Raw genomic sequence first — 230686 nt, 5'->3', positions numbered from 1 at the left:
TGATTTCAGCATCATAACCGTCGTTGATTAAATTTAGACACAAAGATAAAAATTGGTACAAATGCGGATCATAAACCTTATCTTCAATCGCAGCATCTGCCAAATTCAACAAATAGGTACTATATCCGGCTAAAAAAATATCTTGTTGAATCGTCGTTAGCGGTTTGACGTCTTTGGCACCATTTAAAAAGGACAATCCGTCTGCTTTTAAATTCATAATAAAAGTTGCTTCAGTGAAATTTTGCAAAACAGAAGTCAGTGGATTGTTCTTTTTATGAATACCTTTTACATAAAACATTTGTTTACCGGCAGATTCGGTAAATATTTTTACTAATTTATCTTTTTCCTTATAATCCCGCGAAAATAAAATCAATCCGCGACTTTCAGCTAACTGCATGGAAAAACCCCTTAGTAATCATCCGGACGGTAACCATAATCTTGTAAATATGTTTTTTTATCCCGCCAATCTTTTTGGACTTTAACCCACAATTCCAAGAAGACTTTATCCCCTAATAATTGTTCAATGTCCCGACGCGCCTTGGTGCCAATGTCTTTTAACATCTTGCCACCTTTACCGATAATAATGCCTTTTTGACTATTCCGTTCGACGATAATTGTCGCTTGAATATGAACTTTATCATTTTCGTTTCGTTTCATACTATCGACTACAACCGCCACTGAATGTGGTACTTCGTCTCTAGTCAATAGCAATACTTTTTCTCTAACCAACTCCGAAACAATAAAATATTCGGGATGATCTGTAATTTGATCATCTGGGAAATATTGTGGACCGGCGGGCATTTGTTCAATTAAGGTCTTCATTAATGTATCAAAGTTATTACCTTCTGTAGCGGAAATTGGGACAACTTCTGCAAAATCCATTTGACTTGTGTAATCTTCAATAATCCCCAATAAATCATCAGGATGAACTTTATCAATTTTATTAATGACTAAAAAGACTGGTGTTTTACTAGTCTTCAAACGTTCCATGATAAAATCATCACCACGACCCCGCTTTTCATCAGCACTAATCATAAATAAAACCGCATCGACTTCTTTTAATGCACTATAAGCCGTTTCTACCATGAAATCCCCTAAACGATGTTTTGGTTTATGAATCCCAGGTGTATCAATAAAAATAATTTGCGCCTCAGAAGTAGTATAAACACCTTGAATTTTATTGCGGGTTGTTTGGGCTTTATCACTCATTATCGCAATTTTTTGTCCGACAATCCGGTTTAATAAAGTTGATTTACCAACATTTGGGCGCCCCACAATGGCGACAAACCCTGATTTATGTTCTGTCATATTTTTCCTCATTTCTTTTAAAACAATAGTTGCCAAATTTTAGGTACAAATAAAATCAAACCAATAATTACAGCAAAAAATGATGTTAATAACACCGCTCCTGCTGCCATATCTTTAATTTTTTTACCGATGGGATGAAAGTGAAAATCGGTGAACATATCCACCACATTTTCAAAAACAGTATTAATAATCTCTACAATCCAGACTAAAAAGACAGCTAATAGTAGCCATAACCATTCAAAACGACTTAACTGAAAAATAAAGCCCGCCAAAAGTGCCAATATGCCAAAAAAGACGTGTTTACGCATATTACGTTCTTCTTTAAAAACCGTTTGAATTCCAGTTAAGGCAAATTCAACTGAAGTAATGAAATATTTGTTTTTATGTGTATTCTTATCTTTTAAGTCCATAAGCATCCAAAATTTCCTTTTGTAATCCAAACATTTCTTTTTCATCTTCTGGTGTCATATGATCATAACCATTAATATGCAAAAAACCATGTAGCGCTAGAAAACCTAATTCCCGCTCAAAACTATGACCATATTCTTTGGCTTGTTCTTTGGTCTTATCCAGTGAAATCATTAAATCTCCCAATTCACGGGGTAAAGGATTCTCCCCGTCGGCGAAGATGACCGGAATTTCCCCATCACCTTCTTCTTCTAACGCAAAGCTGATTACATCAGTAGGCCGATCTTTGCCCCGATAATCACGATTAATTACTTGAATTGCGTCATTATCCATAAAAGTTACCGACATCTCGGTTTCCTTTGGTAGTTTTAAATAATCTGCCGCAAACTGTAATAAGTCTTCTACTTCTTGTATTTTGTCAGGAGCTAAAGAATTAGTTTCATCCATAAAGGTAATATCCATTATTTATCGCTTCTTTCTTGTTCTTCTTTCATTTTCTCGGCTTCAGACTTCATTTTAGGATATTTAATCCGCGAATGAAACGTACTGCATAAGCCATTTACCAATGAGTCTTCAATAATCCGAATTTCTTTTAAGGTCAATCCACTATCGTCTAATTGTCCGTCTAAAATACGATCAACAATTAAATTATGAACAAATTGACGAATCTTTTCATTAGTAGGGTGATCCATTGCCCGCACTGCCGCTTCACAACTATCGGCAATATTCACTACCCCTGCTTCTTTTGTTTGAGGTCTTGGTCCGGGATAACGAAATTCTGCCTCTGTTATTTCAGGATTACGTTCTTTGGCTTTGGCATAAAAGTATTTCATTAAGGTAGTACCGTGGTGTTGATAACAAATATCAATCACTAGTTTGGGCATTTTGTATTCTTCTAAAATTTTTGCCCCGTCGGTGACATGACCAAAAATAATTTGTTTACTATCTTCTGGTAATAAGAAATTATGAGGGTTTTCTGCCCCTGCTGGTAAATTTTCAACAAAGAAGTTTGCGTGTTTCAATTTGCCGATATCATGATAATAACAAGCAACACGAGTTAAAAGGGAATGTCCCCCAATTAAAGCTACTGCATTAGCAGATAAGTTCGCTACCATCATACTATGGTGATAAGTTCCCGGCGCTTCTTCTAATAGTTTTTTCAATAGTGGATGATTTGGATTACTAAGTTCATTCAAAACAATCACACTATTATCCGTGATTAGCAGTTCTATATATTGGTGTAATCCCATGGTAAGTAAAAAAGATAAAACTGTTCCGGCTAAACCACAAACAATGGTTGTCCAAGTTCGACTATCTGTAACCGTCAACCCTTGAAAAACTACTAAAACTAAATTAAGTAAAAAAGGGAAAACGATAATCCACATGACCGCCGTAAATCCTTGTTTAGAGATACGTTCTCTTCTAACAATAGTTCCCATTAACCCTGAGAATAAATACGTAATTAAAATAATTGTCAACGAGTTTGTTCCTAAAGCATCATAATAACAAAAAACAGCAAATACCACTTGGAACATAGCTGCGATAATTCCAGCTCTGCGATTCACAAAAATATTTAACACCAGCGGGACAAAAGCAGCGGGGAAAAATAACGGAATGTAAGGCAGTAATTCCGTTTGAAAAACTTGAAAAAATTTCATTAACGCAATACTACCAATCATCGCTAGCGTATAAAAGGTTAAAAATTCTTGACGTTTACTTTTCTCTTGATACTGGTGAGCAAAATAAAGTAAGACCAAAATTTGAACTAAAATGCCAGAAATCATCGCACCGATTGGGAAAAAAGAAGTATTTTGACTCGTTAAACCTAATAACTTTAACTTTTCAATGGCACTAGCATCAATTTGTGAACCCTCGCGGACGATTACTTCCCCTTGAAATATCATAACAGGTGCTACACTAGCCCGAGCCTGCTCTTTTAGTTCTTCCGTTTTTTTATCATTGGGAAAATCATTTACTACAATGGCAGTATTTAATAAGTCAATCATCGCTTCTTTTGAGATAGCTGGAATAGCAAGACTATTCACCTGATTTTCAGCACTTTCCTTAAAAGTCGCAAGATTTGATTCCCGCACTTGGTTTTTCATTTGTTCAGCTAAAATATTTAAGCTATTGTCTTTTACAGTATTTAATGCGGCACTATTCAATGTAAAAGCGGCTTCGTAAAAAGAATTAGGAATTTCTTGATAGAACTGGACATCTTCATCATTCACTTTTTCAAATGATTTTTTTAAGGCAGCAATATAATCATCAGTTGTAATAGCTGGAATTTCTTTGTCTTTTGCTTCTTGTTGACGTTTTTCATGATCTTCATCGACACTTTTTTTCACATCAGAAATCATCGTAAAAATCGTTTCAACTCGACTATGCTGCGTTTCAGCAATATCTTCTTGATACGTATATTCAGGTACAACCGCTTCTGCTGCTAATTGACGTTTTTGATCGGTAGCTGCTTTGTTCTCAACGGTCTTATTCGCCCGGATACTTTCACTTGCTACTTGGCCTTCATGATAGTCGACACTTTTTTGTTTAACACTTGTAAATAAAATACCAAAACAGCTAACAAAAAAAATGACTAAAATAAGCGGGACATAAAAACGTCCTAAACGTTCGCGTAATTTTCTTAACGGCTCAATAATCAAATTATTTCCCCCTAATTTTCCTAAGCACCATTACTCTTTTTTCAGACTCGCTTTGTCATAAGCTTCAATAATTTTAGCCACTACAGGATGTCGAACCACATCGCTTGCTTCAAAATTGACAAAAGCAATTTGCGGGATGTTACTTAAAGTTCTTTCTGCGTGAACTAGCCCACTAACTACACCTTTAGGCAGGTCAATTTGACTTGTGTCACCATTGACAATCATTTTGGAATTATAACCTAAACGCGTAAGAAACATTTTCATCTGCATAATCGTTGTATTTTGGGCTTCATCTAAAATGACAAAAGCGTCTTCTAATGTACGTCCGCGCATATAAGCTAGCGGTGCGATTTCAATAATGCCTCGATCCATTAACCGATTAGTATGTTCGACACCAAAAATTTGATACAATGCATCATAAACTGGTCGAAGATAAGGGTCAACCTTTTCTTTTAAATCTCCTGGTAAAAAACCCAGATTCTCACCAGCTTCTACTGCTGGGCGAGTTAAGATAATTTTTTGTACTTGCCCTTTTTTTAAAGCAGCGATTGCTAAAACGACAGCTAAAAAAGTTTTACCAGTGCCGGCAGGTCCAATCCCAAAAACAACATCATGCTTTTTCACTGCATCTAAATAGCGTTTTTGACCCCGATTTTTAACCCGAATTGCTTTTCCATTACGATCTTTGACAATTTCTTCTTCATATAAAGCTAAAAAGGCATTTGTCCCTTGGCTTGGAATTGCTTTTAATGCTTGCGCTACATCAGGGGTGCTAATATGTACACCACGTTTGATTAATTCTTGTAACGCACTAATAACTTGTTGCGCTATTGCAACAGACTCTATTTGACCTTCAATCATAATCGTTTCTCCACGACTACTAATAATGACGTGCAGATTTTCTTCGATTAATTTTAAATGTTTATCGTGTGCGCCTAACAATAGACTAATATCATCGTCTGCGCTAAGTTTTAATTCCAAAACTTTTTTATCTTCTGTCAAAAAGTTACATCTCCTTGTCGATTCCTTTTTTCCCACTTTAATTGGGCAAGTTTTCTGTTTTATCATACCACATTCAAAACTTAAAAGAAAAAAAATCGCAGACAAAAGTCTGCGATTAAATAACTATTTATTCAGTAACTCTTTGACGATGGCATTTACCTTGTTACCATCAGCTTTTCCTTTTACTAAAGGCATAACCGCACCCATTACTTTGCCAAACTCACTTGGTGAAGTGGCACCGGTTTTGCTGATCGCATCTGTTACAATCTGGCGAATTTCTTCATCAGAAAGTTGTGCTGGTAAATACTTTTCAACGACTTTGATTTCCGCTTTTACTTGCGTTGCCAAATCGTCTCGTCCTGCTTTTTCAAATTCAGTTAAAGAATCACGGCGTTGCTTCATCTCCCGTGATAATACGGTCAATTCTTCATCGTCAGTTAATTCTGCACCTTTTTTGATTTGTTCGTTTTGCAACGATGCCTTCAACATGCGAATCACCTGCAAAGACTCTTTATCCTTAGCTTTCATCGCTGTCTTCATATCATCGTTCAAAGTACTTAGTAGTGACACACTACCAGCTCCAATCATACTGCAAACTAGAATTTTTTACGTTTTCTAGCAGCTTCAGATTTTTTCTTACGTTTCACACTTGGTTTTTCATAAAATTCCCGTTTACGAGATTCTTGAAGAGTCCCAGCTTTTGAAACGGAACGTTTGAAGCGACGAAGAGCGTCGTCAAGAGATTCATTTTTACGAACCACTGTTTTTGACATGTAAATTCCCTCCCTCCGAGCTTAAAAAGTAACCGTTTTTGTTAATCGAAACATTTTCAAAAAACAACACTGTCCTTTAAAAATTATAGCTAAGTAATAAAATAGTGTCAAGCGTATGGGCAAAGAAAAAAATCTTTTTCACGAAAATGTTTGCGAAAAAAATGAAAAAATAACTACTGACAGTCCGCACATCGCCCTAATATCTCAAACCGGTGCCCTTCAATTGTACAACCGGGAAGCTGTCCTTTAAAAAAATCCATTGGACAAAGATCTAATTCTTGTGTTTTACCACAAACTGTACAAATAAAATGATGATGGTGATGATTTTTATCTTGACAACAGTGGAAACGAAATTTCATTTCGCCATTTAAATCGGTCTCTTCTAATAAACCAATTTCTGAAAAATCATGGAGGTTACGATAAATGGTATCAAAACTAATACTACCAAATTCACCTTCCATATACTCTTGAACTTCTTTAGCTGCGACATAACGATTTTTTGTCGCTAAAAAAGTTAACAGCTTTTCTCTTTTATTGGTTTTTTTAAAACCATGCTCTTTTAAAGTTACCATTGCTTGGTCAATTTTTGTCATTTCTCTTTTCACAAGCAAAGACCTCCTAACGCATTTAGTTGCTATTGTAAGGTAGTATTTTATCACTACAGCATAAATCATAATGATTACGAATTAGCTCCACTTCGATATGGTATAATAAATTACAACAAATTACAAGTGAGGGAAAAAAATGAGTAATGCTGCTGAAGAAATCTTAACAATTTTTGTCATTTCCGATTCTGCCGGAGAAACAGCTACAAAATTAGCACAAGCTACTATGGCCCAATATCCTACTGTGGAATTCAATTTATTTCGTAAGACATTTATGAGTGATAAAGCTATATTGTTAAAAGCCTTAAAAGAAGCAAAAAAACTAAATGCCATGATTTTATATACTATGATTAATGAGGAATTGGTACAATTGATTCGTGATTTTTGTCAAGAAAGTGATCTATTTGGCTTTGACGTTTTGACAGCACCAGTGTTAGAAATCGAAAAAAGAAGTGGCGTTGCTCCAACCCGTGAACCAGGAGCGTTACACCACTTAAACAAAAACTATTTTAAACGTATTGAAGCAATGGAGTTTGCGGTAAAATACGATGATGGCAAAGATTCCCGTGGCTTTTTAGAAGCAGATGTAGTCCTTTTAGGAGTTTCTAGAACTTCAAAAACGCCATTAAGCCTCTTTTTAGCCAATAAAAATTTGAAAGTAGCCAATTTGCCGCTTGTCCCGCAAGCACACATTCCAAAACAGTTGTGGGAAGTGGATAAGAAAAAAATTGTTGGCCTAACAAATGATCCCAATGTTTTAAACGGTATTCGCAAAGAGCGGATGATTGCTTATGGCTTAAATCCAGATACCGCTTATTCTGATATTGATAAAATTCGTGCAGAATTAGAATTTGCGAATGATTTATATGAAAAATTAGGTTGCGTTGTAATTAACGTTGCATCTCTTTCTATTGAAGAAACTGCTTCGATGATTATGAACGCCTTAGATTTAGAAGATCACAGTTACTACACCACAGAAAATGATTAAAAAAGACGCAAAGGAAAAATTGCAGTTGTCAGCCCTTTTAAGGGTAACAACTGCAATTTTTGATTGAGTCTTCTCTTTATGATCACTTATGAATATTAAGGTGAATTCTAATAATCCCTTCAAAAAAAGCTTTTAAAAGTCTCTAGCGTTTTTTAAAAGACTTGAACGCCTTCACGATCGACTTGAAATACTTCAATTTTTGCAGTCTGATCAAGTGCTTGAAGTTTTTGGGTGATTATAGCCGTAGCCTTTACTGGTGCTAAAATCATCACCGTAGGACCCGCACCACTTAAATAGCAACCATACCCCTCATGCTCATGACTAATTTGGCGAACATCTGCAAAATGCGCAAGTAATGAACTACGATAAATTTCATGAAATTTATCTTGTTCCATCATTTTACCTGCCTGAACAATGTCCCCTTTAATTAAAGAGGCAACCATTACATTGGCAATACTGCTGGCTGCCACCGCATCAGAATAAGCAAAGTCAGCAGGTAATACATCCCGACTTTCACTTGTTTTTAATTCGACATTGGGAATAAAGGCAATTAGCTGGCAATCAGGAAAATAGTGTTTGACGTAATTTACCTGATCGCCATTTCCGCTAGCAATCACCAAATCACCACAAATCGCTGGCGCCACATTATCAGGATGTCCTTCCAATTGACTTGCAAGTTTTACTTTATCGTTTTCACTTAAGTTTAATTGAGCCAAACGATTAGCTAATTCAATCCCTGCTACAATTGCCGAAGAACTACTACCCAATCCTCTTGTTAAAGGAATATCAGAAACTACTTTAATTTGATGAGGCAAAAGATTTGGAGCAATCTTCAACGCTGTTTGAACAATTAAATTATTTTCATCGTTTGGAATCAGTTCTCCGTAACTATGATCTACTTGCCACGCTGCAGTCTTTTTTATGACTTCTACAAATAAATAGCAATTCAGCGCTACACCGCAAGAATCAAAGCCAGGGCCTAAGTTGGCACTGGTAGCAGGTACTCGGATTCTCATAATTTTGCCACTCCTTGGCGTAAGTGATTGCGCATGTCTTCTAAATCACTCATTTTATGAATGGTTACCGCCGTTTCGTTAATCGCTGTATCTGGATCTTTTAGACCGTTACCAGTGAAGACACAGACGACGGTTTCCCCTGGTTTAATTTTTCCTGCTTTGACATGTTGAATAACCCCAGCCAGTGATGCAGCTGAACCTGGTTCAACAAAGACACCATCTTGACCGGCAACCTTTTTATAAGCGTTTAAAATTTCTGCATCTGTTACAGCATCAATATAACCTTTTGACTCATCTCGGGCCGCCTCAGCTAATTTCCAACTCGCTGGATTGCCAATACGGATGGCAGTAGCAATCGTTTCTGGTTGTTCGATTACTTCACCTTTTACAATAGCCGCAGCGCCCATAGCTTCAAAACCATGCATCCGCGGTAAACTTGTTCCTTTTGCTTCATGCCATTCTTTAAACCCTTTCCAATAAGCCGAAATATTACCGGCATTTCCAACGGGAATTGCCAGTACATCAGGTGCCTTTTCTAGTTGTTGACAGACTTCAAAAGCCGCTGTTTTTTGACCTTCTAACCGATAAGGATTAACAGAATTTACTAATGCTACTGCCTCTGTTTCAGCAATTTTTCGCACAGCTTTTAAGGCTTCATCAAAATTGCCGGGAATAGAAATAATATCCGCTCCATAAATAATTGCCTGTGCTAATTTGCCCATCGCAATTTTACCATCAGGGATAACGACATAGGCTTTAATACCTGCTCGTGTCGCGTATGCAGCAGCAGCAGCACTTGTATTTCCTGTAGAAGCACAAATAATTGCCTTCGCTCCTTCTTCGACCGCTTTTGCTACTGCCATAACCATACCCCGATCTTTAAAAGAACCAGTCGGATTTAAACCTTCATATTTACCATACAGATTAATACCCAACTCTTTTGACAAATTGTGAAGCGGAATTAACGGAGTATTTCCCTCTGCTAATGAAATCAGTGGTGTTTTATCCGTAATTGGCAAATAATCTTTAAATGTTTTTAACAATCCTTCGTACATCTTTATCCCTCCAATAGTTCCATCATTTGCGTTACTTGTATTTCAGCATTCAAAAATGCTGTTAAGACTTTATCGCGCTTTTCTAAGGTGATAGTTTGCGTTAAATAAACTAGGCGTAATGTTTCATTTTTAATTTGTTCCACTAATTCAACCGCTAAATCCTCTTCAGCTAAAATTTCAGCTATCTTAGTAGCTTGAGTGTCATCTTGAGCTTTTAAAGCAATGTAAAAACGCCCCATAACGTCACTAGCTTTTTGTAACTTTATTTCTGATTTATAGCTGGCAAAGGGGCGGACCTTTACGTTTTCTGCAGTATTTTGCGCAATTACAGCTAAGTCGTTTACAACACTTGTTGCTGTAGGGATAGAACCAGCCCCAGGTCCATAAAACATACTTTGGCCAATCCCTGTACTTTTAACAAAAACCCCGTTTAACTCATTGCGAATACTGGCTAATGGATGATTTTTAGCAACTAATTTTGGGGATACATCTGCATAAACCCCATTGTTAGAATTTTTAGTTTGCGCAATTAATTTCACTTCATATCCTAATTGTTGCGCGAGCTCTAAGTCTGCTAGTTCTATCCCACGAATTCCTTTAATTGTTAGATTTTCCATTTTCAAATCTTGCTCAAAGGCAAAACGGGTTAAAATAATAGCTTTATATGCAGCGTCAATCCCATCGACGTCATTAGTCGGATCAGATTCTGCAAAACCTAATGTTTGCGCTTGTTTTAATGCTGTTTCATAGGCAAGATGATTTTCCACCATCTGAGTTAGCATATAGTTCGTTGTGCCGTTTACAATTCCAAAAACTTCTGTAATTTCATCGGCTAAAAAACTGTTGCTTAACGTTCTCAAAATGGGAATACCACCGGCAACACTTGCTTCATAATAAAAATAGCACTCATTTTGTTGTGCAGTGGCAACTAGTTCATTACCATATTGGGCAATTAAATCTTTGTTGGCAGATACGACATGTTTGCCATGCTTAAGGGCTGATAGAATAAAAGATTTAGCAGGTTCAATTTTTCCCATCACTTCTACCACAATATCAATTTCAGGATCTTCCGTGATAGCAGTGATATCTTGAACTAAGGTGAACCCGTATGTGTCAGCAATTGCTTTTTTATCTTCACCATCCCGTACCAATACTTTAGCAACTTCTAGTTTAATACCGGTAGCTGATAAGATTTTTGCGCTATTTTGGGCAATAACTTTTACAACACCAGAGCCCACTACCCCTAAACCTAATAGACCAATTTTTAATCGTTTTTCCATACTACCTCCTAAAAGTTGTTTGAACAATCATTAGAATACATTCGTTGTTTTCAAAGAAATTTCTTTAAGCATATCAAAAATGATATAAAAAAACTAGAACTTTCGATAGTGAAAGCTCTAGTTTTTTAGTAAAGACAAGAAACATAATAAATTACGCGCAAAAGTCTTTGATTAGTTTTAATGATGATGGATATGTTCGAATGTCTGCTCTAAAATATCCAAAACATGGTGGTCATCTAAACTGTATAGGACTGTTTTACCTACTCGTCGTGACTTCACTACGCGACTATCTCGTAAAAGTTTTAATTGATGGGATACAGCTGATTGTTCCATCTCCACGACTTCACCGATTGTTGTCACATTTAATTCACCTTTTTTTAACGCCAACAAAATTTTAAGTCGTGTTTTATCTGCCAAAACTTTAAAAAGTCGACTCACCTGCATAATTTCTGTTTCTTGATCCATTTTGACACCTCTTTTGCTTTTCCTAATCAGCAGTTATTTCATTAATAGCTGTTTCTAATGCGGCAACTTTTTCAGCTGCATCTTCTTGACTAGCGCCTTTTACGCCAATATAAAATTTGATTTTTGGTTCTGTTCCAGATGGGCGGACAGCAATCCAACTTTCATCTTCTAAAACATATTTTAAAACATCTGAAGCTGGCGTTGTCATTTTCGTTTCATTTCCGTCTAAACCAACGATTGTACGTGCTTTGAAATCTTCTGTTTGAACCACATTAATGCCACCAATTTCACTTGGTGCTTGTGTACGGAATTTATTCATAATCGCTTTAATTTTAGCCGGACCTTCTAAGCCACTTAATGTTACAGAAATTGTTTTTTCTGCATAATAGCCATACGTTTCAAAAATAGTTTGCAGACCATCATAAAGTGTTTTGCCTTGTTTTTTGTAGTAGGCAGCAACTTCTGCTAACAAGACTAGGGCTTGAATAGCATCTTTATCGCGTACAAATGGTTTTACTAAATAGCCATAGCTTTCTTCAAAACCAAACATAAACGTTTGACTGTGATCTGCTTCAAATTGTTTGATTTTTTCAGCAATAAATTTAAAACCAGTTAAAACATTTAACATTGCGACATTATATTTTGCAGCAATTGCTGTCGGCAATTCACTAGAAACAATTGATTTTAAAACAGCAGCATTATCAGGGAGTGTTCCAGCTTCTTGATGAGCGGCTAAAATGTACTCTGTGAAAATAGCGCCAATTTGATTTCCCGTTAAGACTTGATATTCACCATTAGGTAAACGAACAGCCGCACCTAAGCGGTCAGCATCAGGGTCAGTAGCAATCAACAAGTCTGCATCTTCTTTTTTCCCTAAAGCAATAGCATATTCAAATGCTGAATGTTCTTCTGGGTTAGGGGATTTAACAGTTGAAAAATTAGGATCTGCTACTGCTTGTTCAGGTACTAACACAAACTTTTCAAAACCAGCTTGTTTTAAAGCTTTTTCTCCTAACATTTTGCCAGTACCATGTAATGGTGTATAAACTAATTTCAAATCTTTACCCATTTCATCAATCAATTTTTGATTAATGGTGACGGATTTAATTTCTTTTAAATAAGCTGTATCAATTTCTTCACCGACAATATTGATCAATCCGCTATGTTCTACTTCTTCATCAGATAAAACTTGGATTTCTAATGGATTTGCAATTGAACGCACAAATGTCGTTAAAGCATCAGCATCTGCTGGTGGCATTTGCCCTCCATCTTCACCATATACTTTATAGCCGTTATAAGCAGCTGGATTGTGCGAAGCGGTAATCATAATCCCAGTAAAAGCTTTTAGGTAGCGTACTGCAAAAGATAATTCTGGTGTTGGACGTAGGCTTTCAAAAACAAATGAGGGGATATCGTGTTTTGCCAATGTTTTTGCTGCTTCCATTGCAAATTCAGGTGACATATGACGTGAATCATAAGCAATCGCCACACCACGACGTCTTGTTTCATCATCTTGTTCATCCATAAAACGTGCCAAGCCTTCTGTTGCTTGACGAATAGTGTAAATGTTCATCCGGTTAATACCAGGGCCTAAAATCCCCCGCATGCCAGCAGTACCAAATTCCAGAGGTGCGTAAAACGCGTCTTCTAGTTTTTCAGGATCTTCTTTTAGATCAGCTAATTGTTTTTTCAAATTTTCTTCTAAATTTTCATCGTTTACCCATTGTTCATAGACTTGTTCCCAAGACATGAAATAACACCTCTTTCAGTTTTTTAATTACTTTTTAAGTATATCATTTCCCTTTGAGAACGCCAACAATCTTTCCTAACAATGTTTTTAAAATACTTTTTCAACTTTCAAACAAAACAAATTTCTTCAAAAACCTGCTGTTATATTTAAATAATTAGAAAAAGCTAAGTCAAAAAGTTTCGTTTGTAGAAATTAGATATGCCCTTTCGCTAAATGAAAAATCCGAGTAAGTTGCTGACAAAAATTTGCCAATACCTTACTCGGATTTTTTTGAACTGTCATAACAACTTGTAACAATCATGATTAAACTTGTATTATTTAAGATTTGCTTGGCTATCTTTTAAGTTTTCTAAATATTGAAAGACTTGTTGTCCGGCAATACCGCCTTCTCCGACAGCCGTCGTAATTTGCCGTAAATCTTTGGCACGACCATCACCAATAGCAAAAATGCCAGGAATAGCAGTCTTCATATTACCGTCTGTTATTAACCAACCGGCTTCATCTAAAATTTCCAATTTCGTAAATGGTGCAGATAACGGCTCTAAACCAACATAAATAAAGATACCATCAGCAGCTTCTTCATAAACTTCATCTGTTTTAAGATTGCGAATATTAACCGCTGTGACAACCATATCATTGCCTTTAATTTCTTCAACTACAGAATCCCAGATAAAATTAATTTTTTCATTGGCAAAAGCGCGCTCTTGAATAATTTTTTGGGCCCGTAATTCATCCCGACGATGAACAATCGTTACCTCACTGGCAAACTGAGTTAGGTAAATAGCTTCTTCGACTGCAGAGTCTCCCCCACCGACAACGATTAATTTTTTATTGCGGAAAAATGCACCGTCACAGACAGCGCAATAAGAAACCCCTCGCCCCGCATATTCTTCTTCGCCAGGAGCACCTAATTTGCGATGCACACAACCAGTAGCAATAATAACACTTTTGCCTTGATAACTATGTTCTTCTGTAATAACTTCTTTATAATCACCATGGTCAACTACTTCTTGAACAATACCGTATTCATTTTTCGTGCCGAATTTTTCGACATTTTGGTACATTTTCATAGAAAGTTCTGGACCCATGATAGATTCAAATCCAGGATAGTTTTCAATTTCGGCGGTATTATTCATTTGACCACCAGGAGCACCTCTTTCAATCATTAAAACTGATAAATTAGAACGAGATGCATATAGTGCTGCGGTCATGCCTGCAGGACCTGCCCCAATCACGATTACATCATACATTTACTTTCCCTCCACTTACTTTCTATTAGTAAGCTAACTCTAGTTTAAATAGTTTTAGCTGTCTAATAATCTGCTTATAACCCTTTATTTACTTTAAAACTATATTACTTTTTGCTACTAATTGAAATCCCTAACAGCTAATTTTTAACTTCTAATCAACTTTTTTCACATTTGAAATATTTTTAGCTAAATTTTCAATGAAAGTCACTTCAAGCAAAATTTCTGCAAATAAAGGAGGTTTGACAAAAATCTTGTCAAACCTCCTCTTTTAAAATAAATGCTGTTTCAGTAGCAATTTCTACTAAAAAACAAAATTACACAAAAATTTGAGTAACAATTTTCTTAAAATGTCGGCATATTTTTGTAGTTAAAAACTTCTGACACAGTTGCAATTAATCTAAATTCTCACCGTTTGTGGCAATGACATCTTTATACCAATAAAAAGATTTTTTGCGCGAACGTTCTAACGTACCATTGCCATGATCGTCTAAATCAACGTAGATAAAGCCATATCTTTTTTTCATTTCACCTGTTCCTGCTGACACCAAATCGATACAACCCCAAGGTGTGTAGCCGATTAAATCCACACCATCTAATGTTACAGCATCTTTCATTGCGGCAATATGCTTTTTGAAATAATCAATGCGATAGTCGTCGTCAATACTGCCGTCTTCTTTTACCACATCAACAGCCCCAAAACCATTTTCAACAATAAATAAAGGAATTTGATAGCGGTCATATAACTTACACAACGAAATACGCAAGCCTAACGGATCGACAGTCCATCCCCATTCTGATTCTTCTAAATAAGGATTTTTCACAGCAGGTTGTTGATTGCCACCGACATATTTTACATTTTCCGGATTAGCCGAAGAAGCCGTTGACATATAATAACTAAAGCCAATATAGTCCACTGTCCCTTTTTTTAGAATTTCATCGTCGTCTGCTTCTTTTTGAATGACAATCTTTTCCCGTTCAAACCATTTTAATTTATGTGCCGGATAAGTACCTTTCACTTGCACATCAATGAAAAATTCTTGTCCGCGATTAAATTCTAACGCTGCCATGACATCTTCTGGATTACTGGTCATAGGATAACTTGGAATATACGCTACCATCATCCCAATCTGAAAATCTGGATTAATTTCATGCCCTAAAATTACCGCCTTGGCACTGGCAACAAACAGATGGTGAATCGCCTGATAACGGTGCTGGTTATCGTTTTGATGAATCCCAATTTGGGTCCAGCTTCTCAAAAAATTAATTTCATTAAAGGTCATCCAATATTTCACTTTGTCTTTATAGCGTTTAAAAATTGTTTCACAAAAGAAGATAAAATAATCGACTGTTTTCCGATTGTTCCAACCATCTAATTCATCGGCTAAATACATTGGAATATCAAAATGATTAATGGTCACGACCGGTTCAATTCCATATTTTAATAATTCATCAAAAACTGCATCGTAAAAAGCTAAACCCGCTTCATTTATTTCATCTGTTCCCTTCGGACAAATTCGCGCCCAAGAAATCGACATACGAAAACACTTAAAGCCCATTTCAGCAAATAAAGCAATATCTTCTTCATAGTGATGATAAAAATCAGTTGCAACATGGCTAGGATAATATTTATCTGGATCAACATACCCTACTGCACCAACTGGCAATGCTTCTTCCCGAGTAACTTCTTTTATTTCTCCATCTTTTGTTTTAAAAGTAATCATTCGCGGCTGATCTTTACTACCACCAGTAATGGCATCTAGAGTAGCTAAACCTTTTCCACCTGATAAATAGCCACCTTCGTATTGGTTAGCTGCTGTGGCCCCACCCCACAAAAAATCTTTACGAAAACTCATCTATCTTCCTCCTGTAACTTTTTTAAAGCCAGCCTATTGCAGCTGGCTTCAAAATTATTCTGCACTTAAATCTTCACCATTGGTCGCAATAACTTGTTTGTACCAGTCAAAAGATTTTTTCTTAGTACGTGCTAATGTACCATTACCAGCATTATCGCGATCGACATAAATAAAGCCATAACGTTTCTTCATTTCACCTGTGCCAGCTGACACTAAATCAATGCAACCCCAAGTTGTATAACCTAACAAATCAACGCCATCTAGTTCAACTGCATCTTTCATAGCGGCAATGTGAGCTGCTAAATATTCAATCCGATAATCATCAATAACATAACCATCTGAATCAGGAGTATCCACAGCGCCTAAACCATTTTCCACAATAAATAATGGTTTTTGATAACGATCATAAATATCATTTAATGTAATTCGTAAACCTAACGGATCAATCTGCCAACCCCATTCACTTGCTTTTAAGTATGGATTTTTAACAGAAGCAAAAATATTCCCCTCTGTTTGTTCCAATAATTCTGGATCAGTAGTTGAAACTCGAGATGAATAATATGAAAATGAAATAAAGTCCACTGTATTTTCTTTTAATAACTCTAAATCGCCAGCTTCCATTTTCAATTCAATCCCATTGCGTTCCAATTCTTTTAACGCATAGGCCGGATATTCACCACGAGATTGAACATCGATAAAGAAATAATTTTCACGATCATTATTCCGCGAAGCCCAAACATCTTCTGGCTTACAAGAATAAGGATAATAAGCTCCTGCTGCTAACATACAGCCTACTTGATTTTCTGGATCTACTTCATGAGCAATTTTAGTGGCCAATGCTGACGCCACTAACTCATGATGAGCTGCTTGATATTTCACTTGTTCTTTGTTTTCACCTGGTTCAAAATAAAGGCCTGCTCCCATAAATGGTGCATGCAAAATCATATTAATCTCATTAAAGGTCAGCCAGTATTTTACTAGTCCTTTATACCGGTTAAAAATAACTCGACATAAGTTTTCATAAAAACCAATTAATTCGCGACTGCGCCATGCCCCATATTCTTCAATTAAGTGCATCGGACAATCAAAATGTGTAATCGTTACTAATGGTTCAATCCCGTATTTTTTACACTCTTTAAAAATATCTTCATAAAATTTTAAACCTTCTTCGTTTGGTTTTTTTTCGTCACCTTTAGGAAAAATTCGACTCCAAGCAATAGATAAACGATATGTCTTAAAGCCCATTTCAGCAAATAAGGCAATATCTTCGCGCCAACGATGATACATATCAATCGCTTCTTTTGCTGGATAAAAATGTTCGTCATCAAAATCAAACATTTTCATTTCTCCTGTAATCACAGGGAAGCGATCTGGTCCAATTGGAACCACATCCACATTTGCTAAACCACGACCACCTTCATTGTAGCCCCCTTCGCATTGATTGGCAGCTGTTGCGCCACCCCATAAAAAGTCTTTTCTAAATCCCATCATAAAGCCTCCGTTTTTTATCTTTTTGTTGATTACCTTTAGTGCTACTAAAAAGTAGCTAATCATCCATATTTTTTATGCTATTCGTTTCATCTTGGCAATAAATTAATAAGTTACCTTATCTCCTTTTAATTTGAAGAAATATTTAGACGTTAACTAGATCCATTGAACGCACTACTTCATCTTGGACTTTGATACCTTCTTTTTCTAAACGTTCAATTGTTTCTTTAAAGTTTGGTAAATAATCTTTATGCGCAATGAATAGTTCGTCCATAACGCGTTTGGCTGTTTTTCCAGAAGTGATTAGTGGATTTAAGGTAAACGCCGGTAAAGCTGTGCCATAATCACCTGTAACTGCTGCTTCAATCGTTAATAATTCCATTGCTTTCATCACTTGTAACCAGCCTCTTTCTGCGGTTGGTAATGGACCAAAAGCAACATTACGCGCTCCTTGTGCTCCTACATAAGCGGTTACTTCGACGACACAATCGGCCGGTAAATCTGGCACAGCCCCATTATTTTTTGTTGAAACGACAATCTGTGTTTCTTTATTAGCATAAATCGATGCAATCGTTTCACAGGCAGCATCGGAATAATACGCCCCTCCACGTTGAGACAATTGTTCTGGTTTATGATCTAAGTTTTGATCTTTATATAATTCAAACAATTCATGTTCCGTGCGTTTTACTTGTTGGGCCCGCGTGCCAATAGTGCGGTATTCTTCCAATGCATGTGCTAACATTTCTTCTTCTTGATAGTAATAACGATGGTACGCACATGGAATCATCTTCATTTGTTCTAATAAATCACGCTCAAAAGGAATATCATAAATGTTTTTTGGCAAGCCGTTATCTTCTTGGTACATTTGATCAATGATTTCCATGGTGACGTCTTGCCCTTTGTCGTCTGCGACTTTATGCCAATGAAAATGATTTAAGCCCGCAAATTTATAAATTAACTCATCTGTTTTCTTACCCAGTAAACCAGGTTCTAACATGGTTGCCATTACCGGTACATTACATAAACCAATTACTTTGTCCCATTTACCGTAACGGACAATCGCCTCTGTTACCATGCCACTTGGATTGGCGAAATTAACTAGCCAAGCATTGGGACATAAACGTTTCATATCTTCGACGATCTCTAAGATAACTGGCACCGTACGAAAAGCTTTAAAAATTCCACCCGCACCGTTTGTCTCTTGTCCTAACATGCCATAATAAGCAGGAATTCTTTCATCTTTGACACGGGCATCTAATAAGCCAACACGAAATTGGGTAGTCACAAAATCAGCATCTTTTAGTGCTTCTTCGCGGTTTAAAGTTAAATGGACTTTAACATCATAAGGTGAAGCATCCCACATTCGTTGTGCCATTGCCCCCACAATTGCTAGCTTTTCTTTTCCTGCTTCAATATCAACTAACCAAATTTCTGCAATGGGTAATTCATCATATCGTTTAATAAAGCCCTCCATTAACTCCGGAGTATAACTACTACCGCCACCAATTGTGGCAATTTTCACGCCTTTTCTCATATTGTCTGCTCCTTTGCTGACTTGATAATTTCATTATTGATGAGTTGTTGTATGAAAACAATAGAATAACACGTAACTCATAAAGCGTTTACAATTTAAAGGAAATTTTTTTCGCTTTTTGTAAATAATATTTACAAATGATGTATAATAAATGTAAATAATTTTAAAAAGAGGTTATCTATGCTAATTCAAGAAAAGATCCGTCAAACCAATTTTTCAACGGCTGAACAAAATGTCATTGATTATATTTTAAATCGTCCCCAAAGTCTAAATTTAACAATTAAAGAAGTGGCAGAAGCTGTATTTGTTCATCCCTCTACACTCATTCGAATTGCCAAAAAATTAGATTTTAACGGCTGGTTAGAATTTAAAATCGCTTTTGTTAAAGAACAAGAATACCTCACGCACCACTTTCAAACCGTTGACGCAAATTTACCATTTACGCCAACAGACGGCTTGATGCGCATCGCCAGTAAACTCGCACAATTAGAACAAACCACCATTAGCGATACATTGTCACTACTGCAACACGATAGTCTAAAAAAAGCTAAAGAACTTTTATTAGGCGCCCGTCTGACACGAATTTTTGGAAATAATGCCAATACATTAATCGCCCAAGATTTTGCAGTTAAAATGAACCGAATCGGTAAGATCGTCACAACTAGTCAAATTCAAGGAGAAACAGCCTATGAAGCCTACAATTTAACCATAAATGATATCGCCATTCTTATTTCTTATACCGGTGAAAATAAAATGATTTTGCAAACCGCGAACATTTTAATTCAGCAGCAAGTCCCTTTTATTGCAATTACGAGTATTGGGGATAATTCTTTAACAAAACTTGCCACTTGTGTCCTACAAATGACCACTAGAGAACGCCTTTATTCTAAAATAGGTAATTTTACAACAAATTTATCAATCACTTATTTACTAGACGTCTTATACAGCATCGTTTTTGCTGAAAATTATCAACAAGAATTAGATCATCTCATTAAAATCGGTCAAAAAATTGATCATCGGCAAATTAGTTCCACCATTATGGCTGAAAAAAAGCAACCACCTGTCCAAATTCACGATTCTTTTACTCCAAATTAATGACCGCAACCGACTAATTTAGGTGAAAAAGGCGAGCTGACTTTCCTGTCAGCCCGTCTTATTTTTATGCTAATGCAGTAATTAACTCATCACTACCGCTAGCGACATTTGACTTGTCACTTTCTAAAATATCCAAGTAATCTGCTGAGTTGGTCACAATTACCGGAGTTTCAACGCTGTAACCCGCAGCCTGAATCGCCTTAATATCAAAACTCATCAATTTTTGTCCTCGTTTTACTTTATCTCCTTGTTTAACATGAGGGGTAAAGAACTTGCCATCTAATTGGACCGTATCAATTCCAATATGAATTAATAATTCCAGACCATTCTCAGAAACTAGACCAATAGCATGTTTAGTTGGGAATAACGTCATAACAGTTCCGTCAAATGGTGCTACTACTTCACCACTTTCTGGTTGAATTAAGACACCTTTTCCTAAAATACCTTGCGCAAATGCTTCATCTTTTGAAGCTGATAGTGGCATGATGGCACCGTTGATTGGGGCTGTAACAATTTCTTTTCTAACTTCCATTGCCGCTTGTCCTTCTTCAACTTCAACTGTTTGATCTTTCCAAAAGAAGAAAGTAAGAGAGAAACTAATCCCACAAGCGACTAAAACTGCTAAAATAGAAGGAACTACTCTGGAAGCGTCGCCTTCTGGTGTGATGAAATTAAAGAAACCAAAAATTCCTAAACCACCCATAGTGTAAGCGGTAACATTACTTACCATTAAAATTAAGCCGCCAATCGCACCACCAACCATTGAAAAGATAAATGGGGTCTTTTTAGGCAATGTAATTCCGTAAATAGCCGGTTCTGTCACCCCAAAAATACCTGAAATAATTGCCGGTGGACAAAGTGCTTTTAATTTTTTGTCTTTTAATTTAAAGAACATCGCCAAGACAACTGCTGTTTGGGAAAAACTGGCTGCAAATGAACCTGTTAACACTTGTGAGAAACCTTCTTGTGTTACTTGCATAATTGCTAATGGTACAACAGACCAGTGTAAACCAAAAATTACTAATACTTGCCAGAAGAAACCTAAGATGATCCCGTACAATGCCGGTGAGAAGGTCATTAAAGCTTGGAAAGCTGCACTTAGTAAGTCTGTTAACATACTAATAACTGGCCCAATTACTAAAAATCCAACTGGTAATGAAATCAATAAAACGAAAAATGGAACTAAGAAAGTTTGAACAACAGCTGGAATAATGCGTTTCATCAGTTTTTGAATTTGAGCGGCAAAAGCGATAATAAAGATTACTGGTACCACACTACTAGTATAGTTTGCCCCTACCCAAGGAATACCTAAGAAAGTTGTATAAGCCGGTAAACCAAAGATACTATAAGGTGCATTCGCTCCTTCTTCTACTAGTGCTTGTAAAGCAGAGCCTTGAATAGTTGGATAAACAAGAGCTGCCCCAATCGTAATACCAATCATTGGATTTAAATTGAATTTTTTTGAAGCAGTATAACCCAAAATAACCGGCATAAAGTAAAAGATGGAATCACCAATCGCATTTAACATCATATAAGTGCCAGATTGCGCTGTATAAGTAAACCAACCCAACGTTCCTAAGAAAACTAATAGGGCATTTAACCCTTTAATCATCCCGGCTGCCGCAAGAGCACCTAAGAAAGGTTGGAAACAACCACTTAAAATATCGATTAAACGATTAAAGATATTGCCATCACTGCTTACTTCTTCTGATTCACCAGAAATTCCAGCAACTTCTAATACCTCGGCATAAACATCTGGAACGTGATTGCCAATTACCACTTGATACTGACCACCGCTTTTCATAACCGTCACAACGCCATCCATATTTTTTAAAACGTCATCATTGGCTTTACCTTCATCTTTTAACTTAAAACGTAAACGCGTGATACAATGCGTAAGACTATTGATGTTTTCTTTGCCACCTACGTTACTAACAATTTTTTCGGCTAAATCGTGATATTTTCCCACAACAATTCCTCCAATTATTTTTTATTTGTGCTAGTAATGCTCTTTTCTTCTTGTCCTAATTTTTGAACTAGCCTAGCAATGTGAATGGTTAAATACAATTTCTCATCATTGGACATATAATAGTTATATTTTTTGACAACATATTGATTCACTTTTTCAACGCAATTGTAAGCATTACGATACTTCTTTTGAATGATTAAAAGTAACTCTTCATCTGTTTCTCCTTCGTTTTGACGGTGATTCATAATACGTGAAGCAAAAAAACGTAAATGAGTAGAAAAGCGGTAATAATAAACCGACTCTTCATCAAATTGAACTTTAAAATAATAGCTGACAATTCGAATAATTTCTTGCATCAATTCTGTCATAACATATACGTTATCATTCTCAATTTCTGTTTGGGCATTGACGAGATGTAAAGCAATAAAACCGGCCTCATCCTCACCCAAATCGACTTTAAAACGTCTTTTTATTAGTGCTACTGCTTCTTTGCCAATCTGATATTCGACCATAAAAAAGCGTTTAATATCCCAAAGTAATAAGTTTGGCACCCGGATATTGTTTTTTACGCGCTGAATAGCAGTGTGTAAATGATCTGTTAACGAAATATAGATGGAATCATTTAACGAAGTATGCAATTTTTCTTTCCCACTATCAATAATCACTGTAGCAAGTTCTAAATAACCAATTGGTACGTCTTCTAATAATTCTTGTAACTTTGTATTTAAATCAGAGTTTGACAAACGATATGTCTTATCGATTTGACATTCAACCACTTCATCTCCTATTCTTTTTTGAAAAGCAAGCCCCTTTCCCATTACGACAAGCTCGTTATTGTGCTTATCTGTTGTAATAATTACGTTGTTATTCAATATTTTTTTAATTTGCATCAGTGTCGGCCTCCACGTCACGCTTAAACTAATCTAAAATTAATATAAAACTCATTTAGATTATAGTTTGATGATACTAATAACCGTTATTTTTGTCAACGCTTACATTTTCATCTTGTTTTCTTAATAAGATTTTCACCCTCCTTTTAAAAATGGACAAATAAAAAACCTAATGAGGGCACGCAAAATAACGGCATCTTCTCATTAGGTTTAGCTTGTAATTAAACAATCACTATCCATTGCTTTGGTCTATTTAATTTATAGTTATTGTAACAGATTAAAGAAAGCGCTGTCAACAGCTTTTTTATTTTTTATTTTTCGTGAAATACAGCAGTCGCTAATTTAAAAGTATGGGAAATTTTCAGATCCTCTTACAAACTGATCCTAAAAATCCCACTGCTTTTTACTATTAAATTATTAGCAGATAAAAATTAAAGAAGAAGTATTCGTTTTTCTCATTTTCCATTAACCAAGTTAAAGAATTTTTTTTTAATGATACCCGACTTTATAAACGACAAAAAAAAGCGAACCGGCTAATCCAGTCCACTTTCTTTTATTCTGCCAAAAATTATTTTTTCCCTTGGTTTTTCATTTGTTGCATCATTTGACGAATTTTTTTCTCGGATGGTTTTTGTCCCATTGACATCATCATTGAACGTAACATTTCCTCGTTAACGGGAGGATTTTTTTCCAAATAGTCTTTCATATATTTACGGGCTAAGAAAAAGCCACCAACTGCGCCAAGTAAAGCAGCAATAATTGCAATAAGCACTACGATAGATGTTGACATGAAAATCTCTCCTTTCTCTTATAGTCTCACTGTGTCATTTTACTAGAAAAGCCCACAAATGAAAAGAGCTTTTCACTAGTAATTAACAAGTAAGCGTTTTCAAATAGTGAAAAACGTGTTATCCTAAACTTATCATTTTTTTGAGGTGAGGATATTGGAAGAAAAAACTTTAGTCATTATTAAACCAGATGGCGTGAAACGCCATTTAGTTGGTCGCATCATTAGTCGTTTTGAAGATCGCCAGTTAACGATTGACAAAATGCGTTTTGGCTGTTTGACAAAAGAAATGGCACAAGCTCATTACGCTCATTTAGCCGACAAACCTTTTTTTCAAGATATTGTTGACTATATGACCTCTGGACCTGTTGTTTTTATAGTCTTAAAAGGAGAAAATGCTATTGAAATGGTGCGAAAAATGATTGGCACAACCAATGCACTAGAGGCTAATCCAGGAACAATTCGGGGTGATTTTGCTACAAATAAATCACAAAATATTATCCACGCTTCAGATTGTTTAGCCGCAGCAGACGTCGAAATAAAGCGTTTCTTTAATGAAGCTAGCTTAACTTCAGTCAAACAGTAAATCTTTAAAAAAAAGCAAAGCATCCTTAGGTTTAAGTGCGCCTTTTATGAAAAAGAAAGCTGCTGCCTAAGGGGATTGCTTTGCTTTTTTACGGATTACACAAGCTTCTAAAGGTAAGAAAACGTTTATTGTGCCATAATTTTTTCCAATAAATCAGGATCAAAAACGCCTTTACGTAACATGGCAATTTCAAATTTATAAGGGGGTTTCTTATTTTTCTTATCTTCGCCGACATATGGTGTTTCAAGTATTTTGGGTAAAGAAACAAGTTTTTCATGATTGGCAATATAATGTAATGCATCAAAACCAATGGTACCAAAACCGATGTTAGCATGCCTATCTTTTTTTGCCCCTTGCGGATTTTTGGAATCATTTAGATGAACGACTTTTAAACGATCCAAGCCAATCACTTGATCAAATTCAGCTAACACACCATCAAAATCCTCTTTGACATTGTATCCTGCATCATTGGTATGGCATGTATCAAAAGTAACCGAGAGTTTATCATTTAACGTGACCCCAGCAATAATTTCTGCCAATTCTTCAAAACTACGACCGATTTCTGTCCCTTTTCCCGCCATTGTCTCTAAAGCAATTTGAGGAATTTGTTCCTTGGTCAAGACTTCATTTAATCCTTTGATGATTTGTTTAATTCCCTCTTTTGGCCCCGCCCCCACATGTGCTCCTGGATGGAGGGTAATTTGTTTAGCACCAAGTTCTTGGGCGCGCATAATTTCAGCCCGTAAAAACTCAATTGCAAAGCCGAAATTTTGTGGTTTAGTCGTATTTCCTAAATTAACAATATACGGTGCATGGACGACAAACTCCTGCATTTTATTTTCTTGCATTAATTTTTTACCTGCAGTGATACTTTCTTGATCCATTTCACTCCGGCGAGTATTCTGTGGTGCACCAGTATAAAGCATAAAAGTATTCGCTTCATAACTTAAGGCTTCTTCAACAGAAGAAAGCAGTGCTTTACTAGCTTTAAACGATACATGAGAACCAATTAACATTTCTTCACTTCTTTCTTTTTAATAATATTATTATTGTAAGCAAGCTTTTAATAAAAAGACATTTTTACGCTTTACTTAACGATACATAAAATTAGAGCTGTCATCAGCGGCAAGCTAATTAAAAAGCTAAGGGAAGAACAAAAACCGACACTTTCTTCATCACTTCCCGCTAATACTGCATTTATTACATTAAAAATTGGAATTGGGGTAACGGCTAAGATACTTAAGACCAATTTCATCAGCTGATCAAAAGGTGTAAAATAAACCACCCCGACTAACATAAAACCAATTAGATACCGCAAAAATAGTGTTTTAAAGACTAAATTACGCGTCTTACCAGCAAGTTTAAACTCAAGATAAAGGCCAATCATAAACATCGATAAAAACGTGTTAGCATTTGCAACTGGCGTAGCAATCGTCAAGATAATCGCAGGAACATTAATCGTCTGCAAGCGTAAAAACAGCATAATCAAATAGCAAACAAATGGTACGCTACGACCTAATCTTTTTAAAAATAACTTGCCATTAAACACATAATTTTCTCCTGTTAATAATTCTACGACCAAACCCGTTCCTCCTGCCAACATAACCGAGTTTCCAATATCAAATAGTGAAATCAGTGGGATTGCTTGGGGGATAAAACTTTGGGCAAAAGGTAAGGTAAAATTACCAATATTAAAGCCAGAGCCCATGTATAAACTAAATGTCAGATTATCACGGGTTTGCTTCCCTTTAAAAACACGAAATAAAATTAATTGTATCAAAGTAAACAAAATGGCAATCAAAATTAAAGCAATTCGATTCAACGAAACAGTCAGCTGAGACAGATTGACAATAATTGCTGCTGGCAAAGTTAAATTCAAAATAATTTGTGATAAGATATTCCCATCAGCTTTACTAAAAATACCAACACGTTTAAAGATAAAACCTAAAAAAATAATAAATAATAGACTAAACGCACTCATCAGGATGGCTTGCACACGATTTCTCCTTCTAAATTTAGAATTTTCCTAAATATTGTTTAATAATGATTTCCCCTTTTTACTTTCTTTTATATTTTAGCATATCGACAAAATCAATTAATAAAAACTTTTTATCCCCATTTTATGCGGTAAAAGTTTGGTTTTTTCTTAGTATTTCCCCACCATAATAGTAGAAATCTATCTATTTAAGAACTTTTTTGCTATAATGATGCGGTAAATTTAAAACTGAGGTGAAAGTCATTGCCTAAAAAGCAAAAACATCATAATGAACCTTTTTCTGATCGAAAAAAGGGTTGGTTTTATTTTAATATCTCATTACGGGTTTTACATTCCTTACTTTTAGTGGGAATTTCGTGTTTGATTATCGGAGGTGCATTGGCACTAGGTATTGGTGCAGGTTATTTCGCTTATTTAGTTGAAGATACCCCAGCTCCTAATAAGACCACCATGCAAAAAGAGTTGGGGGATGTTTCCCAAACCTCTAAATTAACTTATGCCGATAACAGCTCGATTGCAACTATCCGTTCTGATTTATTTCGAACATCGGTAAAGTCTGATCAAATCTCTGACCTACTGAAAAAAGCAATTATCGCAACCGAAGATGAATATTTTTATGAACATAATGGCGTTGTCCCAAAAGCGGTTGTACGTGCTCTTTTATCTGAAGCAACTGGTTTTGGCGGTGGTGGCGGTTCAACTTTAACCCAACAACTCGTCAAACAGCAGGTTTTAACCAGTGAAACGACTTTTAAACGTAAAGCCAATGAAATTCTCTTAGCTATGGAAGTTGAAAAATTCTTTAGTAAAGACGAAATTGTCACGATGTATTTAAACGTCTCCCCTTTTGGTCGAAATAATAAAGGTCAAAATATCGCCGGCGTTCAAGAAGCCGCCAAAGGTATTTTTGGTAAAGATGCTAAGGATGTTAACCTTCCACAAGCGGCCTTTATTGCGGGTTTACCGCAAAGTCCAATCGTCTATAGTCCTTTTGATAATACGGGTAAATTAAAAGAAAATGTCACAGCTGGTTTAGAGCGAAAAGACTTTGTTTTATTTAGTATGTATCGCAATCACGATATTACTAAAAAAGAATACGAAGCTGCCAAAAAATATGATTTGAAAAAAGATTTCCTAAAACAACAAACACAAAATAATGATGATCACGGCTTTTTGTATTATACGATTATGAACGAAGCAAAAAGTATCGTAGCCCAAAAATTAGCAAAAGACGACGGTGTTTCTAACCAAGATTATGAAAAGAAAAAGACCAAAGAAGCTTACCTGGAAAAAGCTCAAAACGAATTAGTTAATGGTGGTTATACTGTCAAATCCACGATTGATAAAAAAATCTATGATGCTATGCAAAAAGGCGTCGCAGAATACGGCTACATGTTAGACAACTACAATGGTGATAAAATTGAAGTCGGAAATGTCATGATGGACAATGCGACTGGGAAAATTTTAGGTTTTATTGGTAGTCGTGATTTTAATGATAACCAAAATAACCACGCTTTTGATACTTCCCGCGCAGCTGGTTCAACAATTAAACCACTGCTTGTATATGGGCCAGCCATTGATCAAGGTTTAATTGGTAGTCAAACACGCATTTCTGATTATCCTGCGAAATGGAAAGCAGGCGAAGACGCTGGCAAAGAAATTGTCAATGCGACCAATAAAGGCTCAAAAACTTTCCAAACCGTTGAAGATGCTTTAGCTGAATCAACAAACATTACCGCCTATCATGTCTATCAAGAATTACAAGAAACAAAATCGGCCGACTTTGTTTATGATAATTATTTAGCAAAAATGAATTTTCCTGCTAATAATTCATGGAATGTCGAGTCTGCCCCACTTGGACCAATGGACGTTACAACTGTTCAACAAACAAATGGTTTCCAAGCACTAGCAAACGGTGGTGTCTATCAACAAGGCTACTTAATTGAAGCTATTACTGACAGTCAAGGTAAAGCTATTTACCAACATGAAAATAAACCAGTTCGCGTTTTCTCAAAAGCAACAGCTTCTATTATGAATGATTTGATGCGAAACGTTTTAAGTCAAGGAATTACAACACCTTTCAAATCAACAATTAGTAATTTAAATTGGTATCTTGGTCAAGCTGATTGGGTTGGGAAAACCGGTTCATCCGACTACTACCGTGACTCTTGGTTAATTGTTTCCACACCAAAAGTTACCATTGGCAGTTGGTCTGGGATGGATAGCCAAAAAGAAAAAAATGATAATGGTGCGGGAACTAGAACCGGCAATTACATGGCCTACTTAATTAATCGAATTTATATGGCCAACCCTGAAATTTTTGGCACGGATCAAAAATTCAAATTAGATGATTCTGTCAAACAAGAAACAGTTGCTAAAGCTACTGGCGAGCTTCCTGGCAGCATTAGTTATAACGGTACAACAACGCAAGTACCAAATGATACAACGACCTCACTTTGGGCCAAAAATGGACCTGAAAAAAGTAATTATCGCTTTGGTATTGGTGGCACTGATGCCAACTATGCTGATTATTGGAGTAAAATTTACGCTAAAGCAAAGACAAATGACCAGCAAAAAAACAATACAAATAGTAATAATACAACTAATGGGAATAGCACTAACCAAAACAATACGAATAATAACAACTCAAACGGTGCAAGTAACACAGCTAATAACTCCAATGCGAATAATACTAACAACGCTACAAACGGCAATAACGGTGCAAATAGTAATAACACCAATCAATAAGAAAAGCAGGCGCAATAAAATGCGCCTGCTTTTTCATAAAAAAACGCCCGCAACAAATTTGCAGGCGTTTTTTTATTTTTATTTAGTTGAACCTTTTTCATCAATACCATAAGGTAAAACGATTGTCTTTTCTTCTACTTCTTCTTTATTCATCATTTTAGTTAATAGACGCATTGAAACCGCACCAATATCATATAAAGGTTGTGTGATACTAGATAAGCGAGGCCGTGCAACATCAGTTAATAATGAATTATTACTTGTCAGAATTTCAAAGTCTTCTGGCACTTTCACGCCTTCATCAACTAAACCATCTAAAATACCGATTGCTAATTCATCATCTGTCACAAAAGCAGCAGTCGCACCACTATTTTTCAAGCGAGAAACTAATGAAATTCCATCTTTAAAGTTGTATTTTGCTTCAAAAATTAGACCTTCATTATATTCCAAATTATTTTCTTTTAAAGCTTCTTTATAACCTTGTAGACGATTTTGACCATTAATTGGATCAATTAATGCGCCACTAACAAACGCAATTTTTTCATTCCCATTTTTAGCAAGTAAATTCACAGCATCTTTGGTTGCATTTTGATAGTCAATATTCACACTACCCACTTGTTCATCTGGATCAATTGAGCCCGCTAAAACAACTGGTGTTTTCGAACGAGAAAACTCGCCACGAATTTCGTCTGTGATGCGATGGCCCATGAAAATTACCCCATCAACTTGTTTGGCTAACAAATTATTCAATACGTTTACTTCTTTTTGGGTATCGCCATCTGAGTTAGCTAAGATAATATTGTATTTATACATTGTTGCTACATCGTCAATCCCTCGTGCTAATGAAGAGAAATACATGTTGCTGACGTCTGGAATAATGACACCCACAGTAGTTGTTTTTTTGCTTGCTAAGCCCCGAGCCACTGCATTAGGGCGGTAATCTAGGCGGTCAATAACCTCTAACACTTTTTTACGAGTAGCCGGTTTGACATTAGGATTACCATTTACTACGCGTGAAACAGTAGCCATGGAAACATTAGCTTCACGAGCAACGTCATAGATTGTAATTGTTTGTTTTTCCATTTCAGATCTCCTTATTTAATTGTTTGATTTGTATTTTCTGAAAATACCATTTACATTTCTTTGATAGAATAGCATGGAAAGTTGGAGAATGCAACCGTTTTACTTTCCTTTCCTGAAAATTTTTATCATTTTTCAAAAATTCTTTTTTAAAAGAAGTGTGTTAAAATGAAGTTGATTATTCTGAAAGAAGGTTAGTTTATGAATTTAGCAAAAATTGAAGAATTAAAAAGTTGGTTAAACTCCCATGATATTGACTTAGCGTATATTTCTAACCCTGACCACATCGCTTATTATTCTGGTTATACCAGTGATCCTCACGAGCGCGTCTTAGCACTTTTCATTTCAGCTACAGCGGATCCTTTTTTGTTTACCCCGGCTTTAGAAGTTGAAACTGCCAAAAACAGTAGCTGGCAATTTGATGTATTGGGCTATGCTGACAATGAAAATCCTTGGCAATTAATCGTAAAAGCTCTAAATGAGCGTTATGATGAGCCTAAAAAAATTGCGGTTGAAAAAAACCACTTAACAGTTGATCGCCTTGAAATTTTGCGTTCGCTTTTACTTCACACTGATTTTAATTTCGATTTAACACCCGTTATCCAACAAAGTCAATTGCGTAAAACAACTGAAGAAATTACACTCTTAAAAGAAGCTGGTAGTTGGGCAGATGAAGCTTTTAAAATTGGCTTTGCTGCTATTCAAGCCGGAGCATCAGAAGCTGAGATTACAGCAGAAATTGAATATCAACTAAAACGCCGTGGTGTGAGTCAAATGAGTTTTGATACTATTGTTTTAGCTGGTGATAACGCAGCTAACCCTCACGGTGCACCAGGAGAGCGCAAAATTGTTCCTAATGAGTTAGTTCTCTTTGATTTAGGGGTTATTTGGAAAGGCTATTGTAGTGATGCTACGCGAACTGTAGCATATCAAAAACCAACTGATTTACAAGCAAAAATTTATCAAATTGTTTTAGAAGCCCAACTAGCGGCACAAAATTTTGTCCGCCCGGGTGTAACAGCTGCCCAAATTGATAAGGTTGCCCGTGATGTTATTGAAAAAGCGGGGTATGGTAAATATTTCAATCACCGTCTAGGTCACGGTATTGGTACGACAGTCCATGAATTCCCATCGCTTGTAGAAGGTAATGATTTAGTTATTGAAGAAGGAATGTGCTTTTCAATTGAACCTGGTATTTATTTACCTGGTGAAGTTGGTGTACGTATTGAAGATTGCGTCCACGTTACACCAAATGGCTGTGAAGCATTTACGAAAACACCAAAAGAATTACAAATTATTACCAAATAATTAACTTAATTAAACAAAGAGGAGTTGTGACAAAAATCATGTCACAACTCCTCTTTTTGCGAATAAACAACATTCTAAAAGTAAATTCTTCTTATTCTTGAAGTGAACCTCTTTTGTTACAATGTCTTTTTATTCTAGCCTTACTCAGGATTATTTTCTTCAATTTTTTCTTTTAGTTCTTTTTCTGCTTCTTTAAAATCTTGAGCAGCCATCTTTGTTTCAGCCTTAACTGCTTCTTTTGTGTCAGAAGCTTGATTGCTTGCTTGAGCGCCCACTTCTTTGGCAGTGTCTTTAGTATTTTCTTTTAACTCTTTTGCAACTGGTTTTGCTTCATCGATACCTTCTTTAACTGTTTCTTTCATCTCTTTAGCACCAGCAGTTGCATCAATAATAATATCTGCCATGTCTTCTTTTTTATCTTCGGCAATGTCTGCCCCTTGATCTTTCACTTCAGCAGCTGATTTTTTAAATCTTTCCGATAAGTCACCGGTTTGTTTCTTCAAATTTTCAATTAAGTCTTTAGAAGAACCTTGTAAATCATCTAAAGAATCACTTGTCTTATTTTTCAAGCTATCTGCAGTTTCTTCAGCTTGTTGAGATAATTGCGTTGCTTTATCTTTTGCGATATCGGTTAAATCTTGACTTTTCTCTTTAGCCATATCAGCATAGTCACTAGCAAGATCTAATAAATCATCCGTGTGTTCAGCTAATTTTTTTCGTAATTCTTTTCCTGATTCTGGTGCAAGTAACATTACCGCGGCTGCCGCTGCGGCACCACCCACTACCGCTCCTAATAAAAATCCACTTGTTTTTCCCATTTGAATCCCTCCATTTTTTATCTATTCACTTTTTGAATTTGCGTTTTGTTTTCGTTGTTGATTGAAAAATTTTAATGCTGTTTGGCCAACTTTCCCCGCTACTGTTGCTTGAGCCGTCGTTTTTCCAACAGCTCCCAATTTTGCCACTGCATTTTTACCTGAGCGATTTAACTCGGAAATGCTTTCACCTAAATCTGCAACAGCGGTAAATAATGGATCAATAGTGGCTACTTTGCCATTAACATCATTTAAAAGCGTATTGGTTTTAACCAACAACCCTTCTACTTCACTAGTTAAGACATCTACATCTTTTGTAACCACGCGAATTGTTTTGTTTGCTTCCTCCACAGTTGTACTGACGCTTGCTACTGTTTTTTGCACCTGGGCTAATAAACGAATAACAAATACCACTAAAACAGCAAAGGCAATCGCTGCAATTAATGCTGCAATTTCTCCTCCACTCATGCCAAAACTCCTTTCCAACACTGAAATTTTTTAAATTCCGTCATCCTAAGCATATCACGAGGTATCTTTTGAAACAAATAAAAAGAACACGTGAATTTTTCTATTTTCCTACTCCTATCCTTTTGTAAGCCGCTTCCAAAAACAAAAAACCTACGTAAGAAAAAACTTACGCAGGTTTAAAACTGTTATTTTGTTTTTTGATCTTGTTTAAATGTAGCAGCTAGCTCTAAGATATAATCTTTTAATCCATCTTTTACTTCTGGATGTTTCAAACCATAGTCAATGCTAGTTTTCATAAAGCCTAATTTATCCCCAACATCATAACGTTGACCTTTAAACTCACGCGCAAAAACGCGTTGGGTTTTATTTAATTCATCGATGGCATCTGTTAATTGAATTTCATTACCGGCACCTGGTTTTTGTACTTCCAACACATTAAAAATTTCAGGCGTTAATAAGTAACGGCCGATAATTGCCAAATCGCTTGGCGCTTTATCAGGTGTTGGTTTTTCAACAAAGTTTTTAACATTATACAAACCTGGTTGCACTTGTTCACCTGGGTTAATGATACCGTATTTTGAAGTGTCTTCATGAGGTACCTTCATTACTGCAATAGTAGAGGCATGTGTTTTTTCGTAGTCATTAATTAATTGTTTTGTCAATGGCACTTTGTCTTCCATTAAATCATCGCCAAGCATTACGACAAAAGGTTCGTTACCGACAAAAGCTTTTGCTTGTAAAACAGCATGACCTAAACCTTTCGGGTGAGATTGACGGATAAAATGCAAATTAACATCGGTTGTTTCTTCGACTAATTTTAATAATTCCGTTTTTCCTTTTTCTTTTAAATTAGTTTCTAGTTCAATGTTAGCGTCAAAGTGATCTTCAATCGGACGTTTAGCTTTACCTGTGACGATTAAGATATCTTCAATCCCAGATTTCAAAGCTTCTTCAACAATAAATTGGATTGTTGGTTTATCAACAATTGGTAACATTTCTTTTGCCATCGCTTTAGTTGCAGGTAAAAAACGTGTGCCTAAACCTGCAGCAGGAATAACAGCTTTTTTTACTTTCATTTCTAAAACTCCTTTTATTTTAACGTAAATTCATTTTCTTTGCGGCCATCCCGCAGCATAATATCACGAGCAGCCTCTTTGATTGGCTTGTTGTCATATAATACATTATAAATTGTTTCCGTAATTGGCATTTCAATCTTCAAAGTTTGTGCAAGTTCCATTGCAGCTTTAGTAGTCGCTACCCCTTCAACGATCATGCCCATATTATCTAAAACTTCATCTAAAGAATGACCTTTTCCTAATAAATTCCCAGCACGCCAATTACGCGAGTGGACACTGGTACAAGTTACAATCAAATCACCAACACCACTTAAACCGATAAAAGTTAATGGATTAGCCCCCATCGCTACCCCTAACCGACTAATTTCAGCTAAACCACGAGTCATAATCGCAGCTTTCGCATCATCCCCATAGCCTAAGCCATGAATCGCACCGGCACCAATTGCGATAATATTTTTTAGCGCTGCTCCTGTTTCAACCCCAATAACATCATCATTGGTATAAATTCTAAAATAATCGTTCATAAATAGGTCTTGCACATATTGGGCCGCACTTTGATCACGACTTGCAGCGGTAATCGTTGTAATATCATGGCGCACCACTTCTTCTGCATGACTTGGGCCAGATAACACAACCACTGCTTTACGATTTTCAGCCGGAATTTCTTCAATTAGAATCTCTGAAATACGCTTATGACTTTCTTGTTCTAAGCCTTTTGAAGCATGAATAATCACCGGTTGATGTTTGACGGTTTTAGCAAATTCTTGGGCAACACTACGCATTGCTTTGGTTGGAACGACAAAAAGAACTGCATCGCAGTCTTGAATTGCTTCATTAATATCTTTTACTGCCACAATATTTTCTGGTAACTTCACATCGGGCAAATAATGACGGTTAGTATGATACGTATTAATCTCATCAATTTGCGCTGGATTGTTTCCCCAAATTCTTACTTCGTGACCATTTTCCGATAGAACTTGTGCTAACGCTGTTCCCCACGAGCCTGGTCCTAAGACAGCAATTTTTTGTTTCAAAATAAACCCTCCTTGATTGTAAAGTTTCATACAACAAATTGTTATAAAAAACTTTTTTTCCGCTAACGGAAAGTTACTATACATTTCATATTTTAGCACATGTGCGAGGTAAACCGTTAGTTAAATTAAAAAACGATTGTTGCCGTGACTACGGTCGTAATCTTTTAACTTGGGATTGTTTTTACGTCGATAAAACAACAGTCCCCACGCGGCAAAAAATAAGACTAAAGATAATACCTGTGAAACGCGAATAGCGCCAAATAGATATAAGCTATCACTACGCATCCCCTCAATAAAGAAACGACCAAAACTATACCAAATAATATAACTTAAGAAAACTTCGCCTTCTTTGAAAACTTTTTTGTTGCGTAAAATAATCAAAAGTAAAAAACCTAAGATATTCCAAAGGGATTCATATAAAAAAGTAGGCTGGCGAAAATGACCTTCGATATACATATTGTCAACAATAAACTGCGGTAGATGCAAATTCATTAAAAAGGTTTTGGTAGTAATTCCACCATACGCTTCGTGATTCATAAAATTGCCCCAACGTCCAATACCTTGAGCTAAAATAATACTTGGGGCTGCAATATCTAAAAATTTCCAAATGGGAATAAAATGATGCCGACAAAAAATCACCAACCAAATACCGCCGGCAATTAACCCCCCATAAATTGCTAATCCCCCTGAACGTAAATTAAAAATTTGAAGCGGATCATTTAAATAGGTAGGTAAATCAAATAATACATAATAAAGTCTAGCGCCAATTAAAGCAACTGGAAGCCCCACCAACATGAAGTCTGTCACATCATCAGCTTTTAAACCAACCCGGACAGCTTCCCGTGAACTTAAAAACATCGCGATAATAACACCTGAGACAATAATAATGGCATACCAGTAAATAGCTATTCCAAATACTTCAAAGGCGACGCGATCAACTACTGCTAACATGAAAAAACTCCTATTCCATTTGATTATCAATATTTAGCAAAATTTAAACTTAACTATCTGAATTTTCTTCAATCAGTTGACTTAGACGTTGCTCAAAAGTTTTCGTTGCATCATACCCCATTGCCTTAGCCCGGAAATTCATCGCGGCCACTTCAACAATAATTGCCACATTTCGCCCAGTTTTAACAGGAATTTTAATTTGCGGAACATCCACTTCAGCAATTTGAATGGTCGTAGCCGCAGAACCAAGACGATCATACGTCTTTTCTTTGGACCAACCTTCCAAATAAACAGCTAATTGAACCTGCATACTCCCTCTGACAGCACTGGCACCAAATAAGTTCATCACATCAATAATGCCAATTCCTCTAATTTCAATTAAATGTTGTAAAATTCGCGGTGGTTCGCCTACTAAGGTTAATTCATCTTGTTGGTAAACATCCACACGATCATCGGCAATTAAACGATGTCCTCGTTTAATTAATTCTAATGCGGTTTCACTTTTCCCTATCCCACTATCACCTTGGATTAACACACCTAACCCATAGACATCGACTAAAACACCATGGACACTTGTTCGTGGAGCTAACAAACTGCTTAAATAAGCAGACATCTCCCCTAACAAGCGTGATGTCGAAATAGGTGATCGTAAAATCGCAATATCGAATTCTTCACAGGCATCTATCATTTCTTTTGGAATCGGTAGCCCTCTGGAAACGATAAAAGCAGGTGTTTCATCATTACACATCCGTCGCATTACCATTAAACGTTCTTCAGGCATCATCCGTTCTGCAAAAGTAATTTCTTTACTACCAAATAACTGTAAACGATCATAAGAATAATAATTAAAATAACCCGTTAATTCTAAACCGGGACGTGATATATCAGCCGTTTTAATTAAACGATTTAATGCTTGTTCGGAACCTGTTACCACTTCCAAATTTAATTTTTCAACCATTTGGATGACTTTGACAACCTCAGCCATACAATTTCCCTCATTTCTAAAAGTATAATCTGCCTCATTTTACCATTCTATTAATAAAGTTACTAGGATAGGCGCACGAAAAAAACAGTGGCCAGTCTGATTTACTTTCCTAACTGATATTTACAGTCTTTCAAACCAAATTGATAATCATGCAATTATCTTTTAACATTTACAGCTGTAATATTGATTAAAAACTAAAGTAAGCAGTTTAATTACTGCTGCGCTAATAAAAGCTTTAGCCCCTGGTTTTGTAGCCACTGCTTTTGTCACACACTGTATTCAAAAAAGGCAGCAAGATTATTGTAGCAATCTTGCTGCCTTAAAAATGAATACTTCTAGCAATAAAAAGTGTTTTTTCCAAAGCTTTATTATTGATCCTGATATTTTTGCATGTTGTGTTCTGTTACAATCATATTTACCAAAGACATAATGACTGCTACCATAATAGCCGCGCCAAAAGAAGAAAAGCCAAAATTCATTTCACCCACAAAAGTTGAAGTCAATTTTAACATCGCTGCGTTAATGACGAAACTAAAGAGCCCTAAGGTCAAAAATGTTAATGGTAAAGATAATAAAGACAAAATGGGTTTGACAAATCCATTTAAAATGGAAAGTACAAAACTGGCAATTAAAGCCATCAACCAGCTACTGACATGAACCATCCCTGGCAGTAAAACTGCCAGGGCAATAAAGGTCAATGTGTTAACCAGTAAACGTTGGAAGTAGGTCACTAGAAATCACTCCAATCGTCATCGTCGATTTTTTCCGCCGGTTTGCGAGGACGTGCTTTTGGTTCACTGTAATTTTCATGATAGTTACGCTTTGGTTGTTCATAACCGTTTTGATTACTACGACCAGAAGGCATAATAATCGCTAGGATGATATATAAAGGAATCGTTGAGCCAACTCCAAACAAAGTGAAGAACACAAAGATTACCCGCACGATCGTCGGATCAATTCCAAAGAATTCAGCAATTCCTCCCAAAGTACCAGTCAATACGACATTGTTCTTTGATTTTGTTAGTCTTTTTTTCATAATTCTCACCTCTATCCTCTATATAATACACTAGCTTGTTTTTATTTGTCTTATTTTTTATTCAGCATCTTTTAAGAAAATATTACCTGTCGTCGTTGTCAATTCTACATGTGCAACTTCTTCTTCGCTAAGGCGACGGAATTGAAGCATTTGATTCATCTTTTCTTTTTTCTCTCTGACAACATCATAGTCAGTCATGCGAGAGTTAATACTACCTAAGCTAGTTTTTGCATTACCTTCCACACCTAAAGAAGCAGGTAAGGCAATTTTCACATTGCCATTGACAGAACTGGCGCTGACTTTTTTCAAATTATTCTCTTTAAAAGTTAAACGGACATCGCCATTAACCAAAGAAACACCTAATGTCTGTGGCGTAGTTGTCATTGTCACTGTCCCATTTACAGTTTCAATAATACTATCTAAGATACTCCCTTTAAATACATCGATGGCACCATTAACACCTTCAATTTCCAACATCGTGGCATTGATGGTTTGAAATTCAATATTTCCGTTCGTTGATTTGGTATATACATCTTTTGCATCTAATTCTTTCACTGTGACATCGCCATTTAATAAACGGAGTGAAACATGGTCATAGATACGTTTTGGTAAATAGAAGACTAAGTCTGCTCTTACACGTTTATTGGGTACTTGAAATGAGATATGGTCATCGTCAACTTCAATTTTGCTTCTAGCTTCAAATGCTTCAAAAGGTGTTGCTTCATTCATTTTGCCATATAATTTAACTTTGGCATCGACTTTAACGCCCGCTTCATCCCATAATTCAAAACGAATATTCCCGTTAGCTACTTTAACGTCTAAAATGCTCGCTTTAGTTTCAGGATATTCAAAAGTATGCTCAAATTTCGTTGTCGCTACACCGGGAACTTTCAAACTAATATCTTTCCATTCCACGTTGTCATTTACTGTTTCAGAAACAGTTTGAAAGGTTTGTTTTAAAAAGCGGCCTAAATGTGTGCCAGCTTCTGCCATTTTTTCGCCGGCTTGATTAATCGCATCTGTCGCTTGTTCTTTCCAATCATCAGGTAAATCAATTTTAGTAGTAAGTTTTTCTTTAGCTTCTTGCCACTGATCTTTTTTAATACCTTTTAGTTGTGCTTCTAACGCAACTTTTTCAGCGATTAAATCATCTAAAGAAGCTTCTAAATCCTTAATATCTTCTTCTAGTAAGTGGCGTTGTGCTACCTCTGATTCACTAAGCATTTCTAGCTCTTCTTTTGTGTTGTACTCCATTAACGCGTGGCGAACTTCAGCTAGTTGTTCTTTTACACCTGCAATTTCAACATTTAATTCATCCAACTCGGCAGATGCTTTACCTGCTTCTGTCGCTAAATTATCTAAAATATCTTCAACTTCTTTTTTTGCAGCTGATTTGTCATCAACAGTATCATTGTTATCTTCTACAGTATCGGCATGAATTGATTCACTAGCCTTTTTGATTTGTTTTTCATCTCTGACAGTTGCCATGCTTTCCAGCAAATCTAAGGCTTCTTCCGTTGAAAGTACACCTTTTTTCACTAAATCCAAAATTCGTTCTCTTTCATTCATGGAAATTGCCTCCTTAATTATTATTTGCAAGTTTTCCTTACACGTATATTATGCCTGCTTTGTAGTTACTTGTCATAGGACTTAAGACGTAACTTTTTCTCCACCTTCAGACAAATCTCACTCCCAAGCCTTCAATAATTTTTATTTGAATTTTAAAACTACTCCCAGCAACCTGATTATCCGGATAAAAATGAGTTACTTGTTTCTGTTATCTGTCAATTTCTTCTACTCACCAATTATTAATAATTAATAAAAAATAAAAAGCTCGCAAACACTTGGTCAAATTCAAAAAGTGACCATTGTGTCGACGAGCTAAAATTTTATAACGATAGTTGACTTAAAAACTTTCATCATGATTTGAATTTAATTCAGTGATTTTACCGGTAGCAAGGTAGACAATCCATTCACAAATATTCGTGACGTAATCGCCAATTCGTTCTAAATACTGAGCAACAGATAAATAATCGGTACCACTAATAACCGTTTCAGGATTTTCTTTCATGCTGATAATCGTCTTTTCATAAATAGAAGCATAGTAGTCGTTAATTCGTTGATCCATTTGGGCAATCATCCGGGCGTCTTTTTCATTTGTTTTAACATATGCCACTAAGACATTATCAACCATTTTCTTCACGTAATCTGACATATCTGAAATATCTTTTTCAATTTCAGCAATGCGAGTTTCACCTTTTACCCGAATTGTCGATTTAGCAATTGAAACCGCATGGTCTGCCATTCTTTCTAAATCAGAACTGGCCTTCATTACCGTGATAATCATGCGTAAATCCGTTGTCACAGGTTGTTGTAGGGCAATCATTTCAAAACTTTTCTTTTCTAATTTTACTTCCATATCGTTAATAGCTTCATCGTTATTAATGACTTCATTGGCTAATTCTTTATCATGTTTAATAAAAGCTCGTACCGATTTATGCACAGCCGAACTAACCATCATCCCCATTTCATAAAACTGGTTATGCAGATTTAATAACTCTTCTTCAAATTGTGTTCGTAACATATTTTCCCTCCTATCCGAATCTTCCAGAAATATAGTCTTCTGTTTCTTTTTTTTGCGGTTGTAAAAAGATTTTTTTTGTATCATCAAACTCAATTAAATTACCATCTAAGAAAAAAGCTGTCTTATCTGAAATTCGTGAAGCTTGTGACATATTATGGGTTACCATAATCATTGTATAATTCTCTTTTAATTCTAACAATGTATTTTCGATTTTCCCCGATGAAATTGGATCTAGCGCACTGGTGGGTTCATCAAGTAAAATGATTTCTGGATTGACGGCTAAAACACGGGCAATACATACGCGTTGTTGCTGCCCACCTGAAAGAGATAACGCACTAGTATGCAATTTGTCTTTGACATCATCCCACACTGAAGCTGCTTTAAGACTTTCTTCTACTACCTGATCAAGTTTTTGTTTATCTTTTTCGCCCTTTAATTTTAACCCATAAATAACATTTTCGTAAATTGAAAATGGAAAAGGATTGGGTTGTTGAAAAACCATGCCAATTTCTTTACGTAATTCCACGGTATCTTGTTTAGGAGCATAAATATCTTTACCTTTATAAATCACATTACCCGTAATCGTTACATTTGGAATTAAATCATTCATGCGGTTTAAAGAACGAAGATAAGTGGACTTCCCACAGCCAGAAGGGCCGATCATGGCAGTAATTTCTCCTTTGTTGATGGCTAGTGATATTCCTTTTAACGCTTCTTTTTCACCATAATAGAGGTGTAAATCTTTTGATTGGATGATTACTTCTGACATTTTATTCCTCCATAATCTAAATAAACTTACAATTAACCAAAGTGTCCTGAAACATAATCTTCTGTCGCTTTAATTTTTGGTCGGGTAAAGATTTTACGCGTTTCATCATATTCAATCGCTTTTCCTAAATAGAAAAACGATGTGTAATCACTAATTCTGGCAGCTTGTTGCATATTGTGCGTCACAATAATAATAGTGTAGTTTTCTTTTAAGTTAACGAGTGTTTCTTCCACCGTCCCCGTTGAAATCGGATCAAGAGCACTAGCGGGTTCATCTAAAAGTAAAATATCTGGTTTCATCGCAATTGCTCGCGCGATACATAAGCGTTGTTGTTGTCCACCAGATAAAGCTAGCGCACTTTTATGCAGACTATCTTTTACTTGATCCCATAAGGCCGCTTGTTTCAAACTTGTTTCAACAATTTCATCTAGTTTTTTCTTATCTTTTTGACCATGACGTTTTAAGGCAAAGGTAATATTTTCATAAATTGATTTTGAAAAAGGATTGGGCCGTTGAAAAACCATGCCGATTCGTTTACGCATTTCATAAACATCGACATTGGACTGATTCACATCGACGCCTTTATACATAATTTTTCCAGTTACTTTGGTATTGGCAATACCATCATTCATTCGATTTAAAGAACGTAAATATGTTGATTTCCCACAGCCAGAAGGGCCGATTAAAGCCGTAATTTTATTTTTTTCAAATTCTAAATCCACACCTTTAATGGCTTCATTTTGCCCGTACCAAACATGTAAATCATCTGTATACAAAGCCTTTTCTTGATTCTTATCTAAAGTGATAATATGACGATCTTCTAAATTATAAGCACTCATAACAGTTCTCCTTGTTCAAATTGTAAGGAATTTGCCCTCTTATAGACAGTTGGTAAAAAATTTTATGCAGAAGTCATTTTTTTATAGAGACGTTTTCCTGCAGCGCGTGCGCCAAAATTAAAGATTAAAACAGCAATAATTAAAACAGCAGAAGCACCCGCAGAAACTGCTGCGCCATCAGGCATAGTGCCTTCTGTATTGATTTTCCAAATATGCACGGCTAACGTTTCAGCTTGACGGAAAATACTAATAGGACTTGAAACACTTAATGGATTCCAATTTGTGAAATCAAGTGCCGGTGCACTTTGGCCAGCCGTATAAATTAAAGCAGCCGCCTCACCAAAAATACGACCTGAACTTAAAATTACGCCGGTTAAAATACCTGGTGTCGCTTCTGGTACAACCACACGGGTTACTGTTTCCCAGCGAGATAAGCCTAGTGCTAAGCCTGCTTCTCTTTGCGTATAGTGAACCGCTTGTAACGATTCTTCCACATTACGCGTTAAAAGAGGCAAATTAAAGAAGGTTAATGCTAAGGCTCCAGATAAAATTGAAAAGCCATATTCAAACTGAATAACAAAAACCAAGAAACCAAATAACCCCACGACAACCGATGGTAGTGAACTTAGGATTTCAATTGAGGTACGAATGACATCGGTCAACCAATTTTTTTTGGCATATTCCGATAAATAAATCCCCGCTCCCAGTGAAATCGGAAAACTGATCAACATAGTAATAAAAAGAAGATAAAAAGAGTTAAATAACTGAATCCCGATACCGCCGCCAACCTGATAAGCTTTTGAAGGTTTCGTTAAAAAATCCCAGGAAATATGTGGCACGCCACGAACAAGAATATATAAAAGTAAAGAGGCTAAAATCAAAACGATAATGCCTGAAATAGCATATAAAACCCCCGTTGCGATTTTATCAGAACGTTTTGCATTCATTATTTCAAGGCCCCTTTCTTACCAATTAGACGAATCACAATATTAAAGACTAATGACATTAATAATAAAATAAGTGCCAGTGACCATAAAACATTATTTTCAACTGTACCCATAATCGTATTTCCAATTCCCATTGTTAAAATAGAGGTTAATGTGGAAGCAGGAGTTACCAAACTATTTGGCATGAGTGCTGCATTACCAATCACCATTTGAATCGCTAATGCTTCTCCAAAAGCTCGCGCCATCCCAAAAACAACAGCCGTTAAAATTCCTGGTACGGCGGCGCGCAATACGACTTTATAAATAGTTTGCCAACGCGTTGCCCCTAAAGCTAAAGAAGCTTCTCGATAATGTCTTGGTACTGCTTTTAAAGCATCGACAGTCATAGTCGTAACAGTTGGTAAAATCATGATGAATAAGACAAATGTACCTGCTAAAATACCAAAACCGGTACCACCAAAAACAGAACGTACTGCAGGAACAATTACTGATAATCCAATAAAACCATATACAACTGAAGGAATCCCTACGAGTAATTCAATTACTGGTTGTAAGATTTTTTGTCCTTGCTTAGGTGAAATTTCCGTCATAAAAACTGCGGCACCAATCGCAAAAGGTGTTGCTACAATGGCAGATAAAAAAGTAACGATAAAAGAACCCGCAATCATCGGAAGCGCGCCTACCATTGGCTTGCCATCAGCCCCCAGTTGACTTGGATTCCATTGTGTTCCAAATAAAAAGTCCAAAACATTAATTTTGTCTGTGAAAAATGTTGCTAAACCTTTACTGGCAACAAAATAAAAAATGGACAAAACGACTAGCACAATTAATGCTATACATAAAAAACTGATTATTTTTCCGCGTGTTTCCATTTTAGCCCGTTTTGATTTGGTTAACAAAGCCTTTCTTACATCTTCCAAAGAGAATTCCTCCTTATATTTCAAGTGTATAACACATTTTGATTAACGCTTAAGACATACTCCCTTACTGTTCTAGTTTACTCGCCTAAAATCAATTTGCTTTTAACTTATTGTAAATTTTGTGTAAACTTTGTTTCTTTACGGACTGACTTTTTATACCAAAAAAACTTTAATATTTACTATCACTTAAATATCTTAATTTTAAAACTGCGGCTATTCTGTTTAAATTATTGTAAATCTCACAAAGAAAAAGCATTTTGCCTAAAAAGACAAAATGCTTTTCTTTTAATTTATCACATTTCCTTGCCAATCACGTTCTACTTTCATACCAGAAACAGGGATATAGCCTAATTTTCCGACAATATTGGTTTGAATATCTTCAGATAAAATATAGTCTAGAAAATCTTTTGTTAATTTCGTTGGGTTGCCTTTAGTATACATGTGCTCATAGGCCCATATTTTCCAGTCGTTCGTAGTGACATTTTCATCAGTTGGTGAAACACCATCAATTTTTAACGTTGCGACTTCTTTTGTCACATAAGAAAATGCTACATAACTGATAGCTCCTGGTGTATCAGCCACAATTTGCCGAACCATACCACTCGAATCTTGTTCTTGCGCCCGCATTGCAGTTTTACCATCCAGCACCCATTTTTCAAAAGTACCACGTGTACCACTACCGGCAGCACGATTTAAAATGACAATTTCTTGGTTTTTTCCACCAACTTTTTGCCAATTGGTAATCTTACCTAAGAAGATGTCCCGCAGTTGCGCCATCGTTAGCTCCGTTACGCCAACCCCTTTATTTACAATCGGGGTAATGCCCACTACTGCGACTTTGTGATCTACCAGCTGATCGGCTTTAATGCCAGATTTTTCTTCGGCAAATAAGTCAGAATTGCCAATCTCAACTGCACCAGATTGAACTTGACTTAAACCGGTACCGCTACCGCCACCTTGGACGTTAACAAATTTACCAGGATATTTATTTTGATACTCTTCTGCTACGGTTTCTACTAAAGGTTGTAAGGCTGAAGATCCTACAGCTGTGATCGATTCACCGCGATCAATCCACTTAGCACAGCCTGTTAGACCTAAAAGTAGCCCACAAGATGCTACAAATAATAATGCTTTTTTCATCATCTGCTCCTTGTCATCTTTGCTATTACTTTTTTTGTAATGTAAAGCGTCTTATATATCGTCAATATTTTAACATTAAGTGTCAGTGATTTAAACGAAAAAATTTTTGGCAAATTTTGGTAAGGGTTACAAAAATACTATCCAGTTATTTTTTCCTATGCTATACTAGTTTGTGAAAAGTATCATTTACAACTTGATTTTTTCTTACTTCCCCAAAATAAGAAATACCCCAAATCGAGTTTTAGTATGACTTTTCACCATTTCAACAGCATTCTCCCCATATGCGGTGAAATGAAAGCAGACTGGCTAAAGCCAGTCTTTTTTTATAGTAACGGGGAAATCAACCGGGCTAAACCTTCTTTAAATTTCACGATTACACTGCGTTTATCATATAGCTCTTTAGTCAGACGTTTTGATTGTAAGGAGTCACTATAAAACGCTTGACGAACTTTTGCTGCCATTTTCTCATCATATAACAACGCATTGACTTCAAAATCTAATCGAAATGAACGGACATCAATATTTGCAGAACCTACTGAAACAATACCACCATCGATAATCATCGTTTTAGCATGCATAAAGCCATTTTCATAGGTTTCAATGATTGCGCCATATTCTAACAATTCCGCAGCAAAAGAATACGTTGCCCAATAAACAAGCGGATGATCAGGTTTATTGGGAATTTGAATTTGTACGTGGACCCCAGACAACAATGCCAACTTAATCGCTTCATGAATCGATTCGTCGGGGATGTAGTAAGGCGTTTGTATCAGAATTTCTTTTTTAGCCATGCCAATCATTTTTAAATACGTCATTTTAATTTGTTCATATTCTGAATCAGGACCACTTGTCACAATTTGCATCGGAATTTTACCAGAAGATATGATTGCCGGAAAATACTCTTCTGCATAAAGCACTTCATTTTTATGTTGTGAATTCCAATCCATTAAAAATCGGTTTTGTAATGAATAGACAGCTGGGCCAAAAATGCGCAGATGATTATCCCGCCAGTAGCCAAATTTTTCAACCTTACCTAAATATTCATCACCAACATTAAAACCGCCTGTATACCCAATTTTCCCATCAATCACTACAATTTTACGGTGATTGCTATAATTAATGCGCGGATTAATATAAGGTACAAAGAGTGGGAAAAATAACGATACTTCTCCGCCAGCGTCTTTTAAGTCACTAAAGAAGTTTAAACTCACTTGGGTAGACCCCCAAGCATCTAGTAAAACTTTGACCTTTACGCCTCTTTTAGCAGCTCGAATTAAAGCGTCTCGCACTTCTACCCCTAAATTATCGCTACGATAAATATAGTACTGCATGTGAATATGATTTATCGCTGCATCAATATCTTGAATTAGGCGATCAAATTTTTTACGACCATCGGTAAACAGCGTCACCTCATTTTCAGTCGTATATAAAGAACGCTCAAAAACTGTTAGCATATAAACAATTTGCCGTACGTCTACTTGGGCCGTATCTGGATGTGGAAATAAATTGCGCATTAAAGCTTGCCTTTGCTCTTCGATTTCCACGTTCATTCCAACTTTTCCTTGCATCTTTAAATCAAATATTTTCTCTTTTGAAATGCCTCGACCAAAAAATATATATAAAATAAAACCCACAACTGGAATAAACATTAACACCAAAAGCCACGCCCAAGTTTGCGCCGTTTCTTTTCGTTCTCTGAAAATGATAATAAAAGACAAAAGCATATTGGCAATCACTAAAATTGTCGATAAGTTTTGTATAAGATAATCCAACACCTTTTTTCTCCTTACTCCATTTAAATTCTCCTTATAAAGGATAGCCGACTTATTAACCAAAGTAAAGAATAACCAAAAAGAAGCTGTTCCAAAAAGTTATTAAAATATACCTTTTATTAAAAAAGAAAAGAGCTAGTTAAATTGTACTTTACTTAAAAGAAGCTGTTTTTGTCATCCTGTTTATTTGAAAAAGAGCTGTGGCGCTTTTGCCACAGCTCTTATTATGATAATTAAACTTTTAAGAAACGACGCATTGACATTACCGAACCAATTGAGCCAATCACAACACCTACGACCACCATTAAAAGACAAATTTGCCAAGTAAATGTGTCCGGTGCTAATAAACTGTAGTTAGAACGAAGTAATGACGGGTTCACCCAGCGATAAACTTGATTATAACCAAATACCATAATCAAGACCGGTACGATTGAACCTAATAAACCAATCCAGCCACCTTCTAAAAAGAACGGCCAACGGATGTACCCATTTTTAGCACCTACTAAGCGCATAATTTGAATTTCTCTTTGCCGTGATAAAATGGTAATCCGAATCGTATTTGAAATTAAAAACATCGCAACAAAGACTAAAAGAACAGCAGCTGCTAATCCCCATGTTTTTACCGCATCGGCAATTTTAAAGATACGATCTGAATTGGTACCACCATAATCGGCTTTAAAAACATTGCTCAGTTCGCCAGCTTCTTTGGAAATGTTTTTGGTATATTGCGGGTTTTCTGCACTGACAACATATACATCGTAAAGAGGATTACTATCTCCTTCAAATTGTTGCCATGCATCTCCCATTGCATCTTGAATTTTCTTTAATTCATCTGCTTTACTAGAAAAGCGAACCCCTTTAACATGGTCCAAACCTTCTAGTTCTGTCTTTAGCTTATCCATATCGGCCTGCTTTGTTCCAATATCCACAAAGACTGAGACGTCAACGTTTTTTTCAATATCTTGCGCCAATTTAGTGGCATTCATAATAACACCCATGAAAATTCCCACTAAAGTTAACGTAATGGTAACCGCGCTGACAGAAGCAATTGTCATCCAACCATTACGTTTTAAACTCTTAATACTTTCCAACAAGTGGCGGAAAAAAGTTCTAATCATCGTAACCATATTCTCCTTCCGCTTGGTCGCGAATAATGCGACCATTTTCAATGGCAATAACTCGGTGTCTGATCGTATTTACAATCGTACTATTGTGAGTTGCCATTACAATGGTAGTTCCTTGTCCGTTAATGCGGTCTAATAATTTCATAATTTCCCATGAATTTTCAGGGTCTAGGTTACCGGTTGGTTCATCGGCAATTAACACTTTCGGGGTATTGACAATAGCCCGGGCAATTGAGACCCGTTGTTGCTCCCCACCAGATAATTCACTTGGGAAAACGCGGACTTTATGCTTTAAACCAACTAAGTCTAAAACTTCCATTACCCTTTTTTTAATATCCCGTGGTTTACGACCAATTACTTGCATCGCATAAGCTACATTTTCGTAAACAGTCTTTTTTGGTAACAATTTGTAATCTTGGAAAACGACGCCAATTTCGCGGCGCAACAAAGGAACTTCCTTGTTTTTGATTTTTAATAAATCATAACCAGCGACATTCAAAACGCCTTTGGTAGCTTTTTCTTCTCGATACATCAATTTAATAAAGGTTGATTTACCTGCGCCGGAAGGACCGACCACATAAACAAACTCACCTTGATCAATATCGATGGTGATATTACGGATGGCAGTCGTACCATTAGAGTACTTCTTCATTACATCCTTCATTTCAATCATGGCTATCTCTCCATCTCATTTTTTTCATACCCGCTCATTATACCATGTCAATATTGCAGTAATCTTTCATAAGTTTACATTTTGATTTCATTTAAAAGAAACTTATTGTTCTGCTTGTCGTAATTTCAATTTTAAGAAAGCATCAATGAAGCCATCTAAATCACCATCCATGACAGCTGTCACATTGCCGGTTTCATAATTACTACGATGGTCTTTTACCATGGAATAAGGATGGAAAACATACGAGCGAATCTGTGAGCCCCATCCAATTTCTAACTGTTCGCCTCTTAAGGCAGCGGCTTCTTGTTCTTTTTTCTCAACTTCTAATTGATACAATTTTGCTTTTAACATGCCCATTGCTTGTTCTCTATTTTTTAGTTGAGAGCGTTGCGCTTGGCTAGCAACCACAACACCAGTTGGAATATGAGTAATCCGTACAGCAGACTCCGTTTTATTGATATGCTGTCCCCCCGCACCACTAGCGCGGTACGTATCAACTTTTAAATCATCCGGATTAATTGCAATATCGATTGTGTCATCTAGTTCTGGCATTACATCAACCGAACAAAAAGAGGTATGACGTCTAGCGTTAGAATCAAAAGGAGAAATGCGAACTAGACGATGAACGCCTCGTTCTGATTTCAAATAACCAAAAGCATTGTGTCCTTTAATTAAAAGCGTGACACTTTTAATTCCCGCTTCATCGCCAGCTTGATAATCGAGCGTTTCGACTTGATATCCATGTTTTTCTGCCCAGCGTGTATACATCCGTAAAAGCATACTTCCCCAGTCTTGCGATTCTGTACCACCTGCGCCTGGATGCAATTCTAAAATCGCATTATTGTGATCATAAGGTTCATCTAATAGTAACGAAAGCTCATACGTCTGTAATTTTTCTTTTAGCACCGGTAATCTTGCTTCCAGTTCAGCTGCCATTTCTGCATCGTTTTCTTCTTCTAACATTTCAACCATCACAGCTAATTCTTCTTCTTCTTCCGCCAATTGGTTGAATTGATCATATGTCGCTTTATTAGCATTGTTTTCATTAATAACCCTTTGGGCATTTTGGGTATCGTCCCAAAAACCCGGTTCAGCCATTTGATTTTCTGCTTCAGCAATGGACTCTTCTAACTCATCTAAGTCAAAGAGACCTCCTAAAAGATTGAATTTGTTCTTTCATTGCAGTTAATTGCTGCTTCATTTCATTTAATTCCATTGAAAGTTCCTCCTGTTAAAGTTCTTTTATTTTTAATTTATTACATCATTGCAATGTAATTTGTCGTTTCTATCATAACCAAAAGATAAGGCTGGTACAAGTCGCGTACCAGCCTTATTTCATTTCATTTTTAAACTATGCATTTTTACCGTGACAGTTTTTGTACTTTTTGCCACTTCCGCAAGGACATGGATCATTTCGTCCCACTTTTTTTACTTGTTGCGGTTTTTGAGGTTGTGGTTGTTCTTCTTGTTCCGCTTGTCCTTGTGCCACTTGTTCCCGTTGCACATTTTGGCGAATCTCAGCTTTCATAAATAGACGTGTAACTTCATATTCAATGGCCCCAACCATATCTTCAAACATCGTGTAGCCTTCTGTTTGATATTCTACTAATGGGTTATTTTGACCATACGCTCTTAACCCAATGGATTGACGTAATTGATCCATCGCATCAATATGATCTGTCCATTTAGAGTCTACTACCCGTAAAATGACAACTTTTTCAAATTCAAGTAACTGTTCTTGGCTGTTTAGTTGTTCTTGTTTTTGTTCAAAGATAGCTTGTGCTTTATCCATTAAGAAAGTTTTCATTTCTTCTGGTGTTTTGTTTTCTAAATCAGCAGTTGAAATACTATCTTCATGCACAATCGCATTACCAGCAAAGTCAACAATCCCATCAAGGTTCCACTGACTCTTGTCTTCAACTTGTGTATGAGCATCTACTACTCGACTAATTGTGCGTTTCACCATATTCATTAACGTTTGTGACAAGTCATTTTCTTCCATAATTACTTCTTGACGTTGGCCGTAGATAACTTCCCGTTGTTCTCGCATCACATCATCGTATTGCAAGACATTTTTACGGGTGTCATAGTTATTACCTTCTACGCGTTTTTGAGCAGATTCAACTTGTTTTGTTAGCATCTTACTTTGGATTACTTGATCTTCTTCATCTAAGTTCATCCGTTCCATAAAGGCTTTAATGCGTTCAGAACCAAAGCGTTTCATCAAGTCATCTTCAAGAGATAAATAAAATTGTGAAACCCCCGGATCACCTTGACGACCTGAACGGCCCCGTAATTGGTTATCAATCCGGCGTGATTCATGACGTTCTGTCCCAATTACCGCCAAACCACCTAATTCAGCAACACCAAGACCCAATTTAATATCGGTCCCCCGCCCTGCCATATTAGTAGCGATTGTGACTGCACCTTTTTGACCAGCGTTTAAGATAATTTCTGCTTCTTTAAAGTGGTTTTTGGCATTTAAAACTTCATGGGGCACTTTTTCTTTATCCAACATATTAGATAACAATTCCGAAGTTTCAACCGCGACAGTTCCGACTAGGACCGGTTGCCCTTTGCGGTAACGTTCCTTTATATCTTTTACAACAGCATGAAATTTACTATTAAGATTTGGATATAACAAATCAGGACGATCATCCCGTACAACTGGTTGATTTGTTGGAATTTGAATAACTTGCATGTTATAAATTTCGCGGAATTCTTCTTCTTCTGTTTTAGCCGTACCCGTCATCCCAGCTAATTTTTTATACATTCTAAAATAGTTTTGGAAGGTAATCGTAGCCATTGTTTTTGTTTCGTCTTCAATTTCAACGCCTTCTTTTGCTTCAATCGCTTGATGTAAGCCATCAGAATAACGACGGCCATCCATAATCCGACCGGTAAATTGGTCAACGATTAAAACTTTTCCTTCTTGAACAACGTAATCAAAGTCGCGAATCATAATATAATTTGCGCGTAAAGCGTTATCCAAATGATGTGTCAAAGCAGTATTTTCAATATCATACAGATTTTTTAAGCCAAAGTTTTCTTCGGCTTTTTCAATTCCTGCTTCTGTTAAGCCAATCGTTTTGGATTGAATATCAATCTTATAATCTTCCTCTTCTTTTAAGCGTTTAACAAAATTATCGGCGCGAGTATAAAGAGCAGTCGATTTTTCTGCTTGTCCAGAAATGATTAATGGAGTTCTTGCTTCATCAATTAAAATGGAGTCCACTTCATCGACAACAGCATAATTTAAAGGACGTTGAACCATTTGATTGCGATAAACTACCATATTGTCTCGTAAATAGTCAAAACCTAATTCATTATTCGTTGAATAAGTAATATCACAAGCATAGGCTGCCCGTTTTTCTTCCGGTGTTTTGGAGTTGATATTTAACCCAACTGTCATACCTAAAAAGTTATACAACTCACCCATCTCTTGGGAGTCACGCGTTGCTAGATATTCATTGACGGTTACAACGTGTACCCCTTCACCACTTAAAGCGTTTAAATAAACGGGCATGGTTGCAGTCAATGTTTTCCCTTCACCAGTACGCATTTCTGAAATATTCCCATCATGTAACACAATCCCACCCATTAATTGGACGTGATATGGATATAAACCTAAAACGCGTTTTGCAGCTTCTCTTACCACGGCAAAAGCTTCTGGTAAAAGCTGATCAAGTGTTTCGCCTTTTTGGTAACGGGCCCGAAATTCATCGGTTTTTTCTTTTAATTGAACATCAGATAAAGCGGCCATTTGGTCAGCAAATGTTTCTACTTCATTGGCAATTTTATCCAAACGTTTTAATTCTTTTTTATCATTTTCAATTAACTTACGTATAAAGTTGGCCATTAGTGAATAATTCCCCTTCTTTGCATCAATTCTCGTTTCAAATTAGAAACTCTCCCGTATATTTTAGCATTAAGTTGAAACAAATGAAATACTTAGCATTAGAAACAAAAAAGCTTTGCTACAATTTAATCTTTATTTTTACTACTCATTTTAAAAATAGGTTATAGAACTAGTTAACGTCCATAAAGATATTTTATCGCACCTGCCTAATTCTTTTACCTAAGGAAAGAAATAGAAGCTAGTCTGGTTTACTTGCTCTATTAAAAAAGCAGTAATAAGCATTATAGTAACTACAAATCCTGCTGGAGCCTTTAACTGCGAATTTTTATACTATTTTTAATAATTGAAAAGGATTTTGCCCAATAAAAAAAGCCAGACAGCATCACTGTCTGGCTAAGACTCTTATTAGTTTGTTTCGATTAATCCATATTTACCATCTTTACGGCGGTAAACGATGCTTGTGCCGTTTGTTTCAGCATCTTCGAAAATAAAGAAGTTATGTCCTAACATATTCATTTGTAAAACAGCTTCTTCACTATCCATTGGTTTTAAGGATAAGCGTTTTGTCCGAACGATATCTAATGCTGCTTCTGTTTCGTCGTCGCCGGCTTCATTGTTAAACAAAACAGCCGCTTCTGCTGTCGGTACTGCTGTTTCGCGTGATTTACGATTAATTTTTGTCTTGAATTTGCGAATTTGACGTTCCAATTTATCAACGACCAAATCAATACTTGCATATAAATCTGGTGAAGTTTCTTCTGCGCGCAATACCAAATATGGTAGTGGGATAGTCACTTCTACTTTCGCTGTTTTTTCAGTATAGACTTTTAAATTCACATGAGCCGTTGCATCAGGTGCGTCAGTAAAGTAACGCTCTAATTTTCCGACTTTTTTTTCTACATAATCGCGAATAGCTTCGGTAACTTCAATATTTTCTCCGCGTACATTGTATCTAAACATAACAATTGCCCCTTTCGTCTACCACTAAAGAAGGTAAAAGGACCACTCTTTTGCCTTCTTCTTACTATTATTATATCGAACTCTAACCTTTTTGCAAAGTTAAACGCTAACAAATTCATGAATTTCTCAAATCCTAAAAAACTTATATTTTAATGGTTTAACGGGCTAATGTAAAAGTTACAACCTCTTTTACACCCAATTGAGATAAGAGTTCTACACCGTGATAAATCGTCCGCCCAGTCGTATAAACATCATCGACTAAAACGATTTTTTTGCCGCTAACAGATTGATTTAATGCTATCTGATAAGGTTGTTGTAACGTCAAACGTTCTTGGCGCGTTTTAAGGGCTTGGGGAGTATCGTGGTGCTGACGCATTAGTAAATTTTCATACGAAATATTGGCTGCTTTTAAAAATGCTTCTACCTGATTAAAACCACGTTCTTTTTGACGTGCTTTTGATAGCGGTAAGGGGACAATTGTAAAGCTACGATATTTTTTCAATTTTTCTTTAATTGGTTGGGCAAACGTCCAAGCTAAATTGTAGTCTCCGCCAAATTTATAACGATACAACCAGTCTTGAAAAGCAGCATTATAATGATAAAGCGCCTGGTGTTGCAAAGTAAATTGGGGATAAATTTTGCGCCAACGTTGGCAGTCAAAGCAAAGACTGGCACAATTCGGGCGCATACAGCCCGGACAAGCTTTTTTTATTTCAATTTTTTGAAAAGCAGACTGACAGGTTTGACATATTTCCCACGTTGGAATTAACCAAGGAAAGATAATCTCTTGGATTAAAAGATTTCGTAAAATTTTTTGTCCGCAATTGCTACACTTCATTAAGCAACCCTGCCTTTTGAGCTTTTTGATTTAACTCTTTAATTTCTTTAATCGCTCCTTTTAGTGCAGGTGTCATTTGACTAAAACAAAAAATAACCTCGCTATGAGAAAATTCCCCCTTACGATCCGCACGACCTGCGATTTGTAACAATGTCGCTTTGGTAAAAATTTGATGATCTGCCTCAAAAACCAAAACTGAAACATTAGAAAAGGTCACGCCTCTTTCTAAGATAGTCGAGCAACAAAAAATTTGAAATGCATTTTGTCGCATATCGGAAATTTTTTCTTGGCGCTTAGGATCTGCTGCATGAACACTGCCGACAGCATCTTTTCCTACTTCCTTTTTTAAAAATTCTTCCATCGCTTTTAACTGGCTAATACTGGCACAAAATAAAAGTATATGATTGTGCAATAATAAATATTTAATCCATTGCAAAAAAACACGTTTATTTCTAAATGTCAGTGGTAAGGATTGCTTTTTTATTCGCACCAGCTTTGGCACAGGTAGCTTACGGCGATGATACCGCGCTGGTAAGCAAAATAGGCCCGCTTGTTGTTGTGCTTTTTTGATTTCAAGTTCACTAGGTGTTGCACTCAAAAAGACTGTTGCCCCTGATTCATGTAAAGCATTTGAAACTGCAAAATGCAATTTTTTATCATGGGCATAAGGAAACGCATCAATTTCATCGACAACAATCAGATGAAAAGCAGCTTTAAAATACAGTAATTGATGTGTCGTACAAACTAAAAGTGGCGTTGGCTCATAAGGTTTTGCTCCATAATAACGTAACCCTACAGATAGCTTAGGGAAAACTTGTTGCAGACGTGGCTGAATTTCACAGCATACATCTACGCGCGGACTGCAAAACGCAACAGTTAACCCCTCAGTTAAACAATAACAAAGTAAAGAAAACAACATTTCTGTCTTCCCTGCCCCTGTCACCGCGTAAACTAGGCTATTTTTTTGCTTTATAAAATTTTGCACCAAGCCTTGACTAATTTTTTCTTGGGCTGGTGTTAGCTTTCCTTTAAAACAAAAAGTTACGGCTTTTTTCACAGGTTTCTTAATTGGTTTTGTTACTAAATAATGAGAAGAAGTAATCCTACCAAGTAAAAGGCATTCCCGACAATAATACCTTCCATCGGGCAAACAATTTTCGTGGGCCAAAAAGGTAGTATTACAGCGCTGGCAACGATAGTTTTTTCCATCTTTTATGAGACCTTTTTGCACTATTAGATCAGATTCCTTTTCAAATTCAGTTACTTGGCGTACGTATTGATAGCCTGGATAAAATTTCATATAAATCACCTCAAAAAACTATACGCAAAAAAATAAAAGTATAATTTAATGAGCAAATTTTTACTGATTGTTTAACATCATAAGCGAAAAAAAGACCCCTTAAATTAGTTTTTTAAGCTAACTTAAGAGGGCCACTTTCATTTTTACAAATAAAAAGAAACTTATTTATTTTCAATCAATGTCATTGCTTGTTTTAAAACATTTTCACCATTCATCATGCCATAATCTGCCATATTAATAACTTCTAACGGAATATTCTTTGGTGCCAAGCGCTTTTCAAAATCAGCTTTCATAAAGCGAACTTGGGGGCCAAGTAACAAAACATCAACGGGTTTACTTTCTAAAGAATTATCCGCATCTGACGCAGAAACTGCAAACACATCTGCTTCAACGCCTTGTGCTTCTGCAGCTTTTTGCATTTTTGTCACTAATAAACTGGTACTCATCCCCGCTGAGCAAACCAACATAATTGTTTTTTTAGCCATTTTCATTTCCTCCTGAAACCATGATTTTAAGATTTTTGCTTATATTAATTATAAGATAACAAAATGTTTTGTCAACGCTTACTAATTATCGCTTTTAAGTAGCCATTTGGCTTTTACTAACTTATTAAAGACAACATATTCTTTGTCTAAATTAACATAAACAACTTCATATCCAGCATTTAACCATGCGTATGCACCTTTTTCCGGATGATGATAATCATTGGCCCACCATTCTTTAGTTTTACGGGCACTTTTAGGCAGTCCTGTAGCTGGAAATAGTAGTTCATCAAACTGCGTAAAAGTTAATGTCACTTGTGATCCACCGTTTGTTTTTAAATAATGCGTAATAACATCATATTTTCGTGCCATGAAAATCACCTCTTCTAATTATCCCTTAAATCAGGTAAAAAGTGCAACCATTAGCTATTTGCAACTTTTTCTCATTTTTTCTATACTAAAAAGAAAAGAAAGACCAAGGAGTTTATTCATGATTGATCACTATCTTACCTTACAACAAGATGGAAAAGCAGAAATTGAAATAAAAAAATCGCGGTTTATCTGTACCTTAAAACGCGTAGAAACAGAAAACCAAGCTAGAGAATTTATCCAAAGTGTCAAAAAAGAACATCATAAAGCCACACATAATTGCAGCGCCTTTGTTATTGGGGAAAAAAGTGAAATTAAGCGCAGTAGTGATGATGGCGAACCCAGTGGCACTGCCGGTATTCCTATGCTAGAAGTGCTAGTAAAAAAAGAGTTGATTAATGTTGCCGCAGTTGTCACCCGTTATTTTGGTGGTATCAAATTGGGGTCTGGTGGTTTAATTCGTGCCTATTCTCATGCCGTTTCACACGCAATTTCTGAAATTGGAATCGTCGAAGGAAAACTTCAACAAGAAGTTTTCTTAACCATTGCCTATCCATTATTTGATAAATTACAAAATTATTTAGCAAATAATCAAATTGCGATTTTAGACACCCATTTTACAGAAGCTGTGTTGATTACATGTATGATTGATGAATCCCAAGTAGAGACTTTTCAACAAAATATTACCGAGTTACTAAATGGTCAAGTCGCCTTTTCGCTAGGAGCTAAAAAATATCATGAGATTTTAGTTTCACAATAAAACAAACCTTAGTTTATGTCTAAAAGCTCGCTATTAATAGCTTTACTTTTAGTAGCATAAACTAAGGTTTTTATTTTTCTAAATAAAATTCAAAGCGATTGCCGACATATTGCGTCCGCACATATTCAAAAGGTGCCCCATCTTCTAAATAAGAGATTTGACGCATTCGTAAGATAGCATCCCCACGTTTAATTTTCAAAAATTCTGCAATTTGCTCGGATGCTAACATTGCCGAAATAGTTTGATTGGCCCCTCCAATTTTTAAGCCGCCTTTTTCTTCCAACGTTTTATAAAAAGACGTAGTAATTTCTGCTTTACTGTAATCTTTAATTAAGTGTTCTGGAATACTCGCAACTTCAAAACAAATGGGCACATCATCAGCATAGCGAATACGCTCCATGCGCAAAATTCCTTCTTCTGGTGCTAATTTTAATTTTTCCATTTCAGAAGAGCTTGGTGCTGTCATAAAATAAGAGACCACTTTACTAGAAGGCTCTCTTCCTTGTGACAACATAATTTCTGTAAAGCTGGTGGTACCTGTCATTTTTTCTTGCACTTTTTGACGCGCTACATAAGTTCCAGAGCCAATTTTTCTTTCTAAAATTCCCTCATCGGCTAAAGTCTGAATCGCCTGTCTTAGCGTCATTCGACTCACATTAAATTGCGTTGCCAATTCTCTTTCAGAAGGCAAACGATCCCCGATCTTCCAGCCACCTTTTTCAATTTTGGCTTTAATTTGATCGTGAATCTGAATATAAATTGGTAAACTATCAGACATTAATAATTTCTCCTTCAATTAAGCTCACATTTAAAATAATTTTCTCATCTAAATCGTATCATCATTATAACTGGTATATACCTAATTAGCAAATTTTCTCTTTCCAATTTGATTAACAGCAGATAAAAGAAGCCTTGAAATAAACTCTTCTCAAGGCTTCTTTCCGATTGTTGTCTTTTATGTCAAAATTTTGGTACAGATAGTTATCAGTTAGACAGACATTTTTTCTTCTGTTAACATTTTATTAGCAGTTGCCATCATTAAACGAATGCGATTTAATTGATTGACTAAAGAGACGCCTGGATCATAGTCAATAGCGGCAATATTGGCTTTTGGATATTGATGACGTAATTCTTTAATTACTCCTTTACCAACCACATGATTTGGCAGACAGCCAAAAGGTTGCATACACACAATATTATTAACACCAGATTTCAGTAGTTCAATCATTTCACCTGTTAAAAACCAACCTTCGCCAGTATGATTTCCAATTGATAAAATTTTACTAGCATCCTCTGCTAAATCATAAATGGATTGAATGCCATCAAAACGTTTTGATGCCCGTAAAGCCTTATCCATTGGTCGTTCCACCATCTCAATTAAGCGAATCCCAAACTCTGCTAAAACTTTACCTTTTTTAGCCATTCCTAAGTTTTCATATTTCCAAATTTGGTTGTAAAGCGAATAGTTCATAAAGCCGATAATATCTGGTACTACCGCTTCAGCCCCTTCTTCTTCTAACAAGCGCACAATATCATTATTAGCGGTAGGAGAATATTTCACTAAGATTTCTCCCACTACCCCAACTTTTGGTTTCACGGCATCTGATAAAGGAACCGAATCAAAATCGGCAATAATTTTTTTCATGTTCCGATTAAATTGTGTTAAAGAACCATTCTGCACATTTTTCTTAACCTTTTGTAACCAGTCCGCGTGCATTTGGTCAATTTGTCCTTTTTCAAGTTCATAAGGGCGGGTGCGATAGACAACGCGTTCAAATAAATCACCATATAAAAAGGCCACCACAACTCGTTTTAACATTGGTAAAGTAAACTTGAAGCCAGGATTTGACTCAACCCCTTTATTCCCCATTGAAACAGAAACTACTGGGACTTGGGGGAAGCCTGCGTCATTTAATGCTTTGCGCAACAATGGAATATAGTTTGTCGCCCGACAACCGCCACCGGTTTGCGTCATCATGACACTCGTATTCGCTAAATCGTATTTACCACTTTCTAATGCTTCGACTAATTGTCCGATTGAAATAATCGCAGGATAACAAGCATCATTATTCACATACTTCAATCCAACATTGACCGCATCTTTATCTTCTGCTGGTAAACAAACCACATTATAACCAGAAGCTTTTAAAGCTTCATCGACTAAACCATCTTGATGAATTGGACTTAACATTGGTAATAATAAAGTATGTTTTTTACGCATATCTTTAGTAAAGACAATTTTTTCCGGTTCGTCATAGCGTTTAGTCGGGGTAAAGTCTTGTTTATCCCGTTCTTTTACAGCAGCTTTTAGCGAGCGCAGACGAATTCGAATAGCGCCCAAATTAGACCCTTCGTCAATTTTTAAAACAGTATAAATCTTACCGTATTGATCCATAATTTCTTCGACTTGATCTGTGGTAACAGCATCTAGTCCACAACCAAATGAATTTAATTGAACTAATTCAAGATTTTTGGACTTTGCTACCACTCTTGCCGCTGCATAAAGGCGAGAATGATAAACCCACTGATTGACCACTCGTAAGTTGCCAACGTCACTTAAATGCGAAATACTATCTTCTGTTAAAACATGGAAACCTTCTTGAGTAATTACTTCACTAATTCCATGATTAATTTCAGGATCCAAATGATATGGTCGGCCGGAAATAACGATTCCCCGTTCGCCTTTAACTTGTAACATGGCTAACGTTTCCTCACCTTTAGTGCGAATCGCTTGTTTAAAGTTCTCCAACTCTTCAAAACCATGATGAACGGCAGCTGCCATTTCCTCTTGACTAATTCCCAGATCTGCAAAAGTTTTACTCATTACCGCCACAACTGCTTCTTCATTAGCTAAATTCAAGAAAGGATTACGGTAATCCACTTTCCCTTCACGAATATCATCAACGTTATTGCGAATTACATCGGGATAACTTTGGACAATCGGACAATTGAAATGATTATCTGCTTCTGGGCTTTCTTGACGTTCAAACACGACACCAGGATAAAAAATTAAAGGAACTTCTTGATCGATTAATGCTTGAATATGACCGTGGGTAATCTTAGCCGGATAACAAGCCGTATCACTTGGAATGGTTTCCATCCCTTGTTCATATAAAGCTTTATTTGAACGTGGCGACAGTTGAACTCTAAAACCTAAGTCGGTAAACACGGTATGCCAGAGCGGATAATTTTCATACATATTTAAAACCCGCGGAATACCAATTACACCTCTAATGGCATCTTTTTTACGCAATGGCCGATATTTGAAAAGCCGTTTGTATTTATAATCGATCAAATTAACCCGTCGATCTTCTTTTTTAATTTTGATTTTCGCGCCTCGTTCACACCGATTACCGGTAATAAACTGACGTCCATCTGAAAAAATCGTCACCGTCAACTGACATTTATTTTCACATAAATTGCAGTGGGTAAATTCTTTTTCTGCGGTGAAAGTCGCTAATTCTTCGGCATCTAAAATGGTACTTTCTTCGGCAATATCATAATTTTCTAAAGCGATTAAAGCGGCACCATAAGCTCCCATTAGACCAGCAATAGAAGGACGAACAACTTGACGACCTGAAATTTCTTCAAAGGCACGTAAAACTGCTTCATTATAAAATGTGCCCCCTTGGCAGACGATTTTCTCCCCTAATTCTTCTGGCCGCCGAATTTTAATAACTTTATAAATTGCATTTTTAATAACAGAATAAGAAAGTCCCGCTGAAATATCCCCTACGCTTGCGCCTTCTTTTTGTACTTGTTTTACTTTTGAATTCATAAAAACGGTACAACGCGAGCCCAAATCTACTGGTGCTTTTGACTGGGTAGCGGCTAGTGCAAAATCTTTCACATTATAATTAAGTGACTTGGCAAAAGTTTCGATAAAAGAACCACAACCAGATGAACAAGCCTCATTTAGTTGAATAGAAGATAAAACGCCATCTTTAATCGTCATGGCTTTCATATCTTGTCCACCGATATCTAAAATAAAATCTACACCTGGTTGAAAATGATTGGCAGCTTTATAGTGAGCCATTGTTTCAACTTCACCAATATCCACTTTTAACGCATTTTTAATTAACTGTTCGCCATAACCGGTTACGGCTGCTTTTCCAATAAAAACATCGGCTGGCATTTTGTGATAAAGGTCTGTTAAGACTGCCATTGTCGTTTCCAATGGTTGCCCCTCATTGTTACCATAAAACGAAAATAAAATACGGCCAACATCATCTGTTAGTACAACTTTAGTAGTGGTAGAACCCGCATCAATCCCTAAAAAAGCTGCTCCGTGATGTTCTGTAAGACTCTTCTCTTCTGCCGTTGCTTTACTGTGGCGCGCTCTAAATTCTGATAATTCCTCCTCACTATTAAATAGCGGTTGTAAGGTATCAGTTGGCTTTAATTGATCTTGTTCTCCATTTTCCAAACGATTTAACAAATCATCTAAAGTCGTCGCCGTCCCATTTTCTGCAAATAAAGCTGCTCCCATAGCCACGAATAGCTGCGGGTTTTCGGGAAATACAATATCTTCAGCCGCGATATTTAATGTTTCAATAAAGCGTTTTCTCAATTCTGACATAAAGTATAACGGGCCACCTAAAAAAGCGACTTTCCCTTTAATTTTTCGTCCAGCGGCAAGTCCTGCAATCGTTTGGTTTACTACTGCTTGAAAGATACTCGCCGCAATATCGGCTTTATCTGCACCCTCATTGATTAAAGGTTGGACATCGGTTTTGGCAAAAACCCCGCAGCGTGAAGCAATTGGGTAAATTGTTTGATAGTTTTTCGCTAATTCATTAACCCCATTGGCATCTGTTTTTAAAAGTACTGCCATTTGATCGATAAATGCTCCGGTACCACCAGCACAACTTCCGTTCATTCGCTGTTCAAGGGCGCCTTCAAAAAAGGTGATTTTAGCATCTTCTCCACCTAATTCAATGACAACATCTGTTTGAGGAATAATCGTTTCAACCGTTTTTGTACAGGCAATTACTTCTTGTACAAAGGGAATTTCTAAAACTTCGGCTAAACCCATCCCCCCAGATCCGGTAATTTGTAAAGAAACTGGTGTATCTTTAATTACTTCCTTACCTTCTGTTAAAATTTTACTTGTTGCTTTTTTCACATCTGAAAAGTGACGTTCATATTTTGCGAAAATGGTTTCATTATTTTCGTTTAAAATGACTAATTTGACTGTCGTTGAACCTACGTCAATACCCGCTTTTAATTTCATATGTACCACCCTTTTTTTATACAACAGTTTGTTGATTAACTTACAACCCGTCTGATATAATACTTATGTCTATTTTAAATTCTTGCTCACTTTTTGACAATACACAAACAAATGTAGTTTGTGACATAAACAACAAACTTACGTTTTTTGTTGTTTATCTAGAAAGGAAATTTTGATGAAAAAAACTGACTTACGGGTTAAACGAACCAACAAAATGATTATTGACGCATTTATTCATCTAGTAGAAAAAAGCGGGTTTGAACAAGTTACAGTCCAAGATATCGCCGATGAAGCTATGATTAATCGGGCCACTTTTTATGCCCATTATAAAGACAAACAAGATCTTTACGAAACAATTTTTGATTACGCTCTAACAGCCTTTACCTCTGTTTTAAACCCTGCCGAATTAGTTAAAGGCAATCTCATTAAGGTCAAACATATTGAATTAATGATGACCAAAATCTACCGTAATATTCAAGAAAACCGCAAATTTTATCTAACCATTATGGACGGTTCTGCTAATGAAATCTTACGCAAAAAAATTGCCGATATCTTAAATGAACAATACGCCGATATTTTTAATCGTCTAAAAATTACCGAAAATGATATTGAAGTGCCTATGGATTTTATTATTGAATACATGACTTCCATATTCATCGGTACACTTCACTGGTGGCTAACCACCGATTCACAAATGACACCTGAACATCTGGCCAAATTAGTCATTAAATTAGTTGGAAATGGTCACTTAACCGTTTTAGGAATTGAGATTGAAAAATAAGTGAAACTAAGGGTTATCCTCTACTTTCGAACAATAATTTTAGTATGGTAGTCTAGTGTTTATGAAAGTCCTAGCTTTTCTTTATAAAAAAAGTAGGTTGCATCTGCAACCTACTTTTTAATGATTTTTTGCCTGCCATTTAATTGTATGTCTGGTTGGGCGTGCTTTTTTGATATCCACGCCTTTTTTGGATACATTAATAAAATAGCTTTCATTTTTCAACATATAACGAACTTTTTCAGCTGTTTCTGTCACAGTTTCAGTAATTTTATCTGTTATCTTCATTTACAAGTCCCCTTTTTATTTGACAGCATCTATCCTAGTTACAAAGGTAAAGCTAATCAGTCATTTCTTCTTAACTTCATTTTAGAGGAATGTAAATAAGAGCGCAAATGATACGGATTTTTTATTTTTTTGGCACACTTAAACAGCGCATAGCGTTTAAAACAGCAATTAAGGTAACCCCGACATCGGCAAAGACAGCCCAACCCATCGTCACTATTCCCCCTGCACCTAAAAGTAAAAAGAATATTTTTATAGCTAAAGCAAAAACAATATTTTGTTTCACAATTCGTAGTGTTTTTCTAGAAATTTCAATACCGGTAGCAATTTTAGTCGGCTTATCATCCATAATTACCGCATCGGCTGCTTCTATAGCAGCATCGCTTCCGAGTCCTCCCATGGCAATACCAATATCTGCAGTTGCTAACACAGGCGCATCATTAATTCCATCACCAACAAAGGCAACTTTTCCTCCTGTCTGACGTAATTTTTGAACATGCTCTACTTTATCAGCCGGTAATAAACGAGCAAAAACTTGGCTTAAGCCTAATTTTTCACCTACACTTGCCGCTACTTTCTCACTATCACCGGTTAGCATTACGGTCTTTTTAATGCCATTAGCTTTTAATTTTGTCACAGCGGCTTTTGCATCTGATTTAATCTGATCGTTAATAACGAGATAACCCGTTAGTTTTTCATTTACCACCACGTAGACAATTGTGCCGACTTTTGTAACAGCAGGAAAACTGATATTGTTTTCTTTTAAATATTTTTCATTCCCTACAAAAACTTTTTGCCCCTCAATAGTTCCCATGACACCAAAACCTGCAATTTCTCTAATTTCTGTTACGTCAGGTAAAACTTCACCTGCTGAGGCAGTAACAATGGAGCGGGCAATCGGGTGACTAGAATTTTGCTCTAAGGCACTTGCATAAGTTAAAATCGGGATCGATTTACAAAGCGTTACAATCTCTTCAACAGCAAATTGCCCTTTAGTTAATGTACCCGTTTTATCAAAAACAACTGTATCTACCTTTGCTAATTTTTCTAGATAATTGGAGCCTTTGATTAAAATTCCAGCACGACTAGCACCACCTATTCCACCAAAAAAACTTAGAGGAACTGAAATTACTAATGCGCATGGACAAGAGATCACTAGAAAAGTTAAAGCACGGTATAACCACTCTTTTAAATCACCACCAAAAAGAGGTGGAATAATAGCTAATAAAACCGCTAAACCGACCACAATCGGCGTGTAAACACGAGCAAATTTAGTAATAAATTTTTCTGCTGGCGCTTTTTTACTACTAGCATTTTCTACTAAATCTAAAATTTTGCTAACAGTCGATTGACCAAATGATTCGGTAACTTGAATAGTTAAAGGTGTATCTTTATTAACAGAACCACTTAACACTTTATTTCCTACTTCAACAAGTTGTGGCATAGACTCACCTGTTAGTGCTGAGGTATCAATATAACCTATGCCTTCTTTAATTGTGCCGTCTAATGGAATTTTTTCCCCAGGATTTACTTGCACAACATCTCCCACAGCCACTGCTTCTGGTTTCACGATTTTTAAGCCGTTATTGGTTACAAGTCTTGCCCTATCTGGCCGCACATCCATTAACGCTTTAATATTCTTTTTGGATTGATTGACAGCGTAGTCTTGGAAAAATTCACCAATTTGATACAACAGCATAACCAATACTGCTTCTGGTCGATCACCAATTAAAAAAGCCCCAATGGTCGCAATTGTCATCAAAAAATTCTCATCAAAAAGTTGACCGGAAAATAAATTCAATACCGCCATTTTAACGATATCATAACCAATCAATAAATAAATGGTCGCATAAAAAATTGTATTCAATGGCTCAATCGGTTTTAGTAAAATAAGTAACAGCATTATTCCTGCTGTTAATAAGATACGCCCCATCATGACTTTTGGTTTAGTGTGACCATGTTCATGTTGGTGTTCGTGCTCTGTTCCTTTTTTGACCATTGTTACATCTGGCTCAATTTTTTTGATTGCTTTCTGACTAGCTATTTCAACATTTTCTGCCTGTTGTAAATCACAAGTAATCGCTATACTTGACTGCATAAAATCAACCTGGGCTTTTTTTACTCCCTCAACTTTTGATACAGATCGTTCAATTTTTGCTGCGCAGTTAGCGCAATCCAAACCTTTTAATTGATATTTTAATTCCATTTTTCACACCTCTTTACAAAACGTTTACATGAATGACTGTTCATTTATATTATAAATGAGTGGTCATTCATACGTCAAGTAAAAAAAGAAGATTTATCTTTAAAGATAAATCTTCTATTTATTATCACGATGTTTTGATAGAACGGTTTGTCGGAATTTTCTATTTCCCAAAAATTTTAAAGCAAACATTAACGGTTGCCTATTTTCACCAACCAAACCAATTAATTCAATAAATAATTCCAATCCTACAGCCGTAAAAATAATCAGAAGCACCGTTGCCCATGTACTTGCATAATTCATCAGCAATGCAATAAAAGAAAAGACTAGTGCTAAAGCGTAAATTGTTAATACAGCACCTCGATGCGTAAATCCCAATGATAATAAGCGATGGTGTAAGTGCATTTTATCAGCCGAAGAAATTGGTTGTTTGTTAAATTTCCTTCGAATCATTGCATATACGGTATCGGTAATCGGAACGCCCAAAATGAACATTGGGGTTAAAATTGTAATAAAAGTCGCATTTTTTAAACCTTGTAAAGATAAAATAGCAATCATATAACCGAGAAATAAGGCCCCAGTATCACCCAAATAGATGGTAGCCGGATGAAAATTATACGGAAAAAAGCCAATGATAGCAGCTACCAAGCTAAAAATAATAATTGCCAGAAAAACACCGGTATGGGGTAAAAAGAAGTAACTGATTAGACCGATTGTAGTCAAACCGATAATTGAAACCCCAGATGCTAAGCCGTCTAAGCCATCAATTAGATTAACTGCGTTTGTGATTGCCAAAATCCATATTAGTGTTACCGGTAGACTTAACCAGCCTAATTCAAAGCGACCAAAAAAAGGTAAACTAAAAGTATTTATTTCAATTCCCGCAACAAAATATGCTTCTAAAGCAGCTAAAGTAATTCCTAAAGTTTTTTGGAGTGGCGTTAATTCAAAAATATCATCAACAAGTCCAGTAACAACAATAATGAGTGCCCCTAAAAGCATGGGCCAAACTTTATCTAAAGGTAATGTATCGTTAAATTCCCATAAAAGTGCAATCGAAAAAGAAATAAAAATACTAAGCCCACCAGCTGTCGGCATTGTTTTCGTATTGATTCTTCTTGCACCAGGCTTATCAACTGCTCCCATTTTAAAAGCGAGTAATTTGACTATCGGCGTTAAAATTAACGAAATTATCATGGTCAAAAAGAGCCTGATAATAAAACGAAAAGTAAAAGTCATCGTCTGTCCTGCTTTCTTTACTTGGAAGAGTCTTCTTTATCATTTCTTCCAATTTTTGCTTCAATTTTATTGCTTAGTTTTGCTAATGCTCCTTTGCGATCTTGTACTTCTTGACCTGTTACATACTCGGCAATAATCGCATTGGTAATACCACCTAAAATAATGATGGTTGCCGCCATATTTAACCACAACATTAGCACAATAAAACTCCCAATAATTTGATATCCACTAACTTTCGCGGCAAAAAACTGTGCATAAAGACCAAATACTTGTCCTAATAACATCCACCCGATAGTTGCCACCACAGCTCCTGGCCAGGTAGTCATCAGTTTTACTTTCGCGTTAGGAACTATCCAGTAAATAATCATCATAATTGCTAACAATGCGATGATAGTTAGTGGCCATTTAAAACGCTGGAAGGTTTCAATAATTTGACCAGAAAAACCAAGTATTGGCTGAAGGCCATCTAAAATCATCCGTCCAACCCCCAACACCACAGTCACACCTACCATAGCAACTAATAATAAGACAATTACAATTACCGAAACAATGCGCACTGCAATAAAATTTTTACGATCATTTACGCCATACGCACTATTCATCGCCGTTTGTAAACCATTAATACTTTTACTAGCAGACCATAACGCTGCTAAAGCTGAGATGGATAGTACCCCGCCAGATCCTTGCGTCAACAAATTTTTTATCGCAGGACCAATAAAAGTATAGACTTGATCTGGAATAATATCTTTAACGTAAGGTAAAATTGAATTGGGATCAATGTTTAAAAAAGGCAATAAATTTCCCACAGCAATTAATAAAGGAAAAAGAGAAAGCAGCAAGTAGTAAGCTACAATCACCGCGTTATTACCGATTTGCGCATCACTAAAACGATTTTTTACAATCGTAAGAAATCGCATTAATTTTTCATTATTTTTTATTTTCGCAACAAGCTTCATAGGCACTCCTTATTAAATTTCAAGTCAAGAAATGTCGTTATATTGTACGAGGTAACGTTTTTTATCTTCAACATCTTTTTATTACAAGCAAGCATAAAAAACGGAGCCATTCAGACATTAATGAAAGTAATTAACAATCACGGCAAGTTTTTTGTCAAGTTTTGTCGTGATTGTTAATTATTCTCACCTTAAGATAATCTTATCACAGTGTAGAATAAGCAAGCACCTTTTGCAGCACTTGCTTACTCTTTTTGACTAAATTAATAAGTTCCTTCTTCACCTTGAGAAGTTAAAATTTGCGGACCTTCTTTTGTGATGGCGATGGTATGTTCATACTGACAACTTAACCCTCCGTCTAAAGTATAAGCAGTCCAGCCGTTAGGATCCATTTTCATTTTCCAAGTTCCTGTGTTAACCATCGGTTCAATCGTGATTACCATACCTTCTTTTAAGCGTAATCCTTTTCCTGCTTCACCAAAATGTGGCACAGCCGGTGCTTCGTGAATTGTAGGTCCAATACCATGACCGATAAAATCGCGGACAACGCCATAACCTTCGTTTTCAACATATGTTTGAATGGCATGACCAATATCACCGATCCGATTGCCAACTTGTGCTTGTTCAATCCCTAAATATAGCGCCTTTTTAGTGACAGCCATTAATTTTTCATCTTCTGGAGTAGCTTTCCCGACTACATACGCCCAACAAGAATCTGACATAGCTCCTTTTAGATCCACACACATATCGACTTTCACTAAGTCACCTTCGTGTAATGGCTTTTTACGAGGGAAGCCATGACAAATTTCAGAATTAATACTGACACAAGTGGCATACTTATACCCTTCAAAGCCAATTTGGGCTGCGACGCCACCGTGGCTTTCGATAAAATTGCGGACAAAAACCTCAATATCCCAACTGGTGATACCTGGTTTAATAAAATCACGTAAATGTTTGTGAACATCTGCTAACAACGCACCTGATTTGCGCATTGCTTCAATTTCTCGAGCAGATTTTAATGTAATCATACTGTCGTCTCCTTTTAAATAAAGATTCCTTTTTGACACTTGATTTGTAAGAAAATTTTTTTATTCTTAAACCTTTATTATTCTACCACAGGCACTTGTTTTCGCCAAATATTCAAATAACAACCAGTAGGCAAGCTTTCACCCATTTGTTATAATCATTAGGGATTCTTTGAAATGGCAAAAAAAATAGTTTAATTTTACTTAAAGGAGTGGCAAAAATGGCCCTAGCAAAAATTGTTTATGCCAGTTTAACCGGCAATACCGAAGAAATTGCTGACGTTGTAGCAGAGGCTTTTGAAAATCTAAATATCGATGTCACGGTTGATGAGTGTACGCAAGTTGAAGCTACTGAATTTGAAGAAGCCGATATTTGCGTTGTGGCAACCTATACTTATGGCGAAGGTGAACTGCCAGAAGAAATTATTGATTTCTATGAAGAACTACAAGAGCTGGATTTAACTGGTAAGATTTATGGTGTTTGTGGTTCTGGAGATACTTTTTATGATGATTTTGCTAAATCAGTAGACGATTTTGATCAAGCTTTTAAAAAAACTGGTGCCACAAAAGGCGCTGAAGTTGTGAAAGTTGATTTAAATGTGGAAGCACAAGATATTGATAATTTAGAAGAATTTGCTAAAAAACTAGTCGCTGCCTTAAATTAACTTCATAATCAAATAAACGGACCCGCTAAAGACTGGTGATAGATGAAAAGTAAGCTTTGAAAGCATTTTGCTACTTTACATTTAACACCAAATTTTAGCGGGTCTTTTGACTATCCCTTAATAGTTAATTGCCAGTGGATCTTCACGTTTTATAATTTGACTAATTGTATCTTGCATTAGAGCAATAATTTGTTCTTCAGTCGGGTTAATAATCCCCGAAGATTTTAATGCTGCAATACCTGTTGCGACAATCCAACAACCCGTATGAAGAGATTCAATCTCACTATCTGTTAAATCTTTAAAAGCTGGATCTGATTTTACGGCATTGGAAAAATACTGGAATGAAAATTCTTGCATCTCTTTTCCCCCACCATATTCTTCTAAGTACATCGCACGATATAAACGCTTATGTTCAGTGGCAAAACCAATGTAATTGAGCGCCAAGTCGACAATCGTCTCGCCGGTGTGTTCCACTGGAAAAACTTCGGTCGCTAGATAATCATGTAGTTTTTTGATAAGTGCCATTTTAAGATCTTCCATGTTTTTAAATTCTAAATAGATGGGCTGGGTAGAGCACTTCATTTTTGCTGCAATATTTCGAGCAGTAAAGCGAGAAAAACCGTCTGTTGCTACGACATCATAAGCCGCATTCAGAATCTGATCGCGGGTGATTGTTTTCTTTCTTGCCATTATTTTTTAACTCCTTTTTTCCTTTAGTCTTTTCATTTTTTTGTTATATTAATATTGTACCATGTTTTTTTACCATTGCAAAAAAGAAAACGGTTGCTTTTTTATCTTCTGAATGATCCCAATGAAAAGATCGCTAAAAACACAAGTACCAAGCCCTTTCATTGTTTTATTCCCAACGAAATGATATTATCTAAATAGTTTGAAAATTAATAAGTAAAGCGGTTTTTTATGCTTCTTATTTGAAATTGGAGGTTTTTTTATGACAAATTTTAACAAAAATTTAGCGAAGTACGCTGAACTAATTGTCGCAGTTGGTGTTAATGTTTCAAAAGGACATACTGTGGTGTTGCAAATTAGTGTCGACCAAGCACCATTGGCTCGTCTTATTACCGAAAAAGCTTATAAATTAGGGGCAGCTGAAGTGATCGTACAGTGGACAGATGATAAAATCCAACGAGAATTTCTTTTACATGCCCAAGAAGATCGTTTAGAAAATATTCCCGCCTATAAAGTTGCACAAACAGACGATTGGCTTAAAAAAGGTGCCAGCCGAATTAGTGTTGTTTCTTCTGATCCTGGGGCGTTAGCTGGTGTGAATGCGGATCGCGTTGCGACTTATCAAGCTGCGACTGGAAAAGCTATGATGAATTTACGCAAAGCGACCCAAGCAAATAAAGTAAGCTGGACTGTGGTAGCAGCAGCTGGTCAAGAATGGGCACAAAAAGTCTTTCCTGAGCTTGAGCCACAAGAAGCACAAATGAAATTATGGGAAGAAATCTTTAAAACGACTCGCATTGACCATGAAGATCCGATTGCAGCTTGGAAACAGCATGATGAAACATTGCGAAATAAAGCTGCAGAATTAAACAAGGAACAATTTTCAGCCTTACATTATACCGCACCAGGAACCGATTTAATTATTGGCTTGCCTGAAAATCATTTGTGGGAAGGTGCTGGCAGTTTTAATGCCCGCGGTGAAGAATTTATGGCCAACATGCCAACTGAAGAAGTCTTCACGGCACCAGATTTCCGTCGCATTGATGGCGTTATTTCAAGTACAAAGCCATTAAGCTATGCCGGCTCTATTATTTCAGGAATGAAATTTACCTTTAAAGATGGCAAAGTCGTTGATTTTTCAGCCGAAGAAGGTCAAGATGTCTTAGCCAAATTATTGGATACTGATGAAGGTGCTAAAAGCTTAGGTGAAGTGGCATTGGTACCTGATCCTTCTCCAATCTCACAATCTGGCATTACTTTTTTCAATACCCTTTTTGATGAAAATGCTTCTAACCACTTAGCATTAGGTTCTGCCTATGCCTTTAGTCTACAAGGGGGCACTGAGATGAGTGAAGAAGAATTAAAAGCGCATGGTTTAAACCGCAGTCAGACACACGTCGACTTTATGGTAGGATCAGATAAAATGAACATTGACGGTATTCGTAAAGATGGTACGCGTGTTCCTGTTTTCCGCAATGGAGATTGGGCGTAACGCTTTAAGTTGCCTCGTAAGTACCTTTTAATCTTATACCAATCTGTAACTAAATTGAGTATGTTTACAACATCATCTTGTAACAATTAGATTTTATACCGACCTAAAAGCTAACTTTTTAGGTCGGTATTTTTATTTTCCCTTACTTTTAAAAATCTGATTAAAATATTAAAAAGCTGGTTTAGCTTTTCTAGCTTAAATAAGTATAAAAAGTTAACTGTACTTTTCTTTTTTACGATTCAGTAGCTTAAACCGGCAAACTTCAAGCTGAAAACATAGTAAATACTGCATTTTTTTGGTAAAATTTGATGTGATAGCCAGATATAATTCCATTATCTGGTCACTGTGAATGAACGATTCACCAGAAAGGATTGACTCCTGTGACACCTAATCGCGAAGATTATTTAAAATTAATTTTGGAACTAGGAGGCGACGAAGAAAAAATCAGCAATAAGCAAATCGTAGCTGGATTAAGTGTTTCACCAGCTTCTGTCAGCGAAATGTTGTCAAAACTTGTAAAAGAAGGCCTTGTTGAACACACTGCTTACCAAGGTGTCCAACTAACAGAGACTGGCAAAAAAAGAGCGAGTGACTTAGTGCGAAAACACAGACTTTGGGAAGTCTTTCTCGTTGAACACCTCCACTACTCTTGGAATGAAGTTCATGATGATGCTGAAGTATTAGAACATGTTACTTCTCATAAATTAGCAAAACGTTTAGATGATTATTTAAACCATCCACCTTATTGTCCTCACGGTGGGCAAATACCAGCTGAAAATTCGTTAGTTACTGAGAAGAAACGCCAAACTCTCACTGACTTTCCAATTGGTACCAAAGTTAAAATCGCCCGGGTCTTAGACGAGCGAGAATTATTGGATTATTTAGTTAGTATTGATTTAGTAATCCATGAAGAGTACATCATTACAGATATTGCACCTTATGAAGGACCTATTACTATTAGTAACGAACAAAAAACCATGGCCGTAAGCTATAAGGCTGCCAATACGATTTTTGTCGATAAATTGTAAGGAGAGATCACATGACTGAAAATACAAATGTCTTGTTTACCATCTTCGGTGCTACCGGAGACCTTGCCAAACGCAAATTATACCCCTCTTTATTTCGTTTATATAAAAAAGGCGATTTAAATGAGTGTTTTGCTGTTATTGGTACTGCTAGAAGACCTTGGAGTGATGATTATTATCATGAAGTAGTAAAAGAAGCAATCGCATCACTAAACCCTACTCCAGAAGAAGCAGAAAAATTTGCCAGCCACTTTTACTATCAATCTCACGATGTTTCTGATACTAGCCATTACACTGTTTTAAAAGACTTAACAAATAAATTGAACGAAAAATATCAGCTAGGTGGCAATCGCCTTTATTATCTTGCCATGTCACCACGTTTTTTTGGTACGATTGTAACCCAATTAAAAGAAAGTGGCATGCTTGCTACTAACGGCTATCACCGTGTAATTATTGAAAAACCTTTTGGCTCTGATTTTAAATCAGCCAATGAATTAAACAATGAGATTAATCAAGTCTTTGCTGAAAAAGATATTTATCGCATTGATCATTATTTAGGTAAAGAAATGGTGCAAAATATCTCAGCAATTCGTTTTGCTAATAATTTATTTGAATCCCTTTGGAACCAACGCTATATCGATAACGTACAAATTACTTTGGCTGAAAATTTAGGGGTTGAAGATCGCGGAGGCTATTATGATCAAAGTGGGGCTTTAAAAGACATGGTGCAAAACCATATCTTACAAGTACTTTCTTTACTGGCAATGGAACCTCCTGTAGCCTTCACTGAAGAAGCCATCCGAAGTGAGAAAATAAAAGCATTAAATGCGGTACGCCTTTATTCAGAAAAAGAAGTGCAGGAAAACTTTGTTAGAGGTCAATATACCAAAGGAAAACTCGCTGATAAAGAATTTATCGACTACCGTCACGAACCAAATGTAGCTGAAGATTCGAATACAGAAACTTTCGTAGCCGGTAAATTTTTAATTGATAACTTCCGCTGGTCGGGGGTACCTTTTTACGTGCGTACAGGGAAACGGTTAACAGAAAAAGGTACGCGTATTAATATTGTCTTTAAACAAGTGCCAATTAACGTTTTTCGCTCTAGTACAACAGAAGTAGGTACTCAAAGTGAATTACCACCAAATGTATTGACAATTTATATTCAGCCGACTGAAGGCTTTAGTATGAGTTTAAACGGTAAAGAAATTGGTCAAGGTTATTCGACTAAACCTGTGAAATTAGATTATCGTAATACTGCTGAAATGGTAGAAAATTCTCCTGAAGCTTATGAACGTTTAATTTTTGATGCGTTAAATGGTGATAGCACTAATTTCACCCATTGGGATGAAGTGGCACAATCTTGGCGGATTGTCGATCGTATTCGCTTTGCTTGGGATAAACAAACACCAGATTTTCCTAACTATGCCGCTGGTACTATGGGACCACAAGCAGCCTTTGATTTACTTGAAAAAGATGGTTTCAACTGGATCTGGCAACCAGATGAATGGTACAAAGAACGAAATTTATTGTAAAAACCATTATATCCGCCGTTTGAGGTAAAGCCTCACTATAAGCTAAAAAAGCAAATAGCACAGGTAAAATAAAAAAAGTTGTAACAGAATCTGCTTTTGTCACAACGTTTATTCGAAAAGAGGAGGTATGACAAGACTTTGTCACACCTCCTCTACTTTTTTAATTGCAATTGATTTATTGATAAACTAGCGCTCGCAACGCTTCATCAACTTTTTCAGCTGTTTTACGTCCTTCACGAATCGCCCAAATTACTAAGCTTGGTCCTCTTTTCGCATCTCCGGCTACTAATATCCGTTCATTATTAGTAGTATAATCATCATAAATTTCTGAAATTCCAAATTGTTCAAATAAACTTTGCTCTGCTCCTAAAAAGCCCATCGCTAGTAAAACAAGATCAGCACGTACAACTTGATTGGTCTCTGGAATTGGTTTTAAATTTTGATCAACGGCAATTGTTTCAACCCCGATTACTTGTCCTCTTTCTGCTCCAATAAAACCAGTAGTAGTAGTACTATAAGTGGTAATAGGTTCACCAAATTTTTGCAGCGCTTCTTCTTGTCCGTAGCCTACTTTTCCTGTTAAAGGATATTCCGGCCAAGGATTTTGATCTGTGCGTTGTGCCGGTAGCGCAGGTGTAATTTCCAACTGCTTAACCGTAGCAGCTCCTTGACGAATTGCCGCAGCGATACAGTCATTGCCGGTATCCCCTCCACCAATTACGACTACATGTTTTCCCGCTAATTTCTTACTCGTCGCTTTTTTTCCATGTTTTAACACATCTTTTGTGGCTTCAGTTAAATAATCCACCGCAAATTGAATTCCTTGGAAATGGCGACCAGTAACGTCTAAGTCCCGCGGCACACTGGCACCAGTGGCTAAAATGATCCGATCAAATTCTTTTTCCAATGTGGCTACTGTAATGTCTACGCCGACTTCAGTATTAGCAATAAAAGTGATACCAAGTTCTTGCATCAGCGCCACGCGACGTAACACGATATCTTTATCTAATTTCATATTTGGTATTCCATACATTAACAGGCCACCAAAACGATCACTTCGTTCATAAACGGTTACGTTATGACCTAATTGATTTAATCGCCAAGCTGCTGATAATCCTGCCGGCCCGCTACCGACAATAGCAACCTTAAAATTCGTTTTACAGGCGGGAACGCCACTGTCTTTCACCCAGCCTTCTTCAAACGCCTTATCAATAATGAAACGTTCATTATCATGAATAGTTACGCCTGAACCATTTAGCGATTCCGTACAGCCTTTTTCACAAGGGGCAGGACAAACGCGACCCGTCATTTCTGGCAAAGGATTAGTTTTAGCTAAGCGCTCAAAAGCCGCCTTAAAACGTCCTTGGTAAAGTAAATCGTTCCATTCTGGAATCAAATTGTCATTGGGGCAACCAGAAGCAACTTTCTGCACGCCATAAAAGGTCCCCGAATGACAAAAAGGAATACCACAATTCATGCAACGGGCTGCTTGTTGTCTTCTTTGCTCTTCCAAAAGTGGTTCTTGTAATTCATGCCAGTCATTTATCCTAAGATCTACGGCGCGAAAAGGATTGTCTTGACGTTGATAGTTTAAAAAGCCAAATGGATCTGCCAAATTAGTCACGCTCCTTTCTTAAAACTGAAACAGCTTCTTTTTTGGCACCAATTACTTTTTCAAAAGCTGCATTTAAAAGCGCAGCGCCAGCTAAACCTTCACTAGCCAAATCATTTAGTGCATCATTGACCGCATGAAATTCTTTGGGATAGACTTTCACAAAATCTTTTGCTGCTGTGTCCCAATTAGCTAAAATTTCACTAGCAATCGGTGAAGCCGTATATTGCAAATGCTTTTCAATTAGTTCTTTTAAGATTTTATCTTGGGCATCAAGCGGATAAAGTTCCACCATTTCCAGATTGCAGTTTGGTGGAAAATTCTTCTCAGGATCATAAATATAAGCTAACCCACCAGACATACCCGCGGCAAAATTCCGACCCGTTTTACCTAAAATAACTGCTACACCACCGGTCATATATTCACACCCGTTATCACCGACACCTTCAACGACAACCATCGCTCCACTGTTACGGACACAAAAGCGCTCTCCTGCTAAACCTCTAAAATAAGCTTCGCCTTTATTTGCGCCAAAACAAGCTACGTTACCTACAATCGGTGAGTGATTGGTATCATACGCTGCATCTTCAGGTGGAACAATAATTAAGCGTCCTCCACTCAATCCTTTGGCCACATAATCATTGGCTTCTCCGATCAGTTTTAATTCCATTCCTTGGGTGGTAAATGCACCAAAGCTTTGGCCCGCAATTCCTTGGTACTCATATTTTAATAAGCCAGCAGTTAAGGTGTAATTACCAAAACGTTCTGCAATCCAGCCCCCCATTCGCGCACCAACACTTCGTTTGACATTATTGATGGTTTCTTTAACTGTGACAGTTTGTTTGGCTGCAATCGCTGCGGCTGCGTAATCATCTAATAATGGCCACTGCCGTTTTTCTAAGAATGGATCAACTACCTTGCGCTCAATTCCTGTAGTTGTGGCTAATAGTTTCGAATAATCAAGCGATTTTGCCTTACCTTTTGCCACATAACGCGGTTTTAAGACTTCTGTATGACCAATCATTTCATCAACTGTTTTAAAGCCTAATTCAGCCATAATTTCTCTTAAATCTTCAGCTAAAAACATCATTGCGTTTACTACGTGTTCTGGTTTTCCGGCAAAAAACTGGCGTAAAGCTGGGTTTTGTGTCGCTACACCAACAGGACAAGTGTTTAAACTACAAACTCGCATCATAACACAACCAATTGCTACCAAGGCTAATGAAGCAAAACTATATTCTTCCGCTCCTAATAAGGCTGCAATCGCAAGATCTTTTCCTGTCATTAACTTACCATCAGTTTCCAAAGTAACCCGTTGACGCAAATTATTTAGCGCTAAAGTTTGATGCGCTTCGGCTAAGCCCATTTCCCAAGGTAATCCTGCATCCCGCACTGAATTGCGCGGAGAAGCACCCGTTCCGCCATCGTAACCAGAAATCACGACTACATCAGCTCCAGCTTTGACGACTCCGGTTGCAATCGTTCCCACACCAGTTGAAGAAACTAATTTCACATTAATTTTTGCATAAGGATTAATCGTTTTTAAATCATAAATCAGTTGGGCCAAATCTTCAATTGAGTAAATATCATGATGCGGTGGTGGTGAAATTAAGCGCACCCCAGGGGTTGAACCACGAATTTCGGCTACCCAAGGAAAGACTTTATTGCCTGGTAATTGTCCTCCTTCACCTGGTTTTGCCCCTTGCGCAACTTTAATTTGTAGCTCTTCAGCACTCATTAAATATTCCGCATTTACGCCAAAACGCCCTGAAGCAACTTGTTTAATCTTACTGTTAAAGTTTCGACCATCTGGTAGCGGTTTAAAACGATCACGATTTTCGCCACCTTCACCACTATTTGATTTTGCTCCAATCGAGTTCATGGCTTCAGCTAAACATTTATGTGCTTCTTCACTTAAAGAACCATAAGACATGGCACCTACTTTAAAACGTTTCACGATGTCTGTTGCTGGTTCAACCTCAGCTAAAGTAATTGCAGGGCGTTCTTTTTTAAATTCCCACATTGCCCGCAAAGTGGTTGGAGTTTTAAGGGCTTCTTCATTCATTGCATTTGCATAATCCTTATAAAGCGCATAGCTTCCATTGCGAACAGCTTTTTGAAAATTATAAATAGTTTTGGGATTAAATAAATGATGCTCGCCGTCTGCTTTATACTGATAACTCCCGCCTGAAGGTAAATAATCGTTGGCGGTTGGTCCAAAAGCTTTTTGATAGTGGGCGTAATACTCTGCTTCAATTTGTGCTAAATTCAGCCCACCAATTCTACTTGCAGTACCGGTGAAATATTGCTCGATTACAGCACTTGAAATTCCTACTGCTTCAAATAATTGTGCGCCGTGATACCCTGCTACCGTTGAAATTCCCATACGTGACATTACTTTAATTAGACCTTTTTCACAAGCTGTTCGGAAATTTTCAACTTTATCACTTAAATTATAGGCAGAAAGGGAAGCATAAGCCAAGTATGGATGCACGCCGCTTGCACCATATCCGACTAACATCGCGCAGTGATGAACTTCACAAGCCTCGGCAGTATCAGCTACAATCGAGGCTAATGAGCCCTTGCCCCGCGCAACAAGATAATTATGCAAGCCTGAAACAGCTAATAAAATTGGAATCGCCAGCTCACCTTTTTTTCGATTTCGATCACTTAAAACAATAATCGTACCACCGTTATCAATTTTTGTTTCCGCTTCTTTAAACACGCGCTCTAATGCTTGTTGTAGGCTATTTGGGTCTTCTTCATTTACCGGATATAAAATCGATTGAACCACAGTCTTTTGCTGGTCACAATCAATCGTCAATAACTTTTCAAATTCTGTCGTATTTAAAATTGGACTCGCAATTTTTACTTTATTGCAATTTTGTGCTTGATCTTGACGTATATCGCTATCTCTACCTAAGAAAAGTTCAGTACCGATGACTAATTTTTCGCGAATCGCATCAATCGGCGGATTGGTGACTTGCGCAAATTGCTGTTTAAAATAAGTAAACAACGATTGAGGCTTGTCACTTAAAACAGCTAAAGGTGAATCAAATCCCATCGAGATGACAGGCTCTTCGCCGTTTTGGGCCATCGGTAGAATCACCGTTCTTAAAATCTCATCTGTATATCCATTTAATTGCCACAAATGTCTCATTTCTTTTTCAGTCATAACGCAATTTTTTTTCTTTGGCGGCTTTATTTCATCTAAATTAATTCTCTTTTCAGCTAACCACTTTTCATAAGGCTTAGCGGTAGCGTACTTTTGACGAATTTCATCATTGCGATAGATTTTACCTTTTTTTGTATCGACAATAAATAAATTGGCTGGACCTAAAACCCCCTTTTCAATCACTTCATTAGGAGCTAAGTCAACTACACCCGACTCTGAGGCTACGACAATTAAACCATCTTTTGTAATAGAATAACGAGAAGGACGTAACCCATTTCTATCTAATGCAGCGCCAACCATTTCACCATCGGTAAAACATAAAGCGGCTGGCCCATCAAAAGGAGCCATAAAACTAGCGTTGTATTCATTAAATGCTTGTAATTCTTTTGATAAATTGGCTTCTTTGGACCATGCTTCTGGCACCATCATCATTAAAGCGTGAGGGATATCTCGGCCATTACGATACAAATATTCTAAACAATTTTCTAATTTAGCTGAATCGGAATTATCTTCGTTATAAATTTCAATTTTATGGCTATGCATCCAGTTTTCTGCACCACGTAATGTGTTAATTTCGCCATTATGTGCCAAAAAACGAAATGGTTGCGCTCGGTCCCAACTTGGAAAAGTATTCGTTGAAAAACGAGAATGCGTTAAAGCAATGCTTGTTTCCATTAATTCATCTTTTAAATCTGGATAAAAGCGGCCAACTTGATACGCGTGCAACATTCCTTTATAAACAATTGTTTTGGCTGAAAGACTACAAATTACCAATTCGGTTGGATTGTAGGCTTTTTCAATTTTACGTCTTAAACGAAATAGTTGGTCTTCAAAATCCCGGCCACTTTTAACATCTAATGGTTTTTCGATGAAAAGTTGTAAAAAATTCGGCATTACAGCTTGGGCGCCTGGGCCACATTCATAAAAATTATACGGGACATCTCTAGACCATAATACGTCATAACCCGCTTTTAGAATATCTTCGATTAACACTTGGGTCATTTGTTCTTTTTGAACTTTGTCTTTTGGTAAAAATAACATTGCGACAGCATAATCACCATTTTGAGGTAAAGTTATCCCCGCTTCGCTAGCTTTTTTACGAAAAAAGCGATCTGGTAACGCCATTAAAATACCCGCACCATCGCCAGTATCTGGTTGGGCGCCCGTCCCGCCTCGGTGGTTCATTCGTTCTAACATTGTTAAGGCGTGTTCAACTAATTGGTGAGAGGCTTGGCCATCTTTTTGCGCGATAAAGCCCATTCCACACGCATCTTTTTCAAACTTGGGATCATACATCAAGTTTTTCTCTGCAATTTTTTCCACGCAGGCACCTACTTTTTTTATTTTCTGAAAATTCTAATTTCAAATAGTTTACATTGTTTTTCACAAGACTGCAATTACTTTCAAAACTTTTTCCGCTATTTTTTTAGAAACGTTCGTAAAATATAATAACAGCTCGAAATTTACAGACGAAATAAGGACTTGAAATGCCGACACATTTCAGGTCCTTATTTACTATAACGAGTAACACTATTTTATTTTTTTCTTTTATTCAATTCCCTGTTCTACAGCTTCAGGAAAGCTTTCTTGGACAATTTCAGTACAATGGTGGCACAATGATGGTAATTTAGGATTGCTACCAATTTCTTTACGGACTTGGCGACAACGATCACATACATGACCATCGGCTTTTTCTACTAAAATCGCCACATCATCAAATTTCATCGCATTACTTGGAACCGCAGTCCCGACTTTTTCAACTGTAAAGTAGTCTGATGCTACAATTAACAGTTGGGCCAAATCACTATCGATTGCTGTTAGTAAGTCTGATACTTGTTCATTAGGGTAAATCGTCACTTTGGCTTCCAATGGTTTCCCAATCAATTTTTCGTTACGGGCTTCTTCTAACGCTTTTAAGACGTTATCTCTAAAATCTAAAAAGGCACTCCACATATCCAGTAACTCATCTTGATTGGCAAATTCTTCATAACTAGGCATTTCAGCTAATTGCACATAGTCGTCTTCTTCTTGCAAGTAAGACCAGATTTCTTCTGCTGTATGAGGTAAAATTGGTGTCAAAAGTTTTGTCAAAGCAACAGCTGCTTGATAGAAAACGGTTTGCATGGAACGTCTTGCATGATCATTTTCAGCTTCGATATAAACGACATCTTTGGCAAAATCCAAATAGAAAGAAGATAAATCAACTGTTAAAAAGTTCATTACAGTCCGATAAATGTGTAAGAAATTATATTTTTCATAACCATCTTCTAAAATTGTTTTGATAACTTGATTTAAACGAACTGTCATATATTTATCAACTGAACGTAATTCAGAATATGGCACTGCATCTGTTTTCGGATTAAAGTCATTCGTATTAGCAAGTAAAAAGCGCATAGTGTTCCGGATTTTACGATAAACTTCTGAAACTTGATTCAAAATATCCATCGAAACGCGCACGTCTGCTTCATAATCGACACTTGCCACCCAAAGACGCAAGATATCAGCGCCCATTTGATTAATAACTTTTTCCGGCGCAATGGTGTTTCCGAGTGATTTACTCATCTTACGACCTTCACCATCTAAGGTAAAGCCTTGTGATAATACAGCTTTATAAGGTGCAACTCCATTAATCGCAACACTGGTTGTAATACTTGAATTAAACCAACCACGGTATTGATCTGAACCTTCTAAATACATATCGGCTGGAAAACTTAATTCTGGTCGTTGCCGTAAAACAGCTTCATGCGAAGAACCTGAATCAAACCAAACATCCATAATATCGTTTTCTTTAGTAAATTCACCATTAGGAGAACCTGGATGTGTGAATCCAGCAGGTAATAATTCTTTTGCTTCTTTTTCAAACCAAATATTTGAACCGTGAGCGGCAAATAATTCTGCGACATGTTCAATTGTTTCAGGGGTAATGATTGCTTCACCATTTTCCGCATAAAAAATTGGCAACGGTACACCCCATGCCCGTTGGCGAGAAATTACCCAATCTCCCCGATCACGAATCATGTTATAAAGACGGGTTTTACCCCATGGAATAATCCAATCAACTTTTTCAATTTCAGCTAAAATATCTGCTCTAAATTTATCAATGGAGGCAAACCATTGTGGTGTTGCACGGTAAATAACTGGTTTTTTCGTCCGCCAATCATGGGGATAGCTGTGGGTGAAGAAATCAAGTTTTAATAAAGCGCCTTTTTCTTCCAATAATTTTGTTACTTCTGGATTGGCTTTATCGTAAAACATCCCTTCAAAACCTGGTGCTTCTGCAGTAAAGACGCCGCGATTATCAATTGGTGATAAAACGTCTAACCCATATTTTTTACCGACGATATAGTCATCTTCACCATGACCTGGTGCAGTGTGAACTAACCCAGTTCCGGCATCTAATGTTACGTGATCCCCACACATTACTAAAGAAGTGCGATCATAAAATGGATGTTGCGCTGTCATGTATTCCATTTTGGTACCAGGAAATTCTTGTAAGATAGTGACATCTTGCCAGCCAATTTCATTTTTGACTGTTTCTAGTAGATCTTTTGCCACCACATATTTTTTTCCATCTGCTTCAATTTGGACATACGTATAAGTAGGGTTAACCGAGATACCTAAGTTTGCCGGTAATGTCCAAGGTGTTGTCGTCCAAATAATCAAAGAAGTATCTGTATCTAGTAGACCTTTACCATCGACAACTTTAAATGCTACAAAAATAGATGGTGATTTCACATCTTTATATTCAATTTCTGCTTCTGCTAAAGAAGATTCACTGGATGGTGACCAATAAATTGGTTTTAGACCTTTATAAATATAACCTTTTTCTGCCATCTTTCCAAAAACGCGAATTTCAGCAGCTTCATAAGTTGGATCTAGCGTAACATAAGGATTTTCCCAATCTCCGGCGACTCCAAGCCGTTTAAAGTCGTTACGTTGTTTATCAACTTGTGACATCGCATATTCCCGACATTTTTCGCGGTACTCAGACATGGTCATCTCTTTGCGTTTAATTCCTTTGTTTGCTAATACTTGCTCAATTGGTAAACCATGAGTATCCCAACCCGGAACGTAAGGCGCCCGAAAACCAGACATTGATTTATAGCGTACAATAATATCTTTACTAATTTTATTTAAAGCGTGCCCAATATGAATATTGCCGTTGGCGTATGGCGGTCCATCGTGTAAAACAAAAGAAGGTTTGCCTTCGTTTAACTTTTGGCGTTGTCCGTATAAATCCGCTTCTTCCCAATCTTTTTGCCATTCTTTTTCCCGATTCGGCAAATTCCCCCGCATGGGAAAACCGGTTTTGCCTAGATGCAATGTCTCTTTCATCTTCATGAATATCCGCTCCTATTCTATCTACTCACTATTTTTTTCAAAATAAAAAAACGTTCATCCCAACCAAGGGACGAACGTTGTCGTGGTACCACCCAAATTTGTACAAAATGTACTTCTTTGTGATTGTTAACGAAATCATACGTTAATGTCTACTTACTTCAACATTAAAACCAATAGAGGATCTTTTTTTTAGCAGGGTTCATCGGTCTTTCACTATCACCGACTCGCTGAAAGAAAGTACTAAAAACTTTTCTGTTCTATTTTTGGTCTTTTTCTTCAATTTTATTTAGTAATTCCTTGGCATCATCTAATGTGTTAACCGCAGGAATTTCTTGACTTGGTGTGATAATTTTTTCACTGGCCTCAACAATATCCATTTGATTTTCAGTCATATCACTGTTTGAGTTTACTTCATCTGGATTTTCTTTGTCAAGCTCTTTTTCCATTAGTTCTTGGAATGCTTCATGTCCATCTTGCACATAACTTGCAAATGGTTTTAAAATTTCATCCCATTCTGGACTTTTCACTTGTTCTAATTGAGATTGTAACATTAACGTCAAGTTTTGGTGGAACACTCGCGTTTTTGTTTTCAAATCGTTGGTTTCAGTCGCCAATTGGCGTGCGCTTTCACTAGCGTCATTTAAAATTTCTTTGGCTTTTTGTTCAGCAGCAGTCGTCAATTCGTGGGCATGTTTTTCAGCACTTGAGACTAACTCATCTGCTCGATTTTGGGCGGAAGTTACGATTACTTCAGATTCTTTACTTGCACTTGTTTTCACTTTATCAGCGGTATCTTGAGCTACGATAATAGATTGATTCAAGGCGTCTTTTAACTCATTGAAATATTCAAGTTTTTCTTCTGCATGTTTTAATGCTTTTTCCATTTCACGATTCTTTTGTAATAACTCTTCGTAATCGCGACCTACTAAATCTAAAAAGTCGTCAACTTCGTCTTGATTATATCCGCGCATTTTTACCGCGAAAGTTTTATTGTTAATGTCTAATGGAGTCAATGCCATTTTCTTACCACCTCTACTTATTTTCTTAAAACACCTAAAGTTAAGCGTATTTTATCTTTTTTCGTTTTTCCTTCAATTTCTTGTAACTGAATACGGCCAAAACCGCGAACAGAAATAATATCTAATAAATCTAACATAAAATCCGGCCGTAATGTTTCGGTCCAATTCACTTTAATTTTGCCACTTTCCACTAATTGTTTAGCTCGTTGACGTGAAATATTAAAAACTGTTGCAATAACTGTATCTAAGCGCAGAGAAGAGACGGTTGTTTTTTCTTCTTCCCAGCTATCTTTTGGGGTTAATATATTAGTATAATGCTGTTCTTCTAATCTAGCTGTTACATTGCCGACTTTGACGATTTGTAAAGCTACAAAACTCGCGACTTCTTTGGCAATAAAGATTTGCCACGCAGAGCCATCACTAATAATATCTCCAAAATACTCGCGCTTAATTCCCGTCCCAATTAACGTCCCCAATAACTTACCATGACTTAAATTTGCAAACTTTTTGGGATAATGAACTTCATAAACGGCAATGTCAAACTCATCTAAAGTTGGTTCATAATAATCGGGATAAATTAATAAGCGCCGTCTTTCAGCTTGTTCGTAACCACCGTAAAACATGAATTTTAAATCGGTTTCTTGCCGAATCAAAGTTTCCGCAATATACGCTTGACGTGGGTCTAAAAAATCAGTTAGATACGGTGCATATTGCATTTGGACTTGTTCTATCCAGTCAGTCACAGCGTCAATAAAAGGGCGTTCATCAGCCCGAAAATGTTGATAGACATTTACGTTCATAGATTCCCACCCCTTTTCTTAATACATAATATTGACTAAAATTGTTGTTAGACCTTGACTCGCTAAATTCAAGACAATAATTGCGACTGCAATTGTTAAATCAATTGGGCCAATCGTTAAATTAAGTCGATCAAATAAACTCAAATATGGTTCACAAATTTTTCTTAAAAAACGACCAATAGCTGACTGATACCCACCAGGAAACCAAGATAATAAAGCATAAATCATTAATAAAACCGAATAAAAATAAACGGCATCGTTAAGCAAACCTAATAACCTAAAAATGGCAATTGCCTCCTTAATTTAAATCATATAAATCTGTTTCTGTGGGCAAAGAATCTTGACCATCAATTTCAACATCACAAGGCGTACATAAGAAAATTTCATCACCGACGCGTTTTATATCCCCATCTTGGGCATAAACCGTGCCAGTTAAAAAATCAACGATTCGTCGCGCTTGATCTTCTTCTACCGATTGAAAATTAACTAATACCGCCTCACCATTTAAAACATGCTGCGCGATTTTTTTTACTTCTTGATAATTGCGAGGTTCCAAAATAGTAATTTTGCTAGTGTTTCCCTTTGAATGACTAGTACCATGTTGACGTTTAGTAGTGGTTGGCGTCTTGATATTTTGACGCAATGAAACAACTTTTTTATCTGTCTTTGGTACCTGATTCACAGGAACACTTTCCTCAATAGGATTTGATTGTTCTACTGGCATTTCATCAACAACTGCTTCATAACCATCGACCCCAGGGGTCACTTCATATTCTTCATAGTTATCTTCTGATAAACCGAAAAAATCTGCCGCTTTGCTAAAAATCGACATGATAACTCCTCCTTTTAGGCATCTTTGACTAAAGCAGTACCGACACGAATAAACGTTGCTCCTTCATAAATCGCTGCTTGAAAGTCATTGCTCATTCCCATACTTAATTCATGACAAGGAGCATAGGCTAAATTAGCCGCTTCAATCTCTTGTTGCAGTTGTCTTAACCTGCCGAAGATATCCCGTTGTACTGATACTGTAGCGCCAAATGGTGCCATTGTCATCAGTCCTACGACCTGTATTTTATCATAAGCTGCAAGGGCTAACATAAAATCTAAAAGTTCTGCTGGTGCAACACCATGTTTTGATGCTTCACCTGAAACATTGACTTCTACGAAACATTTAATAACATGTTCAGCTCTTTTTTGGATTTCTGCTGCCAAGCTTAAACTATCTAAAGCGTGGAAATAGTCTATTTCATTTATAACTAATTTTACCTTTCTCCGCTGTAAATTGCCAATAAAATGCCAACAAATCGTATCAATATCAGCCAATTCTTGTTTTTTCTCTAAGAAAACATCGGTACGGTTTTCTGCTAAATCTAAAACGTTCAGATCTGTCAACTGGCGCATTACTTGACTAGAGACCGTTTTTGTCACGGCAACCAACCGGACACTTTTTTCGTCACGACCAACAAGAGCACATGACTCCTGTATCTCTTGTCGGACCTCCCGCAAGTTCTCAGCAATCATGTGCTCTTACCTCCAAAGCTTTAATTAACGTTTACGACGGAAAAATGGTGGTGTACTTAATTCATCATCATCACCAGATTTTACATCGTCACGATTAAATGTATCGAATTCTTTCTTTTCGATATTTTCAAATTGTGTATCATCAACTTTAGGACGCACTGTTTGTTCCTTGCGAATATCCCAGTCACCAAAAGCATTGTCATCTTCTGGTTGTGTTGGTTTTGCTTGTTCCATATCTAAAACCGGTTTTTGTGGGATGCTGTGGATTTGATTTTGTCTTGAAGTACGACCTTTATTTTCCTTTTTTGTCGGATCAATTCCGGTTGCAATTACTGTTACGCGGATTTCATCTCCTAGTTCTTCATTGATTGAAGTACCTAAGATGATGTTGACATCCCCTGTGGCAGCATTTGCTACAATATCAGAAGCATCTTGTGCTTCAAACAAGGTCATATCTAAACCACCAGTAATATTTAATAAGACTTGTTCTGCTCCATCGATTGAAGTTTCAAGTAACGGAGAAGAAATAGCTTTCTTCGTCGCTTCAATGACACGATCTTCACCAGAAGCAACACCGATACCCATTAAAGCAGTACCTTGATTTTCCATTACTGTTTTCACATCAGCGAAGTCCAAGTTCACGTAACCTGGTGCAGTAATTAAATCAGAAATACCTTGTACCCCTTGACGTAAAACGTTATCTGCTTCACGGAATGCTTCAAGCATTGGTGTCTTTTTATCAACAACTTCTAATAGACGGTTGTTTGAAATAATAAGTAAAGTATCTACGTTTTCTTTTAATTGTGCGATCCCTTCTGCGGCAAAGCGGCCACGTTTTGGACCTTCAAAAGTAAATGGACGTGTTACGACACCAACTGTCAAAGCGCCAAGTTCTTTTGCAATTTTAGCGACGATTGGAGCAGCACCAGTACCAGTACCACCACCCATACCAGCGGTAATAAAGATCATGTCTGCGCCATCTAATGCTTCGCGAATAGCTTCTTCACTTTCTTCTGCAGCCTTTTGACCAACTTCTGGTTGTGAGCCTGCACCAAGACCCCGGGTATATTTAGGCCCTAATTGAATAACAGTTTCAGCTTTTGAATTTTTTAAGGCTTGAACATCGGTATTAGCTGCGATGAACTCTACACCTTTAACGTTTTCTTCGATCATACGGTTAACTGCGTTGCCACCGCCACCGCCGACACCGATAACTTTAATGACTGCGCCGTCGTTTACGGTATTGTCAATTGAAAATTCCATAATGTTTATTCCTCCTGCTTGGGTTTAGTCGAAAATATTCGAAAAGAAATCTTTTACTTTGTCTTTAACGCTTTCGCCAGTTGATTCGTCAGCTTCTTCATACGTTTCTTCTGGGCTATCATATTCATCATAAGCTGGCTCTTGTGTAACAGGAACCGGCGCTTCTTGACTTGTAGCAGGTTGTGTACGTTCACCCGTTACAGCTGTTTTTGCCAATTGATAAACTTCACTTAAATTTGCAGAATAATCTACAATTGAGATGACATTGGTAAAGACTGGGTTACGTAAGCCCATATGATTTGGTACGTAAAGTTTGACGTTTGTGCCAAAAATTTCTTGAGCTAAGTCGACAACGCCAGGTAAACTTGCGGCACCACCAGTTAAGACAACCCCACCTGGTAAACTTAACGCATCAATTTCATCTAAAACTTCTTTTGATTTAGTGAAAATTTGTTCCATCCGAGCTTCAATGATTTCAGCTAAGTAGCGTTCATCAATTTTGACTGGTTCAGATTTACCAATTACATCTACTGGAAATTCTTCACTAGCAGATGTGCGTTCTGGGTAAGCATCACCATAATTAATTTTTAAAGCTTCAGCATTGTTAAAAGATGTATTTAAAACAGTTGAAATATCTTTTGTCACGTATTCGCCACCTTCTTGGTTAACGTGAGTAAATTTCAATTGTTTATCATGCATAACTGAGGTCGTCGTTTGGCCACCGCCAATATCAATAACCGTTGTTCCAAAATCTTTTTCACCATCAGATAAAATAGATTCTGTTAAAGCAAGAGGTGTAATCACCATTTCATTTAAGTGAAGGCCTGCTTTTTCCACACATTTACGAATGTTGTGTAAAATTGTTTTAGGTCCAGTGAAAACAACACCAAACATTTCTAACCGTACACCAATCATTCCCCGTGGATCTTTAATACCTTCAAAGCCATCCACTGTAAATTCTTGTGGCAAAATCGTAATGATTTGTCTTTCAGGAGGAACTGAACGTACTAAAGCAGCTGAAGCGACATTGCGTACATCTTCATCTGTAATTTCTTTTGATTCGCTGTTAACAGCAATCATTCCTTGACAGTTTTCCACTTCTAATAAATTGGCTGGAACACCAACGCTTACACTACGAATTTGGATACCTGCTTTTTCTTCTGCTTGCTTGACGGCTCGTTGAATTGCTTGAACCGATTTTTCAATATCGACAATAATCCCTCTGTTAATACCTTCAGATTTGGCGTTGCCTACACCAATGATATTCATTTGGTTTTCGACATACTCTGCAACGACAACTTTCACTGAAGTCGTTCCAATGTCAAGGCCGACATACATTCCCGTTTTTGCCATGAATGGGATTCCCTCCTACTAAATTTCCATATAGATCGAACAGTAAAGGTCCGTTTTTATCTATCAGTTTAATATTTTGTTCACTGCTAACAATAATACCACAAAAATCAACTTTTTAGAAATACGTTATGAAAAATATTTGAAATTTTTATTGCTCTATTTGGGTGTTATTATTGGTTTCACTTTGAGTTTCATTTTCTGCTGTATTTTCATTGGTTTCATTTTGATTGTTTTCGCTTTGCGCTGAATTGGAAGAATTCGTTGTTTCTTTTGTTTTTTCATCCTCCTTAGGGTACGGATAGGTGAAAATTCCCACTTCCATATCAACAACGCCTTTGCCTTTTAACTCCTTAGCAACTTGAGGATAGTACTTTAGTTGCTCGGCTAGATTTGAGATATTAATAATAACGGTATTGCCATCATTCATCAATAAATTTAATAACTCAGCGTTGGCATTTGTTGGCGTGTACTTAATTTGCGAAATACTACTGCGTAATGCTTGTGAAAGTTTTTGGTACTGTTTTAAAACAGCCAAAATACGCTTTTGCGATTTAAAGTCTTCTAGTATGGGCAGGTTTTCTGCTGGTTTTTTTACCGTTTCAGCCAAAACCTTGCCATTTTCAATCACCGGAGCATAGCTGTCACCTTTTTCTAAAATAGCGACTTCTTGATATTCTGTTACAGTTAATTTGAATTCATTAAAATGTTCAATCGCAACCGAAACACTTTTTACTCGTGGCAAAGCTTTCTTTATTTTTGCTTCATTTTCTTTTCGATGCCAATATTGAGACCAAAGGCCCTCGTCAAGATTAAATCCAGCTGCTTGTGTTACAGCTGTTTTTGTTACAGTATCATTTTTTACCACATGAACCGCAGCCAGTTTACTTAAAGGAGAAACGTAGTACAAAGTAAATAACAACGGTATTAAAAAAAGTAAAATTATAATCGTCAAACGGCGGTAAAGTACCGAATTTCGTTCATATTTCAATTTTGGCAACCGATCGGCAAAAGAACCATTTGGGTTTAAAGAACCCCCTTCAATCGGTAAATCACTGGCATTTTCCGATAATTGTGGTTCTTCTTTTTGCTCCTGTCCAGCAATAACTGTCGGAGACCACGTCGCATCTTGACCATTTTTTTTTCGATACTCCAAGTTGGCTTTTTGCCACGGCGTCAAATTGACAGCATGGACGTCTGACTTTTCACCACTTTTATTGGGCTGGTCTTTCTTACTGATATGCGTCACCACCTTTATCTTACGCAGTAATTTCCTGCACTAATTGGAATAGTCGTTGACTTGCATCTGGTATACCTTCTGATTTAGAAGCAGTTGCCATTTGCTGCCGTTTTACTTGATTTTGCATAATCTCATCAATAGCTGCAACTAATGACTCAGCAGTCAATGCATCATCTTTAATCATGAATGCAGCGCCAGCGTCGACTAAACTTTGAGCATTTTTAGTTTGATGATCTGCGGTCACGTAAGGGCTAGGAATTAAAACTGCTGGTAAGCCTAATGCAGTAAACTCCGCAATAGATGTCGCACCAGCTCGTCCCACCAATAAGTCACAGCAAACCATCACTGCCGCCATCTTATCAATATAGGGGGCAACACTAACATTTGTCAACTGGCTTAAGTCAATCTTTGCTTCATTTTTAATTTCATTAAAGTATCTTTCCCCAGAAGCATACAGGACCTGATAGTCACGGGTAGCAAAAATTGGCAAAGCTTTAGTTACGGCTTGATTGATCTTTAAAGCACCTTGACTACCACCAAAGATTAAGGCAGTTGGTTTGTCTTCTTTTAAACCAAAAGTTGTCAAAATATCAGATTTTTTAGTATCACTTACTTCACTAGCACGAGGATTCCCTACCAATACAGTTTTTTCAGCTGGGAAAAACTGGGCCGCATCTTTAAAACAAATCCCAATCTTAGTGGCATAACGACTTAAAAACTTGTTGGTCATCCCTGGAATACTATTTTGTTCGTGAACAATTGTCGGAATTTTCATTTTAGCGGCTGCATAAACCACCGCTCCAGAAACGTAACCACCTGTTCCGATAACGACATCTGGTTGAAAAGATTTTAAAATTTGTTTTGCTTCTTTAATGCTTTTGAAAAAAAGCTGCAAGGTCTTGACATTGTCAAATGACAGTTTGCGTTTAAACCCTTGAATTTCTAAAGTTTTAAAGGGAATATCGGTTTTAGGTAGAATTTTATTTTCTAACCCTCTTTTACCCCCCACATACATAAATTCAGCTGTCGGTTCTTGTTCTTTAACGTATTTTACAAAGGCTAAGGCAGGATAGATATGACCACCTGTTCCCCCACCAGTTACTAATACTTTCACGTAATTCGCTCATTTCTATTATTTTTTCAAGTCATTTACGGCTGCAATAAAACGGTCGCCTCTAATTTCAAAATTTTTATATTGATCCCAACTAGCATTGGCAGGAGATAATAAAATCGTATCACCAGGCTCACTTAGGGCGTAAGCTTTTGCTACAGCTGTTTCAGCATTTTCACTAAATTCAATAGTTGGAATATGGGCATCTCGTGCTGCCTGTGCTAGCTTATCTTTTGTCTCACCAAAAACAATTATTGCTTTTAATCCAATTAATGATGGGATTAAATCATCAAAACTATTACCACGATCTAAACCACCGGCTAATAAAATTAATTTTTCATGGTCAAAACCACTCAATGCCATCTCTGTCGCTAAAATATTTGTGGCTTTCGAATCATTGAAAAACCGCCGTTCGTTAATTGTTCCTACAAATTGAGTCCGATGGGGCACCCCACTAAAACTTTGTAACGTTTCTTTAATGTCTTCATTTGAAATATTACGTAATTTCGCTACAGCAATTGCTGCTAACGCATTTTCAACATTATGATTGCCAGGTACTCCTAATGTATCAGCTGCCATAATAAATTCCTCATGAAAGTACAATTTACCTTCTTTTTGATAAGCTCCCGGTACTGTCTGGGTACTAGAAAAAGGAACAAGCTGAGCTTTTGTCGTTTTAGCTAAATCTTGGATAACCTTTTGGTCCCAGTTTAAAACTAAATAATCAGTTGCAGTCATATTCTCTTGGATATGCCATTTAGCTTTTTCATATTCTGCTTGGGAACCATGGTAATCTAAATGAGCAGAAAAAATATTGGTGATAACCGCAATTTCTGGATGAAAGGTTTTAATGCCCATTAATTGAAAACTAGATAATTCTGTTACCATGACATCATCTTTTTTTGCATCTTGGGCTACTGTACTAGCCGGATAACCAATATTACCAGCTAACAGTGCTTTACCTTTTTTCATCCCCGCATTTAGAATTTCACCAATCATTGTCGTTGTAGTCGTCTTTCCATTGGTACCCGTAATTCCAATGAGTGGACATTCTGCAATTTGATAGGCTAATTCAACTTCAGTAATAATTGGCAAACCTTTTTCCACTGCTTTTTTCACTAGCGGTTGACTATAGGGAATACCAGGATTTTTAACCATTAAAGCAAAATCTTCATCTAATAATTCAATGGGATGACTACCCGTTACAACTTTAACCCCTAACGCCAAAAGATCTTGCGCTTCTGGATTTTCTTCAAAAGGTTTGCCGTCATTAACGGTAACAAGTGCGCCCAAATCATGTAATAATTTGGCCGCACTGAATCCACTTTTTGCTAATCCTAACACAAGAACTTTTTTATTTTGATATTCATTAATTTGTTTCATTTTTTCCATCTCCTACCAAATGATCAAAAGCGTAAGTACCGAACAAACAAAAGCGATCCCCCAAAAAACCAGATCGATTTTCCATTCAGTCCAACCGCTCATCTCAAAATGGTGATGGATGGGTGACATTTTAAATAGACGTTTGCCGGTTAATTTGAAGGAGGCCACCTGCAACATTACACTGGCAGTTTCAACGACGTAAATAAGACCGATTAATAACAACGTCCATTCTTGATGTAACAAAATAGAAATCGCCGCCAGTAAGCCGCCAAGTGCAAGCGACCCTACATCCCCCATAAAAATCTTAGCTGGTTTGTGGTTGTAAGGGAAAAAGCCCAATAGTCCGCCGATTACACTTAAACAAATGATCAAGACATCAAATTGGTTTTGCTTAAAAGCTATGATACCATAAGTTGCAAAGGAAATAACCCCCAAGCCAGAAACCAAGCCATCAATTCCATCGGTCAAATTAACTGCATTGGAAAAGCCCACTAGCCAAAAAATGACAAAAAGTCCATAGAGAATGCCTAAGTTTACTTCAATTCCAAATATATTTAAAAGATTGCTATTACCTTCTTTTAAAAAGACAAAATAAAAAATAACAGCACCGATGATTTGACCAATTAATTTCTGCAAGGAATTTAAACCCATATTGCGCTTTTTAAAAATTTTAATAAAATCATCTAAGAACCCTAATAAACCATATAAAAATAAAATGAACAATAAGATAAATAAAGAAGCTGTCAATTGATTTAACCAAGCACCCACCCATAGACCTGTTAAAACAGAAGCAATTAAAAAGACAACACCACCCATTGTAGGGGTCCCTGCTTTAACGTTGTGCCATTTAGGTCCTTCATCTCTAATTTCTTGTCCGAATTGTTTGACGCGAAAATAGCCGATGAAAAGAGGCATGACTGCATAAGTCATCGCAAAGCTACTCACAATTGGTAAAATCATCTTTGTCCATTCCATTTTTAAAATCTCCTAGTTCTTTTTAATGTAATCATTTTTTTATAAAAATGAAGTTTATTTTCTCTACGCATATCATTCCTCTTTGGCAGAACGCGCCAAGAGGAACTGACATCCTAGTTCTTTTTAATGTAATCATTTTTTTATAAAAATGAAGCTTATTTTCTCTACGCATATCATTCCTCTTTGGCAAAATACGCCAAGAGGAGTGATAGCATTTCTATTTGATAAATTTCAGATTATTGTGACATGGTAAATTCAATTTCCTGCCCGTCAATACGCTCATAAGGAGCTAAACTTTGTCCTGAACAGTAACCGTCACCTTTGAATGTAACTTTAACACCTAGTAAATCTCCCAGTTTAACCAAATCAGCTTTCGACCAATTGGTCACATCTGGCATATAGTACTCGGAGCCAGTGGTAAGTAAAATCAATTTTTCACCAGCTAATACTTTAGTGCCGTGAGGTGTTCCTTGCTCTTTAATTTTACTGCCAGTTCCAATTACAATTGGTACTAAACCATTTTTACTTGCGTCAGCTGCGGCACTGTCTTTACCTAAATTACGATAATCCGCAACTTCAATTTTTTCAGTATTTTCACTCGCAGAAGCGGGTTGATCATCTTTAAATTCCATTGCCCGTTTTAACAAAGCATTGCCGATGTCACCTAAAGCTTTTTGTTCCCAATGCTCTGGCATTTTCATTGTCATATACAAGACATATTCTGGATCTTCGGCTGGAATCATTTCAACTATGGAATACAGATATGCAGTATCGCCTTGGTAGTAGCCACCATTTTTTTCATCTGCAATTTGGGCCGTCCCTGTTTTAGCAGCGATTTTATACCCTGGAACACTATAAACACCATAAGCACTACCATAATCTTTACTTTCAATGACATCGCGCATATATTCCCGTACTTTAGTGGCTGTCTGTGCACTAATAGGATTGCCAACAACTTCTGGCTCTGTTACGCGTTCAGTTCCAGTTTGACTGTTTACAACTTTACTAATGTAATGTGGTTCTAACATTTTACCATTATTTGCTATCGCAGAAAAAGCCCGCATCATTTGGAAATTAGTCACACCAATCCCTTGACCAAATGAACTCATCGCCTTATCAACAATGTTATTAGTAGGTAAAATACCACTGTTTTCCCCAGGCAAGCCGGAATACGTACTTTGACCAAAACCAAATTTTTTCAAATAATTTTGCCACGTATCGCCCATTTTTTGTTCTAGCTTAACCATTCCGACATTACTAGACCAAGATAGCGCTTGGCGCATGGTTAATGTTCGTCTTTGTTCTTGATAATCCCAGTCGTTAATCGTTGCATCAGCGACTTTAATTTCACCAGACGTAAAGGTTTCATTTTCATTAAAAACACCATCTTCAATTGCAGCAGCAGTTGTCATGACTTTCATTGTGGAACCAGGTTCATAGCGATCTTCTACTAATAAATTCATCCAATTAAAGTCTTTATTAGAAAATTCCTTTTTCGTTTCAGGATTAAACGTCGGTCGTTGACTCATGGCTAAAATTTCGCCCGTTTTTGCCTCCATTAATACCGCAGTAGCATCTTCTGGTTTATATTTTTTCACTGCTGTATCCATTAATGATTCTAAATACGTTTGTAGGCCGCTATCTAAAGTCGTATAAATATCTTGACCGTCTTTAGCGGCTTTTTTTTGTGCGACTGTACCAGGTAATGGATTTTGATAATTGTCTTTTTGATAGACAATTTCGCCATCAGTTCCGCTTAAAATATCGTTATATGCAGCTTCTAGGCCCATCTTCCCGACTAACCCTTTATCTACACCTTTGTCATCCACTTCTGGTTCAGCATAGCCAATAAAATGCGATGCAAATACGCCATTTGGATAAATACGATTAGGATGTTCATCAAAGTCTAACCCTGATAAACCGGCCTTTTCCATTGCTTGTTCTATTTTTTTCTTCTTTTCTAAAGTGATATTCTTACCTTTCCCAGAAAATTCAACTTGATACAATTCATTTTTTGCCCCTTCTTTTAAACGGGACACGACTTCTTTTTCATCTAAGCCTAAAATATCATGTAAAATGGTGGCAACTTTTTCATAATCCTTACTTTGAACGTAGAGTTTTTTATCTCCTGTTTTATAATTTTTAGACAAAATAGCCTTTAAGGAATAAGATGTCGCATCTTCAGCAATTGCTACACCATTGCGATCATAAATAGTTCCTCTTTTAGCTTTTACTACTTTACTACCTTCATATAAGGCAGCAGTCTTCTTTTCCAAAGAAGTTCCCGCTACGTTTCCAACTACCACCAGATAACCTAAACGGGTGGCAAACAAAAAGAACAACCCAATACTCGTAGCAAAGAGAATAATCCCTACTTTTTTGCGGTTGTTCGTTGGATTTTGATTTTTCTTGCGGAAATACTTTCTAATTCGTTTAAAACGCATTTACTTCACTTTCCTTAAATTATCATCGTTAATTTTAAGTCCTTTTTTCTCCGCAATTTTTTTAATTCGTTCCGTTTTTGAAAGCTCGCTTTTTTCTTGTTCTAAACGGGTTTTTTCTTCGGCTTGTTGGGTCGTTTGTGCTTCAATTTGAGAAACTTCCCGTTCTAGCTGGCTAATATCTGTTCGGACATAAACGGTTAATACCGCCAAGCCAATGATAGCAGCCAACAGAAAAATCCCAATGATTTTTTCCAAGCCACTAATCCGTTTTAATTTTCGAGCTGGCGATGCTGGAATGCGAATAATTTCAGGACGTGGTGGCGTCGATGGTTTCGCTGACGGATTAGGTTGTTCCACTTGAGGTGCTGCTTGATTCATATCATAGTGATATTCACGTTTCGCTTCTGCCATTTCGACGCTCCTTTTTATTCTTTGATTCTTTCAGCAATTCTCAATTTTGCACTGCGGGAGCGATTATTTTCATCTAGCTCATCTTGACTGGCAACAATTGGTTTGCGATTAATTAATTTTAATTCTGGTTGATATTCCACTGGTACCATTGGTAAGCCTGGTGGTAAATCTTTCGGACTACTATACTCTTTAAAAATATTTTTAACCAAACGATCTTCTAATGAATGAAAGGTAATCACGCTGACTCTGCCTCTAACATTTAAAAGAGCAATCGCTTGTTCTAAAGACTCCTCAATTGCCCCTAATTCGTCATTAACGGCAATGCGGATTGCTTGGAAAATTCGCTTAGCAGGATGCCCACCTTTACGTCTAGCAGGAGCAGGAATTGCTTCTTTAATCAACTCTACTAGTTCTCCAGTCGTTTCGATTGGTGCCTTTTCTCTAGCCCGTTCAATTTGTCTTGCGACTTGCTTAGAAAATTTCTCTTCACCATAGCGATAAAAAATTTTCACCATTTCGTGATAATCATACGTATTGACTAAATCATAAGCCGAAAATGGAGCTGATTGATCCATCCGCATATCTAGTGGGGCATCTTGATGGTAACTAAAACCGCGACTAGCTTCATCTAGTTGTGGCGATGAGACACCTAAGTCGTATAAGACGCCATCGACTTTTTCAATCCCATGTTCTTTTAAAGCAGCTGCTAGATTGCGAAAATTACTTTTAATAAAAGTAACTTTTCCAGCTGCTACAGCGTCTTTTAAAAAGACTTTAGCATGATCAATTGCTTTTTGATCTTGATCAAAAGCATAGAGATGCCCGTTATCATTTAATTGTGACAATAAATATTGGCTATGACCTGCACCACCTAAGGTACAATCAACATAAATACCGTCAGGTTTAATATTTAGTCCATCGACTGTTTCTTTAAGCATCACGGTGTAATGTTGAAATGAATCTGCCATTTAATTTCCTCTTTCTATAAGCCAAAATCAATCATTGTTTCGGCAATTTCATCAAAATTCTCTTCCGCTTCTTCTGAGAAAGCTTGCCATTTCGCTTCATCCCAAATTTCAATTCGGTTACTTACACCGGTAATAACACAATTTTTGGTTAGACCGGCGTGTTTTCGTAAAGTTTGGGGAATATTAATCCGACCTTGTTTATCAATTTCACACTCAGTAGCTGCTGAGTAAAAAAAACGAACGAAAGTACGCGCATCTTTTTTAGCTAATGGCATTTCATTTAACTTTTCTTCTAATTTTTCCCATTCAGCATAAGGATAGCCAAATAGACAACCATCAAGTCCTCTGGTAACAATGAATTTTTCGCCGAGTTTTTCCCGCAATTTTGCTGGGACGATTAAACGACCTTTGGCATCGATTGAATGCTGAAACTCGCCCATAAACATCGACAAAGACCCCCTGTCACCACTTGATATACACAGTCTACCACAATCCCCCACTTTCTACCACCAAATATGTATAGCGAAAAGCGAAGTTTTTTGACTTTTTTTCACCAAGGATAACAAAAGAATTAATAACAAATTCATTTCAGCTAAAAATCACAAAAAAGTTACAGAAAATACCATAAACTCAACACGACGATGAAAACATAAAATACCATCGTCAATAAGAAAACTAGCCGCCAAAACATTTTCAAGTAACGGCCATAAGCTAACTCGCCATAAAAATAAGCATGGAAAATCGCTAAACCAATTCCTAAAATTAATAATCCGATAATAAAATACGGCAATGCAGAAAAAGCAAAAGTAGCTTGAGATACTTGATTGATTCCTAAAAACAGCAAAGGAACCGCTAAATCTGGGGCTTTTATTTTAAAACGTTTCGTTAAAGCAAAAGTGGTCACAAGAAAGTTGCAGGCAACCAAAACAATTACCGGAAAAATGTACCAAAATGCTAATAACGGTGTAAACTTTTCCATTTTTCATTTCCTCTCCATACCGCTAGGGTAACTATACTTGATTTTCTTTACATCAGTGTTGCAGTTCTTTTAAAAATTCTTGCAGTCACCTAAGTTTTTCTTAAGTTTTTATAGCCTTTCAAAAGAAATCCCACCGTTTTTCTATTATAATGTTTCATAAAGGATGTGACTACATGATTACGCATTATTTTCTTGAAGATAATCAATTAACTCCAACAAAAGACGTTAAAGAGTCACTTTGGCTTCATGTCGAAAAACCGTCACCCAATGAAATAGACTTTCTTTCACAAAAATATGAACTACCAAAAGATTATTTAACAAGTGTCTTAGATGACGATGAAAATGCCCGCGCAGAAGGACTAAATCAAGAAAACTTTCGGATTCCCGTTTTGCTATTATTACAGTTTCCTTATGTTTCGACCAGTCCAAGTGGCTATTTACAATTTAATACTTATCCTTTGGCGTTAATTATTACTCCGGATAAAAAACTCATTACAGTTTGTAATTATCATATGCCGTTTTTTAAAGATATTTTGGAAAAGCCGTTACCTAAAAACGATATGAGTAGTAAATTGAATCTGGTGTTACAGATTCTTTGGCACTTGGCTTTGACTTACAACCACGATTTAGCCGATTTAAGGCATCAAGTCGATAAATTAGAAGGCCAAATACAAGTTTCTACTGAAAATAAGCATTTATATCAATTGATGGATATTCAAAAAAGTCTTGTTTTATTTGAAGCAGCGACAAAAGCTAATTTTAAAACCTTAACTAAATTGGCCAACACGACTGAATTTCAAGATCACCATGCTTATCATAATCATTTACACGATATATTGGTGGAAACAAAACAATCGATGACCTCTGCTAAAATTAATTTGCAATTGGTTAGCCAAATGAATGAAACTTTTTCTGCTATTGTGTCAAATAATTTGAACATTGTCATGAAGATATTGACTTCTTTAACAATTGTTTTAACTATTCCTACTATTATTGGGGGAATATATGGGATGAATGTTAAACTTCCCTTCGCAGAATCGGATAATGCTTTTTTACTAATTACAGGGTTAACCATAATTATTTGTTACGTGGCAATTAAATATTTAAAAAAGAGGAATCTTTTGTGAATTTTACAGCAATTAACTTGAAGTGCATGAAAAATAAGAGTAAACTCCAAGAGAAGAATTTATGTAAGGGTGGCCTTTATGAACGAAAAAAAATCCAGCAGCACTTTTAGTAAAGTAACTAAAGTTGTAATTTGGACTATGTTGATTTTGACTGTCGGTTCTGTCTTTTTAACAGCTATTTTAAGTGTCATGTAAAATCTATACTATTAAAAATAGCCCGGGAAAAGCATTTGCTTTTTCCGGGCTATTTTTTAATTATTAATGTCCAGCCATTGCTAATAATTCTTTGGCGTGTTCTAGTGTTAACTCTGTCACTTCAGAACCTGCCAACATCCGGGCTATTTCGTTAACCCGTTTATTTTGAGGAAGTTCTGAGACGATAGTTTGCGTCCGTCCGTCGTGAATTTCTTTTTTAATATAGTATTGGTAATCAGCAATTGCCGCTACTTGAGGTAAATGGGTAATACACAAAACTTGAGAATTTTCAGCAATTTTAGCAATTTTTTCAGCAATTGCTTGTGCCACTCTGCCACTTACACCAGTATCTACCTCATCAAAAACAATACTTGTAATTCCTTGATTTTGCGAAAATATCGTTTTTAATGCCAATAACATTCGGGATAACTCTCCGCCAGAAGCAACTTTAACTAGTGGTTTTAACGGTTCCCCTGGATTAGTAGTTAAGTAAAATTCCACTTCATCAAATCCAGCTTCTTGGAGTATTTTTTTTCCATTCAAAAAGCGTACTTCAAATTGACTGTGTTCCATATACAATTCCTTTAGCTCTGTGACGATTGCTTGGGAAAGTTTATGGGCAATTTTTTTTCGCTCTAGGTGGAGCTGTTCTGCTAAATTCCACGTTACTTCTTCTTGCTCTTTGACCTCTTTTTCTAAATGTTCCAACTGCCCTTCTGTATAAGCAGATTCCGTTAATTCTTTTGTGATCTCTTCATGATAGGCTAAAATTTCTGGAACTGTTTCGCCATATTTACGTTTTAATTGCCGAATTAACTCTAAGCGCTGGTTTACTTCTTCTAGACGCCCCTCATCAAAGGCTAAACTATCAAATTGGCGCGAAATATCGCCTGCTGCCTCTTGCAACAAATAAAAAGCTGATTGTAAATTTTCACTAATCGTTTCATACTCACTATCTAAATGTGCAATATCTTGCATGCTGGTTAAAGCTGCGCCTACACCATCTAAACTGTTGCCTTCATCATTGGTTAAAAGGGCATAACTCTGGGCTAAACTATCGACAATTTTTTGGTAATTACCGAGTTTTTCCCGTTCCTCTACTAGCTCTTCTTCTTCATTTGGCAAAAGATTGGCACTAGCAATTTCATCTTGTTGAAAATGTAACATATCCATCCGCTGGACATATGATTGCTCATTGGCTTGAATTTTTCGCATTTGTTGTTTTAAATGCTGATACGTTTCAAAAGCTTGGCGGTATTTTTCTAATAATCCTTGAAATTTTTTACCTCCAAATTGATCCAATAAATGCAAATGCCGCTCAGGTTGTAGTAGCTCTTGGTGCTCATTTTGACCTTGAATATCAACTAAAAAAGCTCCAATTCGTCGCAAATTAGCTAGAGTTAATGTCCGGCCGTTGACCCGACAAATATTTTTACCACTTTGGCTAATATCCCGCTGGACGATTAACAACTCGTCTTCTGTTTCAATCCCCAGCTCACTTAAAACCTCATGAAACGCACGGTCATTTGGCAATTCGAATAAACCTTCTAAACTACATTTGGTCGCACCTTCACGAATATAGTCAGCCGAGCCACGACTCCCACATAAAAGCCCCATTGCATCAATAATAATTGACTTACCAGCCCCGGTTTCTCCGGTTAACGCCGTCATACCTTTATGAAATTGGAGACGCAAACTGGAAATAATGGCAAAATTCTTAATTCCTAATTCTACTAACATCTGCCTCAACTCCTGCTTTTATAAAAAGCGTAAAAATTCTTGTCGTAAGTCTTGCGCTGCTGTTTCTGTCCGCGTAATCATTAAAACGGTATCATCATCATTTAAAACTGAAAATAAGCTTTCTTGAAATCTTTTTTCAATTAAATTAGCAATCGCAGAAGCATTACCTGGCAATGTTTTTAACACCACGAATTTCTCCATTTGATCAACAGAAACAAAGGCATCTTTTAACATTTTTTCTAATTTTACCCCTACATCTTCTGCCGTTTCAGCCGGTAAGCTGTAACGATAACCGCCTTCTTGGGAGGGAACTTTAATCAATTTCAACTCTTTAATATCCCGAGAAATTGTCGCTTGGGTAACCACCACGCCCCGACTTTTTAATAACTCGACAAAGTCTTCTTGTTTTTGAATATTTTTTTCTGTCAACAAGCGGGTAATCAAACGATGACGCTCTTTTTTTCTCATAGCTTGCTCCTTCACATAAAATAAAGCCGCAGTAATTGAAACTACCTCCAATTGACACGCCTTTTCCTCAAAAATTATTTTACTTTGAATTCTTATTAATAATAACGTATTTTTCCGTATAAATAAAGGCAACACAAAACTAAAATTTGACAGTTAAGTTGACCTAAGAAAAGAAAAAACCAAACAGTCGCTGTATTGAAGCAATTACTATCACGCATGCTAGTAAAAATTACTAGCATTTTCAATATAGCACCTGTTTGGTGATATTTTTTTCAAAAGATTATTGCTTTAATTGTTCATGGGCTGCTGTTACAACAGCGGTAATATCAATCTCAGGGGCAATTAGAGGCATATTGCTTTTTTGTAAATGGGTAATAAATTCAATATTCCCCTCACCACCTTTAATTGGAGAATAATCGAGCCCTATTACAGAAAAGCCATTTGCTAAAGCCATGGCTAACGTTTTTTCCAACACATTTTGGTGAACTTTGGGATCTCTGACAATTCCATGTTTTCCTACTGCTTCTTTTCCTGCTTCAAATTGTGGTTTAATAAGTGCCATGACATCACCGTCTTCAACTAAAATCTTTGCCAATGGCGGCAAAATTAGACTTAAAGAGATAAATGAAACGTCAATCGTGGCAATTTGCGGTAGTCCTTCAGTGAAATCCGCTGGTTGGCTATAACGAAAATTCGTCCTTTCCATTACAATCACGCGCGGATCTTGGCGTAATTTCCAGGCTAATTGATTATAGCCCACATCTAAAGCATAACTTAGCTTTGCACCATTTTGTAAAGCTACGTCGGTGAACCCACCAGTTGAAGCACCTATATCCAATAAAATTTTATCTTGCATAGTTAAGTGAAAAACTTGCAAGGCTTTCTCTAATTTTAATCCACCTCGTGAAACGTACGGTAGTTTGGCACCTTTTAACTCCAACAGTGAATCTATAGGAATTTTCTCACCAGGCTTATCTAAACGCTCACTATTTTTTGCCAAGTAAACTAAGCCAGCCATAACCCCTCTTTTGGCCTGTTCTCTAGTTTCAAATAAACCTTGTTGGTGCGCTAAAACATCCACTCGTTCTTTTTTCATTTACGCTTGCACCTCCAAAGTCAATTCTTCGATTAAAGACATTAATAATTCCGGTTTGACCAATGAAGTCATTTGTAATGTTTTAAGACAGTCCTTTGTTGCAGCCAATTCAGCAGCTAATAATTGTGAACTTTTTGCAACACCTAATAAAGCTGGGTAGGTACTTTTATTTAATGTAGCATCATGCCCGACGTTTTTGCCTAACTCGTCTTTTGTGGCGGTAACATCAAGGAGATCATCGCGAATTTGAAAGGCAAGGCCCAAATGTTGCGCTAAAGTTTGTAATAAATCAACTACACTTTCTTCTTGTTCTGCTAACAAGCCACCAGCAGTTAAAGCAAATGTGAACAAAGCGCCGGTTTTACGCTGATGAACGAAGGCCATTTCCTCTAGGCTCAACAACTTCCCTTCCCCTTGAACATCTGCTGCCTGGCCGGCAACCATCCCGACTGTACCACTTGCTTTAGCTAAATTTTGTAACAACAATAACCGTAGCTCAGTAGATAATTCTGCTCTACTTAATAAATGAAAAGCTTCAGTCAATAAACCGTCGCCTGCTAATGTGGCCATTCCCGCCCCAAATTTGATATGATTCGTTGGTATGCCACGGCGTAATTCATCGTTATCCATTGCCGGTAAATCGTCATGAATTAACGAATAAGTATGAATCATTTCCAAGGCCGCAGCGGTTTGATAGGCACCTAATGTAATCTTCTGATTAAAACCGGCCATTGTAGCAAGTAGTAACAACGGACGCAAGCGTTTTCCCCCGGCATCAATGGAATAAAGCATACTTTCTAATAATGTTTCATCTGTGGTCTGTTGTCGCAAAAATTGGCGCATTTCTGCTTCAACTTTTGTGAGATGAATTTGTTTAAATTCAGTCAATAAACTCATTTTTCTTCCTCTTCAAAGACAACAGCCTCGCCATTTTCTTGCATAATTTTGGTCAAAGCATCTTCTGCTTTAGTCAATGTTTCTTGGCATTGTTTACTCAACGTAATACCTTTTTTAAAAGCTGCTAATGCCTCTTCTAAAGGGACATCGCCTTGTTCTAGTTGCTTTACAATTGCTTCTAGTTCTTGTAGTGATTCTTCAAATGTTTGTTTAGCCATTGTTTCCTCCATTTTACTCATCTGATTATTTAAAGTGAAAATCTTAAACTTATGATTTGTTCACAGCTTACTTTTCTTCAGACGTGATTTTTGTTACCGCAGCTTCTACCTGACCATCTTGGTAATGAATAACTAATTGATCACTAGGTGCAATTTCTTCTACACTTTTGATTACCTTTTCTTCTTTAGTCGTATAACTATAGCCTCTGCCCATAATTTTTAAAGGACTGAGTAAATCTAAAGATTGGACGATATTTTGAAAAGATTGCTGTTTTTGTTGGAAAAGCTGCTTCATGCTTTTTTCTAAGCGTTCTTGTAAATAATTCTGTTGTTGTTTTAATTCATTCACCCTATTTTTAGGATTAAATTGCCTTAAATTGTGATTTAATTGCATCACTTTTCTTTCTTCTTCAAAAAGTCGGTTTTGTGTGCTTTGCAACAGACGTTTGGTTAATTGATCTAACTTTATAGATTGGGCTTCATAAAGTCGTTCCGGCTGTCGCAGAACATAAGATGCACTTAAGCGTTCATAGCGCTCTTTTTTTAAAGCCAATTGATGCATAAAGGCCTGTTCTAATCGTGTTTGTTTTTCTTTAATTTTTAAAATTTCATCACTTAAAACCGGAACTGCTAACTCAGCTGCGGCAGTAGGTGTTGCCGCCCGAACATCGGCTACTAAATCTGCGATAGTAGTATCTGTTTCATGTCCCACCGATGATATAATTGGCGTCTTTGCCGCAAAAATAGCACGAGCAACTTTCTCTTCGTTAAATGGCCATAAATCTTCAATTGAACCACCACCACGTCCAATAATCATTGTATCAAAATCCCCAATGGCTTCTACGCGAGCAATATTAGTAACGACATCTCCTGCTGCTTTGTCTCCTTGTACGATGGTAGGAAATAAAGTAATTTCCGCAATAGGATACCGTCTTTTCACCGTTGTCATAATATCTCGAATCACAGCACCACTAGGACTGGTTAAAACCGCAATTTTTTTAGGGTATTTGGGTAAGTTTTTTTTAGGCGCTAAAAATAAACCTTCTTTGTCCAACTTTGCTTTTAATTGTTCGTAAGCCTGATATAAAGCCCCAATGCCATCTGGTTCCATTTGCTCGACATAAATTTGATAATTGCCACTGGCTTCATATAATGAAATGCGGCCAACGACAAAAACTTTCATTCCTTCTTCTGGTTGAAACTTCAATTTACTAAACGCACCTTTGAACATTACAGCCGAAATTTTAGCTCCATCGTCTTTTAAAGAAAAATATTGATGATTAGGTCGCAAACGAAAATTAGAAATTTCACCAGTCAAATAAACCTTTTCTAAATAGGGATCCGCATCAAATTTGCGTTTTAAATATTTGGTTAAAGCAGTAACTGTCAGATACTCTTGGGCCATTTAAACACCTGATTTCTGTAAACGATACGCTTTAATGGTTTGATAAAGTAACATGGTAATGGTCATCGGACCTACACCGCCTGGAACAGGTGTAATAAAATCGGCTATTGGTTTGACAGCCTCAAAATCAACATCACCGATTAATTTATTATTTGCGTCACGGTTCATCCCCACGTCGATTACAACCGCACCTTCTTTAACGTAACTTTCATCTACTAAATGTCCTACACCGACTGCGGCAACTAAAATATCTGCTTTTTTGGCAATTTCAGGTAAGTTTTGTGTTTTAGAATGTGCAATTGTCACAGTTGCATTTTCTTGTAATAAAAGATGTGCCATTGGTTTTCCGACAATATTACTCCGACCGATTACCACAGCGTTTTTGCCGGCCACTGAAATATCATAAGCTGCTAAAAGTTTCATAATGCCATAAGGGGTACATGGAATCATTACTGGATCACCTGTAAATAAGCGACCAATATTTAAAGGGTGAAAACCATCAACATCTTTTTTGGGATCAATTGCTAAAATTACTTTTTCTTCGTCAATGTGAGCTGGCAGAGGCAGTTGAACCAAAATTCCATGAAACTGCTCATCTTGATTATACTTTTCAATTAAAGCTAACAATTCAGCTTCTGTAATTGTTTCAGGACGACGATCTACTTTAGAATAGATGCCCATTTTGCTGGCAGCGACTTCTTTATTGCGCACATAAATTTGACTCGCTGGGTCTTCTCCTACTAAGATGACAACCAGTCCAGGTACAGTACCATCTTTTTCTTTTATAGCTGCTACTTCAGTTTGCATTTTTGCTTGCATTGTAGCTGCTAATTTTTTTCCATCTAATATTTGGGCCATGAAAATCGCCTCTTTCATTCATTTAGCCTTATTCTAGCACAGGGAGGTTTTGTTGTGAAAGTTCAGCAGATAATTTTACTGAAAATTTGGCAATCAAACAAAAAAGCAGCTAAGAATAATATTCTTAACTGCTCCAAGTTCTAGACAATTCTTATGCTTCCTTGGTTAAATCGGTGTTAATTGCTGATAAAACACCGTTAACAAACTTACGTGATTGATCGTCACTAAAAGTTTTTGTTAACTCTAAAGCTTCGTTTAATGCCACTTTATTAGGCACGTCTGCTTCATACATCATTTCATAACTGGCAATACGTAAAATACACAAATCCATTTTAGAAAGACGTTTAATACTCCAGCCTTTTTTCAAGTGTTTTTGAATCAATTCGTCTAAATCAGCCTTATGTTCACAAACTCCAGCCACTAATTTATCCAAATACGCCGGTACAAAATTTTCTTGTTCTTCATCCACCATTTCGTGGTGTTCTAACTCAATTGCTTGCATAATGGCATCTTTTTTGTCCAAATCTTGATTAAAATCAAGGGGAAACAATGCTTGTAGTGCCATTTTTCGAATCTCGTGTCGAGACAATTCTTTACTCATTTTCTTCCTCATTTTCAAATAATTCATCTAAATCTGGTGTTTCAACTTTTTCAGGTACCACTGCCACCACATGGACATTTACTTCTGCTAATTCAACATCTGTCATAAACAAGACTTGTTGTTTGACACGTTCTTGAATTTCCATAGCCGTTTTAGGTACAGAAATACCATACTTCATGTAGCAGTAAAGGTCAACCTTAATTCCATCTTCTGCAATGGTTAAAGATACCCCTTTGCCGTGATTGGAACGCCCGAGTAATTCTGTTACATTACTCGTAAAACTTCCTTGCATGTCATAAACACCGTCAACTTTGGAAGCGGCAATTCCAATAATTACTTCAATCACTTCAGGAGCGATGACAATTTCACCTAAATCTTGATTTGTATCTAGTATTAAATTCTTTTCGTCAGCCACAATGACTTCCTCCAGTCTAATTACAATTATGCGCGAGAAACATAGGAACCATCAGTTGTATTGATGATTAATTTATCTCCTTGATTAACAAAAAACGGTACATTTACCGTAACACCGGTCTCCATTGTTGCAGGTTTTGAACCACCAGAAGAAGTATCTCCTTTGATATTTGGTTCTGTTTCAGCAACTTCTAAAACGACAGTATTTGGTAAATCGACCCCTAAGATCTCTGAACCATACATGATAACTGTTACTTCCATATTTTCCAACATATATTTTAGTTCATCTTTAATCTGTTCTGTCGGAATTTCAATTTGTTCGTAAGTGTCTAAATCCATAAAGACATGACTATCGCCACTTTCGTACAAATATTGCATTTTACGATTGTCGATTTGTGCTTTGGCAACTTTTTCACCGGCACGGAAAGTTTTTTCCTGAACAGCACCTGTTCGTAAATTTTTAAGTTTTGAACGAACAAACGCAGCGCCTTTACCAGGTTTCACGTGTTGAAAATCGACCACGCGCCAAATATCACCATCAACTTCAATTGTTAAACCCGTTTTAAAATCATTCACTGAGATCATGGCTATCCTCCTTATTTACAATTACCAAAAGGCTATAAAAAAATCCTGCATATTCGTTAATAGTTTATCATTATTTTAAAACAAAGGCTATAAAAACCCATTTTTCAAATAGCAAAGACGACTCATACACAAAATGCAACACAGACTCCTTTGACTCTCAAGTAATAAGATTCAATTTTAATAAATTGTTCCTCAAAATTTTTATATTCCACCTCAAAGATACTATGAATTCGTTTCTAAAAGTATTACAGTTATTTATTGCAAAAATCACTACTTCTTTACCATAAAAAAACCGCGCTACATCCTTTCGTAGCGCGGTCATAATTTCTATAAAATAATCAATTCTTTCGGTGATTTGGTTAGGACTTCATTACCTTCAGATGTAATTAACAAATCATCCTCAATCCGAACGCCACCAATACCAGGTAAATAAATGCCCGGTTCATCGGTAATGACATTATTGACTACAAATTGCTTATCGGCTCTAAAGGAAACATTCGGTCCTTCATGAATTTCTAAACCAATTCCATGTCCAGTTGAGTGGCCAAAAGCTTCCCCATATCCCGCTGCTGCAATGTGATCTCTGGCAATAGCATCCAATTGAATTCCTGTTAAACCAGGCTGTGCTGCTTCAATCACTTTTAATTGAGCCTCTAAAACGATTTGATAAATCTCTTTTAATTTTGTACCAGGATCGCCAATAGCAAACGTTCTCGTCATATCTGATACATAGCCATCATAGTAACAACCAAAGTCTAATGTAATCAAGTCTCCTTGTTCAATTACTTTTTCACTTGCCACACCATGAGGCATCGCAGAACGTAAGCCACTTGCCACAATTGTATCAAAAGAAACGCTAGTAGCTCCTAAAGAACGCATATAAAAATCTAATTGATTAGCCACTTCGATTTCAGTCATGCCTGGACGAATAAATTTCAGCACATGCTCAAAACCTTGGTCGGCAATCTGACAAGCTCTTTTAATTGTTGCAATTTCATTTTCGTCTTTTACTTCTCTTAATTCTTCAATCATACCGTGAATTGGCACTAATGGCGTTTCTTCAATAATTTCTTCTAAAATGGAGTACTCAGAAAAACTGACAAAATCTTCTTCAAAAGCAAGTGCATTAATATTTTCGTCTGCACAAATTTTTGCTACTTCATCAAAAATTGGTCCTACGTTTTTAACTATTTCAAAATCTGGTGCTTGAGCTGCTGCTTGTTCTGTATACCGAAAGTCTGTTACAAAAAAAGCTTTATCTAAAGTAATTACAGCTAAACCAGTCGTGCCAGTAAAATTAGTTAAGTAACGCAAATTATATGGACTTGTTATTAAAAAACCATCCACTTGTTCTTTACGCATTGCTTGTCGCAGTTTTTCTACACGTAACATCATCATTAAATTCCTTCTTTCTTTTGCATTTCCTTATTCATTATAGCAAATAAGCCACAAAATAAAAAAGATTGCGACAATATTATCATAGCTACCATAAAAAAATTCTTTGTGTTAGCCGCAATATAAATTTGGCCAATACAAAGAATTAACAAAACGATAATAAGCAAAACAAAATTTTTCTAAATTGTATCTTACTGCTTCGTTTTTCCAAAGAAAAATGAAACGACAGCAACAATAATAACCGCGCCTAAAATTGCAGGGATTACAGCCATTCCAGCCACATGAGGTCCCATATCACCAAACAAAGCCTGCCCCACAGAAGCTCCTGCTAAACCAGCAATAATATTAAACAAACAACCTCTTTTTTCACCGGTAATGCCACCAGCAATCGCACCAATAATAGCACCTACGATTAATGTCCAAAGCATATTTCCCACCTCTTATTCTTTACTATTTTACTTCAATTTATGGTAACACATTTCAAAAAAATAATAAAAATATGTAATCAAAAAAAATAACCATAAAAGCATAAGCCTTCACGGTTATTGGTTCTTTTTCGTTAATTTCGTTTTCCATCCCTTTAAACCACGTTTAACAACTTGGAAAAAGGTTAATGAACGCACAAGATGATCAGCTGGAACATAATTGCCTATCGCCCGCAACACTTTTTTTGGTTGCTTTGAGGAAAACGAATAAATCCCATTTTTCTTTGTTTGAATAGCATAGCGGGGAATCCACTTACCTTTTAAATAAACAGAAGCTACGACAAAATCCACTTCTTCCCAAGGGATCTGAATAAATTTATTAATATCGCGATCATTATAAAATTCAAAGGCCTTATCCCCGACCATAATTTTACCATATTCACCGATGCCTAAATAAGACGTTGCATCAATGGTTAAATCGACCTTCGTATTTAAAGACTGAACCATTACTGACACTCCATTCATGGATATTTATTAAGTATTATAGCTAACATTTGTCCTCAATGTAAAATAAAAGCTCAGGGAAAAGTCCCTGAGCACTTGTAAAAAATCCAATTACATGATGTGTAATACGTGTAAACCAACACCGACAATAAACAAGCCAATGATGATAACGATTGGAGAAACTTTTTTCTTCAATAACCACATGCAAAGTAATGTTAGTAATAAACCAGCAAGGCCTGGAATCAATTGATCCAAGTTATCTTGTAATGTTGTAACTTTTGTTGGTGTTTGAGAAAGACCAGCACCTACTTGACTGAAGGCTTCTTTGATACCTTCCCAACCATCAGGTAATTTATCCCAGTGGATGTATGCTTTGTCGTCTAATTGAACTTCTGAGACAACCGGTGTAAATTTAACACTTACCCAACGTTGTACCAATGAACCTAAAACGAACATCCCTAAGATAGAAGCACCTTTAGTAACTTTTTGTAATAAACCGCCAGATAGGTCATCTGTAATTTTAGAACCTGCTTGGTAACCAAATTCTTGTGTGTACCATAAGAATGCAATACGGATAATATTCCAAGCAAAGAAGAATAATAATGGACCCATGATACTGCCACTCATTGCAAGTGAAGCACCTAGCGCACCTAACATCGGACGTACAGTAAACCAGAATACTGGGTCACCAACACCGGCTAAAGGTCCCATCATACCAACTTTAACCCCTTGAATTGCTACATCATCAACAGGTGCACCATTGGCACGTTCTTCTTCAAGGGCTAATGTAACCCCTAATACTGGAGCTGCTAAATATGGGTGTGTATTAAAGAATTCCAAGTGGCGTTTTAAAGCTGCCGCACGATCTTCTTTAGTAGTATATAATTTTTTGATTGCTGGGATCATTGCATAAGCCCAACCACCGTTTTGCATACGTTCATAGTTCCATGAACCTTGAAGGAACATTGAGCGGAACATGACACTTCTACGGTCTGCTTTTGTTAATTGAATTTTTTCAGCCATTGTTTGTTCTCCTCCTTCAAGATTAATAGTCATTCAAAATATCGCCTAATGGGTCACCAGTATTGCTGCCGCCGTTACCTGAACCACCTGTTTCTTCTAAGTGTAGGTAAATTAAAGCGATAGAAATAGCTAATGCACCTAATGCGATTAATGTTAATTCTGAAATTGCAGCCACAACAAAACCAATGGCAAAGAATGGCCAAACTTCGCGTGTTGCCATCATGTTAATAACCATTGCATAACCTACGGCTACAACCATACCACCACCGATAGCCATACCATCTGTTAACCAAGCTGGCATAGATTCTAAGAAATTACGAACAGTGTCAGCAGGAATCAATAGTAAAGCTGCGGCAGGAATTGCAATACGTAAACCTTGCATGCAAATTGCAATCCATTGCCAGATTTCAATTTTACGATAGTTGCCTTCTTCAGCGGCACTATCCATAATGTGGATAATTGGCACAGCTAAAGTACGTGCAATCATCGTTAAGAATAAACCAGCAACAGCTAATGGGATAGCAACGGCAACAGCAGATGAAACCCCTGCTCTACCTTGCCCACCTAAAACTAAAATAATTGCAGATGCGACAGCTGCTAATGCAGCATCGGGTGCAACTGCGGCACCAATATTTGCCCAACCTAGGGCGATCATTTGTAATGAACCACCTAAGATGATTCCGACTTCTAAGTTACCAGTTACTAAACCGATCAACGTACATGCTACTAGTGGTTGGTGGAATTGCCATTGGTCCAAAATACCTTCCATACCAGCTAAGAAAGCTACGATGACCACTAAAATCATTTGGATTATGTTTAAATCGTGCATGATTAAGCCTCCTCTTTCTTATGTCTAATTGGCATTTGCCAATTCAGTTTTTGCTTTCTTCAACAATTCGTCAAAGTTTTCTTTTGAATTGCTTGGTACTTTACGTACATCAAAAGTAATGCCTTTGTCTTTTAGTGCTTCGAAAGTTTTAACATCTTCTTCGTTCATTGACAACACTTTGTTAACAAGAACTTTACCAACTGAATGGGCCATTGAACCAACGTTAACTTCTTTAATATCAACGCCACCTTCAACAGCTTTCAATAAATCTTCAGGGTTTTCAAATAACAACAAAGCTTTTGTATTACCAAAACGTGGATCTTTGGCTACTTCAATCATTTTAGCGATTGGAATAACATTAGCTTTAACACCTGGAGGAGCAGCTTGTTCAATTAATTTTTTACGCAAATCATCTTTAGCTACTGCATCAGAAACTACGATAATACGATTAGGACCAACTGCTTTAGTCCAAGCAGTCGCAACTTGACCATGTAATAAACGAGAGTCAATACGTGCTAGAACAAATTTGATATGACCATCACCTAAAACTGTTCCTGGAGGGATAGCCCCTGTCGGTTGTGCAGCTCCAGCTGCAACTGGTGCAGTTGTTTTTGGTTCCAATTCTTCTGGTTTAATCCGCACACCTTCTTTTGCTGTTTCAATGATATGAGCTGCAATTTCTTGTGCAGAGTTCATTGAAAAACGTGATGCATACGCTTCAATAACCATCGGCAAGTTCATGCCAGCGACAATTGCCCATTTGTCTTTGTGCGCTTCAAACAAGTTATTCGCTTGGTTGAATGGTGTACCGCCCCAAAGATCGACCAAGAATAATACTTCATCTTGATCATCAAAAGACTTGATCGCTTCTTCCATTTTGGCTCTTACATCATCAGGTCCTTCACTAGGCATTAACGTTACTGCTTTAACGTTTTCTTGTTCTCCGAAAATCATTGCACCGGATTGCAAGATGCCTTCTGCGAATTCTCCATGACTAGCCAGGATAATTCCTACCATCTGTATACCTCCTATTAACATTTTTGTTTTAATAATCGTCTAAAGTATGAATAAATAATTTCTATAAAGGGCGACGATTAAAACCAACTAGACAAAATTTTCCTTTTCCAACAATTCCATTAAGTAGACTTTGCGATCGGCCGGAACTTTACGAAGCTCTAATTCAATGCCTTGTTTTGCCAAGTATTCAAAAGCTTCAACATCTTCTTGATCTAAAGAAACAAAGTTTGTCAACATTTTCTTGCCTACAGTAAAACGCATGCCCCCGATGTTAATCGAAGTCAATTTAACGCCACCTTGTACCAAACGTGCGACTGCATGTGGATCGGTGAACAACAACATGACTTTTTGCCCGGCCAATAAATCTTCATGATAAAGCGTAATCATTTTTTCTACGCTAATGACATTTGATTTAATTCCAGGCGGAGATGCTTCTTGCAACAAAAAACGACGTAATTGATCCTGGGCCACTTCATCTGAGACGACTAAAATGCGTTCAATCCCGGTCTGTTTTGACCAAGCTGTTGCGACTTGTCCGTGAATCAGACGATCATCAATGCGCGCTAAGCGAATATCAATGCTCATAAGTAACCCTCCTACTTAACAAAACTGAGCAGCAAAAATTTTAAACTCTGCTCACTTCAGAGTATTTCACCTCCTGTGTCATTTATATATAAGCAAGATGTGTGCCAACTCTAAAAACGATACACAATTTTGCAAATCCTTAATTATAAAGAATTATTTATGAATTTTTCGACACACAAAAAGCGATACACTGTATTATTGTGTATCGCTTTTTGTGTGTCATTTAGATTTCTTCTGAAGATACAATTTTCTTGTCAGCTTCTGCCACTCGTGTTTTAATCACTTCTAAAACATAATATTCCTCAGCCGAGGGGATATTCAAGCGCAACATACGTCCAAAGGATTGAATATGATTGTGCACTTGATCGTAAAGAGGTTCAGTTATTAATTGATTAGCCTCAGCTGTAGTGACAGCTAGTGGCTGCTTTAATAAAACACGCTCTAATATCCCCGCAGTATGTAAAGCCAAGTTAATTTCTAAACCAAATTCATGATCGCTTAAACCGACATCTTCAACTAAATTCGTGACAAAATCCCAGATTGGTTGCGCCAATTTATCACCATTAATAAAGGTAAAGTTTTCACGAATAAAATGATTAATCAAATCAACTGCTTTACTTGCTTGCATCGCTTCTTCTGGATAAGTAATCAACTGGTCATGATCTAATAATAGACGATTTAAAATTGCTTTGACATCTTGGTTAATAAAACGATCCAATGGAATAAAAGGAGCACTGATTTTAGGATCAACAATCCCTGTTGTAGCTAGCAAATCATACTCTGCTTGGATTTTTTGTAAGTGTTCTGGTAAGGTGACAACTGATTGCGTAATAACTTGGAGTTGTTTTTGTTCTCCGATTAAGGAACGTTCGATAATTTCTTTAATCCGCTGGGCAGTTCCTTCACCAGAAGCGCAGACTGCTAAAATAGCAGTTGGTTTTTTATTGGCCTCACTATTATTTTGTTCTTTTAAAGTATAGCCATTGAATTTGTGTAACGCATCATACAAGCTGTCTAAATCGGTCCCCAGTACTGACGCTTTACGGACAGTTTCTAAAACAACAGCCGTCGTCACCATATCAATAGTCCGCACCTCAACACCAGTATTTTGAGTAATCTCATTGCCAAAAGTCGCCAATGAGCCCATATCCACAAGCAACATCACACCAGAACCGTCATCTACATCCATGACAGCCCGGCTTACTTTTTCTAAAGCAACTTTCGGGGGCATATCAAGGGGCATATCGACAGCTTGCACTTGATCAATATCTAATAATTGCGTTACTACTTCCACCATACTAGTTGCGGTACTGTTACCGTGAGCCGCCACCACCACACCAATTTTGCCATCTTTTTGGTTGGCCCTTAAAGAAATTAGTAGTACAGCTAGGTAATAATCTTCACTCTCAGGAATTTCTACTGCAAAACTTTCACTAATATAGTAGCGAATTTTGCGGGCAATTTGAAACTCCGCCGGAAATCCTGCCACCATCTGACGAATATTATCGTTAGTACTGCGCTCTTCACCGTGTTCCAATTTTTTCAAAAAAGAACTAATGTGCAGACTCATGGCGTAAACAAAATTTTGTTGAAAAGCATAACCTAATTTTTCCCGTACCATATCATAAATGCGATTTGTTGTATCAATTACTTTTTGATCAACAAACTCCGCTAATTTATTATCTGCATTAAAAGCAAAGCCATGATTTTTATAAAAGGATTTTAAATGGACATTGATATCTGTTGAGATAAAATGGTTAATCGTCTTTTGGTCTAATCCGTCTGCTTTTAATAGCGCAGCTTTATCACCGATAATATCATATAAATTATAAGGCAATTCATAAGTATCTTGTTGAATCAAAATCATCTGATCATTCGGTGTAATTACAATCTTGGGATCTAAAACTTTTGAGAGCTCATTTAACGCTTCTCTTTTATTAGCTAATAGTAACAATCCCGACCGTATGCCTTCTGGTAAGTCGTCAATTGTGATATTCATTTCTTCACTGTTCATGTGGTTTAAAAAGCCCCGGGCACAAACAAGTTGGACGTTTGACTTTAACTGGCCAATATTCCCGTAGCTGACGCTGCCAATTAAGGCCTTTACCACATCTTCAGATAATGAAATTTGTCGATCAATCCGACCTGCTTCTTGGGCTACCATCACTTTTACCAAATCAACTTTTTCACTAGCAGGACGCTGATCAAAAGCGGGCAATTGAATGTTAATTGGAATTCGTCTAACAAAAGTATCCAGTAAAGAAGAACTCGGATCTTCTGTTGTGGCTCCCACAATGCGAACGTCAGCTCTATGATTTTTACTACTTTCTCCTAAACGAGAAAAAGTACCATGATCCATAAAATAAAAAACCATTTCCTGACCTTCAGGAGGTAAGCGATGAATTTCATCTAAAAAAAGCATCCCCCCATCAGCTTGATCAATAATACCTGTTTTATCTTGCTCCGCCCCAGTAAACGCCCCTTTCACATAGCCAAATAAATGGCTCATCAGCAATTCTGGGTTATTAGCATAGTCGGCACAATTAAAAACAATTAATTCGTTTTCTTCATCAATAACTTGACTTGTTACCGCAAATCGAAACATCGCGTGAGCGAAATAAGTTTTACCCGATCCAGTCGGTCCGGTAATCAAACAATTTAACCCTTTAGGCGGATATAAAATTGCAGCTTTGGCCTGCTCGACTGCATTTTTCATACTACCATTCGAACCGATAATACGTGAAAAAATATCCCCGCGAAGAAATTCTTGTGAGCCATTATTTTTTTGTCTAGCGGAGGGATTTTCTTTATAACTTTTTACGTGCTCTTTTTTAGGATATGGCTTTTGCGTTGAACTATCCATTTGAAGCTCTGCCTTTTCAGAAACAGCGTAACGAACAGGTCGGCCATCAATTTTAATTAAGCGTTCTGCCCGCACCAATTTGTTCAAATCTTTACTAACATTCGTACGTTGCAACATAAGTCCTTCTGCCACATCATTTGTGGTGAGCCCGGTTTGAAACTGATCATTGCTGGCAACAAACTGATAAACACGTTCAATTCTCTTTGTCATTGCGTCTCCTCACCTTATTTGCGCTAGTGTATCATCTGTATTGTTTCATTATAACTTTTTTCGATTAAAGCGCAAACTAAAAAGCCATTGAAGAATATTTCATTACTCCAATGGCTTTTCTACTATTACCGATAAATTGTATTACACGATCTTCAAATACCCAGATGCGGCATAAACATAATAAAAGAACCGACAAAAATTAACAGCGCCGCCAACTGAAATGTTTCAGATAGCACGATATTTTGTTTTGCTGTTTTTTTCTTTAAAAGAGCTACTCCCAATAATAGCAAACCAAAAATAAAACTCCCCACTCCGATTACACTCATCTTTTCACTCCTTACAAAATTTCATGCTTTTCTCAAATAGAAATAACACTTGTTTATTCATTAAAAGCAGTGTAACAAAATCAAAGGTAATACGCCTTTTAAAGAACTATCACCCAACGAACAATTTTGTAAGTTAAAAAGACGTCTTACTTTACAGTAAATAAAAAAGTGCTAAGATTAAAAATGTAATACGACCTGTTAGTCAAGCGGTTTAAGACGCTGCGTTCTCAGCGCGGAGACACGGGTTCGAATCCCGTACAGGCTATAAAAAAAGACTTGCGCATTTTGTATTGATTCTAAATAGCGAGATTTTATCTCATTTTAGAATTCTACATGGTAATGCGCATTTTTTTATTTTTAGGAATAAATTCTTTGGGAACTACATCTGGCTTTTGTAACGTCTTTTGTAGCCATAAAACGTCATGCCATTTATTAAATTTGTAACCTAGATTAGAAAAAGTTCCAACTTCTTTATAGCCTAGTTTTTCATGAAACTTAATACTACTGATGTTATCAGCAGTCACACAAGCCAATAATTGAATAACATTTTGCTTTTGCAGTTCTGCTTCCAACGCCTGGTAAAGACGCGAACCTAAACCGCGACTTTCCATGCCCTGGGCTAAATAAATCGTAACTTCACAACTCCAATCATAAGCTGCCCGCTCTTTATACACCCCCGCATAGGCAAAGCCAATTACATCCCCTTGCTCATTTTCTGCCACCAAATAAGGATAGCGAGCTAGAGTTTGACTAATTCGCGCTTCAAAATTCTCTAATGTAGGAACCTCGTATTCAAATGTAATGGCAGTCTCTTTGACATAAGGCGCATAAATTGCAAGTATCGCTTTAGCATCTTCTTTTGTTGCCATCCGAATTGTTTCTTTCATAAGCTTCCTCCTTTGAAAAAGCGTAACATAAGGTGTTTTCTTAGACAAACTACTTATGACTTGCTTTGTTAGGTTTTATCTACTACTTTTACATTAACCGCTTTTTTCTGACCGTTTTTATTGGTCACGACATCATAAACGACTTTTTGATCATCCAATAAGATCTTATCAGCAGGACTTATAATATCGTCGCGATAAACAAACATCACTTGATGATGTTCATTTTCTAAAAAGCCATAGCCACCCTTTTCATTAAACGACTTTACTTGACCTTCCATTTTATCCTTCCTTTTTTATTGCATTTTTATATCTCTTTACTGATAAAAAAACTGCTATTTGTTTTTAATATACTACAAAAAAAGGTGTTAGTATTCATTAGAATACTAACACCTTTTATTTCATTAAGCTTCTTTCGCTACTGGGTAGACAGACACTTGTTTTTTGTCACGGCCTTTACGTTCGAAACGTACTACGCCGTCAACTTTAGCAAATAAAGTATCGTCGCCGCCTTTACCCACGTTTACACCTGGATAAATTTTAGTACCGCGTTGGCGGTAAAGGATTGAGCCACCAGTAACAGTTTGACCGTCTGCACGTTTAGCGCCTAAACGTTTAGATTCTGAGTCACGACCGTTAGAAGTAGAACCGCCACCTTTTTTATGAGCGAAGAATTGCAAATTCATTTTCATCAACATGAGATGCACCTCCTATTTTTCTGTAATGGTATTAATTTGAATAAACTCACTATTTTCGGTTTCAATTGACTGTAAACCTAACAACAAATTTTCTAAAAGAATTTGTTCAATGTTAGTTTGTTCTTGAGTTAAACCTGATACGACATCCATTTTAAGATAGCCGCCTTCAGATTCATTTGCTTCAACTTTAGGTGCAACCCCAGCTAAAGCATCAATGCCGTTAATGGTACTGATTGCTAATGCGGAAACACCAGCACAAACGATATCACTACCATATGGCCCAGCTTCGGCATGTCCTGTCAATGTGAATGTAACAATCTGGCCAGAGTCATTGCGTTTGAATGTCCCTTTGATCATTAGTGCGACCTTTCTCGCAAGTATTAAGCGTTGATTGCGTCGATAACCACTTTAGTATATGGTTGACGATGACCTTGCTTGCGGTGAGAGTGTTTTTTAGGTTTATATTTGAAAGTAACAACTTTCTTTTGTTTACCGTGTTTTTCAACAGTTCCTTCAACAGTTGCGCCTGCAACAGTTGGTGCGCCAACTTTCGTTGATTCGCCACCTACTAAGATAACTTCGTCAAAAGTGACTTTGCCACCAGCTTCAACGTCTAATTTTTCAACGTAGATTGCTTGACCAACTTCAACTTTAACTTGTTTACCACCAGTTTTGATAATTGCGTACATGCTCTAAAGCACCTCCTTATAATATACTTAGACTCGCCATCCCAAGTGACAAAATGTACTTAATACTTGTTCTGAGCGGTTGTAGCTGTGGAGTCCACAATTACAACATTTACACTTTAACAAAAAACAAGCGTGTCGTCAATTAGTTTTCTTTAAAAATTAGAAGATCACTTTTACGTACACTTTTTTAACACTAAATTAAGAGCTCATTTTTTATTATTTACCTTCTTCACGTTATACTAAAGATGGAGGGGATGAGGATGGAATATCCAGTGGAATTAGTTGAATTCGTAAACAAACGTTCGCAAAATTTTAATTTAGAAGGATTTGTCTCAGGTCAAGGACCACTTTATCCCAAACTGATGATTGTCGGTGAAGCTCCCGGACGCAAAGAAATTGAAAACTTTATTCCTTTTAGTGGCCAAGCTGGCAAAGAACTAATGGCGTGTTTCACTAGTGTTAATTTAACTAGAGATGATGTTTATATTACCAGTGCCGTTCGTAGTCGTCCTTATGCCATCAAAGAACGCATAAATAAAAAGACAGGGACAAAAGAAATTATTTACCCCAATCGGACGCCTACTAAAAAAGAAGTCTTAGCTCATGCGCCTATTTTGGATTATGAAATAAAACAGGTAAAGCCAAAATTAATCGCGCCAGTCGGCAATATCGGCCTTAAAAGACTTCTAGGAAATCAGTACAATATCTCTAATTATCACGGCCAAATAATCCAGCATCCCATTCAAATATTAAATGAAACCATGGACGATTATATCTGGTCAAAAGAAGATTATACGCTTGTTCCTTTATTTCACCCAGCCGCTATTTTTTACAATCGCAAGCTTGAACCACTGATAAAATCAGACTGGCAAGTAATTGGTAACTTACTGTAACACATGTAACTCACTAGACTTTGCTACTAATTTAAAAGCGAAAAACGCAGCTACTACTTCCACGCTGAAAATAGATCAGCAAAAAGTAGTAGTTGCGTTTTTAAACGTTTGCCTTTTCTGTTTCATCATCGGTTTTTAATAAGCCAGTATAAAAATCATACCAAAGTTCTCCTACGTGGGCTTCAGAATAATAATTTGAAGCCTCGTGGGCTAAACAAGCATATTTTTTTAATAAGTCGTCGTCAGTTTGCAAGGCTTTAACGGCACGATCCATTTCCCCAAAATCATCTGCTCCCAAATAGTAGCCAGAAATAACCGCCTCATATAAATCCAAATTACGCACCATCACAGGTGTTTGACAGCTAAAAGCTTCCAAAATGCTCATTGGAAACAATTCGTTATAAGAAGGTAATAAGAAAATATCAGCAATATTATAGTAATTAACCAATTCACTGCGATCAATTATACCGGTAAAGGTTAAATTTGCCGGTGGATTTTCATATACTTCTTTATATTCTTCATAACCATCCGTTATTTTGCCAAACGAAAATCCTCCAACCCAAATAAAGGATACTTCCGGATTTTCTTTTGCTAGCCGAATAAAGTCATCAACGCCTTTTCGTTTTTGAATTTGTCCAACTCCTAAAATGACAAACTTATCAGAGGAAATTTGATACTTTTTCCTTAACTCGTCTTTTTCATCAGGAGTCATCTGATAAAACTCTTCGTTAGAGACAAAATTTGGAATATAGTTAATTTTTTTTTCCGGTATTCCAGCTTTAATCAATTCCGGAGTAAAACTGGGATTTACAACCACTAATTTATCCATACGGCGATAAAAAGATAAAACATACCAATTAAAAATCTTTTGAATTGGTTTTGCCAAGTGGATACTACCTTCTAAAGTCTCAGGTAAAAAGTGCACATATCCTACTGTTACACCCCGACGTCGTTTAAAAAAAGTCGACAAATAAAATTCAGGATTAATCGTGTGGTAATGAGAGATATCCGATTTTTTATATTCGTTAATACGCACATCAAATGTTTTATTAAAACGCGCTTTTAACATTTTAATTAATTCATTATAAGCACTCCCCACTCCCTGGCCTTTAACAGTGTCAGCGCGAGAAAACATAGTTATTTTTAACATAATTAAATCCCTTCAAAGCTTAATTTAAAAAATAGTGAAAACCGTTTTCACCAACAGTGATTCCGCTCTATAAAATAAAGCGAGAAAAAAGGTTTCAATAAAATTAGACTATTAATAAAGCAGTCTATTTTATGATCACTACAATTATAGCATAAGCCCAAAATGAATAAAATCATCCTAAAGCCTGACTTTGGACTTGCGTTGCACCTTGCAAATGTTAAAATTTAATTAAAGATAGAAATTATTTCAATAGAAAAGAGGATTGTTATGAAAAAAATATTGCTACTAGTATTTCTGAGCTCAACATTGCTTATATCAGGCTGCCAAAAAAAAGCAGACAACACTCTCGCTTCAAGTCAACATAATTCAACCGACAGCTTACATCAGACTACCGCTACTTCAGCAACTGAAAAAGACCCTGATTTACTAATCAATCAAGCAAAATATCAGCAATTAGCTGAAAAAACTGGGGCCACTAAAGCAAAATTAATCGCTACGAAAGAATATAACGTTACGTTGACAGATGCTACTTGGGAAAATGTCACTATCACAAGTGACGAGTGCACAATTATCCAAATAAAAAACTATAAAGATAATCAAGATAAGCAATATGAAGGCTACGTTTTAATTCATTTTACAATTACAACTGGGGACACGCCGGTTAATGTCCAACCAGAAAAAGGAACTCTGCTAACAAATGCTAGCGAAAAAACAACTGGAAACTTAGCTATGGATGAGTTTGGTGGCGACCTAGCAGCTCACAAAACCGTTGCAGGCACCGCTGCATACCCACTAGAAAAGTTAGCCGATCCCGATGCGGTTACCTCAATTGAACTAAAATTTACTGCCAAAAAAATCGATGCTTCAAATTCCGATCAAAAAGCGACCCATGATTACGATTTTGTTTTAAACAAAACACGCTAAATGGCAACAGTTCTTCATAGCTACAATGAAATTTTCAATTCAAATATTTACTTTCTTGAAGCATAATTTGATATAAAAAACGCTATTTTTACAAGAATTGTTCTGTTTTTATTTTGTTTCACCTTTTCTCTACTGCTTTTTACTTTTCACATTAGCCTGTCTTTTTGTTCATCAACGTACAAGCAATATCTTCGAAAACTCATCAAGATGGTGCTAACCTATAGATACATTAATCTTAGGAGGGATTATTATGAAACAGACAAAAGAAGAAATTTTAGCCCGTCGTATTGATAATTATAAAAAATCCCGTGAAAAAATCATTAAGACTGCTTTAAGTGAAACGAAACCTGAAAGACCTAAAACCATCCATTTTAAACTTGTCCGCTCTACAATTTCATGATAGACCTACAATAAAACAAAAAAGCCTTAGGAGCAGTTTGACTCCTGAGGCTTCTTTTACGAGCTATCTATCGTTCTTTTTTCTGTCATACATTCTCACACGCAATACTAAAATTTCACTTATCAGTAAGATAAACGCTTAAACCACGGATATGCACATAGCCCATCAGCTCTTATTGGTAAAGATTTTTATTACTATTTTTTAAACATTTTCAGGTGTATAATGCAGTTGTTAATCTTTTTTCCAACCATTTTTAGCAAAAATAATTCGTGTACTTTTTTACCCATACCACTTTATTCTGTTTTCAATAATAGGACATAAGAACATAAAGATACTTCTATAACTCAAACAACATACGCTCACGTAGTAGAAGAGCTAAGACAAAAGAATAAAAAACGTGTTGAAAATCTTTTAGCTAACATTTATGAGGTATGATTTGGCACAAACTTGGCACATAAACAAATAAAAACCGCTGGGAATCAATATTCCTAGCGGTTTTTTAGCGTCACAGGAGGGATTCGAACCCCCGACCGTCCGCTTAGAAGGCGGATGCTCTATCCGGCTGAGCTACTATGACATCAGCAACAAAGTCAATTATAAAAAACTGACTACCTAATGTCAATTAGTTTTGCTAATAATTGTGTTATTTTTCTTCTAATCAGAAAAAATCTTGCAACAAAGCTACTAACTCGGGATTTGTCACAAGTTGGCTATGCTTAGCTTGCTGTGTCAAGATTACCTCTTGGTAGCTTTGACTATTGCCATAAAGGAGTCGTCCTGCTAAGACACTCGTTACCGGAACCGTACCGTCAGAATTACCGGTTGCAACATTTCCAGCAATATTTATTACGTCTATCTCTTCTGGCAAACGCAATGCTTTAGCCTTATACCGCTCAAAAATTGCGCTATTTTCCTTCACTGTAGTAAAAGTGCGCGTCATTTCATTATATTTCCAGCCTACATCATTAAAGGGAGTTCCTAAAAAAATGATTTTTTCTGGCTTAGGATCAATTGAAAGGTAGATGTATTCCAAATAATCAGTCATCACTAAGCCGCCATTGGAATGTCCTAAAAAATTATATTTTTGCACATTATAAGTTTGTTGTATATAATGAATTGCTTTTTGAAACCAGACTGCCTGTTTTGGGACCGCTGCTTCTGAACTATCAGCAAAACCGATTACAATCACAGGCTGGTGATTATCTGCGGTGAGTTTGCCACTAATCGTTAGCTGTCCGTTTGTTTGAACTGTAATTTTCAAAACATCTATTTCATTTGTCTTTTGTAGTTTTAAAAGCAATTGATCAAAGCGATCGACACTTGCACCTGTCCCTGGAACCATTACCAAAGCTTCATTTTTAAGGCTGATGGGTTGTTCTTTTTTTTCAGCTTCTACTTTTACTAACTGAAAACTATTTAATAAAAATGCCAAAAGCCCCACTACTAAAACTCCTTTTAAAAACTTCTTTATTTCCATCTGCCATCCTCACTTTTTAAAGTAAGAATAAGTCAGATAGCTTAAATGAAAATTAAACTATAAAGCAATCGTCTCTTTTTCTTTAGTAATTAGTAAAACCCCATCTCCTAAAGGCACTAACGTTGAAGTTAAGTCTGGATGCGTTAAAACAAGATCTAAAAATTGATTTAATTTGCGATGGATACTGCGATTTTTACGAGGAATATCTTCGATTGCATCTAAAATCGTCCCACCTTGAAAGACATCATCCACCATTAAAACACCACCGACCTTTAAAAGTCGTAAACACTCGGGTAAAAATTCAATGTATTTTGATTTTGCACTATCCATGAACATAAAATCATAAGGTCCGCTAAGTGTTGGTAACACTTCTGCAGCATCACCTTCTAATAAAGTGACTTTATCTGTTAAACCTAATTTTTCATAATTAGCCTTAGCTTCTTTAATCATTAGATCAAAGCGATCAATCGTCGTGACATGACCATCCCCGACAAACTGCGCCATTAAACTAGAAGAAAAACCAATTGCAGCTCCAATTTCTAAAACTTCTTTTGGTTTTAACTGGCCTAGTAAAAATTGTAAAAAGACTACTGTTTCATGGGGAATAATTGGTACGCGTCTTTTGTGCGCATCTTTTTCTAACTCTCCTAATTGGCCTGGTAGAAATTTTTGCTTTGTCCGCATATATTCCACCAATCGTTTATTTACAACTGGTCGATCCATCATTTCATTTAACATTTTCTCCACCTCGCTTTTGCTATTATACGTAGGAACAAAAACTTCCGCAATCTTTTTACCAAATTATTCTACTTATCGATTAACTGTTTTTCAGAACAAAAAAAGTCCGTTCTACCTCAGTAGTTACGGACATGACGATTATGTATAACATGTTCAAATAGATGCCAAATTGTCGTTAAAGTAATAAAGCCAGCAATTAACCAAAAAACTTGTTGCAATAACTCAAGCAACTCACTTGAAACGAAATGACCTAAGTAAGGCAAATGAATGACCGGTTGTCCGATTAAATTACGACTACTAACATATCCAATTTCCATTTGCTCATTGCCATCACCTTTTGTGTAAAAAACTTGATTTTCTTCTTTCGCTACTACCCGTCGTGTTTGAATGCTTTCCCCTTGATTAACGTAATACGTAATAACCTCGCCAACATAAATATCTTGGGGATTTTCTTGGCGGACAAAAATTAAGCTACCTTTTGGATAAGTAGGCTGCATATCCCCGTCTTTTACGATTGAAATTGTCATCCCCAAAAGATGTGGCAAAAGCGTAATTAGTAAAGCCAATGCCATCACGACAGTTACAATAATCGATCCCAACAAGCCCATATGTCTGAAATTAGCCATTCCACACCTCACTCATAATTTTCTTCTTTTTCTCTAATTATAATTAGATTATATCACACGTTTTAAAGTGAATAAATCCCAAAAGCTTTTTTAAGCCTTTCTTTAAGCAAGTAAATCACAAATATAAATAAAACAATTATTATCTTTTTTTAAACAGAAATCTTTATTTTAATAACACAAAAAATTAAAGTATAATGGTTTAAAACGTTACAAATAGCTATAGTAATTTTTAAAAGAAACATTTCTATTGTAAAGATTCTATAAAAATATACTTAAGCAAAAAAATAATCATATTTTATTTAAACTAAACGAAGGGTTACGATACTCATTATGAAAAAATTAAATAATGAAATTTTAAAGAAAAAAGATCGTAAAATCAGCTGGGTTCCTTATTTGTTAGTGGTACTAGTTTTCATGGCAATCGGTATCTTTTTCATTCAAGCTTTAAATACTCCTTTTTCTAAAGGAAGCATGGCCGAAATAAAAGATACCTGGGTCTATTATGCCAAAGATGATCCAATCACTTTATTTAAAAGTCGTTACGTTAAACGACTAAACAGCGTTTCAACTGATGAAACGATGGTCATGGAAAGAACCATGGTGCGTAAAGTACCTAATCCTACGCTCTTAATTCAAGGAAATCACCAATGGTTAACCGTTACTTTAAACGGGGAGATTCTCTATCAATATAACCCTAACACGGTAAAACCAACCCCTTTTGGCAAAAAAAACCCCGGAAACATTATGACTGAGGTTCAATTACCCAAAAACTACGTTGGCAAAATTTTACGAATTGAAGTAAAGAGCCCCTATAAAAATTACGCGGGAATTCCAGCGCGTGTCTTCATAGGCGAAGCTGATTCGCTCATGTCTTATATTGTTTCTGTCTCAATGCCACAAATCTTAATCTTAATTGTTTGCACCTTTATCAGTATTGCCATTATGATTTTTATCGGGGCTGAATTGATAAAAAAACAGCGCTTAAATTGGGAATTGATTTTACTAGCTTGCTTTGCTTTGACTATCGCCTTGGAAGCTGCAGCAGGAGATATTTTAGCAGGTTTATTATTTAGTCCTTTAGTTAATTCGACGCTTGCGATGTTACTTGCTATTTTTACACCAATTTTTTTAATTTCCTATTACTGCTTAAAGATGCAACAAAGCCAAAAATATTATCGCCTGTGGGTATTTTTCCATATAAGTTTTGACTTAGCGATTTTACTTTGGGCTGTTTTAACAAAAGTGGATTTACCTGAAGTCAAATTTTATATCGATGCGGCTAACATTTTTGGAACACTTGCGACGACCATTGCCGCCATTACAGAAGCCCACCAAAAAAATCGTTTTTTTGTCATTTGCACCCCGTGGATTGTCTTAGTTGCCATGGCCCACTGCTTTATCTATATCACAAGTGTCGTGCAATCCAATTTTTACCTGGTCAACATTTCAGGACTTTTATTTGCTGTAATTTTACTCGTTATTTTTACTTATACACTTGTTGAAGGTGTCGCCAGAAGTGAAAAAAACAAACGTCAAATGCACTTTTTAGAATTAAAAACGGAACTATTAGAAGATAATCACGCCTCTGTCATTACTCATCTACAAGAATTAGAACAACTTCGAAAAGATTTTAGACAAAATTTACTGTTAGTCAAAGACTTAGGTGAAGATGGTAATCTACCAGCTGTAAATGAATATTTAGGCAAACTTTTAGAAGAAACCAATCAACTGGATATCATCGGTTCTTTTTCTGAACATACGTTAACCAATTTGATTTTAAATCGTTACCAAAAAAACGCTGAACAAAGAAGTATCGCGGTAAATTTCGAGGCAAAATTACCGGCAACATTGACAGTAGCAGATGATGATTTAAGTCAGATTTTAGTCCATCTACTTGAACATGCGATGCGTGAAACTTATGCTATTCACGATCCAAAAGAACGTCAAATTCATTTGCAAATACAATATAGCGCAGAAAAACTAGAAATTAATTGTAGCCATACCGCCCACTACCATACGAATATTTTTGAACAAGGGATTACAACTGATTTTCCCAAAAAAGAAGTATTGGATCTTTTTGTCATTGAAAAAATCGCCAAAAAATACCAAGGTCAATTAAACCATGCAAAAGATGAAACAAAAGATCAAATTAAGCTTTTACTTTCACTTAACTAGTTCAGTATAATTTTAACTTGCAATTTTTAGTGTTTACCATTAGCATAGAGACAGTCGGATTAGTATTAAAATTATGGTTTAGAGAGCCAATGACTTGCTGAAAATTTGGTACCCGCTAATTTTTTGAACCTCCCGATGGTAATGATTATGAAAATAATCGGGTTAAGGCCCTTATCCTTGTCTTGAGTTGGACTGGTAAACCAGTCAATAAAGGTGGTACCGCGAAATTCACGCATTTCGTCCTTTTTAGGATGAGATGCGTTTTTATTTTGACCTTTGATCTTTTAGTCAAAATAGTAAATATTTTAGGAGGAAACAACATGTCTGAACAACAAAAAAATGATTTTACCGAATGGTATTTAAAAACCATTCAACAAGCCGAATTAATGGCTTATTCACCTGTCCGAGGCTCTATTATTTTCCGGCCAGATGGTTTTGAATTGTGGGAACATATTCAAGAAGAATTTAATAAATTCTTGAAAACCCAAGATATTCGCAATGCCTATTTTCCAATGTTAATTCCCAAAAGTTTCTTTATGAAAGAAGCGGACCATATTGAAGGCTTTGCCCCTGAATTACCTTGGGTAACAGAAGTTGGTGATGAAAAACTAGATGAACCGTTAGCTTTACGTCCTACTTCTGAAACAATGATTGGTTCTGCTTTTTCAGATTGGATCAACTCTTATCGCGATCTACCTTATGAAATTAACCAATGGGCTAACGTCTTTCGTTGGGAGAAAAAAACATTGCCATTTTTACGTACTTCTGAATTTTTATGGCAAGAAGGTCACACAGCCCACGCCAATGAATCAGATGCCAGAGAACGGACAATGGGAATTTTAGATGAATATGCCCGTTTAGCTGAAGAGTTTTTAGCAATTCCTGTGTATAAAGGCCAAAAAACGCCTTCTGAACGTTTTGCTGGTGCAGTAGATACTTATTCTATTGAAGCGATGATGCAAGATGGTAAAGCAGTGCAAGCTGGGACATCTCATTATTTAGGGACAAAATTTGCTGAAGCTTTTGATATTACTTACCTAACCAAAGAAAATAAACATACGCATGTGCATACCACTTCTTGGGGCATGTCCACACGTTTATTAGGTTCATTAATTATGACGCATGGTGACGAAAAAGGTTTAGTCTTTCCGCCAACTGTTGCGCCAACCCAAATCGTTTTAATGCCAGTGGGACCTTGGAAGAAAAATCCTGCGATTATGGAAAAATTAGATGAATTATTTGCTAAATTTAAAAAAGCTGGCTATCGGGTACGTCTTGATGATACGGATAATTCACCTGGCTATAAATTTAACGAGTGGGAATTAAAAGGTGCTTGCTTGCGGATTGAATGTGGCCCTCGTGATTTAGAAAATGGTCATGTGATGGTTAAAGTCCGAGATTTAGATGAAAAAAATACTGTCACTTTCGCAGAATTAGAGGATTATGTTGCAGAACAATTGCAAATCATGCCAAAACGTTTACTAGAAAAAGCACGAGCACGCAATAAAGCCAATGAACATTATGATATTAATACATTAGCTGAACTAAAAGCCCATATTGAAAAATCTAACGCAGAAGGAACAGTACCTGGCTTTGTCTTAGTTGGTTGGGATGGTAGTGAAGAAACAGAAGCTAAAATCAAAGAAGAAACTGGCTTTACTACCCGTAATATTCCTTTTGAAGTGCCAATGGAAAAAGAATTTGACTTGGTAAGTGGTAAACCAGCTAAATATACTTTATGGATTGCCCGCGCTTATTAATAAACTCAAACATAAAAAAATCACGACCATTAAGGTCGTGATTTTTTTAATATAATAATTCTAAAAATTCTTCTTTGGTAATATTACCAAAGTATTTGTGAACATCAATTTTTTCTATCGCAGCTTTTAATGCTTCTTTTTCATATTTGACACCTACTAAAGCTTGTTCCACATCGTGAATATCACCTAAACCAAAGAAATCGCCATAAATTTTAGCAGCCGTGATAACACCTTTTTGGACATTTAGGCGTACTTCAATTGAACCGATGGCAAAGCGTTTACGACGTTCTAAATCAAATTCAGGGGAACGGCCATAATTCCAATCCCAATTACGATAATAATCATTTGAAATTTGATTAATTTTTTCCCAATCACTATCTGTTAATTGATATGTTTTAACGTCTTTTACATCAGAGACGCCAAAGATTTTCAATAAGATTTCTTCGCGAAAATCTTTTGTTGTCATGTCTTGTTTATCTGCTGGTAAGAACGGTTTAACATTTGTGACACGAGAACGAATTGATTTTATTCCTTTTGATTCAATTTTATCCTTACGCACTTTTAAAGCATTCACAACTTCATTAATATCACTGTCAAACATAATTGTGCCATGAGCAAACATTCTCCCGTTCGTCGCATACATCGCATTACCAGAAAATTTTTGATCATCAATTACTAAATCGTTACGACCTTTTAATTGTGCTCCTTTAACGCCCATTTCTTGCAAGGCAGCGACAATAGGTTTAGTTAGTTTTTCAAAATCACGGAAAGAGTCGCCATCATCTGGCATAATGAAACTGAAATTTAAGTTGCCCAAATCATGATAAACAGCACCACCACCACTCAAGCGACGGACAACATGAATTCCATGTTCATCCACATATTCTTGATTGATTTCTTCAATTGTGTTTTGATTGCGTCCAATAATAATAGATGGTTCATTAATATAAAACAACAAAATTGGTTCAGTTAATGGATACTCTTGAACTAAAAAGTGTTCAATTGCTAAATTTACTCTTGGGTCATTGTTTTCATTTGGTACAAAAATCACAGTACATCCTCCTATTCATTAACAACACACTTCTATCTACTACGTTTCATCCTTAAATCAAAAATTCCTTGCCAACAGCAGCTAATTCCACAGGTATTGCGCCCGCTGCAGTTTGTGCTTGTTCTTGTAACACTTGTAAATCACCAAATTGTGGTAAATGCGTCAAAACAAGCTTTTTCACTGCTGCATTTTTCGCAAAAGTTCCCGATTCTTGTGCGGTAAAATGTGCCTTGTGGTGTTCATGGCCATTAAACAGGTAAGTGTCTGCTAAAAAGAGATCTGCATCTTTGGCAAAATCATTAAATTCTGCCAAATAACCTGAGTCACCAGTAAATACAAATATTTTACCTGTATCATTTTCCACAAAACGCATCGCATAACAAGTTACAGGATGAATCGTCTTCATAAATGTAACAGAAAACGGTCCCAAATCCAACTGTTTTTTTTCATAATATGGACGGCCTTCTGAAACATCAGCCATAGTTAAATCGTTAAAATGAAATTCATCTAGAGTATGGCCGTAAATCGGCAAAATTTTCTTATTTTCAGCCGGAAAAAGTTGAAAATAATACTGTAAAACACCTAAATCTGCAATATGATCGTGATGATAATGAGAAATTATCACAGCATCAAGATCTAGCGGGTCCAATCTTTTTTCCAACTCTACTAAAGTTGTACTCCCACAATCCAATAATAAATTAAAGTCACCGGATTGTAATAAATAGCCAGTTGTGCCTTGTCCTTTATAAGGGTACGCTCCTAAACACCCTAATACGGTTAATTTCATCTTCTTCACACCTTCCTTTTCTTTTATGCTTATGCTAGCACAATTTTATCTTTTCACGAAATAATTCCTTTAACAAGTATATTCTTAGTTTTTAATCGGCAAAAAGGCTTCACCAACTTTTGTGGGGAAGCCTTTTGACAATTTTATGATGATATAACCCATTTCACGCCTTTTTAAAGGCTATTTTTTATTCATGTAAGGTTAATAGCTACGAATATTTTTGACCGCTTCATCGTCTAAACGACGGACAACCTCTGTGACTAATTTAACCGTATTTAAATAATCATCTTCATGAATAATTGAAGTATGCGAGTGCAAGTAGCGCACTGGTACTGTAATGGCTAGTGATGGCACACCATCACGAGTTAGATGCATTTGTCCAGCATCGGTACCTCCACCGGTAATAACAGTGTATTGGAATGGAATTTCCAATTCTTCTGCTACATTAACGACAAAATTCAATAATTTTTTATGCGGTACCATTGAAGCATCAAAAATTAAGACTTGTGGTCCTGCCCCTAATTTGGAATCTGCTTCTTTTGGTGTCATACCAGGAGTATCGCCAGCAGTACCTGTATCTAACGCAAGCGCAATATCTGGATTAACTAAATGCGTGCTCGTTCTAGCTCCTCTTAAACCGACTTCTTCCATCACGTCACTACCGGCAAAAAGACAATTTGGATGGCCCTCTTTAGCTAGATTTTCTAAAACACGTAATGAAACAGCAGTTCCCACTCGGTTATCCCATGCTTTAGCTAGTAAAAATTTACCGCCGTTTAAACGTTCATATTCGATATAAGGCGTAATCATATCGCCTGGACGAATTCCCCACTCTTGTGCTTCTTTTTGGCTTGTAGCACCAATATCAATAAACATATCTTTAATTTCATAAGGTTGTTTTCTAGCTTCTGGTGTTAAAACGTGCGGTGGTTTACAACCAATTACACCACGAATTAATTTACCTGCTTGGGTTTTAATTTCAACTTGTTGGGCTAACATAACTTGACTCCACCAGCCACCTAATGTTTGAAATTCAATAAAACCTTGCTCAGTAATTTTTGTCACCATAAAACCAACTTCATCCATATGCCCTGAAATAAAAATTTTAGGGCCACCGCCTTCACCGACGTGTTTTGCGATCACACTACCTAACCCATCAAAAGAAATATCTTCTGCAAAAGGTGCCGCATATTTTTTAAAAACCTCACGAACTTCATCTTCATTACCTGGAACCCCTCTAGCTGAGGTCAGTTCAATCAGTAACTGCTCTTCACTTTTATCCATGTGCACTGCCACTCCTAGCATTAATTATTACGCCTCTGATTATAACATGAGGCATTATAAAAAACAGTAGTTCAGTGGAAACCGAACTACTGCGTCATTTACAAATAAAATGATTATATTTTTTATCAAGATTTCGCCTTATTACTAGGATACTAAAAATCTATTCCGCTTTTATTACTTAATGGTTGCTGGATTTTGATTTTGCCAACCATTTGAATAAAAGTAATTATTTAAATGATAAGTTGGACTTGAAGTGGTATTTTCCAAAAATGGTTTAATATATTGATCTGCTGCTAACCAACCGCGCCAACCCAAATGAATGGTGTCAGTCATGAAATAGGGTTCATGATCTTTATTGGTAAAATCAGCAATATGATTAAACCCTTGCGAACGTAGCTGATAGGTTATCTTTTTACTAAATTCTTGCAACATATTTTGCGACAAACCGGTATATTCACTCCACTTGCCATTAATTGGAGGAATAATGAAAAGTGCTTGCGTATTTTCTTTTGCCAGTTGATCTAAGACTAATTGAAAATCGGAAAATTCTTTGGAATAACGATAGTCCCAATTGGCTTGGGAATCAGCAAATTTTTTCAAACGTGGTTTAATTCGCCGACTATAAAACTTATTTTCAATTGCAAAGTCATTATTTGAAGTTGCCTTTTGACCAATTTTTTGTGCTTGCTCATCTAGTTTTTGTTCATTGTAAACTTCAGGTAATTTCTTTGCTTGGTGGTCAATTTGGCCATTTTTAGATACTAAACCAATTTCACTAAAAAGTTCATCTTCCCGATTCAACATGTTGATATGAAATTTGGCAACATCCACTTGTTTAGCAGCTGGTAATTTTCCATTAGCAATTTCTTTTAACATTAAACGAAGCGTTTCATCATGATCGACTTTTTCATAAGCCAATAATCGAGTAGCTAAATATTTGTCTGTTTCAGAAATTTTATCTAATTTGACAGCCCAAGTATAAGTTTGTAGCTCAGAGAAATAAGCGTCAAAATAAGCTCGTTTAATTCCCCCTTTAACAAACCATTGCGGTGAAATGATAAAGACTACTTTTTTATCTTTTAAGTCATTACCAAAAGACTGCATCATCATATATTGGGTTAAAGATTGTGTGCCAGGTGCACCAAGTAAAAATGGTGTATAGTTACGCTGGTATTTCTTAGCTAAAACTGAAGGGTGAAAAGGACTGATCCGGCTTAATTCCGAAGAACCAAAAAATGGCACATACTCCCCAGATTTCACGGCTTCGTTTTTAATCGAGTTGCCGCGTAAAATATTGCCTGACATCGAACTGCTAGCTTGGGCCCATAAGTCTTTATTTTCATCGTTAATTTTAAACGGTGAAAAGAAAAACAGTGCCAGCAGGACCGTAGCTGCTATAAGCGGCCCAAAGATAGCAAGAAGCTTTTTTTTCATCACTAGTTTCCTTTTAATTCAGAAACTTTAGCAATAATTTTATTTGGTGTATCCCATTCTTCACGGTCAAATTCTGAAACAGGTACTTGAACATCTAATTGTCCTTCTAATTCTACTAGTAATTGAACTGTCGCCATTGAATCCATTAAACCTTCATCAAATAAGTTGACATCCAAATTTTGTTTGACTTCATCTGTCCCGGTAATTTCTTCTAAAATATCTAATACTGTGTCTTTCATTGTTCATTCTCCTCTTTTACATTAATTTATTTAAAATACCTGAAAAAATCATAAAACTAAAACATACTGCTTGAAAATTTAAAAAGATAGCAAGCGCATGCGTAAACTTGTTCGATGGTAAGTTTTTGTGTTTTTTCTTAAAACGTAACCACGCATCTGTTAAACAAATCAGCGTTGCATGGTAAATACCATAAACAATGTAGTACCAAGCTAAGCCATGCCAAATTCCCATAATCAAGAAAAGGGCAAAATAACCAACATTTGATGCTACGATACGACTTTTAAAAACTTTCTTTTTTAATAAAGTAAACATTAAACGCATATAAATATAATCACGGAACCAAAAAGACAGCGTCATGTGCCAACGATTCCAAAATTCTTTAATATTCCAAGCTAAAAATGGCTTATTAAAGTTCATTGGGGTTTCATAACCTAAAATATTACTAATCCCAACTGCAAATAAACTATACCCGGCAAAATCAAAGAATAAATCCATACTATAAACATACATATAGCCAACTAACGCCCAAGAAATACCGCCATGAATCAAAGTCGCCCGTTCAATTGGCGGTAATAAAACTGAGCCAAAATAATAACCGATAATAAACTTATACAAGAAGCCTACAAAGATACGATGAACTCCCGTACCTAATAAATCGACATATTTTTCTGGTGTCGGCGGATTGTCTAAGTCCTTATCAAAACGGCGGAAGCGATCAATCGGCCCTGATGAAATGGTTGGAAAAAACAAAAGAAATTGGATGTAGTGCCAAACCTTATAAGATTTAATCATGCCATCTCTTGTTTCCATAATCATCTGTACTGACTTAAAGGTTAAATAAGAAATACCCAAAAATCCTAATATTGAACTATGTCCACCATTAAAAAACGGCACCACCTTCGTAATTGCTAAAGGTAAAATTGCTAAAAAGACTGCACCGTAAAAAATGCCGCTACTATTTTTGTGCTGGCGATAGGAAAAGTACGCATAAACTAATAGTGTCTGCCAAACAACATAAAGTATTAACGCCACACCTTGATGCCAACTGGCACCACCAAAACTGACGTATAAGAAAAACAACGTCACTAAACTTTGGTACCAATTAGGTCTCTTACCAGCAATTAACATACTCAAAATTAACGGAATAAGCGCAATTAGCAGTAACAAAAAGTATTTTGGATCTGCGTAAGGAATACTATGAGGAAAGACCATTAGCCGTTCACCTCATTTATCAAGCCTTTGCGATCGATTTTGCCATTAGCAGTCCGAGGTAGTTGCTCTACATAGACAAAGCGTTGGGGAATCATGTAATCCATAACACCTTCAGCTAATTCCGCTTTAATCGCTTTTGTTAATTGAAATTCTTTGGCAAAATTATTTTCATTTGCAACAACAAAGGCTACTAATTGTTGGACTTTATGATCTTGATATTTAGGCACGACTGTTGCTTGTTTTACAAGGGAAACTTGATTTAAATGATGATCAACATCTTCTAATTCAATCCGATAACCATGTAGCTTTACTTGAAAGTCCATTCGCCCTTCATACCGCAATAAGCCATCTGCAGGTAAACTTCCCGCATCGCCGGTACGATATGCCCATTTATCATCTAACCAAAAGAATGCTTGCGCGGTCTTTTCTGGGTTATTTAAGTAGCCTTTTGAGACACTAGGACCAGAAATGACAATCTCTCCCACCTCACCAGCGGCAAGAACTTTGTCTTCTTCCATGATTGTAACTGTTGTATCTTCTTTTATATAGCCAATCGGTAAACGATCGACTTGCGCTAATAATGCTGGTGTAATTTCCACACCTGAAATCGCTACTGTTGCTTCAGTTGGACCATAAGTATTATAAATATGAGCGTTAGGGAAACGTTCCAATAAACTTTGCGCCGTCTTTTTAGTTAACTCTTCACCACAAAAGATAAAGGTCGTTAAGCTGGGAATATTTTGGGCATTAAATTCTTTTTCCATTAAACATATATCCATAAAAGAAGGCGTAGAAACCCAAACTTCTAAAGCTAATTTGGGTAAAGTTGCAAACAATGTTTTAAAATCATTGATTACTTCTTTTTTCAGTGGGACCAGTGAACCCCCTGAACATAGTGCTGGATAAACATCAAAGACCGATAGATCAAAAGAATACGGTGCTTGGGATAAAAATCTACTATTTTCTGGTAAAACAAAATCTGTCAAAGTCCAATTCACAAAAGATAATAAGTTACTGTGACTAATTTGCACGCCTTTTGGTATTCCAGTTGTGCCAGAAGTAAAAATTAAATAGTAATTTTCATCACCTTTGACACTTTCAAATGTTGGCAAAGTTCTTTTTCCCTTAAAAACAGTTTTTAGTTCTTCAGGGTTTAAAACTTCACAATTTGTGGCAATTTCAGGCCACGGTTCTACACTAATAACTAAGTCAGGCTGAGCGACTTTTAAAATTAACTCAACCCGATCATTTGGCGTATTGGCTTCAATCGGAATATAGGCATGCCCCGCTTTACTGGCACCTAAAAAAGCTGCTAGCATTTCAAACTCTAAATCACCATAGACGACAATCGGTTTGCGCCCTATCAATTTTTCACTTAAAAAAGTGGCAAGTTGATCTGACCAATCTTTTAACTGACCATAGGTATACTTTTTTTCAGCAATATAAGCAATTCGATTAGGTTCAGTTGCTCCCCAAGAATCAATTTGTTCAATAATATTTGTTACAGTCATTTGCACTCACCTCTTAAAATTCGTTGTAAATAAACGTGCCACCTTGAATATTTTTGTAATGATACAAATAAATCAAAATAAGTAAGACACAGAAGTAAAAGAGCGTTTTGCCAATAAAAGTTAACCAGTAATGTGTGCTTTCTTTATGCAACCAATTTTTCATGCTCACTCTCTCCTTTTCAGCCTCAGTATAGAGGACTTATTTAAAATAAAACATGTTTCTGGCTTACACTAAAAATAAGAATCTAACACTTTCGTCACTTAAGTGCTTACAAAAAAACTAAGAAATAAAAACGTCAGACTAAGTCCAAACGTTTTATTTCTTAGTTTATTTTTTTATTTAATTCTTATCAGTTTAACTTTCCCAACTGTGCAAGAAAAATTTGACGGTTAAAATATAGGCAATAAAATAGATGACCGCCACAATCCCACAAAATAAATAAGCTAACCAGTAACTACCCGTTGTCACAAACTGCGACCAAGTGTAAATGGCAAAGCCTGCATGTCCAGAAACCAATAACACTGGTGGTGCAAATATCCAAGCGTTTTGATAATATAGATTTCTTTTCATTTGTTTGCGACTAACACCTAATTTTTGGAGTAACAAGAAATCTTTTTTGCCATTTTCCACTTCTGATAACTGCCGTAACATGACAATCGCAGCTGTCGTAATCGATGCAATCATGCCAAGAAAAGTCGCCACATACATAAAAATTCCCGCTTCTCTGGTCGCGCGGCGGACAATCGGAAAGCGACTTGTATGATTTAGACGAGAATAATTACCGGTAAATGTTTGCGGGATGGTATTTTTTAATGCCTTTGTAGTAATATCACCTTTTAAATAACCCGCTTGATATGAAAAATCATAATAAATATCATTTCCCCAGTCTGAGTTTAATTCTTTTTCCACAGCATTGGCGAGCTTTTCTTCATCTTTTGTCTTAACATTTACCATGGCAATGGTATACGTAACACCTTGAATAGCCTCAAATTGTGCATCAGGTAAAACCAACACTCCTGCATTGTAGCGCAATAAAGAGTCCCCCAATAAATCAGAATAAAAATGTTGTACTGTCATGGCCATGCCATTTGGTAACGTCACTTTTCGTCCTACTTCACCCACACTATTGTAAAGAACATAATCATAACTAAATAGCACACCGCTATTATTTTTCAATGAATCAATTTTAGGTAAATCATCATGTTTCTCTTGAAATTTTTGGTAATCACTTAGCTTTAAAATGTTGATAAGATTAAATCGATTTATCGCTTCGCTACTGAATAATTTTAAAGAAAAACGTCCTGCAGTCACTTTATAATGTAAATTTTGACTAGTAGTTATTTTCCCATCATTATCTTTTATAATCTTTTTAAGTTTAGCTAATTCATTAGTGTGGATTTGGAAATCAGTTGGTGTTTCATTTTGACTTACCTGACTTTGAATACTAACTAAAGAAATCGCACCCCCAATTAATGCAATCGCTAATGCCGTTAAAAGAGTGACTAATGCCAATGAGCGCCAATTTTTTAAGATTGCAACTAAGCCCCGACTTCGTTCATAATAATTCAAGCCATAATAACGGCTCTTTTTCTTATCTAAAAAATAAAAAATTGTTTTTAAACCATAGCGATAAAATAAATAGGTTCCTATAATACAAGCAAGTAAAATCCCTCCAGGCAACCAAAATAAAATCGAAAAACTTTCACTTATGGAAACAAAGCGAAACGTTAAGGGCCGGATAAAAAAGGCCACCAAATAGGCGCTAATAATTAGCAACAGGCTAAATATTCCTAAACTAATTTCATAAGGTTTTATTTTTAACTTTTGTAAGTCAAAAGAAGATTTCGCTGAAAACACACCGTCTACTTGTTTTTTTGATAAAACCATTACGTTTTGAACAGCACTAATAATAAAAACAAAGATGAAAACAGCCGCTGTCACGTAAACAGACTGCCAAGAAAAAAACAAAGAACTCGTCACATCTAGTGCCATTGCTTTAACTAAAATCATGGAAAAAAGCTTGGAAAAAATCACCCCAAAACCAATTCCAAGTAAAAAAGCCAGTAAATTTAAAGCAAAAATTTCGACTAAAGATTGAAAAATAATGCGTCGACGCTTCATTCCAAATAATTGATAAAGTGCGACTTCTTGTTGCCGCTTTGTAATAAAAAAGCGATTGGCACTTAAAACAAAAAAGACCATCATAACGATAACAAAAAAGCTTCCCACGGTTAAAATGTTTTCAATTTTAATATCTTGAGCCGCTCTTTTAGTCAACGGTTGATCATGGGTCATGGCATTAAAAGAATAATAGATCATTACCGCCATCGTAATACTAATTAAATAAATACCGTAGCTGCGAAACTGTTTTAAAAAGCTTCGCCAAGATAATTTATAAAGCATTGCGCCGTCCCCCGCCTCCTAAGGTTGCTTGCATATCAATTACTTGTTCAAAAAATTCTTGCCTACTTCCTCTTTTGACAACCTCAGAAAAAAAGACACCATCTTTAATAAACAAAATCCGATTACAATAACTGGCAGTGTAAGGATCATGGGTGACCATTAAAATCGTTTTATTCTGTTTTTGGTTTAATTCACTTAAATAATACAACAACTCGGTGGCAGATTTTGAATCAAGTGCACCGGTGGGCTCATCGGCAAAAATAATGCGTGGCCGGACGACTAACGCCCTTGCAGCAGCTACACGTTGTCTTTGCCCTACAGATAATTCATCAGGATAGCGTTGTAAAATTGTTTTAATACCCAATAAATCAGCTGCTTCTGACACTCTTTTTTCAATTTCTTCCAATTTTAAAAAATCAATCGCTAAAGGTAAGACAATGTTGTCTTTAGCAGTAAGAGTCGGCAGTAAGTTGAACTCTTGAAAAATAAAACCTAAATCTTTCCGGCGAAAATCACTCAGCTGATCTTCTTTTAAGGCAGTTAAATCTTGTCCAGCTACTTTTACCGTTCCAAAAGTAGGCAAGGCAATTGAGGCTAAAATATTCATTAAAGTCGTTTTGCCTGCTCCACTTGGGCCCATAATGCCAACAAATTCTCCTTCGTCTACACTAAAGGACAAATTATCTAAAACTTGGGTTTGATTCATGCGATTACCATAAGTTTTACTCAAATGTTTTACTTCAATTATCTTTTTCATATTGTCCCCTCTAGTCTTTATGCAAAATAATTTAAGGTTAAGGTCACTTTTTTCTCTATCGTAGCATAAGCTGTTTTAAATACGCAGTTTTTAACTTAAGCCAAAGAAAATTTTTAAATAAAAACTTTTTCTTTCATCCAATTCTTTTTTTATACAACTTTTAATTTTTTATAAATATCAAAATCCCTTCCCTATCTGCTTTCAAAATTTTTACATATTTTTTATACACTATATATAGTGTTAAATTATAATAAACAAACACAAGGACACTATATATTGTTATGCTTTTGGTTGCACCTTACTTCTTTTTCCGCTATCATATTATGTGAGTAAGGGCACAAACAAAGCCTTTTTAGACCAAATTGTTTAGTAAAAATAAGGACAAACAATTTGGAAGTGAAGAAATAAAGGAGTGGGTAAGATGATGGATTTAAAAAATGATTTACGCATAAATAATTTACATCCGCAATTACAGACGATTAAAATCATCAAAAGAGACGGACGGTTAATGGACTTTGATGATCAAAAAATTTACGATGCATTAGTGAAGGCTAAACGGCAAATTCATGGCGAGCTTTCTCCAATCGATCATGAACGTCTGTTAGAAATAGTGGAACGCATCGATGCGGAAATCGGTCAACGCTTTACTACTGACGTGAAAATTTATGAAATCCAAAATATCGTTGAACACATCCTCCTTGAAAAAGGCGAATATGAACTGGCGGAAGCTTATATTAACTACCGGACCCGCCGTGATTTTGATCGCAGTAAAGCAACAGACATTAATTTTACAATCGGCCGTTTAATTAATAAAGATCAAAGTGTCGTTAATGAAAACGCCAATAAAGACAGCAACGTCTTTAATACCCAACGTGATTTAACAGCTGGCATTGTGGGTAAATCAATCGGCTTAAAAATGTTACCAAAACATGTCGCAAATGCCCATCAAAAAGGTGATATCCACTATCATGATTTAGATTATCACCCTTATACACCAATGACAAATTGTTGTTTAATTGATTTTAAAGGCATGTTAAATAATGGTTTTAAAATTGGTAATGCTGAAGTAGAGTCGCCAAAATCGATTCAAACAGCGACTGCCCAAATTTCACAAATTATTGCAAATGTCGCTTCAAGTCAATATGGTGGCTGTTCGGCTGATCGTACTGACGAATTATTAGCGCCCTTTGCTCAACTCAATTACCAAAAACATTTAAATGATGCTCTAGAATGGATTGAAAATCCTGACCGACGAGAAGAATATGCTAAAGCAAAAACGAAAAAAGATATTTTCGATGCTATGCAAAGTCTAGAATATGAAATTAATACACTATTTACTTCAAACGGCCAAACACCTTTTACCTCACTTGGTTTTGGTCTGGGCACTAACTGGTTTGAACGAGAAATTCAACGGGCTATCCTACAAATTCGCATCAACGGTTTAGGTAGTGAAAAACGGACAGCTATTTTCCCTAAATTGATTTTCTCAATTAAAAAAGGGATAAATTCTGATCCAACTGATCCCAATTATGATATTAAGCAATTAGCTTTAGAATGTGCCACAAAACGGATGTATCCAGATATTTTAAATTACGATAAAATCGTGGAATTAACAGGAAGTTTTAAAGTGCCGATGGGTTGCCGCTCCTTTTTACAAGGCTGGCAAGATGAAAACGGCAAAGAAGTAAATGTTGGACGCATGAACTTAGGTGTCGTGACGTTAAACTTACCGCGTATTGCTTTAGAGGCTGCCGGTGATGAAGAAAAATTCTGGTCAATTTTAGAAGAACGTCTCGCAACTGTCAAAGATGCTCTAGTTTATCGTGTCGAACGGTGTAAAGAAGCAATTCCCGCCAATGCGCCAATTTTATACATGTATGGAGCTTTTGGGAAACGATTAAGCCGTACAGATGCTGTTAATGAACTATTCAAAAATAAACGGGCTACTGTTTCATTGGGCTATATTGGGCTATATGAAGTTGCCTCAACATTTTATGGTGGTACTTGGGAAAATAATCCTGCAGCTAAAGAATTCACTTTAAATATCGTGAAATCATTAAAAGCACATGCCGATGATTGGGGCAATGAATATGGTTACCATTTTAGTGTTTACTCTACCCCTAGCGAAAGCTTAACTGACCGTTTCTGTCGTTTGGATACTGAAAAATTTGGTCTAGTAGAAAATGTGACCGATAAAGAATACTACACCAATAGTTTCCATTATGATGTGCGGAAAAATCCCACACCATTTGAAAAATTAGATTTTGAAAAAGATTATCCTAAATATTGTTCAGGTGGTTTTATTCATTACTGCGAATACCCAATGTTGCAACAAAATCCAAAAGCCTTAGAAGCTGTTTGGGATTATTCTTATGATAAAGTTGGTTATCTTGGAACTAACACACCGATTGATCACTGTTATGAATGTGGTTTTGAAGGCGACTTTACACCAACCGAGCGTGGTTTTGAATGTCCACAATGCGGCAATCACGATCCTAAAACGTGTGATGTAGTCAAACGAACTTGTGGTTACTTAGGAAATCCACAAGCGCGCCCAATGGTTCATGGTCGTCACAAAGAGATTTCTTCTCGGGTAAAACACATGAAATAATCGAGTAGATAAAAAATTAGAATAACACGAGCACCACGGTTATGATTCGGGTTATTCTCTTTTAAATTACATGTAATTGGTTCACTTGAAAGAAAGAAGGCATTTTTATGCGCAATCCTAAGCCCAAAGAGTGGCAAGCAAGTCACTATAGTAAAAATTATATAGCCGATTATAAAGCATTTAACTTTGTAGATGGCGAAGGTGTTCGCAATAGTCTATATGTCAGTGGCTGTCTGTTTGCTTGTGAGGGCTGCTTTAACAAAGCCGTTCAAAGATTCAATTATGGTACTCCTTTTACAAAAGAACTAGAAGATCAAATCATCAAAGACTTAGCGCATGATTATGTTCAAGGTCTCACTTTACTAGGTGGTGAACCTTTTTTAAATACCGCCGTGTGCCTGCAAGTAGTTAATCGGGTACAAAAGGAATTTGGCACAAAAAAAGATATTTGGAGTTGGTCTGGCTATACATTTGAAGAACTTTTACAAGAAACAGACGATAAATTAGAGTTATTAAGTAAAATTGACATTTTAGTAGATGGGCGTTTTGAATTAGCTAAGCGAAATTTAAATTTACAATTTCGTGGCAGTAGTAATCAACGCATTATTGATGTAAAAAAATCCCTCGCTTTAAATAAAGCTGTGATTTGGGAAAAATGTCATGACGCTACAGAAAGTTTTGAACAGATAAAAAAACAAGATTTAATCTAATCAAGCTTAAATTACAAAAAAAAGACAATAGCTTTTCTATTGTCTTTTTGTTTTGTCCTCACCATAAAAAATAATGCAGCTAAACGCTATAATAGCCAAAACTTATTTATACTTTTAACGACTTTTTTGCCTAGTGACACGCCGGCAAGCTAACTCTTATCCTAATTTATTCCTTTTTCTCTTCTTCTATCACTTCATCCCACAAAGGTAATGTGAGATTCTCAAATGTTATGGGATCTAAATTTGTCACCGTAATTCCTAATAAACGAATCCCCTTTTCAAGCCCGGCAACTTCTTCCCATATTAAACTCGCCTGAGAAAAAATAGCTTGTTTATCAGCTAAATAAGTCGGCAATGTTTTTCTTTTAGTCACCGTTTCATAACCAGCATAGCGAACTTTTAAAACCAGTGTTTGCCCATGTTTGCCACTTTTCTTTAAGGCCGCTGCTACTTTTTCAGAGAGTTGGCGTAATTGGGACAAAACAGCATCTTCAGTTGTTAATGGCTTACCGTAAGTATGTTCTTTTCCGACTGACTTTCGCTCTCTTTTGACAGCTACCGGTGAATCGTGAATTCCCCGTACTTTACGATATAAAAAATAACCCATTTTCCCAAAAGATTGGATTAACTCCATTTCTGTTTTTTCAAACAAATCAGCTCCGGTAAAAATTCCCATTTCATGCATTTTCGGTACTGTTTTTTTCCCAACACCGTGAAATTTTTCAATGGGAAGTGCTTTTAAAAATTCCTGGGCATCCCGCGGTGGAATAACGGTAATTCCTTGGGGTTTCATGAAATCAGAAGCCAATTTGGCCAAAAATTTATTATAACTGACACCAGCTGAACAAGTAAGATGAACTTTTTGCCACACATCCCGCTGAATTAAGCGTGCAATTTTTACAGCAGAATAACTATTGATTTTATTTTGTGTCACATCCAGATAGGCTTCATCAATTGAAACAGGTTCAATCACATCGGTATATTTCGCAAATATCTCCCGCACTTCATTTGAAACTAGGCGATATTTTTCGTGATTACCTGGTACAAAAATAGCATGGGGACAAAGTTCGTAGGCTTTTTGCGCACTCATAGCCGAATGAATACCGTACTTTCGTGCTTCATAATTAGCAGTAGTTACAACGCCTTTGCCGCCAGTATCACTGGGGTGGCGAGCAATTACTAAAGGATGTTGTGCCAATTCGGGATGATCCCTTTCTTCCACAGAAGCAAAAAAAGCATCCATATCAATATGAATAATTTTACGACTAGTATCATTTTTTAACGGAAACTGTAATTCTGCCATCAGTCCACCCTCCTTAGCTCCTACCATTATACTAGCCCAAACAAACGTTCGCAACCTCTAGCTTTTTAGTAAACTAATTAAAAGCTGAATATAATCTTTCCGTCTTAAAGGGATAATAAATAAGCCAAAAACCTGAATAATTTAATCATCGCTTTCTCGAGATTCCAACTGACTGCTCTAAAGTTTGATTAAATGAATCCTTAAGTCTGAACATCGCTTTGCTTTGTGAAAAAGTGTCTTTTTTCTCGGCTCATAAAAAAACCAGCAGATTTATTCTGCTGGTGCTTCAATTTCATGATAGGCTTTATAGACGACTTGCTTTTTAATTTGATTGTTTTGAGCCACGGTTTTAATTGCCGCATTAGGTTTTATACCTTCAGTAACTAAAGCTTGTACTTGTTGTTTAAGAGTCAATTCAGAAGGTGCTATTGGTGTAGCTTCAAGGCCATCAAAACCTGCCACCATTAGACAGCACTCCCCTTTAATTGGATTTTCGCTCAAATAATCCGTCAGCTCCGCTAAAGTTCCCCTTAAATATTCTTCATGTACTTTGGTTAATTCTCGACAAACGACAGCTTGGCGGTTACCAAACACTTCACTTATTGTCTTAACCGTTTGTTTTAAACGATGTGGCGATTCGTAAAAAATTAAAGTGGCCCCTTCATTTTTTAAAGTTGTTAACTCCTTAACCTGCTCATTTTTTTTGCGAGGTAAAAAGCCATAAAAATAATTTGGTTGTGGAGATAAACCAGAAGCAATTAAAGCTGTTAAACCAGCAGTAGGACCTGGCAGGGAAACGACTGGAATATTAGCTTTAATACAAGCAACCACCAATTCATGACCTGGATCACTAATAGAAGGCATCCCCGCGTCACTTACTTGGGCGATATTTTTACCTTGTTCTAGTAGTGTCACTAACTCTGGCACCCGTTCTTTAAAATTATGTTCATGCAAACTTTTTTGGGAAGTCGTAATTTCAAAATGATTTAATAACTTTTGCGTATTACGTGTATCTTCACTGGCAATAAGTTCTACTGTGCGCAAAGTTTCGACTGCACGATAAGTCATATCTTGTAAGTTTCCAATTGGTGTTGGCACCAAATAAAGTGTGCCACTTAATTGTTTGCCTTTGAAACTGCTTTGTTTTTGCACTTGTTACCCTCATTTCATAAAGTGAAAAAGAATTGATAAAAAAGAAAACATCCTCTTTAATCAATTCCTTATCACTTAATTTTGACTTTCTCGATATAAAACTTCTAAACAAAAAACACATTGTTCATCATTTTCTCTTCTGGCACCGTAAGATTCACGGCAAATATGAAAGCCTTCTTCATAAATTTTCTCTAAATTCATACGAGACTTGGACATGCTTTGTTTTACTTCTTCTGCTGCGTTTTCTTCTTTTAATTCTTGTAAGTACTCCCGCAACTTTTGATTTTCTAATTCGAGTGTCGTATTTTTCTCAACAATTTCTTGTAAGGCTGCTTTCATTGCCGTTAATTGTTGCAATGAGCTTTCTAAATCTAATTCTAACTTGCTTAAACCATCATAAATATCACGTTTGTCCATGCTCACTGGCATCACCTGCTTTTTTTGCTTCATCGGCTGGGGCTGTTGTTTTAACAGCAACTTGTTGGGCCGCAAAATCTTTTAATTCATCATAATGATATTCCATTGGTGTTTCTTTTTGATAAAGGCGAACTTTGACAATTCGACTTAATAAATTTAGACCGATCACTTTGCCCTTACCATCTGGCGTATTAATTTCTTTGCCATAATCTGGTAATTCTTTTTTAGCCGCTTCGTACTCGTCATTTTCATATTTCAAGCAACACATTAAACGACCGCACAAGCCCGAAATCTTAGTTGGATTTAAAGATAGCCCTTGATCTTTAGCCATCTTGATTGAAACCGGGATAAAGTCGCCTAAAAAAGTTGAACAACACAACTGGCAACCGCACGGACCAATTCCACCTAATATTTTGGCTTCATCCCGTACACCAATTTGTCGTAATTCGATCCGCGTACGAAATTCACTTGCTAAATCTTTTACCAATTCACGAAAGTCAATCCGACCATCGGCTGTAAAGTAAAAAATCATCTTACTACGATCAAACGTATATTCCACTGAAACCAATTTCATCGCCAATTCATGTTGCCGGATTTTCTTTTTACCAATTGCAAAAGCCGCCTTGGCATCTTCTTCATTTTGAGCAGCCCGTTGTAGTTCCTCGTTTGAAGCAATATGTAAAATCGGCAGTACTTCATCTGGTAAATCACCACTGTCAATTTCCACTTTTGGAATAACAACTTCTGCCAATAATTTAACTTGTTGCGATTCAACGATCACTTTTTCTTCGTATCGGTATTCCTGCTGTTTGCCAGGGCGATAGTAATAGACATGACCAGCCTCTTTGTAGCGGACTCCTACCACTTCCATTAAAGTCCCTCCCTTACTTTAAGTTTATCTGTCTTTTATTAACCAGACACTTTATGAAAGACGAACAATTCGCAAAACCAATTGTTCACATACATTTTGAAAGGCAACATTTGCCCGTAATTTTTGTTCCGCTTGCAAAATAAGTTCTAACGTTTGGTTAACTATTTGTAAGCTTTGCTTGTTCTCAAGCTCATTTTGCCGCTGCTTGCGAAAATAAAACAACAGTATTTGAAATAATGTAAATTGTTGTTCCTTTTCTTTTGCTAAGGGAACCAGTTTTTTTTGAACAAAAATAAAAGCTTGTAAATCGGCTTTTTCAAGGTAACGATGCCAAGTTAAAACAGCATCCTTAGCACTATTAAACCATTCATCTGATGAGAATTCAATCGCTTTTTCATAACTATTGGTAAGGCTTGCAAGTAAAAGTGCGCTTTGTTCTTTGATCCCTTGTGTTTTTAAACTTTCAACCAATTGTCCCTTTGATAGAGGAGTAAAATGAATCAGCTGACAACGGGATTGTATAGTTGGTAAAATACGTCCCAGCGCATTGGTTTCTAAAATTGCCAATAGGCCTGCTTGGGGTTCTTCTAAAAATTTTAACAAACTATTGGCTGCATTGTGATTCATTTTTTCTGCATCGGAAATAATGAACACTTGACGTTTAGACTCAAATCCTTTTTTGCCAAATTCTGCTTGTAATCGCCGCATTTGATCTACTTTAATCGTTTGGCCTTCTGGTTTAATTACTTGCACATTGGGGTGTTCATTTAAAGCAATTCGGGTGCAGTTATTGCATACATTACAGGGCTCATTTGCGACTACATTCGTACAAAAAAGACGTTTTGCTAGCCACAAGCTCATCTGATGTTTGCCTGTTCCCGTCTCCCCTTCAAAAAGATAAGCATGAGCCAGACGCTCATGCTCGACACTTTTTTTTATTTGGGCAAAGACATGAGGCTCATTTTTTAATAAAAATTCTTGCTCTGTCATTTTCCTTGCTCCTTAATATTGATGAAATCCTTCAACTGGTAAAACAAACACTGTCGCGCCACCGACTTCAACTTCCACCGGATAAGGCACTTGACCATCTAAAGAAATATCTAAAGACATTGGAGTAGAAACATATTGTTTTCGTGATTGACAAGTCTTTTTAATTAACTCTAATGCTTCTTGCATCCGCTCATCTTCAATCCCGATAATAAAAGTGCTGTTACCAGCTTTTAAAAAGCCACCAGTAGAAGATAATTTGGTTGCGCGGATATTATTATCGATAAATTCATTTGCCAAACGGTTACTATCTTTATCTTGTACAATCGCCATAATTAATTTCATAAAACTGCCTCCTTTTAGTGGAAAAACTACACAAATTACTCATTCAAGTTTACCCAAGTAACGCTCTTAACTTCGGGTTTAGTTTAAAGATAATTAACACGCAACTATCTTTAAAACTATTTTCCTTCATTTCCTAACGGTGAACTAAAAAAACTGCGGATACGCTTCTGTAATAGCAGTAAAACTTGCATCGACGACTTCTTGTAAACTCATACGGGCATCAACTTTGTGAATTCGGATAGGATCTTCTTCTGCTAATTTCAAATAAGCATGTCGCACGCGTTGATGAAATTCTAAACTTTCAATCTCCAAGCGATCTGCTTCACCATGACGCGAATTTTCGATTCGTTTTAAACCAGTATCTGAATCAACATCCAAATAAAGCGTGAAATCTGGTTTTAAACCCTCTGTTGCAAATTCATTAATCTTAGCAATTTCTGGAATACCAATTCTGCGTCCAGCTCCTTGATAAGCCAAAGAACTATCCACAAAACGATCACAAATCACGATTTTACCAGCATTTAAAGCCGGCATGATCACTTCGACTAAATGTTGTCGTCTAGCAGCTGCATATAATAAAGCTTCCGTCCGATCATCCATCTCTTCATTACGTGGGTCTAAAATAATTTTTCTGATTTTTTCAGCGATTTTTACACCGCCAGGTTCCCGCGTTTTAACGATGCCGCGTTTGGCAATCAGCTGAATCCGAGGAAATAATTCATTAACAACACTGGTTTTGCCAGCGCCGTCTGGTCCTTCAATCGTGATAAATAATCCATTCACAAGTTTGTCCTCCATTATCGATTAACATTATTGTACAAAAAAAACATAAAATTTGAAACTTTATAACTCACGCCGGCCCTCAACAGCTTTTAAAAGTGTCACTTCATCGGCGTATTCAATATCGCTACCAACAGATAAGCCATGAGCTAAACGCGTTACTTTAATGCCAGCCGGTTTAATTAAGCGTGACAAATAAATTGCGGTGGCTTCTCCTTCAGTGGTTGCATTTGTTGCTAAAATTACTTCTTTTACTTCATCATCATGAAGTCGTTTTAAAAGGCTCGGAACATTGATATCTTCTGGCCCTGTTCCTTCCATTGGTGACAAAACACCGTGTAAAACATGATACAACCCATGATATTCCCGCATCTTTTCCATTGCCATGACATCTTTTGGCTCTTCCACTACTAAAATTGTACTACGGTCACGACTTTGATCCGAACAAATGGGGCAAGGATCTTCTTCTGTGATATTGCCACAGATGCTACAAAAATGTAAATCGCGTTTGACACTTAAGAGGGATTTGGCAAATTCATTGACAACTTCATCTTTCATATCAATGGTATAAAATGCTAAGCGCGTTGCGGTCTTTTGTCCAATTCCGGGCAACTTCATATAACTGTCTATTAATTTGGCAATTGGTTCTGGATATTGCATACATATTTCTCCTTAGCTAAAACGGCTATTACTTGCTTTAAAATCCGGGCATGCCTTTAGTATATTTACCTAACGTTTGTTCGGTTTCTTTTTCAATTTTTGTTAGCGCGTCATTTACCGCCATCATTACTAAATCTTGTAGCATTTCACTATCTTCTGGATCAATGACATCTGGTACGACCGTTAACCCAATCATTTTGCGATCACCTGTAAAAGTTGCTTTAACATATTCATTGGTGGAAACACCCACAAATTCTTTTTCGTTTAAAGCCGCTTGTGCTTTGGTCATTTCCTTTTGCATTTTTTGTACTTGTTTCATCATGCCTTGCATATTTCCCATGCCACGCATCATATCAACCACTCCTTTAAATTTTTAATTAATCATCAATTACTTTTACAACATCTTCACCAAATAACGCTACAGCTTTTTGGGCTGGGTCTTCTAGTGGCATCTCCTCAGGAGGGAGATGATTTAATAAATCATCATCTTCTATTCCCGCTTCCGCTAAATCAGAAACACTATTTTTTGTCTTCTCAACTTTTGAATCAGTTGAACTTGCGGTTGGCTGGGCCTCTTCTTGCTCATTTTTTTCATTGCTGTCTTCTGCCAACAAGCTGCCATTTTTTTGAGCAGTCACAAACTCTCGTCTTAAATCTTGCCAACTTGCACTTGTTAAATAGACCGGCGTCGGGGCATAATTTGGAATCATTTTACTTAAATTTGTCCCTACTAATTGGCTCATTTCCTCGTCATCGATCGCCTTTTGACAGATAATTTCGTAATCAAAAGTAATCACCAATCCTGCTGGGCTCGCTGCTCTAACTTGGCCTTGTCGTAAGACAGCTTTTTTGGTAATCGGTAAACTTGCCAATAAATCTTCCCAAACATTTTGCGTTTGATGGAGATTCTCTTTAGTTGCGGCTTTTAATATTGTAAACACTTGGTTACGAGGAACTCGTAAATTATTTTGCTTTTGTTTTGGTGTATGATCCGTAGTTTTTTTAGGAGCTACGGTTATTTGATTATCTGCTACTTGTAACTGTTTTAATCTTGTTTCAAGTTGCGCTACTTTTTGCTTTAATTCAGTAATGACAGCAGCTGTTTCATCGTGAGCTACCGTTAGTTGCTGAGCAGTCTGTTCTTTTGGTATGACAGATATATTTGCTTCAGGTTGCTTACTTTCTGCTAATTTTACAATACAGACTTCTAAATAAATAGTTGGGCTATTGGTAAAACGCACCTCATTTTGTGTTTCATTTAACGTTTTAATCCAATAAAAAATTTGTTGACTACTTAATTGCTGGGCTAATTGTTTAAATTCGGCAGTCAAATGGCCGGCCTTTTGTTCTAGCAATTGGGGTGCCTTTTGATACAACAGTAAATCGCGACAGTAGACTAACAAATTTTCAATCAACCGTCTTGCTTCTTTTCCCTCTGCTAAGATATTCGCTAAAGTAGTTAAGGCAGCGGCGGCATCATGGTTTAAGCACTGAGCTAAAAGTTGATCCATCATCTCATAGGTCAAACTACCGGTAACTGCCATCACATCCGCTAAAGTAATCGTACCATCAGCAAAAGAAATAGCTTGATCCAACATCGACAACGCATCCCGCATACCACCTTCTGCGGCTTGGGCAATAATTTCTAAGGCTTGCTCTTCGTAGGGCTGATTACTTTCTTCCAAAATATACGCCATCCGACCGACGATTGCGCTTGTATCAATTCGTTTAAAGTCAAAACGCTGCGTTCTAGAGATAATTGTCGCTGGAATCTTATGCGGTTCTGTAGTCGCTAAAATAAAGACTAAACTTTCTCTAGGTTCTTCTAGCGTTTTTAATAACGCATTAAAAGCACCAGTAGAAAGCATGTGCACTTCATCGATAATATAAACTTTATATTTTCCCTTAGTTGGAGAATAATTCGCTCGTTCTGTTAAGAAACGAATTTCGTCCACACCATTATTACTAGCTGCATCAATTTCAATTACATCGTCAAACTGACCATTTGTGATAGCACGACAATTTTCACACTCATTACAAGGTTCACCATCGTGACTATTCGGACAGTTAATTGCTTTGGCAAAAATTTTTGCTGCGCTGGTTTTACCTGTTCCTCTGGGCCCAGTAAATAAATATGCATGTGAAATTTTTTGTTGACTAATCGCATTTTTTAAGGTTTGCGTAATCGCATCTTGGCCCACTACGTCATCAAAACGCTGAGAACGCCAAACACGATAAAGGGCTTGATAGGCCATATTTTGCCTCACTCTCTTTAAATTCACTATTTTCTATTATACGCAATTTTCAGCAAAAAAACTAGTTTTGACGTGTTCTTTTATCAATTCTAAAACCTTGTTTCGTCAAAGCAGGCAGCAGCTTGTTACTATGCTATAATTTTATTATAGTAGACGCTTTCTTAATTTTTGAAAGTGCTATCGTGATAAAAAAAGGAGGATTTTACATGGGAATTATTAAAGCTGCAACAGGAGCCGTTACTGGTGGTTTAGCCGATCAATGGCTAGAGGTGATTGAACCGGCGGATATGGGTGACAATACTGTTTTAACCAAAGGGGTTCAAGTTAGAAAAGATGCCAAACGTAACGCTAATAAAAAAGCTACAAGTGATGTCATTACAGATGGTTCTGTCATTCACGTTTACCCTAATATGATGATGCTTTTAGTGGATGGTGGTAAAATTATCGATTACACCGCTGAAGAGGGGTACTACACTGTCAAAAATGACGCAGCCCCTTCTCTTTTTAACGGTTCATTAAAAGATGCGGTAAAAGAAACATTCAGCCGGTTTAAATTTGGCGGCACAACACCACAAAAACAACAAGTCTTTTATATTAATTTACAAGAAATTAAAGGCATTAAATTTGGCACTCCCGCACCTTTAAATTACTTTGATAATTTTTATAACGCGGAATTATTTTTAAGAGCCCATGGAACGTATTCCATTAAAATTACTGATCCGATTTTATTTTATACAAATGCTATTCCAAAAAATAAAGATCAAGTGGAAATTGACGATATCAATGAACAATATTTAAATGAGTTCTTAACTGCCCTACAAGCAACCATCAATCAAATGTCTGCCGATGGGGTCCGTATTTCTTATGTTCCCTCAAAAAGTATGGAATTAAGCAAATATATGGCCGAAGTTTTAGACAAAGATTGGAATACTTTACGGGGCATGGAAATTGTGGCCGTAGCCGTAGCAAGTATTTCATATACCGATGATTCGACTAAACTAATCAATATGCGTAATGAAGGGGCTATGCTGGGAGATCCTAATATTCGCGAAGGTTACGTCCAAGGTTCTGTTGCCAGAGGGATGGAAGCAGCCGGTAAAAACGATGCTGGTGCTGCGACTGGCTTTTTTGGTATGGGAATGGGGATGAATACTGGTGGTAATTATTTAAATCAAGCTAGCCAAAACAATCAACAACAAATAAATAATCAGCAAGCAAGTAATCAACAAACTAACCAAGATACAACCGCTGCTAGTGAAACTTGGACTTGTCCGCAATGCGGTACTGAAAATACAGGTAAATTCTGTAGCAACTGTGGTACACCAAAACCAGCTCCCTCAGGTAAAGTCGATTTAAAAATGAAATGCAGTGAATGTGGTAGTATTATTGATCTTTCAAACGGCATTCCAAAATTCTGTCCGGAATGTGGTAAACCATTCAAAGGCGTACCACTGGATTAACGATTAAAATAAAAATTTTCCAATAAAGAAATAAGGAGTGACGCCATGGACGCATTAACCCATAAATGTCCCAACTGCAATGGTCCACTAACTTTTAATCCTGACGATCAGAAGTTTCATTGTCCTTATTGTGGCAGTATTTTTACCGTGGATGAATTAAGCGCTTTTGAAGCAAAACAAAAAAGCACGCTGGAACAACCTGAAATTCCACCTGAAGTAAATACCGATACGCCCGTTACTGGTGGAGTAACAACAGAAAAAAATGCAACGACTGATACCGTAGACAGTAAAGTAGCTGCTACAGATAACGCTACAGAAGCCACTGTAGAAAAAATGGAACTTTACCTTTGTCCCAACTGTGGCGCAGAAATTGTAACGGATGCCACGACCGCTGCCACTTATTGTTATTACTGCCATAATCCGGTCGTCTTACAAGGGCGTCTTTCAGGTAAATTTTTACCCGACAAAGTATTGCCTTTTGCAATTGGCAAAGAAAAAGCGACAGCAGATTTTTTAAATTGGGCGCAAAAAAAATTCTTTGTCCCAAAAGACTTCTTTGATGAAAATCAAGTTGAAAAATTAACGGGTGTCTATTTTCCTTACTGGCAAGTTGATGCAAAAGGATCAGGCAGTCTAATGGGAAACGCAACATCTATTCGCGTTTGGATTGTAGGGGATATTGAATATACCGAAACTAAGCAATATGCCATTAGCCGTAAGGGAAAGCTGACTTTTAAAGAGCTTGTCAAAAACGCGTTGACCAAAAATACACCGCAAAAAATGGTTGCAAGCGTTCAACCTTTTCCCTTAGAAAAAGCCGTTCCTTTTAAAAATCAATATTTAGCTGGTTTTCAAGCCGAAAAACGCGATATTGAATACGCCGATTTAAAAGATGAAGTTGCCGCAGAATTAAGTGATTACGGTGAAAAGAAACTACGAGAGACCGTGGGTAGCTTTACCACCTTTACGAAAACACAACAAGATCTCACGCTGACTGAAACAAAATCTTCTTATTTACTATTACCTGTCTGGCTCGTTACCTATCGCAGTTTTAATCAAGATAAAAAAGTTTTTTATTATGCGATGAATGGTCAAACCGGAAGAGTCAGTGGTGTTTTACCCATTAGCTATAAAAAATTAGGACTAGTCTCTGCAGGTATTTTTTTAGGTCTATTTCTACTATTTTTATTAGGAGGTTATTTCCTATGAGAAAAATATGCAGTAGCCTGACCTTACTTGCCACTTTTCTTTTTTTATTGCTACCTTTACCAGTCTACGGGGCAACGGATTATATTAACGATGAAGCACAGCTTTTTAGCCCTGAACAAACCAATCAACTAAATCAAGAAGCAGAAAAATTAGGGCAAAAAATAAAGGGCGGAATTTATCTTGTCACTACCGATACCAATGAAGAGGAGCCCCGCAGTTTTGCAAATGAGTATTTGCGAGACAAAGTGGGCAATAATCAAAATGGTGCCGTCTTTTTAATTGATTTGAACCAACGAGAAATGTACGTGGCAACTTCTGGTAATATGATTGATTATTTGACTGACTCACGTCGCGAGGAATTTTTTGACACTGTCAGTAGTGATATGAGTAGTGGTAATTATTACGCTGCTAGTACTACTTTTTTAAATAAAATGACAGAATATGTCAATGCTGGCGTTCCTGGTGGTCATTATCGTATTGACGAAGAGACGGGCAAAATTAGCTATTATAAAACAATCACCTTATTAGAAGGTTTCATTGCTTTTGCACTAGCTTTAGTAGCTAGCATTGCCTTTTTTGTCATTGTCAAATCCCGTTATCAATTAAAATTAGGGACATATAAATATCCCTTTAGAGCAAATACACAACTTGAACTAACTGAAAATGAAAATCGTTTGATTAATTCTTTTGTTACCACCAGACGTATTCCTCGTAATAATACTAGCGGTGGTGGCGGAAGCGGCGGTAGCACTACTAATTCTAGTGGTGGTGGTACTTTTGGTGGCGGCGGGCGTGGCTTTTAGTGCCTTGTTACCAATTATAAAAAAACTAGCGCTTGATTATTCACTTCCTAGCGGTGAAAAATCGAGCGTTAGTTTTTTAAATTATTTCTTTAAAAACAGAAAAATCAATATTGCCACCTGAAACAATGGCAATTGTTTTCTTTCCTTTCAGCAGATGATCGATATGACCACTTAAAATAGCCGCAGTACTCAAAGCTCCTGCACCTTCAGCAATCACTTTTTCTTTTAAAGCTAGATAATGAATCGCTTCTTCGATTTCTTCTTCTTCAACTAGCACAGTTTCATCAATGCGCTCTTTTAAAATTTCATAAGTCAATTCCCCCGCTAAAGCCACATCACAGCCATCAGCCAAAGTTTTAAAACTTCGGTTAGCAATGAGTTTTTGTTGCCAAATAGACGAAATCATTCCGTGTACATGATAAGATTGTACACCGATAATTTTCACTTCGGGCCGGTAAGTTTTAAGTGCTAAGGCAATACCCGCAATTAGCCCCCCGCCTCCAATTGGAACAATGACATTGTCAACTTCTGGCAAATCTTGCAACAGCTCAATTCCAATCGTTCCTTGACCGGCCATAACTGCACAATCATCAAAAGGTGATACAAAAACTTCACCACTTCTTTTAACTTCCGCTAATGTAGCAGTTTTTGTTTCATCAAATGTATCACCAACTAATTCTACTTTAGCACCATAACTTTCTGTTGCAGAAATTTTTGTCTTAGGCGCCCCTTTTGGCATAAAAATCCGCGCATTAATATTTAAAAGAGAAGCTGCAAGAGCTACTCCTTGCGCATGATTACCAGCAGAACAAGCAATTACACCACGCTGTTTTTCTTCAGGAGTTAACGTTGCTAATTTATTATATGCTCCCCGGGCTTTAAACGAGCCTGTGCGTTGTAAATTTTCTAATTTCAAATAAATTTCGCCGTTTTTTTCTTGGCCCAAAATATTACTTGGAGCCAAGGGAGTATGAATCATTAAAGAATTGATCCGTTCATAAGCTTTTAAAATACTATAAAGCGCTTGGTTTTGCGTTTCTGAAATCATTTTTTTCACCTTCTTGTTAGCGTTTACAAATACATTGAAACACGAATTAAAACAAATAGCAATAACCTTTTACAAAACAAAAAAATAACAAGAGTTACCAGATATTTATCGGCTACTCTTGCTATTGTTTTACTGTATGTAGTGAAATAATCAACGAAAAACTAAATGATAATTCTCACTGCCACTTGTTTCAATAAATTGATATAAAATCAACTCCATTAATGCAATCATCGAAATATGAGAAGTAATATCCAAATGATTTAAACTAATCTCATCAGTAAACAAGTAAAGGTTTAAGTCACTTGAATTTTGCAAAAGGTTATTATCTGCCCCTGTAATGGAAACAATTAGCGGGTGGTTTTGACTTTTTAACTTCCGCACTGCTTCAATTAATTCTAAATCTTCCCCTTTGTAACTGAAAATAAACACAATATCATTTTTTTCAGCTTGCTGCTGGGCAATTGCACGGGTTTGATGGTCTTCAGGAAAAATAACAAAAAAACCAGCCGTGTTATACAAATATTTTACATAGCGCATGATTTCTTTACTGAGCCCTTTAGCAAAAAGGAAAATCTTAGGCTTTTTTTGTAGTTGGGTCACAATTTGCGTTACTTTATCCGTATCCATCACCCGAACCGATTCAACCAAATTTTTCAAATATTCTTCACGATAATCTTTTTGACTTACAACAAACGGGCTAGACTGGGGAATTGTTTTTTTGTTTAAAAGAGTGTACTTAATTACTGTTGTAAACTCACTGAAACCTGAAAATCCCAGTTTACGAACAAAGCGCAAAAAGGTAGTGGTCGAAACGAAACAATCATCAGCAACTTCACGAATACTTTTATTTTTGATGTTATCTAGATTCGTAATGACGTAATCAAACAACACTTGTTCATTCTTAGTCAATTCTGCAATATGACTGTTGACGATTTCAAAAAAATCCATCGTTTCTCTCACCTTTCATGTTGTGGTATTCCTTGTGCAATACAGTGAATATTGCCGCCTCCAAGTAAAATTTCCCGGGCTTTTATCCCAATCACTTCATAGCCTGGATAAAGTTCTTTTAATAATTTTTCTGCCTTTTCATCATTAGGATCATCAAACAGGGGAAAGACGATTCCATTATTAGCCGTATAATAACTAACGTAAGTTGCAGTTAAGCGATCTCCAGCTAACCGTGGCAACATGCCATTAACTGGATCTACCCCGGCTGCTTCTTCATTAGTAATATACAAAGATTTCGGCAATTCCAATTTATGAATTTTAAATTTTCTACCTTTGGCATCTTTTTGGCTTAGTAAAACAGCTTCAGCCTCTCGGGTAATCTCATACATCGGATCATTAGGATCTTCACACCAAGTTAAAACAATTTCCCCTGGTGCAATAACATTTAACAAATTATCAATATCGCCATTAGTTTCATCTAAGAAAAAGCCTCTAGGAAACCAAATAACTTTTTCAATTCCACAGTATTCTTTTAAGATTTCTTCTATTGCCGCTTTTTTTAATTGGGGATTACGTCCTTCTGATAATAAACATTCTTCTGTAGCAAAAAGAGTTCCCTCGCCATCAGTATGAATGGAACACCCTTCTAAAACAAAATCTTTTAATTGATAATAATCGATTCGTTCCAAATCACAAAGCTTACGAGCCAGTAAATCATCTTGATCCCAAGGGAAAAACAAACCATCTAATAACCCACCCCAAGCATTAAAACGAAAATCCACACCGCGTAATTTTCCTAACTTATTCATGACTAAAATAGGACCTGTATCTTTTAACCAGGCATCATCGTTACTCATCTCCACCACCCGAATTTTATTACTCAGCTGATGACGCGCATTCAAAAATTGTTGTTTTGAAACCAGAACTGTCACATTTTCGAATCGACTAATCGCTTCTGCTACTTGTTGATAAACTTTTTGAGCAGGTTTACCACCAAGTCGCCAGTTATCCGTACGCTCTGGCCAAATCAAGTAACATTCTTTATGAGGTAGCCACTCGGGAATTATTTGAAATCCATCTCGCCTTGGTGAAGTTTCTACTAACATCAAAGCTTCCTCCTTATTTTATCTCTTAACCTTTATAGTTTTTAGTTTTATTAGCTCAGATTTTTTCTTCTATTTAACTATACCACAGCTCTAAATCTTTTGTTATTTTTTGTCAGAAAAAGCCGAACCATTCGGCTCGACTTTCCCATTTTTAATTTGCTATAAAATCTTTCAAATGACTTTTTTGTTCCAAACTTTTGCCACCATAAAGAATGGTACCGGCATCTTCTTTTAGTAGAGCATCTAAATTAGCTAAAGAAGTAATGACTGCTCGCGCATTAGGACGGGCTTTAACAAACGCCAAGGCTGCTTCTACTTTTGGTAACATACTTCCAGGGGCAAATTCCCCCTGTTCTTTGTATCTTTCTAACGTTTCAATATCTACTGTTGTAAGATTTTTTTGCTCTGGTGTATTGAAATGAACAGCGACGTTTGAAACCCCAGTTAAAATAATCAATTCGTCCGCATCAACAATTTCAGCAATTTTTTCTGATGCAAAATCTTTATCAATTACCGCTTCTACACCTGTTAAGCCTTCGTTTGTAGTAATGACAGGAATCCCGCCACCACCACCTGCAATAACTAAAGTATCAGTTGCTACTAGCGCTTTAATCGTTTCAGATTCAACAATATCAATCGGTTTTGGGGAAGCCACCACTTTGCGCCAACCACGACCAGCATCTTCTTTATAAGTAACCTTATTTGCTACCATTTCCATTTTTGCTTTTTCTGCTGTTAAAAAAGGTCCCACAGGTTTAGTAGGATTTTTAAAACCTGGATCGTCAGCCGCAACAATCACTTGTGTTAATAAAGTTGCAACTGGTTTTTTTATCTTGCGCTTTTTTAACTCGTTATCTAATGCTTGCGTCAACCAATATCCAATACTTCCTTGTGTCATGGCGACACTAGTATCTAAAGGCATTTCTGGATTTTCTGGAGAAGCAGCGGCTTTTTGTTGTAGTAAGAGATTTCCCACTTGAGGACCATTTCCATGAGAAATTATGACTTTATAACCCGCTTCAATCAGACTGACTAAAGCAGTTGCTGTTTTTGCCAGTGCTTTTTGTTGTCCTGCAGCTGTTGGATCATCGGTTAAAATAGCATTACCACCTAAAGCCACCACAACTGTCTTAGTCATCTTCATGCCTCTCCTTTCGGAATTTGTTGGGTGATACAGTGAATATTACCGCCCCCTAGCAAAATTTCCCGCGCATACACGCCTACGATTTTACGATCTGGATATAATTTTTGTAATGTTTCTTTTGCTTTTTCATCCATTGGATCATCAAATAAAGGATATATAACCCCACCATTTGCAGTGTAGTAATTAACGTAACTAGCAGCCAAACGGTCGCCTACTTGGCGTGGTAAAGTACCATCGACTGCATCAACACCACCGCTTTCTTCTTCATTAATTAAGATTGGTTTTGGTACATATAATTTAGTCACATTAATTTTTCGGCCTTTAGCATCTGTCTCACTTTCCAAAATATCTAAACACTCTTTTGAAATTTCATATTGCGGATCATTTTTATCATCTGTCCAAGCTAATGCTACTTCGCCTGGGGCAACAAAATTAGCAATATTATCCACATGACCGTTTGTCTCATCTAAATAAATACCACGTTTTAACCATATTACTTTTTCAATATTTAAGTATTCTTTTAAAATATTTTCAATCTGTTCTTTTGATAACTGTGGATTTCGTCCTTCTGATAATAAGCACTCTTCGGTTGTAATTAACGTTCCTTCGCCATCAACATGAATTGAGCCACCTTCTAAAACAAAATCGTTTAATCGATAGCGATCTTTCCATTCATTTTCACAAATTTTTTGCGCTACTTGATCGTCTTTATCCCAAGGGAAATATAAGCCATCAACCAAACCACCCCAAGCATTAAATGTCCAATCAACGCCTCTAGTTTCTCCTTTGCCATTCGTCACAAAGGTTGGGCCACAATCTCTAACCCATGAATCATCACTGGCAATTTCAACTACCCGAATATTTTCTGGTAACATATGACGGGCATTGTTGTATTGATCGGGATTCACCCCCATTGTAACTGGTTCAAAAGCAGAGATTGCCTTCGCAACTTCCACAAAAGCTTGTTGGGCAGGCTTACCTCCATCGCGCCAATTATCTGGACGTTGTGGCCACAACATATATACGCCCTCATGTGGTGCAAACTCTCCTGGCATTTTAAACCCATCTTGACGTGGTGAACTATCAATTGTTTTCATCTGTAATAACTCCTTTTCCATGTTTTTCTCTTGCTGAGAAGCGAATCACAATTTCACCTATCACAAAAGCGAGTAGTGTACCAATTAAAACAGGTATTTTGGCATTCATTTCTGCACTACTTGTATCAAGGGGTACAACTGAGAAAATTAAAGTAATAACTAATAAAATCATCGGTACAAATGTCATAACTTTCAATAACCAGTTTGGTCCGGGTACTTTAAACGGTCGTACTGCATCTGGATCGATTTTGCGTAGTTTCAAAAAAGCTGGAAACATCATAATGTAAGAAAGCAATAAGGCGACAACATTTAATGAAAAGAACGCCCAAAAGATATTTTCATTTGGAATAAACGGTGCTGCTACAACTAAGATAGAAGCGATAATACCATTTACAATAGAAGCGCCAACGGGCATATCGTTTTTAGGATTTTCTTTAGCAAAAATAGCCGGCATGTCTTGATTTTTAGCTGCGTATAAAGCAACATAGTTTACACCCAGCGCCCAAGAGATTAGATTCGCTGCCAAAGTATACATGAATAAGATGCCAATAATCACTACGAAAGGATTTAAACCGCCTACTAATAAAATGAAACTATCAATTAAACCACCTGAAGCAGATAGTTGGTCTGCAGGTACCGCAGCCCCCATACCAAAAGCGGCAAAAAGATAAAAGAAGGCGATTAAAATACCACCATAGATAATAGCTTGTGGAATTTGCTTTTTGGGATTATCCATATCACTTGCTAGGGTAGTAACGACTTCAAATCCTAAGAAGTTAAACAAAATGACCGATAAAAAGCTTAAGTTTTGAATATCAAACTTCGGTAATAATGCTGCACCGGAGAAATCATTTGCCATTCCTTTAGTGACTGCATGGTAAATACCTAAAATACCCAAACAAACCATAATTGCAACTTTTGCAAAAGCAGCAATATTTAAAATCCATTTACTATCACTAACCGGATAACAACTAACAATCGTGACAAACCAGATAAAAATAAGTTGAATCAACACTAAAACGGGAGTACTTAAGTGAATTTGAAAAATTTGTGTTAACACTTCTTGGAATAAAACCGCAAGACTTGCCATCCAAATCGGAAAGTTAATCCAATAAAACCAAGCAACACGTGCTCCCCAACGACGGCCATAAGCTTTTTTTACCCAATCATAAATACCACCTTCGTCATCATAAGTTGTCCCAAGTTCTGCTGAGATTAAACCATAAGGGAGGAAAAATAAAATTAATAATAATCCCCACCAGAAGAATTGCGAAGATCCAATTGCCGCAGCTGGTGCTGCCGACTCTACTACCAAAATAACAACGACGGCCATTAAGACCGCATCAAAAAGACGAAACTTCTTCTTTTCCTTCATAATTGTGCTCCTTTCAATGAGCCCGAACTGAAAAGTTGCGCAAACTCAACCCGATTAAAAAATCAGGTCAAGTTTGCAGGAACTTTTCAAAATTGCGAATTTTTTTAGTCTTTGCGTTCTAATTGACGTTTTGGTTGCAACATATATTGTAATTCGCCATCAAACTTAGCCGCTAATGCTTCATCGGCATAATCTAAATAAGGATTTAAGAAGTAAACCAGTAAAGCCCGCATAGCAGTTAAGCGATTTTCTGCTTCATCTAAAACGACAGATTGTTTGCCGTCTAATACTTCATCTGTGACTTCTTCTCCCCGTGTTGCTGGTAAACAATGCATAAATTTAGCATGAGGTGCTGCTTTTGCCATTAGTTCATCATTGACTTGATATTTTGGATAAAAGACATTCATTCGTTCTTCTTCTGATAATTCAGCTTCATATAAGCCATACCACACGTCGGTATAGACAAAGTCTGCATCTCGCAACGCTTCATCGGCATCTTCTGTAATTAAGATACTGCCACCAGATTTTTCTGCGTTTGCTTTACCGATCGCCAATGTTTCTTCTTTAATTTGGAAACCTTTTGGACCAAATTGAACAAAATCCATTCCCATTTTGGTTGCCATAAACATTGTTGAAACACAAACTTGTGTCGCGTCACCGACAAAAACAATTTTACAATCAGATAATTTTTTCCCTGCCGGCAAATGTTCAGTCATCGTGATAATGTCCCCTAATTCTTGCGTTGGGTGATTATAATCACTCATACCATTAATGACTGGAATCGTAGCATCTTTTGCTAGCGCTACAACCGATTCATGACGTTCTACGCGCGCCATCAAAATATCAACTAAGCGAGATAATACGCGAGCTGTATCTCCCAAACTTTCATGGCCTCCTAATTGAATTTGACCTGGTGCTAGATATTGTGCATGGCCACCTAATTGAGTCATTGCTGTTTCAAAAGAAACGCGGGTACGGGTAGAAGATTGTTCAAAAATCATTCCTAATGTTTTATTTTTAAGTAATAATGGATAATGTCCGTGTTTGATACTATCTTTAATTTTTAAAGCTAACGCGATTAAATATTCAATTTCTTCTTTAGTAAAATCATTTGTGTCGATAAAATCTCTTTTTTGCATGGTATAACGCTCCTTTAAGTGATTGATATGTTTGTCTTTACTCGAGTAATGCTTTTGACATCTTCAGCATACCGTGAGGCACTTATTTTAGAAAGGGGTTTCAAGCCTTTAGAAAGGAGCTTGTGATAAAGAAAACATGTTACATTTCCCGTAACATGTTACACTAACCCTTAAAAATGATTTAAAGTCCTTTTGGCTAAATATTTTATTACAGCTAACTTATCGTATTTTCGTGATAAATTGACTTTAATTTGCGGAATTTTTAGCAGAAGATTATAGTAGAATTAGTAACATTTATACAAACTCTGATTTCTTAAATAAATAAATTTGCTCTAAATGTACTAAATAGCTACGGGGATTTTGAGCAAAAATTTAGTGTTAAAGGAGATGAAAAAAATGTTTCGTGTTGGTATTTTTGAGATTTTGTGTCGTTTAGGTCTAGTGATTTTAACAAGTGGTATTATCGGGTTTGATCGCGAACAAAAAAATCGCCCCGCTGGCATGCGTACCCATATTCTCGTCGGAATTGGTGCTTGCATTATCGCCATGATGCAACAAGAAATTGCCGCTCAAGCTGTGATCTTTGCCAAAAGCAACCCGCAAATCGCTACTGTCATTCGAGCCGACCAAGCTCGTCTTATCGCTCAAGTTGTTAGTGGTATTGGTTTTCTTGGCGCTGGAACAATCGTTGTGACCCATCACTCTATTCGTGGGTTAACTACTGCTGCTTCTTTATGGGCCACAGCCGGATTGGGTTTAGCAATCGGCATGGGCTATTATGCGATTGCATTGTTAAGTTTTATTGCCGTAATTGCCGTTTTAGTTTTACTAAAGAAAATTGTTCATGTGCCAACAAATAAAAACTTTCAAATTAAATATATCAACCCTGAAGAGGCAGAACCCTTCATTAATGAATTTTTTAAAAGTCGCAAGATAAAGGCAATTACCACCGACTATTCCGTTGATACACAAGATGAGGTAAAAATTTTTCGTAAAAAATATGCAATTGCTTTTATTAGTGCTGATACTTCAGCAGAAATTATTGATGGCCTAGCACAAAATAAAAATATTATCGCTGTACGGGCCTTAGCAAAATAAGCTAATTAATCTGTGATAGAAGTTTTTTACTTTATGTAAAAACAATGAATCTTAAAGGAGCTTTCGATGACATTTGAAAAAATTCAACAAATCTATCCCAATGCGCGTTTTAGTAATACACCGGTGGATGATCCTAAGTTTTATTCTATTCGGCTAGAAGACGGCTTTGCACTCTTACTTACAAGTAGCCTAACCAAAAATGAACGTAGCCTCTTACAACTACTGTCAAATCCCATAAAGGAACCCAAAACTGCCGCAACTCATCGCTGGTATCGTATCTTGTTTAAAGGCGACAGTACACCAAATACTAATCAAGTGCGTATTTTACAAGTGAAATTAAAAGGTGGCAAAGATTTTGAAAAAACAACTTGGCAACAGGCTGTGACAGAAATCATTCAAGCTGTTGCTGATGCATTTTGGCTTAGTCAAGATAATTTTATTTTAGTGGAAAACAAGGAAATCGGTAATTTTTCAACAAGTGAACTATTTAGTATTTTCCAAGCCCTTGATAGTGATTTCGACTCTTATAGTCAGGTTTTTATTGGCGAATTTCATAAAACTGACGGTAACATTTCCCAAGATTTTCAAACCGAAAGACAAATATTTTTGCAACAAGCGCATCGCAATAATAGTCAACAAAATTTTACATTAGCCAATTCAGCGGTTGACTATTTTATGTTTGAACCAATGCAAAACATTCCGCTTTTTAAAAATTTATTTGAATTATGGTTTAATGACTCTGAAATGACCGCAATTTTAGAAGCGTTATGGCAAGCCCAAGGCAATGTTAGTTCTGCAGCGAAGACATTATTTTTGCATCGTAATACTATTAGTTACCGGATTGACAAATTTCAAGAAGCAACGGGACTTGATTTGAAGAAAATGGACGATTTAATGTTTTGTCATCTATTGATTACTTGTTTTTCTGAAACAAAATAAAAAGATTGTAGCAAGTTAGTTATTTGAAAGAATAAAAATAAATTTGGCAAAAAGTAAGGTATTATAAGATTTTTGTCACACCTTGCTATCATTCAAAAAGCAAAATAGAGGAGAGGTAACAAAAGTCTTGTTACCTCTCCTCTTTTCCGAATAAACGTTGTGACAAAAGCAACTTCTATCACACCTTCTTTATTTTTAGCATGTTTTTTAGATCAAAATTTTTAATTTCCTTTTTCTAAACTCCTTTTGTGATCAGCTTTAATTTGAGCCAATAAAGCTGGTTGCGTAAATAAATCCAAAGCTGTTTTAGCTAGTAATTCTGCGGCAATAGCAATTGATGCTAAACCTTTATCGCTTTTTGCCGCTGCTTTAAATTCTTCTGAGTGACCGGCAATATAAGTATCTGAAATAGACACAGTTGGTTGAATGGTGGGAACAACTTGACTAACATTCCCTACGTCAGAAGAACCTAAGCTCGTTTTTATGTTCGTTTCAATCTCATTTGAAGGAATTTTTAACGCTATCAAATGTTGAAAGAAAAGATCATCAAAACTCGGTGTGACAATCACATCGTCAACAGCATTTTGAAAAAGCCCAAATTCATAAGTTGCCCCAGTTGCTAGAGATGCGGCCTTGACGATATTTTCCACTTTCTGATAAACCTCGTTTAACGTACTGCGATTTTTTGCCCGCAGATAAAAACGACCCGCGGCATATTCGGGAATGACATTAGCTGCCACACCACCGTCAGTAATAATGCCATGAATATTCACATCTTTTGGCAAAAATAGGCGCAAACTGTTAATTCCGTTAAAGACTTGTAATAAAGCTTCTAAAGCACTAATCCCTTTTTCTGGTGCACCAGCTGCGTGAGAGGCACGGCCATAAAATTTAATATCAACTGGATCATTGGCTAAAGAAGCTGTCGTTTTGCCATAACGATAAGCCGGATGAACACATAACGCAGCGTCAACATCTGCAAAAAATCCTTCACGAACAAAACTTCCCTTAGCAGAACCATTTTCGCCACCTTCTTCACCAGGAGTTCCATATACCCGAATTTCACCACCAAAATCAGCGATTACGTCTTTTAAAGCACTAGCTGCTAAAACAGAATAAGTTCCAAAAAGATTATGTCCACATGCATGACCAATTCCAGGTAGTGCATCAAATTCTGCTAAAAAGGCGATGACAGGACCTGGTTTACCCGAAGTAAAACGGGCGTCAAAACCGGTTCTATGACCAGCCACATCTTTTTTGACCGTAAAACCTTCTTTTTCCAATTGTTTCACTAACGCATCAGATGAATAAAACTCATAATTACTAACTTCAGGATGATTATGAATATCTAAAGCAATTTCTTGATAAGTTGGCAAACTAGCTTTAATAAATTCTTCGATGTGTTGCTGTCTTGTAGTTATAGTTGTAGACATATTCTTCACTCCTCTTTTTTTTATCGGTTGCTACATTCTTTTTTATTTGAAATGATGATTTTTATTGCGAATTCTATTTTTATTTACGACCAAAGGTTTCCCAAGCAGGAATACTGGATCCTTTTGAAGTTTCTTCAATCACTTTTTCAGTTGCTTTTGTTTGATATGCATCTACAATTTTTTGATAAACTTTGTTATTTGCATCTTCTTTTCGTGCCACGATTATATTGACATAAGGGCGGGCATTGTCATCCACCGGTTCTAAAAAAATGGCATCTTTTGTCGGAGTAAAGCCTGCATCCACTGCCACACCACTATTAATGACAGAAATATCCACATCAGATAAAGCGCGGGCAGTTTGAGCAGCATCTAATTCAGTAATTTTCAATTCCTTTTTATTTTCAGTGATATCAGAAACAGTTGGTGTTTGTTTTTTAGCTGGATCGACTTTGATTAAACCCGCTGTTTGAAGTAATAGTAAAGCACGTCCACCATTTGTGACATCATTTGGAATGGCAACTTTCGCGCCATCTTTTAATTTGTTTACGTTTTTTAATTTGTCAGAATAAATTCCTAAAGGCGCATTGACGGTATTCCCAATTGAAACCAAGTCCGTTTTATGTTCTTTATTGTAGTTATCTAAGAAAAATTGATGCTGAAAAGAATTTAAATCAATTGATTTGTCTGCTAATGCAGCATTGGGCTGATTATAGTCTGTGAATTTGACATATTCTAAATTAATTCCTTCTTTTTTAAGACGATCTTTTACATTATCCCAAACATCTGTATCAGACCCAATTACGCCCAGTTTCACTGTTGTTTCTTTTTGTGTTTCACTTTTTGCCTTAGCATCACCTTTTGAACAACCTGTACCAACAAATAATAACGCAAGCGCAACGACACCAAATTTCACTAATTTTTTCATTCCAAATTCCTCCACATTTTACTTATATTAATGACTAATTTTTTTAATCACTTGATTACTAATAAATTGACTGATAAAAACTAAAATTAAAATTAATAAGGTTGCCACAATCGTCACATCGGTTTGGAAGCGATTATAGCCTCGAGAAATTGCTAAATTACCCAGCCCCCCTGCACCAACTGCTCCCGCCATCGTCGTTAATCCAATCACATTAATTATCGTTAAAGCTGAAACACGGACAATGCCTGGTAATCCTTCTAGTAAATACACACGAAAAATAATGCCTAAAGGACTCGTTCCCATTGATTCTGCTGCCTCAATTACCCCTTGATCAACTTCTAATAGTGCATTTTCAATTTGACGCGCAAAAAATGGAACAACTCCTACAACTAAAGGAACTAATGCTGCTTTTTCACCAATAGTTGTTCCGACCACAAAACGGGTTACTATGGCTAAAAGCGAAAGCATAATGATAAAAGGAATGGAGCGGATGATATTAATCAATTTATCTAAAATGCTATATAATAAATGATTTGGTAAAATACCTTCTGGGCGGCTGACTACTAAAATGACACCTAATATGATGCCAAATACCCCACCAACTAATGCAGTCCAAAATGACATGTAGAGTGTCTGTTTGGTTGCTTCAATAAATTCATCAGGTATAGCTAAAACATTGGGAAAATACTTTTCTAATAATGATTGCATCTTAAAAACCTCCCATAACAACTTTGGCACTTTCTTGGTGATACTTTAAAACATTGGTATAGACACCGAGTTTTTGCAAATATTTTAAGGCTTGGTGTCGCTGATTTTCTTCACCCGCAAGTGTCACAACCAAACTTCCCAATGGCACATCTTGAATGATTTCAACATTGCCGTACAAAATATTGGTAGTTACTTGGTAGCGGCTATACAATTGGGCAATCAATGGTTCATTCGTTTGATCTCCCACATAAGCCAACTCCACTAGCCATTCATTATCTGCTAAAAGACTAAACTTTTTACTACTCAAAATCGTCTCTAACGCTTGATCGATATGCGTAGCAGTCCGAATAAAATCACGGGTTAAAACTTGTTTGGGTTGACTAAAAACTTGGATACTACTCCCTTTTTCGATAATTTTTCCTGCTTGCATTACCGCAACTTTATTACAGATTTCTTTAACCACCTGCATTTCATGAGTAATTAAAATAATCGTCAATCCCAACTTCTTATTTAAATCTTTTAATAATGATAAAATCTGTAACGTTGTTTTTGGATCTAGTGCACTTGTCGCTTCATCACATAATAAAATACTGGGGTCATTGGCTAATGCTCGCGCAATAGCTACCCGTTGCTTTTGTCCCCCTGATAATTGGGAAGGATAACTATTGGCTTTATCTGCAATACCAACAAGATTTAATAGTTCTGCGACTTTTTGTTGACGCTCCTGTTTGGATTTTCCTGAGTATTTAAGCGAAAATGCCACGTTTTCAAAAATCGTCCGACTGTTCATTAAATTAAAATGTTGGAAAATCATCCCAATTTCTTTGCGTTTTTCGCGCAACGCTTTATCTTTTAAAGACGTTAATTCAGTGCCGTCAATCGTTACCGTCCCAGTCGTTGGGCGTTGCAATAAATTAATAACCCGCACCAATGTACTCTTACCTGCACCAGAGTAACCTACAATGCCATATACATCCCCAGTTTGAATATGCAAGTTTACATCTTTAACAGCGTGAATTTCTTTGTCTTTTTCTTTAGTAAAAGTTACCGAAATATCCTTTAAATCAATCATGTTTCTCCTCCTAAAACTCCTTATTATTTCGTCTTTTTAAAAGCGTCACATTCGTTTTTGTCCCATCTTATTTATCCTTTCTTAAAACATTTAGTAAAAAAAAAGCATCCTCAAACAAAGAAATATTCTTTGCTTGAGGACGCTTTTTTGCGTGTTACCACCTCATTTTGAATTTAGCTCACACTAAATTCCTCTTCAAGTACTAGCATACTCTAGTGCTATAACAGGCACACCTGCTAGCTTCTCACTTTTTGCTCGAAGCTAGATTACTCATAGGCCATTTTCAACAACTTCCTTTTTACTTCTTTTCAGCTACCGAAGCTCTCTTTAAAAAATTTCATTGTTTACTTACCTAATCACAGTAATGAATATAAAAATAAAAAAAGTCCTCTTATAGATTAACTCTATAAAAGGACGAATGATCGTGTTACCACCTTAGTTTGAAAGCAAATGCTTTCCTCTACCCAACGTTTATGAATCGTGAATCGTATCATAAAGATTGGTGTTTCTTTTAACGGTGAAACCTCCGAAGTTGCCTACTTATCGACAAACTTATTCTCCAAGGCCATTTTCAGTCTTTTGTCCATAACACTTTTCACCAGCCAGTGTCTCTCTAAAATGTACGCCAAACTTACTTTCCTCATCAACGAAATTTTATTTATTTGTTGAAATGAAGTTTACGCTAGCTACTATTTTTTGTCAACTGCAAAATAAAATTTATTTCTGATGATTGGTAGATAAATACAAATGAATGGCGCCATTATAGCTTTTATAAAACATAAAATAAATTTTCAGCCAACAATTTGCAACCCCTTTCAAAAAAGTGCACAAAAAAACCACTTCATTTTGTGCACACTGTCCTAACGATTAAAAACGTTTACATTTATACTATGAATATAGTAAAACAAAAAAAGAAAAAGAGGTAGAAATTATGGTACAAATGGCATTAAACCACGTTTACAAAAAATATGACAATGCGGAAAACTATTCCGTTACTGATTTTAATTTAAATATTGCCGATCGTGAATTTATCGTTTTTGTTGGTCCTTCAGGCTGTGGTAAATCAACAACTTTACGAATGATTGCCGGTCTTGAAGATATTACAGAAGGCGAACTTTCGATTGGTGACAAAGTAATGAATGATGTGGCACCAAAAGACCGCGATATCGCAATGGTATTCCAAAACTACGCACTATATCCGCATATGACAGTATTTGATAACATGGCATTTGGTTTGAAATTACGTAAATATAACAAAGAAGATATCAAAACTCGGGTAGAAAATGCAGCTGAAATTTTAGGCTTAACCGAATACTTAGATCGTAAGCCAGCCGCTTTATCTGGTGGGCAACGTCAGCGTGTTGCCTTAGGTCGTGCTATTGTGCGAGATGCAAAAGTCTTCTTAATGGATGAACCTTTGTCAAACTTAGATGCTAAATTGCGGGTAGCAATGCGGGCAGAAATTGCTAAATTGCACCAACGTTTAAATACAACAACGATTTATGTAACCCATGACCAAACTGAAGCGATGACCATGGCTGACCGAATTGTTATCATGAAAGATGGTTTCATTCAACAAATTGGTACGCCACAAGAAGTATATGACACACCAGTAAATGTCTTTGTAGCAGGTTTCATCGGCTCTCCAGCAATGAACTTCTTCAACGTTACATTGAATAACGGTGTAATTACAGATGGCTATGGCTTAAAATTACGCATTCCAGAAGGTAAAAACAAAATTTTAGTAGAAAAAGGCTACGAAGGTAAAGAAGTTATCTTTGGTATTCGCCCTGAAGATATTCACTCTGAACAAGTAGCTATTGAAGCTTCACCAGAAGCAACAGTTAACGCTGAAGTAGTCGTTTCAGAATTACTTGGGGCTGAATCAATGCTATACACTAAAACTGGCGAAACAGAATTCGTTTCAAAAGTTGATGCCCGTGACTTCCACAAACCAGGTGAATTCATTGAATTAGCTTTTAATATTAATAAAGCCCACTTCTTTGACAAAGATAGCGAAAATGTTATCAAATTACCTTAATTTTGTTCATTTCTTATTTCCCATAAAGGCAAAAAACGTTCGCAAGCGCGAGCGTTTTTTGTTTACTTGACTATACAAAAAACCGTCACGTCAAAACGTGACGGTTTCTTTTAAGCAGCAAGCTCTTTGGCTTTTTCTTGTTCTTCTTTCAATAATTTATTGTCATAGAATTTGATAAACGGAAACCAGATAACAAATGCTAAGATTGCACATAAGATTGCTAAAACTGCAGCTTTCCAGTCACCACCAGAACCAATAAAGGCCCCAATACCAACAGGAGATGGCCATGGCATTTGCGCTAACATCGGTTTTACAAATTCAAATTTAATTGCAAAATAAGCAAGAGACGCTGATGCCATTGGCGCTAAAAAGAACGGTAATGCTAAGAAGGGATTATAAACAATCGGCATCCCAAAAATAATGGGTTCATTAATATTGAAAATACCTGGTACAAGAGAAGCCTTACCTAAAACTTTTAATTGGTCAGATTTTGCCATAAAAGCAATAAAAATAATCAAACCTAACGTTGCCCCAGAACCCCCAACTGTAACATAAGAGTTATTAAACTCACCAGCTAGTGGATAATTGGCACCAGCAGCATTGGCTGCCATATTTGCTAGAACAATTGGTGTTAAAAAAGAAGTGATGATATTAGCACCATGTATCCCAACAATCCATAACGCATGAATTAAGAAGTAGATCACCATAATTCCCAACCAGGTATTGGTTAAATTGGTTACAAAACTAAATGGAATATAAATTACTTTAAAAATATCTGTTCCCAATGCAATTAAAATACCATTAATAATCATTACCACAAACGCAATCACAAAAGTTGGAATTAATGCAGTAAAAGAACGTGACACACCTGGTGGTACAACATCCGGCATTTTAATAACAAGATTACGTTTAACGCATAGACAATACAATTCTACAGCAATAACGGACATAATAATCCCAGTAAAAATCCCAGAAGTACCCAAACGATCAGCAAAAGATCCCATCCGAATTCCGTTAACAACTTTTTCAGTATCCGTAATTGAATTAATTAATGTCATTTTGCCATCTGTTAAAGCGATTTCAGGAATACACATGAAAAAAGCAAAAACTGCTAACAATGCTCCTGTTAATGGATTAACATTAATTCCTTTTTCATCCCGTTCGATGGCAGTTAATTCATAAGCAAAAACAATAGCAAAATAAATAGCTAAAATTCCCATCGTCATCGTATTGGCAACCATATAAAGATCACTTACTTTAAAAAAGGTTGCTTCAAAGAAATTTTCCAATCCTGAAAAAGCTACAGGTAATACATTTAATACTAAAAACATGGAACCAACAATAGTGAAAGGAATGGACGCCATCCCAGCTGCCATAACTGCCCGCACAATTTTCATTTGAGCCAGTTTTCCCATCGGCCCCATTAAATATTTTTGTAAAAAGTTAAACATATCTTACTCCCCTTTCATAAATATAAAGATTTTTCATATTGCTTAATGCGATGATAATGTTTATCCCGATTATTGCTAATATCATGTAACCGGCGTTCAATAACCAAACAAAGTAAACTCCCAACTAATAAAAACATGACAATAAAAGCTCTACCAGATACTCCTGGATTCATAAAAGGAAATACCCATGAAAATAGTGGTGTAAATGCAGATAATAACAAACCTAAATTTACTATTAACTGTAACCAATAATACATCTCTGTTTTGGGCACACTATTATTCGGCGTATTATATAATTTTGCTTGTTCAAAAACCGCTGGCAAAATACTCATTATTAAGATAGCCGGAACAAAAAACAGCTTTGAACCTACTAATAGTAATGCTATCAGCCAATATAAATTAGAAAAGAAAAAAACTGCACTAAGATACCGAACCAAAAGATAACGATTAAAATGCATATTTTTTAAACTCAATTTTTTTCGATCTAAATCAAGCGCTTTTTTATCGGTATCTTTCATAATAATTCCTCCTTTATTTTCTATAACTTCTTTTAAACGAATTATTGATTTATTATCATTCATTACTTTAAGCAAAACACTATTTATGATTGTGTTTTGCATTTTCTTCATACAAATATTTCATTTCTTGAGCCACTTCTAACAACGTCATCGTTGTCATCAAGTGGTCTTGGGCGTGAACCATGATAATTTCCATTTCAATTTTTTTGCCATTGGCATAGTCTTTCAATAGTTCAGTTTGCGATTTATGGGCGTTTAAAATTTCACTATTCGCAGTTTCTAAAAGTTCGTCTGCCTTTTCAAAGTCGTTTTTTCGCATCGCGGCAAAAGCATTATGAATTGTGGTACGGGCATTGCCACTGTTCAAAATAATCTCAAAAGCCGCAACTTGAATTTCTTCACTATTCATCACATCTTCATTTTTATTTTCTCCTGTCATATTCTTCCTCCTCTCTTTTTACATCAATTGTAAGAATAATTTACTGAAATTCTCAAAAGTTGGTTCTGCCAGCATCTGCTCTTGAAACTGTTGGCAATCTACTAATTTCACAATCGCCTTAGTAATTACAGTAATCCCTTTATTTTCAATATAAGAAGGTGAAATTAAAAAGACAAAGCGAATGTTTTCTGCTTGATCCCACTGCATGCCGTTAGGAATTAGCGCAATCGCAATTTTAGTTGAAATTCCCACTGGTAGAGCTGGATGTGGCACAACAATACTATCGCTAAAAATAATTTGTCCCATCTGCTGGCGGTGATTAATTTGTTCTAATAATTCTTTCGGATAATTTTTAGCTTCATTAACACTTAATAATTCTGCCAGTTCCACTAAAACCTGTTCTTTAGTCGGCTTCACTTTATAAAGTTTAAAATACTTTTCTCCCATCTGTTCTAGTAACATGTTTTGTTTATATTGTTCTTTTTCATCAACTAATGGCAGAGTAGTCCGCTGTCGGAGTTTGGTAGTCATTTGCTGAATCGTTTTACGAATTTTTGTTACATCTTCATCATTTAAAAAAACACTGACATGGATAACTGGAATGGGAAAAACCATCGCAGAAAGATCAATTGATGAAATGATTAAATCCGCATCATTGAGGCTCGTTTCATTAATTTCATAATAGCCTTGAACATTGGTCACGGTAATATACTTATCAAACTCGTTTACTACTCTATTTTTTAACAATTGGGCACTGCCATAACCTGTCGCACAAATGATTAAAGCATGAACTTTCCTCTTGTCTTTGGCTTTTTCCATTGCCGCTAGGACATGTAAAGTTAAATATGCCCATTCATCATCAGTGATTTGATAATCTTTTAAAATAGGCATCTGACCTAAATATTTCTTAGTCACTTCAAATGCTTGGGGATAATTGTTTTTTATCTCATCAGTCAATGGATTATCTAATGAAATCTTGCGTTCCAGACGAACTAGTAATGGTTTTAAATGATCAAGTAGACCCGTCTTTAACTGATAATCGTCACTTAAAGAATAACCTAAACTACTGCTTAATAAAGAAAGCGCATGTGTCAATTCTCCAGTTAATTCTTGATTTTCTTCTCCAACAGGATGATTTGATTTTGCCATTAAATGTAAAGCAAGATAAGAAACTTCTTCTGACGGAAAAGAGATGTTAGCAAAAGTCTCAATTCGTTTAACTATTTTTTGTGCCACTTCATACTCTACTTTTTGCGAAATATCTGCCGTTATCCCAAGTTCTTTAATTTCAAAGCCTTCTTTTAGACGTTTGATACTTAAGGCCAGATGTAAAACCAAATTTTGAATAATAATATCCGAGATTTTTAATTTGGCTTCTCTGATTTCATCTAAAATAATAATTGTCACTTCTTCAAAACTAATATCTTGAAAAAGCGGACTATTGCCTAAATACTTTTTCAGTGAATTTGTGTAATTTTTGCCAAAAAAAGTATCTAAAATAAAATGCCGTTTACTCCGCTCATCCCCATTAACAAATAGACCCACACCGTGTTTTGCAATCAGTTGTAACCCATAAGGCTTCAACTTTTCTTTAATTGCTTGAATATCCTTGCTTAACGATGAACGACTAATAAACAATTCTTCTGCTAAATCATCCAGATTTATCATTGTTTCTTCCAGTAACAATTTATTTAAAATATAATTTTCGCGATCGGTAATATCAGAAAACAATGGTAGTTTTTCTTCATTGCTTAAGGTAATTTCTTGTTTTGATAAGAAAATATCAAAATTCAGCTTATTTAAAATACTTATACAATACCCATATCCTTGTTTTGAAGTAATTTTCCCGCCATTTTCTTGAACGATTTCTTTTAAGTTATTAATATATGTGCGAATCGTGCGGTCAGACAACGACAACCAAGCGGCCAAGCTCTGGCTAGTAACAAACTCATCTTGATGACGAATCAATTGGATGAGTAATTCTCTTTCTTTTGGTCTCATTATCTTCCCTCTTTTTCTATATATTTTCTTCGATAACTTCGCTCAATTTTTGAATCCCCGTTGGAATTGGCACATATGCTTGAAAAGGTATGCTCACAACTGGTTTGCCAACTTCAGAACCTAACTTCTTGAATTTATCTAAAAACATTGTCGTCTGAGGAGAAATAAGAAATAAATCAAAATCACTCGTTTTAATCATATTATCTCCCTCTGTAGCTGAAACTGCATCGACTACAATATCTTCTCCTTTATTTTTAAAATACTCGGTTGTTTTTGCGGCCATCATTGAAGAAGACATCCCCGCTGCACAAATAATTAAAGCTTTTTTCATCATAATTCCCTCCTGAAATTTATTTATACGTTGCTACCATTGGTTTTAATAACATCTTGATACCAATAAAAAGAATCTTTACGGCTTCTAGCCAAAGTACCATTTCCTCTATTATCTTTATCTACGTATATGAAACCATAACGTTTTTCCATTTCACCTGTGCCAGCAGAAACCAAATCAATGCATCCCCAAGGCGTGTATCCCAATAAATCTACACCATCTTCTATGACAGCTAATTTCATTTGCTTAATATGTGCCTTTAAATAGTCAATTCGATACTCATCGTGTACACTGCCGTCCTCTTCTTTTTTATCATAAGCACCAAAACCATTTTCAACAATAAAAAGAGGTAGGTGGTACATATCTGTAAACCAATTTAACGCATATCTTAACCCCACCGGATCAATTTGCCAGCCCCAATCAGAAGCTTTAACAAACTCATTTCGAACTAAATCTTTTGTTTCATCATAATCGTAATAATGATTTTCCTCCCGATATTTTATTGCGTGAGACATATAATAACTAAACCCAATATAATCGACCGTGCCTTCTTTTAAAGCAACTTCATCTTCTGGCGTAAAATCAATATCTATTCCCTTACGTTGCCAGTATTTCAAAATATGATTTGGATAAAAGCCATGGACATGAACATCACAAAAATAATAACGTTTCTCCATTGCTTTTAAAGACATTAAGGCATTTTCAGGTTTGTCATTTAACGGATATAATGGAGAAAAAGCAATCATACAACCAATTTGAAAATCAGGATTAATCATTTTCCCAATTTTTACGGCTTTTGCACTTGCGACAAGTTCATAGTGAGCAGCTTGATACATGATTGCTTCACGATCTTCTCCTTCTTGATAAAAAACACCTGAGTTACTAAAAGGTGCAAAATCTTCATGATAGTTTGCTTGATTATTTATTTCGTTAAAAGTCATCCAATACTTCACTTTATTTTTATATCGTTTAAAGCAAACTTCAGCAAATCGTAAGAAAAAATCAATTAATTTGCGATTACGAAATCCACCGTACTCCGTCACTAAATGATAAGGAAGCTCAAAATGAGAAAGTGTTACCACTGGTTCAATATTATATTTTAAGCATTCATCAAACAAATCATCATAAAATTGTAAGCCCGCTTCATTTGGCTCAGTTTCATCTCCATTTGGAAAAATACGCGTCCAAGCAATTGAGGTCCGAAAACACTTAAAACCCATTTCTGCAAATAACTTAATATCTTCTGGATAACGATGATAAAAGTCGATTCCTTCATGGTTGGGATAATATTCATCAGCTAAAACACCCTTTGTGATAGCGCGATAATGAGTTGGCGAGCCTACTGTCATAACATCAGCGACACTCACGCCTTTTCCACCTTCTTGCCAGGCCCCTTCAAGCTGATGTGCAGCTACTGCTCCTCCCCACAAAAAATCATTTGGAAAACTAGTGGTCATTTATTCTCCTCCTTACGTTTTTAATTACATACATAGTATATTTTGTAAACGCTTTCTAAACAAACGAATTATTTCCTTAGCAATCCGGAAAAAAATTCCATTTTCTTCTTATAAACAAAATCTCAGAATATTATATTCAGTAATTTTTCGTTGTTGAATTTAAAGGCTAAATATTAACTGTTTATAATAAAAGTTAGGCCACTTATCTTTTTTCATTGCATACAAATTTTTATAAATTAAAAATCATTGCTATAAAAGCTAAGCTTCAATAGCAATGATTGTTTTTCATTTATCTAAAATAATCTTCAGCAAGTCTTTCATAAGCCGCTTGTTCTTTTTTATTCGGTATAAAGTGAGTACCGGTTATTTCTTTTTTTATTTTCGGTTGAAAGTATAAATAGTATAAACCAAAAATTGGTTCATTCTCTGATGCATAAATACATTCTGCTCCAAAAATTGTACTTGCTAACTGCGCAAGTGCCGGCGTTTGAAAGAAGCCACCACTCACTGATAAGATTTGGTCAGGAGCTACCAATTGAACAAGTCGTTTGATATTTAAAAGCATACCCTCAATCACACTGCGCAATAAGTCTTCTCTAGTATGATGTAGTGCTAAATCATAAAATCCCCCTTTAGCGTTCTCATCCCAAAGTGGTGCTCTTTCACCATTCAAATAAGGTAAAAACCGTAAACCATGCGAACCTACAATAGTTTTTTCAAGTACATCTGGTAATTGTTGATAAAATGCCAAAGTGTCTTTTGCTAATTGCTCAGCTGACCACTCTAATAATGACGCACCATTGTTTGAAGGAGCCCCAATGACAAAATAATCTTTATTCAAATAATAACAAAAATTTTGCTTAGTAGGTTCTAATTTTATACTATTAGAGATTTGTCGTACTGCAGCACTCGTTCCAATTGTTAAACTTGCTGTCCTTTTTGTACGATAAAAACTAGCATACGCTGCTAGTGCCCCATCGCTAGCACCTGCTACAACTCTTACAGTTGATGCAAAACCAAAGTAGCGAATTTTTTCTGAAGTCATCTGAAAAGATGCCGTAGTATCAACTATCTCAGCTAATTGGTTCGTATCAATCGCTAGATACGATAAAATTTCTCCACTCCATTTTTGATTTCGCAAATCATAGTAGCCCGTTGCTGAAGCACAGGAACGATCAATTATAAATTTCCCCGTAAAATATTCTAAAACCAATTCTTTTAAGCCTAACCATCGCGTTACTTTTTGATACTTATTAACTTCTTTAAAATAAAGCAATTTTGCAAAAGGAGACATGGCATGAATAGGTGTACCCGTTAACTGATAAAAATGTTTTGCCAATTTCGTTTTAGAAAATTCAGTAATTGTTTTTCCTGCCTGTAAGTCTGACCATAAAAAAATCTTTTGACTATTAGCTGGCATCAGACTATGCATTGCCGTACTAAAACTAATTATGGAAATTTCTGCTCGTATATTTTTAGGGATTAAAAGTATCCCCTTTTCTAACGCTTCAATAATCTCTGAAGCATGCTGATATCTTGCCTCTCCATCTTCATATGTTGTCAGTACCAAGCTAGTTTCAAATAATAGTTGTTGTTCTTTTATTACTCCTAGTTTAATCGCTGTAGTTCCAATATCAATTCCTAAAAATACAGTCAAATTTATCCACCTCTATTTTAACTCGCTTAAAACATTCTTCTTATTCTAGCATAAGACTGCTTTTCACTAAAACTATGATACTTCAATTCAATTATATTACATTCAATCAAAGCCAAAAAAAGACGTCGATACTATGATCGACGTCTTACTATTCAAAAATTAACGGTGAATATAAGTTAAACCAGAAGCGCTTATCGTTTCAATGTTTGGACCAGTTGGAGATGAGAAGCCCATACCACCTTGTGAAATTGTGATTGTGTTGTTAGCAGCGTTGTATGATTCTACGTAAGCTACGTGTCCATAAACTGGATCTGCATTCCAACTACCTACACTTTGTCCACCAGCAAATACTACAACTGCACCAGCAGCCGGTGTACCATCAACGCGATAACCATCAGCTGCTGCTGAAGCACCCCATTGTGCACCATTACCCCAATAAGTTCCTACCCAAGGAGCAACTTGTTTTACATACCAAGTACATTGACCTTGTGCATACATGTTACCTGAACCTGAATGATCAATACCGCTACCAGAGCCACCGCCCCAGCTACTACCATTGTCATTGTTATTGTTATTATTTGAGTTATTGTTGCTTGAATTATTTGAGTTATTAGAATTGCTTGAGTTACCTGAATTACTTTCTGTATTGCCTGTTTGGTTTTCTTGAACTGGTTTACTTGTTTCAGTAGAATTTGAAGTTGAACCAGTTGAATTACTTACAGGTGTAGTATTTGATTCTTGTTGCGCTTGAGCAGCTAATTTTTCTTGACGAGCTGCTTCTTCAGCGGCTGCTTTTTGGGCAGCTTCTTGTTCTTTGCGAATACGTGCAGCTTCAGCTTCTGCTTCTGCTTTTTGTTTATTTAATTTGTCTTTATCACTCTTAGCAGTTGCTTCTTCTGCTGCAAGGTTTGCTTTTAAAACATTTAATTCAGCTTGTTTGTTTGCAATATCATTTTTTTGTGTTTCCAATTCTTTTTGCGTTGCAGCTAAAGCATTGACTTTTTCTTCGTTTTCTTTAACTTTTGTTTCAACGGCTTGTTTATCACGTTTTTGCTGTGCGACTAAGTCATTGTTTGCTTTAACAATTGTTGTCATCGCTTGAACACGACCAATAGCGTCTGATAATGAATCAGATTCCACTACAGCATCGATAAAGTTCGTGCTTTGACCATTGACTTGTACGTCACGGGCTTGCTTTTTAATTGCTTCTTCACGTTTAGCAATACGCACTTTTAATTTGGCAATTTTATCTTGTAGTTTCATTGTGTCGTTGTTTAATTTATCTTGTTTTGCTTCTAAGTCACTTACTTTTTCAGCGACTGCAGCAATTTCAGCTTCTAATGGACTAATTTGGTTCGCTACATCAGCTTGTTGTCCTTTTAAGCTGTTAATTTTTTGATCTTGTGCTTCAATTTTTTCATCAATAGTATCTGCAAAGGCTACATTACTTGGTACGGCAGCAAGTGTTAGTGAGCAAACTAATAATGCTGATAACAAACTCTTCTTCACGTAAAATTCCTCCGAATGGCGTCTTATTTAATAAATAATAATTACAGGTTAAAAACTTAAATTTCTTTTAACGCTAAGAGCAGTTTAACATAGTGATGTGTCAAACAAATAATAACTATGTTACAAAATTGTTTCAAAACATCCTGTTTTTTTTACAGTTATAAAAAAAGTGATTAAATCAATGATTCTAGCTAGATATCCGCTAAAATTTATTCTTTTTTTTGTTCTTTTTAAGCAAAAAAAGTGTCTTTTTTATGCAATTAACTAACGTTTTTGTCATTTGAAAGTAGAAAAATAATATTATTTGCTAATAATATTTCTTCAACTTTACTTTATCCTTTTTTTACACTTTAGCTGGAAAAATTCATCATATCTACTATCTTATGAAAACAGCTAATCTCCTCTACAAATAAAAAAGCCAGCTAGCTGGCCCAGACTATAGATAAAAGACGTTCCAAAATCGTAATTCAATTTTGGGACGTCTTTTTATATGTTTCCTTTTTTATACCTTATCTAAGTTTCTCAAAAGAAGAACATTACTATTGGAGTAGCGGGATCAGGGTATCTACTATTTTTTCTGGTGGTGTTGCTGAAGCAAATCGTTTCACAACATTCCCATTACGATCCACCACAAACTTGGTAAAATTCCACTTAATGGCTTTTCCTAACCCTTTTTGCTGACTTTTTAGAAATTGGTATAGTGGCGCAGCCTCTTCACCATTTACCTTAATTTTTCCAAATGTTTTAAAAGTTGTGTGATAGCGTAACTGACAAAATTGTTGAATTTCTTCATTACTACCAGGAGCTTGGTTTCCAAATTGATTGCAGGGAAAATCTAGTATTTCTAGACCCTCTCCTTGATATTTTTGGTATAAATTTTCCAAACCTTCATACTGAGGAGTAAAGCCACAACCTGTTGCAGTATTAACAATCAATAATACTTTTCCCTTGTAGTCCTCTAACGAAACGGGATTACCACTAACATCTTTTACAGTGTAATCATATATTGTTTTCATCTGCCATTGCCCCTTTACAAATAAGGTATTTCAATCAGTATACGTTACCTTTCTTTCTTTGAATAATTTTTTGTTTAGCAGAACGATTCTGATCCGGTAAAATTTTCCTTTTCAAATGTATAGAAAAAATCAGTTTAGTAATTATCTTCTTAGTTGCATCTTATTTCTAAGACAACAAAAATAGACTGGTCTTAAAACATAACGTAGTAGCTAAATCATTTAACCAACGCTAGACCAAGTCTATTTTATCTTTCACTACTTAAGCTTGCTGCCATTTTTCACTGTAAGCAGTCGCTGTCTTTGTTACTTTTACATAATTATTTTCTGCCACACCTTGAAAGAGATTGCCCCCAACCCCAACCAAAAGTGCACCTGCTTTTTTCCAGTTTAATAAATTATCCAAATTAATGCCACCAGTCGGCATAATATTAATTTGCGGCAAAGGTGCTTTCACACTTTTAATTAACTCTGGCTCAAAATTATTAGCTGGAAACAACTTCACAATTTCAGCACCACTCATTAATGCCTGTTGCATTTCAGTGATAGTCATACACCCTGGTAGATAAGGAACTTGATATAAGTTACAAATTTGTGCCGTTTCTAAATTGAAACTTGGACTAACAATGAATTCTGCACCAGCTATAATAGCAAGTCGAGCTGTGGTAGCATCTAATACCGTACCTGCTCCAATTACTACACCACTTGATAGAGGATACATTTTTTTTAATTGTGTAATTACAGAAGCTGCATCAGGGACAGAAAAAGTTATTTCAAGCCCCAAAATACCACCTGCTACTACTGCTTGTGCTGCTTTTAAAGCCTGCAACTCTGTTTGTTCACGAACTACTGCAACAACCCCTGCTTTTTCAAGTCGCGATAAAACTTCCCCTTTTTTCATAGCATTATCCTACTCGACGTTCACATGTTCATGTAGTGCATCTTCATTAGAAGTTTGATCACGAGCAGCTAATTTTAAAGTCAACGCATCTAAAGTAATATGAACAGTTTGGTCAAAAAGACTTGATAACAATTGCACTGATTGAATACCCGCTCCTGTTTTTGTCGCACCAGGAACAACAATAACTTTATCAGCTAATTGGGCTAGTGGAGAGTTGGGATCACTCGTTAAAACTACAATATCTAAGCCTAATTTTTTGGCCGCTGTGGTGTCTGCTACAATTCCTTTTGTCGTACCTGATCCAGAAATAGCGACCCAAGTATCTCCTTTTTGAATCGATGGCGTAATGGTTTCGCCCATGACAAAGTCTGTATAACCAATATGCATCAATCGCATTGCAAAACCTTTTGCTTGAAAGCCGCTTCTTCCAGCTCCAATAACAAAAATTCGTTTGTCTTTTTTAAATAATGGCAAAGCTTGATCAAGTTGTGATTCATCAACTAACGCCATTACTTGATTAATCTCGGTCATAATTGTTTCAATTGTTTTCATAATGAACTGCCTCCATAAATTCTTTTACTGCCTTTACTGGATCTTGTGCTTTGGTAATCTTTGAGCCGACGATAATAATTTCCAAAATTCCTTGTTCAGCTAATTTTTTCGCCTGCATCAAATCAATTCCACCAGCAATTGCTAAACGTTTAATTGTCGGGAATTTTTCATGAAATGCCGCTACACTTGCAACTGCATCTAATTTATCTTTACGATCAATTGAATGATGTAACGCATAAATTGCTGTTGGGAAATCTTTTATCATGGCAATTTTTTCGTCTGTTACTTCTAATAAATCAATCATCATCGTTTTGTTTTCTTTTTGTGCGACTTCATAACAAGCTGCTAACGTATCATAAGAGGCCGCCCCCATCACAGTCACAATATCCCCGCCATGTGAAAAGGCTTGATTAAATTCATAAGCGCCTTCATCAATTGTTTTACTATCAACTAACAATGTCGTTTGATTTAGTTTTTCTTTCAATCTTTGAATGGCAACATTACCATAATCTTTAACTAGTGAGGTGCCCATTTCCAAAATGTCCGTTTTACCCTCTAACTGTTTTGCTAATGCTTCAGCTTCTGACAAGGAAATCCGATCAATTGCCGTTTGTAACTTCATCTATTTCACCTTCTGATTTTGTAAAAATTCCGCTAATTGTTCAGGTGTTGGGTAGCCGTCATTATCCCCAGGAGATTGAACAGCCATCGCACCAATCGCATTGGCTCGAATAACAGCTTCTTTTAATTCTTTTCCTTCAATTAATGCCGTAATCAAACCAACGGCAAAACCATCTCCGGCACCAACTGTATCAACAACTTTTTCTACCTTAAAGCCAGGAACTGTATAACTTATGCCATCTTTTAATTTCACAAAAGCACCTTCTGTTCCTAATTTTACGATAACTGTTTTGGTTGCAGTACCATTATTTAAATAAAAGTCAGCAATAGCTTCTGGATCACGACTACCCATCAAAATTTCGCCTTCATTAATTCCAGGTAAAACAATTTCTGCGTGAGAAGCTAAATCGTTAATCGTTTCTACCATCTCTTTTGTGCTTGCCCATAATTGTGGTCGTAAATTAGGATCAAAAGTCGTCCGTATTTGATGTTTTTCCAGTAATTCAATCAAGTAACGAAACGCGCTTTGTGCAGCTGGGGAGATTGCTGGAAAGATACCAGATAGATGCGCCATTTTCACTTCCGAAAAATCAATCTTATCTAAAACTTCTTTTTCAAAATGAGCAGCAGCCGATCCTTTCCGGAAATAAAAAATACTTGGATCACCATCGCTTACTCTATCTTTTAATTGAAAAGCTGTCCAAAAATCTGCTGTTTCTGAGATATAGTCTGTACCAATTTTATTTTCGTGTAGCCGGTCAATAATAAATTCACCAAATGGGTCTTTTCCCACTTGGGTAATATATTCGCTACTATGACCTAAACGTGAAACACCCACGGCTACGTTAACCTCAGCACCAGCCAAAAATTTTTGAAAATGAAGTGCATCTTTTAAAGATTTATCTACTTCTTCTGATCCAAACAATGCAATTGGTTCACCGATTGTTAAAAATTCACTCATGTTAAATTCCTCTTTTCTTTTATTTTAAAGTAAAATATATGCTGCAATTAAATTTAAAACTGTTGCGGCCCACGCCCATGGTAGACCCGTTAATAAAAATGTTTTTGTATCAAGTCCGGCGTATTGGACCGACCATAAATTCCATGATTGTGTAATACATGCAGACACACCCATCATAGATGGCACAACGAGTAAGCCATATAAAAAGTATTGATCAAACATTCCAGTTCCCACTAAAATCGCAGCTGTAGCGGCACCTGCCCCATAAAGCATCAACGGTCCACGGAAGTAAGAAAGTGGTGCGATAATAGCGACGATAATAATTAACGCTAATTTGTTATCGGGAATGATTTGTTGAAAGACGGTCGTAAAACCAGACATCGCATGAACAGCCGCTGATTGGAACATAGTTAAAACAAACAACATAATTAATAATCCTGCGATATCACTAATCGCATGTTTAGCTGTTTCATTCATCATCATGACAAATTTGGTATATTTCTTCATATTGCCAGTCGCTGCAAAGGCAATAATTGTTGAAAGAAGTAAAGCAGGGACTGCATCCCATTTTGCAAAAATACTTAATGCTACTGGTAATACGGGTAAAATGTAAGTCCAAATTGGAACTTCAACGATTTCTTCTTCGGTCTGACTTTCAACAATTTCTGGTTTTCCATTCCGAATTTTTTTAGCATTAAACAAGATGAATAAGACTAAAATAATCATCTGAATTCCCATCGCCACAAACCCAAAGCGTTGATAGTGTGGTCCCCACGCAACTTTAGGGAAGAAAACTTGAAATTGAACGAATAAGACATTATTAACATACATAGCTGCACCAATTGCGATTGTAAAAACAGATACCGCAATATTACGAGGCACCCCAATCGAAAACATAATTGGAAATAAAATGACACCAACAGCAATCGCAGAACCAACGCCATAAGAACTCGTGAAGATTAAAGCGATTACAAAAGCAATTAAAATAGTTGCCAGTACTGGGCTTTTTTTGCCCACTTTTTCCGTTTTTCGACTGATACTTCCGGCGATTCCAGTATCAACTAACACACGACCAAACCAGGAACCAAAAATAATGTACGCCGCTGTTTTACCATAATTCAAAACTGGTTCAGTAAAAATTTCTTTAATCGCTTGGTTAAAAGGTACCAAGCCTATCATCGTCCACAACACTGCCATCACGAAGAAACCGACAGTTAAGTTGCCACCTTTCATGGCGTAGATGACAAATATGATAAAGGTTAATGCAAGTAAAATTCCAGTTATTGCGCCACCCATGTTTTAGGCCTCCTAATATTTGTTTAGCTCACTTAAAATACGTTGATAATTTGATACTGGTTTTTTATGATCTTCTACAAAAAAGTCATTTTCTAAATGATTAAATTTTTGAATTAAATAATAAGCGGTTAAGTATGCTGCCAACGCTTCTTTCGCTGCACCTTCCATATTTTCAGTATCAATTTCAGGTCGATTAATTGTATCCATAAAATGATAAGCAAATTTTTCAGCATCAATTTTTGTTTGTTGGTCACTCATTTTACTTCCTCCTCTAAAAGACTTTTTGCTTCTAGGATTTCTTCATTAGTATTCGTTGGGTATTCAATTGCAATTGGAAGATTAGCTGGTAAAATACCTAGTACTTTGCGCCAATCAATAACACCGTGATCTAATCCTGTGGCTTGTGGTTGATCATTTTCATAACGAACATCTTTGACGTGAATGTAATGTACATATTCTGCTAATTCTTCAGCTGCTTTTATTTCATCTTCCCCCACAAAACGCCAGTTGCCTAAATCATAGACATAACCAATACCTAAATCTGTTGTTTTTACAGCAGTCATATATTTTTTTATTGCTGCAATAGTCCCCGAGGTTTGGGTTTGATCATTTTCAATCGTTATCCCTACCCCAGAATCAACAAGCGCTTTCAATTCTGTTGTATGAAGTTCACCCTTAAAGTCACCAATATTCCACTTAATTTGCTTAACTCCCATTGCTTTTGCCTCTTGTATATACCCTTTTAAATTGGGATTAATATTACCAGCAACGTAGACTTCATCTGGCACACTGTAAAATAATGTCAGGTTCAAGCGAGATGCTTCTTCTTTAATAAGAGGTATTTCTTTTTTTATATCTTTAAAGTATTCTCTTCTAATTTCTACTGCCTGAAAATCGAGTGCTTTACTATCGGCTAATAATTCATTTTGTAGGCTACCATTTGCAATTTTGTCAGCAAAAACTAAAAAATTAAGTACAATCTGTGTATTCTTCATAAATCCCATCCTCTCAATTAGTTAACCGGTTTCTATACACAGATAGTAAACCGGTTTCCAAAGAATGTCAACGGTTTCATAATTAAAAAACAACACTTGAAATATTAAAACAGCAAAGCGCTTTAGGAAACCGGTTACCTAAAGCGCTTTGCTAACTATTATTTTTTTTTAAAAAAACTTTTATTTAGACAGATTTACGCCAACGAATTGTCGAAGGCACGATAAATTCTGCGGGTTGCTCGCTATTTTCCACGACTATCTTTAACAATTCTGCTGCTGCAACCTCACCGATTTTTTGCGAAGGCTGTTCAATACTTGTAATACCTGGTCCTACAAGGGCTGTCAAACTCCAATCATCAAAGCCTGTTATCCCAATTTCATCTGGCAAAGTAATTTCTTTATTAATTAATACCGTTAAACTTTCCATTAAAACACGACCATTTGATGCAAACAGAAGTTTTTTGTGCGGCTTTGTTAAGATCGTATCGATCGCCTTAATCAATTCTTCTTTACTGTTGACTTCTATGATCTGACATTTTTTGTTGGCGGCTAAAACGGTTTGAACAACTGTTTGAGAACGCAATTCACGCGTACTAACATTTTTAATGGGTTCACTTAAGACAAAAAATTCTTCATATCCTTGATTTAAGGCTTTTTCTAAAACCTCTTTCGTTGCCGTAACATTATTAGTTAAAACAGAGGGCCATTGTTTTGGTTCTGTTTGGCGATCGACTAATAAAAGCGGAATATTATGTTTTTTGATAAATTCATATTGTTCAGATTGTCTTGCAGAAGGTTGCAAAATGATACCTTCTACACTTTGATCTAGTAACCGTTGCAGTAATTCTTTTTCACGGCTAACAGAATTGCCAGCATCCATAATAATCATTTGGAAGCCACTTTTTTCCAAAATTGTCCCGATTCCTTTTAATAATAAAGAAGAATACATATTTGAAATATCCGCCACAACCACGCCAATTAAATAACTATGCTTTGATTTTAGCGCTTGCGCTTGTTTACTAGGACGATAACCCAAACGCTGAATAACTTCGGCAATTCTTTCTTTTGTTTCTTTAGACATATTGCCATAATTATGGTTTAAAAAACGTGAAATAGTGGTTTTGGAGACACCTGCTGCTTCAGCTACTTCTTTGATGGTAATTTTTTTCATTTTTATATTCTCCAACGAGGTATTTTTTCTTATTGTAGCGAACTTTTTTTTAAAAGAAAAGAGCGGAGCAGATGGCAGAATCTTTTTTGATAAGAAAATCGACTAAAAAAAGACAATAACATCTAAAAACCCCAAAAAGTTAGACTTTTTAGGGCTAGGAGTTTTTACATTATGGTTTAATATAAGCATAGCCTTCTTGTTGTAAGTTAATTAAATCCAAAACGCCAGCTGGAACAATTTTTACTGTTGCTGGTAAATCTGCTTCTGTCATGTGAAAAGCTTTCAGTGCATTTTGGCAGGCGTGAAAAGAAACATTGGGATTTTCGCTTATAAATTTTTGCGCCTGTTTTAACTGATAACTTTGAATACCGCTTCCGTTAACCAATAAAACAACTTCAGCGTTTATTTCTAAGTGAAGTAAATTGCGAATATTATTTGTGGCCTCTTGCCACTTCTCCATTTCATCTACATGAAATACAACTTTCATCCTGTTTCCTCCTTTAAGATACGTTTTAACTAAGCATAAATTTTTTTAGTAAAATATTTCAGTAAAAATGGCGAGCAAAGTGTCGTCAATAAAATAATTAAAACAAATGCAGAGTAATACTTTTCGGCTACCAGTTGGGCTTGAAAACCGAGCTGAACAATGATTAATGCCATCTCTCCTCGCGAAACCATTCCTGATCCCACCATCAGACTACTATGATTGTTAAAACCGGCCAATTTGCCGCCCAGAAAACCACCAATTAATTTAGAAAAAATTGCAATCGCCGTCAATGCGATAATAAGTAGCAACTGAGAACTAATGCCGTCAAAGGAAATTTCTAGACCAATGCTGACAAAAAAGACTGGAATAAATACAGCGTAGCCAATTGCCTCAGTATTATGTGAAACTTCTTGCCACACTTTTGTTTGTCCAATCGCTACCCCGGTAAAAAATGCCCCAATAACCGAACTTAAGCCAATAAAATCAGCTAAATAAGACATCCCCAAACATAAAATCAACGAGACAATAATGATGGAAGACTCTGCCATTAATTTTTTACTCAATTCCATTAAATATGGTGCACCCCAACGAATCAAAAAGAAAATTGCAATGAAAAAGAGTAATTGTTCAACTAACATAATCCCTAATGAATTATGGCTACTAGACTGCGTGCCTATAAAAGACATACTCAAACTGACAATTAAAACAACTAAGATATCATCTACCACCGAAGCCCCTAAAATAGTGGAACCTTCTTTAGTATTAATCACATTTAATTCTTTTAATACTTCAACAGAAATACTGACTGAAGTAGCGGCTAGTATTAGTCCTAAGAAAAATGATTGCGTCAGCTGGATGTTAAACAGCATTCCGCCTAGCGTTCCCATCAAAACTGGCAGAAAAATTCCTAAGATTGCTACATACATTCCCGGGCGAAAATATTTTTTTAATAGTGACAGGTCACTTTCAATCCCCGCTAAAAACATCAATAAAATAACGCCGATTTCCGAAAAATCTTCTACTAATATATCAGGATGAACAAGTTTTAGCCCGGCATTACCTAATAATATTCCGACTAATAATTGCCCGATGACAGCTGGTATCCCAATCCGGCGAGAAAAATGCCCCGCAATTGTTGTGCTAGCTAAAATCAAACATAAAATCCCAATAAATTCCACTATTTACACCTTCTTTTTTTTCACCATGATGTGCTTTAAAACGCAATACAAGGTTTGCTATCAGTCTATCCAAAAAGCTGCGGAATGAAAAATAAAAGGACTTATTTGTTATTTCACATCTCAAATAATTAATTAAAAACGATTAGTAGCTAGAAAAACAGAAACCAAACAAGTTGATTTCTGTTTCTTTCTTAACAGTATTTCGCTTAATGGTATACCTCTAAATGAGCTGGTAAAACAGTGATTGTAACCGGTAGAATATCCCCTTTGTCACCATCAACATTAGTCGCGAGTTTTTTATCGCTATTTTCTAACGAAATTACAGCTTGGTCAAAAGCTAAATAACCGACATTTTCAGTTGCCTTAGCGACACCTTTTAGTAAATCTGGGACGGCTTTAATGGTATCGATTAAAGAAGGATCTTTTAGATAAATTAAATGGAGTTTTCCGTCATCTACTTTTGCTTCAGGCAAGAGCGATTCAAAACCACCAATTGAATTCGTAGAACCAATTAATAATGTGCTACTTGTGATTTCTTGTTTTTTGCCATCAATTGTCACTAAAAAAGAATAAGTTTCATTATTTGATAATTCTTTGAAGCCAGAAATAAAGTAAGCCAACTTTCCAAATTTCGTTTTTTGCTCACTATCCACATTGTTAATCGCCTCAGGTATTGTTCCTATGGCGACAACATTCATAAAATAAGAATCATTAATCTTACCTATATCTAACGGCGTTGTCTTAGTAATTGAAAAATTAGCAATAGCTTTTTTAGGATCAAGGGGGATATCTAAAGCGCGGGCTAAATCATTGACTGTACCTAAAGGAAAGAAACCAAATTTAGGACGATATTTTTCTTCGGCTAAACCACTGATGCCTTCATTTACCGTTCCATCTCCTCCCATAACAAAAACACTGTCATATCTTTCATTTGCCGCTTTTTTGGCAAATGACTTAGCATCCCCTTTTTGTTCAGTCTGACAAATCTTCACTTCATCAAAAGACTGATTCAATTTTTCTTGTGCGAGTTGTTGATATTCTTTGGCCTTTTCGCCACCTGAACTAGGATTAATAATCAAAAGTGCTTTTTTCATTGTATACCTCCTCTTTACTTCCTATTACTAGCATATCATGAGCATAATAACTCAGAAAAGTTTGACGCCCGTGATTTCTTTTACTATTAACTAGTAAACAAGTGCCATAATGATAATTTGAGTGCAACATCAAAAAAGTTCTATCCAAATAAAAAAACAAAAAACTAACAGTGATACTACCCAAGCAAAAAAAGACTTCACCAACTGTGAAGTCTCTTCAAAATAAATTAGGAGCGAGAAAAGATTTTTACTCGCAATAATTGAGTTACATTTTTCTTTTAAACTACTATTCAATCGGTCACTTATTTTTTCCGCTACTTTTTGTTAACTCTTAACATGACGTTTTACTCCAGCCGGTAAAAAAATCTATTTATCCCTACCAATGCAAGAAAGAAAATCCCTCCGATGATTGGAGTGATAACATCTTTTAAGACATCTCCATATTGGCTAGCTGAAGTAGAGACCCGATAAGGCTTATCTTGCTGATAATAAATCGTCACCTGCTCCCCAGCAGCCAAATTCTGATTGTCAGTTGCAACACCATAATGATTACCAGTAAAATTCAATGTTTTAACCTTATTTTTATCTACTTTTACTACCGCTTGCGTTTTAATTTTATGACTATGTAAAAAATCTTGCTGTATTTTCCAATTACCAAAAGCAATATAAAAGAGCAAAATCCCGACTAGTATTAAGATAATTGAAAAGATATATTGCATCTTTTTTGAACTAATAATGTTATCCAGTCGTTGACAGAAACTAAATAATTTTTCCAATTTTTTCTCCTTTTTCCAATTTTTTCCTCACATTTTCTATTTTAACTGATTGTGTCACCTATGAATAGAAAATTAACAATATTTTATTTATTAATAGACAAATAACAAACAAATAATTAACTGTACAAAAAAAACAGATTATCCCTATTAGATAATCTGCAAAATGTTGTTTTAACAATCCTTTTCTTATCACATAGCGTTTACATTTTCGCGCCTAGATTTTCTTCATTTAAAGGAATTTGTTAAAACTACTGCAACTACACCTATTTATAACTATTCATTGAGAAGCAGATATGCAAACTGTGAATTTATTTCTTGCTGATTAGTTATTCCGTCTCCCGAAATTAGATACTGAACCGTTACTCGCTTGTTTTTCAAGTCTAATACACAGTCATACTCTAGCTCACAATTATTAATTGTCAAGTTCTCCTTAGCTTTCAGCTCTACTCCTGAGAAAAACATTCTTGATTTTATAACTTCTTTCTGCCATTTTTTGAAATCTTTTTTTGTTGTAATTTTTTTGGAATAACGCTTATACAACCCTGGTTTCTCATCATACCTAATTTTAGCTATTGTTTTGATTTGCTCTTCAGGTATTCCTTGCTCAACTAAGTAACGATTGATTCTCTCATCTGCCTTATTCTTTTGATAGATCGAATATGACCAAACTCCCAGAATTAAAACTACAATTACACTGACAGCAATTTTTATTTTTTTCACATCTTTTCTCCTAATATCTAATAGATACGACTTTATACGATACATAAGATTCTCTAATGTATCGCTAAGTTTGACACAAAGCCCCTCTCATTACCACTTCTTCTAAAAAATCACGAAAAATCACACAGAATTTTGCTTTTACTATTTTCTCAACTATCATACTAGAAATAATTTAGTAAAAATAACACTATCCATACACACCAACAACACTTGAGCATCATCAAAAGTGATTTTTTTAATAGCCACAATTTTTAAAGATATAAAAAGGAAAAGCTATTGAATAAAAGCCTTATGTTTACAGATTTAACCAATTTATGGCAATAACTTATTTATCAAAAGTGATATAGGATTCAAATATTAAAGGATTTCTCTCTTTTAGATAAATATCCAATCCTTTATTTTTTGCAACAATATAACCCTTAGAATCTGAAAGTTCGTATACCCCGTTACCGATAAACGTGTATTTTGACTTAAAGACTATTTTCCCCTGAAAAGTTGTTATTTCAATACTTTGATCATCTTTAGTGAATAGATAGTATCCTTTAGGATTACTACTATCCCACTTTTTTGAATCGCGTTTTGGTATATAAGAATGAGTACTCAAGCTTCTTGTATCTAACATTAATTGGGTGTTATTCGCTTTGACAAAGAAAACAAGCATTGCACCTATTAACAATAGATTGAGTATAAGACTGAATAGCATTCCTTTATTTTTCCCTATTTTCATCCTTTTTTATGAGCCTCCCCAACATATACTCCTGAAATTGTTGTCGGATTCGCATAAATATAGTGTGAAAATTTACCGGATCCATTAGAATAAGCAGAAATTCTTACTCTTTTTGCTACAACTTTTTTAGCATATAACCCAATTGATACTCTGTAGCCTCTCGCTTTAGGCTTTGCGGTATAAGATTCAGAGGTTGATAAACTTACACTTTGAGAAACATTAAAATTATTAGTCCCATTACTTAAGCTTATACTAATACTATTAGTTTGACTCACTGTCAAACTAATAGTAGGACGAACTGAATTTGAAGCAGTGCTCCAAACACTTGAGGTTTTTAATGTTTTAAGCAATTTATTTGTGTAAGTTTTAGTTGACATCGTGGTGTGATTTTTATAAGTATAGCCAGTGGCACTTTTTACCATAGGTCCCTGTCTCAACTCTTCGTACCCTTCGTTCTCAATAGCTTCTTCACTTAATTCTGATAGCGGAATTATTTCTTCCCATCCTTCTTCATCATTATTTGTAATCCACTCTTTGTTTGAATTGATAAGTACTGGTAAACTATCTGCATAAGAGATAGTTGATCCTAAAAATAGACACAAAAAAACTGATGCCCCCAATAAGACTTTTTTCATTTTATTCAACCTCTTTCCTTTATCTAGTTACAACAAAATCATGACATGAATGAATACTTGCGCATAGAACTAAACAGTTTACTTATTAGAAACTCATAGTTTACATTTGAAAAATTATTTTTCCAACATATTTCCACTATGCAAAATAAGTAAAAATAATCAATCTAGCTACACTAAAAATTATCTCTAAATATTAAAATTAATTATATCTGCCTAATTTCAATATTTTCACCCATCAAATATAATTTCATTCGCGATGTGAAAAGAAGTTCATGTTGCAAATAGATCTCATCATAAACGGTAATTTCATCCTCTAAAACAGTCCCATACCCATCATCAACAACATAATCATCCACATTAGCATACCTATACTTTAAGTAATTGTACTGAAAAGAAAATTTTTTTACATTTTTCCAGACAATAGCATAATTTGTACTTTCGTATGGATTACATAAATATAAATTAATTTCTATTTCCAAATTTTTTATCTCTTTTACCTCTATTTTTGCTAATCGATAGTCGTGAAAAGAAATATCTTTTAACAGTTGATATGATGTCCCCAATCGATTAGATAAACTTTCTAGATTTTTATAATAACTTTCAATGTCCCAGTGTTCATCATTAACAAAATATTTCATTTAACATTCTCCTTAAATATACTTACAAACACGCCACTCACTTAATTATTGACATCACCGCTAAAATTAGTTTCCTTTCTTAGGATAATCTAAAACTTTATAAAACAGATTGCACTTTTTCCCATACTTCCTTTTATAATTAATATATTTATTTTATTACTGAATTTGTTTCTAACATAGCAACTATTTGTTGCCAAGTTGCATCAAATAGTTGCTGTAAAAGAACCCCTTCTCCATGTATGCTAATTACACAGAAAGGAGCCTTTTGATGAATAAAATATTTTTCGCCACAATTTTGATTGTCTCTACTTTGATAGGATGCTCTCCAAGTTTTGCAAACGAAATTAATTCTTCAAAAAATGAAATAGAAATATCCTATGACTTAATACAGAATGAAGATCAACATTTTAATATTTCCACCAAAGAAGGAACAATTGAAATAACGATCGAAGAGATTTCAGACAATACAATTAGCGCACTGCGAACAATTAAATCGGGTACTTACCTAATCAAATATTCTTCTCCAGGTGCTTGGAAAGCTAGTTTTAAAGCAAAGATTACTTCTGGTAAAATGACTTCTGTGTTTTCAGGTAATGTAAGTCCAACTACTGGTACTATCTCTCAAAAAAATTTACGAATAATCAACTCAAAAGAAAGTCGCTATTCTTTTGTTTGGACAAAAGGATATATTAATAATTCAGATGGTATTAAAGCTACAATTTCTGGAAACAGTCTCAAAGTATCCGGATTCTAATCACTATCCAAATTAATAAAAGCACACAACATTTAAAATATATGGCTATTCACCTAAAGAAGTTAACATCACGATTGGTGGATGGATTATATACATTAGTTAGTATATAAGTGATAAGAAAGCCACTATATCCATAATCAGTTTAAGCATTCTGTTGTTTGTAATCTGTGTGCTCATTTCTCAATCAAAAAGCAGAATGAACTTAATTCAGATACTAAATACAGTGTTCAACAGTCCATACAAAATACTAAAAAGCTTCAAGAAATGATTATTGAAAAATAAATACGGAAAAAATACCCCCTAGCGAAAGATAGTTTCTCTGAAATTGCCATAGAAGATACGACTATTTATAACGTTTACACCTATGAACAGCAAGAGCTGTTTACTAATTATCTGGTTATAGCCAAATTCTTATCTAAAGATGGAACTTTTACAATTAAAAGTTATAACAATCTAACCATAGATGATAAAGAATTACCAACTGCTACTGAATTAAAGGAATCACTGGAAAAGTAAGCAAATATCTCTGTACGAGGTAATATTGATACTATTCAAAACATAAAATAATCGTTAATAAATAGTTGCTTCTCACAAAAAAATCAAGAAGCTACTCTTTCAGACATAAGAGTAGCTTCTTGATTTTGCTAGCAAATAATATAGCCTATTCTTTGATTGTTAAAGTATCTGATTTTTAAACTATTCAATAATTTCAACAGAGCTATCACCATAGTGAAAAATCCAGGAATTTGCTAATAAAAGACTATTATAAAGACTCAAAAGACAACAACAGATACAAACAAACTTCAGCAACTTAGGAAATCTGTCAGTTGTTGTTATTTTTTTATACAACAACAAAGGGATTATAATTCCTAAAGGCGGTATGGCACAAGAAACTATTGCCAGTATCATAAGCAATAGACTATCATCTCTTTTTATTTCTTTATACTTTTCTGTTTTAGATTCTATTTTGTGATTCGCCATAAAGATAGCATCATGACTATTTCCTACGATACAATTTTTATTTCTTTCATCTTCCTTAAGCAACTCATCAATCGAAACATTATAAATTTCACTTAACAGCACTAAATTATCTAAATCCGGATACCCTTTACCAGTTTCCCACTTTGAAATAGACTGACGGGTAATATTAAGTTGCGTTGCAACTTCCCCTTGCGATAACCCTATCCGTTTACGGTTCGCCCTCAATTGATCCCCTAACGCCATACCATCAACCCCTAAATTAATTAATTTACTTTTTAAACCAATCCTCAAGCTAATAAGCGCTAACTTTATTATCCAGATTAATTAACGCTGATCTTAATGACTGAATTATTTCCACTAACGCCTCCCCATTAAATCTTCCTACAAAATATTTACCCGTTAGTTCTTCAGACAATCGATTGATTAATTTTTCAGTTTTTTTTGATTAGCCAAAATATTAATTAGTTTTCCACCAAATATTGATCTTCAAAATTAATCAAAAAAAAAAACACTTATTTTACTTCTCGCTTTATCCTCTTCATCATATCATCTTTTTTTGTATAATTGAAATCGACTGCTACAGCAGAAGAAAACAAACCACTGTATTTAGACTATATAAATCACAACTTGAAAATCGTTATTAAAAGAATAACTTAAAACGTATCACAGCTCGCTGCTTTTACTATGCTCTCATTGTAGCCTACTTTTTAAATCAGACTGTCACTAAAGAATTCCAAATTCAATTATGTCCACAGATATTAAAACAACGATGAATGTCTACGCACATGTAACCGACAAGAAGCGGGAAGAAACCGGAAACCGCTTTGCAAACTTCTTAACTATGTAAACAAATTTTTTTGGACGTATTCAAAATCGTATTCAAACGTAAAAAAAGAGGTTCTTCCGGGCATGGAAGAAACCTCTAAACTGTTGATACAACAGCATTCTAAGCGTGTTAGAATTATTCCGCAGCGTTTGCATCTTTGAGACCGTATTGAGAGCTGGATTGATTTCTGGTGCTACCTGATAGTCAGAAAACAGCTTAGATATGGGATTATTGACAAATTGCAAAATCTAATACAATCCAGTGAATTTTGATTGAGAAGGTCAAAAGTATGGTCAAAAAATACTCGCCAGTATATTATACTTTTCATATGAGTTAAGATGTTTTATCCGTTTTTGTAAAACCTGATTCATTTACTCAGATTTTATATACGCTTTAAAAGCCATTAATATCAAAGAGTATTACCTAACTTGCACTGTAAAATTTCAACTGTTTTCAAATAATATTAAATCCATAATATCGATTTAACGAGAAAACCATGCGAATTGAAACGATTTTGTCATGTACAATTTGCTAACTTTGAAATTGATGACTTTTCGATCAGATTAAGTATCACAGAATAGCATTCCTTTAACTGAACTAATCATTTTCATAATAAAGAAGTCCCCTTGACATTTCTGTAACTTGGAACCCCTCTATTTCTCGGCCTATTTTTCCACCGACGTAGTTTTCACGATTTTCTAGAAGCTCTTCAATGGTTACAACAATTGGGAAAGTTTTGAGATACTTTTCCCTATCAGGTGACCAAATATCAATAACATCAGCAATTAATAGATTAAAAAAGAATATAAGTGTTGCCTGTTGTTTGTAATCAATCCATTTAGTAGTTTTAACCCATCTTTTATTATTCTTGTCATCTTTTTTTACTTGTAAATATGTTAATGAATCACCATGTACTGATAAAATTTCATTCGTTCCTCTTGTACCACCATAAGAGAACCCATTTTCTTTTTGCGTTATTTGTAGCCCATGCTTGTAAGAGTTATAATCCTGTCTGTTATCCAGATATGTTACCGCAAATTGAATATACCTTTTAAAACGCTCTACTATTTCTTTTTCAGTCAAATTTGTCTTATCAATAATCTCCGCTGGGACACTCTTACTTCCATAAAATACAGCAGTAATAATTTCATCATCGGTAAAGTCAGATAAATTAAAAATATTATAGACTTGCTTTTTCAATTTCTGTATGTTGTTATTATATTTTGTTAAGGTCATGTCCGCTAAATCTAACCAAGGACATCCTCTCATAGAGCAATGTGCCATGTACAAACGTAAAAAAGATTCCAAACAATGGAAAACTGTTACCGCCAATTCTGTTTTTGCATATTTTAAAATTTCTTCTTCTTCAAAAGATCTTTCATATTCTAAAATGCCTACTTTCATATTTGACCCTTTACAGTAAGATTCCGAGGACTCAATCATTTTGAGTAAAGAATCTAATTTTATTGAATAATAATCTTTGTTGTAATTCTTGTAAAATTCATCATTGAGTTCTTCAAACTGCTCAGAAGCTAGATTGAAGAAAGGATTGTTACTCTTCTTTGCTTTTTTAGACACTTCTTTTCACGCCCCTATACATATCATCAATAACAAACGTTTGCTTTGTTAAATTTTCCCTTATTATATCAATAATTCCAAATCATGGAATCTATTAGTCCATTCATACGCCACAAACGTGATCATTGTGCCTGTCAAGGTGATTGACTACCACAAATTGTCACTAAAAGCTACGAATCAAAATAGGATCAACAAAGGTATCAACAATAAGAATATGCTTCACAAACTTAGATGTGAAATGTCTTATTGGTATAAAGCAAATATTAATACTAAAAAACTATGAAGCTTTACGAGCTTTCTTAAGACCTGGTTAGCCCAACCGTTTTTTCAAACAGCTTCATAATGCTTTAATAGCAATGATTTAAAGAGATTGAAACAAGAAAAATTTTATTGACTTTCAAATTATTTGAAAGCAATGGTGTCAATTACCTGCGAGCCGATTCAATTCTATCAACCAATTTCACAGCATTCAACAATTAAATATTTTTATCTAAAAACTTTTAGTTATCCTACTCTACATCATTTGATTCCAACTTAAATAGTTTCTACTATCTCTTTACCAATTTCTGTTACAAGTCCTACAACTAACGCATTTCCCATCGTAAAATATCGATTTGTATTAGTGATACACTCTGTTTTTTTCCATCTCTCCTGGAACATATTAAATAATTCTGCTTCTTCAGGAGAGATTAATCTTTTTTTATTGTTCCCCGAATCTTTAACAACATGACTCATTTTAGAAATTGTGTGCTCACTCGTAATCATTGTTCTTGCTGGTTCGTCCAAACTGTCTGGATAGGTAATTGCTCCCACTCCACATTTATAAGGATGCCCCGTTTTAGATATTTTTATCTCTCGAAAATCCGCCTGTATCTCAGCAAACTTCTTTTTTTGTTTCTGTGATAAATACAATGAATCATCTTCAATATTCGGCTTGATTATTGTTCTTAAAGCAAGTACATTAGCACTCCTTTTTTACCTTCTATTCCTTTAGCTCCTGATGAAGCAACGGAGTAGTCCTGACAAGGAAATCCTTGTACTAATAAGTCCATATCTGGAATACTGGTCTTATCTATCTCATTAAAATCTTCATTTGTTACATGTGTTTCCGGACAACGTTTTTTATATATTCTAACCGCAAACTGATTATTACGAGACGGTTTATACTAACACTAGATTAGTATTGATTGGAGTACTTTTTATTACAATCTCTTCTAGTGTTTATTTATGGAAACGAAAAAAATAATTCTATAAATATCGCAAAGATACCTCAATCACGAGGTATCTTTGCGATTGGGGTCACAATACACAAATCTAATTTGCAAAACACATTTGTTTTATCTTATCATCTATACAAAGCGTTTCCAATGATGTACATTTATCAATATACATACCAAAAATCGGGAGGAAAAATATGTTTGAAAATGGTACTCAATGGATTCGCGCAGACTTTCATCTTCACACCAGAAAAGATAAAGAATTCAAATATTCAGGAGATGAGGACAGATTTGTTTCGGACTATATTGATAAATTAAAGGAAGAAAAAATCGGATTAGGGGTTATTACCAATCACAATAAATTCGATTTAGGAGAATTCAAAGCACTCAAAAAAAAGCTAATAAATCCGATATTATTCTTCTTCCTGGTGTTGAACTATCTGTTAAAGAAGGTTCTAATGGTATTCATTGTCTAATAGTATTTAAAGATACCGATTGGATTAACGGACAGAAAGAATCAATTAATCAGTTCCTAGATGAGGTATTTAAAAACATAGACAATCGAGAGAACGAAAATACAAGATGCGCTCAAGACCTTCCACAAGTAATGTCCACATTAAATTCTTATGGTAAAGACTATTTTATTCTAATGGCGCACATAGAGCAAAAAAGCGGTTTTTATGAAGAATGTAATGGCGGCCTCATAAACTCGTTAGCGAACCACTCAGATTTCAAATCTCGAATTCTCGGTTTACAAAAAGGTAGAACTAGAGATAAAATGCGGCAAATCAAAGAGTGGATGGGTTACGAACTACCCTATATTGAGGGCTCTGACTGTAAATCGATTTTGGATATTGGTAAAGGGAAACATAGCTACATAAAAATTGGAGATAACTGTTTTGATGCTGTAATGCTCGCTTTTAAAGATTTCAAAAATCGAATTTCTTCTACAAAACCGGAAATAACTCACGGTTATATTCAATCAATTGAGTTTATCGGTGGAAAGCTAAATAAGCAAATAATTAATTTATCTGCGGAATTAAACTGTTTAATCGGAATAAGGGGAAGCGGCAAATCAAGCATCATAGAGGCAATAAGGTATGCACTAGACATGTCCCCCTCTTCATCTGATTCAGATTACAAAAAAGATGTGGTTAGTAATCTTCTCGGATCTGGTGGGCAAATTATTTTAAAGTTGTATGATAACTTCGGTAAATCATATAAAATTAAAAGAATTCTAGGTGAACAGCTTCACGTTACTGATGCAAACAATCAAGTAATAGGTGCAAGGGCAAGTTCAATTTTAAAATCACCATTGTACTTTGGGCAAAAAGATCTCTCTTCAATGGATAATGGATTTGAATTAAATTTATTAGATAAGATGGTTGGTGAAGCACTCCCGTCTTTACACACTAAAACTTTAGCTGTTGAAAATGAAATATCAGATAAGATTAAAGAACTTATAACCTTGGAAGATAAAATAGACTCTGTTACAGATCTATCGAATACGTTATCTGACATTGAGTATAAAATAAAAATTTTTGAAGAAAAAGGACTATCAGATAAACTTTCAAAACAAGTAAACTTTCAAAAAGATAAACTGACTATTGACAAAATCAATAAATTCGTTAAGAAATATAAACAAGCTCTAAAAGAGATTATCTCGTCAGATAATATATCTGAACTAATTTCGTTGGAGTCCATTGACTCAGAAGAAATACCTACTGTATTTAACGATTTAAAAATAGAGATTAAAAACATAACTAATACGCTAAAAGATATTGAAAAAATAATTACGATTGTTGAGAAATCACAAAATGAAATAGAATCTTTATCAAGCACATTTAATTCAATTGTGACTTCTTTAGAAGAAGAATTTGCAGAAATCAAAAGAGAAATTGATATTCCTAACTTAAATCCAGATGAATTTTCAAATTTGAAAATAAGGGAAGCTGAATTAATTGAATCTATTCAGAAGATTATTAGTCATAATTCTGAGAAAGACATACTAACTACTGAGCTTAAAGTTTTAATTTCTCAAAGAAATGATGCTTTACTTGAAGAGTTGGATATTTATAAAAGTGAGATAGCTAAAATTAATGCAAGTCAAGATTCCTTACAATTAGCAATTTCGTTTAAAGGAAATAAAACTACCTTTCTAACAAAGTTGAAATCTAGTTTAAAGGGCACCGGAGTTACTACTTCTGGATATAACCAATTATTAGAAGTCCTGCCAGATTTTACAGCATTAGTTATTGATGTGTTTCTTGATGAAGGAAAAATTATATCTTCCGTGCTACCCGAATCACATGTAGTCAAAGTTAAACAAAGGGTAAGAGAAAATTACAATTCTTTTCTAAAAATCAGAACACCAAATTTAATAACCATAAATTACCATGGAAAACCTATTACGAAGCACTCCATTGGTCAACGGGCTTCGGCTTTAGTTCTATTTATTCTTTCGCAAAAAGATAACAACTTAATAATGATTGATCAGCCTGAAGATGATTTAGATAATCAAGTTATCTATAACGAAATAATTAAAGAGATTAAGCTTAGAAAGCCGGATGTCCAATTCATTTTTGCAACCCATAATGCGAATATCCCTGTTTTGGGAGATTCTGAGCAAGTAATCGCTGTTTCATATGATCCAGAAAAGATCGAAACTACTACTGGGAGTATTGATGATAAACTAATTCAAAATAAGATTGTAGATATTATGGAAGGTGGACAAGAAGCCTTTAATAAGAGAACCGAAATCTATAATTTGTGGAAAAATTAAAAGTACTAAAAAAGGCCTCACATAAGTTGGGCCTTTTTGTATGGAGGTATTGATAAGATTGATACGGAGCTCTTAAAATAAGAATACTTAGTTAAATTAATATAAAATTTCTCTATTTATATGTCGATAATTTTACTAGTAATCTTTTTTTTCCAAAAAATTAATAGTCACATAAATCAGTGTTCCAATAATAAATCCCATTATAAACAATTGGTACGTTACTATTAGCAATGAGAAATCATTATCATCAATTAATGTATAATACCCTGGTATCCATATACGAATGCTCTGAATGCTAGAAATAAATTTCAATAAAACATAAATAGATAAAGATAAGAGGACTGCCCTAAAAGTTCCGAAGTTTACTGACACTACCATCGCTATAGAAATAAACATAATAAGAAATAATACTCCACAAATACTCACAAGGAGCAAGCGACTATGGTAACCTTCAATATCCCAACTGATTCCCAATCCATTTTTTGATCTCGCTACAAAAACAATATAGTATAGACTGGAAAGAGCCATGCTAAGGATATAAAATGACACTAATACCTCTACAATCGAAATAAACTTCCCTAAAGCCAATGATTTTATTGATCTGACTCGTGTGATTTCTAACGTGAATTGCCCATCAGAAATTTCTCCACCTAGAGTCCCTGCAGCTAAGAAAGTAAATAAGACAAGTGGAATTCCGAGCATCATTAATAAGGCCCACATACTTGTAGAAAAAGAGATAAGATCCAATTTCCCATTTATATCTATGAAACTCCAATTGAAATAAATTCCCAAAGAATAGACTAAAGAAAAATTACTAAGTAAAAAAATACCAATAAAAATTTTTCTTTTCCACATTTTAAATAGTTCTACGTTGATAACATCCCTCATTTAGAATCACCTCTAAATAAATCTACCAAATTATCATTCGTTACCTGAATATCAGTAATCTCCCCATGATTTTGATAGATAATCTTTAAAACCCTATCAATCAGTTCATTCTTTGCCTCAAATAAAACATCGTTATGCTTTATATCAGCAATTGATTGCAATTGATTAAGTAATAGCTTATCTGGATTATTCAACTTGATAAGGTATTTCTTACTAGAGTTTTTCGTCACTTCCTTAACTTTCTGATTAGTAATATATAAATATCTATCACTAATCTGCTCAACTTCATTTAACTGATGTGACGATATCAATATCGTAATATCCAAGTCCTTTCTCAAATTCGAGATGAAGCCAAGTAAGTGCTCAATTCCCACTGGATCTAAACCCACAAACGGTTCATCTAATACTAGGAAATCTGGTGTCCCCATTAAAGCCATTGCTAATCCAAGTCGCTGTTTCATCCCGAATGAATAACCCTTCACTCTCTTCTTAGAATTTGGTAAGTCAACCAAATCCAATAGTCCATTAATTTCTTCTGCAATTTCAGTCTTAGTTTTTCCTTGCCAATGATTTGCATATTTTCCGACAGTATACAAGTTGTCATACCCACTCAAATATTCAAATAATTTACAATCTAACAGATAACCAAATTCCCTTATACTTTTAAAGGACTTCAAATAATTCGAGTTTCCCTTATACTTAATTTCGCCAGCTTCAGAAGAGGTTAGGCCAAGTATCACCTTCATTAAAGTAGTCTTACCTGATCCATTTACTCCAAGTAATCCAACTATTTCCCCTTTCGTTATCTCAAATGAAACATTATCTAAGACTGTTTTAGTGTCATATTTCTTTACTAATTGATTGACAGAAAGTAATAGTTCCATAAAATCCCTTCCTTATCAGGAGTTTTTCAATTTTTTAAAGAGTCCATCATGGTTCAAAATTTCCGAATAACTACCTTGTTCAACGATAGTGCCGTTATCAATAAAAATCACCTCATCAACAGAACCCAAAATATTTTCTCGAAGATCATGCGTGATAAAAACAATTGTATAGTCTACTATTGACAGAAGTTCTTCCAAAATATCTCCTCCTGTTTTATAATCCAATGCTGAAGTCACTTCATCCATAAGGAGCAGGTTTGATTGATCTGCAATTAATCTTGCAATAGCTATCCTTTGCTTTTCACCACCAGATAGTGAATTCCCATTTTCACTAAATTTAGAACTTCCATATCGAGCCCTAATCCTAGGAAGCTTAGCCATACGGATAGCTTTTTCTACTTCCTTCTTACTTCGTTCAGACAAAAGTGTAATATTATTTTTTAGATTATCATTGAAGATATACGGTTCCTGATGGGCAAATGAAGATCTTATCTTCTCATCTGATTTGCTTAGATTTTTTCCGTTATAGATTATTTCACCACTATAACAATTCAATAATCCACCGATAATTTTTAGCAAAGTAGTTTTTCCACTTCCACTCTTACCAACAATGGCATATTTTTTACCCTTTTCAAAAACCAAATTGATATTATCTAAAATTGTTATACCCTTTTCTGACTCATAACTGACATTTTTCAACTGAAGTTTTTCAAATGGTTCATCCAAAATATTGGGCATTTCAGTAGGAGAATCTATTTTGTCTACATATTTTTCTAACTTAGTTCGTATAGTTTTACTTCCAATTATCTCTATTACTGACGTTCCAAAAACTTGCAAGGGTTGAATTATCATATTTGCCATTTGAGTAACTGCTACCATCTCGCCCAATGATAACCTGTTTGATAAAACTAAAAAGCCGCTTGTACATAAACAAATAATCAAATTGAAATACTGGAGCGTTCCCATCATCAAATTATAAGCACCATTTTGATTTTTTAGTTTTTGTTGATTATTCTCCATTTGTTCTAAAAAACTGCGATTCCTTTTCTCAAATCTTTCCTCAACTTGAAAGGATTTGATCACTGTAAATCCTCCAAAAATATCCTTAAGGTCATTCAGATAATTACTTTTCAATCTTGAAGTTTTTTCAGTCAATGCATCTATTTTCTTACCTAGTAAGGAAGGAATTATTAAGGAAATAACAGAACAAAAAAATACCACAAAAGCAACTAATGGGCTTAGTAATAGCAGATAACCAAAGGCAAAAAAAAGAATAAAAGAGCTTTGAATTAGTTGTAAGATATTGTCCAGAAAATACTGTTCAAAAACTTCTAGGTCGTAATTGAAAAGATTAATTTTCTCACCTACAGTAGATTTTTCATACTGAGTTATATTCATGTGAAGAATACTTCTGATTATTCTACTTTTAACCGAAATATGGATTTTTTGAAGTAGGTGAGACTCAGATTTCACACTTAAGAAATGAAATAAAAAGTTAATTATCAAAAATATAAAAAATAAACACAGGGTGATATAAAACATTTTCCAATTTTTTTTGGAAATCGCATCGATAAAATTTTGAATAATCGGAGCAAAAGAAATTCCTATTAAGCTAGCTATCAGTGAAAGAATAGAAAATTGTATCACTAATATTTTTTCCTTCATAATTATCTTAGTCATTTCATACCCCTAAAATTATGATTAATTGTTTAGAAAAAGATTTGTAGTTAGATTTTCGTAATAGTTAAAAAATAACTCGCAATAAGGATCTTTTTTGTATATATCACGATGTTTCATATAGGCTCTCGCACGACACCCTCCTCCACACAAATATTTGTATTCACATCTATTACAACCTTTAACATTGTCTACCGATATAGAGGAAAAAAGTTTATTGGTATTCTCACGCATGTGAACAATCGTATGGTCTTTAATATTTCCCAAACAAAACTTCTCCTCCATAAGCATATGACACGGATAAACGTTTCCGTCAGTACCAATAGAAATCATAGTCTTTCCAGCTCCGCAATAGTTTTCTGCTTGTAGTGTTTCTCCTCTAATTGCACTATCCTCTAGACTTAAATCACTATCAATCATAAAATTACTGATACTTCTAATGTCTTTAGCATTTGGAAGGAATCTTTTCATTTCCCCTTCAAAACACGCTGAAAGAATACTAAAACTAACAGATACTCCCATCTTTTCAGCCAAGTTTACATATTCCAAAAGTTTATCTGCATTTAAATGATGAACTGTGGGAATGAGATTTACGTTATTTCCATTCTCCTTTAACAATGAAACGGTATCCATTATTCTATTGAATATACCTGAATCTCTAATAAATGAAGGACATTCGGCTGAATATGAATCCACAGAAACAGAAACTGTATCAACGAATTTAGACATTTCAGAAATAATCGTTTTGTTATAAACTGTCCCATTTGTAATTAATACAATATTTGGTATCTGACACTCTACTTTCGCGAATCTCAAAATTTTAATAAGATCCCGTCTTAGTAGAGGCTCCCCACCTGAAAAAACAAGGTTTTCAATTCCAGCATCTTTAAGCAGTCTTATTCCATTAAGCATATCCTCAAGAGTTAAATCTTCATCACGATTTCTTTTCTCATCATAAGAGTAGCAACCCACACAGTGTAGATTACATCTGTTTGTCAAATGTAAGTAAGCAGTGACAACTTGATCTTTCTTTATAAATGGACTATCTGAAATAAATTCATTTTCAATTAGATAGTTAAAGAAATCTGATTCCTCATCAGTTAATTGATTTTTTTCTGAGACTTGATGACTTATTACATCTTTATAAAATGCCAACCCTCGTTGATCAATTCCTGCAACAACGCCATTATCAAAATTGAAAAGCATATCAATATCTTTTACCTTTGCATAAGCTACATCAGGATTAATATACATTTCTATCCTCTTTTCATTTTTTTGACTATAATTCTAAAAAGCTCAATGATTACAAACGTTAATAAAAATATCATTAATATGGTCGAAAAATTATTGCTGAAATTTACATCTGCAATTGTTAAATTTCCTGATTTTCCAGCAAGTTCTTCTGTGTTTGCTTTAATTTGATTGACAACTTTCTCTGATACTATTAAACCAATAGAGAAGAACAATGCGAATGAATATCCAATTGATAAAACGACGTCCATAACGATACATCTTTTGATACTTCCAACACTTGGTACAATAAACACGACAGACAATGAATAAAGAACTATCGGGATAAGAACAATTAAGAAAAACACTGATAATAAGTTGAAAGTTTTAATTTGTAGGACGTTGTATATCCACAATAGTACAAATAAAATCGGAAAAATAAACCTCACTATTCTTTTAAACAAGAGTCTTCCCCCTTTTTTCTTTCCTATTTCTCCTGTTCAGTACTTCTACGCAGCAATCAAAATTAAGTTATAAAATGCATGTATAGCTGAGGTATATAACAATGATTTTGATTTTAAGCGAAAGATACAAAAGAAAACGCCTAATGGAAACCTGTAAATCAAATTGTCCACTGGCGATTCTCCAATATGTCCAATCACTGAAAAAATTACCGAACTGATAATGATACTAGAAATAATTCCCCAAGACTCTAGTAATCTTTTTAAAATGATATTTCGATACAAGAACTCTTCACAAAAGGCCGCTATCATATAGTGAATCATTAGAAATAAAGTAATTTGACTACCAAACTTATCTTTATTAGTAACAAAGTAAATCAACGAAAAAAGCAAAATTCCAACAGCGGTATAAGCTATTTCTCGTTTTCTACATTTTAGATCTAAGAGATTCCGATTGCTTCTCGATAAAACCAAGATATATATCAAAGGAATAATAAACAGAGAAACTAAAATAGGTAAAGTCATACTAATCAAAATCGTTGACTCAAACGGGAGAATACTACCGAGCAAGATAAACACTAGCAAGCAAATTCCAGTTAGTACCGAAATAGCAGTACTGAAAAACAGACTGTTTAGCTTTTCATATTTTAAACTTTCACCCTTAGTTAGATTATTCGTAGGAATTCACACCTTTCAATATAGCGATGACACCACTTTCTAACGTAATGTCATCGCTATAAAGTTGTTGCTCTTCGTTTGATTCGAACCTTATTGAGTCAGAAATAATGACTAATAAAGTTCAGTCGATTGCTTTTAAACATCACTTTTAATTTCTTTAATGTAGTGACCCACAGATGCACAGAATAGTGCACCTACAGATACGCAACCCGCCTTTTTGCTCTTTTTCGTTGAAAAGAATAGCATAACGAATTCCCCACTTTCTTAAAGTATTTGTCCGAAGATTTAGAACTTAATTCCTCGTCGACACCCAAAGTATAGTACCTATATTCTTCTTTTTAGCTTTATCGTTGTAAACTGCTAGTTTTTATGTAGTAATCTGTAAAAAAAGTATTATTGGATCCTTTTTTAGATGCAAAAAAACTCCATAAGAACCTTATATAGCTTCCTATGGAGGTTTACTATATTATTTTGTGAATTGGTTTAGGAAAAAGTAGTTTATTGTGCAATACTCTGCCCTACTGGAATAATAATCAAAACTTTAAACTCATTTTCATTCCATGAAAAATCAGAGTATCCCTCTAATTTCTGAACTCGTTCTCTAATACTATTTATTCCTAATCCGTATCTTCCCTTTCTTTTCGCTGACCGGATCAGCTTACTAGAAATATTCAGATTATTTATCCTAGCCGGATTAGTTACTTTCATAATGATTTTATCATCACGATAATGAATAGAGATTTTTATCTCTTTTTTCGGGGAGTCTATTCTATTACATTCTTCTATCGCATTATCTAATATATTTCCAAGAATCGCACAGATATCGACAACATTATGCTTAAAATCAAGATCTGCCGGAATTTTTAGATCCAGTGAGTATAAAATGTTTTCAGTATTCATTTCATTTATCTTACTACTTAGTACAGTATCAATGGGCCAACAGCCAGTATATGTTTGGAATGAAGACGTAGCAGTTAGAGTAATATTTTCTAACAACTTCTGTGCTGTATCAACATTTCCTTGCGCTAACTGGAAATTTATACTTAATAATAGATTTTTTAAATCATGCTTTAAAATACGAAATTCTGATTGTTTTCTTAACATTTCGTCATAGTGCTGATTTTGCATTCCAGATAGTGTCTGTTGTTGTAATAGGTAAGTTTTTTCAGTTAGATAGTTGTATAAAAAAATGTTCATAATATTTACTATCAATAATCCAATACTTACCCAGATACTCTCAAATTGTGAAAAATGAAACGGATACATCAGTGTACCTATCGATAACAGTGGGGTTATAGACAACATAATATATTCTTTAGTTGCCAAGCCAATTTCATTGGTACTCTTAAAATAGTGAAGAAAAAAGATTATTATTAATGACAAAACTGTAATTGATATATAAGACAATATAAACTGTAAGAAAACAATATTAGAAGGATCACTCTGTGTAGCAACCAGTAAACTATTCTGAAATAAAAATAAAAAAATTACATAGAGGTAATGGTACATCTTTTTTGGGGCTGGTCCGTAGAAACAAAATATTACTAATCCAGCTACAACAATAAAAAAAATATAGGTTAAGTTTAACCTTAGATTTTGACTATTTATTGAAATCTTTGTAAAGAGAATCAATAGTATGCAAAGTGTATAAAAAGACACTTTTTTTATTTTTAGTTCTAAGAAGCTACTCAAATAAAACGCAACATACCATCCCTGTAATGCGCCTAAAAAAATGGCCAATATAAGTATAAATAATTCTTTCATATCCCTAATGACCTTTCAATGAAGTTTCTATAGCACTCTACAAATTTTTTCTTCTTCCCTCTACTAATTACCTCTTGATCTCCATTTGTCAAATGAACAATAGTATCCTCTATTCGCTCAATATAATTTAGGTTTATTATCGTCCCGTAATTTACTTGTACAAAAATGGAACTACCCAGATTAGCTATAATGTCTTTTAAGCGAGCATAGTAAACAATATCTTCCTGATTGTTACACATGGTGATTCGAAGTTTTCTCCCCTTCTCGGAGGTAATTCGAATTATTTGATCACATCGTACTTGATATTGCGTACGATTAACCTTTACGAAAAGGTATTGATTATCACTAGAAATTTTATCAACCGCTGCATCTAGGAGAATACGTATTTCATTTTCTTTAACGGGCTTTAGTAAATATCTAAATGGTGAAACTTCAAAGCTTTGAAGAGTATAGTCATCAAAGCTCGTAATATAATTTAATAATACTTGTTGATCACTTTCCCTGATAAACTTAGCAGTTTCAATGCCATTAATTCCATCCATTTCAATGTCTAAAAAAATCATTTGATAAACTATTTCTTGATTCCGAATCCCTCTCAATAAGGATTCTCCACTGCTATAAATATCAATATCTACTTCCAAGCCCTGATTTATCATATAGGTATCGATCATTTTTTCTAGGAGTGTGCTTTGGAGCTCTTCGTCATCACATATTGCAATTTTGTACATAGCCAGCCTCCCAGCAAGAGTTTTTATTTAAACCAGTCTTCCAATTCATCCGTACTGACTTTACTATAAATTTGGATTAGTGCCGGACGTAACGTTTCAAATGCTTCTATCAATTCTTCCCCACCAAATCTTCCGGAAAAGGATTTCTTCGTCAGTTCTTCGGACAATCGATTGATAAGTTCGACAGTTTTTTGTTGATCTGCCAAGATATTTATTAGTTTTCCTACTAAATACCGATCTTCAAAATTACTGTCTGCAAAAAAATCGTACTTATCGACTTCCTGCTTAACCAGATTAATCATATCATATTTTTTTTCATAATTAAATTCACCGGCTACATCCATGTATTCGATGATTCCACTTGTAATAACGGCGACTGCCTCATCTTTCTTCTGTTTAGATAATTCGTCGGCAATCGATAAATTCTTTATCTGATCACGTACCATCCTTTGAATTTCTTCTTTAATGACTTCTTGTTGCAGTTCATAAAAATAATCATCCATAAATTCCTCACATGGATAACCAACTTCATTTTCCCATGCAGGATTTTTAAATTCCCCAGTGTAAAACTCTTCTTTGATTGCTTTCACAACTTTTGGATGTTCTTGTACAATCCTATTCTGACCTTTTAACTGCAAATAGTCCGAAATATATTCTTCAATGTCACCAAAGTAAAACCAGCCTACCGGTTTCCCACTAATACTCGATAATTGGTTAATGACACTTTCAGGGGCTAACGCATAGCCTTGAACATACGAGCTGATTGTTGGTTTCTTTTTCCCCAAGCGGTTGCCTAACTCTGTAAAGGACAGATTCATACTCTCTTTGATTTCTTTGATTCGTTGTCCTACCTTCACTTTATCAGGTTGTAATAAGCCAAACATAGATTACTTCCTCCTTGTCATTTTCCCTATTATATCACTCGTATAAAATTTCGTATATATTTTTTCGCTAAATCTCTTGACTTCGTATAAATAAACGTATAAAATGCAAATCATAGATGGCCGTCTATATTTTTTAAACCAACCGTATAAATTATCGTATACCAAAAGGAGGGCTATTATGCCAATTAAAATCAATGATCTCACCTTACCAAAAGAAAAACTCGAAAAAGAATACCAAGTTGTCAATGTTACTCGCTGGCAAAAAGATGGAGAAATTCTAGGTTGGAGTTACGAATGTATCCTACCTAAACTCCGCTACGAGAAAATCAGTGTCAAAGTCAAATCTGAAAATCCTATAATCACTCCGGAAGAACTTACCCAACAAGGGTTGGCCATGGTTACATTTGCCAATTTAGTGATTGCACCTTGGGGCCGCTCAAACGGTCAATTCGTCAGTTATGGCTTATCGGCCACAGCAGATGCGGCAACTTTGATTCCGAAAAAACAAAGTTCCACTGTACAAAACTAATTTTCCTATGGGTTTGTTGGGTGGTTAGGACGAAACGGCGGGGCAGCGCCATAGAGCCGCTTCTGTCCGTTAAGACCGCCCAATAAACACATAGGCTGGAAGGACTGCTTTGCAGGACTTCCCCTTAACTTGATTTATAGAACAACATCAGGAGAAAAATGATGGTTCTTTGACAACTGAATACACATCAAGGAGTGATGATTTTTGAAAGCTTATAATCAGAAAATCATTGAAACTCCCACGTACCTTGAAATTTATGATTATGAAGCAATCATTACTCCTAAACAAAAAGCAGAAAAAAATGAAACCAACCCAAAACGAAAGAAAGAATTAGCTTGGCTTTATGAAGAAGAAAATACGACTACTGATAAAAGAAAAAAATATGATGAACTATCCGCTCAAGGGCAATACGACAGCTTAAAACGAAAACAAAAATACTATCAAAATATGCGCTTTGAAATTGCCCGACTCGTGGATACGAACTTTGACAATCGAACAAAATTTTTAACCCTCACTTTCAGAGAAAACATTCAAGACATTGCCTATGCGAATAATGAATTCAAAAAATTTATCAAACGACTAAACTACGAACTCTATCACACAAAAAAAGCACATCTAAAATACCTAGCCACGTGGGAAAAACAAGAACGAGGTGCGATCCATTATCACATTATCCTGTTTGACTTCCCTTTTATCTCCATTAATCGTCTTACTACTATCTGGGGACATGGATTTGTCAAAATCAACAAGATTGATGTGGATAGTATCGAAAATCGTGGGCGCTATATCAGTAAATATTTCGATAAAGACTTGGATTTGAAAGAGCATAAGAAGAAGGCGTTCTTCAAATCCCGTAACCTCAAAGTACCCAGCGTCACGAAGCAACTCGTGGATCAACCTTTTGATACCACAGATCAAGACGTACTTTATACCAATGAGTATCTTGTAAGACGTCCAATATTTTACAGCGCGATAAATGAAGGTGGAAATCCTGAACAAGTGATGGATTTTCAAGAAAGCACTGTTCGCTATACAAAAATAAAAAAAATGAATCTCGAAAGTAGGTAAAAATATGACTGTTAATGTACCGATTGAATTCAATCAAGAAATAATTGAAGAGCTTGTTCAATTAACGAAGCAAAGAATTGAGGAAGAAGCACAGCAGCAAAAAATGAAGGAGTTACCTCCCTACCCAACGCGAAAACAATTAAAACAACAACTAAAGATTGGCGATACACGCCTCAATAATTGGATTGATCATGGATTGAAAGTCATTCCTTTTGGTAAAGAAACTCGCTTTGATCGTGAGGATGTAAAACTATTTTTAGACAGTCTAAAAATCTAACCTTGACTTACCTGTTGTTGCTGACTATGATACCGATAAGAAAGGAGCAAATCTTCTCTTTGATATACTGGCGAGTGAATCAAAGGAGACAATTATGATCAAAAAATATAAAAAGAAAAATGGGACAATCGCCTATATGTTTAAAGCATATCTTGGCATTGATCCGGTTACAGGAAAAAAGAAATACACCACCAAACGTGGTTTTAAATCACTGCAAGAAGCTAAGAAGGCTTATAATCGCTTGATGGTACAAGTAGAAGAAAATGATGTGGTGACAAATTCACAACGTCTTTTTTCAGAACTGGCAGATGAATGGTTTGAGCAATATAAAAACACGGTTCGTGAAAGTACCTATGTCGCCCAAAAATTGGCTTATAAAAAGCACATCTTTCCTCTTTTTGGAAATTTGAAAATCTCGAGAATTTCAATTCCTTATTGTCAAAAACAGGTAAACCACTGGTATAGCTATTACAAAAAATATTCCAACTTGATTGGTTTGACTTCATCTGTTTTCAAGTATGCTCTGAGTTTACGGCTCATCAGAAGTAATCCCATGGATGCTGTGATTCGTCCTAAACGTAAGAAACGGATTGACGAAGAGCGCTATTCTGCACCCTACTATGAAAAGGAAGAACTATTGGAATTCCTTGAAATTGCCAAAAACTATCCTGATCCAATTTATCCGATTTTTCGGATCTTAGCTTTTACCGGGTTACGAAAAGGTGAACTTTTAGCCTTACGTTGGAAAGACATTGATTTTGAGAAAAGCACACTCTCTGTTAAACAAACCTTAGCCACATGTGATAAATGGGAAATCAAATTCCAAGTTCCCAAAACAGAAAAGAGCCTTCGAACAATTTCGATAGACTCTGAAACCTTACAAGTGATTAAACGATGGCAGTTGAAACAAAAAGAATACTTCCTGAGAATGGGAATTAAACCTACAAAAGACGGTGAACAACTCCTGTTTGTATCAGAAGAAAACAAACCACTTTATTTAGACTATGTAAATCACAACTTGAAAATCATCATAAATGAAAATAACTTAAAACGTATCACACCTCATGGTTTTCGTCATACCCATTGTAGTCTGCTATTTGAATCCGGAGCTTCTCTTAAAGAAGTTCAAGTTCGGTTAGGACATACAGATATTAAAACGACTATGGATATCTACACCCATGTCACGAAAAGACAGACAGAAGAAACGGCAAATCGTTTTGCGGATTTCATGAGTTCCACAGAGGAAAAACAAGGAAGTTTGCAGAAGGTCAAAAGTATGGTCAAAAGCGAAAAAAAGCAGACTATCCCTATCAGATAGTCTGCTAAACGTTGATTTAACAATGTTTTGATTATTCCGCAGCGTTTGCGTCTTTGAGACCGTATTTTTTGTTGAAACGGTCCACACGTCCGTCGGCTTGCGTGAATTTTTGACGACCAGTGTAGAATGGATGTGAGTCAGAGGTAACTTCGACCCGGATTAATGGGTATGTGTTGCCATCTTCCCATTCAACTGTTTCTTGTGAAGTTTTAGTAGAACCTGACAAGAATTTGAAACCTGTAGTTGAGTCCATGAATACAACTGGATGGTAATCTGGATGGATTTCTGCTTTCATTTACTTTCGCTCCTTTGCCCTGGTTCATTTGCTGCGCCAGAGTTTATTTGTCTAATTTACAACAAGAATATACTATCATGTTTTATCTAGAGATGCAATTATCTTTTTACATTTCTTCGTGGTGCTTTTTTCCCAAAAGAAACTTCTTTAAAAGCACTGAAAAGAGCGGTATTATTTTTGGTTTTCTTTAAAAATTGAACAAATTGGTCGGTATATTCTAATGAATCACCTAGCATATTGTTCCGCAATTTCCATGTTTCTTCTAATTGTTCAGGTTTCATTAATAATTCTTCTTTACGTGTACCTGATTTTTTAATATCGATAGCTGGGAAAATACGACGTTCCGCTAGTTCCCGGGAAAGGTGTAACTCCATGTTCCCTGTTCCTTTGAACTCTTCATAAATGACATCGTCCATTCTACTGCCTGTATCGACTAAAGCAGTAGCTAAAATGGTTAAGCTGCCACCTTCTTCAATATTACGAGCTGCACCGAAAAATTTCTTTGGCTTATATAAAGCAGCCGGATCAATCCCCCCACTTAATGTCCGTCCACTTGGCGGTACTACTAAGTTATAAGCTCGTGCTAAACGGGTAATGGAGTCCATCAAAATAACAACATCTCGTTTGTCTTCTACTAAACGCATAGCACGTTCTAAGACAAGTTCAGATACACGGGTGTGATTTTGTGGTTGCAAATCAAATGTCGAAGATACAACATCGCCTTTAACACTACGTTCTAAATCAGTTACTTCTTCTGGGCGTTCATCAATTAGTAAAACAATTAGTTCTACGTCTGGATAATTGTCGGTGATGCCATTGGCGATTTCTTTTAAAATGCTTGTTTTACCTGCTTTTGGTGGAGCAACAATCAATCCTCGCTGGCCAAAACCAACTGGGGCAAAAATATCAATCATCCGCGTTGCCAAACGACCCGTTTTGGTTTCTAATTGAATTTGACGATCGGGATAAAGAGGAGTTAAAGCTGGAAAATGCGGACGTTCTTTTGCTTCTTCTGGATCTTTTCCATTCACGCTTTCAACATGCATCAAGCCATAATAACGTTCAGATTCTTTAGGGGGTCTGGCCTTACCGGCAACTTTGTCACCGTTACGTAGACCAAATCGGCGAATTTGTGATGAAGAAATGTAGATGTCTTCAGCACTAGGGCCATAATTAATAGGGCGTAAAAAGCCGTAACCGTCTTGACCGACAATATCTAAAACACCTTCCATATAAAAGAAGCCTTGCTTTTCAGCTTGAGCCCGAATGACTGCTAATGATAATTCCTTTTTATTCATTTGACTATAATAAGGAATTTTGAATTGTTTAGCATACTGATAAATCTCTTTTAAGGTGCTATTTTCTAGCTCCGCCATTGTTAAATAATCTTTTTTCATGCTTGATCCTCGCGTTCTGTTTCTATCATTTTAACATCGGCGCCTAGAGCTGTTAGTTTTTCAATAATATGATCATAGCCGCGCAAAATATATTCTACATTCATAATGGTAGTGGTACCTTCTGCCATTAAACCAGCAATTACAAGACATGCTCCCGCCCGTAAATCAGAAGCGATAACTTCAGCCCCATGTAATTGTTTTGGCCCATTTAAAATCATCATATTGCCTTCTATTTGCGCATCGGCGCCCATGCGCACAAGTTCTGGGATATGATTAATACGTTTGGAATAAATCGTATCGATAATTTCAGAAGTTCCGTTAGCTTTAATCAGTAGTGGTGTAATAGGTTGTTGCAAGTCAGTTGCAAAACCAGGATAAGGGTAAGTTTTGATGTGGACAGGATTCAATTTTTCAACTGGGAAGACTTCAATCGTATCTTCACTGATCTCCATTGGAACACCTAATTCTTCTAATTTGGCGATGTAACTTTCTAAATGCTCATAAATTACATTATGAACTTTAATTCCATTGCCACAAGCTGCCGCTAGCGCTAAATAAGTACCTGCTTCAATTCGGTCTGGGATAATTGCATGGCGACAGCCGTGTAATTCATCGACACCATCAATTCTAATTTCATTAGTTCCCGCTCCCCGAATTTTTGCCCCCATGTTATTTAACAAAGTAGCAACATCAATTATTTCAGGCTCTCGTGCTGCATTTTCAATAATTGTGCGACCTTTGGCTTTTACAGCTGCCAACATAACATTAATGGTTGCACCAATAGAAACCACATCCATAAAGATGCGTTCACCTTTTAACTCTTTATTTTTAGTCCGCAAATACATCGCGCCATGTTCATTAGTAACAGATGCCCCTAAAGCTTCAAAACCTTTGATATGTAAATCAATCGGACGTGGACCTAAATAACAGCCTCCAGGTAAGCCCACGACAGCTTCGCCAAATTTAGCTAATAAAGCGCCCATAAAATAATAAGAAGCCCGCAAACTATTGATTTTACCACTAGGCATTGGTATCGAGACGATTTCAGTTGGATCAATCGTCATTGTATTATTTTCAAATTGGACTTTGACGCCCATAACTTCTAAAATTTCCATTAACGAATGCACATCGTTAATATCAGGTACACCTTCTAAAACGACAGGTGAGTCTGCTAAAATTGCAGCCGGAATTAGTGCGACTGCGCTATTTTTGGCGCCACTAATTGTTACTTCACCTTGAAGTTTACGGCCACCATTAATGATGATTTTTTTCATAAAAGCCACCTATTCTTATTTTATTCACACTCGCTAATTTTAACACAGACGTGCTCTTTGCAAAAGAGTGGACCATTTAGCTTAAAAAGATTTATAAGAAAAAAGACACGCAAGTTTTCGTATCTTTTCCATAATAGATGATGGAAATGAATTCAAAAACGAACGTGTCTTTTACTTTTCTACAATTTATTTACTTTCAATTGTGCCAATAACATCATTGGCATTAACCTTTTGCAAGGCTACATCAAGCTGGGCTAACTCATTGCTATTGGTGCAAACTACCATAATATCGCTATCTTTTCCACTAGCTTTTACTTTAGCCAAATCCATTTTAGCTAACATTTGACCACGACCAACTTTTTGCCCTTCTGTTACAAAAACAGTAAATGGTTCACCTTTTAGACTGACAGTATCAATTCCCATGTGTACTAGGATCTCCAAGCCATTATCTGCTTTAATACCAACAGCATGTTTAGTTGGGAAAACACTTGTAATCGTACCAGCTACTGGTGTAAAAATAGCATCATCACTTGGCGTTACAGCAAATCCTTCACCCATCATTTTTTGTGAAAAGACATCATCACTAACTTTTGTAATATCTTTTACAGTACCATTACTAATCGCAAAAATGTCTTGTTTTTTAGTCATTGTTTTTGCAACTGGTACTTCTTTTTTCACAGTTGTATTTGACACACCGCCTTGATGTAAACGAGTCATTTCATCTGCGACAAATTGTACTTCTGTCCCAACGATAACTTGAATATTTTTATCATCGATTACTTTAACCCCAGGCATACCCGTACGTTTAATTTTCCCTTGATCCACTGTACCAGTATCTTTTACCTGTAAACGCAAACGCGTCGTACAATTATCAATCGAAGTAACATTTGCCGCACCGCCCAAGGCATTGTAGATTTGGTTTGCAATTGTAGCAAACTTATCATCTCCAGCAGCCACAAATTGATCAATATCTTCTGTCGCTTCTTCTTCATCTTCTTCACGGCCAGGTGTCATCAAGTTAAATTTCTTAATCACAAACATAAATGTTACATAATATACAACTGCCATAATTAAACCTAAGACAATTAACATATATGGTTTATTAGCAATTGGAACGCGTAAACTCAAGAAAAAGTCAATGAATCCTGCGCTAAAATTAAAGCCCGCTGTCCAATGAAAAGTTGCTGCGATAAACATTGAGATCCCAGTTAAAGCTGCATGAACCACATACAAAGGCCATGCCACAAACATAAATGAAAATTCTAGGGGCTCTGTTACACCTGTAAAAAATGATGCAAAAGCGGCAGCAACCATTAATGATGCAGTAACTTTTTTCTTTTCAGGTTTAGCGCATTGATAAATTGCCAATGCACCAGCAGGTAAACCAAACATCATAACTGGGAAAAATCCAGCTTGATACATCCCTGTAATTCCTTTTGTTCCTTCACTTGCCCAGAATTTACCAATATCATCAATTCCTGCTAAGTTAAACCAAAATACGTTGTTTAAAGCATGGTGTAACCCAGTTGGAATCAATAAACGGTTAAAGAAGCCATAAAGCCCTGCCCCAATTGGTCCCATGCTTGAAATCATTTCACCAAAAGCAACGAGTGCATTATAAACCGGTGGCCAAATAAAAATTAATAATGCGGAAATAATTGCCATTAAACCGGCTGTCACGATTGGAACTGCTCTTTTACCACTGAAAAAAGATAATGCCATTGGTAATTTCACACTGCTAAAGCGATTGTACATTGCCCCTGCTACTAAGCCGGCTAAAATACCAATAAAGACATTTTTATTATTAATTGCACCAAAGGCGACGTTTACTTTTTCAACATCAACTTTAGTAAACAAAGCAACAGCATTACTATTGACTAATGTCATAGGTGTCAAAAATGCCACTAACCCGGCTAGTGCAGCAGCACCATCTTTATCTTTTGACATCCCATAAGCTAGACCGACTGCAAATAAAATTCCCAAGTTGTCTAAAATTGTGCCACCTGCTTTAATTAAAAAAGCAGCTAAAATATTGTTGCCACCCCAGCCACTAGGGTCAATCCAGTAACCAATTCCCATAAAAAGTGCAGCTACGGGTAAAGTTGCGACTGGTAGCATTAAAGAACGCCCAATTCGTTGTAAATATGCTTTCATTATTATTTCTCCTCTTCTTTTTGAGCTACTCGTTTCAATCTTTCAATGTGAATCGCAATATAGCCTAATTCTTCACTAGAAGTTGCCAACTGATAGCGCTTAATCAGCATTACTCTAACTTTTTTGGCAATTTCATAACTCTCTGGATATTTTTCTCGAACCATTTCAACAATCTCATCATCTAAAACGGCATATTGTTGTTTTTGATAACGTTGCAGTAATAAACGTAAGTGATTGGCTAAACGAGAATAATTAAGTGCCATCGCTTCTGCATACAGATCAATTTGCAATTCGGCTGCAATTAGATTCATGATTTCTGAAACGATTGTAACCTCACGAATACTACGATGATTATTTCTTTCGCCGTTTCGTGCACTGTGTAAATGAATTGCAATATAACCAGCTTCATCATAGCTATAAGGAATTTCAAGCTGACTATTTAAATAATCCACTGCCCATTGTGCAATGCCAAATTCCTCTTTATGCAAGACCTCAATCTCTTTTAAAAGTTTATTGCGTACAATAATACCGTTACTAATGTTTTCGGCACTAAATGCCAAATGATCTGTTAATGCAATTAAAACGTGTTCGTTTAATTTTTCCATCAAAACCATTTCAGCATGATTGACAATGTGTTCAGCTGCAAACAAAAATTTTTCGTCAATTTGATTTAGCAAATTTTGCAATTTCATCTGCGTATCTGGTTCCATCACAAACATTCGCTCGACTTCTTTTGCAAAGACAAGATCATTTTTCTTCTTGTTAAAACCAATCCCTTTTCCAATTGCAACTTTTTCTTGACCGTCGTCATCGATTAAGACTGCATTTTGATTCAATAACTTTTTAACTTTCATAGTTCACCTCTGCAGATTTTAGAAAGTATTTTTGTAACTAAAAAATAAAAAAGACGTGAAAAAACCAGCTTCAACATATTCCCTGAAGCAAGCCTTTTCCACGCCTAGTATTATCTAGTCACATGAAATAATATTATTTACATTCGTCATTTTAAAGAAAACGTTCGCAAAAGTCAATATTAATTTTCAATATTCTGACCATAAAAATTAGAAAAGAGAATTTAATTGGCGACATCCACTTTTTCAACTAGCAAACTGGCTATTATAAAGATCAGCGTAAAAAGCCCCTTTTTGCATTAAGCTAGTATGACTGCCTTGTTCAATAATCGCCCCATCTTTCATCACCAAAATTAAATCAGCATTTTTAATCGTTGAGAGACGGTGGGCAATCACAAAACTCGTACGTTCTGCCGTTAAGCGATCCATTGCTTGTTGAATCATTTCTTCTGTTCTGGTATCGACACTTGAAGTCGCTTCATCCAAAATCAATAGTTGTGGGTTAGCTAGAATTGCCCGAGCAATTGTTAATAGCTGTTGTTGTCCTTGCGAGATTTGACTGCCATCGGTTGAAATTATCGTGTCATAACCATCAGGTAAAGTTAAGATAAAGTGGTGACATTGCGCCGCTTTTGCCGCAGCAATAATTTCAGCCCGACTAGCATTTGGTTTCCCATAGGCAATATTTTCTGCCACCGTTCCTTCAAATAACCACGTATCTTGCAAGACCATCCCGAATTTTTGGCGAATCTCTCCTCTTAAAAAATGGCGAATATTTTTTCCATCTATTTCAATTTGCCCTTTGGTTAATTCATAAAAACGCATCAATAAATTAATCATCGTTGTTTTTCCTGCGCCGGTTGGTCCTACAATGGCTACCATTTGCTTTGGCTTAACAAAAAAATTAACATCTTCCATTAACAATTTATCTTTTGTATAGCCAAAAGAGACGTGTTTAAAGGCTACTTCTCCTTTTATCTGGTGTGGAACAGCAACATTTAACTCATTTTCTTTTTCTTCAGGTAAATCAATGATTTCAAAGATGCGCTCCAAAGCGGCAAAAGCACTTTGCAGGCTATTAATCACATAAGAAACTTGCGTAATTGGTTCAGAAACTTGGTTAACATATTGCAAATAAGCTTGCACTAACCCGATTGATAACTGACCGTTAATGACCATTAAGCCACCAACAACTGCACTCGTTACAAAGCCTAGTTGATTAATTAGTCGAATCAATGGATTAATCGCAAAACTGACAAATTGCGCTTTTTTAAACGCCTGAAACTGTGCTTCATTTAGTTCATCTAAGTCTGCTTTTATTTGCTGTTGGCGATTATAAGCTTTAATAACTAAATTTCCCGAGTACGTCTCTTCAGCTTTTGTTCCAACCGCACCTAACGCTGCTTGATTTTCTGAAAAATAATCTTGATTTTTTTGTGCTAAAAATTTCGTTAGCGCTAAGCTAAGTAATAAAATCATCACAATTCCCAAGGTCAGTAGTGGACTAAGATAAATCATAATACCAAGGCCTGTGATAATAGATAAGATTGCAGAAATCATCTGCATCAATCCCACTTGTAAAACTTCAGATACCTTATCTAAATCAAGGGTCGCCCGTGTTAAAATATCACCGGTTTGATATTGATCAAAAAATTTGATTGGTAAATGATTCAGCTTCTGGGTCAACTGTTTTCGTAATCGTAGCGTTAAAGTTTCTGCCACGCTAGCCATCGTGTATTCTTGTAAAAGTGAGAAAAGGGCAATACCACCCCATGCTAAAAACAATAATAAGACTGGCTGCCACAATACATGTACTAAATTAGCTGTCGTTATTTCACCAGCACGTAACAAGGCAACAATAGCATCTAATCCCCAGCCTAGAATTAAAGGTGTAGTTGCCATTAATACCGCAAAGAAAATAGCAGAAATAACAATAATAACAAAACGGTGCTTTTGCTCTAGTAACAAACGAAATAGTCGATGACCAGTTTTTTTGAGATCTTGTGGCATTTCATTACTTCTTTTGTCAAACTGCTTTGTGCTCATGTTTTTCCTCCATTCCCTGGGATTTAGCAAATTCTTGATATACGCTACAAGTTGCCAGTAACGTTTCATGACTACCTTGCCCCACAATTTTACCTTCATCTAATACAATGATTTGATCGGCATCTTTAATCGTCGCAAGACGTTGCGCTACAATCACAATTGCGGCATCTTTCAAATATGTTTTTAACGCTTGCCGTAATTTTGCGTCGGTTTGATAATCCAGTGCTGAAAAACTATCATCAAAAAAATATACATCTGCCGGTTTTATAAGCGCACGGGCAATGCTAAGACGTTGTTTTTGACCACCAGAAAAGTTATTGCCTTTTTGCGCCACAAAAGCATTATATCCTTCAGGTAACGACTGAATAAACGCTTCTGCCTGGGCGACTTCTGCGGCCTTTTTGATTTCCTTTTCAGTCGCATTAGGATTGCCAAAAAGAAAGTTATCTAAAATCGTACCACTAAATAAGAAAGCCTTTTGGGGCACATAACTGATTTTTTGCCGCAGTGCTTCTTGGGTAACATTTTTAATCGGTACGCCACCAAAAAGTATTTCACCTTCAGCAGTATCTTTAAAACGCAATAGTGCTTTTGCAATAGTACTTTTACCAGAGCCAGTGCCACCTACAATTGCAGTAACACCTTTACAGATATCAAAAGTAATATTAGCTAAAACTGGCTCTTCTGCACCACTATATGAAAAATCAACCTGTTTAAAAGAAACAACTGGCTTATCGTCTGCCAGAACAAACTGAGTTAAATCACCATCGACGACTTCTTCATTTACAGCTAAAACCTCGCCAATCCGTTCTAAAGAAGCGAGTGCTTTTGGTATCATCACAATTACCATTGCAGCCATCGTCAAAAACCATAGACTTAAAACCGTGTATTCACTAATTGCGGTTAAACTACCGATTGGCACTGTATTTTGGGTAACCAAGATACTACCAAACACTAATACTGCTGTCATGCCTAATCCCATCACCAAATTAACAGTCGGATTTAAAACGGCAAATAGTTTATTTACCCGAATCATTACAGCAGCATAACGGCTAAATGTGTCATCTGTGCGCTCTTTTTCATAACGGTTTTTGTTAAAGGCACGAATGACCCGCACACCGGTATAAAATTCACGCAAAACCTGCATCATTTTATCCATTCTTTGTTGCATCACATCTGCTAATGGAATAGCTTTTTTTATAACTAACAGTGCGATAAAAGAAAATAAAGTGATTGAGGCAATCGGGATCCACACAAATTGCCATGAAATCATACCTGTTAATCCAATTGAGGCAAGACAAATTAGTGGCGCTGGAATAATCATCTGAAAAACCATCATTAAAATTTGTTGAATATTAGTAATATCACTGGTTGTCCGCGCCAAAAGCGTTGGTGTCCCAAAGGCATCCATATCTGCTAACGATAGCTTTTGGGTTTTAGCGACTAATTTTTTTCTCAAAAAATAGCCAAAACGTCCCGCCAAAATGGCCGAGTAATAACTTGCTGCAATCGCAACTACTCCTGTCACAATTGCAATCACTAGCATTAACAAACCGTTTTGCCAAATGTTTGTTTGATTTTGCAGTAAAATTCCTTCATCGATAATTTTGGCAACATAATAAGGAATCATTAACGTTCCCACCGCTTGTCCAATCATTAAGATGAAGGTTATAAAAAATAGTTTACGGTACTCTTTAAAAAAAATCTTGAATAATTTCATCTTTTTTCCCTCCTTCTCCTGTGATAGGATAAACTGTAACGTAACGTTACAGTCAAGACCGAAAGGAAATTTTTTGATGAAAAAGTATTTAACTATCAGTGAAATGGCGAATTATGCTGGGATTAGTCGTCGCACTTTAATTTATTATGATCAAATTGACCTATTTAAACCGCAAAAAGTGGGAGAAAATGGCTATCGTTATTATGGTATTGACCAGTATTTTGAACTGGATGTGATTTTACTTTTAAAAAATCTCGATGTGCCCTTAGAAGAAATCGCTACTTTTTTGAAAAACCGTAATATCACAGCTGTATTGGCTGGCTTTAAAAGACAAAAAGAAAAAGTCGATGAAGAAATTAGCAAACTTAAGCGAATCCGTAACTCCCTTGATAGTTACATTACCCGCTATACTACCTTAAAAAATTTTGATTTAGAATCAATCACCTACGCCTACAGAAAAGCAGAATCTTTTGTGGTCTCTGATTTAATTGAGAAATTTGATGATATTGATTCTCTAGAAGTTTACGGTCGTTTTTATAATTCCGTCGATAGTAGTGATCTGTTTAGTGGTTATCCCATTGGCTTTTTAGTAGATGGTGCAGCTTTTTATGAAGAAAATTTTCATGCCGCTCCATATCGTGCGCTAGTGAAAATTCCCAGTGAACGTCTGCATCTTTACAAACAACAGCGAATTGTAACCCGCCCTGCTGGTTATTATGTTTCAGGTTTTATAAAAGATGAAATTCATCAGATTAATATTTTTAATAATCGTTTTCGCAGTTATTTAAAAGAAAATAATTTAGTTTTAAATGGGGATATTTGGGAACTATTGTGGCAAGATGAAGCCGCTTCGCAAAATCCTGAAGATCAAATTTTTGAAGTTTTAATTCCGGTTAAAAACAAATTGGCAAAAGAAAAAGAAGATTGAAATGAAGTAGTAAAAAAGTAATTAGAAGACAAAAAAACTTCAGACTAAATAGTCTGAAGTTTAAAAGTTTAATCAAATTAAGCTTTGTTAGCTGAACCGAACCAGTCAATGTGTTCTTCAGCATCTTTAACGATTGCAGCTTTACCTGGTGCTAATAATTTACGAGGGTCAAAGCCTTTACCTTCTTTATCTTTGCCAGCTTCGATGTATTCACGAGTTGCTTTTGCAAATGATAATTGGAATTCAGTATTAACGTTAACTTTAGAAATACCCATTGAGATAGCTTTTTGGATTTGTTCTTTTGGAATACCAGAACCGCCGTGTAATACTAATGGTACGTCATGACCAACAGCATCTGCGATTTCTTGTAAGTGGTCAAATGCAAGACCTTGCCAGTTTTCTGGGTAAACACCGTGGATGTTACCAATACCACATGCTAAGTAGTCGATACCTGTAGCAACCATTTGTTTACATTCTTCAATGTCAGCTAATTCGCCAGCACCGATGATTCCGTCTTCTTCACCACCAATTGAACCAACTTCACATTCAACTGAGATACCTTTAGCGTGTGCTTTTGCTACAACGTCTTTAGCTAATTTCAAGTTTTCTTCAAATGGTAAATGAGAACCATCGAACATAACTGAAGTATAGCCAGCTTCGATACATGCTAAAGCAGCTTCGTAGTCACCGTGGTCTAAGTGGATTGCAACTGGAACTGTAATGTTCATTGATTCAACTAAGTCGTTGATCATGTTAACAGCTAATTTGTAACCACCCATGTATTTTGCTGCACCCATTGAAGTTTGGATTAAGACAGGTGCTTTTTTAGCTTCTGCTGCTTCCAAAATTGCTTGAGTCCATTCTAAGTTGTTTGTGTTGTAACCGCCGACAGCGTAACCACCTTTACGGGCTGCTTTTAGAAATTCTGCTGCTGATACTACTGGCATAAAAAATTCCTCCTAAGTTTTGATAAACTTTATTTGTTAGGCATATCCTAACCAACGCTACCATTTTAGCAAATATTTCTGGCTATTACCACTAAAATGACGGATTAATTCTTTCATAAAAAGATTGCACAAATTTAAATAGCGCCTGTTTTCAATAATTTTTCTGAAAAACTTTGTTATATTCCCCTTTGTAATTGCTTTTTTCTTCCAAAAGATAACAAAGATAATTTTTCGTTTCTGCAAATTATTTCACAGACTTTTTTTAATTTTCAGCCCTAAATCTTAAAGAAAATCAAAAAGACACCTGAAATTAGGATGGAAAACTACTCTTTTGAAGAAAAGAATATCTTCACAACTTATTTCAGGTGTTCATTTTAATAATTTAATTATTTGTTACTACCAAAATATTATTGGTTTTCCAAAGCTGCTCCCACAAAAGCTTTAATTAATTGTTGTGGGCGCGTTGGACGAGAAATCAATTCAGGATGGAACTGACAACCAACAAAGAATTTTTTATCTGGTAATTCAACAATTTCAACTAAACGATTGTCTGGTGAAACACCGGAGAAGACTAAGCCTTCTGCTTCAAACATTTCACGATATTTGTTGTTAAATTCATAACGATGGCGATGACGTTCTTGCACTACTTCTTCATTTCCATAAGCAGCTGCTGTTTTAGTTCCTTTTTTCAACTTACATGGGTACAAACCTAAACGTAAAGTTCCGCCCATATTCTCAATATTTTCTTGATCTGCCATTAAATCGATAATATTGTTCGGTGTATCTGGATCTGTTTCTGCTGAATTAGCATCTTTTAAGCCAACTACATTACGTGCAAATTCTACACAAGCCATTTGCATACCTAAACAAATACCTAAAAATGGCACATCATTTTCTCGGGCATAACGAATTGCTTCAATTTTCCCTTCAACCCCGCGATCACCAAATCCACCGGGAACTAAGATACCATCTGCGTCTTTTAACACTTCAGCAACATTTTCTTTATTAACATCTGCCGATTGAATCCAATCAATAGCAATATCAGAATCAAAAGCAAAACCAGCATGTTTTAAGGCTTCTACAACAGAGATGTACGCATCTGGCAGTTCGACATATTTTCCGACTAAAGCAATGCGGGTAGTTTTCTTTAGATTTAGTACTTTTTCTTCTAAAGCTTGCCATTCTGTCATATCCGCTTCTGGTACATCTAATTTCAAGTGTTCACATACAATTTGATCCATTTTTTGTGCTTGTAAAGCTAAAGGAATTGAATATAAAGTTTCTACATCACGAGATTCAATCACAGCTTCTGGTGCCACATCACAAAATTGTGCTAATTTATTTTTGGTACTTTGAGAAACAGGTTGTTCTGTTCGCACAACTAAAATATTGGGTTGAATACCTAACCCACGCAATTCTTTGACACTATGTTGTGTTGGTTTAGTTTTCATTTCACCAGCAGCTTTTAAATACGGAATTAACGTGGTGTGAATATACATGACATTATCAGAACCAACATCTGCTTTCATTTGACGTAATGCTTCTAAAAATGGTAAAGATTCAATATCACCTACAGTACCACCGACTTCTGTAATGATTACATCAGAATCAGTAAGTTTAGCTGCACGCATAATTTTTTCTTTAATTTCATTAGTGATATGAGGAATAACTTGAACAGTTGCTCCTAAGTATTCACCTTTACGTTCTTTGCGTAAAACTTCAGAATAAATTTTACCTGTTGTAACATTTGAGTATTTGTTTAAGTTAATGTCAATAAAACGTTCATAGTGACCAAGGTCCAAATCCGTTTCAGCCCCGTCATCTGTTACAAAAACTTCTCCATGTTGATAAGGGCTCATTGTACCAGGATCGACATTGATGTAAGGATCAAATTTTTGAATCGTCACCTTTAAACCACGATTTTTCAATAGACGTCCTAACGAAGCGGCTACAATACCTTTACCAATCGACGACACAACGCCACCGGTTACAAAAATATATTTTGTCATTAATTAAAAACTCCTTCTATATTTTTTTACAGGAAAAGCTTCTGTAAAATAAAAGAAGCTCCCTATCCAAATTGAATAGGGAGCATATTTTCCAGAACTTTGACCCTAGTAATTAGGGTGCCCAAGTAGGATATTACAATCTCTACTATCTTTTGTCAACAACTCATTTTTATAAAAGGCTTTCATCTTAAGAAATAATTTAATCCCTTAGCGGTCATTCCAAAAGCACTTCTTATAAAGAGTAACTACACTTGCTTTTATCGCTTTAAGTAATAAAAAATTTCTTCAAACGAGTTAATTTGGGCTCTTTTTAAATCGTTTGAACATTTTTTGTAATTTAAACCAGTTGTAGTTTCCTATTTTTATAGCCAGTATAGTCTGCCACGTGTAGCAGCTCTTTAGCATTTTTAACCCGATCTTCAGCCGGTGGTTCAATTCCTTCTAAAGGATATTTTAATCCCATTTCCTGCCATTTGTATTTGCCCATCGTATGATACGGTAAGATTTCTACCTTATCGACATTTTGTAAAGTTTGAATAAAAGCATCTAAACGAATCAAATATTCGTCATAATCGCTTCGATGCGGGACTAACAC

The 230686-nt window shown here is 36.0% G+C and carries 216 protein-coding genes, 2 tRNA genes, 1 pseudogene and 4 other annotated features (1 of these 223 cut by a window edge); of the genes and pseudogenes, 35 read left to right on the top strand and 184 right to left on the bottom strand.

Annotated features, from left to right (window positions below; genetic code table 11):
- The 9 genes from recO to RU96_RS01045 form a co-directional block, all read right to left on the bottom strand.
- Positions 1–397, bottom strand: the 5' portion of a protein-coding gene (recO, locus tag RU96_RS01085; RefSeq protein ID WP_071863700.1) for a DNA repair protein RecO. The gene continues 374 nt to the left of window position 1, outside the view; 397 of the gene's 771 nt are visible here — the first part of the coding sequence; it begins with the start codon at positions 395–397; its stop codon lies off the left edge, out of view.
- 11 nt (positions 398–408) lie between these two features.
- Positions 409–1308 carry a GTPase Era gene (gene era, locus RU96_RS01080; protein ID WP_071863699.1) on the bottom strand — a complete coding sequence of 300 codons (900 nt, stop codon included), beginning with the start codon at positions 1306–1308 and terminating at the stop codon, positions 409–411.
- Between the two features lie 17 nt (positions 1309–1325).
- Positions 1326–1718, bottom strand: a complete 393-nt coding sequence (locus tag RU96_RS01075) for a diacylglycerol kinase family protein (RefSeq protein ID WP_211269887.1) — start codon at positions 1716–1718, stop codon at positions 1326–1328.
- Positions 1702–2178, bottom strand: a complete 477-nt coding sequence (ybeY, locus tag RU96_RS01070; protein WP_071863697.1) for an rRNA maturation RNase YbeY — start codon at positions 2176–2178, stop codon at positions 1702–1704. Before ybeY ends, RU96_RS01075 begins: the two co-directional genes overlap by 17 nt.
- Positions 2178–4376 carry an HD family phosphohydrolase gene (locus tag RU96_RS01065; protein ID WP_071863696.1) on the bottom strand — a complete coding sequence of 733 codons (2199 nt, stop codon included), beginning with the start codon at positions 4374–4376 and terminating at the stop codon, positions 2178–2180. Before RU96_RS01065 ends, ybeY begins: the two co-directional genes overlap by 1 nt.
- A 30-nt stretch (positions 4377–4406) precedes the next feature.
- Positions 4407–5378, bottom strand: coding sequence for a PhoH family protein (locus tag RU96_RS01060; protein WP_071863695.1), 972 nt, complete (start codon positions 5376–5378; stop codon positions 4407–4409).
- Between the two features lie 123 nt (positions 5379–5501).
- Entirely contained in the window at positions 5502–5948 is a 447-nt protein-coding gene (locus RU96_RS01055) for a GatB/YqeY domain-containing protein (RefSeq protein WP_071863694.1), read from the bottom strand.
- Positions 5949–5974: 26 nt separating this feature from the next.
- Positions 5975–6151, bottom strand: coding sequence for a 30S ribosomal protein S21 (gene rpsU, locus RU96_RS01050; protein ID WP_002356740.1), 177 nt, complete (start codon positions 6149–6151; stop codon positions 5975–5977).
- Positions 6152–6324: 173 nt separating this feature from the next.
- A complete protein-coding gene (locus RU96_RS01045) occupies positions 6325–6744 on the bottom strand; it encodes a Fur family transcriptional regulator (RefSeq protein WP_071863780.1) in 420 nt (139 codons plus the stop codon).
- A gap of 151 nt (positions 6745–6895) precedes the next feature.
- Here RU96_RS01045 and RU96_RS01040 point away from each other — a divergent pair, with 151 nt between their 5' ends.
- On the top strand, positions 6896–7744 hold the full coding sequence (locus tag RU96_RS01040; protein ID WP_071863693.1) for a pyruvate, water dikinase regulatory protein: 849 nt from the start codon (positions 6896–6898) through the stop codon (positions 7742–7744).
- Between the two features lie 152 nt (positions 7745–7896).
- On the opposite strand, the gene thrB is transcribed toward RU96_RS01040, so the two are convergent.
- The 9 genes from thrB to RU96_RS00995 all read right to left on the bottom strand — a co-directional run bounded on the left by thrB (position 7897) and on the right by RU96_RS00995 (position 19435).
- Positions 7897–8760 (bottom strand): homoserine kinase, encoded by an 864-nt coding sequence (gene thrB, locus RU96_RS01035; RefSeq protein ID WP_071863692.1) that lies wholly within the window; start codon positions 8758–8760, stop codon positions 7897–7899.
- The gene (gene thrC, locus RU96_RS01030; RefSeq protein ID WP_071863691.1) at positions 8757–9815 is read right to left on the bottom strand and encodes a threonine synthase; all 1059 of its coding nucleotides are present in this window, start codon (positions 9813–9815) and stop codon (positions 8757–8759) included. Before thrC ends, thrB begins: the two co-directional genes overlap by 4 nt.
- Positions 9816–9817: 2 nt before the next feature.
- The gene (locus RU96_RS01025) at positions 9818–11095 is read right to left on the bottom strand and encodes a homoserine dehydrogenase (protein ID WP_071863690.1); all 1278 of its coding nucleotides are present in this window, start codon (positions 11093–11095) and stop codon (positions 9818–9820) included.
- 177 nt (positions 11096–11272) lie between these two features.
- Positions 11273–11560 (bottom strand): ArsR/SmtB family transcription factor, encoded by a 288-nt coding sequence (locus tag RU96_RS01020; protein ID WP_071863689.1) that lies wholly within the window; start codon positions 11558–11560, stop codon positions 11273–11275.
- A gap of 22 nt (positions 11561–11582) precedes the next feature.
- Entirely contained in the window at positions 11583–13310 is a 1728-nt protein-coding gene (locus RU96_RS01015; protein WP_071863688.1) for a phospho-sugar mutase, read from the bottom strand.
- Between the two features lie 314 nt (positions 13311–13624).
- The gene (gene trxB / locus RU96_RS01010; protein ID WP_071863687.1) at positions 13625–14560 is read right to left on the bottom strand and encodes a thioredoxin-disulfide reductase; all 936 of its coding nucleotides are present in this window, start codon (positions 14558–14560) and stop codon (positions 13625–13627) included.
- A 392-nt stretch (positions 14561–14952) separates the two neighbouring features.
- Positions 14953–16413, bottom strand: a complete 1461-nt coding sequence (locus tag RU96_RS01005; RefSeq protein ID WP_071863686.1) for a family 1 glycosylhydrolase — start codon at positions 16411–16413, stop codon at positions 14953–14955.
- A 54-nt stretch (positions 16414–16467) separates the two neighbouring features.
- On the bottom strand, positions 16468–17901 hold the full coding sequence (locus RU96_RS01000; RefSeq protein ID WP_071863685.1) for a 6-phospho-beta-glucosidase: 1434 nt from the start codon (positions 17899–17901) through the stop codon (positions 16468–16470).
- A gap of 145 nt (positions 17902–18046) precedes the next feature.
- Positions 18047–19435 (bottom strand): 6-phospho-beta-glucosidase, encoded by a 1389-nt coding sequence (locus RU96_RS00995; RefSeq protein WP_071863684.1) that lies wholly within the window; start codon positions 19433–19435, stop codon positions 18047–18049.
- Positions 19436–19615: 180 nt separating this feature from the next.
- On the opposite strand from RU96_RS00995, the gene RU96_RS00990 reads away from it, so the two are divergent.
- Complete coding sequence (locus tag RU96_RS00990; protein ID WP_071863683.1) at positions 19616–20530, top strand: MurR/RpiR family transcriptional regulator; 915 nt, start codon at positions 19616–19618, stop codon at positions 20528–20530.
- Between the two features lie 64 nt (positions 20531–20594).
- On the opposite strand, the gene RU96_RS00985 is transcribed toward RU96_RS00990, so the two are convergent.
- The 3 genes from RU96_RS00985 to RU96_RS00975 all read right to left on the bottom strand — a co-directional run bounded on the left by RU96_RS00985 (position 20595) and on the right by RU96_RS00975 (position 24179).
- On the bottom strand, positions 20595–22499 hold the full coding sequence (locus RU96_RS00985; protein WP_071863682.1) for a beta-glucoside-specific PTS transporter subunit IIABC: 1905 nt from the start codon (positions 22497–22499) through the stop codon (positions 20595–20597).
- 14 nt (positions 22500–22513) lie between these two features.
- The gene (gene licT / locus RU96_RS00980) at positions 22514–23389 is read right to left on the bottom strand and encodes a BglG family transcription antiterminator LicT (RefSeq protein WP_071863681.1); all 876 of its coding nucleotides are present in this window, start codon (positions 23387–23389) and stop codon (positions 22514–22516) included.
- Between the two features lie 568 nt (positions 23390–23957).
- Positions 23958–24179, bottom strand: a complete 222-nt coding sequence (locus RU96_RS00975) for a YneF family protein (protein WP_071863680.1) — start codon at positions 24177–24179, stop codon at positions 23958–23960.
- Positions 24180–24333: 154 nt separating this feature from the next.
- Here RU96_RS00975 and ndk point away from each other — a divergent pair, with 154 nt between their 5' ends.
- Complete coding sequence (gene ndk, locus RU96_RS00970; RefSeq protein ID WP_071863679.1) at positions 24334–24762, top strand: nucleoside-diphosphate kinase; 429 nt, start codon at positions 24334–24336, stop codon at positions 24760–24762.
- Positions 24763–24887: 125 nt separating this feature from the next.
- Here ndk and RU96_RS00965 read toward each other — a convergent pair whose 3' ends face one another.
- Together RU96_RS00965 and RU96_RS00960 are read right to left on the bottom strand one after the other, a co-directional pair.
- Positions 24888–25778: a deoxyribonuclease IV gene (locus RU96_RS00965; protein WP_071863678.1), complete on the bottom strand. Its 891-nt coding sequence runs from the start codon at positions 25776–25778 to the stop codon at positions 24888–24890.
- 71 nt (positions 25779–25849) lie between these two features.
- Entirely contained in the window at positions 25850–26758 is a 909-nt protein-coding gene (locus tag RU96_RS00960; RefSeq protein ID WP_071863677.1) for an AEC family transporter, read from the bottom strand.
- A gap of 243 nt (positions 26759–27001) precedes the next feature.
- On the opposite strand from RU96_RS00960, the gene RU96_RS00955 reads away from it, so the two are divergent.
- Positions 27002–29506, top strand: a complete 2505-nt coding sequence (locus RU96_RS00955; RefSeq protein ID WP_071863676.1) for a transglycosylase domain-containing protein — start codon at positions 27002–27004, stop codon at positions 29504–29506.
- Positions 29507–29584: 78 nt separating this feature from the next.
- Here the strand turns inward: RU96_RS00955 and ccpA are convergent, their stop codons facing one another.
- Positions 29585–30586, bottom strand: coding sequence for a catabolite control protein A (gene ccpA, locus RU96_RS00950; protein WP_071863675.1), 1002 nt, complete (start codon positions 30584–30586; stop codon positions 29585–29587).
- 198 nt (positions 30587–30784) lie between these two features.
- Here ccpA and RU96_RS00945 point away from each other — a divergent pair, with 198 nt between their 5' ends.
- Positions 30785–31891, top strand: coding sequence for an aminopeptidase P family protein (locus RU96_RS00945; RefSeq protein WP_071863674.1), 1107 nt, complete (start codon positions 30785–30787; stop codon positions 31889–31891).
- A 140-nt stretch (positions 31892–32031) separates the two neighbouring features.
- Here the strand turns inward: RU96_RS00945 and RU96_RS00940 are convergent, their stop codons facing one another.
- The 25 genes from RU96_RS00940 to RU96_RS00820 all read right to left on the bottom strand — a co-directional run bounded on the left by RU96_RS00940 (position 32032) and on the right by RU96_RS00820 (position 56835).
- Positions 32032–32709 (bottom strand): YtxH domain-containing protein, encoded by a 678-nt coding sequence (locus RU96_RS00940; protein WP_071863673.1) that lies wholly within the window; start codon positions 32707–32709, stop codon positions 32032–32034.
- 21 nt (positions 32710–32730) lie between these two features.
- On the bottom strand, positions 32731–33174 hold the full coding sequence (locus RU96_RS00935; RefSeq protein ID WP_071863672.1) for a DUF948 domain-containing protein: 444 nt from the start codon (positions 33172–33174) through the stop codon (positions 32731–32733).
- Between the two features lie 185 nt (positions 33175–33359).
- Positions 33360–34250 (bottom strand): UTP--glucose-1-phosphate uridylyltransferase GalU, encoded by an 891-nt coding sequence (galU, locus tag RU96_RS00930; RefSeq protein ID WP_071863671.1) that lies wholly within the window; start codon positions 34248–34250, stop codon positions 33360–33362.
- A 14-nt stretch (positions 34251–34264) separates the two neighbouring features.
- On the bottom strand, positions 34265–35284 hold the full coding sequence (locus tag RU96_RS00925) for an NAD(P)H-dependent glycerol-3-phosphate dehydrogenase (RefSeq protein WP_071863670.1): 1020 nt from the start codon (positions 35282–35284) through the stop codon (positions 34265–34267).
- Positions 35285–35404: 120 nt separating this feature from the next.
- Positions 35405–36235: a prolipoprotein diacylglyceryl transferase gene (lgt, locus tag RU96_RS00920; protein ID WP_071863669.1), complete on the bottom strand. Its 831-nt coding sequence runs from the start codon at positions 36233–36235 to the stop codon at positions 35405–35407.
- A 49-nt stretch (positions 36236–36284) separates the two neighbouring features.
- Positions 36285–37220 (bottom strand): HPr(Ser) kinase/phosphatase, encoded by a 936-nt coding sequence (gene hprK / locus RU96_RS00915; protein WP_071863668.1) that lies wholly within the window; start codon positions 37218–37220, stop codon positions 36285–36287.
- Between the two features lie 368 nt (positions 37221–37588).
- Entirely contained in the window at positions 37589–37951 is a 363-nt protein-coding gene (locus RU96_RS00910) for a phage holin family protein (RefSeq protein WP_071863667.1), read from the bottom strand.
- Positions 37951–38256: a PspC domain-containing protein gene (locus RU96_RS00905; protein WP_071863666.1), complete on the bottom strand. Its 306-nt coding sequence runs from the start codon at positions 38254–38256 to the stop codon at positions 37951–37953. Before RU96_RS00905 ends, RU96_RS00910 begins: the two co-directional genes overlap by 1 nt.
- Positions 38257–38313: 57 nt before the next feature.
- Positions 38314–39825, bottom strand: coding sequence for a daptomycin-sensing surface protein LiaX (gene liaX, locus RU96_RS00900; protein ID WP_071863665.1), 1512 nt, complete (start codon positions 39823–39825; stop codon positions 38314–38316).
- A 337-nt stretch (positions 39826–40162) separates the two neighbouring features.
- Positions 40163–40840 carry a phosphate signaling complex protein PhoU gene (gene phoU / locus RU96_RS00895; RefSeq protein WP_071863664.1) on the bottom strand — a complete coding sequence of 226 codons (678 nt, stop codon included), beginning with the start codon at positions 40838–40840 and terminating at the stop codon, positions 40163–40165.
- Positions 40841–40850: 10 nt separating this feature from the next.
- The gene (gene pstB, locus RU96_RS00890; RefSeq protein WP_071863663.1) at positions 40851–41609 is read right to left on the bottom strand and encodes a phosphate ABC transporter ATP-binding protein PstB; all 759 of its coding nucleotides are present in this window, start codon (positions 41607–41609) and stop codon (positions 40851–40853) included.
- A 32-nt stretch (positions 41610–41641) separates the two neighbouring features.
- The gene (gene pstB / locus RU96_RS00885) at positions 41642–42448 is read right to left on the bottom strand and encodes a phosphate ABC transporter ATP-binding protein PstB (protein WP_071863662.1); all 807 of its coding nucleotides are present in this window, start codon (positions 42446–42448) and stop codon (positions 41642–41644) included.
- 62 nt (positions 42449–42510) lie between these two features.
- Complete coding sequence (gene pstA, locus RU96_RS00880; protein ID WP_071863661.1) at positions 42511–43395, bottom strand: phosphate ABC transporter permease PstA; 885 nt, start codon at positions 43393–43395, stop codon at positions 42511–42513.
- Positions 43395–44315, bottom strand: a complete 921-nt coding sequence (gene pstC, locus RU96_RS00875; RefSeq protein WP_071863660.1) for a phosphate ABC transporter permease subunit PstC — start codon at positions 44313–44315, stop codon at positions 43395–43397. The genes pstA and pstC overlap by 1 nt, the downstream gene beginning before the upstream one ends.
- A gap of 285 nt (positions 44316–44600) precedes the next feature.
- Positions 44601–45455: a phosphate ABC transporter substrate-binding protein PstS gene (locus RU96_RS00870; protein WP_071863659.1), complete on the bottom strand. Its 855-nt coding sequence runs from the start codon at positions 45453–45455 to the stop codon at positions 44601–44603.
- 323 nt (positions 45456–45778) lie between these two features.
- Positions 45779–47230: a cardiolipin synthase gene (cls, locus tag RU96_RS00865; protein ID WP_071863658.1), complete on the bottom strand. Its 1452-nt coding sequence runs from the start codon at positions 47228–47230 to the stop codon at positions 45779–45781.
- A gap of 230 nt (positions 47231–47460) precedes the next feature.
- Complete coding sequence (ftsX, locus tag RU96_RS00860) at positions 47461–48345, bottom strand: permease-like cell division protein FtsX (protein ID WP_071863657.1); 885 nt, start codon at positions 48343–48345, stop codon at positions 47461–47463.
- Positions 48338–49024, bottom strand: a complete 687-nt coding sequence (gene ftsE, locus RU96_RS00855; protein ID WP_071863656.1) for a cell division ATP-binding protein FtsE — start codon at positions 49022–49024, stop codon at positions 48338–48340. Before ftsE ends, ftsX begins: the two co-directional genes overlap by 8 nt.
- A 102-nt stretch (positions 49025–49126) precedes the next feature.
- Positions 49127–50240, bottom strand: a protein-coding gene (gene prfB / locus RU96_RS00850) for a peptide chain release factor 2 (protein WP_143350941.1) whose coding sequence is annotated in 2 segments (ribosomal slippage) — positions 49127–50167 and positions 50169–50240 — 1113 coding nt in all. Because the reading frame shifts where the segments join, the coding sequence is not laid out codon by codon here.
- Positions 50241–50375: 135 nt separating this feature from the next.
- Positions 50376–52883 (bottom strand): preprotein translocase subunit SecA, encoded by a 2508-nt coding sequence (gene secA / locus RU96_RS00845; RefSeq protein ID WP_071863655.1) that lies wholly within the window; start codon positions 52881–52883, stop codon positions 50376–50378.
- Between the two features lie 405 nt (positions 52884–53288).
- Positions 53289–53843: a ribosome hibernation-promoting factor, HPF/YfiA family gene (gene hpf, locus RU96_RS00840; protein ID WP_016172483.1), complete on the bottom strand. Its 555-nt coding sequence runs from the start codon at positions 53841–53843 to the stop codon at positions 53289–53291.
- Positions 53844–54000: 157 nt separating this feature from the next.
- Complete coding sequence (locus RU96_RS00835) at positions 54001–54681, bottom strand: ComF family protein (protein WP_071863654.1); 681 nt, start codon at positions 54679–54681, stop codon at positions 54001–54003.
- Positions 54671–55981 carry a DEAD/DEAH box helicase gene (locus tag RU96_RS00830; protein ID WP_071863653.1) on the bottom strand — a complete coding sequence of 437 codons (1311 nt, stop codon included), beginning with the start codon at positions 55979–55981 and terminating at the stop codon, positions 54671–54673. The genes RU96_RS00835 and RU96_RS00830 overlap by 11 nt, the downstream gene beginning before the upstream one ends.
- A gap of 161 nt (positions 55982–56142) precedes the next feature.
- On the bottom strand, positions 56143–56466 hold the full coding sequence (locus RU96_RS00825) for a PTS sugar transporter subunit IIB (protein WP_071863652.1): 324 nt from the start codon (positions 56464–56466) through the stop codon (positions 56143–56145).
- Positions 56467–56547: 81 nt separating this feature from the next.
- Positions 56548–56835: a DUF7662 domain-containing protein gene (locus RU96_RS00820; protein ID WP_071863651.1), complete on the bottom strand. Its 288-nt coding sequence runs from the start codon at positions 56833–56835 to the stop codon at positions 56548–56550.
- 118 nt (positions 56836–56953) lie between these two features.
- Between RU96_RS00820 and RU96_RS00815 the strand changes: the two genes are divergently transcribed.
- The gene (locus tag RU96_RS00815) at positions 56954–57592 is read left to right on the top strand and encodes a YigZ family protein (RefSeq protein ID WP_071863650.1); all 639 of its coding nucleotides are present in this window, start codon (positions 56954–56956) and stop codon (positions 57590–57592) included.
- 70 nt (positions 57593–57662) lie between these two features.
- On the opposite strand, the gene RU96_RS00810 is transcribed toward RU96_RS00815, so the two are convergent.
- Together RU96_RS00810 and RU96_RS00805 are read right to left on the bottom strand one after the other, a co-directional pair.
- Positions 57663–58370 carry a GntR family transcriptional regulator gene (locus RU96_RS00810; RefSeq protein WP_071863649.1) on the bottom strand — a complete coding sequence of 236 codons (708 nt, stop codon included), beginning with the start codon at positions 58368–58370 and terminating at the stop codon, positions 57663–57665.
- Between the two features lie 210 nt (positions 58371–58580).
- Complete coding sequence (locus tag RU96_RS00805) at positions 58581–62825, bottom strand: 2-hydroxyacyl-CoA dehydratase (RefSeq protein WP_071863648.1); 4245 nt, start codon at positions 62823–62825, stop codon at positions 58581–58583.
- A gap of 175 nt (positions 62826–63000) precedes the next feature.
- On the opposite strand from RU96_RS00805, the gene RU96_RS00800 reads away from it, so the two are divergent.
- The gene (locus RU96_RS00800) at positions 63001–63606 is read left to right on the top strand and encodes a TetR/AcrR family transcriptional regulator (RefSeq protein ID WP_071863647.1); all 606 of its coding nucleotides are present in this window, start codon (positions 63001–63003) and stop codon (positions 63604–63606) included.
- A gap of 117 nt (positions 63607–63723) precedes the next feature.
- Here RU96_RS00800 and RU96_RS12990 read toward each other — a convergent pair whose 3' ends face one another.
- The 5 genes from RU96_RS12990 to map all read right to left on the bottom strand — a co-directional run bounded on the left by RU96_RS12990 (position 63724) and on the right by map (position 69311).
- Positions 63724–63891 carry a hypothetical protein gene (locus tag RU96_RS12990; RefSeq protein WP_169818336.1) on the bottom strand — a complete coding sequence of 56 codons (168 nt, stop codon included), beginning with the start codon at positions 63889–63891 and terminating at the stop codon, positions 63724–63726.
- A gap of 121 nt (positions 63892–64012) precedes the next feature.
- Positions 64013–66094 (bottom strand): heavy metal translocating P-type ATPase, encoded by a 2082-nt coding sequence (locus RU96_RS00795; RefSeq protein WP_071863646.1) that lies wholly within the window; start codon positions 66092–66094, stop codon positions 64013–64015.
- Between the two features lie 114 nt (positions 66095–66208).
- Positions 66209–67330 (bottom strand): glycosyltransferase family 4 protein, encoded by a 1122-nt coding sequence (locus tag RU96_RS00790; protein WP_071863645.1) that lies wholly within the window; start codon positions 67328–67330, stop codon positions 66209–66211.
- Between the two features lie 17 nt (positions 67331–67347).
- Positions 67348–68286 (bottom strand): YihY/virulence factor BrkB family protein, encoded by a 939-nt coding sequence (locus RU96_RS00785; protein ID WP_071863644.1) that lies wholly within the window; start codon positions 68284–68286, stop codon positions 67348–67350.
- Positions 68287–68546: 260 nt separating this feature from the next.
- Positions 68547–69311, bottom strand: a complete 765-nt coding sequence (gene map / locus RU96_RS00780; RefSeq protein ID WP_071863643.1) for a type I methionyl aminopeptidase — start codon at positions 69309–69311, stop codon at positions 68547–68549.
- Between the two features lie 218 nt (positions 69312–69529).
- On the opposite strand from map, the gene RU96_RS00775 reads away from it, so the two are divergent.
- A complete protein-coding gene (locus tag RU96_RS00775) occupies positions 69530–69973 on the top strand; it encodes a flavodoxin (protein WP_071863642.1) in 444 nt (147 codons plus the stop codon).
- A gap of 117 nt (positions 69974–70090) precedes the next feature.
- Here the strand turns inward: RU96_RS00775 and RU96_RS00770 are convergent, their stop codons facing one another.
- The gene (locus tag RU96_RS00770; RefSeq protein ID WP_071863641.1) at positions 70091–70663 is read right to left on the bottom strand and encodes a TetR/AcrR family transcriptional regulator; all 573 of its coding nucleotides are present in this window, start codon (positions 70661–70663) and stop codon (positions 70091–70093) included.
- Positions 70664–70922: 259 nt separating this feature from the next.
- Here RU96_RS00770 and RU96_RS00765 point away from each other — a divergent pair, with 259 nt between their 5' ends.
- From RU96_RS00765 to zwf, 3 genes are all read left to right on the top strand, one after another.
- Positions 70923–72152, top strand: a complete 1230-nt coding sequence (locus tag RU96_RS00765; RefSeq protein ID WP_071863640.1) for an aminopeptidase — start codon at positions 70923–70925, stop codon at positions 72150–72152.
- 380 nt (positions 72153–72532) lie between these two features.
- Complete coding sequence (gene efaR, locus RU96_RS00760; protein ID WP_071863639.1) at positions 72533–73180, top strand: transcriptional regulator EfaR; 648 nt, start codon at positions 72533–72535, stop codon at positions 73178–73180.
- An 11-nt stretch (positions 73181–73191) separates the two neighbouring features.
- Entirely contained in the window at positions 73192–74712 is a 1521-nt protein-coding gene (gene zwf, locus RU96_RS00755) for a glucose-6-phosphate dehydrogenase (RefSeq protein WP_071863638.1), read from the top strand.
- Positions 74713–74887: 175 nt separating this feature from the next.
- On the opposite strand, the gene RU96_RS00750 is transcribed toward zwf, so the two are convergent.
- The 19 genes from RU96_RS00750 to RU96_RS00660 form a co-directional block, all read right to left on the bottom strand.
- On the bottom strand, positions 74888–76327 hold the full coding sequence (locus tag RU96_RS00750) for a glutamate synthase subunit beta (protein WP_071863637.1): 1440 nt from the start codon (positions 76325–76327) through the stop codon (positions 74888–74890).
- A 1-nt stretch (position 76328) separates the two neighbouring features.
- A complete protein-coding gene (gene gltB, locus RU96_RS00745; protein ID WP_071863779.1) occupies positions 76329–80795 on the bottom strand; it encodes a glutamate synthase large subunit in 4467 nt (1488 codons plus the stop codon).
- 252 nt (positions 80796–81047) lie between these two features.
- A complete protein-coding gene (ileS, locus tag RU96_RS00740) occupies positions 81048–83840 on the bottom strand; it encodes an isoleucine--tRNA ligase (RefSeq protein ID WP_071863636.1) in 2793 nt (930 codons plus the stop codon).
- A gap of 257 nt (positions 83841–84097) precedes the next feature.
- Positions 84098–84859, bottom strand: coding sequence for a DivIVA domain-containing protein (locus RU96_RS00735; protein WP_071863635.1), 762 nt, complete (start codon positions 84857–84859; stop codon positions 84098–84100).
- Between the two features lie 17 nt (positions 84860–84876).
- Positions 84877–85659, bottom strand: coding sequence for a YlmH family RNA-binding protein (locus tag RU96_RS00730; protein ID WP_071863634.1), 783 nt, complete (start codon positions 85657–85659; stop codon positions 84877–84879).
- An 18-nt stretch (positions 85660–85677) separates the two neighbouring features.
- Positions 85678–85926, bottom strand: a complete 249-nt coding sequence (locus RU96_RS00725; RefSeq protein WP_071863633.1) for a YggT family protein — start codon at positions 85924–85926, stop codon at positions 85678–85680.
- A gap of 31 nt (positions 85927–85957) precedes the next feature.
- Positions 85958–86491, bottom strand: coding sequence for a cell division protein SepF (locus RU96_RS00720; RefSeq protein ID WP_071863632.1), 534 nt, complete (start codon positions 86489–86491; stop codon positions 85958–85960).
- A gap of 14 nt (positions 86492–86505) precedes the next feature.
- The gene (locus tag RU96_RS00715) at positions 86506–87183 is read right to left on the bottom strand and encodes a YggS family pyridoxal phosphate-dependent enzyme (RefSeq protein ID WP_071863631.1); all 678 of its coding nucleotides are present in this window, start codon (positions 87181–87183) and stop codon (positions 86506–86508) included.
- 24 nt (positions 87184–87207) lie between these two features.
- Positions 87208–88446: a cell division protein FtsZ gene (ftsZ, locus tag RU96_RS00710; protein ID WP_071863630.1), complete on the bottom strand. Its 1239-nt coding sequence runs from the start codon at positions 88444–88446 to the stop codon at positions 87208–87210.
- Positions 88447–88470: 24 nt separating this feature from the next.
- Entirely contained in the window at positions 88471–89799 is a 1329-nt protein-coding gene (ftsA, locus tag RU96_RS00705) for a cell division protein FtsA (protein ID WP_071863629.1), read from the bottom strand.
- 148 nt (positions 89800–89947) lie between these two features.
- Positions 89948–91045, bottom strand: a complete 1098-nt coding sequence (locus RU96_RS00700) for a cell division protein FtsQ/DivIB (protein WP_249024132.1) — start codon at positions 91043–91045, stop codon at positions 89948–89950.
- A gap of 10 nt (positions 91046–91055) precedes the next feature.
- Positions 91056–92150: an undecaprenyldiphospho-muramoylpentapeptide beta-N-acetylglucosaminyltransferase gene (gene murG / locus RU96_RS00695; protein ID WP_071863627.1), complete on the bottom strand. Its 1095-nt coding sequence runs from the start codon at positions 92148–92150 to the stop codon at positions 91056–91058.
- 18 nt (positions 92151–92168) lie between these two features.
- Positions 92169–93530 (bottom strand): UDP-N-acetylmuramoyl-L-alanine--D-glutamate ligase, encoded by a 1362-nt coding sequence (murD, locus tag RU96_RS00690; protein WP_071863626.1) that lies wholly within the window; start codon positions 93528–93530, stop codon positions 92169–92171.
- A gap of 12 nt (positions 93531–93542) precedes the next feature.
- Positions 93543–94505, bottom strand: coding sequence for a phospho-N-acetylmuramoyl-pentapeptide-transferase (gene mraY, locus RU96_RS00685; RefSeq protein WP_071863625.1), 963 nt, complete (start codon positions 94503–94505; stop codon positions 93543–93545).
- Positions 94506–94741: 236 nt separating this feature from the next.
- Positions 94742–96949 (bottom strand): penicillin-binding transpeptidase domain-containing protein, encoded by a 2208-nt coding sequence (locus tag RU96_RS00680; protein WP_071863624.1) that lies wholly within the window; start codon positions 96947–96949, stop codon positions 94742–94744.
- Positions 96950–97360: a cell division protein FtsL gene (gene ftsL, locus RU96_RS00675; RefSeq protein WP_071863623.1), complete on the bottom strand. Its 411-nt coding sequence runs from the start codon at positions 97358–97360 to the stop codon at positions 96950–96952.
- A gap of 14 nt (positions 97361–97374) precedes the next feature.
- Entirely contained in the window at positions 97375–98328 is a 954-nt protein-coding gene (rsmH, locus tag RU96_RS00670; RefSeq protein ID WP_071863622.1) for a 16S rRNA (cytosine(1402)-N(4))-methyltransferase RsmH, read from the bottom strand.
- Between the two features lie 14 nt (positions 98329–98342).
- Complete coding sequence (gene mraZ / locus RU96_RS00665; RefSeq protein WP_071863621.1) at positions 98343–98774, bottom strand: division/cell wall cluster transcriptional repressor MraZ; 432 nt, start codon at positions 98772–98774, stop codon at positions 98343–98345.
- Between the two features lie 164 nt (positions 98775–98938).
- Positions 98939–99307, bottom strand: a complete 369-nt coding sequence (locus RU96_RS00660) for a DUF3397 domain-containing protein (protein WP_071863620.1) — start codon at positions 99305–99307, stop codon at positions 98939–98941.
- A gap of 173 nt (positions 99308–99480) precedes the next feature.
- Between RU96_RS00660 and RU96_RS00655 the strand changes: the two genes are divergently transcribed.
- Together RU96_RS00655 and RU96_RS00650 are read left to right on the top strand one after the other, a co-directional pair.
- Positions 99481–100434, top strand: coding sequence for a magnesium transporter CorA family protein (locus tag RU96_RS00655; RefSeq protein WP_071863619.1), 954 nt, complete (start codon positions 99481–99483; stop codon positions 100432–100434).
- Between the two features lie 78 nt (positions 100435–100512).
- Positions 100513–100629, top strand: a complete 117-nt coding sequence (locus RU96_RS00650; protein ID WP_071863618.1) for a DUF4044 domain-containing protein — start codon at positions 100513–100515, stop codon at positions 100627–100629.
- Positions 100630–100692: 63 nt separating this feature from the next.
- Here RU96_RS00650 and recN read toward each other — a convergent pair whose 3' ends face one another.
- The 19 genes from recN to RU96_RS12985 all read right to left on the bottom strand — a co-directional run bounded on the left by recN (position 100693) and on the right by RU96_RS12985 (position 118088).
- Positions 100693–102369, bottom strand: coding sequence for a DNA repair protein RecN (gene recN, locus RU96_RS00645; RefSeq protein WP_071863617.1), 1677 nt, complete (start codon positions 102367–102369; stop codon positions 100693–100695).
- Between the two features lie 18 nt (positions 102370–102387).
- Entirely contained in the window at positions 102388–102837 is a 450-nt protein-coding gene (gene argR / locus RU96_RS00640) for an arginine repressor (protein WP_071863616.1), read from the bottom strand.
- A 280-nt stretch (positions 102838–103117) separates the two neighbouring features.
- On the bottom strand, positions 103118–103933 hold the full coding sequence (locus tag RU96_RS00635) for a TlyA family RNA methyltransferase (protein ID WP_071863615.1): 816 nt from the start codon (positions 103931–103933) through the stop codon (positions 103118–103120).
- Entirely contained in the window at positions 103934–104830 is an 897-nt protein-coding gene (locus tag RU96_RS00630; RefSeq protein WP_071863614.1) for a polyprenyl synthetase family protein, read from the bottom strand.
- Positions 104827–105048 (bottom strand): exodeoxyribonuclease VII small subunit, encoded by a 222-nt coding sequence (locus RU96_RS00625; RefSeq protein ID WP_071863613.1) that lies wholly within the window; start codon positions 105046–105048, stop codon positions 104827–104829. The genes RU96_RS00630 and RU96_RS00625 overlap by 4 nt, the downstream gene beginning before the upstream one ends.
- 67 nt (positions 105049–105115) lie before the next feature.
- A complete protein-coding gene (gene xseA, locus RU96_RS00620) occupies positions 105116–106453 on the bottom strand; it encodes an exodeoxyribonuclease VII large subunit (protein WP_071863612.1) in 1338 nt (445 codons plus the stop codon).
- Positions 106454–107311, bottom strand: a complete 858-nt coding sequence (locus RU96_RS00615; protein ID WP_071863611.1) for a bifunctional methylenetetrahydrofolate dehydrogenase/methenyltetrahydrofolate cyclohydrolase — start codon at positions 107309–107311, stop codon at positions 106454–106456.
- Between the two features lie 151 nt (positions 107312–107462).
- Complete coding sequence (gene nusB, locus RU96_RS00610) at positions 107463–107912, bottom strand: transcription antitermination factor NusB (protein ID WP_071863610.1); 450 nt, start codon at positions 107910–107912, stop codon at positions 107463–107465.
- Positions 107905–108327 (bottom strand): Asp23/Gls24 family envelope stress response protein, encoded by a 423-nt coding sequence (locus RU96_RS00605; RefSeq protein ID WP_071863609.1) that lies wholly within the window; start codon positions 108325–108327, stop codon positions 107905–107907. Before RU96_RS00605 ends, nusB begins: the two co-directional genes overlap by 8 nt.
- A 26-nt stretch (positions 108328–108353) precedes the next feature.
- A complete protein-coding gene (gene efp / locus RU96_RS00600; protein WP_071863608.1) occupies positions 108354–108911 on the bottom strand; it encodes an elongation factor P in 558 nt (185 codons plus the stop codon).
- A gap of 327 nt (positions 108912–109238) precedes the next feature.
- Positions 109239–110306: a M24 family metallopeptidase gene (locus RU96_RS00595; protein WP_084035438.1), complete on the bottom strand. Its 1068-nt coding sequence runs from the start codon at positions 110304–110306 to the stop codon at positions 109239–109241.
- 191 nt (positions 110307–110497) lie between these two features.
- Positions 110498–110734: a GlsB/YeaQ/YmgE family stress response membrane protein gene (locus RU96_RS00590; protein ID WP_071863607.1), complete on the bottom strand. Its 237-nt coding sequence runs from the start codon at positions 110732–110734 to the stop codon at positions 110498–110500.
- A 114-nt stretch (positions 110735–110848) separates the two neighbouring features.
- Positions 110849–111238, bottom strand: a complete 390-nt coding sequence (locus RU96_RS00585; protein WP_071863606.1) for a DUF956 family protein — start codon at positions 111236–111238, stop codon at positions 110849–110851.
- 108 nt (positions 111239–111346) lie between these two features.
- On the bottom strand, positions 111347–112258 hold the full coding sequence (locus tag RU96_RS00580; RefSeq protein ID WP_071863777.1) for a PTS system mannose/fructose/sorbose family transporter subunit IID: 912 nt from the start codon (positions 112256–112258) through the stop codon (positions 111347–111349).
- Positions 112259–112280: 22 nt separating this feature from the next.
- Positions 112281–113087, bottom strand: a complete 807-nt coding sequence (locus tag RU96_RS00575; RefSeq protein WP_071863605.1) for a PTS mannose/fructose/sorbose transporter subunit IIC — start codon at positions 113085–113087, stop codon at positions 112281–112283.
- Between the two features lie 24 nt (positions 113088–113111).
- On the bottom strand, positions 113112–114104 hold the full coding sequence (locus RU96_RS00570) for a mannose/fructose/sorbose PTS transporter subunit IIB (protein ID WP_071863604.1): 993 nt from the start codon (positions 114102–114104) through the stop codon (positions 113112–113114).
- Between the two features lie 87 nt (positions 114105–114191).
- Positions 114192–114683: a PTS sugar transporter subunit IIB gene (locus RU96_RS00565; RefSeq protein WP_180708274.1), complete on the bottom strand. Its 492-nt coding sequence runs from the start codon at positions 114681–114683 to the stop codon at positions 114192–114194.
- Positions 114684–114912: 229 nt separating this feature from the next.
- On the bottom strand, positions 114913–117762 hold the full coding sequence (locus RU96_RS00560) for a sigma-54-dependent transcriptional regulator (RefSeq protein ID WP_071863602.1): 2850 nt from the start codon (positions 117760–117762) through the stop codon (positions 114913–114915).
- A 152-nt stretch (positions 117763–117914) separates the two neighbouring features.
- Complete coding sequence (locus RU96_RS12985) at positions 117915–118088, bottom strand: hypothetical protein (protein WP_169818335.1); 174 nt, start codon at positions 118086–118088, stop codon at positions 117915–117917.
- Positions 118089–118280: 192 nt separating this feature from the next.
- On the opposite strand from RU96_RS12985, the gene RU96_RS00555 reads away from it, so the two are divergent.
- Positions 118281–118353: transfer RNA gene (locus RU96_RS00555), tRNA-Glu, on the top strand.
- A gap of 64 nt (positions 118354–118417) precedes the next feature.
- Here RU96_RS00555 and RU96_RS00550 read toward each other — a convergent pair.
- The 5 genes from RU96_RS00550 to rplU all read right to left on the bottom strand — a co-directional run bounded on the left by RU96_RS00550 (position 118418) and on the right by rplU (position 120359).
- A complete protein-coding gene (locus RU96_RS00550; RefSeq protein ID WP_071863601.1) occupies positions 118418–118975 on the bottom strand; it encodes a GNAT family N-acetyltransferase in 558 nt (185 codons plus the stop codon).
- Between the two features lie 68 nt (positions 118976–119043).
- Positions 119044–119253 carry a cold-shock protein gene (locus RU96_RS00545; RefSeq protein WP_071863600.1) on the bottom strand — a complete coding sequence of 70 codons (210 nt, stop codon included), beginning with the start codon at positions 119251–119253 and terminating at the stop codon, positions 119044–119046.
- 123 nt (positions 119254–119376) lie between these two features.
- Entirely contained in the window at positions 119377–119670 is a 294-nt protein-coding gene (gene rpmA / locus RU96_RS00540) for a 50S ribosomal protein L27 (protein WP_016172551.1), read from the bottom strand.
- Positions 119671–119682: 12 nt separating this feature from the next.
- The gene (locus RU96_RS00535; RefSeq protein WP_071863599.1) at positions 119683–120027 is read right to left on the bottom strand and encodes a ribosomal-processing cysteine protease Prp; all 345 of its coding nucleotides are present in this window, start codon (positions 120025–120027) and stop codon (positions 119683–119685) included.
- A gap of 23 nt (positions 120028–120050) precedes the next feature.
- Complete coding sequence (rplU, locus tag RU96_RS00530) at positions 120051–120359, bottom strand: 50S ribosomal protein L21 (protein ID WP_016172553.1); 309 nt, start codon at positions 120357–120359, stop codon at positions 120051–120053.
- Positions 120360–120378: 19 nt separating this feature from the next.
- Positions 120379–120450 (bottom strand) — a sequence feature (ribosomal protein L21 leader region).
- A gap of 169 nt (positions 120451–120619) precedes the next feature.
- Between rplU and RU96_RS00525 the strand changes: the two genes are divergently transcribed.
- A complete protein-coding gene (locus tag RU96_RS00525; RefSeq protein ID WP_071863598.1) occupies positions 120620–121252 on the top strand; it encodes a uracil-DNA glycosylase in 633 nt (210 codons plus the stop codon).
- A gap of 100 nt (positions 121253–121352) precedes the next feature.
- Here RU96_RS00525 and RU96_RS00520 read toward each other — a convergent pair whose 3' ends face one another.
- Positions 121353–122402 carry a glycosyltransferase family 4 protein gene (locus RU96_RS00520; protein ID WP_071863597.1) on the bottom strand — a complete coding sequence of 350 codons (1050 nt, stop codon included), beginning with the start codon at positions 122400–122402 and terminating at the stop codon, positions 121353–121355.
- Positions 122403–122669: 267 nt separating this feature from the next.
- Here RU96_RS00520 and RU96_RS00515 point away from each other — a divergent pair, with 267 nt between their 5' ends.
- Both RU96_RS00515 and RU96_RS12980 read left to right on the top strand, forming a co-directional pair.
- The gene (locus RU96_RS00515) at positions 122670–123326 is read left to right on the top strand and encodes a hypothetical protein (protein WP_071863596.1); all 657 of its coding nucleotides are present in this window, start codon (positions 122670–122672) and stop codon (positions 123324–123326) included.
- Between the two features lie 250 nt (positions 123327–123576).
- A complete protein-coding gene (locus RU96_RS12980; protein WP_169818334.1) occupies positions 123577–123726 on the top strand; it encodes a hypothetical protein in 150 nt (49 codons plus the stop codon).
- A gap of 503 nt (positions 123727–124229) precedes the next feature.
- On the opposite strand, the gene RU96_RS00510 is transcribed toward RU96_RS12980, so the two are convergent.
- The 4 genes from RU96_RS00510 to RU96_RS00495 all read right to left on the bottom strand — a co-directional run bounded on the left by RU96_RS00510 (position 124230) and on the right by RU96_RS00495 (position 126567).
- A tRNA-Arg gene (locus tag RU96_RS00510) sits at positions 124230–124303 on the bottom strand.
- Positions 124304–124384: 81 nt separating this feature from the next.
- Positions 124385–125203 (bottom strand): alpha/beta hydrolase, encoded by an 819-nt coding sequence (locus RU96_RS00505; protein ID WP_071863595.1) that lies wholly within the window; start codon positions 125201–125203, stop codon positions 124385–124387.
- Between the two features lie 57 nt (positions 125204–125260).
- Complete coding sequence (locus RU96_RS00500; RefSeq protein ID WP_071863594.1) at positions 125261–125941, bottom strand: O-methyltransferase; 681 nt, start codon at positions 125939–125941, stop codon at positions 125261–125263.
- Positions 125942–126057: 116 nt separating this feature from the next.
- Positions 126058–126567 carry a signal peptidase I gene (locus RU96_RS00495; RefSeq protein ID WP_071863593.1) on the bottom strand — a complete coding sequence of 170 codons (510 nt, stop codon included), beginning with the start codon at positions 126565–126567 and terminating at the stop codon, positions 126058–126060.
- A 330-nt stretch (positions 126568–126897) separates the two neighbouring features.
- On the opposite strand from RU96_RS00495, the gene RU96_RS00490 reads away from it, so the two are divergent.
- Positions 126898–128742, top strand: a complete 1845-nt coding sequence (locus RU96_RS00490) for an ATP-binding protein (RefSeq protein ID WP_245813047.1) — start codon at positions 126898–126900, stop codon at positions 128740–128742.
- 44 nt (positions 128743–128786) lie between these two features.
- Positions 128787–128990: a binding site (T-box leader), on the top strand.
- Between the two features lie 72 nt (positions 128991–129062).
- On the top strand, positions 129063–130502 hold the full coding sequence (gene proS / locus RU96_RS00485) for a proline--tRNA ligase (protein ID WP_071863591.1): 1440 nt from the start codon (positions 129063–129065) through the stop codon (positions 130500–130502).
- Positions 130503–130548: 46 nt separating this feature from the next.
- On the opposite strand, the gene lplA is transcribed toward proS, so the two are convergent.
- The 10 genes from lplA to RU96_RS00435 all read right to left on the bottom strand — a co-directional run bounded on the left by lplA (position 130549) and on the right by RU96_RS00435 (position 141182).
- The gene (lplA, locus tag RU96_RS00480; protein ID WP_071863590.1) at positions 130549–131553 is read right to left on the bottom strand and encodes a lipoate--protein ligase; all 1005 of its coding nucleotides are present in this window, start codon (positions 131551–131553) and stop codon (positions 130549–130551) included.
- 52 nt (positions 131554–131605) lie between these two features.
- Positions 131606–132340, bottom strand: coding sequence for an MBL fold metallo-hydrolase (locus tag RU96_RS00475; RefSeq protein ID WP_071863589.1), 735 nt, complete (start codon positions 132338–132340; stop codon positions 131606–131608).
- Between the two features lie 201 nt (positions 132341–132541).
- On the bottom strand, positions 132542–133624 hold the full coding sequence (locus tag RU96_RS00470) for a M42 family metallopeptidase (protein WP_071863588.1): 1083 nt from the start codon (positions 133622–133624) through the stop codon (positions 132542–132544).
- A 174-nt stretch (positions 133625–133798) separates the two neighbouring features.
- Entirely contained in the window at positions 133799–135058 is a 1260-nt protein-coding gene (gene dltD, locus RU96_RS00465) for a D-alanyl-lipoteichoic acid biosynthesis protein DltD (protein WP_071863587.1), read from the bottom strand.
- A gap of 2 nt (positions 135059–135060) precedes the next feature.
- The gene (gene dltC / locus RU96_RS00460) at positions 135061–135297 is read right to left on the bottom strand and encodes a D-alanine--poly(phosphoribitol) ligase subunit DltC (RefSeq protein ID WP_016172567.1); all 237 of its coding nucleotides are present in this window, start codon (positions 135295–135297) and stop codon (positions 135061–135063) included.
- Between the two features lie 16 nt (positions 135298–135313).
- Positions 135314–136510 (bottom strand): D-alanyl-lipoteichoic acid biosynthesis protein DltB, encoded by a 1197-nt coding sequence (dltB, locus tag RU96_RS00455; RefSeq protein WP_071863586.1) that lies wholly within the window; start codon positions 136508–136510, stop codon positions 135314–135316.
- Positions 136510–138021, bottom strand: coding sequence for a D-alanine--poly(phosphoribitol) ligase subunit DltA (gene dltA, locus RU96_RS00450; protein ID WP_071863585.1), 1512 nt, complete (start codon positions 138019–138021; stop codon positions 136510–136512). Before dltA ends, dltB begins: the two co-directional genes overlap by 1 nt.
- A gap of 13 nt (positions 138022–138034) precedes the next feature.
- Positions 138035–138184: a teichoic acid D-Ala incorporation-associated protein DltX gene (locus RU96_RS00445; protein ID WP_016172570.1), complete on the bottom strand. Its 150-nt coding sequence runs from the start codon at positions 138182–138184 to the stop codon at positions 138035–138037.
- Between the two features lie 192 nt (positions 138185–138376).
- A complete protein-coding gene (locus tag RU96_RS00440) occupies positions 138377–140425 on the bottom strand; it encodes an ABC transporter permease (RefSeq protein ID WP_071863584.1) in 2049 nt (682 codons plus the stop codon).
- The gene (locus RU96_RS00435) at positions 140415–141182 is read right to left on the bottom strand and encodes an ABC transporter ATP-binding protein (protein ID WP_071863583.1); all 768 of its coding nucleotides are present in this window, start codon (positions 141180–141182) and stop codon (positions 140415–140417) included. Before RU96_RS00435 ends, RU96_RS00440 begins: the two co-directional genes overlap by 11 nt.
- Before the next feature lie 421 nt (positions 141183–141603).
- Here RU96_RS00435 and nrdD point away from each other — a divergent pair, with 421 nt between their 5' ends.
- Both nrdD and nrdG read left to right on the top strand, forming a co-directional pair.
- Positions 141604–143793, top strand: a complete 2190-nt coding sequence (gene nrdD / locus RU96_RS00430; RefSeq protein WP_071863582.1) for an anaerobic ribonucleoside-triphosphate reductase — start codon at positions 141604–141606, stop codon at positions 143791–143793.
- 107 nt (positions 143794–143900) lie between these two features.
- A complete protein-coding gene (nrdG, locus tag RU96_RS00425; protein WP_071863581.1) occupies positions 143901–144503 on the top strand; it encodes an anaerobic ribonucleoside-triphosphate reductase activating protein in 603 nt (200 codons plus the stop codon).
- A gap of 166 nt (positions 144504–144669) precedes the next feature.
- On the opposite strand, the gene dinB is transcribed toward nrdG, so the two are convergent.
- The 10 genes from dinB to dnaX all read right to left on the bottom strand — a co-directional run bounded on the left by dinB (position 144670) and on the right by dnaX (position 153273).
- Entirely contained in the window at positions 144670–145806 is a 1137-nt protein-coding gene (gene dinB / locus RU96_RS00420) for a DNA polymerase IV (protein WP_071863580.1), read from the bottom strand.
- Positions 145807–146076: 270 nt separating this feature from the next.
- On the bottom strand, positions 146077–146958 hold the full coding sequence (rsmI, locus tag RU96_RS00415) for a 16S rRNA (cytidine(1402)-2'-O)-methyltransferase (protein WP_071863579.1): 882 nt from the start codon (positions 146956–146958) through the stop codon (positions 146077–146079).
- A gap of 75 nt (positions 146959–147033) precedes the next feature.
- Complete coding sequence (locus tag RU96_RS00410) at positions 147034–147375, bottom strand: DNA replication initiation control protein YabA (RefSeq protein ID WP_071863578.1); 342 nt, start codon at positions 147373–147375, stop codon at positions 147034–147036.
- Positions 147362–148246, bottom strand: a complete 885-nt coding sequence (locus tag RU96_RS00405) for a PSP1 domain-containing protein (protein WP_071863577.1) — start codon at positions 148244–148246, stop codon at positions 147362–147364. Before RU96_RS00405 ends, RU96_RS00410 begins: the two co-directional genes overlap by 14 nt.
- Before the next feature lie 51 nt (positions 148247–148297).
- Positions 148298–149236 carry a DNA polymerase III subunit delta' gene (gene holB / locus RU96_RS00400; RefSeq protein ID WP_071863576.1) on the bottom strand — a complete coding sequence of 313 codons (939 nt, stop codon included), beginning with the start codon at positions 149234–149236 and terminating at the stop codon, positions 148298–148300.
- Positions 149237–149248: 12 nt separating this feature from the next.
- The gene (locus tag RU96_RS00395) at positions 149249–149578 is read right to left on the bottom strand and encodes a cyclic-di-AMP receptor (RefSeq protein WP_071863575.1); all 330 of its coding nucleotides are present in this window, start codon (positions 149576–149578) and stop codon (positions 149249–149251) included.
- Between the two features lie 144 nt (positions 149579–149722).
- On the bottom strand, positions 149723–150361 hold the full coding sequence (tmk, locus tag RU96_RS00390) for a dTMP kinase (RefSeq protein ID WP_016172582.1): 639 nt from the start codon (positions 150359–150361) through the stop codon (positions 149723–149725).
- A 60-nt stretch (positions 150362–150421) separates the two neighbouring features.
- A complete protein-coding gene (gene recR, locus RU96_RS00385) occupies positions 150422–151018 on the bottom strand; it encodes a recombination mediator RecR (protein WP_071863574.1) in 597 nt (198 codons plus the stop codon).
- 37 nt (positions 151019–151055) lie between these two features.
- On the bottom strand, positions 151056–151370 hold the full coding sequence (locus tag RU96_RS00380; RefSeq protein ID WP_071863573.1) for a YbaB/EbfC family nucleoid-associated protein: 315 nt from the start codon (positions 151368–151370) through the stop codon (positions 151056–151058).
- Between the two features lie 25 nt (positions 151371–151395).
- The gene (gene dnaX / locus RU96_RS00375) at positions 151396–153273 is read right to left on the bottom strand and encodes a DNA polymerase III subunit gamma/tau (RefSeq protein WP_071863572.1); all 1878 of its coding nucleotides are present in this window, start codon (positions 153271–153273) and stop codon (positions 151396–151398) included.
- Positions 153274–153479: 206 nt separating this feature from the next.
- On the opposite strand from dnaX, the gene RU96_RS00370 reads away from it, so the two are divergent.
- Genes RU96_RS00370 through RU96_RS00360 form a run of 3 tightly spaced genes read left to right on the top strand, consistent with a single transcriptional unit; the run spans position 153480 to position 156745 of the window.
- A complete protein-coding gene (locus RU96_RS00370; RefSeq protein ID WP_071863571.1) occupies positions 153480–154733 on the top strand; it encodes an SPFH domain-containing protein in 1254 nt (417 codons plus the stop codon).
- Between the two features lie 45 nt (positions 154734–154778).
- Positions 154779–155942, top strand: a complete 1164-nt coding sequence (locus RU96_RS00365) for a TFIIB-type zinc ribbon-containing protein (RefSeq protein ID WP_071863570.1) — start codon at positions 154779–154781, stop codon at positions 155940–155942.
- Entirely contained in the window at positions 155939–156745 is an 807-nt protein-coding gene (locus RU96_RS00360) for a TPM domain-containing protein (protein WP_071863569.1), read from the top strand. Before RU96_RS00365 ends, RU96_RS00360 begins: the two co-directional genes overlap by 4 nt.
- Before the next feature lie 76 nt (positions 156746–156821).
- Here the strand turns inward: RU96_RS00360 and RU96_RS00355 are convergent, their stop codons facing one another.
- The 7 genes from RU96_RS00355 to ptcA form a co-directional block, all read right to left on the bottom strand.
- Positions 156822–157793, bottom strand: coding sequence for a pyridoxal-phosphate dependent enzyme (locus tag RU96_RS00355; protein WP_071863568.1), 972 nt, complete (start codon positions 157791–157793; stop codon positions 156822–156824).
- Positions 157794–157943: 150 nt separating this feature from the next.
- On the bottom strand, positions 157944–158741 hold the full coding sequence (locus tag RU96_RS00350; protein ID WP_071863567.1) for a MurR/RpiR family transcriptional regulator: 798 nt from the start codon (positions 158739–158741) through the stop codon (positions 157944–157946).
- An 8-nt stretch (positions 158742–158749) separates the two neighbouring features.
- Positions 158750–159847, bottom strand: coding sequence for an agmatine deiminase (gene aguA / locus RU96_RS00345; protein ID WP_071863566.1), 1098 nt, complete (start codon positions 159845–159847; stop codon positions 158750–158752).
- A gap of 151 nt (positions 159848–159998) precedes the next feature.
- Positions 159999–160985 carry a carbamate kinase gene (gene arcC / locus RU96_RS00340; protein WP_071863565.1) on the bottom strand — a complete coding sequence of 329 codons (987 nt, stop codon included), beginning with the start codon at positions 160983–160985 and terminating at the stop codon, positions 159999–160001.
- Between the two features lie 2 nt (positions 160986–160987).
- Positions 160988–162088 carry an agmatine deiminase gene (gene aguA, locus RU96_RS00335; RefSeq protein ID WP_071863564.1) on the bottom strand — a complete coding sequence of 367 codons (1101 nt, stop codon included), beginning with the start codon at positions 162086–162088 and terminating at the stop codon, positions 160988–160990.
- Positions 162075–163463, bottom strand: a complete 1389-nt coding sequence (locus RU96_RS00330; protein ID WP_071863563.1) for an APC family permease — start codon at positions 163461–163463, stop codon at positions 162075–162077. Before RU96_RS00330 ends, aguA (RU96_RS00335) begins: the two co-directional genes overlap by 14 nt.
- Before the next feature lie 104 nt (positions 163464–163567).
- The gene (ptcA, locus tag RU96_RS00325; protein WP_071863562.1) at positions 163568–164602 is read right to left on the bottom strand and encodes a putrescine carbamoyltransferase; all 1035 of its coding nucleotides are present in this window, start codon (positions 164600–164602) and stop codon (positions 163568–163570) included.
- 396 nt (positions 164603–164998) lie between these two features.
- Between ptcA and RU96_RS00320 the strand changes: the two genes are divergently transcribed.
- Entirely contained in the window at positions 164999–165700 is a 702-nt protein-coding gene (locus RU96_RS00320; protein ID WP_245813049.1) for an MgtC/SapB family protein, read from the top strand.
- Between the two features lie 66 nt (positions 165701–165766).
- Positions 165767–166639 (top strand): helix-turn-helix domain-containing protein, encoded by an 873-nt coding sequence (locus tag RU96_RS00315; protein ID WP_071863560.1) that lies wholly within the window; start codon positions 165767–165769, stop codon positions 166637–166639.
- A gap of 221 nt (positions 166640–166860) precedes the next feature.
- Here the strand turns inward: RU96_RS00315 and RU96_RS00310 are convergent, their stop codons facing one another.
- The 4 genes from RU96_RS00310 to RU96_RS00295 form a co-directional block, all read right to left on the bottom strand.
- On the bottom strand, positions 166861–168072 hold the full coding sequence (locus RU96_RS00310; protein ID WP_071863559.1) for a M20 family metallopeptidase: 1212 nt from the start codon (positions 168070–168072) through the stop codon (positions 166861–166863).
- 79 nt (positions 168073–168151) lie between these two features.
- A complete protein-coding gene (locus RU96_RS00305; protein ID WP_071863558.1) occupies positions 168152–168997 on the bottom strand; it encodes a MetQ/NlpA family ABC transporter substrate-binding protein in 846 nt (281 codons plus the stop codon).
- Positions 168998–169024: 27 nt separating this feature from the next.
- Positions 169025–169705 (bottom strand): methionine ABC transporter permease, encoded by a 681-nt coding sequence (locus tag RU96_RS00300; protein ID WP_071863557.1) that lies wholly within the window; start codon positions 169703–169705, stop codon positions 169025–169027.
- Between the two features lies 1 nt (position 169706).
- Positions 169707–170777, bottom strand: a complete 1071-nt coding sequence (locus tag RU96_RS00295; protein WP_071863556.1) for a methionine ABC transporter ATP-binding protein — start codon at positions 170775–170777, stop codon at positions 169707–169709.
- Positions 170778–170909: 132 nt separating this feature from the next.
- Positions 170910–171146 (bottom strand) — a binding site (T-box leader).
- 38 nt (positions 171147–171184) lie between these two features.
- Positions 171185–171433: a binding site (T-box leader), on the bottom strand.
- Positions 171434–171708: 275 nt separating this feature from the next.
- On the opposite strand from RU96_RS00295, the gene RU96_RS00290 reads away from it, so the two are divergent.
- Positions 171709–172818 carry an ABC transporter ATP-binding protein gene (locus RU96_RS00290; protein WP_071863555.1) on the top strand — a complete coding sequence of 370 codons (1110 nt, stop codon included), beginning with the start codon at positions 171709–171711 and terminating at the stop codon, positions 172816–172818.
- 110 nt (positions 172819–172928) lie between these two features.
- Here RU96_RS00290 and celB read toward each other — a convergent pair whose 3' ends face one another.
- The 25 genes from celB to RU96_RS00165 all read right to left on the bottom strand — a co-directional run bounded on the left by celB (position 172929) and on the right by RU96_RS00165 (position 195946).
- A complete protein-coding gene (gene celB, locus RU96_RS00285) occupies positions 172929–174269 on the bottom strand; it encodes a PTS cellobiose transporter subunit IIC (RefSeq protein WP_071863554.1) in 1341 nt (446 codons plus the stop codon).
- Between the two features lie 14 nt (positions 174270–174283).
- The gene (locus RU96_RS00280) at positions 174284–174787 is read right to left on the bottom strand and encodes a hypothetical protein (protein WP_071863553.1); all 504 of its coding nucleotides are present in this window, start codon (positions 174785–174787) and stop codon (positions 174284–174286) included.
- Positions 174788–174866: 79 nt separating this feature from the next.
- Positions 174867–175196, bottom strand: coding sequence for a PTS cellobiose transporter subunit IIA (locus RU96_RS00275; RefSeq protein WP_071863776.1), 330 nt, complete (start codon positions 175194–175196; stop codon positions 174867–174869).
- Positions 175197–175244: 48 nt separating this feature from the next.
- On the bottom strand, positions 175245–177227 hold the full coding sequence (locus tag RU96_RS00270) for a BglG family transcription antiterminator (protein ID WP_071863552.1): 1983 nt from the start codon (positions 177225–177227) through the stop codon (positions 175245–175247).
- 16 nt (positions 177228–177243) lie between these two features.
- A complete protein-coding gene (locus RU96_RS00265; RefSeq protein ID WP_071863551.1) occupies positions 177244–177558 on the bottom strand; it encodes a PTS cellobiose transporter subunit IIB in 315 nt (104 codons plus the stop codon).
- A 23-nt stretch (positions 177559–177581) separates the two neighbouring features.
- Positions 177582–179015 (bottom strand): 6-phospho-beta-glucosidase, encoded by a 1434-nt coding sequence (locus RU96_RS00260; protein ID WP_071863550.1) that lies wholly within the window; start codon positions 179013–179015, stop codon positions 177582–177584.
- A gap of 289 nt (positions 179016–179304) precedes the next feature.
- Positions 179305–180672 carry a gluconokinase gene (locus RU96_RS00255; protein WP_071863549.1) on the bottom strand — a complete coding sequence of 456 codons (1368 nt, stop codon included), beginning with the start codon at positions 180670–180672 and terminating at the stop codon, positions 179305–179307.
- Positions 180673–180831: 159 nt separating this feature from the next.
- Positions 180832–182181 (bottom strand): CHAP domain-containing protein, encoded by a 1350-nt coding sequence (locus RU96_RS00250; protein WP_071863548.1) that lies wholly within the window; start codon positions 182179–182181, stop codon positions 180832–180834.
- A 539-nt stretch (positions 182182–182720) separates the two neighbouring features.
- Positions 182721–183197 (bottom strand): glutathione peroxidase, encoded by a 477-nt coding sequence (locus tag RU96_RS00245; RefSeq protein ID WP_071863547.1) that lies wholly within the window; start codon positions 183195–183197, stop codon positions 182721–182723.
- A 259-nt stretch (positions 183198–183456) separates the two neighbouring features.
- The gene (locus RU96_RS00240; protein WP_071863546.1) at positions 183457–184095 is read right to left on the bottom strand and encodes a bifunctional 2-keto-4-hydroxyglutarate aldolase/2-keto-3-deoxy-6-phosphogluconate aldolase; all 639 of its coding nucleotides are present in this window, start codon (positions 184093–184095) and stop codon (positions 183457–183459) included.
- Positions 184096–184104: 9 nt separating this feature from the next.
- Positions 184105–184647, bottom strand: coding sequence for a 6-phospho-3-hexuloisomerase (gene hxlB, locus RU96_RS00235; protein ID WP_071863545.1), 543 nt, complete (start codon positions 184645–184647; stop codon positions 184105–184107).
- A complete protein-coding gene (locus RU96_RS00230; RefSeq protein WP_071863544.1) occupies positions 184634–185269 on the bottom strand; it encodes an orotidine 5'-phosphate decarboxylase / HUMPS family protein in 636 nt (211 codons plus the stop codon). Before RU96_RS00230 ends, hxlB begins: the two co-directional genes overlap by 14 nt.
- Positions 185270–186229, bottom strand: a complete 960-nt coding sequence (locus tag RU96_RS00225; RefSeq protein ID WP_071863543.1) for a sugar kinase — start codon at positions 186227–186229, stop codon at positions 185270–185272.
- Positions 186230–186253: 24 nt separating this feature from the next.
- Positions 186254–187525 (bottom strand): gluconate:proton symporter, encoded by a 1272-nt coding sequence (locus RU96_RS00220; RefSeq protein ID WP_071863542.1) that lies wholly within the window; start codon positions 187523–187525, stop codon positions 186254–186256.
- A 12-nt stretch (positions 187526–187537) separates the two neighbouring features.
- Positions 187538–187783: a hypothetical protein gene (locus tag RU96_RS00215; RefSeq protein WP_071863541.1), complete on the bottom strand. Its 246-nt coding sequence runs from the start codon at positions 187781–187783 to the stop codon at positions 187538–187540.
- Positions 187780–188520: a sugar phosphate isomerase/epimerase family protein gene (locus RU96_RS00210; protein ID WP_071863540.1), complete on the bottom strand. Its 741-nt coding sequence runs from the start codon at positions 188518–188520 to the stop codon at positions 187780–187782. Before RU96_RS00210 ends, RU96_RS00215 begins: the two co-directional genes overlap by 4 nt.
- Positions 188521–188704: 184 nt before the next feature.
- Entirely contained in the window at positions 188705–189691 is a 987-nt protein-coding gene (locus tag RU96_RS00205) for a LacI family DNA-binding transcriptional regulator (RefSeq protein WP_071863539.1), read from the bottom strand.
- 169 nt (positions 189692–189860) lie between these two features.
- On the bottom strand, positions 189861–190178 hold the full coding sequence (locus tag RU96_RS00200; protein ID WP_071863538.1) for a DsrE family protein: 318 nt from the start codon (positions 190176–190178) through the stop codon (positions 189861–189863).
- 29 nt (positions 190179–190207) lie between these two features.
- Complete coding sequence (locus RU96_RS00195; RefSeq protein WP_071863537.1) at positions 190208–191356, bottom strand: cation:proton antiporter; 1149 nt, start codon at positions 191354–191356, stop codon at positions 190208–190210.
- Positions 191357–191562: 206 nt separating this feature from the next.
- A complete protein-coding gene (locus RU96_RS00190; protein ID WP_071863536.1) occupies positions 191563–192450 on the bottom strand; it encodes a diacylglycerol/lipid kinase family protein in 888 nt (295 codons plus the stop codon).
- 344 nt (positions 192451–192794) lie between these two features.
- The gene (locus RU96_RS00185; protein ID WP_249024131.1) at positions 192795–193226 is read right to left on the bottom strand and encodes a hypothetical protein; all 432 of its coding nucleotides are present in this window, start codon (positions 193224–193226) and stop codon (positions 192795–192797) included.
- A 273-nt stretch (positions 193227–193499) separates the two neighbouring features.
- Positions 193500–193946, bottom strand: a complete 447-nt coding sequence (locus RU96_RS00180) for a DUF3139 domain-containing protein (protein ID WP_071863535.1) — start codon at positions 193944–193946, stop codon at positions 193500–193502.
- Between the two features lie 325 nt (positions 193947–194271).
- On the bottom strand, positions 194272–194673 hold the full coding sequence (locus RU96_RS00175) for a hypothetical protein (RefSeq protein ID WP_071863534.1): 402 nt from the start codon (positions 194671–194673) through the stop codon (positions 194272–194274).
- Positions 194670–195308, bottom strand: coding sequence for a hypothetical protein (locus RU96_RS00170; RefSeq protein WP_245813054.1), 639 nt, complete (start codon positions 195306–195308; stop codon positions 194670–194672). The genes RU96_RS00175 and RU96_RS00170 overlap by 4 nt, the downstream gene beginning before the upstream one ends.
- Positions 195309–195511: 203 nt before the next feature.
- On the bottom strand, positions 195512–195946 hold the full coding sequence (locus RU96_RS00165; RefSeq protein ID WP_071863532.1) for a hypothetical protein: 435 nt from the start codon (positions 195944–195946) through the stop codon (positions 195512–195514).
- 268 nt (positions 195947–196214) lie between these two features.
- Here RU96_RS00165 and RU96_RS00160 point away from each other — a divergent pair, with 268 nt between their 5' ends.
- A complete protein-coding gene (locus RU96_RS00160; protein WP_071863531.1) occupies positions 196215–196700 on the top strand; it encodes a DUF5626 family protein in 486 nt (161 codons plus the stop codon).
- Between the two features lie 696 nt (positions 196701–197396).
- Here RU96_RS00160 and RU96_RS00150 read toward each other — a convergent pair.
- The 4 genes from RU96_RS00150 to RU96_RS13510 all read right to left on the bottom strand — a co-directional run bounded on the left by RU96_RS00150 (position 197397) and on the right by RU96_RS13510 (position 201215).
- Positions 197397–197924, bottom strand: a complete 528-nt coding sequence (locus tag RU96_RS00150; RefSeq protein WP_071863530.1) for a helix-turn-helix domain-containing protein — start codon at positions 197922–197924, stop codon at positions 197397–197399.
- Between the two features lie 1180 nt (positions 197925–199104).
- Entirely contained in the window at positions 199105–200085 is a 981-nt protein-coding gene (locus RU96_RS00140; protein ID WP_071863529.1) for a hypothetical protein, read from the bottom strand.
- 534 nt (positions 200086–200619) lie between these two features.
- The gene (locus RU96_RS00135) at positions 200620–200997 is read right to left on the bottom strand and encodes a DNA cytosine methyltransferase (RefSeq protein WP_071863528.1); all 378 of its coding nucleotides are present in this window, start codon (positions 200995–200997) and stop codon (positions 200620–200622) included.
- 35 nt (positions 200998–201032) lie between these two features.
- Complete coding sequence (locus RU96_RS13510) at positions 201033–201215, bottom strand: DNA cytosine methyltransferase (protein ID WP_084035430.1); 183 nt, start codon at positions 201213–201215, stop codon at positions 201033–201035.
- A gap of 284 nt (positions 201216–201499) precedes the next feature.
- Between RU96_RS13510 and RU96_RS12675 the strand changes: the two genes are divergently transcribed.
- Together RU96_RS12675 and RU96_RS00125 are read left to right on the top strand one after the other, a co-directional pair.
- A complete protein-coding gene (locus tag RU96_RS12675) occupies positions 201500–201778 on the top strand; it encodes a PHP domain-containing protein (RefSeq protein WP_084035429.1) in 279 nt (92 codons plus the stop codon).
- A complete protein-coding gene (locus RU96_RS00125) occupies positions 201664–204084 on the top strand; it encodes a TrlF family AAA-like ATPase (protein WP_346190129.1) in 2421 nt (806 codons plus the stop codon). The genes RU96_RS12675 and RU96_RS00125 overlap by 115 nt, the downstream gene beginning before the upstream one ends.
- 135 nt (positions 204085–204219) lie before the next feature.
- Here RU96_RS00125 and RU96_RS00120 read toward each other — a convergent pair whose 3' ends face one another.
- The 9 genes from RU96_RS00120 to RU96_RS00080 all read right to left on the bottom strand — a co-directional run bounded on the left by RU96_RS00120 (position 204220) and on the right by RU96_RS00080 (position 213278).
- Complete coding sequence (locus RU96_RS00120) at positions 204220–204972, bottom strand: ABC transporter permease (RefSeq protein ID WP_071863527.1); 753 nt, start codon at positions 204970–204972, stop codon at positions 204220–204222.
- Complete coding sequence (locus RU96_RS00115) at positions 204969–205856, bottom strand: ABC transporter ATP-binding protein (RefSeq protein WP_071863526.1); 888 nt, start codon at positions 205854–205856, stop codon at positions 204969–204971. Before RU96_RS00115 ends, RU96_RS00120 begins: the two co-directional genes overlap by 4 nt.
- Positions 205857–205871: 15 nt before the next feature.
- On the bottom strand, positions 205872–207536 hold the full coding sequence (locus RU96_RS00110; RefSeq protein WP_071863525.1) for an ABC transporter transmembrane domain-containing protein: 1665 nt from the start codon (positions 207534–207536) through the stop codon (positions 205872–205874).
- Between the two features lie 21 nt (positions 207537–207557).
- Positions 207558–208787 carry a radical SAM/SPASM domain-containing protein gene (locus RU96_RS00105; protein WP_071863524.1) on the bottom strand — a complete coding sequence of 410 codons (1230 nt, stop codon included), beginning with the start codon at positions 208785–208787 and terminating at the stop codon, positions 207558–207560.
- A 2-nt stretch (positions 208788–208789) separates the two neighbouring features.
- Positions 208790–209035 (bottom strand): hypothetical protein, encoded by a 246-nt coding sequence (locus RU96_RS12770; RefSeq protein WP_143350939.1) that lies wholly within the window; start codon positions 209033–209035, stop codon positions 208790–208792.
- Positions 209036–209272: 237 nt separating this feature from the next.
- Positions 209273–209749 carry a CPBP family glutamic-type intramembrane protease gene (locus tag RU96_RS13505; protein ID WP_161870181.1) on the bottom strand — a complete coding sequence of 159 codons (477 nt, stop codon included), beginning with the start codon at positions 209747–209749 and terminating at the stop codon, positions 209273–209275.
- A gap of 651 nt (positions 209750–210400) precedes the next feature.
- Positions 210401–211666 carry a sensor histidine kinase gene (locus RU96_RS00090; RefSeq protein ID WP_071863521.1) on the bottom strand — a complete coding sequence of 422 codons (1266 nt, stop codon included), beginning with the start codon at positions 211664–211666 and terminating at the stop codon, positions 210401–210403.
- Positions 211663–212394: a LytR/AlgR family response regulator transcription factor gene (locus RU96_RS00085; protein ID WP_071863520.1), complete on the bottom strand. Its 732-nt coding sequence runs from the start codon at positions 212392–212394 to the stop codon at positions 211663–211665. The genes RU96_RS00090 and RU96_RS00085 overlap by 4 nt, the downstream gene beginning before the upstream one ends.
- 23 nt (positions 212395–212417) lie before the next feature.
- Positions 212418–213278 carry a helix-turn-helix domain-containing protein gene (locus RU96_RS00080; protein WP_071863519.1) on the bottom strand — a complete coding sequence of 287 codons (861 nt, stop codon included), beginning with the start codon at positions 213276–213278 and terminating at the stop codon, positions 212418–212420.
- A 178-nt stretch (positions 213279–213456) separates the two neighbouring features.
- On the opposite strand from RU96_RS00080, the gene RU96_RS00075 reads away from it, so the two are divergent.
- From RU96_RS00075 to RU96_RS00060, 4 genes are all read left to right on the top strand, one after another.
- On the top strand, positions 213457–213807 hold the full coding sequence (locus RU96_RS00075) for a hypothetical protein (RefSeq protein WP_071863518.1): 351 nt from the start codon (positions 213457–213459) through the stop codon (positions 213805–213807).
- Between the two features lie 204 nt (positions 213808–214011).
- On the top strand, positions 214012–214875 hold the full coding sequence (locus RU96_RS00070) for a rolling circle replication-associated protein (protein ID WP_071863517.1): 864 nt from the start codon (positions 214012–214014) through the stop codon (positions 214873–214875).
- A 4-nt stretch (positions 214876–214879) separates the two neighbouring features.
- Complete coding sequence (locus RU96_RS00065) at positions 214880–215152, top strand: DNA-binding protein (RefSeq protein ID WP_071863516.1); 273 nt, start codon at positions 214880–214882, stop codon at positions 215150–215152.
- A gap of 94 nt (positions 215153–215246) precedes the next feature.
- On the top strand, positions 215247–216470 hold the full coding sequence (locus tag RU96_RS00060; protein ID WP_071863515.1) for a site-specific integrase: 1224 nt from the start codon (positions 215247–215249) through the stop codon (positions 216468–216470).
- Between the two features lie 31 nt (positions 216471–216501).
- On the opposite strand, the gene RU96_RS00055 is transcribed toward RU96_RS00060, so the two are convergent.
- The 7 genes from RU96_RS00055 to RU96_RS00025 all read right to left on the bottom strand — a co-directional run bounded on the left by RU96_RS00055 (position 216502) and on the right by RU96_RS00025 (position 226207).
- On the bottom strand, positions 216502–216765 hold the full coding sequence (locus RU96_RS00055; RefSeq protein ID WP_071863514.1) for a type B 50S ribosomal protein L31: 264 nt from the start codon (positions 216763–216765) through the stop codon (positions 216502–216504).
- A gap of 98 nt (positions 216766–216863) precedes the next feature.
- Entirely contained in the window at positions 216864–218162 is a 1299-nt protein-coding gene (gene rho / locus RU96_RS00050; RefSeq protein ID WP_071863513.1) for a transcription termination factor Rho, read from the bottom strand.
- Positions 218159–219436, bottom strand: a complete 1278-nt coding sequence (gene murA / locus RU96_RS00045) for a UDP-N-acetylglucosamine 1-carboxyvinyltransferase (RefSeq protein WP_071863512.1) — start codon at positions 219434–219436, stop codon at positions 218159–218161. Before murA ends, rho begins: the two co-directional genes overlap by 4 nt.
- Positions 219437–219622: 186 nt before the next feature.
- Positions 219623–221590: an N-acetylglucosamine-specific PTS transporter subunit IIBC gene (gene nagE / locus RU96_RS00040; RefSeq protein ID WP_071863511.1), complete on the bottom strand. Its 1968-nt coding sequence runs from the start codon at positions 221588–221590 to the stop codon at positions 219623–219625.
- A gap of 2 nt (positions 221591–221592) precedes the next feature.
- On the bottom strand, positions 221593–222444 hold the full coding sequence (locus RU96_RS00035; RefSeq protein ID WP_071863510.1) for a PRD domain-containing protein: 852 nt from the start codon (positions 222442–222444) through the stop codon (positions 221593–221595).
- A 243-nt stretch (positions 222445–222687) separates the two neighbouring features.
- Positions 222688–224487 carry an ABC transporter ATP-binding protein gene (locus RU96_RS00030; RefSeq protein ID WP_071863509.1) on the bottom strand — a complete coding sequence of 600 codons (1800 nt, stop codon included), beginning with the start codon at positions 224485–224487 and terminating at the stop codon, positions 222688–222690.
- On the bottom strand, positions 224468–226207 hold the full coding sequence (locus tag RU96_RS00025; protein ID WP_071863508.1) for an ABC transporter ATP-binding protein: 1740 nt from the start codon (positions 226205–226207) through the stop codon (positions 224468–224470). The genes RU96_RS00030 and RU96_RS00025 overlap by 20 nt, the downstream gene beginning before the upstream one ends.
- Before the next feature lie 76 nt (positions 226208–226283).
- Between RU96_RS00025 and RU96_RS00020 the strand changes: the two genes are divergently transcribed.
- Positions 226284–227135, top strand: coding sequence for a MerR family transcriptional regulator (locus tag RU96_RS00020; RefSeq protein WP_071863507.1), 852 nt, complete (start codon positions 226284–226286; stop codon positions 227133–227135).
- A gap of 77 nt (positions 227136–227212) precedes the next feature.
- On the opposite strand, the gene RU96_RS00015 is transcribed toward RU96_RS00020, so the two are convergent.
- The 3 genes and pseudogenes from RU96_RS00015 to pflA form a co-directional block, all read right to left on the bottom strand.
- Entirely contained in the window at positions 227213–228082 is an 870-nt protein-coding gene (locus tag RU96_RS00015; protein ID WP_071863506.1) for a class II fructose-bisphosphate aldolase, read from the bottom strand.
- A 407-nt stretch (positions 228083–228489) separates the two neighbouring features.
- Complete coding sequence (gene pyrG, locus RU96_RS00010; protein ID WP_071863505.1) at positions 228490–230091, bottom strand: CTP synthase; 1602 nt, start codon at positions 230089–230091, stop codon at positions 228490–228492.
- Positions 230092–230428: 337 nt separating this feature from the next.
- Positions 230429–230686 (bottom strand): annotated as a pseudogene (pflA, locus tag RU96_RS00005) (pyruvate formate lyase 1-activating protein); the annotation flags it as partial.

It is taken from the genome of Enterococcus canintestini, assembly GCF_001885735.1.
Taxonomy (GTDB): domain Bacteria; phylum Bacillota; class Bacilli; order Lactobacillales; family Enterococcaceae; genus Enterococcus_C; species Enterococcus_C canintestini.
Note: the sequence above shows the minus strand (reverse complement) of the source record. Positions and strands in the feature narration are given on the sequence as shown.

Coding starts and splice junctions, on each gene's coding strand:
- era (WP_071863699.1), bottom strand. CDS start 1,308: ATGACAGAACATAAATCAGGGTTTGTCGCCATTGTGGGGCGCCCAAAT.
- RU96_RS01075 (WP_211269887.1), bottom strand. CDS start 1,718: ATGGACTTAAAAGATAAGAATACACATAAAAACAAATATTTCATTACT.
- ybeY (WP_071863697.1), bottom strand. CDS start 2,178: ATGGATATTACCTTTATGGATGAAACTAATTCTTTAGCTCCTGACAAA.
- rpsU (WP_002356740.1), bottom strand. CDS start 6,151: ATGTCAAAAACAGTGGTTCGTAAAAATGAATCTCTTGACGACGCTCTT.
- RU96_RS01045 (WP_071863780.1), bottom strand. CDS start 6,744: ATGACAAAAATTGACCAAGCAATGGTAACTTTAAAAGAGCATGGTTTT.
- RU96_RS01040 (WP_071863693.1), top strand. CDS start 6,896: ATGAGTAATGCTGCTGAAGAAATCTTAACAATTTTTGTCATTTCCGAT.
- thrB (WP_071863692.1), bottom strand. CDS start 8,760: ATGAGAATCCGAGTACCTGCTACCAGTGCCAACTTAGGCCCTGGCTTT.
- thrC (WP_071863691.1), bottom strand. CDS start 9,815: ATGTACGAAGGATTGTTAAAAACATTTAAAGATTATTTGCCAATTACG.
- RU96_RS01025 (WP_071863690.1), bottom strand. CDS start 11,095: ATGGAAAAACGATTAAAAATTGGTCTATTAGGTTTAGGGGTAGTGGGC.
- RU96_RS01020 (WP_071863689.1), bottom strand. CDS start 11,560: ATGGATCAAGAAACAGAAATTATGCAGGTGAGTCGACTTTTTAAAGTT.
- RU96_RS01015 (WP_071863688.1), bottom strand. CDS start 13,310: ATGTCTTGGGAACAAGTCTATGAACAATGGGTAAACGATGAAAATTTA.
- trxB (WP_071863687.1), bottom strand. CDS start 14,560: ATGTATGATGTAATCGTGATTGGGGCAGGTCCTGCAGGCATGACCGCA.
- RU96_RS01005 (WP_071863686.1), bottom strand. CDS start 16,413: ATGAGTTTTCGTAAAGATTTTTTGTGGGGTGGGGCCACAGCAGCTAAC.
- RU96_RS01000 (WP_071863685.1), bottom strand. CDS start 17,901: ATGGGATTTAGAAAAGACTTTTTATGGGGTGGCGCAACAGCTGCCAAT.
- RU96_RS00995 (WP_071863684.1), bottom strand. CDS start 19,435: ATGAGAAAAGGCGTGAAAATTGCCACAATTGGTGGCGGTAGTAGTTAT.
- RU96_RS00990 (WP_071863683.1), top strand. CDS start 19,616: ATGCTAATTCAAGAAAAGATCCGTCAAACCAATTTTTCAACGGCTGAA.
- licT (WP_071863681.1), bottom strand. CDS start 23,389: ATGCAAATTAAAAAAATATTGAATAACAACGTAATTATTACAACAGAT.
- RU96_RS00975 (WP_071863680.1), bottom strand. CDS start 24,179: ATGTCAACATCTATCGTAGTGCTTATTGCAATTATTGCTGCTTTACTT.
- RU96_RS00965 (WP_071863678.1), bottom strand. CDS start 25,778: ATGTTAATTGGTTCTCATGTATCGTTTAAAGCTAGTAAAGCACTGCTT.
- ccpA (WP_071863675.1), bottom strand. CDS start 30,586: ATGGAAAAACAAACAATTACAATCTATGACGTTGCTCGTGAAGCTAAT.
- RU96_RS00945 (WP_071863674.1), top strand. CDS start 30,785: ATGAATTTAGCAAAAATTGAAGAATTAAAAAGTTGGTTAAACTCCCAT.
- RU96_RS00940 (WP_071863673.1), bottom strand. CDS start 32,709: ATGGGAAAAACAAGTGGATTTTTATTAGGAGCGGTAGTGGGTGGTGCC.
- RU96_RS00935 (WP_071863672.1), bottom strand. CDS start 33,174: ATGAGTGGAGGAGAAATTGCAGCATTAATTGCAGCGATTGCCTTTGCT.
- galU (WP_071863671.1), bottom strand. CDS start 34,250: ATGAAAGTAAAAAAAGCTGTTATTCCTGCTGCAGGTTTAGGCACACGT.
- lgt (WP_071863669.1), bottom strand. CDS start 36,235: ATGTTAGCAGTAGTTGATCGCGTCGCCTTTGAAGTATTTGGAATAGCT.
- hprK (WP_071863668.1), bottom strand. CDS start 37,220: ATGGCTGAGGTTGTCAAAGTCATCCAAATGGTTGAAAAATTAAATTTG.
- RU96_RS00905 (WP_071863666.1), bottom strand. CDS start 38,256: ATGAAAAAAAGACTAACAAAATCAAAGAACAATGTCGTATTGACTGGT.
- liaX (WP_071863665.1), bottom strand. CDS start 39,825: ATGAATGAAAGAGAACGAATTTTGGATTTAGTGAAAAAAGGTGTACTT.
- phoU (WP_071863664.1), bottom strand. CDS start 40,840: ATGTTACGAACACAATTTGAAGAAGAGTTATTAAATCTGCATAACCAG.
- pstB (WP_071863663.1), bottom strand. CDS start 41,609: ATGTCAGAAGTAATCATCCAATCAAAAGATTTACACCTCTATTATGGT.
- pstB (WP_071863662.1), bottom strand. CDS start 42,448: ATGAGTGCTTATAATTTAGAAGATCGTCATATTATCACTTTAGATAAG.
- pstA (WP_071863661.1), bottom strand. CDS start 43,395: ATGAATGCAAAACGTTCTGATAAAATCGCAACGGGGGTTTTATATGCT.
- RU96_RS00870 (WP_071863659.1), bottom strand. CDS start 45,455: ATGAAAAAAGCATTATTATTTGTAGCATCTTGTGGGCTACTTTTAGGT.
- ftsX (WP_071863657.1), bottom strand. CDS start 48,345: ATGATTAGAACTTTTTTCCGCCACTTGTTGGAAAGTATTAAGAGTTTA.
- ftsE (WP_071863656.1), bottom strand. CDS start 49,024: ATGATTGAAATGAAGGATGTAATGAAGAAGTACTCTAATGGTACGACT.
- secA (WP_071863655.1), bottom strand. CDS start 52,883: ATGGCCAACTTTATACGTAAGTTAATTGAAAATGATAAAAAAGAATTA.
- hpf (WP_016172483.1), bottom strand. CDS start 53,843: ATGTTTAGATACAATGTACGCGGAGAAAATATTGAAGTTACCGAAGCT.
- RU96_RS00835 (WP_071863654.1), bottom strand. CDS start 54,681: ATGAAGTGTAGCAATTGCGGACAAAAAATTTTACGAAATCTTTTAATC.
- RU96_RS00830 (WP_071863653.1), bottom strand. CDS start 55,981: ATGAAATTTTATCCAGGCTATCAATACGTACGCCAAGTAACTGAATTT.
- RU96_RS00825 (WP_071863652.1), bottom strand. CDS start 56,466: ATGGCTAAAAAAACAATTATGTTGGTTTGCTCAGCGGGGATGAGTACC.
- RU96_RS00820 (WP_071863651.1), bottom strand. CDS start 56,835: ATGGCACGAAAATATGATGTTATTACGCATTATTTAAAAACAAACGGT.
- RU96_RS00815 (WP_071863650.1), top strand. CDS start 56,954: ATGATTGATCACTATCTTACCTTACAACAAGATGGAAAAGCAGAAATT.
- RU96_RS00810 (WP_071863649.1), bottom strand. CDS start 58,370: ATGTCTGATAGTTTACCAATTTATATTCAGATTCACGATCAAATTAAA.
- RU96_RS00805 (WP_071863648.1), bottom strand. CDS start 62,825: ATGAAATTAAAAGCGGGTATTGACGTAGGTTCAACGACAGTCAAATTA.
- RU96_RS00800 (WP_071863647.1), top strand. CDS start 63,001: ATGAAAAAAACTGACTTACGGGTTAAACGAACCAACAAAATGATTATT.
- RU96_RS12990 (WP_169818336.1), bottom strand. CDS start 63,891: ATGAAGATAACAGATAAAATTACTGAAACTGTGACAGAAACAGCTGAA.
- RU96_RS00795 (WP_071863646.1), bottom strand. CDS start 66,094: ATGGAATTAAAATATCAATTAAAAGGTTTGGATTGCGCTAACTGCGCA.
- RU96_RS00790 (WP_071863645.1), bottom strand. CDS start 67,330: ATGACTTTTACTTTTCGTTTTATTATCAGGCTCTTTTTGACCATGATA.
- RU96_RS00785 (WP_071863644.1), bottom strand. CDS start 68,286: ATGAAGCTTGTTGCGAAAATAAAAAATAATGAAAAATTAATGCGATTT.
- map (WP_071863643.1), bottom strand. CDS start 69,311: ATGATTACATTAAAATCTGCTCGAGAAATTGAAGCAATGCGCAAATCA.
- RU96_RS00775 (WP_071863642.1), top strand. CDS start 69,530: ATGGCCCTAGCAAAAATTGTTTATGCCAGTTTAACCGGCAATACCGAA.
- RU96_RS00770 (WP_071863641.1), bottom strand. CDS start 70,663: ATGGCAAGAAAGAAAACAATCACCCGCGATCAGATTCTGAATGCGGCT.
- RU96_RS00765 (WP_071863640.1), top strand. CDS start 70,923: ATGACAAATTTTAACAAAAATTTAGCGAAGTACGCTGAACTAATTGTC.
- zwf (WP_071863638.1), top strand. CDS start 73,192: ATGACTGAAAATACAAATGTCTTGTTTACCATCTTCGGTGCTACCGGA.
- gltB (WP_071863779.1), bottom strand. CDS start 80,795: ATGTATGATCCCAAGTTTGAAAAAGATGCGTGTGGAATGGGCTTTATC.
- ileS (WP_071863636.1), bottom strand. CDS start 83,840: ATGAAGATGAAAGAGACATTGCATCTAGGCAAAACCGGTTTTCCCATG.
- RU96_RS00735 (WP_071863635.1), bottom strand. CDS start 84,859: ATGGCATTGACTCCATTAGACATTAACAATAAAACTTTCGCGGTAAAA.
- RU96_RS00730 (WP_071863634.1), bottom strand. CDS start 85,659: ATGAACGTAAATGTCTATCAACATTTTCGGGCTGATGAACGCCCTTTT.
- RU96_RS00720 (WP_071863632.1), bottom strand. CDS start 86,491: ATGTCGATTTTTAGCAAAGCGGCAGATTTTTTCGGTTTATCAGAAGAT.
- RU96_RS00715 (WP_071863631.1), bottom strand. CDS start 87,183: ATGATTGCTGAGAACTTGCGGGAGGTCCGACAAGAGATACAGGAGTCA.
- ftsZ (WP_071863630.1), bottom strand. CDS start 88,446: ATGGAATTTTCAATTGACAATACCGTAAACGACGGCGCAGTCATTAAA.
- ftsA (WP_071863629.1), bottom strand. CDS start 89,799: ATGGCAAAAACGGGAATGTATGTCGGCCTTGACATTGGAACGACTTCA.
- murD (WP_071863626.1), bottom strand. CDS start 93,530: ATGAAACAAATTAATGAATATCAAAATAAAAAAGTTCTTGTGTTAGGA.
- mraY (WP_071863625.1), bottom strand. CDS start 94,505: ATGGAATGGACAAAGATGATTTTACCAATTGTGAGTAGCTTTGCGATG.
- RU96_RS00680 (WP_071863624.1), bottom strand. CDS start 96,949: ATGCGTTTTAAACGAATTAGAAAGTATTTCCGCAAGAAAAATCAAAAT.
- ftsL (WP_071863623.1), bottom strand. CDS start 97,360: ATGGCAGAAGCGAAACGTGAATATCACTATGATATGAATCAAGCAGCA.
- rsmH (WP_071863622.1), bottom strand. CDS start 98,328: ATGGCAGATTCATTTCAACATTACACCGTGATGCTTAAAGAAACAGTC.
- mraZ (WP_071863621.1), bottom strand. CDS start 98,774: ATGTTTATGGGCGAGTTTCAGCATTCAATCGATGCCAAAGGTCGTTTA.
- RU96_RS00660 (WP_071863620.1), bottom strand. CDS start 99,307: ATGGAAAAGTTTACACCGTTATTAGCATTTTGGTACATTTTTCCGGTA.
- RU96_RS00655 (WP_071863619.1), top strand. CDS start 99,481: ATGATTACGCATTATTTTCTTGAAGATAATCAATTAACTCCAACAAAA.
- RU96_RS00650 (WP_071863618.1), top strand. CDS start 100,513: ATGAACGAAAAAAAATCCAGCAGCACTTTTAGTAAAGTAACTAAAGTT.
- recN (WP_071863617.1), bottom strand. CDS start 102,369: ATGTTAGTAGAATTAGGAATTAAGAATTTTGCCATTATTTCCAGTTTG.
- argR (WP_071863616.1), bottom strand. CDS start 102,837: ATGAGAAAAAAAGAGCGTCATCGTTTGATTACCCGCTTGTTGACAGAA.
- RU96_RS00635 (WP_071863615.1), bottom strand. CDS start 103,933: ATGAAAAAAGAACGAGTGGATGTTTTAGCGCACCAACAAGGTTTATTT.
- RU96_RS00630 (WP_071863614.1), bottom strand. CDS start 104,830: ATGAGTTTATTGACTGAATTTAAACAAATTCATCTCACAAAAGTTGAA.
- RU96_RS00625 (WP_071863613.1), bottom strand. CDS start 105,048: ATGGCTAAACAAACATTTGAAGAATCACTACAAGAACTAGAAGCAATT.
- xseA (WP_071863612.1), bottom strand. CDS start 106,453: ATGGCCCAAGAGTATCTGACAGTTACTGCTTTAACCAAATATTTAAAA.
- RU96_RS00615 (WP_071863611.1), bottom strand. CDS start 107,311: ATGGCCCAAATATTAGATGGAAAAAAATTAGCAGCTACAATGCAAGCA.
- nusB (WP_071863610.1), bottom strand. CDS start 107,912: ATGAGTAAAGAATTGTCTCGACACGAGATTCGAAAAATGGCACTACAA.
- efp (WP_071863608.1), bottom strand. CDS start 108,911: ATGATCTCAGTGAATGATTTTAAAACGGGTTTAACAATTGAAGTTGAT.
- RU96_RS00595 (WP_084035438.1), bottom strand. CDS start 110,306: ATGATGTTACGTGTAGAAAAACTGCGACAAGCAATGCGTAAAGAACAA.
- RU96_RS00590 (WP_071863607.1), bottom strand. CDS start 110,734: ATGCTTTGGACATTAATCGTAGGTGCTATTATTGGTGCGATTGCTGGT.
- RU96_RS00585 (WP_071863606.1), bottom strand. CDS start 111,238: ATGGTTCAGTCTTTAAATACGAAGGTCGATTTAACCATTGATGCAACG.
- RU96_RS00580 (WP_071863777.1), bottom strand. CDS start 112,258: ATGGCTGAAAAAATTCAATTAACAAAAGCAGACCGTAGAAGTGTCATG.
- RU96_RS00575 (WP_071863605.1), bottom strand. CDS start 113,087: ATGCACGATTTAAACATAATCCAAATGATTTTAGTGGTCATCGTAGCT.
- RU96_RS00570 (WP_071863604.1), bottom strand. CDS start 114,104: ATGGTAGGAATTATCCTGGCTAGTCATGGAGAATTCGCAGAAGGCATC.
- RU96_RS00560 (WP_071863602.1), bottom strand. CDS start 117,762: ATGACAAAGAGAATTGAACGTGTTTATCAGTTTGTTGCCAGCAATGAT.
- RU96_RS12985 (WP_169818335.1), bottom strand. CDS start 118,088: ATGAGTGTAATCGGAGTGGGGAGTTTTATTTTTGGTTTGCTATTATTG.
- RU96_RS00550 (WP_071863601.1), bottom strand. CDS start 118,975: ATGAAAGAAACAATTCGGATGGCAACAAAAGAAGATGCTAAAGCGATA.
- RU96_RS00545 (WP_071863600.1), bottom strand. CDS start 119,253: ATGGAAGGTCAAGTAAAGTCGTTTAATGAAAAGGGTGGCTATGGCTTT.
- rpmA (WP_016172551.1), bottom strand. CDS start 119,670: ATGTTGATGAAAATGAATTTGCAATTCTTCGCTCATAAAAAAGGTGGC.
- RU96_RS00535 (WP_071863599.1), bottom strand. CDS start 120,027: ATGATCAAAGGGACATTCAAACGCAATGACTCTGGCCAGATTGTTACA.
- rplU (WP_016172553.1), bottom strand. CDS start 120,359: ATGTACGCAATTATCAAAACTGGTGGTAAACAAGTTAAAGTTGAAGTT.
- RU96_RS00525 (WP_071863598.1), top strand. CDS start 120,620: ATGGAATATCCAGTGGAATTAGTTGAATTCGTAAACAAACGTTCGCAA.
- RU96_RS00520 (WP_071863597.1), bottom strand. CDS start 122,402: ATGTTAAAAATAACTATGTTTTCTCGCGCTGACACTGTTAAAGGCCAG.
- RU96_RS00515 (WP_071863596.1), top strand. CDS start 122,670: ATGAAAAAAATATTGCTACTAGTATTTCTGAGCTCAACATTGCTTATA.
- RU96_RS12980 (WP_169818334.1), top strand. CDS start 123,577: ATGAAACAGACAAAAGAAGAAATTTTAGCCCGTCGTATTGATAATTAT.
- RU96_RS00505 (WP_071863595.1), bottom strand. CDS start 125,203: ATGGAAATAAAGAAGTTTTTAAAAGGAGTTTTAGTAGTGGGGCTTTTG.
- RU96_RS00500 (WP_071863594.1), bottom strand. CDS start 125,941: ATGTTAAATGAAATGATGGATCGACCAGTTGTAAATAAACGATTGGTG.
- RU96_RS00495 (WP_071863593.1), bottom strand. CDS start 126,567: ATGGCTAATTTCAGACATATGGGCTTGTTGGGATCGATTATTGTAACT.
- RU96_RS00490 (WP_245813047.1), top strand. CDS start 126,898: ATGAAAAAATTAAATAATGAAATTTTAAAGAAAAAAGATCGTAAAATC.
- proS (WP_071863591.1), top strand. CDS start 129,063: ATGTCTGAACAACAAAAAAATGATTTTACCGAATGGTATTTAAAAACC.
- RU96_RS00475 (WP_071863589.1), bottom strand. CDS start 132,340: ATGAAATTAACCGTATTAGGGTGTTTAGGAGCGTACCCTTATAAAGGA.
- RU96_RS00470 (WP_071863588.1), bottom strand. CDS start 133,624: ATGGATAAAAGTGAAGAGCAGTTACTGATTGAACTGACCTCAGCTAGA.
- dltD (WP_071863587.1), bottom strand. CDS start 135,058: ATGAAAAAAAAGCTTCTTGCTATCTTTGGGCCGCTTATAGCAGCTACG.
- dltC (WP_016172567.1), bottom strand. CDS start 135,297: ATGAAAGACACAGTATTAGATATTTTAGAAGAAATTACCGGGACAGAT.
- dltB (WP_071863586.1), bottom strand. CDS start 136,510: ATGGTCTTTCCTCATAGTATTCCTTACGCAGATCCAAAATACTTTTTG.
- dltA (WP_071863585.1), bottom strand. CDS start 138,021: ATGACTGTAACAAATATTATTGAACAAATTGATTCTTGGGGAGCAACT.
- RU96_RS00445 (WP_016172570.1), bottom strand. CDS start 138,184: ATGAAAAATTGGTTGCATAAAGAAAGCACACATTACTGGTTAACTTTT.
- RU96_RS00440 (WP_071863584.1), bottom strand. CDS start 140,425: ATGCTTTATAAATTATCTTGGCGAAGCTTTTTAAAACAGTTTCGCAGC.
- RU96_RS00435 (WP_071863583.1), bottom strand. CDS start 141,182: ATGAAAAAGATAATTGAAGTAAAACATTTGAGTAAAACTTATGGTAAT.
- nrdD (WP_071863582.1), top strand. CDS start 141,604: ATGATGGATTTAAAAAATGATTTACGCATAAATAATTTACATCCGCAA.
- nrdG (WP_071863581.1), top strand. CDS start 143,901: ATGCGCAATCCTAAGCCCAAAGAGTGGCAAGCAAGTCACTATAGTAAA.
- dinB (WP_071863580.1), bottom strand. CDS start 145,806: ATGGCAGAATTACAGTTTCCGTTAAAAAATGATACTAGTCGTAAAATT.
- RU96_RS00410 (WP_071863578.1), bottom strand. CDS start 147,375: ATGGACAAACGTGATATTTATGATGGTTTAAGCAAGTTAGAATTAGAT.
- RU96_RS00405 (WP_071863577.1), bottom strand. CDS start 148,246: ATGGAAGTGGTAGGAGTCCGCTACAAAGAGGCTGGTCATGTCTATTAC.
- holB (WP_071863576.1), bottom strand. CDS start 149,236: ATGACAGAGCAAGAATTTTTATTAAAAAATGAGCCTCATGTCTTTGCC.
- RU96_RS00395 (WP_071863575.1), bottom strand. CDS start 149,578: ATGAAATTAATTATGGCGATTGTACAAGATAAAGATAGTAACCGTTTG.
- recR (WP_071863574.1), bottom strand. CDS start 151,018: ATGCAATATCCAGAACCAATTGCCAAATTAATAGACAGTTATATGAAG.
- RU96_RS00380 (WP_071863573.1), bottom strand. CDS start 151,370: ATGATGCGTGGCATGGGAAATATGCAAGGCATGATGAAACAAGTACAA.
- dnaX (WP_071863572.1), bottom strand. CDS start 153,273: ATGGCCTATCAAGCCCTTTATCGTGTTTGGCGTTCTCAGCGTTTTGAT.
- RU96_RS00370 (WP_071863571.1), top strand. CDS start 153,480: ATGGGAATTATTAAAGCTGCAACAGGAGCCGTTACTGGTGGTTTAGCC.
- RU96_RS00365 (WP_071863570.1), top strand. CDS start 154,779: ATGGACGCATTAACCCATAAATGTCCCAACTGCAATGGTCCACTAACT.
- RU96_RS00360 (WP_071863569.1), top strand. CDS start 155,939: ATGAGAAAAATATGCAGTAGCCTGACCTTACTTGCCACTTTTCTTTTT.
- RU96_RS00355 (WP_071863568.1), bottom strand. CDS start 157,793: ATGATTTCAGAAACGCAAAACCAAGCGCTTTATAGTATTTTAAAAGCT.
- RU96_RS00350 (WP_071863567.1), bottom strand. CDS start 158,741: ATGGATTTTTTTGAAATCGTCAACAGTCATATTGCAGAATTGACTAAG.
- aguA (WP_071863566.1), bottom strand. CDS start 159,847: ATGTTAGTAGAAACTTCACCAAGGCGAGATGGATTTCAAATAATTCCC.
- arcC (WP_071863565.1), bottom strand. CDS start 160,985: ATGACTAAGACAGTTGTGGTGGCTTTAGGTGGTAATGCTATTTTAACC.
- aguA (WP_071863564.1), bottom strand. CDS start 162,088: ATGAAAACAATTGATAGTTCACCACGTCAAGATGGGTTTAAAATGCCA.
- RU96_RS00330 (WP_071863563.1), bottom strand. CDS start 163,463: ATGAAGGAAAAGAAGAAGTTTCGTCTTTTTGATGCGGTCTTAATGGCC.
- ptcA (WP_071863562.1), bottom strand. CDS start 164,602: ATGCAAAAAAGAGATTTTATCGACACAAATGATTTTACTAAAGAAGAA.
- RU96_RS00320 (WP_245813049.1), top strand. CDS start 164,999: ATGTTTCGTGTTGGTATTTTTGAGATTTTGTGTCGTTTAGGTCTAGTG.
- RU96_RS00315 (WP_071863560.1), top strand. CDS start 165,767: ATGACATTTGAAAAAATTCAACAAATCTATCCCAATGCGCGTTTTAGT.
- RU96_RS00310 (WP_071863559.1), bottom strand. CDS start 168,072: ATGTCTACAACTATAACTACAAGACAGCAACACATCGAAGAATTTATT.
- RU96_RS00305 (WP_071863558.1), bottom strand. CDS start 168,997: ATGAAAAAATTAGTGAAATTTGGTGTCGTTGCGCTTGCGTTATTATTT.
- RU96_RS00300 (WP_071863557.1), bottom strand. CDS start 169,705: ATGCAATCATTATTAGAAAAGTATTTTCCCAATGTTTTAGCTATACCT.
- RU96_RS00295 (WP_071863556.1), bottom strand. CDS start 170,777: ATGATTGATTTAAAGGATATTTCGGTAACTTTTACTAAAGAAAAAGAC.
- RU96_RS00290 (WP_071863555.1), top strand. CDS start 171,709: ATGGTACAAATGGCATTAAACCACGTTTACAAAAAATATGACAATGCG.
- celB (WP_071863554.1), bottom strand. CDS start 174,269: ATGTTTAACTTTTTACAAAAATATTTAATGGGGCCGATGGGAAAACTG.
- RU96_RS00280 (WP_071863553.1), bottom strand. CDS start 174,787: ATGAAAGATACCGATAAAAAAGCGCTTGATTTAGATCGAAAAAAATTG.
- RU96_RS00275 (WP_071863776.1), bottom strand. CDS start 175,196: ATGAATAGTGAAGAAATTCAAGTTGCGGCTTTTGAGATTATTTTGAAC.
- RU96_RS00270 (WP_071863552.1), bottom strand. CDS start 177,227: ATGAGACCAAAAGAAAGAGAATTACTCATCCAATTGATTCGTCATCAA.
- RU96_RS00265 (WP_071863551.1), bottom strand. CDS start 177,558: ATGAAAAAAGCTTTAATTATTTGTGCAGCGGGGATGTCTTCTTCAATG.
- RU96_RS00260 (WP_071863550.1), bottom strand. CDS start 179,015: ATGACCACTAGTTTTCCAAATGATTTTTTGTGGGGAGGAGCAGTAGCT.
- RU96_RS00245 (WP_071863547.1), bottom strand. CDS start 183,197: ATGAAAACAATATATGATTACACTGTAAAAGATGTTAGTGGTAATCCC.
- RU96_RS00240 (WP_071863546.1), bottom strand. CDS start 184,095: ATGAAAAAAGGGGAAGTTTTATCGCGACTTGAAAAAGCAGGGGTTGTT.
- hxlB (WP_071863545.1), bottom strand. CDS start 184,647: ATGAAAACAATTGAAACAATTATGACCGAGATTAATCAAGTAATGGCG.
- RU96_RS00230 (WP_071863544.1), bottom strand. CDS start 185,269: ATGAAGTTACAAACGGCAATTGATCGGATTTCCTTGTCAGAAGCTGAA.
- RU96_RS00225 (WP_071863543.1), bottom strand. CDS start 186,229: ATGAGTGAATTTTTAACAATCGGTGAACCAATTGCATTGTTTGGATCA.
- RU96_RS00220 (WP_071863542.1), bottom strand. CDS start 187,525: ATGGGTGGCGCAATAACTGGAATTTTACTTGCATTAACCTTTATCATA.
- RU96_RS00215 (WP_071863541.1), bottom strand. CDS start 187,783: ATGAGTGACCAACAAACAAAAATTGATGCTGAAAAATTTGCTTATCAT.
- RU96_RS00210 (WP_071863540.1), bottom strand. CDS start 188,520: ATGAAGAATACACAGATTGTACTTAATTTTTTAGTTTTTGCTGACAAA.
- RU96_RS00205 (WP_071863539.1), bottom strand. CDS start 189,691: ATGAAAAAAATTACCATCAAAGAAGTAGCTGAAGCAGCAGGTGTCTCC.
- RU96_RS00200 (WP_071863538.1), bottom strand. CDS start 190,178: ATGAAAGTTGTATTTCATGTAGATGAAATGGAGAAGTGGCAAGAGGCC.
- RU96_RS00190 (WP_071863536.1), bottom strand. CDS start 192,450: ATGAAAAAAGCACTTTTGATTATTAATCCTAGTTCAGGTGGCGAAAAG.
- RU96_RS00175 (WP_071863534.1), bottom strand. CDS start 194,673: ATGAAAATAGGGAAAAATAAAGGAATGCTATTCAGTCTTATACTCAAT.
- RU96_RS00170 (WP_245813054.1), bottom strand. CDS start 195,308: ATGAAAAAAGTCTTATTGGGGGCATCAGTTTTTTTGTGTCTATTTTTA.
- RU96_RS00165 (WP_071863532.1), bottom strand. CDS start 195,946: ATGAAATATTTTGTTAATGATGAACACTGGGACATTGAAAGTTATTAT.
- RU96_RS00160 (WP_071863531.1), top strand. CDS start 196,215: ATGAATAAAATATTTTTCGCCACAATTTTGATTGTCTCTACTTTGATA.
- RU96_RS00150 (WP_071863530.1), bottom strand. CDS start 197,924: ATGGCGTTAGGGGATCAATTGAGGGCGAACCGTAAACGGATAGGGTTA.
- RU96_RS12675 (WP_084035429.1), top strand. CDS start 201,500: ATGTTTGAAAATGGTACTCAATGGATTCGCGCAGACTTTCATCTTCAC.
- RU96_RS00120 (WP_071863527.1), bottom strand. CDS start 204,972: ATGAGGGATGTTATCAACGTAGAACTATTTAAAATGTGGAAAAGAAAA.
- RU96_RS00115 (WP_071863526.1), bottom strand. CDS start 205,856: ATGGAACTATTACTTTCTGTCAATCAATTAGTAAAGAAATATGACACT.
- RU96_RS00110 (WP_071863525.1), bottom strand. CDS start 207,536: ATGACTAAGATAATTATGAAGGAAAAAATATTAGTGATACAATTTTCT.
- RU96_RS00105 (WP_071863524.1), bottom strand. CDS start 208,787: ATGTATATTAATCCTGATGTAGCTTATGCAAAGGTAAAAGATATTGAT.
- RU96_RS12770 (WP_143350939.1), bottom strand. CDS start 209,035: ATGGACGTCGTTTTATCAATTGGATATTCATTCGCATTGTTCTTCTCT.
- RU96_RS13505 (WP_161870181.1), bottom strand. CDS start 209,749: ATGACTTTACCTATTTTAGTTTCTCTGTTTATTATTCCTTTGATATAT.
- RU96_RS00090 (WP_071863521.1), bottom strand. CDS start 211,666: ATGAAAGAATTATTTATACTTATATTGGCCATTTTTTTAGGCGCATTA.
- RU96_RS00085 (WP_071863520.1), bottom strand. CDS start 212,394: ATGTACAAAATTGCAATATGTGATGACGAAGAGCTCCAAAGCACACTC.
- RU96_RS00080 (WP_071863519.1), bottom strand. CDS start 213,278: ATGTTTGGCTTATTACAACCTGATAAAGTGAAGGTAGGACAACGAATC.
- RU96_RS00075 (WP_071863518.1), top strand. CDS start 213,457: ATGCCAATTAAAATCAATGATCTCACCTTACCAAAAGAAAAACTCGAA.
- RU96_RS00065 (WP_071863516.1), top strand. CDS start 214,880: ATGACTGTTAATGTACCGATTGAATTCAATCAAGAAATAATTGAAGAG.
- RU96_RS00060 (WP_071863515.1), top strand. CDS start 215,247: ATGATCAAAAAATATAAAAAGAAAAATGGGACAATCGCCTATATGTTT.
- RU96_RS00055 (WP_071863514.1), bottom strand. CDS start 216,765: ATGAAAGCAGAAATCCATCCAGATTACCATCCAGTTGTATTCATGGAC.
- rho (WP_071863513.1), bottom strand. CDS start 218,162: ATGAAAAAAGATTATTTAACAATGGCGGAGCTAGAAAATAGCACCTTA.
- murA (WP_071863512.1), bottom strand. CDS start 219,436: ATGAAAAAAATCATCATTAATGGTGGCCGTAAACTTCAAGGTGAAGTA.
- nagE (WP_071863511.1), bottom strand. CDS start 221,590: ATGAAAGCATATTTACAACGAATTGGGCGTTCTTTAATGCTACCAGTC.
- RU96_RS00035 (WP_071863510.1), bottom strand. CDS start 222,444: ATGAAAGTTAAAAAGTTATTGAATCAAAATGCAGTCTTAATCGATGAC.
- RU96_RS00030 (WP_071863509.1), bottom strand. CDS start 224,487: ATGAGCACAAAGCAGTTTGACAAAAGAAGTAATGAAATGCCACAAGAT.
- RU96_RS00025 (WP_071863508.1), bottom strand. CDS start 226,207: ATGAAATTATTCAAGATTTTTTTTAAAGAGTACCGTAAACTATTTTTT.
- RU96_RS00020 (WP_071863507.1), top strand. CDS start 226,284: ATGAAAAAGTATTTAACTATCAGTGAAATGGCGAATTATGCTGGGATT.
- RU96_RS00015 (WP_071863506.1), bottom strand. CDS start 228,082: ATGCCAGTAGTATCAGCAGCAGAATTTCTAAAAGCAGCCCGTAAAGGT.
- pyrG (WP_071863505.1), bottom strand. CDS start 230,091: ATGACAAAATATATTTTTGTAACCGGTGGCGTTGTGTCGTCGATTGGT.